Raw genomic sequence first — 230,686 nt, 5'->3', positions numbered from 1 at the left:
AATGTTGAATTGCTCTTCTTTTCTTCAATATGACCACTAATAATCTTAACCAAACTCAAGAACTCTGTTACATTACTCACAAATATCTTTCGTCCACCAATCTCTCTTTCAATCTTGTTAATTCCCTCAAAAACATACCCCTGAATTACCATTTCATTTACATTTTCTTTATGTAAACGGAGTAATTCATAAAACTGACTTTCAAATTGTAATAATCTAAATTGTTGATTTTGTTGTTGATTCTGTTTCTGAATCTCATTATTAGCAATTTCTTGTAATTTAATTTGCCTTTGAATTTTTTTATTTACATCCACTTGCATCTTAAATGCTAAAAAGGTAAGAATAGCTGCCGCAATAGCAATTAATGGTGCAGTTATCCCACTAATTATAACAGCTAATTTATCAAAATCATTAGGAAGAAAATTATCAGGAAGAAAAAAATACAAACACAAAAAAACTATAACTAAGTCAAATGCAAGTGTTAATAAAACTCTTGAAAACACTAAATAATACTTACTCCCCATCACCCTTTAATTATCTTTTGATTCTTACTATCATACTTATAATTCACAATTTCTTCACTAATAATCAAGTCGATTACTTGCTCTACTACATCTAATGGCACGCTAAACCACTCTCTTGGTTTATGCACTACACCATCTTTATCAGCTACTTCTAGAACCAAACCTATCTCACCAAAGAAAGCGTGTAATAACTGCTCAAACTTATGCGGATTCATGTTATAACAAGCTACTTTCAATACCAAATGCACCTCAGCCATTAAGTACGTCGGTTCGTTCTTTGCATTCTTAATACGTGTCTCTACATCTGTAGTAGAGAACCCTATTTTAAATAAATTAGGTATATTCTTAATTTTAGGATCTATACTCTTAGATTGCAACACATAGAGATGTCCTGTACTAACATCATCCTCCTTCACTAAATTAGCATTCAGATGCAACTCATAGTTTGCTTTCTCTGCTAAATGCGTTACTGCTTGTCCATCATCATACAGCATCTTCTCTACAGAACGCCAAAGCAATTTAGACTCTGTACCATTCTCAAAAATACAACGCGTACGCCCATCACGTCTCACTCGTGTACCATCTTCTTTATATGAATCTTCCCGACTCTGTTCATAACTCTCTAATAGAAACAACACTCCCTTGTGTACATAGAAAGCACCCTTTTGTTGACTCCCTGCTGTAAACTCGACTAACTTTCTACGCCCTTCTCTCAATTCTTCGTGTACAGCCTTAAACATAACCTCATACTGCTCAAAGTCTTTACAAGGCTGACGCTTAGCCACAAAGTCAGTCTTATCTCTATCTCTATGCTCACGTAAAGCATCACTTAATTCAAACAATCCTAATTGATCTTCTGTATCTGCACCAAGTAAATTAAACACATCAGTAGCTAATATATCTTCAAAGGAATTTACCTCTACTACTTTAGGTTTTTCTACTTGGATACTGTAGTCTCCTTCTAAATTATCCAGTGGCTCTGGCAACAAGTTAAACTCATCAAAAGCAGATAACTTCTTCTGATGTGCTATATTGTTTCTAAATCCTTCTAATCTCGAATATAACATACGCTCACTAAATCCCTTCACCTTGTTAGGTTCTCGGTTATGTTCACGAACGAAATCATTTATCTCTTGAAACGAATTAATCAAACGCTCGTCCTCACTTAACGCTTTAACGCTTGCCTTTACATCTAATAGATTAAAGACATCATCGTTAAAAATATCATCATACGACGTATATACTTTCTTATCCATTCTGCATCGCCTTACGTTTCTTATCTCTAATAAACACCAATACTTCTCCTAATCGCACTTCTAACGCATTATCAGAATCTACATTAGGCTCACGCTTATGCTCATCAACGAAGGCTACTATCTTAGGCCATGTTAATAAAGCCTCTTCATCTGATATTTTTATTTTTGACGCTAATAATACCTCTTGTATCATTTTAAGCACAGGGATAGTGACCGATTTAGACAATATCTCGTACGCTTTCTGAAACGGATTAATACTGTCTATCAAGTCAATACTTATCTCATCTATATTGATAAATTGCTTCGCCAGTACGATAAACTTTTTACCCCCTACTTCCTGTATCTCTCCTGATTTTACTACAGAATCAGAAACCACATACTGACGTACCGCTTCTAACTCCTCTATATCCAGCTCTGGATAGCGTGTCTTAATCACTTTAGGGATTAATACCTTATTGATAACATCAGGATCTATACTACCTGTTATAGCCTTAGAGACATCTCTATCTTGTAGAATAGCTGCTTTTAAATCATTAATATCCTCCTCTACGATAGACTTTACCTTAGCAGTAGTGATTCCCTTAAATCCTTTAATCTTAATCGTTCCTGGCTCAGCCAAGTCGCGTTCATCACGCTTCGGCTTAAAATCAAAGTTAGGAGCCAATACCTGTTCCATTAATAGTGAAGCTGTTATAGCCTTTAGCATATTATTTACCGCCACTACTACATCGTCATTCTGTGCGTCTGGCTGAGCTAATAGATTAGTAAACTGTGCGTGAGTCTTGTCCTCACTATCTCGAGTAGCACGCCCTATAATCTGTATAATCTCTGTCAGCGATCCTCTGTACCCTACTGTTAAAGCATGCTCACAATAAGGCCAGTCAAACCCCTCCTTAGCCATACCCAACGCAATAATCAAGTCCATATCCTCTGCCTCTTTTATATTGCGGAGATAAGCCACTATCTTCTCACGCTGTCTCGCATCGTCATTTACTAAGTCTGCTACCTTGATCAGCTTACCGTCTTTGTGGCGTTTTAAAGTGATAACAGCAGTATGCTCATCTACTCCTACTACCGATCCAATAATATCTAAGATGCGGTCAACCTCTTCGTATTTCTCTCTCGTGGACTCATTAGAGTTCACATTCGGAATATGTAGTATCGTTTTCTTATCTGTATCTAATACCTGATCTATAGCCGTATAATATCTCCCTTGATAGAAGTGATACCCTATCCCTAAAGACTTCAGATGCTTATACCCGTTCAGCTGTTGGTAATAGTTATATGTCACCTTTGTAAACTTCGCTTCATCTTCAGGCATCAATACAGGTAGAGAATCTCCTCTAAAGTAAGACCCTGTCATAGCCACAATATGTGCCTTAGAATTGCGTATCAATGAGCGTAACAAACTCCCTAAGATATTCTCATCTGAGGCTGATACATGGTGAAACTCATCTATCGCTAACAGATAGTTGTCAAAGTCTTCATCGTGCAACTGCTCATAGGCAAAACGCAACGTAGCATGAGTACAGATTAAGATTTTCTCTTCGCCTTTCATAAAGTTGACAAAAGCATCTACCTTACTCTTGCTGTCATCCATACCAGGGGTACATAGATTATATTTATCATTAGGCTCCCAATTAGCAAAGAAACCATGAGCGACCAAATCTGTATAAGCAAAAGAAGAACCGATAGAGCGCTCAGGCACTGCCACGATTACTTTCTTTATCCCTTGATTAATCAGTTTATCTAATGCGATAAACATTAAAGCACGTGACTTACCTGAGGCAGGCGGTGCCTTAATTAATAATAGCTGACTTAGGCGAGCCTGATATGCTTTCTGCTGCATCTCACGCATCCCCATTGTATTCGACATCGTAGATTGGCCTGTCTGACCGTATGTTACTTGTATAATGTTTTCCATAGCCTATAATTCCTCTTTATTCTTCAGATTACTGAATGCTCTAACCATTAAATTTGATATTGATAACTCTACTTTATTTATGTCACTCTTATCTATTATATCTATACAATCTCCTTCATAAACTTCATGAATATAAATTTTATGAGAGTAACCATAGGAATTATTGCTATAATAAACACTAACGTCTAAAGCTTCAACATAACAATTCCTTTGTTCAGTATTAAAATTAAACTGTTTATTATCTATCGAAAATTCTTCCTCATATACCATAAAAGTATTTATCAGCTCATTATACTCTTTAGGTGTTAAACCATTTTTGTAATTATAACTATATCTCCCCATAGGAAGAACACTGTAAGCTTTTTCTGTCCCTTTTAACGCTAATAATAAACCTTGTTCTAAAACTGAAATACTACCCATCATTTCTTTTAGTATTGTAAAAATAATAACCCCTGGTAATACCATTCCCTGATAATTACTATTCTTACTTTGCCTTAAATCAAAAGACATTACCCCTATTTGTTTTAAACTACGTAAGTTTAATATTTTCTCTTTTAAACAAAATTTCAAAGACCCAATTAAAATTCTTTTAAATTCATTACTATTAACAAATTCACTATCTGTATTTATGAATCTATAATTTTTAATAATCTCTTCCAATTGATCAGTTAAATACTCCTTATGGTCAAACTCAAAAGGCTTCACAGAATAGAACTTATCCATATACCCAGAGAAGTCAACACCTTCTCCATATTTATGTGCATAGATCTTACGAATATTCTCTATATCACAGACAAAAACAACCTTGTCAAAACCAAACTTATTCTCTCCTGTTATCGAATGTGTATGAGCAGAAAAGATATTAAACAACCTAAAGATATGGTCAGGATCTAAACGATCTAAGTCATCTATGACTAATACTGTCTTATTTGTTATCTTCTTATCTTCTTCTATCACCTCTTGATCAGGTAACTCATCTCCTTTAAGTCTATCAACTAAGTCAAAGATAAACTGTGAAGTCGCATCCATTTCATAAGGACTGCCTTTCTTATCTTTAAAAGAGTTTAAAAACTTCGTAATATCTGCTAATACATCTATCTTAATTTGCTCACTATATTCTTTAAACCCTTTTTTAAGAGGTGTCAATATTTTTTCTACAGCACCAATAAAGACTGCTGCACTTTTACCTATTTTTTCATGTTGTGATAAAACAAATAAAAACAAAGGCATTAAATCTGCTTTATTCTGCATAAACATTGACATACGTAACCAAAAGTCAAAGTCTTCTTTTACTAAAGCTATCTCTTCATTATGATGTGCCATCAGCTCATACAGAATATCAAACTTAATTAGCTCAAATATATCCTCATTAGCTGATACAGCATAGTTCACCGGATAGAGTCTTATAAAGCGATATCCATCTTTATGCTCATCTTCAAAGTCATTAATAAACGTTGACTTCCCTGCCCCAAAAGGAGCAGTAAATAATATGCGTTGGTTTAACTCTAAGTCAAGGTGCTCTTTAAACTCATCTATTATAGACTCGTTGGATATTTTTATAGTGGTAGTAGGGTTGGTCATCGTGTTTTATTTCTTATTTAATCGTCTAAACTTATCTGTATTATCGTCTAAATCTATACGTCATTTTCGTCTAAACCTATACGTGTTATCGTCTAAATCTATACGTGTTATCGTCTAAATCTATACGCGTTATCGTCTAAACCTATACGTCATTTTCGTCTAAATCTATACGTCATTTTCGTCTAAACCTATACGTATTATCGTCTAAACCTATACGTATTATCGTCTAAACCTATACGTATTATCGTCTAAACCTATACGTATTATCGTCTAAACCTATACGTATTATCGTCTAAACCTATACGTATTATCGTCTAAACCTATACGTATTATCGTCTAAACCTATACGTATTATCGTCTACGCATTATTCCTTTTTTAAATACCACAATCTATTTTCGCAAGATACTTTTTGATCCCTTTTTAGTTTTTGAAGCACATTCTTAATTTTATCCTTCTTTTGCTTTAAAGTGAGTACACTTGGTAGATGTTTAAACAACACTTCCTCTATTTCAGTCCTTTGTGCTTGTTTAAATTTTCTCAGATAATCTACTACAGCCAACTCAATTGTCTCATCTTCGAAGCCTTTTTGTTTAACATACTCCCCTTTTTGATTAGTCTGCTTAGCAACAGTAGAAGATATAATAAGATTAGGTTTTCGACCTTCTATAAGTTTATCCTCTCTTAATATGTGTATTTCAGCTTCTGTTAATGATAAACCTTTAGCTACCTTATCTAATAGTATAATTTTATCTAATGATAAACTCTTTATTTTGGCCAGCTTTCGAGCATAATCCATATTTAACACCTTCCCCATTACCTTAACTTCTACATAAGAATTGCCAATGGAGTAATCAGGCAAAGGAAAGTATTTATCCTTCTGTATGCGAAACATCTTTCTAATTCCACTTCCTATAGTATCTATCATATTTAACTGTACCATCGCATCTACCAAAAACTTATTGCGGTAAATAAGCTGTGGTGCATCTGCTTGAATGACTTTCTCAATACTACCTGGTAAAAAATCTCCTGCATTAGAAAACAATAAATAACCATCTTCACTTTCTGTAACTACTATCTTCCCTCCCAATAAGTAATCTTGATGCGCAATACAGTTATTTAGCGCTTCACGGATAATATAAGGATCATACTGCTCTACCTCCTCAGGAAATAACGAATCAGTACGGATATATCTGTATTTTAAGTTTCTTATTTTTTTAAAAACATCACTTACTGTTAACAACAGAGGACTACTAAAATGCTCATAATCTTTCTCTATTCCATCAACATCTTTTAATATCCAAGTAAGTTGACTTATAGCAGGAGTTAACCAATGCGTAGATTCACTTTTCCCCAATAGTAACAACGCTGTAGTAGTTATTTGACCACTAATTAATAGCTTTGCTTTATTCAAGAAGGTAATATCATCCCAGTTATCTACTTCATTACTAACACGTGAATTTTTAACTTTAAAATTTTCGCGCGCGATTAAAATAGCTTGTTTATCAAGGTCCGCCATAGTAGCTTCCGCAACTATCTTACTACTCCAGTCTGTTCTTACTTGTCCTTTTATACGTTCATATTCAAACTCTTCTAAGGCTCCTATACTTTCACCATTCCTACCATAACAATGTCCCTTCCATCTCATAGGATGTCCTGCAGAGCATTTCGGTATCTCGAATAAAATAACATCTTTACCATCGATACAAATACGTTCTACTGCAGAAAAACTACATTGAGGAGAAGTCTGTTTAAATACTTCTAATTTGAATTCATCTAACTGAGTATCTGATATCTTGCTTCCTACAATAACTTTATCATCGTTAATACCAAATAGCAGATAAGCATACTCTCTCTTATTTAAGTTTGCCTCATTACTCAATGCTGAAAAATACTTCCCTAATTCATCTTTAGAAAATGTTGATTCTGCTTTTTTTAACTCAAACAGCTCATTCTCATTGTTATCTAACAACAGTTGCTTTATAAATGCCTCATTCATATCAATACTATTTCTTATTCTTTTCGTCTTTAATCATCTTCTCATACAGCTTAAACAGATACTCTAAGCGTTCTTCATCAGAGGTAAACGGTTTCTCTCTATAGCACGATTCTACCGCCATATCATTCTGTTGATGCGCTTCTTTTAAATCCGCAGGCATCTTCTCTGGATCATATAGCTGCGCTAAAGTCTTTTCTGGGTAACGTTCTCTCACCTCTAAGATACGGTATGCACACTCTTCTAATTCCTGTTCTTTAGCCTTTGTTATTTTAGGGAACGGAAAGGTGTTGTAACATAGCTTCGCAGAATAACGATAACGTGTTTCTAACTTCCCTCCTATAGTATCTACCCATACCATGTGTATCTTAGAATGTAAGATACTTAACATATATGGCTTAGCATCATAAATAGTTAAGGCTGAATCCCCTATTATACTACTATCATCTAAGTAACCTATAGGTATATAAAATCTATTTTCTGAAGAATGTCTTGGTATAATTATAGAGTTTCCATTTCTATGTCTAATTTCTCCAAAAGCATAAAAAGTATCCTTTAACTTATTAGTTGCTTGACGTGAACTTTTTTCTCTATGATTAAAAACTTTAGTAAAGCGATCATTTATTAACTTAACATCTAAATACGTTTTATAATTATCCTCATCAAACCAAAAACAATATTTCTCAATTCCCTTAATGAATTCTTCTGCACCTACAAACCTCTTAATTATTGCTTCATTAGTGTCTATTTTTATTTCGTTCTTTTCCTCTCTAGTTAAAAGCAAAGCTCCACCATCATTAGGCATATTACCAAAACACATTTCAGATAATTTAGACAATGTTTTTGTTTTAGGTATAACGAAAACATTTGATGCCTCTAATAAATAAGCATTGATATTAGATACTTCATGTCTTATGTTATTTTTAAAGATATACTTTACATCCTTACTCACGTTTCGCAATCCCAATATAATAACTGTAACTCCTGCATTACCCTTAGCATTATTACTCCATTTAAAAGAAGTATGAACAAATCCTATCTCTATATTATTAAGTACTGATGGCCATAATAAAGAAACCTGTTCTCCTTGACAAATTGAGTTTGTTGATACAAAAGCCAATTGTGAATTACTTGACTCTATATATTTAGCTCCTTTATAAAACCAAATAGAGATGTAATCTAAATTATTAATTCCCCTCTGTTTGTTAAAAGCAATCTCCATATCCTTTTTCTGTTCTTCATTTTGCATACGAGCACCCAAATAAGGAGGGTTTCCTAAGATATAAATCTCATCTCCTTTCCTTTTAGGGCATACCTCTTCCCAGTCAATACGACAGGCATTTGCATGAACAATACAACCCGCATCCTTCAGTGGAAGTGCAGGTTTAGAATAACCAAATTCAACATGAAAATATTGATTCATTTGATGTTCTGCAAGCCACAGTGATAAACGAGCAATCTCATGTGCGAAGTCATCTATCTCTATTCCATAGAAGTTATTTAAGCTTATCACAGAGGTATATTCATTCCCTAAATCAAATGTACCTGTACCTACTTTTCCTGTAAGCTTAGCGAGTTCTTTTAGGATATCTATTTCTAATAAGCGAAGTTCTCTATAAGCAATAATCAAGAAGTTACCACTACCACAGGCAGGGTCAAATATCTTGATGTGCTGTAAGCGCTCTAATAAGGCATTAAGCTCTTTCTTACTCTCTTTACCTCTTACACACTGCTCTCTTAACTCATCTAAGAACAACGGATTAATCACCTTCATAATATTAGGTACACTGGTATAGTGCATCCCTAATCCTCCGCGTTTATCTGTAGTCACTACCGCCTGTATCATCGACCCAAATATATCTGGGTTAATCGCTTTCCAGTCCAGACGTCCACAGTCTATAATTAGTTTACGCGCTCGGATAGAAATAACAGGCACTGGTACTGGCTTGTTAAACAATCCTCCATTTACATAAGGAAACTGCTGTAGATACACTCTATTATCAGGCCTATGTGATTCTGGTAAACTAAGAATAGTAAATAAATCAGTTAAATACTCCTGAATATCAGAGGCATCTATATTAGTAGAACTCTCTATCGCATGCGTAAACTGCTGATCTGTGAAGATACCTGTATCCTCAGCAAAGAAGCAAAACAACAAACGCGATAAGAACACATTCAAACTATGTATTTCTTCCTCTGTCTGAAAGTCGTTATCTGTATTAATCTGATCGTATAGTTTAGCCATTCGCTCAGCTGCTTTTACATCAGCTGGGTTTTCTGCTAAGTACTGTGCCTTCTCTATCCCTGCCAATGGCAAAAAGAAATCAAAGTACTTCTGTAATTCTTCAAAAGAGCAGTCTAATGTATCTCCTGTTTTCATATCTACAGCCACCCATTGCACATAGTTAGTCAATATCACGAAGCGATATTCTCCTTTTTTAATGCGTTCCTCTCTTTTCAGACTATCTATAGCTTCATATAAAGAACCTTCTTGCGTTGTTTCTTTAAAGAACACCTTCTTCTTCCACAATAATTCCCCTGCATTATCCGCTAAGTTAAACTTGCCTTTTTTTAACCTTTCTATCGTCGAATTAGGTACGCCAAAACTCAATATAAATTCATAGATAAAGCTTTCTTTATCTACATTAGCAAACACCTTCTCTAGGCTATTCTCTATCTCAGCTATGGATACACTCATACGATTATTCTTCTAATAAATATTTGATTTGTAAATATACCACCTAGTACTTTATAGTACAAGTGCAAAACCGTAAAGGATACGAACAATTGTCTAAAACCATGATTTTCTTGATTAACAAGATTAGTAAGATCTGGACGGATGCACTCTACGCATATTTTATCTACAATATACATCATTCCATCATCTTATTAATCCTATAAATCGAAGTGTTATTAATTAAAGACTTCTCAAAACTTTGTGTAATAAAAATAGAATAGCCTGACTTTTATGATCAGGCTATTCTATAATAAATTTCATCTATACATCAAGATTATAAATCTTGAACAGGTTTAAATCCTTCATATTTTTTAAAATCCATTCTATGTTCAAAATTATTCATAGAATCAGCAGGCGACAATAACTCAAAGTTAAATGTTTCTAGTTTAAAACGATCTATCCTTACAGAAACTATCGTCTCCTCTTCATTATTACCTGTTGACCTATTAAGAATAAATCCTTTAGCATTTACTTGCACATTATTAATTAATGGTAATAATTGAAATGCTTCTTTAGCAATTCTCAATATACAACTACACACATAGTTTTGATACAATTCATTAAATCTATTACTACACAACGGTATTTGGCTGACGTAGATTCTCGGTTTAACCTTAAATATTGAGTTTAGTACAAAAAAGAAAAGCTACCTAGTATTAATACTAGATAGCTTTCATTATTTAGATAACAGTTTTTTATCTAATTTTTATTACATTTCAGGTCCTGTAAGACACATCATCGCCTCATAGTGCTTCACATATGCTCCTCCTACAATTGTACCCCCACGTTGTTCAGCAAACTCTAATGCACATTCATAACCTTGGACATATACTTCCATCCCGCTAGGAAGTTTAATTAAATAAGCATAAACAAGTTCTACATTAGTAGAGACTTGATTTATTGATAAATTTGTGCTAGTCTTTAGCGTAAACAAAGCACTTCCATCTAAGGCTAGTGCGCTTCCCGAAAATGCAGCAAAAGCAATTGCTACGAAAAATAATTTCTTCATAATTCATTATATTTTAATTGGTTATATAAACATAATAAAAAAATATGAAACTTAAAACTATTATAATAAAAGAGAAAATTAGTACAATAAAACTAACCTAAGTTCTATCAATTCTTATTCTCAAGCATTGGGACAAACTTAAAGTCTCCATGTTCGTGTTTTTCGAATTGCTTTTCATTGATGCGGATAAGTTCCGTCATGATTTGCTGTTCTTCTCCGATAGGGATAATTAGCCTACCCCCAACTTTTATCTGTCCTAATAAGGCCTGTGGGATAAAAGGCGCTCCTGCTGTAACAATAATCGCATCGAAGGGCGCATAGTTAGGTAGTCCTTTATACCCGTCACCGAATGTCATCAGCCTAGGTCTAATACCTAGTTTAGGCAGTAAAGCAGAAGTCTTTTTATACAGTTCATTTTGTCTTTCTACACTGTACACTCTAGCTCCCATGGCTACTAACACAGCAGTCTGATATCCACTACCTGTACCAATCTCTAAAATTTTATCATCTTTTTTGATTTGAAGTAATTGTGACTGAAATGCCACAGTATATGGATGTGAGATGGTTTGTCCAGCACCGATGGGAAAAGCTTTATCTTGATACGCAAAATCCTCGAAACTCGAATCTAAGAATAAGTGACGTGGTACTCGCTTAATGGCGTCTAAAACATTCGTATCAACAATCCCTTTTTGCTTAAGCACTTCAACCAACTGGTTTCTAAGACCTTGATGTTTTGCAGAATCTTTCACTATTAAAATATTATTTACCACAAAATAACCACTATTTTCTTACAAAAGCAATCGCTATACGCCTTGAGATTCTAATTGAATAAAAGTTTCACCTCGAATATTGAAAGTTTAGATAAATAAATTATATTTTTGTTTTCAAAATATAGTTTTATGCTTAAAGTTGGAGTATTGGGAGCAGGCCACCTAGGTAAAATTCACCTACGCTTACTTAACCAATCTGAAAAATATGAACTAGTAGGATTTTATGATCCTTTTAAAGAGAATGCTGATAAAGTAGCAGCAGAATTTGGCTATAGAAAATTTGACACTATAGAGGAGTTAATTCAGGCAGTAGATGTAGTGGATATCGTTACACCTACCCTTTCTCACTTTGATTGTGCAAAACAAGCTATCAAGGCTGGTAAGCATGTATTCTTAGAAAAACCTATTACTACGACTATTGAAGAAGCTGAGGCAATCATAGCATTAGCCGCTGAATATAATGTACTTGGACAGGTAGGACACGTAGAGCGTTTTAACCCTGCGTTTATCGCTGTGGTTCCTAAGATAGAGAATCCGATGTTTATCGAGACGCACCGTCTAGCTGAGTTTAACCCTAGAGGGACAGATGTACCTGTAGTATTAGACCTAATGATACACGATCTAGATGCTATCTTAAGCGTAGTCAAGTCTCCAGTAAAACATGTAAGTGCTAGCGGAGTGGCGGTACTTAGTGAGTCTCCGGATATCTCTAACGCTCGTGTAGAGTTTGAGAACGGATGTGTGGCGAATATCACAGCTAGCCGTATCTCAATGAAGAATATGCGCAAATCTCGCTTCTTCCAACGCGATGCTTATATCTCTGTAGATTACCTAGAGAAAACCTGTGAAGTAGTGAAGATGAAAGAAGCGCCAGAAACACCTGGTGACTTTGACCTAATCTTACAAAATGCTGAAGGCGTTAAGAAACAAATTTACTATGATAACCCTGAGGTATTAGCAAATAATGCTATATTAGACGAGTTAGAGACATTCCACGATGCGATAGTAAACCAGACTACTCCTATCGTAACCTTAGATGACGGTACTAAAGCACTTCGCTTAGCGTATCAAATCATCGAAGCGATGGAAAAAAATTAAATTAACACAAACAATATAAAACAACCATTATGAAGAAAATAGCTGTTATCGGGGCTGGAACGATGGGCAATGGTATCGCACATACTTTTGCTCAAAAAGGGTTTACAGTTCTTTTAATCGATATTTCAGAAGCTGCTATCGAAAGAGGAATGACTACGATCATCAAGAACTTAGATCGTATGATCTCTAAAGGAAGCATCACTGAAGCTGATAAAAAAGCGACAATAGAGAATATCATCACCTATACTGACATTAAAGATGGTGTAGCCAATGCAGATCTAGTAGTAGAAGCAGCAACAGAAAATGTAGAGTTAAAACTAAATATATTCAGACAGCTTAGTGAGGTATGTGATGAGAATGTAATCTTAGCCTCTAACACCTCTTCTATCTCTATCACGAAGATTGCTTCTGTGGTGAAGAACCCTGAGCGCGTGATCGGTATGCACTTTATGAATCCTGTGCCTATTATGAAACTAGTAGAGATCATCAGAGGATATAATACAAGTGATCAGGTTACTAAAGCGATTATGGATATGTCTAAAGCATTAGATAAAGTTCCCACTGAGGTAAATGATTACCCTGGATTCGTAGCCAACCGTATTTTAATGCCGATGATCAATGAAGCGATCGAAACACTATATAACGGTGTGGCGGGTGTAGAAGAGATCGACACAGTGATGAAGTTAGGTATGGCCCACCCAATGGGTCCATTACAGTTAGCTGACTTTATCGGACTAGATGTATGTCTATCTATCTTAAACGTGATGTATGACGGATTTAAAAACCCTAAGTATGCTCCATGTCCATTGTTAGTAAATATGGTGATGGCTGGCAAACTAGGAGTTAAATCTGCAGAAGGATTCTACGACTACAGCGAAAGCAAAAAAGCAGAGAAAGTAGCTAAGATGTTCGCTTAATTCTGTTTAAAACAAGTTAATAATAAGAGACAACCAAGTTTATTCTTGGTTGTCTTTGATATTTTTGATACCATATTACCAATGGCTAAAATAATTCCTTTTAAGGGCCTGCGCCCTACCCGAGATAAAGTGGGCTTAGTCAGCTGTAGATCTTTTGAAGACTACAACGCTGTTGAGATTGCTTATCTATTAGAATACAATCCTTTCTCTTTTTTACACGTCTTAAACCCTGCCTATGTCAACCAGTCTAAGGTGACTTATGACAAGCGATATAAAATGGTAGCGGCGAAGTTAAACGACTTCAAAAAAGAGGGTATTTTGATCAATGAAGATAAACCTGTATATTATCTATACCAGATCAGTACCAAGACTTGGAGTTTCACAGGTATTGTGGCGGGTACTTCTATCGAGGACTATCAGAGTAACGTAATTAAGAAGCACGAAGACACCCTAGAGTTCCGCGTTAGACTATTTAAGGAATATTTGCACCACAGTAAGTTTAATACAGAACCTGTACTGATGATGTATCCTGATCAGCAGGATATCGAGCAGTGGATTAAAACCAAAAAGGATGCTAAGCCTTTATACGACTTCACTACAGTAACTAAAGAGAGACATACGATCTGGAGGATAGATACTGATACAGATGTAAAGTGGCTTACAGAGCAGTTCGCTAATATCAGTGAACTATACATTGCTGATGGGCATCACCGCTTTGCCTCTGCTGAGTTATTACAGACAGAGAATGAGAATGTGGAGAGTATACATGTACATCACAACTCTGTGATGACGTACTTAATCGCAGAGAGCAATATTAAGATCTATGAGTTTAACCGTATTATACACGACTTAAACAACCATACCAAAGAAGAGTTTCTAAAGCTTCTAAGCAAGAAATTTACTGTAGTCAACAAAGAGCAACAACTGTGGAAACCAGCTAAGAAGATGGAGTTCGGGATGTACTTAGATGGTGACTTCTATGCACTGACCCTAAAAGGTGTTAGAGAAACAGACTGTATCCTACAGCAGTTAGATGCACAGATACTATACGATGAAGTGCTAAATCCTATACTGGGATTAGACGATCTGAGAAACGATGCACGTATAGATTATGTTCCAGGTAATGAATCTATTGTTACCATTAAAGAACTAGTGGATGATGGAGAATACGAAGTAGGTTTTATGCTTTACCCTACCAATGTGAGCGAAATAAAACAAGTGGCTGATAATGATCTTATCATGCCTCCTAAAAGTACGTATATTGAACCTAAGTTTATGAACGGGTTATTTATATACGAAATATAAACCTTAGATCAGTAACCCACATTACAAATAGTCATAATGAGGATAAGAGTTTTAAGATAAAAAAAATAGAAGATTATGTCAATTACAGCGAATTTAAAACACATTAAGGATACCTTACCTACTCAGGTGACACTTGTTGCCGTTTCTAAAACGAAGCCCAATGAGGATATCGCAGAAGCTTATGAAGCAGGGCAACGCATATTCGGTGAGAATAAAATTCAGGAAATGACGGATAAATATCAGGCACTTCCTAAGGATATACAGTGGCACATGATTGGGCATGTACAGCGCAACAAAGTGAAGTATATGGCGCCTTATGTATCACTTATCCATGGAGTAGACAGCTTCAGACTATTAAAAGAAATAGATAAACAAGCAGAGATTAACAATCGTGTAATCCCATGTTTATTACAAATGTTTATCGCAGAAGAAGAAACGAAGTTCGGATTAGATAAAAACGAACTAGAAGACATCTTGTCAAGTGAGGATTTTAAAGCCCTGAAGAATATTAAAGTAGTAGGCCTGATGGGAATGGCTACTTTTACCGATAATCAAACACAAGTAAAGAAAGAATTTACACAACTAAATGGTATCTTTGTACAGTGTAAAAAACAATACGGGACACAAGATAATCTCGACCTAACTATTATCTCTATGGGCATGAGTAATGACTATACTCTAGCCATAGCATGTGGTAGTACCATGGTAAGAATAGGAAGTAATATCTTCGGAAACCGCAATTATTAATTAATCAAGAATAGAAGTTGTACGCAGTCTTAGATATAGAAACTACTGGTGGGCAGTTTAATGAAGAAGGGATCACCGAAATTGCTATCTACAAGTTTGATGGAAATCAAATTGTAGATCAGTTTATCAGTTTAGTTAACCCAGAAATGGAGATACAGCCATTTGTAGTCAAGCTTACGGGGATAAATACATCTATGCTACGGCTAGCTCCTAAGTTCTATGAAGTGGCTAAACGCATCATAGAGATAACGCAGAACTGTGTGCTAGTGGCTCATAATGCTGAGTTTGACTATCGCGTACTGCGCAATGAGTTTAAACGGCTAGGGTACGAATATAGTCGTAATACACTATGCACGGTAGAGCTATCTCAAAAGTTACTACCTGATATGCCCTCGTATAGTCTAGGTAAGTTAGTGCGTTCGTTAGGCATCCCTATCGCAGATAGACATAGAGCTAATGGAGATGCTATGGCTACTGAGAAGCTGTTCGAATTACTGCTATCAAAAGACAAAGAAAAAACGATACTTACCTCTATGATTAAGTCTGATATCAAAACAGGTATTAATCCTAAGTTTTTAGACATCATAGATACACTACCTTCTACTGTTGGGATATACTATATCTTAGACAAAGAAGGTACAATCATATTTATAGGAAAAAGCAAGAATATCAGAAAGAAGGTACTGCAGCACTTTACAAGTAACTCTGCCGTATTCAAGAAAATACAACAAGAGAGCTATACTGTGACTTTCGAAAAGACAGGTACAGAATTAATCGCGTTGCTCAAGGAAGCAGAAGAGATACAGACTAATAAACCTAAATATAATAAGGTGAATAAAAGTAGTGTGTTTCCTTATTCTCTTTATCTAAAAGCAAACATAGAAGGATATATATATCTAGCTGTTGAGAAAACAGATGGAAGAAAGAAAAACTTCATGGCGTTCACTTCGCCTAATGAAGCAAGAAAGTTCTTGCATAAGGTATTTCAAGGGCAAAGTGAATTGCCTTATGTAAACTTCATTTACGAGAAAAAATCAACGAAGATTACAGAAAACAACTTCTTTGTTGACTTTACACAAACAAGAGAGCAGTTCAACGCCAAGGTACTTGAACTTCTTAAGCCTTTTGACATTGATAATGACAATGTTATCATCATCGATAAAGGTCGCAAAGTAGATGAGAAGAGTGCTGTAGCATTAGAGAAAGGCAAGCTCAATGGATATTGCTTCTTTAACTTAAACCACCAAATCAACGCCCCAGAACGAATAGCAGCCAATTTAACACCAGTATTATTTAATAGAAATAGCAGAAACATTATTCTAAATTATTTAAATAAGAAATCCGGGTATAAATTAATTCACTATTAAAAAACAGTTTTTGTGAGACGCAGATTAAAAAATAAATGGGACATATTAAAGCAAAAGATTTATATCATTATTTATGGTTCTAATACTTTTGCGGGAAAGCTATTTGACATTGCCCTATTAGGAGTAATCATCATGAGTGTGCTTCTGGTGATGCTAGAGTCCATAGAGAGTTATGATCTTAAACATCACAAAGGATTAGTAGTCTGTGAGTGGATTATCACTATCTTTTTCTCTATAGAATACACACTGCGAATAATATGTAATAAGAAACCCTTAAAGTATATCTTTAGCTTTTATGGTATAGTAGATTTAATCTCTATTCTACCGATGTACTTATCGTTCTTTATACCTGGTTCACGTATTCTTACTGTGGTAAGAGCACTTCGTTTGTTGCGTTTATTCGGTATCTTAAATCTAGTTCCGTATTTAGGTCAACAGTCCCATTTAAAACTCGCTTTAAAGTCTAGTAGAACTAAGATTATTGTATTTGTTTACTTCGTTATTGTCATGTCTATTTTGCTAGGAGCATTAATGTATGTGATCGAAAGTAAAGAAAGTGGTTTTACTAGTATTCCAAGGAGTATCTATTGGTGTATTGTAACCCTTACTACCGTTGGATATGGAGATATAGCCCCACAAACGCCACTAGGACAAATGATAGCTTCTTTTATTATGATTATGGGGTACGGTATTATCGCTGTACCTACGGGTATTGTGACAGCTGAGTTCTCTAATATCAAACGCAATCGATTAGATGCAAAAAGAAGAAGACACTGTAGCTCATGTACTACCACAATATACGATGAGGATGCAAACTACTGCTATAACTGTGGTCAAAAATTAGGAGATGTCTACGAAAAATAACAATTATCTTATCGTTGTGATTGGGCCTACTGCTATTGGTAAAACAGCATTGGGAATCAAAATAGCACAACATTTTAATACGCATATCATATCATGTGATAGTCGCCAGTTCTACAAAGAAATGGCTATCGGAACAGCTGTACCTTCTGGCGAAGAACTAGCAGCAGCTCCACATCACTTTATTCAGAATATCAGTATTCACGATACATACTCAGTAGGAGACTTCGAAAGAGATGCGCTAGCTAAGCTAGACGAGCTCTTTAAAGAGAATCCCGTGCAAGTAATGGTTGGTGGATCAGGATTATTTGTCAATGCTATCCTGAATGGCTTAGATGACTTCCCTGATGTAGATCCAAGTGTAAGAGAACAACTTAATAAAGACTTAGAAGAAAAAGGCCTTCCTTATTTGCAAAATATGCTAAGGGAGTTAGACCCTATCCACTATGAGAAAGTAGCAATAGATAATCCACAAAGGGTTACTAGAGCCCTTGAAATCTGTATCGGTACGGGTAAGCCCTACTCTAGCTTCTTAAATATCAAGCAACACTCTCGCAACTTCACTCCTATCGTTATCGGGCTTGAAGCAGACAGAGAGAAGATGTATGAGCGCATCAATATGCGTGTGGATATTATGATGGATAAAGGTCTACTACAAGAAGCAGAAGACTTATACCCACATCGTGAGAATAATGCACTACAAACGGTTGGATATCGTGAGTTATTTTCGTATTTTGACAAAGAATATTCGCTAGACTTCGCTTTAGAGGAAATAAAGAAAAATACACGCCGCTTCGCTAAGCGCCAAATCACATGGTTTAAACGTACCCCTGATGTGATGTGGTTTGACTACCTGACTGATGAAGAGCAAATCATAGATTCAATTAGGAATATCGTAGGGGCGTAACACTTTACGCCCTGTATAAAATATCGCTGTTACAGATTTGCTGTCGCGGATTTGTAATCCGTGAGGATAACCACCCCGCCCTTCGGGCACCCCTGCAAAGGATGAGAATAGTGGAGAAAGTGTACTGCTTTTTAATAAGAGAATGAGGCTTTTAAAGAACAAATCCCTCAAAGCCTCCCGACTTTGCGGAGCGTACACAAGAGCCACAAACGACATCACAAAATAACAAAAAACAAAAAAACTATGCCTATATCCCCAAACTTTACTTCTATATTCACTCAGAGTTTCGATGTTGATTACTTCGACTGTGATATCAATGCACAGCTTAAGACAGTTGACTTGTGTAAGATGATACAGATGGCATCTTCTAATCACGCAATTCATGGAGGCATAAGCTTTTGGGATTTACAAGAGGCAAATCAGTCTTGGGTAGTGTATAAATTTAGAGTAGAGATCGCTAGGTATCCTAAATGGCAAGAACGCATTGACATTAGTACGTGGATAGAAACACTAGACGGTATTCGCTCTGTACGTAACTTCGAAGTGCACAGTAATGGAGAACTTTTAGCTAGCGCTAGTTCGATGTGGGTGATTATGAATACTGTAAAACGCCGTCCTGAAGTGATGGCTATACCACATGATCATTTTACTTTGCATAAGGATAAGAAAAGTATTAAGGGAGAGTTTGTCACCTTTGATAAGAATATCGAGACAAAACACCTAGTAAGTGATACGGTGAGATATTCTGATTTAGATATGGTGAATCACGTGACTAACATCAAATACCTTGAGTGGGTTATCGATGCCTTAAAAGTATCTGATACCTCTTCTAAAGACATCACTTTAGTAGATATGCACTTCCAGAAGGAGCTTCGCTTTAATCAAGCATATAACATCTTACAATCAATAGAGAATCAAGATCACTTCCTAATCAAGACAGAGGACGGTAATATTAGTTTTCAGTGTGTGGTGGAGTAATATAAAGGAACAGGGAGTCGCTTCGCTTGGAAACAGGGAAGAGACTTATTATCATAAAATATAAAAGGCTAATACATCAAGTGATATATTAGCCTTTTGTATTTATTACTTACCTCTGTAGATAACTTATTTTAAAATCAACTCAGAGAATTTAGATGTTCCTGCCTTAATAATTTCGGTAGTTATACTTTCTAATTGATTTGAGTTAATCAATTGATACAAACCATTTTCTTGACTACTTAGTGTGTCGTATAGTTCTAAGTACCTATCATCTTCACCTCTATACTGATCTATTACTAAATAATGCTTATTCTGTTCAGAGTGCTCTACTAACTGCTTAGAGAAGTCATTTAATCTAAAATTTAAGCTTTCGAGTTCTGATATATCTTTCTGAATAGTGTCAATTGCTCTATTCGAATTAATATCAATACACTTAACGCTATAGATAGATCCATTCCCCCCTATTCCATTTAGTTTATAATCAAAAAACAGAGAAGGGATTACCTTCTTATCTACCTTATAGTCAATATCAATTACATTCTCTAATGGCTTTTTAAAGTGACTATTTACTCGATCATGAAATACCTCATCCTTCTTAGCATGCTTAGTAGTAGCTCTAAAATCACCTATATACTTATCATAGAATTTACTAAAGAAAGACTCATCTATATTGACATTTAGTTCCACTGGTTTATCGAATTGAATTATTCCATTATTGTAAATCGCTAAACGATCTAAATATGCTCTTAAATTATTAGTGTTCTCTTCTACAAATAAGTTATCCTTAGAGTTTAGTTCTAAGACCTCGCTAATTTTCTTTATATTGAAGTTTAACAACTTATTCTTATTGTCGTAGAATCTAGTAATAAGGCTAATCTTTGACTCCGAAAACTTATAAAACACATTGGTTGGAGAAACCGCTATTAACCCAATAACAATATTCTCCTTTGACAAGGAGTTATTAAAGTATCTAATTAAGCTATAATACGATTTCATTTTAATAGTTGTTTAGTATGTTTGAGATTCTAGTGTTTCTTTGTTGATTACTAAGGATTTCGATTATCTTATATTTACCTGCCTTACTTAGTCCTATCTGTGGAGGAAGATTTTCTAACACATTAGGCAAAGTCTTAAGCGTTGTGTTCATTTTCTCAATAATTCTACTATTGAATTTTGGAAGTACTTCATTCTCAAAAAAATTACAAATCTTTTATTCTAATCGCTTTATTCTTTCTATTATTCCTATTAAGTAATCTTGTTTTAATTGTGCTGATAAGAAAGATTCTTTTATTAATTTTTCAGCTTTAGGAAGCCACTTTTTTATTCGAGTAAAGACAGAATTAATTTGCTTTTCGTTAAGTTGCAGAACAGTACCAAAACGCTCAAAATAGCTTTTGTCATGATTCTTCTTTTTTCCTCCTAACATCAATGCTGTATCCTCATCATCTTTAGGTAAAATCAACTTTACATTGATTAAATCATATCCTGGAGCTAATAACCAATCATTATTAGAAAGAATCATGGAGAAGTTCTTTAGATGCATATCATTATTACCAATGATAAAATTAAATACTGCCAACTCAAAAAAACGAAACTTATCTAATAAAGTATGAGCAGATAAGTCCCCTATTGTTTTTCCTACTTGTTCCATAGTTCCAAGATATTTATGCTCTAATTCTAAAATTTGCAAAAAGTCAATCATATGAATTTTAGAATTAGATTTAGAACGGTCGATTCGCTTAGTTAAATAGCATAATTCCCCAGATGCTAAACGTATAAGTGAAGATGGTACAACTGAGATAGTAAACAACTCAGCTAATCTCATAGACAAATGTTCATTCTCTGGCATCTGATAAAATTGTTCATTCTGTGGTTTCAAAATATACAATCCTTCCAAAGCATCTAAAATAGTCATTCTTCCTGAAGTCTTATCACCTAAAGCATCCTTGACTATTCCCATAGAAAGCTTAGGTTGAACACCAGGTACAGTTACAGAGCGTTGAACTACTTCTTTAGCAAGTCTATCCATTTCATTCATTGCGTAAGGCAATATTGGAGCTATTTTAGAACCAAAGAATTTAATAGCACATTTATCGTGATACTCTTGAGAGGCATTAGTCTCTAGAACTTGATAACAATATAGACATCTACTTATCATCTGTATAATTTAAAGGATGAACACTCACAGCACCAATACAATTTTGACAGCAAGCTAATAATAACCCCATTCGATCAGACTTGTTAATCTTCCAACTATTAGATGCAATATCTAATAACCATCCTTCTGGAATCAAGCCATCAAAAAAAGGAAAAAGACGTTTACTACGATATATTTGTTTTATAACTGGCATTTGAAAAGTAACAAATTGATTAGGATACTGCTCAATGTAAGCCTTAGCATATTCAAAATGATACTCCCCTTGGTCTGTTTCAGTTAGATAACCCGCCTCTACATTGTTGTATTTAATTAAAGCTTGTCTCATAATTCACTATTATTTACTGGAGCTAAAGTATGTCCAAACATTAACAATACTTGATTTACCTTAGACAAACTAAGATTCTCTTTGCCTTGTTCTATTTTTCGAATAACAGTTACGGCTACACCTGCTCGTTCTGCAAACTCTTCTTGAGTAAGTCCTGTATTTTTGCGTTGTTCTTTAACAAAGCCTGCTAATGATTTTCTCATAATTATATGCAATTACAACGATTATATGCGTTTACCTCATTTTATATCTATTTGCATATAAATCTAAACAAATATACGTAAATTATATGTAAAAGCATATAAAAACAACACTAAGTACCACTCTATCATACAGACAGAAAATACACATTCCCTACCACAGTTTAATCTCCTACCAAAAAACACTACCTTTGCCCTCTCATTAATCATCAAACAATGTCTAAGCAGCAGGTCGTAAAAGTGCAACAATTCGATAAAGATGTACCTATTGAATTCTTTAAGTTAGAAGACAATATTGAACTTTTTAACTTTGATTATCATTACCAATGTAACTTTTACCAAATCTATTGGTTTACCAAGACGCAAAACAGTTCTCAGTTAGTTGACTTTGAGTCTTATAACATAGCAGATGATCAAATATGGGTAATCTACCCTGGACAGATGCATAATATCGATCCTACGGGTATTAAGGGGTACTTTCTATCTGTGAATAAAGACTACTTTAACCGTATTATTGCCCAGGAGTTTAAACAGCAAAAGTTTCGCTTAAACCCTCCTTTGTGGTTTGAGTTATCTAAGGATAAGAAAGCTTTATTTAATGCCATAATGATCCTCTTCGAACAAGAGTGGAATACTCCGAAACGCACTGTGGTATTAGAGAAATACCTCAGTATCTACATTACCCATATCCAAGATTTAAAGGAGCTATCTCAGGATAATCCGCTAATGGATACTAGAGTATTAAAGCTATTAGAACTTGTAGAGGAACATTATACCAAGCCTTATCCCACTTCTTTTTACGCAGAAAAAATAGCCTTATCGGTCAAGAGAATGAATGAATTAGTGGTCAAATCAACCGAAATGACACTTAATCAACACATTCAAAATAGACTACTGTTAGAAGCCAAGAGGTTAATAGGCTTCTCTGACTTGAATATCCAAGAGATATCAGCAGAGCTAGGCTATAGTGAGGTGAATTACTTTAACCGCTTCTTTAAAAAGCAGACAGGTATGACTCCACTTGGTTTTAGAGCAAATGTGAAAAAAGTCCAATAATATACTCCGTTTAGATAATGTTTAGAACAGGGATAGCATCTACTTTTGCCCTCATCAAAACTCAGATATGAATAAGTTAACAAAAACTCAGTTTATAGTGGTGATTATCTTATCACTGCTATCTGCCCTAGAGCCCTTCAGTATAGATTTATACTTGCCAGGGTTCTTAAAGATCTCACAGACCTTTAATACCGATCTTAAAAATGTACAGCTATCCCTTTCTTTCTTTTTAGGAGGATTTGCAGTAGGTCAATTATTTTGGGGAATTATCTCTGATCGCTATGGACGTAAGTTACCGACTATCGTCTCCCTGATTCTCTTTATCCTTGCTTCTATAGCATGTATCTATGCAGAGACAATAGAACAGTTTTGGACAGCGCGTTTCTTCCAAGCCTTTGCAGGATGTGCAGGAGTTGTAATCGCACGTGCGGTAGTTAATGAGTATTACTCAGCAGATCAGAGTATGAACGTGTTCTCACTATTGGCAATCATTGCAGGAGTAGCTCCTATCGTTGGTCCTGTAGCAGGTAACTTCCTTATCAGTCATTTTGTGTGGCAATCTACCTTCGTAACATTAGTGATATTAGGATTAATCTGCTTAATAGCAGTGTTCCTCTTCTTACCCGAAACACGCATAGTTACTGTTAAACAAAAGGTCAACCTAATGGCTGACTTTAAAGAGATAGTTAAGAACAACATCTTTGTCAAATATACCCTTATCGGAAGTTTAACTTACAGTATTCTGATGATATACTTAGCCAATGCCCCTTACCTTATTATGGAGTATGGTGGAATGTCTTCAGATATGTTTAGCGGTATATTTGCCTTTAACGCCATCGGGTTAATCTTAGGTGCATGGTTAGCTAACTCTGTTTTATCGCGCTGGTGGACCGTGGAACAAACCATTAAATATACTATCTACTTTGGACTAGTATGGACAGCAGGTTTTTCGGTGATGTGTTTACTAAAAGAGCCAATAGAGACACTATTAGTACCGCTATTCTTTATCGTGCTAACACTAGGGGTGTTATTCCCTACGACAACTAAGCTTGCCTTAGCGCCATTCACAACGAATAGTGGATCAGCATCTGCCCTATTGGGTACGTTACAGTTATTATTGACCTTTATTATCTCAGCAGTAACCAACCTTATCCCTGCGGATATTATGATACTAACAGCCTGCTCACTACTAGCGTGCCACCTATTATACTTGGGATGCTACCTAATCAAAGAGAAACAAGCTACTATATAATACAAAAATGCCTTAACATTAGTTTGTTAAGGCGTTTTTTCTTACTTATCTTCTTGTTGTAGTTGTTTCCTAAACAATACTAGTATTAAAATAAAGAAGATTAAATAAGATAGGTTAAACCCTGCTGAGATCAGATAACCCCTAAGTTCTGATTGTGGTAATGCCATTCTTATCGGCATCTGAAATATCGTTAAGAACACAGGAGATAATAACCCTGCCCATCTAGGTAGCTTTGTCTTATTCATAAACACAAGGATAGAGAACATCAGCCACCCTGCTAATAAAACTATAATAGCTGTTCCCCAAGCGATGTACAATACCTTTGTAAAGCCTCTAGACATTTCTAACAGATAAGGATGTGCTACTGGATCTGTATGATAGATCGCTTTAAACAACTCTCCACTGTAATAAAAATCTGAATGACCTAATGGCATTAATACCACACTAATCACTAAGATAAAGTAGGTAATCCACGTATAAGGCTTAGTCTGGTCTTTAAAATACTGACATGCTAGCCATACTCCTGGTAAGAATAAGAACGCTGACATAGAAGCGATAAGCCCTCCGAACATCAGACGATCCGTAGAGCCCTCTAACATTAATACAGCTAGATTAACGTCTAACTCATTAGCATACGTCTGTGAAAACAAGGGATAATCCGCGGGATTCACGTCAAAACCTGCGACAAAAACATCTCCGATAACCCATAGAATCGATGCTATAATACTTGAAATAAAAGACCACTTGATCTTAGTTGAATAATTCATTTTTAATCTATTATGTTGAACACTTTTGATACCTTGTCTTGTCTTAATCTACCTACTGATGGCATAAAAATAACAGAGTAATTAAGAACGGTTCTAAACAATTGATATCTTTGCGCAAATCTAATCAGTCATTTTTTGATTGATGTCTGTTAAACGGAGTAAAAGCTCCGCAGAAAGAAATGTAATACGATACCAATGAATTTAAGATTATATGATATAGAACATCAATTGACGATAGTGGATAAAGATTATTCCTCTTCTTATTTTGATACGACACTACACCCTGTTAAGGAGAATATCACCCATATAGATTCTTTCTTAGGGCAGGGTTACTATAAGGAGATATACTTTGACGGTGTTCATATCGGCATTGGGGATGCTATATTAGCTCGCCCTTTAGAAGTAGGTTTTGAGAGTAACTTCGAGACTATCGAAATGCATTTTAGCCTAAAAGGAAAGAACACAGCTAGTACTTCTAACTTTGATAAAGACATTAGCTTTACTCCTTTCTCTCATAACATCTTATATGCCAATGCCCTTTCAGGTGAAATGCGATGGGAGAATGAAGCATTCCAACTATGTGAAATAAACCTAAAGCCTTCTTTCTTCAAGAAGTTCTTACCTCAAGATAATCATCTCTTTGACACATTTAGAAACGCAATAGAGAAAGGTTCTTCTAGCTTACTGCATCCTAATAATCAAAACATTACCCACCAGATGTATGTAATCGTAGAACAAATCATCCTCTGTCAGCGCAAAGGCCTGTTTAAAAAAATGTTCTTAGAAGCTAAAATTATTGAACTCCTTTTACTACAATTAGAACAATTCCAGTCAGACTCACCTTACTCTACTACGTTAAACAAAAGAGATATAGATAAGATATATGCGGTTAGAGATTTTATCTTAGACAATCTAAATAGCACACATTCACTAGTTGACCTAGCGCACTTAGTTGGCACGAATGACTTTATCCTTAAAAAAGGGTTTAAAGAATTATTCGGAACTACTGTATTCTCTTTTTGGGCTGATCAGAAAATGGAATATGCTAAAGGGTTATTAGGAGATAAAGAGCTTAATATCACAGAGATTTCAGACCTTATCGGCTATAAGAACCCACGTCACTTCTCCTCTGCTTTTAAGAAGAAATATGGTGTATCTCCTAGTGGGTGGATGAAGTAATTGTTTGGGTATTAACCTTTAAAAACTTAACTTACATCAAATTACTAATTATTCAACTGATATTATGAGAAATACACTAGTTGTTCTATCACTTTTTTTGGGGCTTAACCTTAGTGCTCAAAGCACAGAAGCTCCTCTAGAAAAAAGCGAAAAGTGGGTAAACTACACTACCGTTATAGAAAAAAAAGTCTATGCCAATAAGGGAAAATGGACAAAAGAATATACTCTAAAAGAAGGTAAAGTAGAGTCTTATAAAGCTTTTTATAAGGAAGACCTTAGAACTAATGTAGTAATTACTTATGATGAGTATGGTAACATTGATTCTAATATTGTAAGTGATGAAACAAAAAAGCCTCAAAAAGTACATACCCTTAACTTTGATTTAAAATACAATAGCGAAGGTTTAAAAGTAGAGGATACCGCCTCTTTATATACTTACAATGCAAATAACTTAGTAGAAACGAAATATTCTAAAAAGTGGGAAACTTCTAATCAGAAAGAAGGTTGGTTTACTAAGTATGAGTATGATACCTTAGGAAACATCACACGTAAAGAGAAAACAACTATCAGAAAGGGAGAGCCTCAGCTCGACATAGAGGAACTAACTTATGACCAATACAACAATGTATTAACTATCAGTAGAAGTTCTTCTCCTACAAGAAAATACCCTATCATTATGATCGGTGGTCGTAGCTTACATCAACACGAAACTTTTGAATACAAGTACAACGATGATCACTTATGGACTGCTAAATACTTAATAGCAAGTGACAACAAGAAAATACTATTAGCAGAACGCGAGATGAAGTAAAGGACTTACTTCACTACTCTGCCTATTTACAATACCATTGTACAAATAAGCATCTAAAAAACACCTTATTTATACAAATATGTAAAAATAGAGGTGTAAAAAAAAGCTTATTTTAACGTTTTTGTCGAAATAAGCTTTTTTTTGACTATTTAACCTCTTATTTTTACATTAATAAGGTTGTATCAATACCTCTGTAGGAATGTGAATTTTATCTGATATCTTTCTAATCATTTCTAAAGACAACTTTCTTTTTATTATTCTCTTTTTTTCTATTGCATTTTATCATTCATTAAAAAGCATCGTAGTTAGATACGATGTTTTATTACCAATGGTCAAAATTTATACACCTTTGGTCAATTAAATTGAGTACAGAATGATATAATATCATTTCTTTACTTTTGTATTTGACAGAAGTACTTAATACCATGATACATGAACACCAATATACATAAGCGCTTATTCTTCATTATCTTTTGGTCAATACTGACTTTTTCGGTATGGCCTTATATACACTTTAATGATGATCCTTTACTATGGTTAGTACATACTGCTGTAGTGATGTCGCTCTTCTTTATTATTGCTCACTTTTTAAGTGATATTGCCTTGCCAAAGGCGTTAAAAGAGGGCAAGATGAAGCAGTTCTTAGTCGTATTCTTTATTGGCACGTTACTATTAACTGTGTTAATTGCTCTGTGCTTTACACTATTTCCCTACTTAATGAATGACATAGAGGTTCTTAAAAATACGAATGTAGATACATGGGAAGAGTTATATGTCGCTAAGTTACTTAGTTCTTTACCATCAGCGATGGCTATTAACACAACGACTTGTGGAATTAGATTCTATCAAGAGCACAATAAAGTAGAACAGATAAATGCCAAGCTTAAGCAAGAACACTTAGAAGCTCAAATAAAGCTATTGCAAGATCAGATTAATCCTCATCTGATGTTTAATATCCTAAATCACATACACATTCTCATGCAATCTAATGTGGAATTAGCTTCCACTGTATTATTAAAATTCTCAGATATACTGCGTTATCAACTATATGAATGCAATCATAAGATGGTATTCTTACACCAAGAAGTACAATATCTACAACATCTAGTGGCTATAGAACAAATACGATGGCAAGACGAACTGAACGTCCAATGTAAATGGGATATACAAAACAAACAAATACAAATAGCTCCTCTTCTTCTTGTACCTTTAATAGAAAATGCTTTTAAGCACGTATCAAGATTACCCCATACTAAAGGGTATATCATAATTAGATGTTCAGAAGATAAGAATATACTAAACTTGGATATCGAAAATTCCTATAGTGATAAATATAAAATAGAGAAACAACAAGGAGGCATTGGTATAGCGAATGTGACAGAGCGACTAAATATGCAATATCCCAATAAACACCTGTTTAAAATAGAGCAAACAGAAAACAAATTTACTGTATCACTGCAAATTAACTTAACCGATGCAAATACTATCTGATAAAAAATCATACCAATTAAAATGTTTGGTTATAGACGACGAGCCTTTAGCTAGAAGAGCTATTGTCGATTATATTAATAAAATAGATTTCCTTGTGGCCTCTAACTCTTGCGCTTCTGCATTAGAGGCACAGGAATTGCTAACTCTTGAAGATTATGATATCCTGTTCTTAGATATCAATATGCCTTACTTATCCGGTATTGACTTTGTAGAGTCTATTAATAATCCTCCTATGATTATCTTCACCACAGCGTATTCAGAACATGCATTAGAGGGATATCGATTGCAAGTCGTAGATTATCTATTAAAGCCAATCGCTTTTAAGCGTTTTTATCAAGCTGCACTAAAGGCGAAAGAGCTACACACTCTAAAACATCAAACTAAGCTAGAAGAAGTAAGTATAGGAGATCACTCTGTCTATATCAAACACGATGATAGTTTTGTAAAAATACTCTGGACAGATATTCTATATATTGAAGCGATGCAGAACTACCTCAAAATACATATTGCTCAGAAGAGTTTTGTCATTCATCAGACCATGGTAGCGATAGAAGAATTACTTCCTAAAGAACATTTTTTTAGAATACACAAATCTTATTTGATTAATGTGAATCACATCTGCTCTATCTCTGGAAGTAGAGTTCTTATTAATAATACACAACTTCCTATAGCTCGTCTTAGAAAAGAAACATTGCTAAAAGATGTTATTTATAAAAACTTACTAAGCAAATAAAAACCTCCAAGGCAGTTAGCAAACTACCTTGGAGGCTTAGGCATCTATAGACTCCACTTTAACTTTACTGCTGCATAAAATGTAGAGGTAAACTTAGGGTCAGCTACTTTCTTCTCTTTAAAGATATTCTTTATTTTTCGCTCGTTATAAGAAAAGGAACGCACAAGAGAGCTTCCTGCTGTTAGTGATAAAGTGATATTATTGCTAAACTTAAACTCAGGTCTAAACCCGGCTACGACCTGTTGAAATCCAAGTAACATATCTTTATCATCTTGCTTTATCACCGCGGTCATTCCCTGTAAGTCTATTGCTGCTTTTAGATCTACTGTATTTGTTAGCTTATATCCTAACTCCATCCCCTGAGGAAAAGCTACTTTTAAGAAAAAGTCTCCATAGGTCTGCCAATTAAAGTAAATACCTGGTAAAACCATTGGCACACCAAAACTATTTGTTAGTACTGGCCCTACTCCTAAAGATACTTTTTTATTAAAGTGCTTAATAAAGAAAACACCTCCTTGTCCTAAAATAGCTTGCTCATTAATGGTGTTCATATCGGTGTAAATTCCAACAGTTCCCATAAATAAAACAGACCATGAATCACTGATAGATCTAAAGTGCTTTACTCCTACTTGTGCATTTAGAAGCTCTTCTGGAAACAGATCTTCATCATATAGTTTATGTTCCATTTTGGCATAAGCCCCTTGTACTATTACAGACCATACACGCGGTTTATTTCTCTTATCCATACGCATAGATAGAGGAATTTCTATATTAACCTCTGCTCGTCTAAAATCACTTTTAGAAGGTGTCTTCACACTATCTATAGGTCTTACATAATTAGAAAAAGGGACATAATCAACCTTAAACTCACTTTTAAACTTCTCTTGTGACCACATCGTTAGGACGTTTAAGAACAAAGCATTAAAAATGAAAAACACTTTTACTTTCATTTTATTCTATTTTTCTACAAACCACTAAAAATTAGCTTGAGTTAGAAAAAACATTTGACAACTGGTAAAAACCTAATGATATATGAATATATCCTAAAAGAAGACAAAGTAAAGGCTTACAAAACTACATTTAACGAAGGCTTAGGGCTGGTTTTGAACTAGTATATGACAACATCTCATATACAGTAATCAATTCTCAAGCCAATCAAAAGCTAACATTAATACTTTAAGATATAGTCAAGCAGAAAGTTACTACTCTCACTATGTTTGTTACAAACATAATTTAGTGGAAAGAAAGTTATCTAAAGACTGGCAGACGCCTAATCATCAAGAAGGTTGGTTAATACAGTATCAATATGATAAATCAGGTAATATAATCCAAACAATAAAGACAACTATTAGAAAGATAAAAACTCTACTAGACATCGAAATATTTACTTAGGACCAATATAACAATGTCTTAACCATCAGTAGAAGCTCTTCTCCAACTAGAAGCTACCCTATCACTATGATAGGAGGTCGTAGCTTACCTCAATTCAAAACTTTTAAATACGAATATAACGATGGTCACTTATGGGCTGTAAAATACTTAGTCGTAGATAGTAAAGTGAAAAGGCTATTAGAACAGCAAGAGATTAAGTACCACAATATATACACAAAAGCCTTGTAGCTAAAAGTCTACAAGGCTTTTTTAAAACAAATAATAACTATATTAATTACCTTTTTTGATAATTCACTGGGTTTATCCTAACCTGTTTTAGGTTATCTGGTAGTTCTATAAAATAGCCAGATCGATACGGGTTATGGTCTTTAGAGAAAAAGTCTGTTGATATGACTTGTGCCCCACTTGAAAAAGCTGCTTTAGCACGGGTATCATCATTTACTTTAGCTTCATAAGTGTCAATATCTGATCTAGTTCGTACTAAATAACCTTTAGAGACATATTCTTTTATATCTTCTTGACGTACAATAGCGTTATCTAAAAGTAGAAATACCCCATAACTATCTGTGGGCTTAGACTGTACAAACATAATTCTACCTTCTAAATTTGGACGATTATATACGTAGGCTGATTCTCCCTGGTTTACTCCTCCAGTAGAAGGTAGTAGCATAAATAACACTTTCCCTTTAGATTCAGACATAAGCGGCCAATTATTATTAGCCATAGCCTGTTTTAGAGTTTTATAACTTCCTCTTAAATCATCGGGTGTAATTAACTTATCTCTACCTATAATATCAACAATTTCTTGATCTAATAGGTCAAATGCACGCTCATCATACTTTAATACTTCTGTTGGATTCTTAAACAAAGGCCAATTAGAATCTTTAGCTTCAATCATGATAAATAACGGAGCGTGATCTGCATTGTGATCAGACCATTTCTTGATACTTTGTAAAGCGAGTTTTAACGTTGGATACTTTGATCTAAAATCAACATCTGCCATGTGTAAAACCTTAAAACCAGGCTTGTCTAAATCTGTAGTATTATGTGTGGCTAACTGCTTAACTCCTACTGATTTTAGATACTCATATCCTGCAGGATTTGTATATCTATTGCCTGTAGAATCATAATACACGTCTAGTTCTAAACTTCTTAATCCACTGTCTAATTGAACCTCAAAGCTTGGATGCTCATAAAATAGACTCTCCTTAAAGCTAATCTGATTAGGGTGATACTCATTAAAAAAGTCAAGTTGTTCTTTACTCATTTTTTCTAATAATTTCCCTTTTGACTGATCTACTATTTTAGATACATAATCAAGCAGATTAGGGTCTACTGGCTCTGCATAACTATTATGTGTACCTAGAACTTGAATTTGATTAATTCGTAAATCACTAGGCAATTTTATATCTTGTTTTGCATCTATTTGTCCATGCATCACCACAGGTAATACCATAGCTAGTAGAATACTACTTAACTTTATTTTTCTATTCATCTTGTTTAATATTTGAAATCCACAATGGTTCTAAAGGCCATTGCTTATTAGGCTTTTCACTTGTTTTGAATATAATATTTGATGCTCCCAAAAGTTCTTTATAACTAATATAATTCCTTTGATAATCCTTATTATTATACTCTACCTCTTGTATATAAGAACTTCTTTCTTTATTACTAATTACCAAATTATTGCGTATAATAGTTTTTTCAAAAACAGGAGCATTCAGATAAAAAATATCCGACCCAACATTGGCTGCACTAAATCCTAAACTTCTAAGTACAAACCATGCTGACATAGTACCTAGGTCATCATCCATTGTGCGCAAAAAAGCTTGAGGTGTATTCTTATAAATTCTACCAATATAAGGGTCAATGCCTTTACTATTATCATTAAAGTAGAACTGAATACTCTCATTTAGTAATAAGTCGTGAATCAATCTCTGACTCTTATACGGACTTCTAGTTACATTGTACAAACTTGAGGTTTGAAGATCAGGTTGATTGGCGTGATTATAGTAATGACCTTGAAAAAAAATATCTAATTGATCTTCGAATTCCTTTTCGGATCCAATTAAATGAATCAAACCTCTTATATCATAAGGAACTAACCATCGATATTGCCAAATAGTTCCTTGATAAAGCCCCCTTGCTTGCATTTTATCCACATCGTGAACATGAATATCCTTAAAGTCTTTCAACCAATACTTCTTATATTCTTTTGCTTTGTCTAAATAATGTTTTGCCTTTACAGTGTCTTGAACGCTTTTTAGTATTTGGCTCAGTGCCCAATAATCATAACAGGATTCTAATGCTTTATCAGCAGAAGATAAATCAAGTTGATTGGCCTCCCTAACAAGGTACTCTTTAATAGAATCTATAGGTAACTCATAGCCCTTATTCACTGCATCAGCCAAAACAACTAAAGCGTGCTCTGTCCTGACTGTGGGTCCAGGTTCATTTAGTGTAGAGAAGTCTTTTTTGCCATACGGATACATATTTAAAATAGAGCGAACCACATCTTTATACACCTGTGGATACAGTATAGAATACAAAGGGATAACCTCTCTATAATTATCCCATAATGCCCATCCATGATACACTTTAAAGTCTGCTTTTTTTAGCAGACCACTAATGGTTCTATAAGATCCATCTTCTTCAGATATTACATAAGGAGCTTGTAGAGTTCTATAAAGTAATGAATAAAAAAGTTTTATCCTTTGATCATCCTTATCACTAACCCTTGCCATAGATAATAATTCATCCCATCTTTGTGTAGCTAAAGTTTTTGTGTTTTCAAAACTTTTTCCTACTGCAGTTCTGTTTTGTGCATATTGTTCTGATACAGATGAAAGCCCTACCTGAACTTCTACTTCAGAACAAGAAAAGTCAACGATAAACTGATATTCACTTATCTTTCTAAGGGTTGCCTTTTTACCAAAGTCAAGATTAAAATAAAAATGATATACTCCAGCAGAACAAGTCGTTTTAGAACTAATCTTTCCCTTTATAGCATGATCAGATACCTGGTACTGAGCACCTACAAAAGCACCCCCTGTAGCACTAGACAAATCAACTAATAGTTGTCCTTTATTAGGAAAATAATATCGATGCACTCCATAATTATGTCCTACAGTAAAGTCAGCCTTAATCTTATTTGTAAATTCTACCTTGTAATAGCCAGGTTTCCCCTGTTCTTTCTTTTTGATTAATTCTGTATCAAGATTATTATCCATAATTGGTTTGATCAGAATATTACCTCCACTTCCCATACATCCTACTCCTTGAAGTCTTATATGGGTTACTCCCTTAAAGAGTTTTGCTCTATTGTCATATCCTGTGTGATTAAAGGGATAAGTCTCTGGCGAAATACAAAGCATACTAAAAGGAAAACTAGCCCCAGGAGACAACTGTCCATAGTCTCCCGAGGTTGCTAAAAAAACATTTACATTATCACTTAACTTACTTTTTTGTCCATAACCACATTGAATAGCTATAAACAATAAGATAATAAGTTTTTTCATCTTATGGGTCTAAAGGTTCTAAAGGATTTACTTGTAAGAGTAAGTCAGAAGGATAAAAATCTAACAACTCTCCTTTTTGCTGTTTAACAATCTCACCAGGCAAATAACCCAGCTCGCGCATAAAACGATCTAAAAACTTCTTATCTGCTATAGACTTTGTGTGTAACTGATAAGATACAATCATACTTTTTTGTTTTATATCAAAACCGTATTCAATCATTAAACGAGTAGCATTTCTAAGATTAGTCGTGGTATGTCTAGCATAGGGTTCTACAATGATTGCTTGCTCTGGAATATTGTATAGTTGGATTAACTCCTTCTTCATTTCTATTGCTTCACAAGTCTGTGTACGATTGGGATGTACATGTCCTCCTGAAACAATAATAAAAGGAGCCTTACCTTGTTTATACTGTTCCACAGCAAGCTTTAAATTCAGTTTACCTAAAGCTCCTAGAGGATCTGTATAATTCTCTGGTCCATCCCCTAAAACGATTAATGCATTATACTCATACTTTTTAAAGTCAACACTTTTAGCATGTGCTATTGCATTTTTATTATACATCTGGGCTAGAGGCTCATATCTAATAGCTTCATCTCTGTGATTCATATACATTAGATATAATCCATAATCTAACATGGGTTCAAAAAAACTACGATTAGTATAGTCTGTTTCATTAGCTAAATGTTTTGCCCAAAATAGAGTTGCCCCTTTAAAATACCATGAGTTTTTATTGTAAGAAACAGAATCAATATTGGGATAAAAAGGTTTCTCTCCTAATCCATAAACTTTTAAAGTATGGTTTAATCCGCTAAAGTTTAACTTCGTTACATTAGAGATAAAGTCTTCCTTGTTCATCTGATTGTAGTTTATATACTTTTTAGACTGTTTTAACTGCTCAAAGAAAGCTTCTACTTTTTTATCTTTATTATTTAAGATAACTAGCTGATCAGAGATGTTTTTTATCTGATCATCTGTAAAAATATAACAGTGAACCAATTCTTCGCTCTTAGGGAAAGTTTCGCTATTTACTAATTTTCTTACTTGTTCTAATCTCCCCTTCTTTATTTCTGCAAATGCCTTATTAGTATTAAGTAACTTAACAAGCTCTGGTTGTTTAGATAGTTGATCTAAAAAATAAAAATTACTATCCCTTAAGAGTGTCACAGTTCTATTCTCATTACTCTGTCCAAAAGAAATAGAACAAACAGCAAGTAGAAAGCCTACTATTATTTTTTTCATTTGTATTGTCTTATTAGATTAATAATTAGGGTTTTGTTCAACTTTAGCAGTTGCTGCGTCCACATATCTCTGAGGTATTGGAAAATATTCATTCTTGCCTTTAGTAAAATGAGCATTAGTCAAGAAAGAACGCTTGCTTTTCTCTGCCTGTAAATATTGCTGATTAATTACTTTATCAGCTATACCCCAACGTACCAAATTAAAGAAGCGTTCTCCCTCCATCGCTAGTTCTAATCTACTCTCTAATTGAACTGCTTCTCTGGCCTTATTGACATCTGTCCAAGCACTATTGTATAGTCCTATCTTATAATTAGCTGCATATGACTTTCCATCTAATGTCATTACGTAACTAGAGTTTTTAGCTCTTTCTCTAATTGTATTTACAATACTACGTGCCTCTTCTAACTTACCTAATTCAACAGCAGCTTCTGCCTTCCAAAGCATTACCTGGGCATAGCGAATAATATAATAGTTTAATGCTGATACATAAGGCCATGTTTTACCATAATAAGGTGAGTTAGCAGATACTATTCTTTTCTTAGGAGCATAGGCTCCATAAGTGGCTAAATCTCTTGCCCAAGAAGACTCATACACCACACCTAAATCTTTATACGTTATACCTGGTCTTCCTACGGTATAATCTAATCTAGGATCAACAAAATCTTGTGTCTTTACATCTACATTATCCTTTACTGGTAGTCCATTACTATCAGTCTTAAATGCATTAACTAGATTCTGTGAAGGTCTGTGAAAACCGTACTGAGGATAAAAAGGTCCTCCTGGGGCTGTAAGACGATCTCCTATACTTCCATTATAGTTATTAGGATCACCATCACTTATAGAATGTTGAACAGCAAATATGACTTCTGAGCTATTGTCATTTTCTGGTAAAAACACATCTTCAAAATTAGACAGAAGTTTGTATTGACTAGACATTACCTCTTCAGAGATTGTATAAGCCTGTTGCCATTTATTTTGATATATCATTGTTTTCATCAGATAAGCTTTAGCTGCAATGCTAGTTGGTCTACCTACCTGTGTTTGTTTAGAAGGTAATACTTTAGCTGCATTAGCAAAGTCTGTAGCTATTTTTTGCCACAACTCTTCAGAGGTAAATTCTACATTAGAACGATTATAATCCTCTACCTTTATAATAGTCTCATCTATATAAGGAATTCTATTGTAAATCTTCTTTAGCTCAAAGTAGTAATGCCCTCTAAGAAAGAACAATTCTCCTTGTCTTTGTTTTTTAAGTTCTGGATCAAATTCCTGTGATTGACCAAGTAATCTTAATGCATCATTCACCCTTTTTATTCCTTCATATAGTGCAGTCCATTTGCGTTCGATATCTATTACAGTAGGGTCTGTTTGATATAACTCCATTCTGTGTATCTGTCCCTGATCTCCAGTACCCCCACCACCTTTATATGCATCATCAGAAGTCACATCTCCAAAGCTCCAATTAGAAGCAGGAGAGTTCATCGCATTGGAAGCATTATCCATCTGCCCATTAAGCATTTTATAGGCTCCTATAATGACTCTTTCTACGTTTTTAGGATCAGTCATTTTATCTGGAGATACTTCTCCATAGGTAGTTTCATCTAAGAAGTCACTTGAACATGAACTTACAACACCTGTCGTAATGGCTAAGACAAGCATTATTTTATATACTGTTGTTGTAATATTTTTTTTCATCACTTATGTTTTAATAGTTAATGCTTAATCCCATAGAGAAAGTGCGTGCAGGAGGATAAAGTCCACGATCGACTCCTATATCTAGGTTTTTATTACTCTTAGAGTAACTCTGTAGACCTACCTCTGGTGTCAGACCACTATAGCTAGTTATAGTAAATACATTTGTCGCTTGTAAATAAACTCGCATCTTTAGATCCTTATTAATTTTCTGTCCAAAAGAGTATCCTAACTGTAGATTGTTTAACTTAAAATAAGAACCGTCTTCTACATAATAAGAAGATGGACGAATATTATTGTTTGTATCATCTAATGATAATCTTGGGATAGACGCATTGGGATTATCTGGAGTCCAAGCCCCTAATACATCTGAAGACTTATTATATGCTGATTGGTTAAAGAAATGAGAATTGTACTTGGTTAGGTTATAAATCTTATTGCCAAAGCTTCCATTAAAAAACATACTTAAATCAAAACCTTTATACTTCAAGTCTACATTAAACCCTAAAATAAAATCAGGATGAGGAGATCCAATAAACGTTCTATCATTATCATCTATAACCCCATCATTATTGACATCTCTAAAGATTAAATCACCTGGTTTAGCATTGGGTTGCAATTTATATTGATCTATCTCTTGTTGACTTTTAAAAATCCCATCATTAACATATCCAAAGAACGATCCAATGGGTTGACCGATTGCAGATCTAGAAATCTCCTGTCCAAAATTAACACTGTGTAAAGAAGAAGATGGAATACCCAGGTAGTTAACTGAATTTAAGGCTGTCAATTTATTTTTATATGTTGTGAAATTAAAGTTCACATTATAGTGAAGCTCCTTAATATTGTCTTGATAAGACAAGTTTAATTCTAAACCTGTATTTGTCATCTGCCCATCATTAACCCATTGTCCATCATTAGTACCTCCATAAGTTAAAGGCAATGATTTATATACTAAGATGTCTTTAGTCTTCTTGTCATATATATCTGCAGTAATATTTAGCTTGTCGTTAAAAAACCCTAAATCAACTCCTATAGAACTTTGTGTTGTCGTTTCCCATTTTAAATCTGGATTAGGTACCCTAGATTGAATTAAACCTGTTTCTACTTTAGACTGGTCTCCATTAATATCATAATTAGAATTATAACTATAACTCGAATAGCTCTTAATGGTAGAATAAGAAGGAACCTGTTGGTTTCCAGTAATTCCCCATCCTCCTCTAAGCAAGAAAGAAGTAAAAGTATCTCCAAAATCAAAGAAGTCTTCCCTATCTAATCTCCAACCTAAAGATACAGCAGGGAATGTGTCCCATTTATGATTAGCTAAGCGAGATGTTCCATCTCTACGCATGGTGGCCGATACAATGTATTTGCCATCATAGTTGTAATGAACCTTACCAAAAAAAGAGTTTAATGACCATCCATTAGCATTACCACCATTTAATTGGTTAGCAGTCCCATAATCTAAAAACCAATAATTAGGATCTTCATACATAAAGTTCTGTCTCGAGGCAGAGAATCCTTCATAATAATATTGTACTCCTTCTTGTCCTAATAATACATCAAAGTTATGATTACCTAATTGCTTCTTATAATTCAATGTATTTGTAAAGGTAAATTGATAATTAAAAGAATTTTTGGTTGAAAGTGAATTAATAGGATTCAGTACTAATATTTCATTAAACACAGGCGAGAAATTTCTAGCATTGATATTCACATAATCAAGCCCTATAGAAGATCTAAAAGTAAAGTCACTTACTTTTAACTCTCCAAATATGTTTCCTAATAATCTTAATTCCTTTGTTTTGTTATTTTTATTGCGAGCCAGACGTCCTCGTGGATTCTGAATATCGTTTAAGGGATTACCTGCAAACTCTCCTAATTCATTGTAAATAGGCACAATAGATGGATACATAAAAGCATTATAAACTATAGATCCTAAAGCAGCATTGGTACCAATACCTACATTCTCTGTATAAGAAGCATTAAGATTCTCTCCTATTGTCAACACCCCATCAAAAAAGCGGTAATCAGAATTAAAACGCCCTGAAACTCTCTTAAAATAAGTGTCTTTTATAATTCCTTGCTGATCAAAATAGCCCAATGAGAACAACTGACTAGCATTCTCACCTCCTTTAGCTAACGAGATATTGTGCGATTGAATTGTTGCGGGATTAAATATCTCTTTTACCCAATCCACATCCGCGCTTTGAATAGACTTATCTTTAGTTAAATACTCTGGAAGAATTGCACCATTTGGATCACTTCCATAAATATCATGCCTTGGAGTTACACCATCATTTCTATAGGCTTGCCAAAGCATATCTCCATACTGCTGTGCACTTAACATCTTAGGAAGATTAAAGGCATTCTGAACACCTGTAAAACTACTTACATCGATAGATAGTTTGTCTTTTTTACCTCCTGATTTTGTTGTGATTACAATCACTCCATTAGCAGCTCTTGAACCGTAAATAGAGGACGACGCAGCATCTTTTAACACCTGCATAGAAGCAATATCATTACTATTGATAGAATTTAGTCCATTAGCCACAGGTACACCATCTACGATAACTAATGGTTCATTGTTATTAATAGTACTAAAGCCTCTAATGCGAATAGAATTCCCTCCTCCTGGGCTGTTCTCACTCATTACTTGTACTCCTGAGGCCCTACCTTGTAACATTTCAGCTACGTCTGCTTTGGGCGAATCCTTAATACCATCTACATCTATAGTGGAAATAGCAGCTGTAATATTTCGCTTGCTCTCAGTGGTATATCCTGTAATAACAATTTCTTCTAAACTACGTGTATCCTCTTGTAGTACAACCGATACATATTCAGTATTCTCTACTTTTAACTCCTGAGTTGTATACCCTATATACTCAACTAGTAACACATTTGATTTACCTGGTACTACTTCTAAAATAAAACTACCATCCAAATCAGTAGCTACAGCCTTATCAGAGTCTTTTAATTTAATGGTTGCCCCTGGAAGTGTTAATCCGTTTGCATCCTTTACCACTCCCTTAATCTTTATCTTATTGTCTTGTTCATTTGTAGAAGTATTGTTTTGCTTGGTAAAAAGGTTTTGTGATTTAAATGTGATAAACTTATCTGATACCTTATAAGTTGATGCCGTCTTTAAAGCAATCTCTTCTAATAACTTATCCAATTCTCTTTCTTTGCTGGTAAACTTAATAGCAATAGATGTATTTAATGTAGAAGGTGAATAAACCACTTTATAGGCAGTCTGCGCTTCTATTTTTTCAAATAAGCTCTTGACTGTTTCCGAAGAATGATTGACATAGACATGAACATTTGTCTTATCAGAAATATTCTGATTAGAGGCATACAGACCTGTACTTAATAGAGAAAGACAAAAAAAATAGGTCTCTACTTTTAACCGATAATAGTAATTGAATCTCATTTGTTGGTGTTATTAATAATTATAGTTTTATTTTCATATTTGTAATCAAAATCATACATATAACTCACACTCTGAACAATATCTTGAAGAGTTGAATTTCTAAAATCTGCTTGAATAAATACATCGGTTGAAATATAATCTTCTAGGAATTGGATTGGAACATTAAACTCTTTCTCCATTATTGCTTTCCATTGTTTAAGACTAACCCTATTCATTACTAAAGAAGTGGAAGAAGAAGAAATACACCCCAATATATCTGTGGTGTTTTTATATAACTTATGATCTTTTAGCCATGCTTTTTCGGTAGCAGTTAAAATGACATAATTCTGTTTATCGATTGAATTACTCACTTTTACTCGTCCAGTAGAGACTTCTACCTGATTTTGTTTGATCCAAAAAGAAGTTCCTAAAACTTGGGTTTCGAAGTTGTCAGACGAAACAATAAAAGGTTTAGAGGCATCCTTGGCTACTCTAAAAAAAGCTTCCCCTACCAGTTTTACCTTTCGAGTTGACTCATTAAAATCATTTGATACGATTAACGTTGAATTATTACTTAACTCTACTAAAGTACCATCTGGTAGGTTAATATGTCTAGTCATCCCAGAACAAGTGTAATGTGATAACTCTTGACCACCAGGGGTAGTAATCTTATAAATAGCTAAGCTAGCTACTAATAAAAAAGAAGAACTAATCAGTAATAAACGATGATTCCTGTTTCTTTTTCGTTCTCTAGTTTTCTGCTTTATCTTACTATATATAGAACCTCTAAGCTTACTATTGCTTTGTATAGCCTTTAGATCTATAAGCGGTCTTTTCTGTAAGTTGTCAGAAAAGTCTTCCACTACCTTGTTTTCTTTTAAACTGGCGGTACCTAATAAATACTTATGTAAAAGATGTTTAAACTTATTTTGCATACTTTTAAGATTGTCTTACATAAGTAAGAGGCTTCTTTTTTTACAATCCCCTATGCAAAAACTAACACTTAACCTATTGTTAATACAGGTAACAATTAGGTAACACTACTTTATCCCCATTAAGTAACCTATTATAATTACATAATCTACTGTATAGGGAAGAGTCGTTTTTATACTCTTTAAAGCTTTACTAATCTGATTATCTACTGTACTTTCAGATATTCCAAGTCTTGTAGCAATTTCTTTATAACTAAGCCTATTGCTATAACGTAAAATAAATATCTGGTAACACTTCTGAGGTAATACTTCCTGTGCTTTACTATATATCATACTTAGTAGTTGTTCTTTGTACAAAAACTCTTCCTCTTTGGTTAAAACCTCATTATCCACAAGTGCATTATAAACCTGTTCTAACTGGACAGTATTAAAGTCTTTTAAACTAATGGCTTTTAAGCTTTTATTGCGAACAGATTGGATTAAATAAGCCTTAGGTGTATCTATAGTTAAGTTGCTATAATTATTCCAAATATTAACAAAGACTTCCTGCACCACATCTGCCGATAGAGCCTCATCTCTGGTAATATTACATGATAAATGATATAATATATCCCAATACTTATAATAATTAGTATCAATCCATTGATCTCTTGATAGTGTCATCTTATGTCTGTATTTAATATAGGCTAAAAGTATAGTTTAATGTATCGATCACAATTAAATAATCATTAACAATAAATTATATTATTTAAAGTCTACCTAAAATCATCCTAGGTTTATCCATTTTTATTCTTATCTTCTTGCCCTAGGAAATAATCATCATGAAAAAAGATATCTTTATTTGTCATAATTGTCCAATGACACGAACAATGGCTACCATTGGCACAAAGTGGAAACCAATAATTATCTATGCAATCGGACTTAAAACATTGCGTTTTGGTGAAATCTTTGCTCGAATAGAAATAATCTCTAAAAAAGTATTAACTCAACAGCTAAAAGAACTTGTAGAAGATAAAATCATTACTCGACAAGAATATAATCAGGTGTCTTTAAAAGTTGAATATACTTTAACCCAAAAGGGAATTGAGCTTTTAAAGATTTTAAACCAACTCACTCTTTGGAATCAGAAATACAACACCACTGATTATAAGACTGAATTTGATTGATTTTTAGAAAAACATACACAAGATATAACTTAAGAGAGTTACATTAAATCAAAAAAAGGGAGGCTTTTCTTAAAACAGAAAACCTCCCTTGCTTTTTTATTTTGTTCTTCCTATAACACTAAATGGCACTGGTATCCATCTATATTTCTTTTGCTTTTTTTGTATTCTACCAATACCTGGAAATGATTGATGTGCTGCCGCGATTAAGCTTTGAGCTTCTGCCATATTGTGGTAGAAGCTATCTCGGACTTGCTTGGCTAATTGCATGTCTTGATCAAAATGGTTGGTCATAAAAGGATCTTGAAACTGCACACTTTCCACATGTATTAAATCTCCCCAAAAGTACATACTTTCTTTATTGCTTGTTAAAACAAAAACAGTATGTCCTGGGGTATGTCCCACTGTTGGTAAAACCTGTATATTGGGTAGTAAATTACCTGGGGCATTTTTAAAGGTTTTAATCTGATTTGCTTTAAAACAAGTTAAAACTACCCTTTGAACATCCTCAGCAATTTTTTGTTGTTCTTTACTTGCAATATTTTGGTTTTTACTCTCATCGATGGTCTTTGTCCAAGAATCTAATTCTACTTCATTTACATGTATTATAGCCTTAGGATACACTATACTATTATTAATAACTAGCCCCCCAACATGATCAAGGTGAATATGAGTTATTAATATATCTGTAATTTGGTCAGGGGTTAAACCATATTGCTTTAAGGTTTGTAGCAATTTTCCAGCATTAGAGCCAAATAACTCACCAGCGCCTGTGTCCACTAGAATATTCTTGTCTTGATACTGAATTAAATAAGCGTTTATACTCACCTCTACCGGATTTTGTAGATAAGCCTTAAAGGTTAAATCACTTGGTTTAACCTTGGCTGAAGGCTCAAATAAATTATCAACATCTATATCCACACTACCATCACTAAGGGCTGTAACTTTAATATCTCCTACTAAAACACTGTAGTAGTTATATTGAGCTCAGCTAGTGATGCTAAATAAAAATAACACCGCTGCATAGATTAACTGCATATTTAATTTGTTATGTCCTCTCATTTTTTCTTTTTTAAAAATTAATACGGCAAAGTTATCTCTTACCTGGTATCAAAAAAAGACTCTAGCAGCAATAGGGGTTACCTTAGGGTAACCTGTATTTAATACAACTAAAAACATTTGTGTCTTATGCCTATTGATTATCCTTTTATCAAGAGGGTATAGTCTAGCTTTATTTTTTGATTATCTTGCACCTATAAAACCATCCTTATGCTTCAAGGAAATATACAGACTGCTAATTCTTCATTTATACATGTACAAATCTTTGATCAACAAAATATTTTTGATCAAGCCAACTTTGGACATCCTTACAGGCCTACCCGCTCCTCTTTTCTATTTGTCAAAAAAGGAACACTTAGAGTTCGTGAACAGATTAATGAATTTCAGATTATCGAAAACTCTATTTTTCTTATCGATGTCAAGTATGTATACGAAATCCTAGATATTACACCAGATGCAGAATTGCGTTTATTAAGCTATGATCGCAACTTTTTAGAAACTGCCTCTTTTAAGCTACACCGTTTAAAGGTATACCGCGATCTAAAAACACAGTTACAACGCAATTTTCACATCACAAAACAAGAGCTGGATATCTTCTGGACCAATGTAGAATCACTGAGTTATTACCTAGAACGCACAGACCAAATCGAGTATTCACAATACATTATAGAGAATTACTTTAATATTATACTATATCACCTTGTGAGCATTGCCACACCTAGAAGTGAAGACTCGATTAATCAGATGACTTCACAACAAAAAATCACCTATAAATTTGTGATGCTGGTCTCTGATTATTACCTAGAGACAAAGTCTGTTGAGTTCTATGCAGATAAACTACAACTCTCTATTAGGCATTTAAGTACGGTAGTCAAGCAAACTTCTGGTAAAACACCCTTAGAGATTATCAATGAGTTTATATTTAACGAAGCTAAAGCCCAGCTGTCAACTACCACTTTACCTATCAAACAATTAGCCACCAAACTACAATTTAGTGACCAGTACGCCTTTGCCCATTTCTTTAAAAAGCATCAAGGAAATAGCCCAACCCAGTATAGAAAGATGTTTAAATTATAAAATAATACTTTTAAACATCTTTTTTGATATTCTTAATCATTTTATACCATGTGCTACTGAGCTAACTTTGCCTGTATAAAGTACAAATAAAATGAAAAGAAATATTCACAAATACTTTTGTGGATTAGGCTTACTACTACTCTCATATACTTCAATATATAGTCAAGTAAGCGATCAAACACTTAGTATAGAGCAAGCTGTGAATTTAGCGATGCAGAATCATCAACAGTTAAAAGTCACATCTCTAAACAAAAACATTAGCCAGGGGCAAACTCAATTACTTAAACAACAACGCCTACCTAATCTTGTATTCACTGCCAATGCCTCCTATATCGGAGATGCACTTATATTAGACCCAGATTTCAGTAAAGTCATGACCAAAGATATGCCTCACTTTGGCAATAGCTATGCAATACAGGCATCTGAATTACTATATAAAGGTGGAGCGATTAACAAGAATATAGAACTCGCTGAAATAGGTGAACAACTTGCCTCTCTTGATCTTGTAGAAGATCAACAAAGCATAAAATTCTTAGTTATCTCTAACTACTTAGATGTATATAAACTAATTCATCAAGAACTGGTTTATCAAAACAATAAAAGATTAGCTCAGATTAGGCTAGAGAACGTAAATCGATTTTATAAACAAGGGATGATGACCCGTAACGAGGTAATTAGAGGAGAACTTGCTTTACAAAACATAGATCAAGCCTTGTTAAGTGTAGATAACAATCTATCGATTCTCAATTATAATTTGACAATCGCACTGGGATTACCCACTTCAGCTAAAATAACACCTAATGAAGCTCTTGTTCACAGGGCTCTAGATGGTGACTATAATTATTACTTAAACCTTGCTTATACACAACACCCTATGATACAAAGAGTAGAAAAAGGTGTTGAAGCAGCACAAAAAAAGATAGAGATTGCTAATACAGATAAGTATCCTGGGCTAGCTGCAGTAGGTGGGTATAATATGACCAGACCAATTACAACGTCGAATCCTGTGATGGATATGTATTCTAATGCTTGGCAAGTAGGAGTATCTCTGACTTATAATATTGATAATTTATACAAGACTCCTAAAAAAGTCAAATTAGAGAAACTTCAAAAAGACAAAGCTGAAGAAACATTCATCCTTGTAGAGCAACAATTAGAAATGGGAGTCAATGCTGCTTATACGAAATACGATGAGGCTATACAGAACGCTAATCTATTAAAGAAAAGTCAGCAACTCGCCCAGGAAAATTACAAAATCATAGAAGCCAAATACCTAAACCAATTAGCTATACAGGCCGAAATGACTGATGCGACTAATGCAAAACTAGAAGCGGAACTTCAGTACGCTAATGCCGAAATAAACGTATTATACCAATATTATAATCTGCTTAAGTCAACGGGAACACTTTAATAAATTAAGAATTTGTGCCTTCAGCATAATGTACTTATATGATGTGATATAAATTATGGGTAGAATAACCCCGCTCTTCGGGCAACCCTCTAAAGGAGTACAAGTTACTATTTATCAATCATATACCTATACAATACGTCTATGCAGGGCTACTATTCTCCTTCTTGAAAGGGGTGGTTAAATGCCTACCTAAAAGGTAGGTTATAGGCACAACAACAACTTCACAAAAAAAACAATGGAAAACAAAGAAAATACAACTCTAGAACAACCTATTCAGGCTCCAGTAGAGCAAGTTAATAATGATAAAACTTCACAAGAAGAAGCAAAGCAAAGCAAGGCTAAAGAAGACAAAAAAAAGAAAACAAAGATACTCTTAGTCAACACCCTAACATTTGCAATAATAGGAATCGCTTTCTTCTGGTTATTGACAAAATACTTTCACATCAACGATAAGGACTACACTGAATCTGCACAGGTAGAAGAATACATCAACCCAATCAATACGCGTGTATCTGCTTATATTAAAGACATTAAGTTCATCGAACACCAGCAAGTCAAAAAAGGAGATACGCTTATTATTCTTGATAATAGAGAAATCATCACTCAAGTAGAACAAGCTGAAGCAGCCTACTTAAGTGCCTTAGCTGCTAAGAATGTAACTAACTCTTCTATCCATACAGCATCAAATAATATCGGGGTATTTAGCTCTAATATAGAAGGTGCTAAAGCAAGACTGTGGAACGCCGAACAAAACAATAAAAGATACGAGAATTTACTACAAGCTGAGGCTGTTACTCAACAACAATATGATCAAGTAAAAACAGAGTACCAAGCTGCTAAATCTGCTTATGAGAGTTTAATAAAACAACAAAATACAACCAAGCTTTCTGTATCAGAGATAGAAACTCGTCTTGCTCTAAATGAAGCAGATATCAAGCGTACAAAAGCAATGCTAGATATGGCTAAACTAAATCTGTCGTATACTGTGATTACAGCTCCTTATAACGGCGTGATGGGACGAAGACTAATCAGCGAAGGACAACTACTGTTGCCTAGCCAGCAAATCACAACTATTGTAAAAGATAATGAGAAATGGGTAACAGCTAACTTTTTAGAATCACAAATGAACAATATCCAGATAGGTAGTATTATCAATATGACAGCTGATGCTGTAAAAGGAATACGCTTTCAAGGAAAAGTAACAGCTATCTCTGCTGCTACAGGTTCTAGATATTCTAGTATGCCTACAGATAACTCTACTGGTAATTTTGTCAAAGTACAACAGCGTATCCCTGTACGTATCGAATTTACCAATACCAATGATATAGAAAACATCTCTAGCCTTAAAGCTGGGATGAATATGAATATACAACTGGCTAATTAATCATTAACGGTTTTTACTCAACTTTAATAGTTCATTGTGAGTTTTAAAATAGTTAACTGTGAACTAGGAAGTATTACCTATCAAAAGTAGTATAATCTTCTGCAAAAAAACAAAATAAAAAAAAACAAAAATGTATAACAAAGGATTATTTCACCAATGGGTACCCAAGCCAGTCATGCTATTACTCATTGTAATCATAGCAGCTGTGTTCTGTAGTATTAGTGGAATATATACCACTAATATAACCAATATCGTAGGTAGTACTGGAGCATCAACCGAATACTACCTATGGGCTAATTATGCCTATGCCATAGGTCTGGGTACAGTCATGCCTCTTATTGTTAGAATCAAAGCGCGATTCAGAACAAAACAGCTTCTTGTAACCTCACTAACGATGTGTGGGCTATTATATTTGGTACAATCTACCACAGATCAACCCTATATCATTATTGCCTGTTCTTATCTTATTGGAGTATTTAAAATGATGGGAATGATGGAGGTAGTATTACCCCTTATGATGATTTTAAGCAGAGGTGGTAACAGAGGTATATTTTATAGTATCTACTACTCTGCCCTACTAGTTATCACCCAATTATCAGGTTACTTTGTAGCCAAGATTAGCTTTCTATACAGCTGGCAGATTAGCTATATGAACCTAGCAATTATGTGCTTTGGAGCAGCCTTAATCTGTATTATATTTCAGCACAATCAACGCTTTATGCGCAAGGTTCCCTTTATTTACATTGATTGGATTAGTATTATTTTATTCAATGTGACATTTTTAACCTTAGCCTATATCCTAGCCTTTGGCAAACAACAAGCTTGGTTTGATTCAGAAATCATAAGAGATGCTTCATTGCTATTTGGCATTCTCCTATTTATTTTTGTCATTCGCCAGCAGTTAATTAAAAGACCCTTTTTACCCTTAAATGCTTTTAAGAAAAATAATGTAAGACACGGTACCATCATGCTGTTGTGCCTGGGTATGTACCTGGCTACTGCTACGATACAGAATATCTTTGCAGTAGCAATATTAGGATACAATCCTATGATCAATGCCTCATTAAACTTATTACTAATACCAGGACTTATTACAGCCGCTGTTGTATGTTACTATTGGTATAAAAACCAGATTCCAATGCGCATGCTTATCTTCTCTGGATTCTCAGCATTCCTTATCTATAGCATCATGATGTACCTTAGCTTGGTTACAGAATTCAGCTATTCGATGTGGTATCTACCAATCTTCTTTAAAGGATATGGAATGGGAGTTATCTTTATCACCACATGGTATTACACCTTAGACAAACTAGACTTAGCTAGTATGTTAGGACTTATCGGGTTTGCTATTCTATGGCGTACATTCATCGCTGTAGGGATGTTTAGTGCACTATACAGCTGGATACAATATCAGTTCCAAATCCAAAGTCTAAACAACTTAGCGATATATTTAGACGATGTTATATTACTAAGATCCGAATCTGGCATTAGCCTGTCTCTGGTTCAACTAAACGGGGTACTAGCAGCAACCAAGACGGTATATGGTTATATTAATATTGCGGGTATAGGGGTATTACTATATGTTTTATTCCACCACTATGGTAGAACGCGTACTCTGAAAACCCGGGTGTACATCAACAGATTGGGTAATCTTATGATGAGTAAAAAAGACAAGCAGAGTATTGATAATCAACTCCCTAAAAATATATAATTTTGTACTTTTGATCCCCTAGGTATTTCATTTTACTGTTTAACCTAGGTAATCCTTAGGTTTTTATTACTATTGGTAAGATAAAACCTAGGGATTTTTTATGCCCTAAATTTATTTAAACGATTATCTCTTTAAGAAAAATAATATAAAATAAATCACCTAAATATTACAAGATTACATACCAATAACTTAAACAATATGGATTATTTGTCTTTTAATGAAATATAAACAATTATAACATTCCTATAGGTTAAATAATTCTACTTGTTAGCTTAATATCCATTCTATCAAAAAAAATAAAATACAGTCTTCAAATCTTTTTAGTAGCCTTTTATCAATTTAAAAGTTTACTACATTTCTCTTATCACTTCCTACAATGTAGGATAAATAAAAAAGCAACAAGATAAAATTGATCTTGTTGCTTTTTTATTATTTTAAAGAAATTTATTAAGGTTTCTCCTTTACATTTTTAAGCCCTTTATTTACTATTATAGTAGGGTATGCATCAAATGTACCAGGCTTCACAAAATTCAAAGTAACAGAAGCTACTCTTGATCTATATTCATCTGTACTTATATCCACTCCGGTAGCAGGCTTCTTATTTTTTATATCGAAATGGAATGTGTAAGGAACTGTTCCTTGAAATCCTGCTTCGGGTGAAAACATAACTTCACCTGAGGTAGAATCATAATTAAAGACTCCAACTCCAGGTTCAACTAAAATATAAGGATTAGGTGAATTTACAAGCTCCTTACTTAAAGGATCCATTCTCTTAAACCTAAAAGATGTATTATCCAGATACAGTATAGATTTAATTGGCGGATTTAAAACGGAATAAACATTTGAATTATATCCATATGATCCATAAAGCGCTTTAATTGTAGTTGGTCTATCAATTACAACACCCTGAATGCTAATATCGTTAGCTACAGGCGAGAATGGTAAGCTCAAGGATATATTACGAATATAAGCTCGTATTGATGCCCCTCCAGTAGAACCAGTAAAAGCCATTTTTAAACTTGATGGCACAACAATATCCATACTTCTACTACTAGTTGAACTTGTTCCTAATTGTTCAGTATAATTTATTTTCCCAACTCTTGGTAAAAAATAATTCTTTACCACAACAGATTTAAAATTACCATTAAATATATCAACAGAAATAAAAAAGCCATCTTCTCCTCCTACATCATCTCTACCAGGCACAAGCGAAATCATAGCTTTACGATAGCCTGAATCACCTAATCCTACATTAGCCTTATTACTTCTAATATCAAAACGTTGTCCCTCAAAACCACGTTGTCTAGTTTCTACAGCACCTGTGGTTCTATTTAAATAGTAATTAAGGTTTTCTTTAGTGTTTACAGCAAAAAGCACAGGATATCCCTCTAAAGGTACACTTGAATTATAAGGTCCCCTTAATACAACATAATCACCTTTACTATCATCATTAATAATACCATTTCTAATCTCGTCACTATTTGTCATTTTATTCTTATAGTTTCCAAATAAATCTAAACCTAAGCCTAAAAATCCTTTAGAAAATCCCTGTCTTCCACCGGCAGAACTACCATCTCTTATATGAGCATATCCCAACCCTCCACCTTTAACTCCCATTTTTGGATCAAGTGCTGTTGCATCATACAATACCATAGCAATACCATCTCCATAACGAGGTGAAGCAGAACCAAGATCCATTCCAAATTCAAATTCCAAAATAAATCCTTTATCTGTTGTAAAATTAAGATTATCTAAAGAAACTCCTGCATACTGTTTAAGATTATCTACAAGTTTTATTCCATCTTTAGTAAAAGTAATCAAACCAGGGGAAGGTGCATCGTTGGTACTTTCTCCTAAAATTTTAAAACCAACATTACTTTGTCCTGAATTAAAATATGGAAAGTTATTTTGTCCTTGAAAAACTTGACTAAAAAAAAGAAAAAAAACTACTATACCACACTGGATACTCTTACAATAAAATATTTTAAATTCTTTCATAATTAAATAGAGTTACCATTAACCATTAATACATCATTACATTTATAGCCAAAGTTTAATCTTACAGTAGCTGTATTTGATCTAAATTGTTCACTTCCTAAATTCACATTATTCTCAAGTATTTTTTCTTTGTTACGTATTGTAAAATACACCTGATCAAAATTAACAGTAACTCCTCCCTTTTTTGGAACAAAAATCATTTTGTGTGTAACAGGATTATACTCATATGTACCATTGTCTGTTACTGCTATATAAGGCTGTGCAGTATCCTCGTAAAGTCCATTAACTAAAGTTCTAAACTGGAAACTATACGTGTCTAAAAACTCTTCTTTTCCCAATAAGTGAATGTCTCCTTGTCCGTTATACTTATTGTTATCAAATCCAACACTATTTGCTAAAACATCAAGTTCAATTGGTACATCTCTACATACATTATCAACAAATAAATCTTTTACAGATGGTGAAAATGGCATATATAGACTTAGATTTCTTACTATATGTTTTTGATTATATCCTCCTGTTGAGGCTGCAAAACCTATCTTAAAAGTTTTAGGTGCCTTCATAACCATTGATCTTAGTTGATTACTACTCTCTGAACTACCTATAGCTTCCATATAGTTTATCTCAACATTATTGGGTAGGAAATAATCATTTATAACACGACTTCTTTCATTTTTATGTACTATATACACTGACATATAATACCCATCAACATTATTTCCTTTTTTTCCAGGCAGCATTGAAATCTCCACTCTACGATACGAGTCATGTCCAAAAGAAGCATCAATATCATTCTCATTTCCTTGTGTATTTTCTCTTAATTTAAATGAAAAAGGTGTATCTTGAGGAGCCTGTGGTTTTGTATCATATAATCCATTAGTGAAATTAAGCATTGTTCTTGATTCCATATTTGTAGTACTTTGTGAAATTAACACAGGATACCCAGCCTGATCATTTGGTCCGGCTTGACCTCTAATAGTAATGTGATTTTTAGCCTCTGGATCACCATTTTCTAAGGTGCTGTTACTAACACCTTTTCTGATTCCATTTCTATACTCGTTACCTACATCTCTTCGATATTTAAATGCTCCCCATAAATCAACACCAACAGCTAAGAAACCTTTTGTCAAACCAACGTTAGAAGAGCTCCCAGGTGTTTTATATGAATAACCAAGTCCTGATCCATCAGATCCCATTTTAGGACTAGTTACGACCCCGTCAAACAACACTAAGGCTAAACCATCTGCAAAACCAGAACCTCCTGTCATTAAATAATCAAATTCAATAATAAACCCACGATCTACCGTAAATGCTAAATCATTTAAATAGAATCCTCTTGTTGTAGATCCTGTAGCAGGAGTTAATGTTGCTCCATATTTATCAAAAGTTACTTTACTGCTACTGAATTGTGTAAAGTCATTTTCAGAGATTAAAGTACTTTGATAAGGAAACTGAGCATTACTTTTAACATGGGACATAAAAAACAATAACAAGCTAAGTATAAAGACAATATGCTTTCTCATATCTTACTTTTTAACAATGATTATATTTAAATAAGAAGAGGCAGTTAATTTGCCTAAAGCAGGTTTAAATACTAAATTGTGCTTATGTATTGCTCCACTTATATCTGTTTGAATCAAAGGAGCTGTTGCAAAAGCTAGAGCATCAAATCCTGTAATAATAAAAGTAACATCATTGGGTTGCCATAATGTAGCTTTATCTTTTATCTGTTTACTATACTCTGCATACAAATCAATAGTCTGAACAGCATCAAGATACATCTTAAGTGGAAATGGCGGCATATATATCCATTGACCTTTAGGTGAACTATATAATTCTTCCCAATTTACTCCATTCCATATTTTCAAACCAGGACTTATTGTACTTGTAGCTCCACCAACGTGATATACCTGTAGCCCTATATGTTCTTTTTTATTCTCTGGCGTTTCTGTTTTTACTAAAGGTATTAACTTAGTTAGGTCTGTTAGCATAACTCTTGGCATTAAGAATCCTTTACTTGCAGCCACGTTATCTGCCCCTACAACCATGTCCTTTAAATCTAAAATAGCACCTTCGGCTGGTAATTTACCTCCACCTATTACCGTTTGTCCATAAGACATTCCCAAGTTAGTCCCAACTAACATCAAACCAATTAACAAACACTTTTTCATAATTGTTTTTTTTGCAATTTTATCAATCCTTTTAAAAATTCAATATAGTAGTTTATTAGTCCCCCCTTATGCAGAACTATTAAAGTATTTAATGCTATTGGCTTTTTTTACTAACAAAAAACCTATAATTTGTTAAAAATAAAAATACAATCTAAGCAAAAGCAAAACACATGTCAAATATAAAAAAATAAACTAACTAATTAACACAAAATAACATTTTAAAAACTATTATTAATTATAACATTTTATTAAAGTATTCAAAATTAGATACCAATATGACTTAACAATTATTTAATAAAATAGAAGTTTATATTATAAAACCACCGATCTTAAAACGTGTATCCATTTGATAAAATAAGGAGGAGTACATTACTAATTACCTAAATTAAACGGGGTATAACTAACTTTTTATAGATTGTATATTAGATACCTATAGTTATTTTACTCACTAAATCATTCGTATGATACTAAATGGAGATGCATATTATTAAACAACAATTTTTATAAACATAAAAAGCTACCTCAAATGAGATAGCTTTTTGTTTTTTTACTCGGACGTCTTGGTTAGGGATTCGTCTTTATAAATAGAAAAGAAAAAATTTGTTACCTATTTAATTCAATTAGAATCATATAATTTCATTCTTGAAAGCAGTATAATTAATAAATGAAAAATTAGGTTTTAACATATTTTAAAAATAACATTATTTAACCTAAAATACTATGTTATTTTTACTTATCTAAATATTTTTTAAATTAAAATCAATAAAAACACATAAATAAGCAATATTAAATCATTAAAATAATGGTATTTTAACACTAAAACATCAAAAACTAAATTCTATCAAAATAGCCAATACTTTTTATTGTCATTTTATTGCACTTTTTACAAACAAATTAGAATCTATACTACTAAATAGTGTCAGTAAAAGTCTGAAGCTAAACCTAAATCCCAAAAAAAGCTTCTAGAATACTTTTCTATTTTTTATCTTGTAATAAAAACTTGTATATCAATCCTGCTACCATTGCCCCTAATATTGGTGCTGATATAAATAACCACAGTTGTGGCAGGTACTCTCCACCGGCAAAAATAGCTTGTGAAATAGATCTAGCAGGATTAACCGAAGTATTAGTAATTGGTATAGAGATTAAGTGAATTAGTGTTAATGCTAATCCAATAGCTATACCTGCAAATTTAGTATTAGCTTTCTTATCTGTACTACCCAAGATAATAAGGATAAAGAAGGCTGTTAAAACAAACTCAGTAACAAAAGCAGAGATTACATTAAAACCACTTGGAGATAAATCTCCATAACCATTAGCTGCGAAAGCTCCAGGTAATGTGTTGTCAATAGCACAAACACCACTTCCTGTATAAATCAAATACAAAACAGCCGCTGCGCTAACTGCTCCTAATAATTGAGATCCAATATAAGGTAAAATCTCTTTACCTGAGAATCTGCCTCCTATATACATTCCTATAGATACAGCAGGATTAAAATGTCCTCCTGATATATGCCCTACCCCGTATGCCATTGTTAACACGGTAAGACCAAAGGCAAGCGACACCCCTACAAACCCAATACCTACATCAGGCACTGCGGCAGCAAATAATGCACTTCCACATCCACCTAATACTAACCAGAAAGTTCCTAAGAACTCAGCAAAATAATTTCTCATAGCAATTTTAAATATGTTTACTATTAGGACTTATCAAAAGCTTAAAGTCACATACCGCGAACAATGTTTAACGCTATCACTAAGAATACCTATTTTAGATTAACACCTTGTTAAACCCCTATATTCAAATTAAAAAACAGCATATTAAGGATAAAACTTATTATACTAAAAAAATACACATTGCGATTATCACAAACCTTTAACCCTTTTAAGTTGACATATACATTTTTGAAATTATATAAATAACTCTACGAATTATACAACAGATTAAATTACCTTAAAAGAGGCGTCTAATTAAAAAATAAGTATCTTTGTCGCATACAATTGAACAATTCAGACATTTAGTGAAAAAACACTTATCCATATTATTTTTATTCTTATCATTTCTGGTGACGGCTAGCCCTATTATAGAGTGGTCTTGTACACAAGAGGTGATGACATGTGGTATGGAGATCAGCAGCGAAAACACTGCAACATGTTGTTCAAAAGATATGGAGCAAAGTTCTCATGGCATGGATATGAATATGCCGTGCTGTAGTGTAGCTTCACGTGTATTAGTTACATCTACAGAATTAAAGGTTCAAACACCTAAAGTAATCCAAGATACAAAGTCGAAAACAGCCAATATTAAATCACAGTGGTTTAACTCAAACTACTTAGAAGATTTAAAGTCTATTGATTTAGTCTCTGTTTCTCCTCTTTCTGTTTGTGTTTCTGGATTTAAGTTTAAAGATATAGACCCCCTGTCTTATATCTGTATTTATCGTATATGATTTTCTAATCTTAAGTAGCTATCTCATTATCTATATAATCTATAAAGGTGATTAATACTTATATAGCTACTTTACCCAGAGCCAAGAATCGAATTTTAGTAAGAACCAAAGTCTTCTTTATATCATAAAGGACTTGTACACTAATCTTTTAAGGATTTTCTTATTACTCAATGCATTCTTCTTTGGGCTCAATGATGATTACAACGATCATCTACTATTTCTTTTTATTTAACCGTACTATGACTGTATGTCTTTTGCTTTAACCCATAATCAACGTTAGCTAGATACGATAAAGTCATTATATTTTATAGCTTTTTTATTAGCCCTTACACCATACTACAGTGTGCTTAAGCTACTAATTCAGACCTGTTTTGTATAATTTCTTTTTGTATCTATCCCTTGTTCTAGGTTTAATGACATATAATAAAGGTATGTACTCCCTTATATAGCACAAATAAAAAAGATATAGTAGGTGTCATTTATTAATACAGTAATATCTATCTTATGCTTAATAAAATCATTAAGTACTTTTTACATAATAGAGTTATCACTCTACTATTATTGGTGGTGGTAATTATATGGGGACTGATAACAGCTCCATTTAATTGGCATCAGAATATACTGCCTAGCGATCCAGTACCTGTGGATGCAATCCCAGATATTGGTGAGAACCAACAGATTGTCGCTACCGAATGGATGGGACGCTCTCCTAAAGATATCCAAGAGCAAATCACCTATCCTCTAACAACGTCACTTCTTGGAATACCAGGGGTGAAGACAGTGCGCAGTAGCTCTATGTTTGGGATGTCATTTATCTATATCATCTTTGAAGAGAATGTAGAGTTCTACTGGAGCCGATCTCGTATCTTAGAGAAGCTTAACTCATTACCTTCTGGTACATTACCAGAAGGTGTTATTCCTTCATTAGGACCTGATGCAACTGCATTAGGACAAGTATATTGGTATACTCTTGAAGGGCGTAATCCCGAGACAGGAGAACCTACAGGTGGATGGGATCCAGATGAGCTTCGTACTGTACAGGATTTCTATACTAAATATAACTTATCTGCTGCAGAGGGAGTTTCTGAGGTAGCCTCTATCGGTGGCTATGTCAAAGAATATCAAGTAGAGGTCAATCCTGACGCAATGCGTGCTTATAACGTATCAGTGATGGATGTAATGTCTGCTATCCAAAAGAGCAACCTAGATATCGGGGCTGAAACCATAGAGATTAATAAAGCTGAATATTTAGTACGCGGGCTTGGATATATTAAAAGTGTCAAAGACTTAGAAGATGCTGTAGTTACAGTACGCAATAATGTACCTGTAAAAATAAAAGATGTAGCCTTTGTAAATCTAGGTCCTGCTACCCGTCGTGGTGGACTTGATAAAGAGGGTGTTGATGCTGTAGGAGGTGTGGTAGTGGCCAGATATGGCGCAAATCCGATGCATGTGATCAACAACGTAAAGGAAAAAATAAAAGAAATGCAGGCTGGTCTTCCTCAAAAGACTCTAGCCGATGGAACTATTTCTAAAGTAACTGTAGTACCCTTCTATGACCGATCTGGACTAATACAAGAGACTATAGGGACATTAGAAACAGCCCTTGCTCATGAGATACTAATCTGTATTATCGTAGTGATCGTACTGGTGATTAATTTGCGCGCATCCATTATTATTTCCAGTATCCTACCCATAGGAGTATTAGCCACCTTTATTATCATGCGATATATGGGTATTGAGGCCAATATTGTGGCCTTATCTGGTATTGCTATTGCAATTGGAGTCATGGTGGATGTAGGAGTCGTCTTTGTCGAGAGTATCATAAGGTATATGGAAGAAGAACGAGCCCAAGGAATACAGAGTAAAGGAAAGGCTTTTATAAATCTAATAGGCAAAGCTGTCTCGGAAGTATCTGGAGCACTATCAACTGCCATGCTAACAACCATTATAAGTTTCCTTCCTGTATTTGCAATGGAAGCTCAAGAGGGTAAACTTTTTAAACCATTAGCCTATACAAAAACCTTTGCTTTATTATCCGCTTTTGTATTAGGTATTATCGTACTACCTACTATTGCTTATTATGTATATTCAATTAGGATAGACAAAAACAAAATACGCAAAATAGCCAACTATATACTAGTTGCACTAGGTATAGGGCTATGGATATATACAGGCGAATTTATCGCGTTAACACTAGGGTTAGTTGCGATAAACAATCTATTTATTCCTAATTTAAAAGGAGAGAAAATAGCCAATTATATCAATGTAGCCCTTACCCTTTTTGTAGCGTCATACTACTTAAGTGTAGAATGGTTACCACTGGGTACACAGCAAAGTACAGGGTTAAATTTTGTATTTGTATTCTTTGCCATTGGATCAATATTAGGGATATTATGGTTGCTTGTTATCTATTATGAGCAAATCTTAAGATGGGCGCTTACTCACCGTTGGAAGTTTATGAGTATTCCTATTATCACTATGGCCTTTGGTATGCTTGTGTGGTTAGGTGTAGACAAGAGCTTGGGTTTTGTAGCCAAAGGATTTGAAACCGTAGGATGGAAATCATTTAGAGAGACCGCATTCTGGCAAAAGTCAACAGAGACTTTTCCAGGTATTGGACAAGAGTTTATGCCTAGTTTAAATGAAGGTTCATTCTTGTTAATGCCAACAAGTATGCCACATACAGGTATTGAACAAAACCTTCAATTTATAGGAACTCTAGATAGGCGTATTCAGAATATCCCTGAGGTAGAGCTAACTGTAGGTAAATGGGGACGTGTAAACTCAGCTCTTGACCCTGCTCCTACTCAAATGTTTGAAAATACAATTAACTACCGTTCTGAGTATATCTTAGATGACAATGGGCATAGACAGCGCTTTAAAACAAATAAAAAAGGAGAATTTGAACTTATAAATGGCAATACCTATCATCCAGATAATGGTTTTAGACTTATCCCTAGAGATAGTTTAATCACCGATAAAGACGGTAAATTCTTGCGTCAATGGAGACCACAGATTAAAAAAGCAGATGATATCTGGCAGGAGATAGTCAATGTCTCTCACTTACCAGGATTGACTTCTGCTCCTAAATTACAACCTATAGAGGCAAGGCTTGTTATGTTATCCACAGGTATGCGTGCCCCGATGGGACTTAAAGTATCAGGACCAGACTTAGAATCTATAGAAGCAGGAGGAAAAGCCTTAGAGACCGCTCTTAAAGATATTCCTTCTATTATGCCTTCTACTGTTTTTTATGATCGCGCAGTGGGGGCACCTTATGTAGAGATTCACCTAAACAGGCATAATATGGCTAGATACGGAATTACTGTATCTGATCTGCAAGATGTAATTGGAGCTGCTATTGGAGGTATGGCTCTTACAACAACCGTAGAAGGACGTGAGCGTTTCCCTGTAAGACTGCGTTATCCAAGAGAGCTTAGAGACAATCCAGAAGAACTGGCAAAGATGCTTATTCCTACCGCTACTGGAGCTCAGATACCACTTAGTGAAGTAGCAGATATAGACTATGCTAAGGGGGCTCAAATGATTCAAAGTGAGAATACATTCTTATTAGGATATGTAATATTTGATAAAATAGAAGGCAAAGCAGAAGTAGATGTAGTACACGAGGCAGATAAGCTATTACAAGCTAAACTAGCATCAAAAGAACTTACCTTGCCAAAAGGAGTTACCTATAAATTTGCAGGAAATTATGAGCAACAAGAAAGAGCTTCTCAGCGATTACTATACATTGTACCACTGAGTTTGTTAGCAATCTTACTTATTCTATACTTCCAGTTTAAGACCATAGCAGCATCGCTTATTCACTTCTCAGGGGTGTTTGTAGCCTTTGCAGGAGGTTTTATCTTATTGTGGTTATATGGACAGCCTTGGTTTATGAACTTCTCTGTTGGAGATATGAACATGAGAGACCTATTCCAGATGCACAACATCAACTTGAGTATCGCAGTCTGGGTAGGTTTTATTGCCCTATTTGGATTAGCTACTAATGATGGAGTACTGATGGGAACTTATATCCACGATACCTTCCAGGCTAGAGATCCAAAAACAAAAGAAGAGATTAGAGAAGCTGTAGTATACGCAGGACTTAAACGTGTACGTCCAGCAGCTATGACTACTGCTACGGCGCTAATTGCGCTTCTTCCTGTTATGACCTCCACGGGTAAAGGAGCTGAGATTATGGTACCAATGGCTATCCCAACATTTGGAGGAATGCTAATTCAGTCAATGACCATGTTTGTGGTACCTGTATTTCAATGTTGGTGGAGAGAATGGGCCATTAAAAAGGAAAATAGAAAACAGAAAGATCAGCACCAAGAATTGGAACCGCAAACACAAGACAGCGAAAAACTGTAAGCCGTTAACTGTAAAGATAAAAAACAATGAACAAAAATAAAACATATATATATTTAGCTTCGGCCTTCTTAGCAGTGACTAGTTTCACTGCTACGGCTGTAGCCCAGGAGCAACCTAAGGATTCTCTATCACGCTATTTAAAGGTAGCCATAGAGAATAACCCAGGTGTTAAATCACAAAAGCTAGCTTATGAAGCCTTCTTACAAAAGATTCCTCAAGCAGGTGCATATCAAGATCCTGAGCTATCAATGGAGTTTTATACCAAACCTATGGATATCGTGGGTGGTCGCTCTATCGGTAACGTAAGTGTAATGCAAATGCTTCCTTGGTTTGGCACGCGTAAATCAGCTCAAGTAGAAGCTGGGCACATGGCTAATATGCAAGACCAGCAATACAAAGAAACATTAGATAACCTAACACTTCAGGTGTACACACAGTGGTATAACTTACAGAAGTTAAATCAGCAGTTACTCAATAACCAAGAAAATAAAAAACTCTTAGAGCAGCTAGAACAATTAGCAATCAGAAAGTTCTCTGCTCCTTCTAACAGCGCAAAAGTAACAGCTACTCCTAAAGTAAGCACTAAGACAGCTTCTACCCCATCCACTTCTTCTTCTACAGGCATGGGAGCTATGGGTATGACAGGCGGAGCTACTGCAGCACCTGCTATGTCTTCTTCTATGAGCTCTAGCAGTGGAATGAGCGAGATGGGTAGCAGTAGTGCCTCTGGTATGTCAGATGTATTGCGTATAGGTCTTGAACTAATTGAAATAGAAAATAATATAGAAAGTCTACATTCGCAAATCACAGCAGAAAAAGCAAAATTTAATGCACTGTTAAATAGAGAAGCTAATTATCAAGTAGTACTAGGTGAAATAGAAAAGGTAAACTATCTATTTAGCGAACAAGATGCTTTACTTGCAATACAAGAAAACAACCCAATGCTTTCAATGATTACAGAAGAGGGATTAGCCTATAAGGCAAAGTCAGAGATGGATAGAAAGATGAGTTACCCTATGATAGGACTTGGAGTACAATACATGATCATAGGAAAAACTAGTGATATGATGCTAGGTATGGGAGATATGAATGGAAAAGACATGATTATGCCCATGATGACAGTAACACTACCCATCTTCCGAAAAAAGTACAAAGCCCAACAAGAAGAAGGGAAACTTTGGTGGAAGTCTAGTGATCAGAAGTTTAAAGAAACTTATAATACATTAAAGAGTGAGTACTATGGCTATAAAAGTCAGCTAGATGATGCAGCTCGTATTGTAACTCTTTATGACAAACAGACTACACTAGCTCAGACTACCTATAACCTTATTATCAAGGAGTTTGTAACTGGGAAAAGTGATTTGACAAATGTAATACAAGTACAACGTCAATTATTAGATTACCAATTAAAGAAAGCTGAAGCAATAGCTAACTACAATACGATGGTAGCTTCTATCAAGAAATTAGTAGCAGTTCGCGACAACACACAAAATATTTAAACAATGGACAAAATAAGAAATATATTCAAAAGCAATATTGTACGTTACAGTGCAATACTACTAGTAGGACTACTACTAGGATGGATGGTATTTGGAGGCGCAGGCTCACATGAGCACAATGGTGAACCGGCTACTACAGAAGAAGGCAATACAGTATGGACATGCTCTATGCACCCACAAATCAAAATGGACAAACCTGGTAAATGTCCTTTATGTGCCATGGATCTAATCCCACTTAAATCATCTGACCCTGGAGATGATCTTATCGATGACAATGCTATACAGATGTCTAAACAAGCAGTAGCTCTAGCTAATATACAAACTACAAGAGTAGGCCATCAAGCCCCTGTAAAGGATATCCAACTCTATGGAACCATCCAGGTAGATGAGCGTCTACAACAGTCACAAACATCCCATGTCAATGGCCGTATTGAGAAACTGTATGTAAACTTTACGGGAGAAGCAGTAAAACAAGGACAATTGATTGCAACGATATACTCTCCTGATTTGCTTACAGCTCAACAAGAGTTATTAGAAGCCTTAAAACTTAGAGATTTACAACCACTCTTACTTGATGCTGCTAAAGAGAAATTGCGTATTTGGAAAATGTCAGAAGCGCAGATAAACAAGGTTCTTAATACAGGTATAGCCTCTGCTTATGTATCAGTACATGCTAATACCAGTGGTATCGTGGTAGAAAAAAACGTTAACCAAGGAGACTATATCAACCAAGGAACAGTGCTATACAGTATCTCTAATTTGTCTAAACTATGGGCTGTATTTGATGCCTATGAGAATGACTTGCCTTTTATAAAAGAAGGCGATGCAATAGAATATAGCCTGCAGAGTTTACCAGGAGAAGTATTTAAAGGAAAGATAGCCTTTATCAATCCTATTATAGACGCTAGTTCTAGAACAGCAAAAGTAAGAGTAGAGACAGATAATACAAAGAATCAGTTAAAACCTGAGATGTATGCAAGTGCGAAAATATCAGCTCCACTTAAACAGTACAACAAAGAAATAGTTATCCCTAAATCTTCTGTTCTCTGGACTGGTAAGCGATCTGTTATCTATGTCAAACAACCTAATACTTCTACCCCTGCCTTTATGCTAAGAGAGATTGTGTTAGGTCCTTCTTTAGGAGATAACTATGTGGTGATGTCTGGATTAGAAAATGGTGAGCAAATCGTAACTAATGGCGTGTTTACAGTAGATGCAAGTGCACAGCTAGAAGGTAAACGCAGTATGATGAATAACGATAACGCTCCTGCCGCTAAAGGCCATGCTAATCACAGAAATGATCATACTACTAGCGCTAATCTAGAACATGGTATGCTAAAGGTAAAAGGGAACTGTGACTTGTGTAAAGACAGAATAGAGTCTGCTGCTAAGAAAGTAAAAGGAGTATCTACTGCTACTTGGGATGTAAAACAGAAAGTACTTCACCTTAACTTTGACAAGAAACTAACCACTAGAGCAGCTATCTCTAAGGCAGTTGCTAAAGTGGGTCATGATACAGAGCTTGACAAAGCAACTGATCTGGATTATAAAGCATTACATAGCTGTTGCCAGTTTCAGAGGTAGAATCACGCTAGCACAGCTATATAATCCTCACTGACACACAAAAAATTAACAGAAAAAAGAATGTAACTCTAACTCTACATTCTTTTTTCTAACTTTACTTCACAGAATTCCAAAAGCAGAAAAAACATAAAAAGACAAAGAACAAATAAATAACAATCAAATGAAAAAAGTAATCTTAAGTTTTGCAGTATTAGCTTTCACACTTACTGCATGTAATGACAAAAAACAAGAATCAACAGGTCATGAGCAACAAGAACACACTGGCCACGAAGAACATTTAAGTCAAGATCAACACAATCAACATCCTTCACATAAAGAAGTAAAAAATGTTACTACAGTGAAAGAGTCTAATGTGTTACAATTATCTTTAGATTCTTACTTGTTAGTTAAAAAAGCATTACAAGAAGATAATCAAGTAGCAGCTACTACGGCTGGTAAAACATTAACAACTAGTCTAAAAGCAGTAGTTACAGAAGATGCTAGGGCAAAAGAATTAGTAAAAGAACTAATAGAGACTGCAACTAAGTTAGAATCAACAGATATTAAAGTACAAAGATCAGAATTTGAAGACTTAACTGATGATTTAGTAAAACTAATTGCTATAGTGGGTACTGATAGAGTAGTATTTGAACAATACTGCCCGATGTATGACAATGGTGAAGGAGGAAAATGGTTAAGCGATGTAGAAGACCTATCTAATCCTTTATATGGTTCTTCTATGCTTAAATGTGGAGCTAATCAAAATAAAATTATATTTGAAACTAAATAGTTAACAAATATAATATGCAAAAGGCTATCCAAATGGATAGCCTTTTATAATAAATATCTTTTTTAACACCTATAATATAATACCTACAAAGTATTAAAATTTATAATCGTCATTAGGATCGTACTTTTTAAAATCATGTTTTGGAGGTCCACCTACTCCGCCGCCGCCGCCGCTACTTCCTCCACCAGAACCTGGAGGTCTTACATTATCATCATCTGGTAAGTCGGCACATTTAAAAGGCGTTGGCCCATAAGCAGGCACACTACGATAACCTACTATCTCTCCTCCATTATGCTCAATATGACGAAGAGCACAAGCTTTGCCTTGAATTTCTATTTCAGTTCCATAAGTGGTTTTAACCACTACAACAACGATATAGTTTGTGGCAACTAAAAAAGAAGATTCTTTTTTTACAGTAACAACACTTTCTTCTAAAACAGAGGCACTCGATACCCCCATAAAGGCAACAGAAAACATTGCGGCAATTAATAATTTCTTCATAATTTTAAATTTAGTTAGTTAATAGATAGCAATATAAATAAAACATATTGATTAACAAAATTTAAGTTAAAATTAATTATGTGTTATAAAACTCATTATTATAATAAGACGATCAGTACCAAATAAATAATAAGTAACTATTAACATAGTATCACAAACAATTCCTTGATAGCAGAATTAACATTCTATTCTAAGTACGCGACAAAATTATTAAATAGTTGATTTTAACAGAAATAAAGGAAAGGATTATTTATAAAAAAGGCTGATATTCAGAATATTAAATAATTGTTTCTCACGTAATGCCTTTAAAAACGAACAACAGCCTAGAGTACAAAAACACAGAACTTCTAACAACTATAAAAGCCAATTTTAAAGGTAAATTAAGCTTAGCTAGGATCCGACTTATTTGTTTCTTTATCGTCTCTCTATGCAAAATAAAGTCTGTGGATTTTCTAAAGTATCAACTGGATTTGACAATTGTGCCGATTTGAAATTGGAATGGTTTTCAAGACTTATTTTTGCACTTATATCTAATGAAGAATCATATGTTCTTGCGATGGATCGCACCAATTGGAAATTTGGAAAACAAGATATAAATATCTTAATGTTAGGTATTAGTTATAAGAATATGTGTTTTCCAATATTGTTTAAAATGTAAGATAAACGAGGTAATTCAAATACAAATGAGCGAAAAGAGCTCATCAATACTTTTATTGATTGGTTTGGTAAAGATTATATTGATTGTGTATTAGCTGATAGAGAATTTGTTGGAGAAGATTGGATTAGTTATCTAAATGATAGGCAGATTAAATACTACATCCGTATTCGAAATAACTTTAAGGTTTACCTGCCTAGTAAACAAAAAGAAATAAAGGCTTCTCATCTATTTAATAACTTAAAACCTGGTCAAACAAGGCAATATCACAAGATTGTTAGAATTCATAATCAGCTATGTTATATCTCTGGAACTAAAGTGATAACAGATGGTAAAATAGACTTTTGTATAATCATTGGCTTTAATAAACCAGAGAAAGCTTTAGATACTTATAAAATAAGATGGCAGATTGAAACTTTGTTTAAAGCCTTCAAGTCTAGTCTAGCGGCTTTAACATAGAAGATACACACTTGCAAAAAATCGATAGGATTGAAAAACTAGTCATGTTAGTGATGATTGCTTTTGTATGGTGTTATAAGATTGGAGACTATATTGACACTATTAAACCTATCACAATCAAGAATCATGGTAATAGACTTATTAGTGTCTTTAAACTTGGACTTGACTATCTATCAAGATTATTGCTTTCTAAAAATGACCATAATCCTTTAAATATCAAGTTCTTTAGATTTTTTCCGTGTACTTAGCATTCTATTATAAAGGGATTAGAAATCTGTTTTCAAATTAAATACCAAGCCCCACTGCCTACTATCACTTTTAAATATTATAATAAAGGTATAAACAACGACACAACTGTTCCTTTGTTCTTATAAGACTCTATTTCTAAATTAGCATGAATATCATTTGCTCTTTCTTTCATACTTGACAAGCCTAATCCTTTAGTAGCTTCTGATCTAAATCCGACCCCGTTGTCTATGATACTAAATGTTATTGCTATATTGTCAACAGTTACCTTAACCATACACTGACTTGCATAAGAGTGTTTATTAATATTTTGTAATGCCTCTTGCAAAATAAGATAAATATTCATCTTTTGTAAAGTAGATAAATAGTGGAACTGTAAATTATCTTGAAGCTCTAGTGCAAACTCAGTACTAAATCCATTAGTTTGCTTGGTAACTAATGCTCTAATTAAACTTTCAAAACTTTTATCATTAAAAAAGCTACTCTCAGCTAGGGAATGTGATATTGTACGAACTGTTTTCTCCAGCCCAATTAACTCTTCTACAAGTGACTCTTGTATCTTAGAGTCTGAGGTTTTCAGCTGTTGTAAACTAAACCTTAAAACAAAAATACTATTTACAACTCCATCGTGTAGATCCTTAGCTATTCGATTGCGCTCCTTTGCTATGGATTGATACTCAATAACGCTATTGGTATGCAAAAGATCTAATATCTCCTGATTTTTAGAATTTTGAATAAAGAAGTTATAAAGCTCTTTATTTTTACTCCTAAGTCTTAGATAAAACACTATAAACAGTAAAATTAATGTTATAATGATTGATACAACCACTATTGTAAATATCCTTTGTTTTAATATATGATTCTCGTTACTTAACAAAACACTATCATGCTCTGTCTTTGTAAATAATTGATGTACTCTACTTTGTTCTTCTTCTATATGGTAATTAAGCTCGATCAGTTCCTGAACAAGTTTGGGGTCATTATAATTGCTTTGAGCTAAGATAAACTCAATAGCTTGTTTTTGGAATCTAAAAAAATTTTCCGCTTTAGCCTGCCTATAAGCTAACTTGGCCCAAGATAAGGCTTGTTCGTTATTATTTTCATTTTCATATATAGAGGCAACAAGCATAGCAAATTCTATTTTATAATAAGTATGGTTAAGCTTTTCATAGATATTATAAGAGATTAATAATCCTTCTATAATATCATGATTTTTATCTTGATTATATTTAGAAAATTGATGTGGAATATTAGCAAAAGCGTATATTAAATCATTGTAATTTTTACTTAAATACTTTAAAGCTAAATTGGAATAATACTCTGATTGAGTGTAATTCTCAATCTCATTATTTAAGTTTGCTATATTAGAACAAAGATTAGTAATAGCAAGATAATACTTTTGTTTAGGTAAAATTTCAAACCTTCCTTCATCTTTAATTAAGGTATCTAAAATTTGTTTCATACTGATTAATGCTTTGTCATAATCTCCGCGGTCCATATCATGAAAAGCTCTTAACTGAATTGCTTCAACAAGTATAGGATTTTTAGGATTATGATCAAGGAGATACCTCATAGAGGTTGTCAGTTTTATTTCTGATTCCATAAACAAACCTAATTCATAGAGTAATCTTGATTGGTAATATCTATTTTCGGCCATGGCAAGACTATCACTATTATTTTCATAGATATTTTCTGCCTTCGTATAATAATAATACACACTATCTAACTGGTTAATATCCTGATAGTATACAGCTATATTTTGATAAGTATTAGCTAATCTTACATAGTCCTTCTGGTCTTTTGCATCCTTTATAGCTATTTGGGTTAACTCGAAAAAAGCTTGCTTTTCATTAGTCCAACGCAGTTCATTTAAAACACTATCTATTAAGGAGCTATGATCAATTGTGTTTTCTAATTGCAAAGCAATTTTTACTTTACCTTCAATAGCCTTAGCTATTGAATCCTTTGTTATTGAATCTTTTTTTAAGGCAAATAAATTATCTAGATCTGTATGATAGGGAGTTTTATTATTAGTACAACTGATAATTAAAAAAACAGAAATAATAGTAGCGTAGTAAAGTATTTTCTTATGCATTATACATGTAAAATTTCTATACTAAAATACCATTTATTAGTTTATGAAGATGAATTAGGTTAACTATTTTTAGTTATTGACTACTTATTCTTCTACTATTAAATAAACCACTACGGACTTTCAGTCCATAGTGGTTTATTTATTCTTTACAATAGTCATTATCCTTAGTTAGTAAAATCTAAAGGCTCAGCTTGGACCACAATACTCATAAATTTTTACCAACCTTAATTATTTTTATTCACCATAAAGACAGTAATTATTGAAATAGTTTTATTTATATTTTTTTATTATATTTTTTACAATAATTAATTAACATAATTTTTTGCTAATATAAATTTAATTACTATTTTTAACTCTAACCAAAACAACATTTTTAATTATGAAAAAAGGCTTATTGTTATTTGCTTCTTTATTTATTCTAGGAGCAAGCTCTATTAGTGCTAGTACTACAGAGAAAATATCTGAGACTGTCACTGAATCGGATTACCAAAAATGGATTATTATCATTTATTCAGGTACCACTGGAGCTATAATACACCAAGAAACAGGATGTTATACCTTTGATACTATCCATGATAGAATTCAAGAATTTGGTGGAAAGTACTATCAAGATGACATCACTTTTGATGTAGTAGGACAATGTAATTAAAGCTATCTAAATGACCATAATTTAAAAAGAGCTATCTAAGTTTTACTTAAGATAGCTCTTTTTTACTTCTATATAAAAGGGGGTAATAAATTGTTTTTATACTTTAATTTAAACAACCACCTGAGTTATTTATTTAATAACTCTAGTGCCAAGTTCATCTCAGAATCTTTAATACTTTGTAATCCTTTTTGATACTGGGCCGATTCAATGGTTTGATTTGGAATAACTCCTCTACAAGTATTTTCTTTATTGGCTACTGTATTGAAGAATATTTTGCTTCTTGGTAAAGACAAAATCGATTCCGTATTGGGTAGTTTGTAATTTAAAAACCATGCAGCTGTTGTAAAATTACTACAACTTCTTGTCTCCTGCCCTACAATATCTCCTCTTTTATTTAATTGAAAAAGATATGCAAAATAAGCCGCTGCTGAAATAGTATTATTATTTATAAGCAAGCTAACCTTACCTGTAAATGCATTTCTATCTTGAGGGTAATTTTCAACATAATATTCATCTAAACGATTGTTACCATAATAGAACTGATCTTGTTGATTAAAATCGAATCTTTGTTTCATAAAATTATCAAAGGCAATAATATCAGTTGTATTTGCCAGCTTATTATTTTCATCTAAAAGATTCTCTCTCACGTTTATCTTTGGAACTCTTGTGGCGTATTTATAAATGTTTTTAAACTCTTTTTGAGTACTAATAAAAGAATAAAAAAGAGGAATATTTGAAAGCATTCCACCACTGTTATCTCTGATATCTAAAACTAGATTCTTAATATTGTTTTCTTTAATAGTTGCAAAAATATTATTCAAAATAAAATAGGCATACTCCTCGGACATATTAAAACTTGTAATGGTAAGAATATAAGTTTGTTTATCAAGTTGATATCCATAAATTCCATTGTTAAAGGCTAAAGTATTAAGAGGTAAAATACTCTTTTGGGCGTTATAATTGTACTGGCTAAAATTTACTGATTTTAAAACTACCTTTTTTGAATTCTTATCACCAGAGTTTTGTTTGTACTCTATAACAAACTCTTTAGTTTTAGGAAAGATTAAGGATACATATAAAGAAAAGTCTTTTTGAGAACTCGCCTGAATATTGCCATCTACACCATTGGGTATTCTATTTAAAATATCAATAACATCTAGATTATTCACCTTTATCACTTCAGCTCCTATTGGTATATCTAAAGTATATTGATTAATAAATACCTTATTGTTATACACAGAGGTAGTTAAAGGAAAAAAATCACTTTGTTTGGTAAACTCATCAAAAAGAACATTATCTGGAGTTATACTAGAGTGAGTATCATTAATTAGCGCTAAAGGATTCGATAATATAAAATTCTCTAAGCTAGGCTGTTTCTCTAAAACTAATCGGCTTTTTTTTACTTTGGCGTCAAAGTCATTCTCTGTTATAAATCTAAAAGCATTGGGGTGTTGCTGCTTTATCACCTTGACTATAAAATCGAAATCCTCTAAGTAATTCTCTTTAGTTAAGTCTTTAATCTTTTTTTGTCCCAGTACAGTAAGCTGGCTAAAGACGATAAGAAATAATATTAAAATTCTACTATTCATACTTATTTAAATTAATTAAACACAAATATACTATATTAAGTTTTTACACAAAATCAGCATATTTACAATTATACAAATGCATTATGTATAAAATTAATTATTTAACCAAGCATTAACTATGTTTTGCATTAAAAACAAACTATTTATTTAAAGCACAAACTAATATCACGAAAACTCTCATATCTAAGCTATAACTGGTATTAATGCTCTTTAAATAAAGTGCCTTTAACACTCCCGTTTGTATACAAGGCTTTAAAATTATCCTTTAAAGTAAAGGAGAAAGTTGTAATTTCTGTGGCTATATTAATAGTAAGCCGATAATAATCCAGGTTATACTCTTGTTCTATCTTAACTGCTTCAGGATTTACTTTATAGCTATAATCTATCATGTCTTGAAAACATTCAACAGAGATTGAGACAAAACACAACTGATCAGGCATAACTATAAAACCTGGGGTTAGTCCCGATGGGCTACTATTTGTATTTATCCTCCAAGTTCCTTGCAACCATTTGGGAGGTCTAATTTTAGTTGAATTTGAAATCCCATACTCAATTTCACTAGGGTAATTATTTTGATCTGAGGAACAACTAACGGCTAAAAAAACAAGCACTAAAAGTATATTTATCTTACTCATTATCATCTGTTTTATCGCTAATATACCAATAAGTGTTACTTATAAAAAATAAAGCACTTTAAAATATATATACTCATCCAAAAGAATCTCTAAACCCAATTTAATACTAAAAAAAAGAGCTATCCCAAATTTTGGGATAGCTCTTAAACTAATAAGATAAAGTATAATTACGCTTAAAGTTCTATAATGATAAACTCACTACGTCTGTTTAATTGATGTTCTTGTTCTGTACATCTTACATTATTTGCACAGTGATTCAGTAATCTTGTCTCGCCAAATCCTTGTCCACTTATACGGCTTGGACTAATACCTTGACTAATGATTTCCTCTACTGTAGCTTTTGCACGACGATCTGATAGCTTTAAGTTATACAAATCTGGTCCTGTACTATCTGTATGAGACCTTACTTGTATCTTAACACTGCTGTTTTGTTTCATCATCAATACCACTTTGGAAAGTTCCAATTGTGCATCTGATCGAATTATTGAACTATCATGGTCGAAATAAATTGGTGCTAATGCTAAATGAGAAGTCAAATCATCTCCTTTTTTTATTGATTTAGCAGTAAAATTATTACCACCATTATGATGGTTATCGACTTTTGTTAAACCAAAATTCACTACACGAACATCATTCTTATCTACATCTTCAACCGACTGTTCTTGTGATATATATCCATTAGATTTTACAGCCACATAATAGTCTCTATTTACTTTAACATCTTTAAATATATAGTCTCCTCGTTTATCAACCTCTACCTCTTGTATCATTTTGTGTTTACTGTCATATAGAAAAACAAAAGCATCAAGAATTGGATCATTAGTAAACTTATCCACAACACGTCCCTGTATCTCTTGAGATATATTAAGTTCAGTACCTTGTTTCATTCTTACATAATACAAATCATCCTTGCCTTGACCATTTGGTCGATTAGAGGTGATAAATCCAAATTTAGCTTCTGGATCAAGATACATAGCAAAATCATCATAAGGACTATTAATTGAATTACCCAGGTTAACTACCTCTCCAAATGTTCCATCCGGATCTATTTGCACACCATATAAATCTAACCCACCTAATCCTGGATGCCCATCTGAGGCAAAATATAGTACATTGTCAGAACTTACAAACGGAAAACTCTCTCTACCTGGAGTATTTATTTTATCACCTAAATTCTCAGGTGTTCCAGTTGTTCCGTCTCTAAATAATCTTACGCGATATAGATCTGATTTACCATAACCTCCAGGTCTATCAGAAGAAAAATAAATCCAATCCTGGTCAGGGCTTAATGCAGGTTGAGCTGTATTAGCATGGTCAACATTAATGGTTAATTTCTCAACATCTCCCCATTTTCCTTGTCCAAAACTATAGGCGCGATACAGATTAACTAGCACTGCTCCATCTGAATAACGAGTGGTGTTTCCGCCACGGTTATTACTAGAGAAATACATTGTTCTGGCATCTGCTGTAAAAATAGCATTTGACTCATTGTATTTTCCTTCAAGCTTTTTAGCAAAAGGTTTAACACTACCAATAAACCCATCTATGCGCACTGGAGCAGAATACAATTTAGTATATGGATCATTGGTCCAACTATGTGTTTTTTTATGCTTCCCTTTTTTGTTGGTAGAGGATGCATATACAATCTCTCCTTTATATAAAGCAGATCCATATTCAGATCCCCCTGTATTAACACTATTGAGTATTTTTACTCTATATCCTTCTCGATTGGCATTTACTTGTTCTAAATAATTTGGATCGCTAAGGTATTTTTTTACTATACCATTCTCTGGAGCAATCTCAGCTAGTAAGTCCATTTTACTATTGGCAAGCATATAATCGCCTGTTGTTCTAATGGTTTGTATATATTGATAAAAAGCATCTACATCTTTTATTTCACTTGATATAGTTATTTTACCATATAGCTTATCATACCAGTGGTTAGCCTCTAGATACATTCCATTTTCATAATAAGCCTTAGCTAAATTATTTGAAATTTCATCTGCTTTTTTACCCTTTGATACTAATTTTTCATAGATTTTAATCGCATCTGCATAAGCCATTTTTTCTATCTGCTGATTGGCCTTTCTTATAGAAGATTTTTGAGCTACTGCGCCCACAGAAAACATACTAATTAGGACAATTGCGCTTATTTTATAAATATTTATTCTCATAGTTTTATTTTTTTTCAAAATTTCAGTCTATCTTAATACGTTTCTTTCAACTGTTGCTATATTTTTAGAAGAATCGAGCAGTACTAACTTTATTATATTTATTAAATAAGTCAAATCGCAAAAACACCTCATGTGACCCAGAGTTGTAATTATTAAGTTTAGTTGTATCGGCATCATAACTATAGCCTACAAACAGATTTTTATTAATTTGGAATCCAGCCAAAGCACTAACCGAGGCATCCCATCGATAGGCTGCTCCTAGTGTAAATTTTTCATAGAATAAAAAGTTTGCTGTCAAATCTACTTGTAAAGGTGCTCCACTAACAGCCTTAACTAGAGCTGCTGGTTTGAATAATACATCTCTACTAACATCAAATACATATCCTCCCATTACATAGAAATGAGCTTTTTGTGTCATCACTGTAATGTCATTGTCATTGTAACGATCACTTGTTAAAAAATTAGGTACAGAGATACCCGCATAGGCCTTGTCAGAGAAAAGATAGACCCCTGCTCCTACATTGGGATTAAACTTATTATTGATATTAAGTTGAGTACTTGGATCTGTAGGATCATATATGGTAAGTTTAGAGTAATCTACACTTAATATATTAGCTGTAGTTTTTAATCCAAAAGCTAATTTATAATCCTGATTTAAATCTATTGTATAGGATAAGTCTACCGAGATATTGTTCTCATCCATAGCCCCTATACGATCATTAATAAAATTAACTCCTAATCCCAATCCTTTATCTCCAAGAGGTGTTGACACAGAAATAGTAGCTGTTTTAGGTGCTCCTTCAAGCCCTACCCATTGTGCCCTATACATTCCGAAAACACTCAAGTTCTCCTTACTTCCCACATAAGCAGGGTTAATCATATTAGCATTATACATATACTGGGTATATTGAGGATCTTGTTGGGCATATCCCTTTACAGCAGATCCAATAACTAATAAGCTAACTGCTATTTTTTTAATGTTTCTTTTAATTTTCATGCTTTTTTTCTTTTCTATAGTCTCTTAAGTAATCAGGTAAAAAATAATACGATACCTTGTTTTTAAATAAGCTATTACACATAAGCTATTTGAAAACATTTACTATAAAATCTCATACAAAACCACCTTCAAGTCTATATTCTAACTACAAAGCAAAAATAACAATTACACACATATTCATAACATTAACTTAATATTATTCAATTATTACCTTATAAATAACAAAACAATATAGATAAAACATCAAAAAAGAGAATATTTTTAAAAATTAAATAATTTAAATAAATCCTTAATAATCTCAACAAATCACATAGACAAAACAAGACTTCACACCCCTTAGTGTTTGCTACAATTCCCACTGGACTATACAGCTGTAAATCACAAAATGAGTAAAATCGCACAAACAAGAATATTTAAGTTATTCTCATTGCTTTTTTACCAAAATATCCTGAAAAAAGGTTTTTTATTAACCTGAAAACATCAAATATGACCTTTTGAACTATTTTTTAGTTTACAAACAAAAAAAAGTCCACCAAATGGCAGACTTTTAATCCTAGTCACAATCATCGTGCTTGTGCTTGTTTTTATGTTTTTTCTTGTAGTGTTTATCCTTGTACTTATTGCTATTTTGATGATGGTGATGATCTTTGTGATCATGTTTATAATCATACGAATAATCATTCCATTTCTCACGTTGAGACACCGTTAAGATATCTCCTATCTCTATGCGGATCTCCTTATACATTTGCTCGCGTTTACGCTCTAATTCATAATCTTTATAGTGTTTTTTTCTAGCCCATTCACTATACTGTTTCTCATAACGAGCTTGACACTCATTTATCTTTCTCCATTGGTTATCCTTTAATCCCAGCAAAGTAGAATCATCATATACCACCGATACTAGTCCTCCTAGATTAATCCCAATACTTGTGCTACTAACTCTACTTTGAGCATTAGCAAAACTGGCAAACAACAAAAATGCCCCAATAACAATCTTTCTTTTCATACTACTAATTGTTTTACTTTCAATTTCTTATTCTGTTAGTAAGGTGAATAGTTTTTGACAAATAAAGCAATTATTAATTCTTAATCCCTTTTGATGTAAAGTACACAACAAATGAATATAAATAATACATGATCTCCAATACTTTTTACTTAATATTAACAATACCTCTATACTAAAAACAACTAAAACGTTCTAATTATTGGTTTTACAAAATACTTTAACCGCCAAAATAACTGCGTATATCTTTCAAAACAAGGTAATCTGAGTTGAGATTTTACTAAACAATCAAATTAATTATAATAGATTTAAAAAAATTGAAGCCCTTAAAATAAACTAACAACATAAATATAAATAAATCACAATTAATAATATAAAAATCAGTTATTCTACATTAAAAACATATTTAATGCATTACTTTTACACCAATTAACATTTATTTTATTATTTAAGCTTATTATAATAGTAAAATATATTTTCCTAACTAAGAGTTAATTGTTTAAAATTTTAAATGGTCTGAAAGCCTTTATGACAAGAATAATACTTTACTTGATAGAGTGTACAATTTTCCATACTACTTCTTGAATTAAAGGCTGACAACCATTGTCTGGTTTAAAATAAAATTCTTCAAACCTTTCTACATGAAAAAAAGCGCAAACGGGAAATTCCTGTTGCGCTTTTTTAGTAATTAAAACTAGATTATAAGACGTTAATTTTCTTTTATTACCTTTTCATTACTTTACAAACTTATTTTTTAACGATGCGTACAGTCTTAGAAGAATCAAATGTTTTTACCTCTACAATATACACATTGGCATTATATCCAGACATATTTACGCTCACCATTGCTTGTTCTACTGTCTCAGATATATCCCCTATAAGTCTACCATTGATATCAAATACACGTATATTAACAGTTCTTCCATTATATTTTTCACCTACTGTTACAAACAACTCATTCACAACCGGATTAGGCCATAATCTAATCTCATCCACATTGCCAGTCTCTTGTTCTTTATCCTCTGGTTTTAAATCATCAAACTTCCCTACTGTACTTATCAGTGAATATTCCTGTTTTCCTGCCTTTAGTGTTTTACTATGACTAACCTCTATAGTGTATTTTCCAGGTGTTAAATCCATGATTTCTATCTTCTCGATATTATCTACATCATTTACCCCTTTTTCTGCTTTAAGGTTATTAAAATCCTTTGTTAACCTCCATGGATAGAATACTTCATTGCCTTTTTTTACCACCACATTTAGATCGTTAATAAGAAGTGGATTATTTTTCATATACTCCTCATCTAAATTCCCTTTAACAAGAGTCCCTTCTGGATCAGTCCATGAAAGAGTTACAACCATTTTACCCCTATCCTTACCTACATAAATCTCTTTAGTAAATTTCTCTCCTTGTTTTAATTCTTGTTCTAAAACATAAGTACTTCGCTTATCCTTTGCTGCTAAAAGTACATCTATTCCTGCTTTTGCATTAATTAGTCCCCATCCAAAAAGGTGATCAGGTCCTGGTGCAGCTCCTGCTTCATCCGCGGTATGCGCCATTAAAGCACGAATAGTAGCTGATTTGTAAGGCATAGGCTTAGACGAAAACTTAGTTGCCCATTCTTGCCATAAAGCAAAAACTCCAGTTACCGCAGGAGCAGCCATTGAAGTCCCATTACTCTTTACATAATAGCCAATTCCAGGTGTAGCATTTAAAGGGTTAGGTACAACAAATGTTGATGAGAATACATCTACTCCCTTAGCTGAGATATCTGGTTTTATTCTAAAATCATTGGTAGGACCTTGTGAACTAAAGTAAGCTAATCTCACACTTGATGCTCCGGTATATAAAACCACTTGCTCTACAGCGGCTACAACAACCATATTTTTAGAAACTCCACCACCATTAAGCATATCACAATTACAGTTTTCTTTTGAAGTATTGCGATACGTTTTACTTTGCAAATCTCCATCATTTCCCGCAGCTAAAACAGGCTGATAATATGGATAGTTAATCGCAAGCCTATCATACTGCACTGCTGTGTCTAAATACGCTCCGAAATAATCCAAAAGCCTAGGATCTTGTAGATTTCCATAATTATCAAAATAATCAAACCCATATGAGTGATTACTAACCACAATACCTGCGATGGCCATGTCTGACATTTTTTTATAATCATCATTCCATGAGTAACTCCACAACTTAGCTTTTGGAGCAATCCCTTTAGCCTCAGGATTAAGACCTAAAGCTGCTATTGTACCTCCAACATGGGTTGCGTGAAACCGTCTGGTTTGATGACTTCGAATACTGTCTCTATGGTTAAATATCTCTGGTACTGTTTCTTTTAAAGTAGCTCTAGAGATTCTATTTGCATCACTTGTAAAAAACTCTTGATGAGTATCAAGCAGTGGTAAACCATCTACTAAACCAATAAGCATCCCCTCTCCTTCTAAAAAAGTATTCCCATTTAGAGTCGTTGGAATATTCTCCGCTCTAGCCGTTATTCTAGAACCAGCATTTAAAGTGGTTTTATAAATTAAAATACCATTGTCATCTATACTACTTAGTTCAAAGTAATTTCCACGAGCGTTTATCCCACTTGTTGGAAGACTTTTATTTTTAGCTACCGCAAAAGCTCTTTTCCTATTAATCTCAGCCTTAGCAGCATACTCATTAATCTGTTTAGAGCTAGCCTCTATATCATAAGTTGACCGAATAGCATTTCGCGTAGTTAGATTCTGCCCTAAGGCATTCTGACTCCATATAGCAAATAGCAAAAAAGTAGTAAGTAGTATTTTTTTCATATTCTTAACAGTTTACGATTCTAAAAGTAATCATAATTTTCACTTTTTATACCCTCTTACTTCATTTACATCATAAATAAGTAATTTTATTTGATTACTATCAGTTTTTACACCTAATACCCATGAACCATTACCAATATTGTGTAAATACAACTACATGGTTAAATGTTACATTATAATTTCTATTAATTTTTGGCCATTCCCTAAGAGTACTAATCTATTAAAACTGCATATAAACTAGACACATATTGAAAAAAAACCTGATAACAAATATTATCAGGTTTTTAGCAAAATAAGGTTCTGCCTCCTATACGTATGCTTTTTAAATAAGAGCTTTCATTGTTTAAATTGGAATTAGCACCAAACTAGAAGAGTTTTTTAATTAACTATAATTGAAATTAAAAATATATTAATTGTCTTTAACTTGGCTGTCTATTATTAATTTAAATTCTTCCAATTTGTTATTTGACATTATTAATTTTTCAAATTCAGGATTTGATAAAAATATAACCTTTCTCATTTCATTAGAGTCTCTTATAGCTTCTAAATAAGTATTTCTAGTAATATATCCTGTAGTAGCTAGAATTCCTAATTCAGCTAATCCATTAGTATATTTTAGTTTATTATTAAATACAATGAAAGTATTTTTATCTACTTTATCCTCTGGCTTATTCTTGCATTCAACTAGGATATACTTTCCAAACTTATTAACAAAACTATCATCTATTTCGTTTCTAATAATTAAATCCACTTCATTTAAGGATTTATCTATTATACGCTTATTTACATTTTTAAATCCAATAGATTGAAATAATAAGCTTACAAAATGTTCAAACTTTTCACCTTTTTTAAAATTATTCTTTTCATTTTTTGCTTGAGAATAAAACTCTAGCAATGCGGAGTTTATTTCTGAAGGGTCTTCAAATAAAGCTTTATGATAACTATTTATTTTACTTCCTAACTGTTTAACAAAAAGAGAAAATTCTATTTTATCAATAACGTCAATAATCTTTCCTGTAACAAGTAAATCTTTAATTTGACGAAAATACTCTCCTGTAAATGCTGATACTATAATGACTTTTGCAAAAGGGTTAACTTCAAAAATCTTATTTATCAATTCTATGCCATCAAATGAAAACTTATCCATTCTTAAATCAATAATAGCGATTGAAAAATATTTATTTTCAATAGAGGAAGTAATTTCTTCTTCTTCACTTGCATAATCAAAATACGTATTGGATAGAGATTTTGTCAATGCTTTACAAAGACCTTCTGCTTGATCTTTTTCATCATCTATTATTAAAACACTTCTTTTCATTATTATTAGAGATTATTTATTATTGGTAAATTTATTAAAAAATATTTACTGTAATCCTTATTATCTGTTAATTCAATTATATCTATTTTACCTTTATATAAGTTACATAAATAACGTGCGTGATATAATCCTATTCCAGAACCACCACTTGAAGATTTACCATAATCAAAAATTGAATCAATATCATCAAAAGGAATTTTATTTCCATTATCATAAATTTTTATCATAAAACTTTCATCTGTAAAATCTGCTTGAAATTTTATCTTTTTATCATCTACATTTTCAAATGCTTTAATAGCATTTATTATAATATTATTAATCATCTGAACTACAGATTGAAAAGGTAAATTAAATTTAAAAACACCCTCAGGAATCTCTTTCTTAAAAGAGACTTTGTTCACGTAAAAACTTTCCCTATTGAGTAACTCTATGGCTATAGTTAATTCATCTAAAGTAAAATTATTATTTTCACTATACGGAACAAGTTGTGAGAAATTATTAATTGTCTCTCTAATTATTTTCAGATTTAATTTAAGAGATTCTATATGATTTTCAGTAAACTCGTATAATTCATTTGTACTTAGAATACTATCCATACTTTGTACAGAGTTCTTAATATCATGTCTAGCAAAATTGCTTAACATTGTAATATGATTATCGTGTGATTTTGATATAGCATCTATATTTTTACCATGTAAACTTACTTCTGCTTTTAATTTATCTAGTTTTTTTTGTAATAGAACTGGATTACTTCTGGTTTGTGGAATAAATTTACTCATTATTTTTCACTTAATTATTTCATCTTTGGAAGCTTAACTAAATTGATTATTATTTAACATAAAAATAAATTAGTTTTTTGTGTAGGCAATAACATTTAAGTATTGAGATTATCCTGACTTTTATAAAATAAAGAAAGGTTATAAAATTTTATATTGTTGAAAAACTACAATACTGTTTATCAAGTATTTAATACAAATATAGTATAGATATATAGTTTCCCAACTAATGTATGTATTTTAGAAATATTCTAAGTTTGAATAAATAAGATTACAATCACAACTGAATTATAACTAAATACAACCACCTAACCTATATAATTATACACTCTAGTATTATTTTTTTCTTATCTGACTAATCAAAAAAATGTATCTCCGTTTAGTGTCATACTGATAATTTATAGGTTAAAGGGACTGATCATGTAAACAAGTAGTAAGCACCCGAGCAAATACATCTTGTTCGGTCTAGATATTATTCTTCGGACGGTAAAATTAGTTTCTTGTAATTATGCGGATATAGATCTGTGATGTTTTTGTGATTGATGGATTGAATATTTTCCAGTACATATTTTAACCACTTGTATGGATTAACTTCCTGCTTTTTACAGTTTGCAAAGAATGTATAAGCCATAGCTGCTCTTTGCGCACCATCGTGTGATCCTGCGAATAAGTAGTTTTTTCTACCTAGACTGACTGGACGAATAACATTTTCTACGAGATTGTTATCTATTTGTAGATTTCCATCATATAAGTACGCACTAAGATTATCCCATCTAGTTTGAGAGTAAGCAAAAGCTTTACCTATTTGACTTTTGGGTAAAGTAAGCTTCATTTGAGCAAACATATATTTACCAAGTTCATTGATGATAGGAAGACTTTGTTCAAGACGAAGCTCTTTAATCTGTTGTGGAGTTAAGTTTTGCTCTTTTGCTTTTCTCTCCACGGCATATAGTTTCTGTATTTCTACCAATACATATTGAGCCTTTATCTTATCATTATCAAGAGCCCTTTCAAATTCACGACGAGCATGTGCCCAACAACCAAGATGAGTCACGCCAGACTTAGCTCCATAGGCAAGGTAGCCAGAATAGCCATCCGTCTGAAGGTAACCTTTGAAGTTTCCCAATACAGGTAGTGCAGCACTACCACTTCGTGTGGGGCTGTAATTAAACATTATGAGTTTAGATATAGGCGCATGATACACCCAATAAAAACCAAAATGTGTCTTCCCTTTTTTCTTTTCATCTAAGACTTTGATGGTTGTCTCATCTACTTGAAGATACCCTTCGTTTTTGATATCCATCACAAGCTTTTCATATAGTGGTTTTAAAGCATCCATACTTTGAGCTGCCCAACCATCTATTGTAGAAGAAGCTATATCGATGTTTTCTCTTGAAAAACGTTGCTTCTGACGATATAGCGGAAGTCGAGTAGATAAGGGGAGTTTCACCCCAAATCTCTCACAAAACCGTACGTGAAACTCTCGCTTCATACGGCTTTTCTTATCCAGTCAATTCAATAGGTTTTGCTGGTCGCAAACCAAATCGCCAATGTGAAAATAGATTAGGATGATTCTTTGCAAATATACCTAACCATTTCCTTGCACGAGTTCGCCGACCTTTAAACCTTTTGTATTTCTTCGTAACCCAGATTACAAGTCGTTGATTGAGTCGATTAAACAAACCATTTAGTTGACTTTTATAAAACTTACCATAATAGTTAATCCACCCTTGAAGAGTTGGATTTAACCATAATGCAAGCTCTTCAATTCTTCTGTCCGTTCGACTTGTTTGCCACCATGAGCGCATAGTTTCTCCTATTTTCTTCTTAGCCTTACTACTTATCGCAGGCAAAAAGCTAAGAAAACATTTCTTCGCATTATTCTCTGCCTTACGAGGTCGAAAGGTATATCCTAAAAAGTCGAACTGAATCTGATCAAAATTTGCTCTCCTGTTTGAATCTTTACAGTAGACAATCTTTGTTTTAGTTTAGTTTCGTTCAATTCAAGTCCACAGGCTCTAAAACGCTCCTCAACAACTCGTTGCATCATGATAGCCTGTTCTTGTGTTCTACAGTGACAAATTGTATCATCTGCATAACGTTCGAAAGGTACCATTGGGTAATTCCGAGTAATCCAAGTGTCAAAAGCGTAGTGAAGAAAGAGATTTGCTAATACTGGACCGATGACTGAACCTTGAGGAACACCTTTAGTTCGTTCAATTAGCTCCTTATTCCCTCGCATGTAAGGAACTTCTAACCATCTTTTAATGTACAATAACATCCAGCTTTCCTTAGTATGCCGTACAAGTGCTTTATGTAAAAGTGCATGGTTGATGTTATCAAAGAATCCTTTGATATCCATGTCTAATACCCAGTCGTACTTCCAGCATCTTTGTCGAGCGGAGGCTAAAGCGTCATGAGCTGAGCGCCTGGGACGATAACCGTAAGAATCTTGATGAAAAACCTTCTCAAATTCTGGCTCTAAAAGTAAAACTACTATCATCTGAGCTACACGGTCACCCACCGTTGGAATCCCTAGCGGTCGAGTACCTCCTCCATTCTTTGGAATATCTACAAGCTTTACAGGAGATGGCATATAACTGCCCGAGGACATACGGTTCCAGATTCGATAAAGGTTATCTTTAAGATTCTTCTCAAAATCCTTTAAAGATTGATTATCAATCCCAGCACTTCCACCATTGGAACGAATGCGATTCCACGCTTCCATTACAAGGTGTTTTGAAATAATAAATGACTTTGCCTTTTGCATAAATTCCTCCCAGTTTTCCGGTTGATTAATTCAATTAGCAGAATAAGTTGACCGCTTCGCTCCACATCCATTACAGATGCTTCAACACTACTACCAGTCAATCCGCCCCTATGTAACGTATCGATACTTTCAGCCTTGTAGGGTTACTACTTGTGCCTTTCTCTTAAAAACAATACATAGGTTCCCACGTTCCATACTAAAGCCTCACTGTAGTTCACGCCGTCTTTGTGCCGGATGCCGTCAGGGCAGTAAACAGATGCATCCCTGACTAGTCCCAAAGCAATCACCTATCCTTGGTTTTGACATCATCTTTACGTTTACGACATTTCATCAACGGTTCCCTTTCGGTCGTCTCCAACAGCGTCACCTGACTCTTTAAAGAGCCTTTTCCTTCATCGCTCACTACAAAAGCTTTTGACTAATGCAGCATGAGGTGGTTTGAAACCAATTCCTGCAAAACAGATTTCGAGGGGCCTACCCTCATCTTTAGTACAGCATAGTTGCCGTATATATAATTATGCAGCACACTTTCGTGGCACACGGTGATCTACATACTTGTCTACAAGTATTGTAGCTAATAATCCTTCTGAAGGTATTCCTTTATCGATGATTCGCTCTGGAAGTAATCCAATACTAATTTAGGCATTGTCTTTATCCTTAGTAGCGTATTTATATCGGATGTAACGTTTTATTTTAAAATGCCCTGGAATGAAACCTAATACATCTGTAGTTTCTTTACCAATACAAACCATTTCAGACAAATCTCCTTCAGGATGTATTTCTATTTCTTCAACAGGTAAATGATCTGGTAGTTTAGCTCTTCCAGGATGTTTCTTCTTTTCGCGAGAATAAGTAATCTCTTGTTTAATTACCTCTTCCTGTGCTTCTTTCGTTATTTGTTTAACCTCAAAAGGAAGTTCCATTTGATTGGGACCTACAGCAAAACGCTCTCTACTTTGACCAAATTGCATTCGACGATATAAGTCAAGTAAATATTGTAGATTCTTGTTTTTTTGCTCAACCTTAACTACCCTTTCTTCTTGTATGGAAATAGTCTTTTGAGCTTTAGTTAAAAGCGCCAAAAGTTGTTCTTTCGATAAGTTTTCTAAGTCCATTTCCATAGAGTAAATATACGATAAAGCCCCAGAATACACAAGGTTTGCACGTGTTTTACTTCAATAAAAACCTTCTTTTTTGACTGCTTTTTATAATCTGTATTCCCTCTATCATAAGCACTAAATCACTCCAACTTATTTGAGCTTTACTATGCGTAGGAAAGGAAAAAGTTCCTTGTTCTAAGCGTTTGTGGTATAGTACAAAGCCTCCTGCTTCCCAATGCAAGAGCTTCATTTGATTACAGCGTCTATTGATAAATATATAGACACTTCCATTATGAGCTATTTGATTAAGCTCATTCTGAACAAGCCCACAAAGACTATCAAAACTCTTGCGCATATCACAAGCCTGCCTATACAAATGAAATTGATTGGAACTACTCAAACTAAACATTACACTAAGTTTACTAATGAATATAGTTCGCTAAGATTATCCGTTTGTACACGTAGCTTTACACCATTGGGATACACAATCTCATATTCTTGACTATTGGTTACTTGACCTTTTGTTACAGTTATAAAATTATTGTCTAATTGTGTTGACTCTGCCTTATATTTAACTACCCAATAACTAAAGGTTGCTAACTTAATTCCTACACTTTCACAGTATCTTGACTGCGTTAATCCACTTGATTTCCAATCCTCTACATGAGAGTACATCTTGTCTTGTTTGCTCATCTAATTTATTATTTGAAACAAACTTACTATCTTACATTAGCTTATGAAATATGTGGTTGCTCGGGCGGATACATTGAGATTGCAAGGAAAATTGCTGATATTTTAGAGGTTTCTTTAGATTACCTCACAGGTAAAGAAGAAGTGCTAATTGATAAATATACCAGTTTACGTATTTTAGAAGTGTCTAAGTTTGAAGAAACAGATCGAAATCACATCTTTTCGGTCATTGATGCATTTATTGCTAAAAGAAAAATTCAATCTATTTTATAAAATACAAAACCCCCAACAATTCTAATTATGGGGGCTTGTTTCTATAAATAAATACTTTCTCTATTGGGGAAATTTAGTTTTAAATCTTGGAAAGATACTATACCACCATCTATTTTTCTTCCATTTAATATTCAATTTATCTAAAACTTGTTCTTCTAAATCTTTCTTAAATTGTTTATTTTCATTTCTACTTAAATCTCTTAACAAAAAATAACTTCGTGCATTAATTGTCCTATTATTTAAAAATCGAGATCCTTCTCCTACAGATATCAATCCCAAAGTAGTAGTGTAATCATCTATTCTTTTTACATAGCACAATACTACTGTTTTTCCATCTCTTAATAAAAAATACACATAATACATATTTCCATTTCTCTCATCAATTAATCCTCCAAAAGATGAACTATCTAATGGTACTTGTAATGAAAACTCTCTTTGTTTTAATTTTTGTATCTCATTTATAGTTTTATCTTCCGAAACATTTAAAATATACTGTTCTGCATAAGGATGGCTACCTACCATAAACAAAGAATACAAAAAATTAATAATAACAATAACAACTAACAAACTAATCAATATTTTTAAAAATCGAACCATTTTCTTCATAAAAACTATCTAAAATTAGACATACCTATATTTGTTAAAACTCGTTGTTCTGGCGTATATGGATAGTTATATTTTGGAGAAGGCAAGACAAAATTCAACAATGTTTTTGGAGTCGCAGCAGCTCCTAAACCAAACCCTAAAAGATCCGATTTGAATCTATCTGTGGGACTTAAAAGACCTGATTGAGACAAAAATATATGTTGATTTACAAAGGTCCAATCTGCCGAGATTGCACTTCTATCCATTAACAGTCCACTTGCACCTGTAATTCCTAACTTATCATATGCCAAGTCATGTTGTATAGCGGGAAATTCTACTAGCGATGATGGAACAAATGAATAATCATCTTTTCCTCCATATGTTTTTGGATTATCCCCACCTGGATATGTAAGTCCACCTATTCCTCCAAACTGTTGATATAAAGTTTGAGGATCCAAACAACTACTGCAATACTGATATATCGTAGACCCTCCTTCTGTTTTTGTTCTACTATTAACCATACTTCCTCCTTTTGAATAAGATCCATCACTATTAAAAGTATACCTATATTTCTCTCCTTGACTAGACTTTCCTACAAGTGATGATCCATTTTCTACATGAGATCCTTTTCCATGCTTAGATTCTGTTGCATTTTTTCCTTGTACATCTGGGTCAAAAAAGTATTCAGTTCCTCCATTTTTTTCTCTTTTCACCCAGTCTTCACTCTCCATTCCTGTAGGATCAATCAAATTAATCGGATTATTGTGTACATAATGGTATGGTGTCCAAGAGGGATACTTCTCCGCCAATGGATCCACATTCATCCATCTACCTATAGCTGCATCATAGTTACGTGCTCCATAGTCATAATAGTTAAGCCCTAACTCTTCTTGCTTTTCTTTACCATTATATTGATACTTGTAATCTTTCATTAAAGCATCATTCTTCTGATTATAGCCCTTATGAGCGAGTCCAAAAGGATAATAGTTTGTCTCTTCTATAATCTCACTTGCATCAATGGTATTATCTGTATTCTTATCACTATAAGATAATCTTATATTACCCAAATGATCTTTAAACTGATATACATAAGTATTTGTTTCTGTATTAAAGAATCCTTCCGCTGTAGGGAAAAAACTAAGTTTGCCCTTTACATACTGAAATCCTCCTAAATAATCTGTTAGTGTAACAATACCTTTATCTGTTACTTTCTTCTGTACTTTCTCTCCAGAAGAGGTATAAATATACTCTATTTTATCTGTACCAAAGCTAATCTCAACAGGTAAGTTTAAGTGATTGTATTTAATCTTAGTTATTTTCTTGTGTTTATCACTAGTTAGATTACCAAACTCATCATATCCGTAGTCTATACCTGATGTATTAACTTGTTTAAATCCTTCTTGATTACCAGAAGCATCTCTAACAGTTGATAAAAGATTGCTTCCTGGTTCATAACCATAATTTAACTTATCTATAGTAGTTACTACTCCAGCGAGTGAAGCACCATTTCTATCAAGTTTTAAAATATTTCCATTTTTGTCATACGCTAATTTCTCGTCATATAGATTTGCAGTAGAAGCAGAACCTAAATCAGGAGCTTTAAAAGAACCTAATACTAATCTATTGGCTCCATCATATACATAACCATAACTACGCCTTTTATTATCTAAGGAGCTTTTCCAAATTTGTTCAGTGATATTACCGTTATAAAGTCCTTTAACTCCTGAACTGTTTTGTTCAGGTTTATTGTAGTTTAATTTAAGGGCAAACAAAGTACTCTTTCCATTGTTTAACTGACTTATGTTACTTATATTATTAACCTCTGTAAGCCATCCTCTGATATTGTATTTATACTGTAATTCTTGTAAGAAAGTATTAGTTGTAGGAGTAGTACCTGACCTTTTTCCTCCAACGCGTTTTTTCTCTAAAGCTCCCAGCTCATCATATACATTTTCAAAAAGAACAACCTCGGCTAAACTATTAACCTTATGGGTTTGGTGTAATAACCTCTCTGCGTGATCATAAACAAAGTTTTCTTCTATTTGTTGTACATCTGTAACAAGATTATCTCTTTTGTGTTTAGTGGTTACTTTTAAGGGAAGACCTGTAAAAGTATACTTTGTATCCACCTGGGTATATCCCTCTAGATAATTTTTAGTATAACTTCTAAGAATACGACTGTTATAGTCATATAACATTAAGCTCTAGATAACGCATCATACTAGCCCTGTGCTCCACTACCAGAAGGTTGAGGTACAGGACCAATCGTTACTAATTTATTTCTCTTAACAAACTCTATTAAAAAGGAATTAAAGAGTCATTACTTACAATAAATTCTCTTAAATAAATACATTCAAATTCACTAGGTTGTGTCTCTAGTGTCACTGACTTAATAGGCTTATCTGTTAAATCTATTAACTTACTAACAGTTTTTTTTATCTTAGAAGAATTATTATAATAAACATAAACTTTCTTTCCATGATATTGTTTTAAATACACTAAATCAATTATTGTAGTAGGAGGACAATTTCGAATAGCAAGTATTAAGTTACTTCTATTTTCATAATCAACATAAAAATCAATTATATATTGGTTAACATCCTCATCTACTAAATCAAACTCTATCTCTTTTATAGATTTCTCAAATATCTTTTTAAAAGTACTATCTTTTATAATTAACTCACTTAGCTCTTCTTCTTTAGAGGGAATTAAGCAATCACTATTTTTTTTACAACCTAATAGTGATATACTCACTAATATAAATACTATATACTTCATATTACTTTTATTATTTGAATCTTACATCCTTATCACCATAGTCAATTGTTGTGCCATTTCCTGGTAAATAGATTTCATTGCGTTTTGGTATTCTACCATTATATTCAGGAATGTTTAACAATCTCATATAATTTCCTCTATCTCCACTTTGCGATGGTTCTGGTTCTAAATTTTTATTAAAACCAGAAGGATAATTTTCACCATGTGGTGGATGTGAATGAGACATTCTTGTAATTATACTAGAACTATTATTATCTAAAACTGATTCAGCATAATTAGTTAATCCAATACTCCATCCTTTGTAATTTGTCATAACAACAGTCTCGCCATAGCCTGATTTTAAATCCGCGGTTTCTATTAGTCCTACTTCATATTGTGTTTTAGCAAAAAACTTATAGAATTTATCCGCTTTATCTGGTGTACCAGATCCAGTAAAGCTCACTTTTAGTCCTGTTGATTCACCATACTCATTCTTCTCTTTATTAATATAAGTATCTGATTTAAAACTTCCATTTTTTCCATAAACATAACTATCTACAACTTCCCTTTCTCCTTTCGTTCCCAATCTTACAAGTCTAACAACATCATCGCCACTTGCTTTTATAATATTAAAATCTCTACCATTCTGACCGATTTCAATTATATCCTCTCCCTTCATCCCATCAGGATCTATAAACCTAATCGGATTATTAAACGCATAGTTATAAGGGCTGTGACGACGCATCTTCTCCGCCAACGGATCCACATTCATCCATCTACCAATCGCAGCATCATAGTTACGCGCTCCATAATCATATAAATTAAGTCCTAACTCTTCTTGCTTCTCTTTTCCATTATATTGATACTTGTAATCTTTCATCAGAGCATCATTCTTTTGGTTATAGCCCTTATGAGCTAATCCAAAAGGATAATAATTCGATTCTTCTATGATCTCACTAGCCTCAATCGTGTTATTATTACTCTTGTCACTATAAGATAATCTTACATTACCTAGATGATCTTTAAACTGGTAAACATAAACATTTGTCTCTGCATTAAAAAACCCTTCCGCTGTAGGGAAAAAACTAAGTTTGCCTTTCACATACTGAAATTCTCCTAAGTAATCCGTTAAAGTAACAACTCCTTTATCTGTTACTTTCTTCTGAAGCTTCTCACCTGAAGCAGAATAAAGATACTCTATTTTATCAGTTCCAAAGTTAATCTCTACAGGTAAGTTTAAGTGATTATACTTAATCTTACTTATTTTCTTGTGTTTATCATTAGTTAGATTACCAAATTCATCATAAGAATAGTCTGCTCCACTGGTATTAACTTGTTTAAACCCTTCTTGATTACCAGAGGCGTCTCTAACTGTAGATAATCTATTGCTTCCTGGTTCATACCCGTATGTTAGCTTATCGATAGTAGTTACTACTCCAGCGAGTGATGCTCCATTTCTATCAAGTCTAGTGATGTTTCCATTTTTATCATACCCTAATTTCTCATCATATAGATTAGCCGTTGAGGCTGAGTTTAAATCAGGAGCATTAAAAGAACCTAATACTAATCTATTTGCTCCATCATATACATAACCATAACTACGCCTTTTATTATCTAAGGCGCTTTTCCATATTTGTTCAGTGATATTACCGTTATAAAGTCCTTTAACTCCTGCACTTTTTTGTTCAGGTTTATTGTAGTTTAATTTAAGGGCAAACAAAGTACTCTTTCCATTGTTTAACTGACTTATGTTACTTATATTATTAATATCTGTTAACCATCCTCTTATATTGTATTTATACTGTAATTCTTGTAGGAATGTATTAGTTGTAGGAGTTGTATTTGACCTTTTGCCTCCAACGCGTTTTTTCTCTAAAGCTCCCAGCTCATCATACACATTTTCAAAAAGCACGACTTCTGCTAAATTATTAACCTTATGAGTTTGATGTAATAACCTCTCTGCGTGATCATAAACAAAGTTTTCTTCTATTTGTTGTACATCTGTAACAAGATTATCTCTTTTGTGTTTAGTGGTTACTTTTAAGGGAAGACCTGTAAAAGTATACTTTGTATCCACCTGGGTATATCCCTCTAGATAATTCTTTGTATAACTTCTAAGTATACGACTGTTATAATCATATAACATAAAAGAGATATTTGCTTTACTCTCATTACTTGTAGTAAGTACTCTTGTCCAATTCCCAGTAAGTAGCCCTTTTACATTTTGTATAACTGCTTGACCTTCTATGGCTGTAAAGTTAGTTGCTGCTCCTGGGTAGGTATAATCATCATAATAATTAACACTTAGTATTGTAAGATTGTCTTTAGGGAAAACAGTATTGGTATAAGTTAGTGGTGAACCGCTTACGGCTGAAGCTCTTTTCTCAAAAGATACAGCCCTAGCATTTACATTATCTTGAAATGTTTTCCTATCTACTTCCGTTACTGATGTAGCTGAGTAAAAAGCGCTATAGATTACTCTAGATAGAGCATCATACTTAGTTACCATCCATCCTTTAGCTTCTGTTCCAAATGGGTCGTATACAGGACCTACAGCCACTAGCCTATCTCCTTTATCATACACCATGTATTCCCAAGATTTACCTGGTAGCTTTTTAGCAACCAGTCGGTTTTTAGTATCATATTTATACTGATAGCCTAGCTTGTCTACATTAGCTAAGGTAACATCGCCATTTAAAAGAGGTGAAGTAATTATAGATAGATTTCCAAACTGATCGTAGATATAGTAGGTATCTAGAGTTTCTCCAGTGCCTGTGGTTACACCAGATGCTCTAAGGGTGTTATTTGGTAGATTTTCTACAGTATTTGTGGTTTTGTCTATCTCTTTATTTGCATTTTTCTCTAAATTATCTACTATAGTTCCAAAATTGTCTATAACATCTTGTACTGACTTTCCTTTAAGTTCTTCACCTAGTATATTACTTGCACTTGGCATAGAACTAGATGTTGGAGCATTAGAAGAGCCGCTAAATAATTGAGGTACTCCCTGGGTATTATTGTATACTCTTTTTAATACTACTTTACCTTCTTGATCTTTAAACTCTTCAGTGACGTTTCCATTCTCGTCTGACACAGAGCTCACATAAAGAGAATTTACAGGATAATTTCCTTTATCTACAACAGTTACATTATAAATTCCAGTGGCTGGCGTTAGAGCTGCGTTAGCTTGTCGATATTTTACTTCGTTAACTGTATTGAATCGATACTTAAAATCTACTGTGTTGTTACCACTTATTTTCCAATCCTCTCCTGCAGATCCTGTTTTTATAACTCGTTTTAGTGGTGATTTCTCATATAGCGTTTCACTATAGGGATTAGTTGTATTTTGGTATTTATCCGTGTTGTAATGCGTAAGCGTACCAACTTTAGCTTCACTTACATACTCAGAACTTCCATTAGCTGTGGGGTAACTTAAGAAATTTTTAGTTTGACCAATATTTAAATCATACTCCGTATGTTTTACTACACTTTTCTTATTTGGACTAACTCCTACTGCCACTTCTTGTATAGGACGTCCCAATCCATCGTAATAAACAACCTGTACTATTTGACTAGCAGCAGTGCCACTAGAGGTAGTAGGCTGGGTGTATTGAGTGCTTTTTATATAGTTTTGTGACCCACTCTGAGCTACAATAGCATTTAAACCACAAATACTAAATAAAGCGATATACTTAATTATCTTCATAATAGGTGCTATTTAGTTGTTTTTATAGTTGTACTGATACTCTTTTAATTTATTTCCTTTGGAATCTTTTATTAACGTTAGTCTATTAAAACCATCATACTCATACAATAGAACTTCTCCCTTGGCGTCTGTGATTTTAGTTACTCCAACTAAAGGCTTGTGTTCATAGGTTGTTATTAATGCTTCTTTTAATGAAGCATTACCTCTTAAGTTGTTTATCTGAGTAAATTTACTCTCATCTATGGTGTGAAGATTTGCTAGGCTCACACCTAAGGCACTTGCTACCTCTTCTTTTGACGCATTTTCAATCTTAGCGATTAATAGACCACTGCTGTAACCATAGATATAAGTCTGTTTAACTCCATCTGTCTCTAATTCAATTATATTTCCATTTCGACTATCTCTGTGAAGTATTTTTTGATTACTCTCTAAAGCAGAAGTTCCTTTACTAATCTTTATCTCTTGTTTATCTATTATATTATTTCCCCAATTCTTATAGGTGTTTTCTATGGTTTGTAGTTTTTCTGAATTCTCAGAAAGCTCATATTTAATAACCTCTGCTTTTTTATTATTTGCATACAAAAGATCTCCACTTGATGGATAGGTAAACTTCTCAATTCTATTTTTGTTTTTTAAAACGGTATTTATCTGAACTGGCGATTCTATAGTGTTGCCATAGAGATATGTTTTTTTTGTCTCTATAAAGTCATTTTCAAAATAGCTTCTCTCTGTTTCACTTGTCTTTCTAATCCAAGCACTCTTTATTGGAAGTAATTGATAGGAGAAATAATTATTACTACCTGTAGCTCCTGTAATACTATTTAAATTTGTTGAGAACTTCCCTTTTAAAAGAACATTATAACTCACACTACCAGTTCCTATGCTATTATTAGATAGAGTAGTGAAGCTTTCATTAAATTCATAAGTATTTGTCAAACTATGCTTTAGCTTGCTATCTAATCCAAAGACACTTTTGTGAAGTAGAATCCCTTGTTTAAAATCATCTTTTACAGAATAATTAAAATCATATTCATAACTAGGATAAGGCTCTATTAATACCCCACTAACAGCATTATTGGCTCCTGCGCTAAATTCATAATACGTTCTACCAACATCTATTATTGTCTCGTGTACATAAGGGAAATAAGCTTCCTTGACGTGATTCATAGCACTGGATGCTCTCACAATAGCTCTACATGTTCTAGAATTAGCAGAGGAAACAGCTCCCATTGTTCTCTCTGACACACCATGTAGTACTGGTAAGTTATAAGCTGCTTGAGTATGTGGGCTTTTTATATCTTGCTTATAGTCATATCTTACCTCCTTTTCCAATACGTTATTGTGATTATAACTTCTATAGCTACTTAAATGTATTATTGGAGCCGTTTGATAACTTGTTATTGTATCGGGAACTGTTCTTTCTATACGAATTCCTCCTGATAAAAAACAACTACCTTGCCTTATTAAAGTAATGTCTATTTTATCTCCTAACGATTTTATAGGACCTATAACGCCATTCTTAGTACCTCCTGCTCTATAAAGAATAGATCTATGATAAGGAGGAAGCGTATAACCACTTGGCAAATTAATACTAATTGTACCATTAGTACCTTCTCCTACAAATTGATCTAATCCAGAATTATCAGATGGATAAGCATTATCACAACTATTGGTATAATTAAGATATAAGACATCTTTATTACTTTCAGAGTATCCCATATCTCGCAAGCTATAAGTAGCCGTTTTACGCGAACCTGTATCATAAATATTTAATGTTATTCCATCACCAAAAGAAATCGTCTTTTCTTTAACTGTTTTAATAACACTTGTTGGTTGACTGTAAAAAAATTCCGTGTATCCTTTGGTTGGATAAGTAATCTTTTTTAATAGATAAGCTTGTAATTCTGAAAAATATGCGTCATTTCTATTTGATCCATTAAAATATTTATTATCTGTTTTTCCTGCAGAACCTTGAAGCTTAAAACTAAGACTAGGAAGTAAATCTTGATTTCCAATTCTAGCATTATAATTGCCCCAACGATCTAAGGCAAAAGAATCTCTAGGTGGTAACTTTACATCTTCATTGTATTCAAAACGATGTACTTCATTTTGATTATTAGTTACTGATAACAACTTTAATCTGTATTTTTCAGGTCTATTAGTACTGTTGTCATCACTTACAAAATATCCGTAATTAAACATAAACTGATTAACCAATTGATTGTTATAGCTTATTTCTATTTTCTTAAGCGCCTTTGCAGTTGTGCCTACATCTTTTCGATACATAGTATTGTCTATTAACAAACCTTCTTGAGAGGAATATTTAAAACTTATTTTAGTATTTCCATACTTTATCTCTTTGATATTCAAATTAGGACTAGCCCCACTTATTTTAACCTTCCTATTTTCAGGCCAAAGAGTTCTATTACATCTTAAATTGTGATCTACTCCACCAAGTTCTCCTTTCATAGCTGATTGTTCTAAATCAAAGTCGTTGTCAAAATCATATTGTATCTGATAATGATATAAAAAGGCTAAACCGGTGTTTTCATTGTAATAACTAAACTCGATCTCTTCGCTATTGGATAGTTTTATCTTACTTAAAACATAAAAAATATTGTTACTTGTAAATTCTTGAGGGTATTGATCACTGGTAATTCTATATGAATGTTTTGAAAAGTAATAAATATTAGCTTGAGTATCCTTTATAGTGATTGTGTTTTTATCTAGCGATAGAGATATTTCCATGTCTGAGTACGGTATACCAAAATACTTACCTGTAGAGTCAAAAATAAACTGACCATTACGCCCTAAAAAGTTGTAGGAATACACTGGTGACTTTCCTTGTACAACCCCTGAATTAAGCACATCCAAATAACTATATAAATCCTGAACAGCGCTATCGGTATTATATACTTTTCCTGTGTCATAGGCTTTTAATTTAGTCTTCATATTTACGCCTAGGTCATACTCTAAAGAGTGATCCACAGTTATTACTCCATAAGCATTTAAAAGCCAACCAAGCCCAACATTAGAAGCTAACTCATTTACCTTTATTCCCTTTGAAACATAATCTAAACTGATGGGTATTTCCAATCCTGTCTTTGTAGAAATGGTATAAATAGGTAAAGATATATTAGGTACTGCTCTTGTATAATTTAAAGAGTAATCTCCATACTCAACATACTTTCTAACCTCGGGAGGTAAATTCTCCAAGGAGTTAAACTTTGTTTGTTGAACACTTTCTGTTTGCCCATATAGACAAACCTTGATTAAAATGAAAAACAATATTGTTAGTTCTCTTTTCATATCTTACTCTTTTACAACATTAACACTACCCTCTATTACATCTGTCTTGACAGAGATGATATAGGTTCCCCTTGGATAACCACTTAAATTAAGCGGCTCTGTTTGATTTTTGATTGTTTTATGAAATAGTAACCTGCCTGTTATATCATATAGCTTTAAAACACCTGCTTTATATTCCACAGGTATAATGATATTGGTATAAGTAACTACAGGATTGGGAATAGCTTCTATTTTTAGCTTTTCTTGGTTTGTATCTTCTTCTATTGTTTGTGAATCTTGATTTTCATCAAAAGTGTTCCCCTTTACCTTAACAAGCCAAAAATCATTCATCCCCTTTTGACTGCTTTTGTCTCTATCGGGTTTTGAGTCTGAGGTTCCTGCAAATACATAAGCTCCATCTCTGGTTTCTATTAATTTAGAAAGTACATTCTCACCTTTGCCAGAGATACTCTTCTGCCATAGCACATCTCCTTGTTTGTTAAGCAGTGTTCCTAAAAAGTTTACCTTACTTCCTTGTTTTGTTTTCTCTAGAGTTGTTCCTCCAAGTAGGATTGTTCCGTTGTCTTTTACAAGACCATTGCTTAAAAAGTTTCGAGTACCATAACCATAGGCAAGCTCTTGTTTGACCTGTCCCAGATTATCAATATCAAGTGACCAGTAATCTACCTCTGATTGCAATACGCTGTTTTTAGCCATCCCTGTATCTGAATCCGATATACCATAGAGTCTATAGCTATCCTTTGAGACTTCTTGTATTTGTTTGAGCTGATCATTTTTTTCTGCTCCATATGATCTCTGCCATTCAGTATCCCCTTGTGCGTTAATCTTTATAACCCAATAATCATTATTGCCATAAGACTCACTTGTCTTGTTTCCACTTACCCCTGAATTGCTATAACCCCCTATTAAGAATCCCTTATCACTTGTCGCTATTACATCTGATCCGATATCATCATACTCTCCCCCGAAGCTTTTTTGCCATTTTATAATCCCTTGTGAATTAATTCTTATAACCCAGATATCCTCGCCTCCATAATAAGAAACGGTCTTATTTGCCGCCGTTGATGAATTGGAATTTATTAAAACTAGATAATCACCCCCAGTTATGGGAAGTACCTTGACAAGGTCCTCTTTTTCTAATCCTCCAAAACTCTTTTGCCATAGCATATTACGAGCTGCGTCAAGTTTTATAATCCAAGCATCGCTCTTTCCGATTAATTCTTCTGTTTTGTAGTGATCCTTATCACTACTAGAGGTAAGTCCTAGTATAAATCCTCCATCTTTTAAGGTATGAGCAATACTGTTTAGAAAATTGTCACCATTGCCTCCAATGCGCATATCCCATTCCTTTTTACCACTGGCTTTCATCTTCCATAGCCAAGCATCGTAGTTGCTGCTTCGCTCTGTGGTTAGATCTGCTCCTTTATAAGACTGCGTGGCTCCTGCTAATAAAAAACCGTTATCTGCTGTAGGAATCATATCAAGGAGATATTCAGAATTATTGCCCCCTAAGGTCTGTTCCCATAGAATCTTTTGAGAATAACAATTTATTGATAAACAAAACAATAGATAGTTAAGTAGTAGTTTTTTCATAAAAAAGAAGCTAGCGTTATTTAACTTAAAATTAGGTTAAATAACGCTAGCTAAAACAATTAATAGTTATTATATCTAAAAAAATACAATTTCACAATAAACACACAAAAAATAATGCTAATCATTTACACAAAACGCAATATTCTATGTTTTTTTAACAGAAAACAAGAATTTTAATTACTGAGTATAAATGTCTTTTTTTTAATTAATTGGTATAGCCACCCTAAATAATGCTCTGTGTGTCTTTTGTAGCCCAAATTAAAAGCCTAAATCTATTAACTCCTTAAATCCGCAGGAGCTCTACAGCAGGTATACTTAAGGTGTAATACATCTTTAAGAACATCAACAGTGTTTATCCTTAAAGTTGGGTAATTTGGATGAGATGCTGTAATATCTGGATATGACCCTCCTTTTCTTCCTCCACCTAAAGGTCTTAAATATTCCTCTACAGCTCTGCCTTCACCACCAATTATGGTATAACCTCTAGTTTCCAAGTTCGAAGATATTTTATTAATTTGACTTCTAGTCGCTAAATTACCAAGTCTACCTTGCATTTTTACTGGGGCAGTTTCAACTCTACCTAACGAAGACCTACCAAGCAAATTCCTTCCCATCTCCAAATTTCCTAGATTGGTAGCCTTTTCCATCATTAATGAATACCCTGCATATGCTGCCCAATCAGTACTTCCATCAGAATGTCTAGATAACTCTCGTGCTTCAGCATCTATTTGAACGGCTTGACTTCCTCCCGTAAAACCAGATACAAAACTGATAATCCCATACGAACTACTACCTGGAACCGTAAAGTTTATACCTTCAAGAAAATCATTACCACCACCTGAGTTATCTTTCCATATTCCATTATTATAAGTCCAGCTACCATCGTTATCTGTATGAACGTATCCATTTTCAAATTCTCCTTCTGTTGGTGGATCAGCTCTCATCCCCGTAGGATCAACTAAATTAATCGGATTGTTATGAACATAATGGTATGGATTCCATCCCACAAACTTCTCCGCCAACGGATCCACATTCATCCATCTACCGATAGCCGCATCATAGTTACGAGCGCCATAGTCATAATAGTTAAGACCTAACTCCTCTTGCTTCTCCTTAGCGTTATACTGATATTTATAGTCCTTCATCAGATTATCTGACTTCTCATTATACCCACTATGTGCTAACCCAAAAGGATAATAGTTCGTCTCTTCGATGATCTCATTAGACTCTATCGTATTATTCTTGTTCTTATCACTGTATGACAGTCTAACATTGCCTAAGTAATCTCTGTATTGATACACATAGGCTTTATCATCCATATTATAGAATCCCTCTGCTGTAGGGAAGAAGCTCAGCTTACCTCCTACATACTGAGATCCGCCTAGGTAGTCTGTCTTAGTCACCACTCCTTTATCCGTAACGATCTTCTGTACCTTCTCTCCTCTAGAGGTATAAGTATACTCTATTTTATCCGTACCGAAGTTTATCTCTATGGGCAAATGTAAGTGGTTATACTTGATCTTACTGATGCGCTTATGCTTATCTACTTCTAAGTTGCCATATCTATTACTAAAATAATTTACATACTCTTTACCTCTCTTAACATTAAAACCATCCATTGTAGATAAGGAAAATGATAAATCATGCCCTAAAGTGTAGGCTTCCCTAAAAATCGGACAGTTGTTAATTCGAAATTATTAACTTTAAACAAAACTGTCAAGTATGATTTAATCACATTTTATAAAACAATATCTATTTTAACTTATTGATATATAGTTAAATAATATTTAAAAGAAGCCTATCGATATATAGGTTATAATCCTTCTTTCTTCTCGAAATTATAAATAGTAACTTTTCAAAAGTTATTAAAAAATCACCAAACCCATGATTCACAATAAGTTATAGGTTTTTTATTTTTTAGCCCTATCGCATTTTATTCAAAAATGATTATAAGAAACAGGCTAATTTTTAAATTCTTTATAAAGTTTAATTTATTACATTTGGAGTATTATATTTTAGTAAAACAAACTATACAAAGTAGTCCAGATGAAAAGATTATGGAAATTAGAAATTAGATTAGAAAATACTTCCAATAAGGCTTTGTATATACAAATAGCTGACTCCATTATTGATGATATTAAGAAAGGAAGGCTAAAAAAAGGAGATTTACTACCAAGCGCACGCACACTCTCTACTATGTTAAATGTCAATAGGAATACCATAGTACGTGCACTAACTATATTAATTACTGAACAATGGCTTGTATCGGTAGAAAGAAAAGGAACTTTTGTAGCACATACTATTTCACAGAATAATTCAGTTAAATTAGTAGACCCTTTATTTCAAAGACAAGAAACCAGTGCGTTACTCAACAATAGTATTGTCTTTGATAATGGTTATCCTGATAGTAAGATAGTTCCAATAACAGAACTGGCACGCGCCTATAAACAAATTTTCAATAGAAGCGCTAAGTGGCAAATGATGGGATATGCAAGTGAGTTAGGCGATTCTAAATTTATTACTCATATTGCTTATATGCTGAATCATCAAAGGGGGATGAATGTTGCTGAAAAAAATATTTGCATTACACGTGGAGGACAGATGGCCATCTTTATGATTGCTCATTCTTTACTAACTAAAGGAGACTATATACTAGTGGAAAATCCCGGATACAATTCTGCTTGGGAGGCCTTTAAACACGCTGGTGCCAATCTTATTCCAATTAATGTAGATCAACAAGGAATAATGACTAATGAGGTTTTAGAACAACTAAAAATTAATAAAAAAATCAAAGCTATTTACCTAACCCCTCATCATCAATTCCCAACAACAGTTACTTTGAGTCTTAAAAGAAGATTAGAAATAATCGAATTTTCTAATCAATACGGTTTCACTGTTATTGAAGACGACTATGACAATGAATTTCATTACAATACAAGGCCCATTTTACCACTGTGTAGCCATGTTAACTTAAAAAATTATATATACATAGGAACTCTAAGTAAGGTAGTAGCTCCCTCTCTTAGAATAGGTTATTTAGTCACAAGTAAGACCTCTTTAATAAAGAAAGTAAGTAAATTAAGAAAAATTATTGATATCCAAGGTGATAGAATAATGGAGTTAGCTATACTAGAGTTAATCAAAGAAGGTATTATTAAAAAACATATCAAAAAAGCAACAATTCATTACAAGCAAAAAAGAGATTATACCTATGGTTTACTAAAGTGTTATTTAGATCAGTCAATCCATTTCACTTTACCTGAAGGAGGACTTGCTTTTTGGATTAAGCTCAATAAGGCTATAGATTTTAAGAATTTCTGTGCTTTATTAACCAGTAAAGGTGTTGATATAGTAAACCCAGATGAGTACTACCTAGACCAATCTAGTAATGGATTAAGAATTAGCTTTGGTAGATTAGCTAAACAAGATTTAGAAAAAGGAATAAAAATCATTGCAGAGTGCTTAAATAAGCAATTAGATTCTTAGCTTTATAAAGCTCTTTTTTTAGAATTTTTATTCCTATTGCAATTGATATTACCTGTTGACTTAATATATAATCAAGTTACTAACAAGATTTATTGTTGTTTTAAGTTTATAAATAGCGTATAAGATAATACATTGCCCAAGCAAAAATTACAATAATAGTTATCCATACCCAATATGGTATACTCTGAGGGGTTTCACTGCCAACAACTAAAAAAGTCTTTTGATCTGCTTTTCCATACGCATTAATGCGTATAGACAATAGGCCATCTACCACAGCCTTTTCCTTTATTCCTTCTATATCTATAGCTGGACCATTTTTTACGCTAAAGGGAATAATTCTAATTCCTTCTTTACCCGTATGATCTTTACTTACAATTTTTAAGGTATGATCCCCATCCACTAATTTATGTGTATTAAGTTGGAAATTCACAGGTGTTTCAAGCTCTGCAATAGGATGGTGTTGATCGTCAATAAAAATTAAAACTCTACTTCTTTGCTCCATCTAATATGTTGTTTAATACAGTTCTTTTAATATGTTCTTTAGATTCTTCTGCTGGTTTTATTAACCATTTAATAGACAAGATTAGCGTTGCTAGAACCATAATAGCAATCACAACTATAATAGTGTAGTCCCATTTACTATCAGGTCCTACACCATGTACAACTCCTTTTAGTAATTTAGGTTGATTGCGTTGACAAACAGGACAGGCATAAATCTGATTGACAAGTAACAGTCCTATTATAGTAAAAATACTTTTAAAATTTACTTTCATTATTTATCCTTTATTTGATTGATATAATCCATGATTTGTTTTACTTCTTCTACAGTTACCAAATCAGCTTTATTTCCCCAACTATTGCGCTCGTAATTAACTATTGCAGTAACTTCTTGCTCAGTCCAATTTGCATTGGTACCAACCCCTGGCATTACCCCATACTGTTCTCTTGCATCATATCCATTCATTATAATGTCTACAAATAGTTGAAGGTTGTCCCCGGTAACAATAGTACTGTTTTTTAAAGAAGGAAACGCACCAGAGAGTCCTTCTCCGTTGGCCTGATGGCAGGCGGCACAATTATTCATATAAAGATTTTTACCATCCAAGCCAGCTTTAGCTTGTCCTGTGGTTACTTTTTGTGTAACTTCTTGCTCTTTGGGATATAAAAACTCAGGAGTCATAATTGTCCCAGGCAATACAGTTTGTTTTAAAGCCTGTAGATATGCAACCAAATCTAAGGCATCTTGAGTAGCTATAATCTTTAATTTTTTATCTTTTAAAAATGTTTCAGGTACACTAACTACAACATCATCTTTACCAGGATTCTCTTTAAATTTAAAAAGAAAAGAATATGAAGGCATAATCGACTCTTTAATTACAATCCGAGGATTATAAAGATGTACTAAATGCCAATCTAAACTTGGTTGACGTGTACCTATGTCTATAAGGTCAGGACCAGTTCTTTCTGTTCCCATCAACGTAGCGGTATTAGTCCAAAAATCAATTCTTTTATTACCAGCATAATCTGCAGATATAGAAGGTCTACTCCCCCATTTTCTATCCATTTCAACATTGCGAACTTGCTGACTATGACAAGCCACACATCCATTAGCTATATAAATATCTTTACCATTTTTTTCTGATTGCGTTAACGGTCTTGCATCAGGTAAAGCATGTATGTTAGATTGATTATCTAAAGCCGGTAGAATAGCTACAAATAATGTTAGAATTAAAAATAAAATAGTTGCTATTACATAAAGTTTTTTATGATTGCTAAATATATCCATATCTACTAGTTACTAATTATTAAATATTTTGTCATTATCTACTCTGTTATCCTTAGATAGTTTCTTAAAGCTGGTTAGGTCTACCATATGTAAAGAATCTGATTGGTCTTTTTGAATCATCTTATAAAAGTTAAAGGCAAAGAAAAGATGAGATAACCACATTAGACTTCCTCCAATAGCTCTCCATAGCCAATAAGGCATCATAAGCTTTATACTGTCTATAAAAGCAGAATCTTCCATCCACATTAAGCCTCTTAATGTTCCCCCATACATTAAGGGAATAGAATAAAACAACAATCCTATTAATGCTAACCAGAAATGAGCTCCTATTGTGATTTGTGGGGCTTCTTTTCCTGTTATTTGTGGTACTAATGCATATATGGACCCCCATAAAAGAAAGGTGATAATTCCATACATAGTCAAATGAGAATGAGCCACTGTAAAGTCAGTAAAGTGCCAAAGCAAATTTGTAAATCGAAAGGATTCTGCTGTTCCTTGCAAAGACCCCGTAAAATAAAACACAATACCTATTACAAAAAAGGGAATAGTATAACTATCCTTAACCTTATACCATACCCCTTTAAAGGTTAAGAAAAAGTTAGTTGTACCCGCCACCACAGGAATAACCATTCCAACACTAGCTACAATAGCAACAGTTTGTAGCCACCATGGTATAGCGCTAAAAACAAAGTGATGAGTTCCAATTAATGTATAAAACAATATCTGACTCCAAAAAGCCAATATTCCTAAACTATATGAATATATAGGTTTATTAAGTTGTTGTGGTAAAAAGTAGTAGACTATTCCTAAGGTAAAAAGCATAAACCACATACCTACTGCTTGATGCATGTAATACCCCTGAACTATTGTCTCACCTAAACCATCTTGCCAAAAAGGTAAATATCCAACAACAGCGACTATCGTAATAAAGATAACTGCAGCAACGATATACCAGTTAGAGATATAAATATCCTTATCAGTTCTATTGGCTATAGTCTTTAAATAGCAACGAAGAGTAAAATACAATCCTAAAGCAAACAATAGCATAACAGGCCATATATACTCTCTATACTCTCCTCCTGCATTGTTTACACCGGCCATTAAACAAATAGATCCGATAAAAACTGAGGCATTAATTAATATAAGTGAATACCATCCCCATTTTATATTGACCAAGTTAGTATTACTAACTCTAGGTACTATATAATATCCCAATCCAATCATTCCCAAAGAAGCCCATCCCCAAAATACAGCATTAGTATGCACAGGTCTTAATCTTCCAAAACTAAGCCAACTACTATGATCTATATCTGGTGCTATAAATTTAATCCCTAAATACTCCCCGATTGTTGTACCAACAATTAACCAAAAACTAGCTGTTGCTAAAAACCATAAGATAAGTTTGGCCAACATAGGGTCTATATCCACCTTAAGAGAATTTCTTTTTTTATTAGCAACAACTGGAGCAAGTTCAATTTCGGACAAAGAAATTAACCCCTTTTTATCTTGAATTAAACTCTGGCCTGAGAGTTCTGTGTTTGACAAAGAGAATCCTAAGGCAATCTCTCGTTTTTTTAAAGATTCTGATTCTTCTTCAGACAGATGTTTTAAACGTTCTTTAAATTGTCTTGCATGCTGATGTTCTAACTTATTTTTTTGCACACTAATAATATTGGAAATTTTGATCAGCATAATTACCACTCCCAATAGAATAGGAATTGCAATTAAAATCAAAGTAATAATAATGCCCGGTTCTGTTAAAAGAGAGGTTTTTGTTGTTTTAATATTGCTTTGTGCAAAAAGATTTGATTCAGAAATAAAGAAAATAAAACCTATTAAGTATTTTAACTTTGAACTTTTTAATAAAACACTTAATTGATGTTTTGTAAGACTTGTAATAGATAACTTTAATAGATTTGAGTTCAGTTCTTTATTTAAATCATACAACTTATCAAGATAATCAACCCTGAAATATAATAATCTTAAAAAAACACTAAGTAATAGTATTAGAATCAAAATAATAACAATAAATATATCTTGATTTTTTATCATATATTTTAAAGGTTCCATATGATTAGCCCAAACCGCTGTGGGATGAATAAGAAGTAAAAAAACTATAAAAATAGACCATGGAGCAAAAGACTGAATTCTCATTATTAGTATTATTAAAAAAGTAAAACATATACAATCAATCTAGATAATAATGTTGGTAAACCTTATGTTTAGTATTAATTATCTAAAGCCAAAGATATTGTGCTACCTAATTAAATAGATGGTACAGATTAGACATAATAGCATAGACCAAGAAAAAAGGGATTGGAAGCAAAAAAGCAACTGATTATCAATTATATAAATCTGATTATAAACAGAAAAATCCCATCCTAAAGCCTAGATATTGCATAGCTATTCAATAGCCCCATTAATTCCAACTGGGATATAAATTAATTGTTTAACCTAAAATAACTACTATAGACAATCACTTCTTCTCTGTTATAGTCTATTTTGATCAATAATGTCATTAATAGTATTAAGCTAATAAATAATTAAGTTTTTTATTAGAATATGTTTACTTGAAGGTTTGATATTTCTTCACAGCTGTCCGAAAGTTTTGAAAAACCCAATAAATCATCTGTGAGGTCAATGAATACATTGTTATTTACTTCACTATCCTGAAAATAAGTCGTTTTTAAGATATAGTTTAGACTGTTCTCTTATTTTCTTGGCACCATTACCTACTTGATTACAGATATAGTCTAAACTTAGATAGAATACTAAACATATTCTTATCTTTTCTACAAGAGACGTAAATGACTTAGTCTTTTTAGATATTGTTCTTTTGATTAATTCAATTAGTAAGTAGTTAATTAAAGCCACATATATCCGTTATTTAACAGAATTCTCACTGATACTTTATTTTCAAGTTGTGTCGCATCCACTAAAATAACATCTTTAATCTGGTTGTTTTGACCAAAAGCCAGCAGACAAGTAAAGAAAGAAAAAAATAGTACTGATAAATTTTTAAAGTTCTTACTTACATGCAGTGTTCTTTTTTTCATCTGTATACTATTTTTGCGGTGTTGTTTCTAATTGTTTTTTCTCCTTACTCACTTAGAAATTCAATATACTGACCTTCAAAAGAAAAATACTCTATCACTCCGTTACTTTTCTTGACAATACACTTATTTGAGTTTTCAATTTTTATAATACTGTCACCAACTATGGCATAGCTTCCAATGATACTAGTAGGAAATACATTGATTAATTTATCATTTTGAATTCTAATTTTTAAAAACGTATGAGGTAGTTTCTCACGAGGATTAAATTTCTCTACAACCACTCCTTTAAATCCCGTACTATAATTGCTTAATACTTTTTGTTCTTGTTGCAAATTAGTATAATAACCAATAACAAAAAGATTTAACACTATTATAAATCCTATTATAATTTTCTTTTTAATCAAGTGTCTTCTATAATTTATGATTCTACTAAAGTATGCATTATCGTAGGTAAAATAAAGCTTTGGGTTTTTAAAAATAATTGATTTTAGAAAAACACTTTTTCCAAAGCCAATTATAACGTTCTTATTGTTTATAGTAGACTATATTTAGGTAAATAATGAAAATTATTTTTTTATTACAAATAATATACTTATATTTGCCGATGTAAATATGAATAGGCAAAATTTTTAATCAAAATAAAAGCTAATTATTTACTTTAGTAGTTCTACACTATATTAAGAATTTATTACTCTTTAAACTTCAGTATAAAATAAATTCTATTATTTAATAGCACTTTTAAAAAAATCATTTTTTTATTTTTTTAAGTAAAATTTCATGTACTCAAAACATGGTTATCTTTTATACAATACCTCTACTGTATTAAAGTAAATAAAAAATAGACATTGTATGATTTTAAATATTTATCCTCTTTTAATAAAAGTAATTGATGATTTAAATAAATTGTTCTTTTTCAATTTAATCAACATCTTTTAAAGTATCTAAAAAATACTCCTTCTATATAATAGGAATAAAAAAACAACCATTTATTAGGTGTTTTTATGTCTTACAACTTATAAAAGACTTAAATCTAACCACTAATATTATTTTTAACAAACATATTAAAAGTTAGATAGTTAATACTTTATTTATAATATTGAGTTTAGATTGCACAACGCATTTAAGAAGATTATATCTAACTAAAGTAAGTAATACAAATCCAACTAATACAATAAATATTTACACAAAAAGATTCATTTAGCTAGACAAAATAGCCAAATTATCTTATTATAAAAAACAAATAGGCTATGAATTCCACAAAGAATTTCAAGCCATTAACAATATATATGAATAGAATAGAAATACAACACCAAGATCATAGAAATGATCTTACCTTAGAAGAAATGATTATATCAAAAAGTATGAATGGATGGATATTACAACTATACCTTCAACTATTTAAAAAAAAACCATCTAGTTTATAAATTAAGAGGGTTATAAAATAAATTATCTAAGATAAAATCCCTAGGTAAATACTTTATTAGGGATAATTAAAATATTAAATTAATAATTAAGATTATGCAAGAAGGTACAGTAAAATTTTTCAATGAAACAAAAGGATTCGGATTTATAACAAATGGAAATGAAGATATTTTTGTTCACGCTACTGGTTTAGAAGATGACATTAGACAAGGTGATAATGTAACGTATAACGTAGAGAAAGGACAAAAAGGTTTCAATGCCGTAAATGTAAAAAGAGCATAATATTAGAAGTAATTTTCACATCTAAGTTCGCTTTAAATTTGCAAATATTAGTATTTTTAAACACATCATTAGTAATAATTGATGTGTTTTTTGTTTTTAATAAACAACACAATATTACAATTAGATTGCCTCTTTGTGGTTTGATTTATTCTACTTTGAAAATTTCATTACATTCCATCGACCTACTTACCAATTCTCTACACAAGAACACATGATTTCTTATTTACTTATCTTGTAGACTTCCCTATCTTGTAATGTGATACCCTTTAAACAAACTCACTCCCTTACTTTAAGTTTTAACATAAGTATCTTTTTTAAGGGTATATAATACTTCTAAAAAACCTATACTGATATTAGCAAAATATTTTTTTTATTTGTGTGCCCGTTATTTGTCATAAGCGGTAATATTGGCAATAATAAGCCTATCAAAGAGCTTTTCACCAAAGTATCTTCTATTAAGTTTATAAACGAATTCATCTAAGTAAGCATTGAAGGTATTTTCGTTTAATTTTATGGTAATTTCCCAGTAAATTACTGATAGCTATATGTACTCATTTTAGAATTTCTTTTGTTGTTTGTTCTGATGATTTTTCAGTAATATGTATCTGAACAAAATCGGAGATATCTACATAAGAAGTACTCTTATCAGTTAAGACAATACTACTTTCTTGAATACTCTTTTTCACCATTTGGTTTACACCTTCAGCTTTATGATCTTCCAAAAAAACCGTTTTAAAATAGCGTACGTGATTCTGTTTTTCACCTGTTTTTATATCTTCCAAAACGGTACTTTCAGCCATAATAACAACGTTTTGAACACCTGTAGATCCACGACCACTTTTAGTTTTAGATTTCAGATGTTTCTACTTTAAAATACCCCTCATCCATCTCTAACATTCCTTCTAAAGTATATTTGCTATCTCTAACATTCCTTCTAAAGTATATTTGCTATCTCTATTGCCCATTGCCCATACTGGCTCATATCTTTTTAGTTCTAATGGCTTCTGAATTTCTAAAGTAGAAAAGCCTTTTTTAGTCGCTGTCATTAAGAACATTGTCTTATACTATATTAGAAAAGGTACCTTAGAATGCTCCATTATTGTTCCGCTTTTTAAAGTCATACGAGAACGACATTTTTTACATTCATAACTCCATCTACTTTGAATTTAATAGTGGGTATCATGACCACATCTTTGACAAGTAACTACTAACTTATCACGTTGTTCTTTAAAGTGTAAACAGCAAGCTTCTTCACTTGTAAATTCAGCTAAAAATGTAAATAGATTAGCCATATGATTTCTCTCTTTTAGACTACAAATATATTATTATGTCATTAAACGGATGTAATTTTTTTTATATAAAAATTCAAATATTTTAACAAAAGTATAATTTAAATAATATATAATAAAACAATAAAACTTTAATTAAAAACTTATTTAATATGTTATAAAATTAATTATTTTATAATTATTAATTTATTTTTTACAATTATAATCTTTTTTATAATATTTTATAAAGTTTAAATTATTTTAAATACATAATATTTTTACATATTTTAGAGCAAATAAATAATAAATTATGATTTCAAAAAAATTAGGTGGCTTGACGGCTATCGTTCTTTCTATGCTTAGCATAAGTACCTATGCGCAAAGTGAACAAAAAGAAAATCGATTCAAAGTAGGAATCGACTTAGGGTACACTAATACCTCTTTGAATGCTAATATTTCCAATTTAGTAGATTCTAAGTACAATTCTGGTGGAGGTTTCGGGGTTAATGTTTCTGCGGAAATGTCTATATGGAAAACTTTGTTTGTATCCACAGGAGTCTCTTATTTACAAAAAAACTATGAGTTTGAGAGAACTGGTTCTCGTGAAGGTTGGTATTCTAAGTACAATAATGATTTTATATCAGTTCCTTTGTTAGTAGGAGGGTACTTAATTAATAATCCATATACTTCTGATGGAGTTTGGGTTAAAGTAGCAGGGGGAATTTACAGTGAGTACTGGACAAAAATGAAAACGAAGGGGCAGTATCCTGTTTTTCCTGAGTTACAATCTGATGGGACATTTAATTATACTCAAGTTTCTGAGAAATATGATTTCAAGAAAAATGAGAATCAATTGCGTAGGCTTGCTATGGGATTACAAGGTCAAGTTCAAGTAGGTTATTCGATTGAGAAAATAGATGTCTTTTTAGGGTATAATTACCTTTATGGTCTAACTGATACTTATAAGTACGATAGCCCTGGAGACAAAAAAATAACGAGAGATTCACACATGGTTTCTGTAGGAGCTGCATATAAATTTTAATAAAATCGTATACGATGAAAAGAGTAAAAAATAAAATAGCAATATTTAGTTTATCTATATTATCATTATCATCTCTAACAGTGTTAAACTCTTGTTCTAAAGATGATGTCATAGTTAAAGACCCTAGAAGGTTTACTGCTAGTGATGTGAATTCTTATGCAGATCTTTTTGACGTTTTTTGGAAAACAATGGATCAGCAGTATAATTACTTTTACGAGCAGAAAGATCAAGGAGGTTTAGACTGGGATAATGTATATAAAACATATTATCCTAAATTCGCCGCTCTACAAACTTATGGTAGGCCAAATGAAGATGATGGTCAAATAAATGAGGATTATTTAACAGCCTCTACTTATTTTGAAGAGATTATAGATCCTTTTATTGATCGCCATTTCAATGTGAAAATTCAATTTCCAGCAACTAATAAAAATATTATAAGAACTATTACTTTTTATGGAGGTATGTCGGATAAAGGAGTTTCTAAAGTATACCCTTTTGCAAAGAAGTATGCTTATATGAAAGATCGAGTTGATGCTAACGCATTCAAGTCTAATGCGGACGGTTTTGGTATCATTGCAGGGAATTTAAACTCTAATCCAGATATCTATTATTTGTCTTTTAATCAATTCGTTGTAACTAATAATTTGAAAATTACCTTAGCTAATAATTATTTAAATCCAGGAAAAGGAAATTCACTATTATTGACTCAAGATATTTTAGAAGCTACTGACGAATTAAAGGGAATTAAAGATATTTATATGCGTAATGCTATTAAAGAGGTAACCTTTAATATATTAAAAGACTATAATGCATATTCTGATTCTAGGGAGTATAAAGCATTTATGGAAGAGGGGGTTAAATTTAATCAGACTGAAGTAGTGAGTAATGGATTAATGTTATCAGCTCAAAATGCTTTAGTTAAGTATAATAGTTTGCCTAAGTATAATACAATCACTCCCTATGGAGAATTGTATAATTTACAGACAGCTGATTATATACTTAAATTTATTAGGCTTATGGATAGCCACGTTAATTATGGATATAGATTTTCGGAATTAACTGATGCTCTAACAGATGTTATAACTAAAGGAGAATTTTATCAAAAGTTCTTAAACCCATTACATACTGGAGAAATTAAGAAAATAATAATAGATTTACGTTCTAATGGAGGTGGTGCTGTTGTTGACGCACGATTTATTTCTGACCGTTTTATTACTAAAAATACTGTATTTGCTTACCAAAGAACAAGAGAAGGGAATGGTAGATTTAACTACACTCCATGGGTAGAGGCTAAAACTAAACCACATAACTTCGGAATTCCAACAAATATTCCTATTGCTATACTAACAGATAAGAATAGTGCTAGTATGTCTGAAATTACTACATTAATGTTAAAATCTCAAGGAAATCAAGTCGTGAGTATAGGTGACTATAGTGCTGGAGCAACAGCTGGTTTAGGTACAGTAGATGATTTTAATGGAGGAACTAGAGATAAAATTGCGGGAGGTAAGTTAACATTCTATATGCCATTATTGGCTATGAAAGATGCAAATGGTGTTGTGGTAGAAGGAGTTGGTATTAAGCCAGATATACATGTATCTCCACTAACAGATAGTGAAGTATCACAGATGGCTTCACCTACTTTTGTAGACAGAGTGGTAAATGAAGCGATTAATTATTTGAATTCTAAATAGTTAAAACATATAAATAGAAATGCCCCTTAAGTATCTAACTTTTGGAGCATTTTTTATTGTTATAGGACTAAAGAAATTTCATAAAAATAAAAAGTCATGATGACTTCATTATATACCTGAGGTATTAAAAAATAAGAACTATAAGAACAACAAAAAATATGAGGTGACCACTTAGTGAATAACCGCAGCAAAATTACTATCCGAAGTTTACGCCCCTTATTCTATAAAAGTTGAAAAAGCGAAATGTAGCATATAATGTCTGCTAATAAAAGGCCGTTTTTATAGTAACTATTTTAAGGAAAAAGGGTTTTTAAACCATTAAGCCATATCTGTAATAGATAAAAAAAGAGGGTAATTAATCATCCCCGCCTTAAAAAAACACTATAAATACTTCATGGAATAATACCAAAGAGCTAGTCAATGCTACCATATATGTAGATGGACAAGAACTTAACTATAACGGCTTAGAGCTAGTACAGGATTATGGGAAGCACGACCGCTTCACCCTACATGTGGACTATGATACCTTTGGCAATAAGTTTATGGATAATCCTATTAACGATATTAAGCACCTGGGTTACGCGTATCGATACAGTTCTCTCATGGTAACTAACTCTAAGGAGAATGTGTACCGCTTCACTGGGATGATCACAGATGCGACTATACACGGCTAGAGAAGGACGCCATGCAGAACTAATCCTAAAAGCGGCGAGCCTTAATATACTGTTAGAGAGCGCGGTAAGCGCTACCAGATTTATGCAGATAAACCACTTAGCACAGTGTTTAACCAAGTGATAGAGGGAGCCAAAGCACAATTATTAATTCATAATACCTCTTTAGGAAATTACGTTATCAACTATATATAATGAAAGACCATCCATTTTTAAAACTTTTTCTTTTATCCTAGAAACAAGCCTTAAAAAGTTCTTTAGATTACATACAGGAAAGTACATATAGTATTACTTAATTGGCAATGCATAAAAATAGTTCTCCCATGAAGTTGGGCTAAAACTCCAATTACCATCCCTTTTCAAAAGAATAAATACCTGCAAAGGTGTATCACTTGTTACCTCAATAACGGAACTTCCTACCAGCATATCGTAATTACCACTACTTGAATCAGGATTACCTTGTAAATTAGCTCCTATAGAAGGTTTATTTAAAGGATTGCCAACAAAATTAAAGCCAACTTCTGCTCTACTTGTTTGCAAAGTAGATAAGCAAGATTCCAACCATAAATCATTTGTTCCTCTTTGATCCATTGTAAGTCCCCAAGTTACAATCCATTTACCCTTTTTTAAAGTTATACTTGCATTAGCAAAAGAATAGCTATTTGCGATGGTACTACTATTAGTTACATTAGCTCCACTAAAAGAGCCAACAACAGCAGGCGAAGTTTCTGGTAGACTCATTAACTTACCCACGCCTGTTTCATCAGATGTAAGTACTTTATCGCCTGCTTGATTACCATCTATTATCTTCACATTACCAATTACTTCAAGCTTTGCTTTTGGATCAATAGTACCAATACCAACATTACCCTCTTTAGTAACTACAAAATCATCTTTTGCTTCATTTTCTGAAGGAATTGCTGAAGTTGGATTATTTTTTTTGGCATCAATATGTAAAGGATGCAAAGGTAGCTTTGTATTAACTCCTACTTGTGCCATACTACAAGTGGAAAATATAAACAACATTAATCGTAATACTTTATTCATATAATACTATATTTTACTTTTAAATACACTATAAAATTGGACTTGCATAAAAATAATTTTGTGAATTATTAGGATTAAATACCCATGATCCTATTTTCTCAATCAATAAATACAAAGTTACTGAATCAGAAGTTACATTAATAATAGAACTCCCGATTAGCATACCATTATTACCTACTCTTAATTTCGCAGCATTAGCTGTCTGACTACCTGCTAAAGTAGTAAAACTAAAACCTTTTTGTTCACGTGCTGTCTTACTTGTTGATAGTACTGTATGTAACCAAACCGCATTATTTGATATTTTGATATTAATACCTGAATTGACTATCCATCTTCCTTTTGTTAGAACAATATAATATTTAGATTCTGTAAATGTTTGTCTAACACTTGTTCCATTCCATGCAACATTATTCATTGACTCAAAGCTCCCCAATATAGTAGGAATATCATATGGCACTTTTTCCCATTTTGCTAAACCACTATCATCTGACATTAGGATTTTACCTTTTCCTTCACTACCATCTACAATACGCACTGAACCATTTACTTCCAATGTAGCTTGAGGAGCAATAGTGCCCACACCTACTCTTCCTTCTTTTGTGACAACAAAATCATCTTTAATTTCAATATCAGTAGGTTTTGTATTAAAAGGATTGTTTTGAGCAGCATCTACATGAAAGGGATGTAAAGGCATGGTTGTGTTAATACCAACTTGTGCATTTATTTTAAAAAAAATAAATGCTATACCTAAAACTAAAAAACGTTTTCTCATAACTTAATTATTTAATTTGATATACTTAGCAAAACTATAACACAGGTATAGCATAAAAGTAGTTCTCCCATGAAGTTGGACTAAAACTCCAATTACTAAGATTCTCAATCAACAGATACAATGTAACTGAATCTGCTGTAACATTAATAAATGAACTCCCAAAAACTAAAGAATAATCACCCCCGCCAAATACACGAGACGCATAAGATGTGTTATTCCCAGCAGGTCCCAAAAAAGAAAAACCATTTTGTTCTCTAACTGTTTTTGAAGTCGATAATACTGCATGTAACCAACGATTACTTGCTACGTCAAGAGTTAACCCACAATTAACTATCCAACGTCCTTTTGTCAAAGTTATAACTCCTCTACTATGAGTATACGTTTTTGCAGCTTCTGTACCTTTAAAAGCTACCTGATTTGTATTTTCAAAACTACCTGTTATAGTAGATGTAATATATGAAATAGACTCCCACTTCATATTACCATTATCATCAGATTTTAATATCTTATTATTTGCTTGATTTCCATCTACAATCTTTATTTTACCATTTATATCCAAAGCAGATAGTGGGTTTATTGTACCAATACCTACCCTACCTTCTTTTGTCACAACAAAATCATCCTTAGTTTCTTCAACAGAAGGAGTTTTATTACTAGGAGTATTTCCACTTCCATCTACATGAAATGAAACTAAAGGTATTGGCAAATTAACCCCTACCTGTCCATAACTAACAATTACAAAAACACACACAAACATTAAACACTTATACTTACTCATACCTAAAAAATAAAACATTCAATACGCTAATATATAAATAAAACGATAATTACATTCATAAATGTTAAAATCTTTTTTAATATTCCATAAATATTGTAAAAAAATATTTTCACACCAAAAACTCATTAACGTACTGTGTAATCAAAGTAGTTCTCTTAGATAGTATTCTATTTTCATTATTGTCTGAAAAAATATATAACCTTTCTTAATTTATGATACTTTTAGAGGTATGTCATATACAAGTGTATATCCTATTTTCCTTAAGTTTTGAATATTTAGGGAAGATTGTAGGATTAGACACCAAAAAAAAGAGGCCATCCTAAATTCAGGACAGCCTCTTTTTTTTTAAGTAATAATCAAAAAGAAAAACCTAATTGATTGTATAATTTACATCCACATTACTCTGCACGTATTCAATGGCTTTAGCCACTATATTGGCATACAAAATACTATTGTAAACTGTTATTCCTCCATTATAAGCTTTACTAATTGGAGTACCTCCAGTGGTCATAGCTGCTGGCCAAATTGTAGTTGAACTATTTGTAGCATCCCCAGCTGTCCATCCTGAATCCCCTATATAAACATATCCTAGTGTACTGTGCATCAAAACAAATGAACGCGATTGATCAGCATTTTGATGAGCTAAACTAATATATTGATTCGAGAACCCTGTTACATAGTATGAGTTATTCACATCACTTCCCAAAGCTTTATTGGTAATATCTCCAAATGGACCTTTTAATAAAGGATTATCTATTAAAAGTGTTGGGTTTGTATATGTAGTTCCTGTTCCCGATACAGCAGTTGTTGGTGAATTTGCTATAGCATTTATCATATTTCTAGTTGATGTTGCATCATTTTCTTGAGAATGAATTAAGAATCCTTTTTTATTTTTAACAAAATCCTCTAAAACCCTAATAGATTCCGCATTAGGAACATAATTATATCCTAAAACTATAATATCAATTTTATTGTTATTAATTAAATTCTTAAGTGCGACACCTTGATTATACCCTCCATCGATAATAGTTAAACCATCTACTCTAACAACTCCATTTGAACCAAAATTCGAAGAAGCTTGCAATACAGCTCTTGATGTTTGAGTATTAGATGCACTTCCTGGCTGATAAGTGCCACCTCCCAATCCTAAAATTTTCATTTTACGATAAACAAATTCTATATTAACATTACAAGTATTTGCTCCTACCGAACTATTTGTTGTCAAAGTAAATCTGTGTATTCCACCACTTATTGGATTACCAGATCCCTTAAGAACAATCTCTTGTAGTCCTGTGCTTGTAAATGTACCTTGACCTGTGAAAGTAACTCCATTTACAGTATTGGTTGAAACTGAGTAATCTCCTATATAATCAACATTAGCATTTACAGTTATTGTGTTCTCAGCATTCATGGCTATGTTAGGAGCATATTTTCCTTTTACTACAATTGAAGTACATACCAGACTATAAGCCACTGGTTGGCGTACCACATCAATATTAAAAGAACATATACTTACCATTCCAGTTGCTGGATTTAAAGTATAAGTGTTCATCCCTGGTGTAGTAGGAGTACCTACAGCTGTTAATACAACGTCTCTAGGTCCTAATTCATCAAATGATAATGGTCCAGAGGTAAAATAGACCCCGCCTACTGTATTTGTCTGAATAGAGGTATTTCCTGTTGCCTGTACATTAACTTTTAATGTAACTGTATGGGCTGGTGTTAGAGGCTCGTCTTGTTTATAAATACCTTTAATATCAGCACTATTACAATCTACAGTATACCTGATCTCTTGTACTACCACAGTAATAGAAGAACAACTTGATCCTGAATCTGAGTTAGATGTAGAATTAAATACATTACTACCTGAACTGATTGGCTTACCAGTTGCTAATAATTCAATTTCATGCTCTCCTGTTGTTGTAAATGTTCCAGATCCTCTAAATGAATATCCATTTACAGTATTGGTTGATATACTCCAATATCCTTCTGTTGTAACATTAACCTTAAGTGATATTTTGTTACTGCTTGTTAATTCTTTACCAGCATAATAGTCCCCCATTACATTTATTGTAGAACAATTAATTGTAAAGTCAACAGCTGCCTTATCTACATACACATATTTATTATTACATGTACTTGCTTTATTGTTTAACAAAAACACTAACTTATCTCCTAAATCTCCTTGATTATACCCCATATTAGGTGTACCTAGACCTTCTAAAGTAAGAGTATAATTTCCTGGAGTTGGAAAAGTTCCTTTTGATCCAAAATAATAACCATTTGTGGTTGTGGCTACAATATCATAAGTTCCTGCTTGGGTCACCGTTACAGGTACTGTTAAAAAGTTGGATGACTTTAAAAACTCCCCTTGTTTGTAACTACCATTAATTGTTATGCCCGCACATTGTACATCACTTATATCAAACACAGCTGGTGGTGGTGTTCCACACATGCTTAACCAATTGTCTTGAGCTTGGCTCCAATAGTTAAAACATCCTGTTGTTTTATTATAAATCAACAAACCATCTGTTTTATTTACATCCTCAATAGCATCTCTTTGCTGTGTAGTTAATCTAGGGGTTAGAAAACCTTTATTAACACTTTCTAGTTCAAGAATGACTCCTAAGTTTGGAACAGCAGATGTACCTGAGATGGTTCCATCTTTAATTTTAGTCATGTTGGTTTGAGCTACACTTGAAAACACTCCTAAAAATAGTATCAGTATTAATATGATACTACTTTTTATCTTTGTATATATATTACTATTACACATAATTTGCAATTTTAAAAGATTAGTTTTTATTCATTACATCTAAAAGCATTGATTCTAATTGTTTGACCTTCTCTTGAAGTTCAAGGTTTTGTAAATCAGTCTTTTGTTGATACTCTAAATTATCCTTCTCTAATTTTTTGATTCTTGTTTCTTTTTGTTCTAATGCTTTATTTTGCTCAATAATATGTAGATACAATTCCTCTGTCTTTTCTAATAATTGTATTGACAATTCTGATACATTAAATGAATATCCATCCTCTGCTTTAACAAGTTGATTTACGGAAGTTATTCCTGGTAAATGACGATTAGTTTTAATAAAGCTTTCTACAGCCTCTAGACTCTTAAAGTTATAATCGTATTTAAGAGAAGAGTATCCATCAAAATATTTCTCAAACACATAATCTGCATAGTAACTATTTACCGCTGTAATACTACCATTAACTCTTAGTTTTTCACTAGGTGCACTAGAGGGTTCTGTAAAGCCAATTCCAACCCATCCTTTTGTATAAATGTTAGATGTATTTGTTTGAGCAGGTTTATGTGTTACTGAATCATACCATGGGTGTTTATTGATTGATTCCAATTCTATGGTATGAATTATTTGATTCTCATCTGTAAAAAGTAAAGAATTAGTATTTGGATCAAATTCTAATTTTGTAATTGATTCTGCATCTCCAACTAAATCTGTTAATTTAAAAGATGTAACCTGTCCTAGCTCATTCTTATAGGTTAAAACATGCTCTATTGGATCATATACTAAAGTTGTTAATGTTTCACTACCTTTTACAAGCACTTTTATATCTACAGGATGTAAATCCCCTTTCTCATCTTTATATGTTAGGGTATAAATATCTATTTCTTGCCCATGCTCATCATCTTCTTGTGTTACAACGTTTTTAAGAGATGTTAGTGTTTCATTTTCCTTAACTAAAGAAGGAATATTCAAACTATTTTTAATCTCTGTCACAAACGTATCATTGTTGGCAATTGTCTTACCTAGATCATCTGTTGTAATCTTAACTGAGTTTCCACTTGAATCGGTAATAACTAAATTCTCTTTAGTAGCGTCAAAAGCAAACGATACGTTAGTGGTATCTATTTTACTCCAATCAACTGGTTGCTGAGCCCCGGTGCTGTCTATATAGAAAAACTCCTTTTTAGTGGCGTCATATACTACATTTCCGTAAGCTCCCTCAAGCTTATTTATAATACTAGTTATAAAATCTTGTTTATTAGTAAGATCGGTGATAAACTTAGTGTTATCCACAAGGTTTGTCACAAACGTATCATTGTTGGCAATTGTCTGACCTAGATCATCTGTTGTAATCTTAACTGAGTTTCCACTTGAATCGGTAATAACTAAATTCTCTTTTGTAGCGTCAAAAGCAAACGATACGTTAGTGGTATCTATTTTACTCCAATCAACTGGTTGCTGAGCCCCGGTGCTGTCTATATAGAAAAACTCCTTTTTAGTGGCGTCATACACTACATTTCCGTAAGTTCCCTCAAGCTTATTTATAATACTAGTTATAAAATCTTGTTTATTAGTAAGATCGGTGATAAACTTAGTGTTATCCACAAGGTTTGTCACAAACGTATCATTGTTGGCAATTGTCTGACCTAGATCATCTGTTGTAATCTTAACTGAGTTTCCACTTGAATCGGTAATAACTAAATTATCTTTAGTAGCGTCAAAAGCAAACGATACGTTAGTGGTATCTATTTTACTCCAATCAACTGGTTGCTGAGCCCCGGTGCTGTCTATATAGAAAAACTCCTTTTTAGTGGCATCATACACTACATTTCCGTAAGTTCCCTCAAGCTTATTTATAATACTAGTTATAAAATCTTGTTTATTAGTAAGATTGGTGATAAACTTAGTGTTATCCACAAGGTTTGTCACAAACGTATCATTGTTGGCAATTGTCTGACCTAGATCATCTGTTGTAATCTTAACTGAGTTTCCACTTGAATCGGTAATAACTAAATTATCTTTAGTAGAGTCAAAAGCAAACGATACGTTAGTGGTATCTATTGTACTCCAATCAACTGGTTGCTGAGCCCCGGTGCTGTCTATATAGAAAAACTCCTTTTTAGTGGCATCATACACTACATTTCCGTAAGTTCCCTCAAGCTTATTTATAATACTAGTTATAAAATCTTGTTTATTAGTAAGATTGGTGATAAACTTAGTGTTATCCACAAGGTTTGTCACAAACGTATCATTGTTGGCAATTGTCTGACCTAGATCATCTGTTGTAATCTTAACTGAGTTTCCACTTGAATCGGTAATAACTAAATTATCTTTAGTAGAGTCAAAAGCAAACGATACGTTAGTGGTATCTATTGTACTCCAATCAACTGGTTGCTGAGCCCCGGTGCTGTCTATATAGAAAAACTCCTTTTTAGTGGCATCATACACTACATTTCCGTAAGTTCCCTCAAGCTTATTTATAATACTAGTTATAAAATCTTGTTTATTAGTAAGATTGGTGATAAACTTAGTGTTATCCACAAGGTTTGTCACAAACGTATCATTGTTGGCAATTGTCTGACCTAGATCATCTGTTGTAATCTTAACTGAGTTTCCACTTGAATCGGTAATAACTAAATTCTCTTTTGTAGCGTCAAAAGCAAACGATACGTTAGTGGTATCTATTGTACTCCAATCAACTGGTTGCTGAGCCCCGGTGCTGTCTATATAGAAAAACTCCTTTTTAGTGGCGTCATACACTACATTTCCGTAAGTTCCCTCAAGCTTATTTATAATACTAGTTATAAAATCTTGTTTATTAGTAAGATCGGTGATAAACTTAGTGTTATCCACAAGGTTTGTCACAAACGTATCATTGTTGGCAATTGTCTGACCTAGATCATCTGTTGTAATCTTAACTGAGTTTCCACTTGAATCGGTAATAACTAAATTCTCTTTTGTAGCGTCAAAAGCAAACGATACGTTAGTGGTATCTATTTTACTCCAATCAACTGGCTGCTGAGCCCCGGTGCTGTCTATATAGAAAAACTCCTTTTTAGTGGCATCATACACTACATTTCCATAAGTTCCCTTAAGCTCATTAATAATGTTATTAATAAACTCCTCGTTATTAGTGATATGGTTAATAAACTCGATATTATCACCTAGTTTGGTGATAAAGTCTTTGTTCTCAACAAGACTAGTTACAAAGGTTTTATTGTTTGCAATCTCGCTTACTGAAAGTTTAACCGACTTACCTTCCGAGTCACTTACAACTAGGTAATCATTTTCAAGGGTAAAACTTACGTTTTTGGTATTTAACTTACTCCAGTCAATCTCAACCGGATTACCCTTATCATCATAATAGACAAACTTATTGGTCACAGAATCGTAACTAACATTTCCGTAAGTTCCCTTAAGCTCATTAATAATGTTATTAATAAACTCCTCGTTATTAGTGATATGGTTAATAAACTCGATATTATCACCTAGTTTGGTGATAAAGTCTTTGTTCTCAACAAGACTAGTTACAAAGGTTTTATTGTTTGCAATCTCGCTTACTGAAAGTTTAACCGACTTACCTTCCGAGTCACTTACAACTAGGTAATCATTTTCAAGGGTAAAACTTACGTTTTTGGTATTTAACTTACTCCAGTCAATCTCAACCGGATTACCCTTATCATCATAATAGACAAACTTATTGGTCACAGAATCGTAACTAACATTTCCGTAAGTTCCCTTAAGCTCATTAATAATGTTATTAATAAACTCCTCGTTATTAGTGATGTGGTTAATAAACTCAATATTATCTCCTAGTTTGGTGATAAAGTCTTTATTTTCAACAAGATTAGTTACAAAGGTTGTATTGTTTGCAATCTCGCTTACTGATAATTTAACCGACTTACCTTCCGAGTCACTTACAACTAGGTAATCATTTTCAAGGGTAAAACTTACGTTTTTGGTATTTAACTTACTCCAGTCAATCTCAACCGGATTACCCTTATCATCATAATAGACAAACTTATTGGTCACAGAATCGTAACTAACATTTCCGTAAGTTCCCTTAAGCTCATTAATAATGTTATTAATAAACTCCTCGTTATTAGTGATGTGGTTAATAAACTCAATATTATCTCCTAGTTTGGTGATAAAGTCTTTATTTTCAACAAGATTAGTTACAAAGGTTGTATTGTTTGCAATCTCGCTTACTGATAATTTAACCGACTTACCTTCCGAGTCACTTACAACTAGGTAATCATTTTCAAGGGTAAAACTTACGTTTTTGGTATTTAACTTACTCCAGTCAATCTCAACCGGATTACCCTTATCATCATAATAGACAAACTTATTGGTCACAGAATCGTAACTAACATTTCCGTAAGTTCCCTTAAGCTCATTAATAATGTTATTAATAAACTCCTCGTTATTAGTGATGTGGTTAATAAACTCAATATTATCTCCTAGTTTGGTGATAAAGTCTTTGTTCTCAACAAGACTAGTTACAAAGGTTGTATTGTTTGCAATCTCGCTTACTGATAATTTAACTGACTTACCTTCCGAGTCACTTACAACTAGGTAATCATTTTCAAGGGTAAAACTTACGTTTTTGGTATTTAACTTACTCCAGTCAATCTCAACCGGATTACCCTTATCATCATAATAGACAAACTTATTGGTCACAGAATCGTAACTAACATTTCCGTAAGTTCCCTTAAGCTCATTAATAATGTTATTAATAAACTCCTCGTTATTAGTGATGTGGTTAATAAACTCAATATTATCTCCTAGTTTGGTGATAAAGTCTTTATTTTCAACAAGATTAGTTACAAAGGTTGTATTGTTTGCAATCTCGCTTACTGATAAATAAACACTATGATTTCTATTATCTGTAATAATCAATGATTCTTCATTATTTTTCAATGGATTTTTGCCCAGTGAAAAAACAGTATTCATTCTGTCTGTAAAGGTATCACCTGAAAGCAATCTTGTCCAAGCTTTATCTTTCCAATAATAAAATCCAGCCTCTAGATTATTATTCCCTGTATGATATACCAATAAACTCTCAGTGATTTGTCCATTGATTGGAGATTGATCTTGTTTATCCTTTAACTCAATTCTAGGTAATAAAACACCTCTGTTGGAAGATACTACATCCAACACAGCAGAAGTATTGACTACTTTTGTGCCTATACCTACCTGCGCTTTTACTGCTACACTTAACAAAAGTACAGCTAATGGAATTACTCTTTTTATCATTGCTAATCTTTTTTACTATGAAACCAAATATAATAACACTATTTATTTATATATTTTAATTAAATTTTATTAAATTAACATCACAAAAACAACTAATAAAAAACACTTACATTAAAATAATAACATCATTTATCATATTAATCATAAAGCAATAAAAACAACAAAAAATCACGATTAAACACACTATTTAAAAACTAAAACACATTGAATCAAAACAGATACATAAACACAATGCAATTCATACTTAAAATCGCAAAACGAAATTATCCACTGAACTTAATCTAAATGTAGTTTTCCCAGCATGAATTTATTTTAATGATATAGTTATTTAATAAAAAAATAAAAAAAACGACTTCTACTAAACCTAAATCTTTAATACTAGTTAAAAAAAAAGTTTTTAAAGGATAATTTTTCATGTTACAACTTGTTTTTAATAACTTAAAAAAAACACTTAAATCAAGTAGTTCTCAAAACATGCTTTATTACTTATATTTTGTAATTATATATACTCAAAATCAAACATCTTGCCAAAAAAAATCTCAATAAGAAATTTTTCACATTTTAGGATTTTGAAAAAAAAATAAACTAATAAAAAAAAATAATTAATCTTAATTTTGATCAAATAAAAACAATACATCAATACAAAACACATTAATCAATAAACATAACTTTAATAAAACCTAAATTAACAAATAATTCCTATATTAAACCAATAAAGAAACACATTATACGCAAAATATGAATAAATGTGAAATATTTAAAAATAAAACAATAATAAAAACAATATAATACCATACTAATTGTTTCTATACACAATAAACTAGTTTTACACAAAAAAGCCATTACTTGTGTAAGTGATTAGATTGTTTTTAAAACACTAGACATTTATTTAAAGAAGATTATCAGACTTTATTTTATCTTTTAAGTAGTTTTCAACCCATAAAACACGGACTTAAAAGCTTTTACAGGGTATGATATTTCAAAAAAGCATTAGTGTAAACGATATCCTATAAAGGATCAATAGTTACTTTACAACTGCTGCTATCTAAGTAAAAAAAGATAGGGATAATTTATTTTTTTAAGATTTCTTATATAATTTGCTATACAATCTATAGCTAATGGATTGTTCTTAACTTAAAATACTTTAACCAGAAGTAATGTACAGATGTACATACTACTTTTTTTGACGATCAAATATTTAAGATAAGCTTGTTGGACTGGGCTAAATACTATGCCTTATGTAGGCTTACCCTTTTTTTATATTATAGTAGCAAGGATTATTTAAAAACCATGCAATAAGTATTAAGTGGATATATTAAACAGGTAGTTTTCTTTAGAAGATTTGGATTGGGATTTGGTTTTTAATACTATACTTAAAAAAATCAAATCATACCAAATAAAAAGCCTATCAAAAATGATAGGCCTTTATAAAAAGCAATAGAGTTTTTAAGCGATAGTAAAAGGCATATTGTTATAAATTATTTTACTTCTCTATTGCTAAATTCTTTAATTAACGCTTACATGTTAATAATGATATATTTAAAATTCTGTATTTCTTATTTTCTTTTCCCATTTCCAAGCGCTGTTTAAGGCCTCTTCTAAAGAAAGCTCGGCCTTCCAACCAAGTACTTCATTAGCCTTTTTTGTACAAGCATAAGCCTCAGTAATATCACCTTCTCTACGCCCAACAATCTTATAAGGTAACTTTTGGTTTGATACTTCTTCAAAAACATTGATAATCTCTAATACAGAAGACCCTTTTCCTGTTCCTACATTAAAAGTCTCAACCTTTTGCTTATTATCACCACTAATTAGTCTACCTAAAGCCGCTACGTGAGCTTTAGCCAAATCCACCACATGGATATAGTCTCTAACACAAGTACCATCAAAAGTATCATAATCATCTCCAAAAACAGACAATTCTTTACGAAGCCCTATTGCTGTTTGAGTAATAAAAGGAATCAAATTCTGTGGAACCCCATTAGGCAGCTCTCCTATAAGTCCTGACTGATGAGCTCCTATTGGGTTAAAATAACGCAGTAAAATAGCATTGACAGAACTCACTCGAGCCACATCCGAAATAATCTCCTCTCCTATTTGCTTTGTATTTCCGTAAGGAGATAATGCCACTTGTATAGGCGCTTGTTCTGTTATTGGCATCACCTTAGCCTGTCCATAGACAGTACAAGATGAACTGAAAATAAAATGACTCTTCTCTTTTTGATCTAACTGTTTTAATATATTTAGTAAAGGCACTAAATTGTTCTCATAATATAAAAGCGGTTTCTCAACACTCTCACCCACTGCTTTTGAAGCTGCAAAGTGAATCACTCCAGTTATATCATTATAATGGTTAAAAAGCTTACTCACACCCGCTACATCCCTTAGGTCTAATTCAACAAAATATGGGCGCTTACCACTAATTGCCTGTATTCCATCTAATACATCAATAGATGAATTAGATAAATCATCAACCACCACCACATCATATCCCTTATTTTGCAACTCCACCACAGTATGAGAGCCTATAAATCCCAAACCACCAGTAACTAATATTTTCATGCTTTTTTACGCTTTTTTCTAAATGCAATCCCAAAGATAACCGTTTTAACTTTCTACACAATATCTATTTGTTGAAACCACTGTTTTTTCTAGTAAACTATAAATTAATAGCAAATGTCCATTATAGTTAGTTAACCTGCACATTTTATACTATACATCACTTTTACTCTTAAAATCAATAGTATATAATTTTTATAAAAGATATAACTATTCTAAAAACGCATAACTGGCTAACATATAAAAACTTACACTCTGAAATCATATTAACTTTTATTGGTTTAAATCTAAAAAACATTAATATATCAAACCAACAAAATGTTAACATAAATTATTTATTTGTTTTTTATTACAAAAAAAGACTATTAATACTATTAATTTTACACAAATTACCATAAATTCAATATTATTAAATTTAAAAAAAGTGTTTAATGCAAAAATTCACTTAAACCTAATTTTAGAATTCTATAAAAGGCTTGAACTAGATTATATAAGTAACCCATAAGATACTAAACAAATCATATTGTGTTACTTGATAATTCGCTAGTTTTTCTATTAGACATTTTATAAACAGAAGCTATGTAGTTAGACTTGCATTTTAAATAAACTATACCTATTTGATGTAATAATAATTAGATAGAGTTGCAATATGTGATTATTTCAGATGCTCCTACCATATATAACTTTTGAATATTAGTTAGTTGTTTAAGGCTTAAAAAAAGAATGAAAAATGAATACTAAAAGATTTTTTTCAATTTTGTGTACCCTTTGTTTACTATTTGGTTTAGGGCAAAGTGCGTATGCACAAATTACTATTGGTACCGGAGAACCACCTGTTGGGGGGGCGCTCTTGCAAATTAAGAATATTGAAGGTACACAAGGAGCAGGTTCAAATGCTAATAAAGGAGTTCTTTTACCTAGGGTAAATTTAAAGGATACAAAAATGTTATATCCTATGTTTGAAGTGGGCTATAATAAATCATTTCAAGACCCTCTACATGTTGGATTAATGGTTTATAATACAAATGCTGATTTGTTAGACAGTAATGGAGCTGGTATATATTTTTGGAACGGGCAATCATGGAAACCTATGACAGGTGATGACGGTAATGGTTTTATTGAGGTGAGTCCTAAAAATGTGTTTTTATCTGCCCTTAAAACAAGTAATACAGCAATTCTTACAACAGGTAAGAGTGGACAGGCTTGGACAAGCTCGTCTAGTGGCGTAGATGGAAGCTCTACAATGAAAAGCCTTCAAAATGCAAAAGAAAGCACTTTGACCTTTACAAGATCGACAACGAGTTTTGGAGATAAAATATATACTTACAAACTAGCAGATAAGCCAAATATTCAAGCGCAAATACTAGTTAGTAATTTAGAGTTAAAGATTAATAAAGAGATTATAAGAGTTGGCGAAGGAAATGTCAATGGAGTGGTAAACTCAAGTACAGTTGTTGAGCCTATTGGAGGGGATGCCAAATGGGAGATTGTAGATTACTCTCAGAATACATTTAACTGGACTGTGCCTCCTAAGAATGAAGCAGGTAAATTAGTGTTTGAACTGGGAACAGTTAAAACAGGAAATCAAACACCAACAGGAAGTGTGCTTGGGCAAATCAGAGTACGTCACACCAATATACCTGAATTAGTTAAAACAATCAGAGTTGAACAAAATAAAGGATATAGAGTCTTGCCTCCTTTTGATTATATGGTTATAAAATATGTCTCTGCTACACCAGTTACTGGAGTAGATATAGATTCTGCTACTGAAATTCTAAAATCAAATGTAAGTGGTGTTGATAAAAATCCAGTAGGATATGTTGGAACATCCATACCTAAAGCAACAGTAGGTGGTGTTGATTATATGTTTTATGGAGGTGATGAAAGATCAAATGGTAGTGAAACATCGTATGTGAACATAATTAAAGTAAATGAAATTCTAGCCAAATATCCTGAGAGTTCTAACCAAATAGAAATAGGTATGTCTGCGTGGTGGTTCTCAAATAGTACAAGCGTTAGAGACGCAATGGTATCCATTAGTGTATATAAAGGAGGGGTTATGTCCCCAAGTGGTACTACATTTGAAAACAAAGTGGATGGAGTGGTTAAAAAACCTTTATTAGAGTTTTCATCTGCACCTAAGACTATAGCACTAAAAAGTGGTGATTCAGCAACCAAGGATAATTATAAAACAAAATATACTCCCATGTATAAATTAGAATATGATAGAGTAGATAATACTGGAGTACTAATACCATGGACTAATTGGGAATAGATACTACATCCTTATTTTAAAATATTGATTTATTGTTAATATTTTATGTGTATCCTTTTAGTGAATAACTAGTATTTTACAAAGTAAAAAACATTATTAATCAGTGTAAACAAATAGTTTAAAAAATATTAAAGATCTTTAGACTATGGCTAGTATTAGCCATAGTCCACTAAGAGGATATATGTAATATTAATACAAATGGTCTAATAAGGTTAAAAAAGGATTATCTCCAAACAAATCAACACTTTATAAATACTATTATAAAACCCATTTAACAATTATGAAAAAGATTTTATTATTACTAGCTTTAACTGGGACATCGTTTGTTTCTTGTAAGAAAAGCACTGATATTAAAACCAGTAGCAAAACTGAAAAAACTAGCCCGTCTACTGAATTCACACAGACAAAAGCCAAAAAAGAATTACCAAACGTGATTTATACCATCGCTTCTAAATTAGTGGATTGCACAGGGGTTGGTCCAATGAAATGTATGCAGTATAAAGAAGAAGGCTCAGATCAGTGTTAAATATGTATGAGGGTATTGAGGGTTTTACCTATAAGGAAGGATATGAATATGTGTTAGAAATAAAACGCGTAGAATTAGAAGAATCTATCGCTCCTATTGCTGACGGATCTTCAATGAGATATATCTTAGTAAAAGAGATTTCAAAAACAAAAAGATAATACACAAGCGAGTTTTACTCGCTTTTTTATGCACCTTGATTTTACATAAATAAGTTCCTTAGACTGCTTAATTAAATTCAAAAAAAGTAACTTCACAATTAAATCAAACTCGTTATGTCAAAAACAGAGCAAAAAGTAGTTAAAAGAGGGGAGCAAATTACCCAAATATATTTCCAGTACTTAGACAAACATATTAACGATGTTATCTCTGGTCAAGAAAGCGAGTTTTTCGAAATAAATCAAATCGCCAATCAGCTCGCTCTCTCACACCAACATTTAACAGATACCATTCAAAGAGAAACAGGTAATCATCCTTGCTACTTTTATGATCAAAAAATCATACAAAGAGCTATAGATATGCTTTTACAAACAGATCAATCTATTGCAAAAATAGCCTTAATACTTACCTATGATCCTTCTAACTTTTCTAAATTCTTCAAAAAAATTACTGGATTAACTCCGGGTCAATATAGAATAAAACACAAGTAAAACTTCCTAAAAGTTCACCATGCTTTCTCTTTTTGGTATTGCCATCTTTACACAATCAATTGTAAAACATTTAAAATCAATTTAAAATGGCAGAAAATAATTTAAAAGCAAAAGTAATTCTAATTACTGGTGGAGCAAAAAACCTAGGAGGTTTACTAAGTAAAAATTTTGCAGCCAAAGGTGCTAAAATTGCTATACACTACAATAGTCAAGACACAAAACTAGAGGCAGAACAAACCCTAGCTCATATAACTGAGCTTGGCGCAGAAGCATTCTTGTTTCAAGCAGATCTTACCAACACTCAAAACATTAGGGAGTTTTTTAAGCAAACAAAGAATCGTTTTGGCGGCATTGACATTGCCATTAATACAGTTGGAATGGTACTTAAAAAACCGTTTCTAGAGACAACTGAACAAGACTATGACAAAATGTTTGACATAAACTCTAAGGTTGCTTATTTCTTTATACAAGAGGCGGGAAAACACTTAAACGACAATGGGAAAATTTGTTCTATAGTAACTTCTCTTTTAGCGGCATACACTGGATTGTACTCTACTTATGCTGGAGCAAAAGCACCAGTTGAACATTTTACTAGAATGGCCTCAAAAGAATTTGGTTTTAGAGGTATATCAGTAACAGGTGTTGCCCCTGGTCCGATGGATACTGCTTTCTTTTATGGACAAGAAACCCCAGATGCAGTTATGTACCACAAATCTGCATCAGCCCTAGGAGGTTTAACCCAAATAGAAGATATTGCATCTGTGGTTGAATTTTTAGTAACTGATGGTTGGTGGATTACTGGTCAAACAATATTTGCCAATGGCGGATATACAACAAGATAGATAAAAGTACCTATTGTTGTAAATTAAAAAAAGTAGAGGCTCTGGTAAACAGTTAAATTACTTTTACTTAATCATCAACATAAAAAAACCCAATAAACTTTAATAAAAGTCTATTGGGTTTTGGTATTTATTTTAATAATCCTTGAATTTTATTTACTTCATATTATTCCACAGCCCAAAATGCCCACTGTTTTCCATTAAAAACACATAACATATTAGATTTTGTATCATAGACTATTGTACCCGCAGGTGGAGATACAATTTTTAGATGTGGGCTCTCTACTCTAGGTAAAACCATTGCTTTTGTACTACTATCTAAAACAAGAACTCCTTCAGTGGTAGTACTTGCATCGTTTCCTATAAGTGTTCTTGCCCCTTTTATTTCATTAAGATTATCTTGAACTTTACTATCAGCCTCTCCAGTGTTAATAGATAAGTCAACCCAGAGATTATCCTGTTTTAGGTACTTTACCTTTTTATCTTTTATATCATAAATTAAAGTTCCAAAGGCAACTGTTCCCTCCATATTATCACTATTAACCATGGGTAAAACTAAGCCTCTTGTATCATTATCAGGAAACTCTAAAATAGAGCTTTCCGATAAAAATTGTTGTTTATTTCCAATTGCGACTTGTTGACTAAAACAATTAGTAAAAACTACAAGGGCAAATAATAAAATTCCATTTCTTAAAACATTATTTTTCATATCTGTTTTTCTTTGTTAATTATCCGGGCATGATTGAACCACACATGACCAAAGTTTACCATTGTAGAGTTTGATACACTTATTTGTTGTATCATATACAAGCATACCAGCCACTGGTTTTGCTAATGCTTTAATTTGGTCATCACTTAACCTTGTGATCACAAAACCTTTTGATTTAGACTCTAAATACAATAAAGCATTTATACTCTCTGTTTTTACCATCTCTGTTTTAGAGCGGTCCAAGCTTGTAATTAAAACAAAATCTGAACTTTTTTTAACTACATTACCCGTTACTGCTGGATAATAACATGAATTATCTTTACCACAAAATAAAATAGGTTCTAAATTGGCAAATGTATCCTCTAAAGCAACCTGTAAACAGACATCGTCTGCATCAGAGCTCAATTCCGCTGAAACATCAAACTGAGCTACTTTTAAATAATCTTGCTCAGGAATATCCTTTATAGAAGCATATGTTTTACCTGTGGCATATTCCACTAAGGCTTTTAAATCCATGGCCTGAAAACTTAAAGTATAACTCTCACTACTGTTTGCATTAATAGTTTGTCCACTGGATAAAACCAACCCTGGATACTGCTCCACTGGTAGTGTATTACCCCCTGTTGCTAGTAAAGATTTAAAAGTAAATTCATCATTAAAGGCAAACTTCATAGTTACTTTACTTATCGCAACTGGATTAGGATTGCTTATTGTAAAGGTTAGGTTAACAATTGAATTACCTTTATAACAAGCGCTTGTATTATTAACAAGTGATAACACAGGTTTTAGAAAACTTGCTCCTCCTTCAATGAACGTTTTTGTTGGCAAACACTCATCTGAATTTGAATAATCACAACTTGTAACAGTTGCAGCTCCCCCACCGTTTTCTTTGACATAACTAAGCGATGCGCGGTTCTCATAGGTAATATCCACCTTGGCATCTTGTTTTAATCTAACTTTAGCCTCTAGGTAAACATAGTCTACTGCTTTTAAGCGTATACCTTTAATGTCTAAAGTATTTGTTTGCCCATAATTGTTAATCACAGCATCTTTTAATGCATCATCTGTCGAGGTTAAACTATTTGGAACCCATTCCATTCCCTCTGGTAAAACATTGTTTAAATCAGCCGGACGTCCTCCACAGTTAAAATTACCAATAGCAAAACGATAGGTTAAATCCTCACATGATTTTATTTTTGACTTTGCCTGTAATGCAAAATCAATTCCATCAGGATTAGGAGCTGGTCTTCTTGCACATTCAAAATTAAAATTCCCTATACCAATCTCTTGAGTACCAATGGGTCTTACTCTAGTATAATTAACCTTATAACGTACCTCTACTCTTGTTACAGGAGTGGTAAACTCAACATTGGCTATTCCATCTTTGCCTTTCATAGCCGTTGAGCGGATACCCACTACTCTATTTCCAGCTATCTCATATGCTTTATTCTTAAAGTTTGTATTTTTATTCTCATACTCAATATTAGGGTTTATAGGAGCATTACCACAATATCCTATAATTTGAATATCATCTGCTCCATATCCTCTTTTATCAATTCCATATAGATTAAACTTAACCTTAGCTGCTCCATCTTTCATATCAAAAGTAGCAACTGTTTGATTGCTATTATTTGTCGTATTGTTTACCCTTAATGTAAAGACATCTCCACTTGTAACAGATGGATATCCATTTTGCAAGTTATTTGCTTGAACATTCACTCCAACTCTCATACCATTAGTTGCAACAAGCGCCCCAGTACTACTTCCACTAGCCCAGCTACCAGTTTTAAAATTGTATTGACCAGGCACACTTTGAGTACATGAGCTACAATATCCAGGTAGCGCTCTGGCTGTGAATGTTACATAAGTTGTTGCATAGTCAAAAGAAACATCAAAAGAATGCTCCTGAAGGTCACCTCCGAAATACTTGCCTGGAATTATTTTATATGGGTTAACCCCTTTTTGAGCATCACTTTCATTAGTATATAAATTAATATAAACCTGATAACCACTTCCTTGATAAGGAAAATACTCTCCTCCTGCTCGAATCTCGACATTCATCGAATCAGAGGTACCTGCTTTTTTAAACATCCATACCTTATCGGCCAATTTTGTATTAAATCCACAATCAGGAACAACAGAACCACTAGGACGTCCTTGTCTACTAGAATTAACCCCCCAATATAAAGATGTAAGGTTAGTTGGTAAAGGCACCGTTTTAGTTATCCCTTTTCCAGCTTCATAGATAGACCCTTTTGTACTAACGCTTAATACTGTACCTTTGGCCGTAGATCTTGAAACATAATTACTCAGTCCTTTATCATCTCTCATAATACCAGCTACGTTATTGTGGTACATAGGTTGATTCTCAAAATCATCTCCGTAGATTCCTCCACCCATCCACATAATCACCCCATTGCTCATAGTGTAGTTAACACCACGAAGAGTAATTCCGTATTTACTTGCCAAGTAGGCCTCTACTTTTTGACGTTCTACAACAGACAAAATTCTATCATACACGATAATCTCTCCTATTTGTCCTGAGAAAGATGCTCCTGTACCCTCACTTAAACTAGCCCCCCCTATAGTGGCTCCTTGATTTAGTTTAAAATACGTATCACTTGAGATATACCTGGTCATAGATTCTTTTACACCTTCGAAATAAAAGTTTGTAACCCCAGTCACTCTTGGTCTAGTTGGTCGAAGATCCATTGTTTGTAGCGCTGTTGTAAAAGGCTTATATCCTCCATTTTTACCATCTATTTGAATTCCACCAAATATCCTTGCTCCCCCTTCTTTTGGACTAAATCCAATTGCAGGTTTTCTTGAATCAGCAGAATTTGGATTGGTTCCACCAAACCCCATATAATACATTCTAAGCTCGTTGGTCTTTGTTCTTTCTCCAATATAAACCGCAAAAATTGTTATCTCTGAAGGATCGCTAAGACCTGGACCTGATTTACTTGCCAAATAATCTTTTATATCAAATGAAACAGCATCTCTATAGGACATCTCTACAGATCCCTTAATTAATGTTGGTGAAGAATTGGCCTGTATCCCTTTAGGTAAATCTGTTATACTAAACATCCCATAACCAACCCTTGGTCTCCATATCGAGACCTTATTACCTGTTTGAAAAGCATTGGTATACTTCTGGTCTGCATCCATCCAAAACGTTACCCCGGAGATCCCTCCTGGATTATCTTGGCCATATGAACTATGCATCGCTGCTAATAAAAATAAAAAAACAGCTAAAACTCTATATATATATTTATACATAATATTTAATTTAATAAACACATACTATTGTTTAACGTATTCTACAATAACATAATAAGCCCCTGAAGGATTATTGGTAATAATTGTTCCTGAGGTACCAATGGCTAAAATTGTTTTTGTTCCACTTACTTGTTTGCTAATTACTCCTCTTACCAGTGAATTAGTACTTTCATTTATTAATTTAGCATCAATGATTAATCCGCCAATTACTTTTGGCAATTCTATAGATGTAAAAGCATTAGCTTGGGTTAGCTTCACGGTATATCTGATAATATCTTTATCATCCCATTTACCGATAATCTCTTCTTTTGTAGTAGAATAATTATTTACTGATTCGGCAATATTTTTAATATAAGTCTTGTTGTCTCCTTGTTCTAAGATTGTTTTAAAATCATTACTCACATCCTGTGAAACTGAAATATAACGTGTCTCTGGTGATTCACTATCATATTTGTAATAAGTGAAACCATTTTTTGGCACTACTTTATTATCAACTAATATGCCTTTTGCATCAAATTTTGACAATAACGTCTTTGTCTCATAGTCCTTAACAAGCTGATTCATATCTAAATCATGAGCCTTGCCATCTTTATCTATATATTTAAAAATGTGTTTATTATTTTCAAAAACATAAGTCACTGTTCCAGCTGGAGGATTTGTTGTAAAGAACTGATTTAATACTTTTTTTACATCTTCGTTATTGATAATGTCTCCAAAGTTGTTTTTAACATCATCAACAACTGTGATTTTATAATTTGTACCTTCCTCATTTTTATAGGTATAAGTTCCTTTATTATCTGAGATAAGAGTTGTGATAGTTTCTTTAATACTTTCCGTTGAGATATATCCTTTTAAGAAAGTCTTAAACACCTCACTATTTCCTAAGGCTTTGGTAAAGTCTAATTCTACAGTTACTCCTTTCTCGTCTTTGTAATTAAAAATTACATCTTTATTACCAGTATCCTTTAATGATGCGATGGTTAAGGTTTCAAACTTCTTAACAATAGCATCCATATTCATGCTATGGGTTGCCCCTGTTGCATCTTTCCATGAAAATTCAAAGTTACCTGCTACCTCCTTAACTGTTACTGTTCCTGGTTGCGCGTTTTCTTTTATCTGCTCAACTATCTTTTCAACAATGGTTTTGGTTTCAAAGATGGTCTTGCTATTGTCAATCACACCTTTAACCACATCTATAAAAGCTGAATCACCTTTCTCATTTTTATATACATACTTTCCAGCATTACCTGAGACCACTTCAGTTAATGTAGTGTTTGTCTCATAGTCCTTAACAAGCTGATTCATATCTAAATCATGAGCCTTGCCATCTTTATCTATATATTTAAAAATGTGTTTATTATTTTCAAAAACATAAGTCACTGTTCCCGCTGGAGGATTTGTTGTAAAGAACTGATTTAATACTTTTTTGACATCTTCGTTATTGATAATGTCTCCAAAGTTATTTTTAACATCATCAACAACTGTAATCTCTACAGGTTTATAATTGTCTGTATTTCTTTTTTCATTATAATACTTATAAACACCAGTTTTTTTTGTACCATTTAAAATTGGTTCTATTGTAGTTTCGGTTTCTGAAATACTAGCTGTGCTTACAAATTTGGTTAAAAACTCATTAAACTCACTACTGCCTTTTAAAAGTTGGGTAAGGTCTATTTCAGTTATTGGATTAGTTTTATCTTCATTTTTATAAACTAATGTTGCTTTTTTAGGATCTGTACCTTTTGATAGAGTTGTAATAGTTTCCATTTTTTTTATCAAATCTTCCATGTTAATGGTAGTCTGATTACCTGTGGATTTATCAATCCAAGTAAAACTAAAATTATCACCACCTGTATGGGTAATAGTTACATCACCTTCTTTGGCAGTTTCCTTAATGTATTTATATAAAGTACTATTAGACACCAGGGCATTCCATTTCTTATTAGCCCAGAAATAAAACCCTGCCTCTAACCCAGGGATTCCCTTATGGTAAACAAGTAGACTCTCAGGGTACTCCCCTCCCTTAATAGTAGAGATATCTGTTTCACTAGTTAATACAACTCTAGGTATAAGCACCCCTTTATCCGAAGATGTGATTTCTAATTCTGCAGTTGCATTTGGCAAAGATGTACCAATACCTGTTTGTGCATACCCGTTAATTGCACCTAAAAGTACAATTAGAGGAATCATTTTCTTTCTCATATAGTATTTTTACTCAAAATTAAGTTAATAAAACATATTAATCATAAAAACAAAACACAAAAAATACAATCACAATAAAACATTGTGTTTTTTTACAAAAAAAAAATCATTTTTACGTTTGATTTTTAACAAAAAACAAAACTTTAAAAACGAAACCTTGCAAAAAACACAGATAATAGTTATTTAATATATATTAACTATAAAAAACTATTTTTTATAAAAAATTAATCAAATACTACCTAAAATTTTACACATATACCAATAACTTCTATTTTTACTTACTAAAAAACAAATAAGATTAGCTAGATGATATAAAATAAAAAAAGCCATCACCCTAAAGTAACAGCTTTTATATATCCAATTATTTTTATCCTATCTAGGGATCAGTCCCTTTTATTTATTTTTTTACTTAGACAACAAAGATGCCGCCTCACTATCCAAGATATACTCAACATGTGCCAACTGCTGCAAGAAAGTCGCAGGAATATCTGATGTTATCTCCCCTTGAAGAGCCTTTTTAATAATCTCTGCCTTACGCTGACTAAGAGCCATAAGGATTACCTGTTTAGCCTGCGTGATTGTTTGCACTCCCATTGTGATTGCCTGGGTAGGAACATGCTCCTTACCGCCAAAATCATCCTTCGCATCCTCACGTGTCACATCATTTAGAGTTACTAAACGAGTTTTAGATTCTAACACAGCACCTGGTTCATTAAACCCAATATGACCTGTACGTCCAATACCCAACAGCTGAATATCAAGTCCTCCAAAGTCCACTATCTTCTGCTCGTATAAATCACAATATGCTTGTATTGCCTCTAAAGACAAAGTTCCATCGGGAATATGTACATTACTCCAATCAATATCGATATGATTAAATAAGTTATTTTTCATAAACGATACATAACTCTGATCATCCACAGGAAGAATTGGATAATACTCATCTAAATTAAAAGTCACCACATTTTTAAAACTAAGTCCCTCATCTTTATGCAGTCTTACCAGCTCCTTATATACCCCTTTTGGGGTAGAACCGGTAGCTAAGCCCACAATAGCATGCTTTCCAATGTTTTGTTTATCTTTAATAATCTTGGCAATACGCGAGGCTACATAAGCCGAGGCGTTATCCTTGTTAGAGTACACCTTTACAGCGTCCTGTCTTGTATATATTAAGTCCTGGGGTTTAAATAATTCGTTCATCTACTTTCTTTGTCTTTTGATAATACGCAACTTTGTTTTAAAGCAAAAGCAAATTTGGCTTTAAGGTATGGTTTTTCCATTATAATCAAAAAAACCCCTCTTAACAAGGGGTAATTCCTACTATTATAGGTTACATCTTGTAAAGATAGTAAATTAATAGATTCGCAACATTGCTTTTTTATGTGAAGTAGTTGTTTTTTTGAGTAATGCTATAACATTTCATGTATTCTATTTCTTGTAAAGCCTGCAACACTTATGTTCAGCAAAAGTGTTTTTATTAAATTTAACCAAAACAGAAGCCGCAAGTACACAGAAATCATTAGTAATAATCTGGATTCTTCCCAGTTTATAAAATTTAATATTTAGTTACATTAAGGTTAGTTAAAACACCGTCTCCTGCACTTCCTTTTTGAACCCCTTCTAAAGTCACATTATCACTTGTGGGAGCATCCACATAAATTGCAGGATAAATCTTATTTCCTTTCTTTAATTCAAGTAAAGTTGAATATGTTGTAAATGTTCTAGATTCAGGGCTAGAAGCTTTTGTAAATCTAAATACTCCACGACCTACCCACAATCCTGTTACATTTGAACCAACAGTAGAAGGGTCTCTTTGAGTAAAACCAAGCAGCATATCTTTCTCTCCATTACTTGTAGATACTTTATCACTAGCTACAGATACGCCTATTTGTAGTGTTAAAAGATACCTTCCATCTTCTAAAATGTCAATACACTTATCAGTTGTATTCCAACCAACAAATTTTGATTTAGGTAATATACTTTCAAATACATTAATCTTATTATATGCATTATTCAATCTTTGTGTACCCACTGAACTAGCATAGATCTCTACAGATGGAATAACTAATGTTTTTAAATAGCTTTGAAACAATTCATCTACATTTACTACAGTAGAATTTCCATTACCATCTAACATCATAAAAGAATATGACTTAACATTTGCTATATCTCCCTGTTCTGATGCCTTAGGAACATACCATTTGGGAGCTTTTCCTGCACCTTGTGACATTAAATATGAACCAATCTCTCCAGTACGGTTTTCTAATTTTATTTCATTGTTCAGGGATAAAACACCTCCAATATTTACATTCCCTTGTAAATCAGAATTTCCTCTCAAATCAAGTTTTGCACTTGGATTTATAGTCCCTATTCCCAATCTTCCCTCCTGATCTACCACAACATCATTTTTTTCTTGGTCTGCTGTAGGCATAGAAGTTGGCGGATTATCTTTCTTTGCATCAATATGAAAAGGTTTTAAAGGTAAACTAGTATTTATTCCAACTTGTCCAAACATATTAAATCCCATTACACAAAGCATTAAAAGTATTATTTTTTTCATTTACAAGTGTTTTATATTTATTTTTAACAAAAATAACACACATAAAAATAAAAAAAATACAGCATTCAAATATTTAATATTTTTTTTATCATTAACAAATATACTTAGAGTATTCTTTTGATAACTAATAATATAACGTTTTTATTCCTAACCCCAAAAAAACAATCAATTGATTTACAGTATATTAAATAAAAAAACAGTTTCTTATTTAAAGACCAAAAACAGTATTGAGTGCTTTACCTTTGAGGTAGGTTTGCCAATTGAAATAGGATTTAAGACTAATGCTTATACTTATTTCTATTTGAAAATCTTTATATTCTTATAATGAATCTGAGCAAGTGGAAGCTTATCAAAACAAGATATTAATATCTTAGTGCTTTGAAAGCGTTGGATTGAAGATTGGAACCCTTTAGTTATTTGGCCAGTTAAGTGAATATTCTAAAAGACATTGTCTCTTAAAATCATACCATTGCTTTTTATTTAATAAACACAAAACAGTTAAAAAACATAGAGGTCAAATAAAGAGTTTTAAATCTTTATTTGACCTCTATTTCAAAAAATATTTTTTCAATATCTTTAGTCCAATTGGCAATAGCTTTTCTATGGATTAAAAATTAAATCTATACTTTTTGAAATTAATAACTAACTCTCAGGTTTATTGAATTACTACTCAATCAGCTGCACGAGTTAAAGTAAAAGGTAGATTATATTGTTTTCCTTTAAACTCCACCACTACATATCCTTTATAACTAGATGGATTGGCATAGTATTGTTGATACTTATCATCTGGCAATTTACCAGTTGCAACTCCAGATGGGTAAGTAAAGAACGAATCAATAATAACATCAGGTTTATTTGAATCAACAACTAGCCTCATAATATTAGCTGTTGCGATACTCTCGTTAAACATAATTACAATCTGTTTTGCATTGTATTTACTCTTATCACTAAATATTTCAGCAGTAGCTACCTTTAAAGTAAGTGTTGTGGTATCCTCTATTACTAATTCTATATTTTGTGTACTAGGACCAAAAGCTTTTAAGTTATTCTTTACAGTTAATGTAAAGGTTCCTGGCTGCATATCTTTAGTATCTAAAGAGTATGTTCCATCACTTACAAGTAAAGTCCTGTTATAGGTATTACCATAATATTTCAAAGTCACCGTTGATTCTTTCACAAGATTAGAACTTCCTTCTGAGAATGGAAAGAAAAGGTTATCACCTATTATCCTTACAATCTCTCCTGGTTTTACTCTATATTTAGACAATGCCTTAACAACAGGAGCTGCCCCTACTACCACTGAGATCAAGTTACCTCTTGTATTGGTTAATTTTAAAACTGTCTCTTTATTGTTTGAATCTTTTACAACAAATTCAAAGATTCCATTTGATATGGTTTGACTAGGTACTTGAGGCATTGTAAATTCAACCTGCTCTGAGGCTCCGTTTAACTTAGCATCTAACAAAGGAAAATCTCTTCCGTCTTTTCTTAGAGAAAATTTATAAGAGTTAATCTTAGAGCGCTCCAGGTACATATTGGCCTTAAAGATCTCACCTGGCATTAAAAGTTTAGTGCAAGGAACATAGTTTTTTGTACTTGGATCAAGTACATCGGCTATATTCTTAAAATTAATTGTCCCAGCATCTAATACAAAGTTTTTACTTTGGGCATAGTTATTTGAAGTGATAGACACCTTTAAGTAATAATCATTGTTTAAATACTCAATTGGTAATACTGCGTTTACTTTCTTGGTCTTTAAATCTATGCTTTCTACTTTTAAGTCTATTGATTTACTTGGGTTATCTAAAGGGATTAATTCTACTTTAACCTCTTCTTTAACCAAAGGCAAAACATTTGTGGTAAAAGTGATTACTTCTTTTGGTTTTTTACCCCTGTAATCATTTTTGTTAATAATACCTATTTCTAGTTTATCTAATGCATTATCCACTATCACTAGATACTCTTTTTGAGCACCATCCTCTGCTTTGACTGTATATTTCACAGGTGTAGAGTAGTCTAATGTAGCTCCGCTAGCAGGTTGTATTGTAGCCTTACTAGATACTTGAATTTTAGAGGTTAATGCCTTAATTGTACTTGAATAAGGAACCTTATAGATTAAGGTATCTATATCTAAAGGATTTTTATTCTTCCAAGAAAAAGAAGATGCTCCCTCGGGTAGATTAACAAAAACAAAAGACTCAATAGCATTTAAAGAACTCGTCTTTGTAATAAGTGCCTTATAAACCTTAGTTGATTTATCCTGAGCAGTTACTGTGTACTCTACTGTTTTTGTAAAGTCTTGTACCACATTAGACCCTGGAGTAACTTTAGCCTTGTCAGAAATCTTAATCTCAGGGCTTAATTTAGTCAAGTCTGTCAAGGAAGGTAATACGGCTTTGATAAACCCATCTTTAATCTCTGCCTGATATTCTTTTCCTTGTACTGTAACTTTAAAGGAGGTCATCTCTTTTAAATTACTTAATTTTTCCTGCTCGGAGTTATCATCACTCTTTGAACAAGAGAGCACCCCTAGGGTGATAAACAACAACAATAATCTTTTTCTCATAACATTTTTTTAAGTTAAACTTATTTAAATGCACTTCACTAAAAAATAGATAATTACAAAACACAATTAGTAAAATACGCCACGAAATTAAGGAAATTTTATAATTAAAAAAATGATAAATTAACATAAAACAAAAAATAAATACTGGCTTTAAAAAGCATGATTCTCTTTACTTCTACTAGTTAAAAAAACACATAAATAGAAAAGTCATTCAACAAAATTGTAGTGTTTTATAGAGAGAATATCCACACCTTATATTACTGTTTAATATAAAACTATAATAAACCACAGAAAAGCACTACATTCGCATCACAAATTCGGTTTTTTAGGTGTAAATATTGCAACTTTGAACAATTTACAAAATAACAAGGTTATCAAGACTCACCAAGTACAGAATCACATAACAACAAAACACACAACAACAAAATGAAAATAGGAATTACTTTTATAGCATTTGATCACCTTCATGCAGGTTATGTAAAAATGTTAGAAGAAGCAAAAACACAATGCGACTATCTTATTGTCGGACTACAAACTAATCCAAATAACAAAAAGGATTATAAAGTAATCGCTCCTAAAAGCCTAGTAGAACGATACATTCAATTAAATGCATGCAAATATGTTGATGAAATCGTTCCGTACATCACAGATCAAGATTTAGAAGATATACTACGAGCATTTGAGATACATGTACGTATCATTGGAGAAGAATATAAAGGCAAAAATTTTACAGCTAAAAATTACTGCCTAAAAAAAGGCATAGAAATTTATTATAACAAACGATAGATTCACAAAGAGTGGAAGAAGCGGAAACTAAAATACCTTGTGTAGATTTTTATATCTGTTACCAACTCTTTTTAAACATAATAAAACAAAAAGCCTTTGTCTAAAGACAACAGCTTCTATTTATCAATACATTAATTCTTTAGCAATAAACAAAATCACTAAAAAGCTAAAATCACTTATTTAAAATATCTCACTCTTCCACACCACCTGTCCTGGTTTTAGTGTTTTACATTGTGTCACACGAGCAAAACCAGCCACATAAGCAGCAGGATACGTACATACATAATCCTCTATTACAGCATCGTGATCTATCGTTACATTAGCATTAATAATACAGTGTTTCCCTATCTTAGCATTAGCCTGTATAACTGCGTTTGCCAATACCACAGTTCCCTTACCTATCTCAGCAAATGGAGACACATAAGCAGTTGGATGAATAATTGTGGCGAAAGAATGATTAACTTCACTTACAATTCGCTTTCGTACCTCATTATTACCTATTGCTATAATCAAGTCTGCTTCTTTCTCATAATCCCTATGATAAGGGTTAGTCGCATCATCAATATATTCTACTGTATTAAGAGCATTTAATTGATAAATAGTATCTTCTACTACCTTGCCATGACCTCCCATGCCATATATTAAATATTTTTTTCTCTTAAATAACTTTTCCATAAAATAGAAGTTTTGTTCTTTTAATACTAACTAACTTGGAATACTGAAGGTTATTCCACTGTGTTTCGTTTGTAAACGAAAATAACTATGCTTGTAACATATCTTATCTTTAATACATTACACTTTAGTTTTAACGAACTTATCGACAACCCTCTTCTTAAACACCAAATACACCACGCTCATTATCAACAACAACAATAACGCAAACACTATCTGGACAATCCCATTCTTCTTTGCCATATCAATAGCACCATATCCTATCACAAATTGCAGCACCCCATATCCAAAAGAAACATAAAGTTTATTGACTTTAGCCTCATTACTCAAATACTGGTAGAAATGCGTGCGATGTGCTTGGAAGATATTCTCTTTTTTTAATGCACGACCAATAATTGTCCATACTGCATCTATTCCATATACCGCTAAAAATAAAATATAAATAAAGTTCCCTGTTGTGATAATCAACTGTCCTAATAAGAATACTACGATAAATGCCATACTCACACTTCCCACATCACCAGCAAAAGCCTTCGCTTTTGTTCTGAAGTTAAAAAATGCAAACACCACAGCTCCTAGTAAAGAATATAATATTAAATCCATAGCGATAAATCCAACAGATTGATTCACTAGTGCTAATAATCCTAAAACTACAATACTATACCAAGCAGTAATTCCGTTAATCCCATCCATAAAGTTATACGCATTGATTGTACCTATTACACCTACTACTGCAGGTAATATCCACAACCACGATAATGCAAACAAATCCCACTGATAAAACATCAATAGAACGGATAACAAATGTACTAAAAGACGAATCTTATTTGATAAGGTAAACATATCGTCTAAGAAGCTAATTAGCGTAATCGCTGTTAGCCCTAAGATGAAATAAGGATACTCAAAACCTGAGTAAATAAAATAAGCCAATGCTCCAAAGTAGAACACTACCCCCCCCCCTCTTAAGGTAATCTGTGTGTGTGAACTACGCTCATTTGGTTTATCAATGATATTATACTTATCAGCTATCTTAAAATATACTAACTCTGCTATAAATAAAACAACCAGTACTACAATGTATTCCATTTTTCTTTTTTTAATCAATTCCCTGCGACCTTTCTCTAATCCAATCTTTTCAATAGAAAAAAAACTTCACTATTAAATATTAGTCTTCTTAAAAGACGTTATTGTTTTTATTAATCCCTCTTGCGCGCTCACAGGCAACATATCTATACCTAAAGCATGCTTTATCTTATCATTAGACACCACATAATTCTCTGTCAATTTCTTTAAACGCTCAGAATTTAATGGTAGTTTTATTTTATCACCTATAGATGCCATATTATTCATAAATCCTTTAGATATATGCCACAACCTTGGTTTCTTATTAGTCACCCCCGCTATTAAAGTCACTAGCTCATTAGTTGATAAAGCTTTGTCATCTGAAAAATTATATATCCCTGAAGGTGTATTACTATTTTTTATCATTGCATCTACTAAGTAACAAAGATTATCTATAGATAAAAATGAACGATGATTCTCAAAAGAAGCTAAAGGCCAAGGAATGCCCTTTTCGACTACTTTATAGAGTAGATTAAGATTTCCTTTATTTCCTGGACCGTGAATCATACATGGACGAACAATAAACACTCTTTTACCCTCAGGTAATTGTGCTTTTAATAGATATTGTTCTGCTTCTTGTTTAGACTGTCCATAAGGTGTATAAGGCTTAGGTGTTACATCCTCTTTTAAAACTCCCTCAACTGAATCTGCAACAGCTTTAACAGAACTAAAATAAAAGAAATCTTTAGCAGTACTAGTTAAAAAGTGATTAAACAGTTCAATCGTTAAGTCTCTATTCACAGTAAAGTACTCTTCTGCACTTGAGGTATTAGCAGTATCATGTGCTTTACCAGCTAAGTGAATAATTACTTCTGTATTAGAGCAAATATTTTCTTTCCAATCTTTCTGACGTAAAGATAATATCTCTACAGCATACTCTTGCATTCCTAAATACGGAACTAAATTCTGACCTACGAAACCCGATGATCCTGTGATGGTTACTTTACTCATTATTTATTATATATTTTCTCTTTAATAGTATTCCAAACAACCTCTTGCTTAAAATTTTCTATTATCCATTTACGACCATTTTCACCATGTTCCACCTTAACCTCAGGATTTTCTATGTAAAATTCAATCTTATTTTTAATATCAATAGCATCTATGTCGACAAAAACACCTGTCACATCTTCTTGAATAGAATCAATACAACCTGTTGATCTAGTAGTTATAATAGGTAGTTCCATTGAAGATGCCTCTAAAACCACAGTAGGGAACCCTTCTCGATAAGATGGTAGAACAAACATATCCATTATATTATAATAAGGTTGAGAATTCTGAACTAAATTTGTTACAATAATAGATTCTTGATTTTCTAAAAACAACTTAATCTCATCACTTAATGTATCACGCTCTTCAAAAGGTCCAACCAATAATAATGTAATATTATTATGTTCTCTTAACAATAGTTTCCACGCTTCTGCCAACTCGTTAATTCCTTTATCATTTACTAAACGCCCAACATATCCTACTACAATATTGCTTTCTTTTATTCCTAATTCACTTTTTAAAGAAAGGTTGTTGTTACGAGTATATTTATTAATATCTACTCCATTACATGTTCCCTTGTTAAGAAGAATATTCTTCTGTTTTGATCCTAACTTATGCCCTACACTATAACTTAGTACTGACTCACTCACTGAAACAATCTGCGTAGCTAATCTACTTGTTAGTCTTTCTAAAAAAACCATTAATTTACGTTTAAGCCCTTTACTTGTTTCAAAGACTAAACCATGTCTAAAGTAAATTCTGCTCTTTGTACCTGCTAGCCAAGAAGCAATCATTGCAAGTAAAGCACCTTTAGGAGTATGACCAATAACATAGTCGAATTTTTCTTTTCTGATGAACTTCATCAATTGGTAAACAGACTTTAGATCTGTTACAACATCTATTTTACGTACAATATCTACTTCAAATTTTTCAATATCATATTGCTTTACAAACTCATCAAGTTTACTTGATTCTGTACAAGCTATTGTTGTGATAATATCATTAGATTTTAAAAATTCTATCTGATCTCCTAAAAAATAAGGCAAGACAAATGGTATATTTACAACATGAAGTATTTTTATAGGCGGTTTCATTACTTATATCTCTTTATAAATAGATAATAACTTATCTACCATATTATTAATATCATAGTTTTTCGCTTTCTCTAAACAACTATTATTTACTTGATCATACAATTCCTCATTTTCCAAAGAAATAACCTTCGAAACTAAGTCATTTATATCACCTTTTTCAAATAACATACCTCCACCTTCAACAACTTGTGCAAGACCATCAACATTTGAAGCAATTACTGGGATACCACACGCCATTGCCTCAACCGCTACTAAACCAAAACCTTCCCAATGTGAACTAAGTATAGCTATATTACACATCTTCACTAAACTATATACATCATTTCTTACCCCTAGAAACGAAACTCTTTCATTTAAACCTAATTCATCTACTAAGCGAATCAGTATTTCTTTTCTTTCTCCATCTCCCACTAATAACAGCTTATAGTTATTTGGGAGCTTACTTAAACTTCTTATTACAGTATCTTGGTCTTTTTCTCTTCTGAAACCAGCTACCATAATTAAAAGAATATCGCTACCTAAATAACTAAATTCTGTTCTATCTGCCTCAATTGAACTAGCAACTTTAGAAATATTTACTCCATTTTCAATTACTTCAATTTTATTATGACGAACAACATTAAAAGATAAAAGACTATCCTTAACTTTTTCTGTTATACAAATTATGGTATTATAATTTCTATATATTAACTTCTCTAATTTTCTAAAAAAACTACTTTGCAAACGACGATTAGAAGTACTATGCTCTGTAAAAATAGTTTTCTTATCAAATAAACTTAACATTTTTAAAATAGAAACATAATATTGAGCAGGAAATAAATGAACATGAATCACATCATAATTCTGAATCAATTTATACAGTTTATAAAAATAACCAATATTATAATATCCTCGTCCTAATGATATTATATTACAACACTTACTATCATTTAAATCTTCATAGAAAGATGTGTTTTCTCCATTTAAAAGAACAACGTCTACTTCAAAGCCTTTATTTACTAAAATAGGAACTACTTCCACTAACAATCTCTCTGCTCCACCAAGGTGTAAACTATCTATTACTTGTAATACTTTTCTCATAGAAACTAATAATTAAGCATGATTAAATAAAGTATTGAAATCATAATTTTCAAATTCTGAGTCACTACCCTTATAATATCTAATAGCAATAATACCTTTTTCTAATTCTTTTACTGAATCCTTCTTAACAACTAGCCCTCTATCACCACAAACTACATCTGATAAATCAACACAATCAGTTACTAAACAAGGTTTTTTCAAAACTAAAGCTTCTAAAACAACGTTAGGAAATCCTTCTTTTCTGGATGATAGTACAAAAGCATCGGCATTTTTTAAAAATGTATAAGGATTAGATTGATATCCTAATAAAAAAACCTCCTTTTCTAAATCTAGTTTTCTGATTAAGTTTTCTAATTTAGCATGGTAATCCTCATTCGTCTCCCTATTCTCGCCAATAATATATAATCTATAATCACATACATCTTTGGTTTTTATATTATAAATAGCTTCTATCAATAAATCAAATCCTTTTACACTTGATAAACTACCAATAGCTACCAAGTTAAAATATTCTCTATCAAATAAAACATCACATTCTTCAGAACTATATCTTACAATGGCATTTTGATCTATAGGATTTCTAATTGTTTCTATTTTTGTAATATCTAAATTATAATATTGAGCCACTTCCTGAGTCATTTCATTACTTTGCGAAATCACTACATTTGATTTTTTAACAACTTTACTAAAAAAAACATCATATATTTTATCGCGCTTGTTTGAGACTAATTTATTAGATGGTAAACTATTTAATCTTACAATCGTTTTAAATTTAAATCCATATAACATCTTTAAAACACCTATAAACAAACTAATATGATTAAATGATGTAAAAACAACGTCAGGATTTATTTGCTTTAATGCTTTATACAACTCAAAACTGGCTTTTCTCAAACTAGGCTTTCCTATCTCAAGTATACTAGCTAAACTACTAACAGATGATAATAAAGTATTATTTCCTTTCTCTAATATTAATAGATGTACTTCATATTTATGAAAGTCTAATGAATTAATTATATTCAAGGTCACTCTTTCTACTCCACCTGTTTTAAAACTAGGCAAAATAAACACTATCTTTTTTCTAATCATTTTAAAAAATCCTTAAATGTATATTCTAAATCTATAAGAGTTACAAAAAACCAATTTTGAAATTTAAAGTATGGAGTAATACTTTCTCTATAGAAATATATAGCGAAAATCGTATAAAGTAAAAATGAAGCTAATAAAACTCTATTTATCACTTCAAACTTTATTTTTCTACTCCTGTCAAATTCCTTCCTAATTATGTATAAATAAATCATTGCAAAAACCAATATTGGTTTTAATATTAAAACATAACGATCATAGACTACGTGACCAAATGGCAGGGTTAAAGCAACAGCAACAATACATAACATAACCATATTAAAAATGGTTCTATTTAAAAATCTATTAAAAATAAATAAGACATATAAAGCGGTAAATAATATAGTTAAATGTGTTAATGAAGATATCCAATTTCCCTCTTTTTGTTCGAACATTATATAAGCATTAATCTTACCTACTAAAGATGGTAAAAAAGGTTCTAATGGTAATAGAAGAAAATTGATAGGTATTACACTAAAAACAACAACAGCAAAGCAAACACATTTAATTACAGTTATTTTTTTTACTTTTTTAAGCAATAGAAGTAAAAAAAGAATAGGTAAATATATCACAAGACCAATGTGAGTTATTACACTAATTACAAAACATAATATTCCTTTCTTTATAGATTTCTCATAATAATAGTAGTATACAAATAAAATAAAGAAAGAGGTTGCTAAAGTATATCTTGTTCCTGATAAATAATATAACAAACTAAGGCTGAAAAAAATTAGTGTGAAGAATATGAATAACTCCTTTTTACTAATAACAACTTTACTTGTTGAAATTATTTTTTTAAAAACGAAAAAAACTGAATAGTAATTAAATGTTGAAAATATAAATAATACCCATTGAAATTTTATATCAAAACGACTAAAGAAATAAAATAAACTATAAAAAACATAATCTGAGCTTTCTCCTAAATATTCAATAAATTGAGAAAAACTCATCCTAGCAATTAAATCATAATTCTCATAATATCTAGAAACATCTAATAACGTATGGGGTAATAACAAAAATGCTAAAACCCCCATAAACATTGCCAATAAAAAATAACTTCCTCTTCTTTTATTATATATATCTATCAATATAAAAGGCAAAGCTATAAATGGAGATAGAAAAAATAAAAAAAATGATACAAAGGCTAAATTACTAGACGATTTTTTAAAAACTCTCATATAACTACTACTTGTTCTCTATTAAATTTTTCAATGTCAGTTCCTGAATCCAATATTTCCCTTCTTTAAAAACATACTCTCCTTCTTTAACTCTCTCATAATACCCAGCTACTCCATTAATCTCTAATTGACTTGCTGTATCCACACCAATAAATATTGAGCTCTCTATAATATAATACTTATTCTCTTTTTCACTAAATAAAACATCTGTAGCCAAACAAGTAGAGTTAAAAGCATCTCTAACTTTAAAAGCTAAATCTAATGCTTCTGAAGGTATTTCTTTTTTAGCATAATTACCAGCCCCAGATGCTCTAAAATCTCCTTCATTTGGATACCTATAATATCCAAATGCCTTATCATCAATAATAATCATACGTAGGTCATATTTAGCTCCTTCAATAAACTCTTGAAAATAAACGTAATCTTTCTGTCTATCGTGATAATAATTTGTTCCTAATCCCTCTGATGAGAAAACTTTATTAACAATTTTCTTTGCCTCATTAAGATTATTTATTTTAACAACTCCTGCTGACGCAGATGCAGTTCTCGACTTAGATATTAAAGGATACCTACATTCTTCAATATACTTCATAGTCTCTTCTTTATCATGACTCACAAAAGTTGGTATTGTAGGTAACTGTAATGCTTCATACAAATAATATGCATTAATCTTATTCTCATAAGACCAAATCTCATCAAAAGAAGGTAAACATTTCTTTTTTAAGACTTTATCTAGAATATAAAGTTTATGCATAGCTATATCTTGAGTAACAGGATCTGAATTCGTATGCCAAACAATTACATCATACTTCTCTGCTTGTATAATCCAATCACTAGAATATATATTATAATAAGAATAATTTATTTTATTGTTTTTTAAAAACCTTACATATTTAGGATAGTAATAACGTAAAAAAACATACCCTTGTGGCTCCTCTCCATCCTTTACGATACCAACTTTAATATTTTCTGTTTTCTTATCCAAAAGAACTACTTCCGCCTCGTTAAGTATTTCCTCCATCTTCCCTTCAGGAGCTAACTCCCCTCCACTTAAACGTTTTTTTAAGTATAAATTTTTCAAAAAAGAATTATTAAAAACTATTTTTCTAAGAACTTCCTTCATAATAAAAAACTAAATTTTCTTTATAATATTAGTATTAAATCTCATAACTTATAAAACTTCTGTTACAATAATGACTATAGATATCCATATTTAAACAAACCATACTCCTCTTATACATTTCATTCATAAAAGAAGTATTCTAAATTTTTATCACAATAATTATTAACACAAAACTTTTATGTCTAACTATTCATTAACAAATGCTATCAATTCATGTTCATTAAAATCTGCTATTCCTAACTCTTCCTTAGTACGATTTAGTCCAAAGAAATCTTTTTTAACCAATGAACTAGCAATTGTAATTAAAGAATCTGTTACTGGTGTAGAAACTCCAACCTCTTTTCCTAACATTGATAGAGAACCTAATCCAACAATTACATCTTCATGTAAAAATCTTGTATTTAAATTATCTGGTCCTTTTGGTCCGCCATTCTCTGCGTAAGATTGAAATACTTTTAGAGAGTCTTGAGTAAGATCTAACTCATTTCTATATTTACAAGCATCTAAATAACTAATAGGCTGACCTTTAAACTTTTCTATGACATTGTTTTTTTCCTTATCTAAATCGTGTACTAAGTTCCAGATAGCAGGAGAGAAAGACTCTCTGTACATCCAAAACTCACCTTTCATTTTCTCAATACGGTTAGCTGACATAATAACTCCAACTGTATGGACAATCAAATTTGGATTATGTAAAGCAGACTCTACAATATTATTTCTATAGTCCCCGTAAGTATCAACTAATTGAGAAATATACTTCATTCCCTCTTCTCTTCTAGCATTTGGTAAAAAAGCAACGGCATTTCTAACATTCTTAAATAGTATATTTACTGTACCTGGCTCTACAATTCTAGCATCAAATGGAGTAGACTCTCCCTCTGCCAAAACAATATCAGTATCGCCCAAATGCTTTTTAAAATATAATGACCCTAAATTACCAGGAACGCAGAACAATACTTTAGTACTTTCTCTATCAATAAAAGGAGCTATTTTTTCTGCCACACTATTGTGATGTAGACTTTGTGTTAAAACCAATACTAATTCAACACCCTTAAGTCCCAAAGCTATGTCTCTAGTAATAAGATTTATTTTTTGAAAAGACTCTTTATCTTCATTTGTATTATCTATAGCCCAAATACCACCTTGTTCAACAATTTTATCAAAATTGTGTTCGTGTAAGCTATTTGATGTTTTAATTAGATTTACTTGATGTCCATTTTCCGTTAATTTGAACGCATGTGCACATCCAGCATTACCTGAACCAATAATTCCTATTTTCATTACTTATATATTTTTCTAAATTTTAAATATTTTAAATATAATCCACCTCCCATCATCCATCGCCCAAAACCTAAATTAATAGCAGCTCCTATTACACCTAAATAAGTAATAAGTGGAAATGCTAAAACAAAACCTAATAATGATGCTATAACAGTATTCTTCATTACTAATTTATCTTCCCTTTTGATAAGAAAATAGTTTAATCCAAAAATATTTGAAAAAGTATAACCATTCATACCAATTACTAATATTAATAACACAAAAAAAGCATATTCATAACTAATATCTAAATACCAAAAAATCAATCTATAACTTGACAAAATCCCAATACTCAACACCATACTTACTGTTAGCATCATCTTTTTATATTTAGGAAAAGCCGCCTTCTGTCGATTTAAAAAAGGGAAAAACACCCTAGAAAACACTTCTAGAATAGTAATTGCTAAATTAACTATGGTCAAAATAGCTTGATATATCCCAACTAACGACTTAGCTCCTAAAATACCCAACAAAAATACACTTGTATTATTGTATAAAGTAGGTACAAACTGATTAATGAATAAAGGAAAGTTACTTTTAATCGTATCTTTAATAATCTTTTTAGGTAGCCAAATTAACTGTAACTTATACTTCCTAACTAATAAGTATTGTCCGATAATTCCTGCTCCAATAAATCCTAACCCTTGTAATAAGGGATAAATCCAATAGTCACGTTCTTCTCGGATAAACACAAAAATACAAATAGTAAAAAACAATTTAATACCCAAATTTAGATAGGTAATATAACGCATTTTTTCTATTCCCTGAAAAAACCATTCAGGAAATAAAGCATATCCTATTAACATTAACGAACTTAAAGCATAAATTTCTTTATATTCATAAAAAGATGAAGTTAGAAACACAATTAAAGTAATAATTACGAGTGATAGAGCTAAAAATATAATCTTAATCATCAAAACTTTACTGTAAATCAGATTCAACTTCTGAGGACTATGCTTAAATATTGCAACATCTCGTACTGCTGTAATTCTAAAACTATAATCTGTTAAAGATTGAAAATACGCAATTAAAGAGGCTGCAAAAACAATAATTCCATACTTCTCAAATCCAATTACTCTTAATATATAAGGCAGAGTAATTAATGGTAAAACCATTCCAATAATTTGCAATGCAGATAAAGAGATAAAGTTCTCCAAGAGAACTTTAGCATCCTTATTTTGAAACTTTTGTTTTATTTTATTGATAATCCCCACTGCTTATAATCTACTATCTACTTCACCTTCTAACACTCCTTTTACATCGTATACTACAGCAACTTCTTTCTTTAAACTAGACATATCTAACGATAATAATTCTTTATGTGCTACTCCTAATACTACAGCATCATATCGCTTAGTATCTGCTGGATAACGATGATCTATAGTTTGATTTTCTTTTGGCTGTATAGCCTCTAGTGTATTATGACTCACTACTCCATACTCGTGCATCACCTCTACAGGATTAGCCCAAGGATCGTAAGTTGTTACTTTTATTCCATAATCTTCTAAAGCTGCGATCACATCTACAATCTTCGTATTACGCACATCAGGACAGTTCTCTTTAAATGTTACTCCTAACATTAGAACTTCTGCTTTGCTTACATTGATTCCTTTTTTAATCATAGCTTTTATAACTTGAGAAGCTACATACTCTCCCATAGAATCATTTAAACGACGACCTGCTAAAATAATTTCAGGATGATATCCTTTTTCTATTGCTTTCTGCGCTAAGTAGTATGGATCAACCCCAATACAGTGCCCTCCTACTAATCCTGGCTTAAATGGCAAGAAGTTCCACTTCGTACCAGCTGCTTCTAATACAGCATGCGTATCTATATCTAATAAATTAAATATCTTTGCTAATTCATTGACAAAAGCAATATTGATATCACGTTGTGAATTCTCAATTACTTTTGCAGCCTCAGCTACCTTAATTGTTGGTGCTAAATGCGTACCTGCTGTAATCACAGCTTTATAGATATCATTAACCACCACTCCTATCTCTGGTGTACTACCAGATGTTACTTTTAATATTTTCTCAACTGTATGTTGTTTATCTCCTGGATTAATACGCTCAGGAGAATATCCACAGAAGAAGTCTTCGTTAAACTTTAATCCTGATACACGCTCTAATACAGGTACACATTCTTCTTCTGTTACTCCTGGATATACAGTAGATTCATAAATCACGATATCTCCTTTTTTCAACACTTTTGCTACTGTCTCAGAAGACTTATATAGTGGTGTCAAATCTGGACGATTATGTTTGTCCACTGGAGTAGGTACTGTTACTACATAAACGTTACAGTCTGTAATATCTCCCATATCATAAGAACAATACATTCCTTTTTCCCCACCATGTAAAACAGGATTCTTATCTATCAACACGGATTTTAATACTTCATTAGACACCTCTAATGTACTATCCTTTCCCTCTCTTAATTCAGTAATACGCCCTTTATTAATATCAAATCCTACTGTAGGAAATTTTGTCCCAAATAGCCTTGCTAATGGCAATCCTACATATCCTAATCCAATAACTGCAATTTTATGTTGTGTACTCATATTATTTAAACGGTGTTTATTCTTATTTAATTACTTTCAACCAAGCTTTTATTTCAAATTCTCCCAATACCATTGAACAGCCTCAGCTAAGCCAGTATCAATTGTATGGGTTGGTTCATATCCTAATAGTGCTTTTGCTTTATCTACAGAAGCTAAAGAGTGAGGGATGTCTCCTACTCGGTTTGGACCATATATAGCCTCTACATTTGCAATTTGAGCATCATATTTCGCTAAGTTTTCTTTTAGAAAACCAATAAGTGAATTTAAAGTCGTTCTATCTCCTACTGCTGTATTATACACTGTATTTACAGCTTCAGGATTAGTCGTTAGCATCGCGCGCTCATTCATCTGAATCACGTTATCTATATACGTAAAATCACGAGAATAATCCCCTGTACCATTGATAGTAGGGCTCTCGTGTTTCATTAGTTGCTTCACAAATAAAGGAATAACTGCTGCGTATGCGCCATTAGGATCTTGACGACGACCAAATACATTAAAATAACGCAATCCTATCATTTCTACTCCATATGTTCTAGCAAACACATCAGCATATAGTTCATTTACATATTTTGTCACTGCATAAGGAGAAAGTGGTTTCCCTATAATATCTTCTACTTTAGGTAAGTTTTCAGAATCTCCATAGGTAGAAGAACTAGCTGCATATACCATACGTTTTACTCCTCCATCACGCATAGCTACTAACATATTTAAAAAACCTGTCACATTTACATCATTTGTAGTAATCGGGTCTTTTACAGAGCGAGGAACTGACCCTAAAGCAGCTTGGTGTAAGACATAATCCATTCCTTTTACTGCACGATGACAAGTCTCTAAATCACGGATATCTCCTTCAATTAACTCATAATTCTCATTTGACAAAAACGGCTCAATATTATATCTATGCCCTGTTGCGAAATTGTCTAAACAACGTACAAAATATCCTTTGCTTAAAAAATATTCTGTCAAATTAGATCCAATGAATCCTGCTCCACCAGTGATCAGTACTTTAGTCATGTTTTTAATGTGTAATAGTTTTATTATCAGTGAAATATTTTGCCATTAAATTACTCTAATGTCAATAATTGTCGATACTTTTTAACAGCAAGTTACAAATGTACACTTTTAAAATATTGGGGTGCAATAAAAAATTCACTTTTTGTGTGGAATGGTGTTTTTTGTTAGTGAACAATAAATAATACTTAATGACAATAAAAGCTTCTATTTTGTTAACAAAATACTATAAATACAATTATTTTTTAAAAACAATACCGCATTATAAAACAATATCAATATTTACAAAATGAAATCATTGTTTATTCCTAATTCCCCTTTAGTAGACCCTTGTATTTCTTATCTACTTAGTCCTTCTCTACAAAATAAAATACTCTTTTTGTATTACACTAACTTACCCTAGTTTACTAACTAGCTTCCAGTATAGGCCAAACAAAACCTTTAGTTACCATAAATCATCTCTAGTTAGATTTGCTTCTACTTTTAAGATTCTAATTTTAAAAACAATACTACTATGCAAAACGAAGATGACCTACGATCGCTATCAAAAATCCTATCCTTTTTAAGAGCAGTAAGTATCATACTTATTCTTATGCATGTATACTGGTTTTGTTACTGGTTATTTCACAAGATAGGAATAACACACTTAGTGGTCAATAAAATTCTTGTAGGCTTTAACTCTAAAGCAAACTTGTTTAAGTATCCAATCTATACAAAACTCTTTGCTCTTGTACTATTAGGCCTTAGTCTATGGGGAAATAAAGGCGTAAAAAACCATACAATAACCCTAAAGAAAATAACTATACTCTTTAGCTTCGGGTTTAGCCTATTTTTTTTAAATTTTTTCCTTCTAAGTATAAAGTCTTACATCGCTTCTTTACTTTATATAACAACAACCTTTATAGGTTACATATTACTACTGGTGGCGGGGGCTTATATAAGTAGATTACTAAATGAGAACCTTTTACAAGATGTGTTTAATATAGAAAATGAGAGTTTTGAGCAAGAGACTAAATACCTTCACAACGAGTATTCGGTTAACCTACCCACCTTATTTTACTATCAAAAAAAATGGAACAAGGGTTGGATTAATGTAATTAACCCATTTAGAGCCACCATTGTGCTTGGCACACCTGGATCTGGTAAGAGTTACGCGATTATCAATAACTTTATAAAACAGCAAATAGAAAAAGGTTACTGTATGTATATTTATGATTTTAAATACGACGATTTGTCAACCATCGCATACAATCATCTTTTACTTCATGCTGATAAATATAAAGTAACTCCTAAGTTTTATGTTATAAACTTTGATGACCCTAGAAAAAGTCATCGCTGCAATCCTATTAACCCAAAGTTTATAACTGATATATCTGATGCCTATGAGTCAGCACACACCATTATGTTAAACCTAAACCGATCATGGATACAAAAACAAGGAGATTTCTTTGTTGAATCTCCAATTATTCTATTAGCGGCAATTATATGGTTTTTAAAAATCTATAAAAATGGCAAATACTGCAGCTTTCCTCACGCCATAGAACTGCTAAACAAAAGATACAAAGACGTATTTACAATTCTAACCTCATATGATTCTTTAGAGAATTACCTATCACCGTTTATGGACGCATGGCAAGGCGGAGCTCAGGATCAACTTCAAGGACAAATTGCTTCAGCTAAAATCCCTCTTTCGCGCATGATATCACCTTCACTTTACTGGGTTATGAGTGGTGATGATTTCTCATTAGATATTAACAACCCAGATGAGCCGAAGATTCTTTGTGTGGGAAACAACCCTGATCGCCAAAATATCTACTCGGCTGCTCTTGGGCTTTATAATTCGCGAATTGTTAAGCTAATCAACAAAAAAGGTAAACTAAAAAGCTCTGTTATCATTGATGAGCTTCCCACCATATACTTTAGAGGACTTGATAACCTTATTGCTACTGCTCGAAGTAATAAAGTAGCAGTTTGCTTAGGTTTTCAGGATTTCTCCCAATTAACAAGAGACTATGGAGATAAAGAAAGCAAGGTAATTCAAAATACAGTTGGAAATATTTTCTCTGGTCAAGTAGTAGGAGATACAGCCAAGGCACTTTCTGAGCGCTTTGGAAAAATACTTCAAAAACGTCAAAGTATCTCTATAAACCGCCAAGATCGTTCAAGTTCTATATCAACTCAATTAGACATGCTTATCCCCAGTTCTAAAATATCTACTCTTACACAAGGCATGTTTGTGGGGGCGGTATCAGATAATTTTGATCAGCAGATTAATCAGAAAATCTTCCATAGTAAAATTGTGGTAGATACTCAAGAGATAGAAAAGCAAGAGGCTTTGTACAAAAGCATCCCTACCCTTACCTCGTTTACTGATTACAAAAAAAAGGATTATCTTGATAAAGCAATACAGGATAATTACAATCAAATTAAAAAAGACATTGACACTCTTATTAAAAGTGAGATTAAACGCATAGAGAATGACCCTGATTTAGTGCACCTATTAAATCAAAAAAAATAAACTCTTTCATAACCAAAACATAAATAGCCTGTTGTTTTACAGGCTATCTATGTCTTATAAAGCAAGGATGATTAAACAAACTCGTAACAAAGCTGTAGTTTTTCATTAAAAAACAAATATGCTTTAAAGGGATAACCTTTGCGATCTTTAAAACTAAACCAAGACTTTGATCGTTTTGACTTAAGTAGAAACTCAAGGTCAAATTCTGATAAATAAACCCCAGATACAAATCTTTCAACTCTCCAAGGGCATGATTTGTTTAGACAAACAAGTCTTTTAAAACTAAGTTCTAATTTGTCTTTACATGCCAAACAAACAAAATCAGATATGTTATCTAGATCAGTAAAATAAGTTATCTTATGATGTATAAATCTTAGTTTATCTTGACTTTGCCTATAAAACTCTTGCCTTATAGTAATACCTTGTTTTAAATTAAAAAAAAATAACTCAAAATCTATAAGATCCTTATAACTTGAACTTGATAAGTTAAACCTTGTTAGTCTTTTGTAATAGTCTAAGCCCATTTCAGTGGTCACAAGCCCCTTAGGGGTAGATATAACATAGCCTTTTTCCAGTAAAGTGTCAACCCCTAAAACAAGTTTTACAAACACATCTTTAAAAAAGTAGAAACTTTCTTTGGACAGTCCATTTTGTTTTAAGCTTGCTATAAAATCATCTTGAATCTTTTGAATTAAACTGGAAAAGGTAAAAAGCGACTCACTCTGGTTAGTTTGCTTAACTATCTTCGCTGATTCTACTTGAAAAGAATCTACTTGAAGTAACCCATCAATACTATCTACAGTATTTACAGAGTTATTATTAGAGAGATTATTTTCAAAGGCCTCTAACAATAAATCATAAGGCTGGTTTTCTATATCAAGAATTAAAACTGCCTTTCTAATTTGAGGCTGTAATCTAAAGGTATCAATGCATCTTTGAGCTATTAATTCATATATCGCTTTTTCATCCACAGTTAAACTATGTGGAATATTTAAAGTGGTTAATATACCATGGGTATGAAAATTCTCATCCTTAATAATACCTCGGTAATGAAGCTTGGCAAGTTTTAAGGTAAGTAGAGTTTCTTTAAACTTTGGATAATCTCTTAAAACATTTAAAACCCCAGAAATACCATCTTTACTGCTTTGGGGTAAATACTTATTTAAGGTTAAAGGATAACTAATAAATCTTTGCCTGTAAAGCCTTATTAATATATTAAGAGTTTTAAGGGAACTAAACCCATAAACACTACGAGCTTTGATTGTAAGAGTTAAAAAATCAAACAATAAAACAGCTGGCTCTTTTACAAATTCTATGTTTTTACTTTTAGTTTTTACCCTAGAGTTTTTCTGTATTAGTTTCAAGTCTTTTAGGGCTGAATTTTCTTTATGATACAACTTTGGAAAATAACAATAATAGTCTTTAGAAGTACTTCTTAAATTAACCATTATCCTATAGGTTGTCTTTGGATTACTTTGGTTTGTATCAAGGTAGTTTTGACATATAAGTGATAATAAAACAGCATTAACAAAACAAAGCTTATCTTCAGATTTCAAGGCTACTTTACTATAATATTGATTTAATTGTTTATAAATTAATTCCTTGTTTTTTTGAGCATAAAAAACAGTGTCATCATTTTTATTTCTGTCTATATTTAACATAGCCTTTGTTATAGACTGATTACATAAAGATTCAAGCCAAAGTCTTTTAAAAGGTAGGTCTATCTGTAAATATTCAAAAAGGTATCTAAAGCTAGCCTCTGCTGTAGCACTAGGCATTGTAGCAATTATAACTTCTTTACTCTTTTGAGTTAATTGCCTTATTATATCAAGCTTTTTTAAAGCAATAGGATTACTACTTTTATGCTCTTTCTTATTTACCAGAGTGAGTTTATAATCAAGGGGTACATGGCTGTTTGCTTTATTTTGATTCTTTAAAGACTCTAAAAGCTCCAACTTAATCTTACAATCATCCATCCATGTTACAAAGTATTTGTCTGATTTATAATAGCCAAACTCTTTTTGATGAGTATTAAAAAACGTGGCTAGAATCCTAGCCACGCTTGCTGTTTCTGTTATCACAAGTTTCATATCAAAACATTTATGAGATTCTTATACCAGTTTTTTTACTTTGGGTGTCGCCTGCTTCTACCTTGTGAGTTTGAGAATTAGCATTTGAATTAGTAGAGTCATAAAAAGAAAAATTTGTTCTGTTATTTACCTTGTCATAATTAATGTATCCCTTATAGGGATTACCACGCTTATCAATAAGCCCTTCAATAGGTACGGTCTTTCCCTCTAAAAGCTGTTTATATTGAGAATCACTAAGTGTTTGTCCTCTAAAGACTTTCAAATCCTGGGGGTTTGAAACCGCTTTGTCTTTGTTGACCTTATCAAACAAAAACTCAATGTGTCCTTTTGATGCGTTGTATTGAATTTCGGCGTCAAACGGATTACCTTTAGCAGAACTCATTCCCTGAACCAGTACTGCCTTGCCTTGTTTTATTCCATCTAACTGCTGATCTGTTAGGTCTACTCCTTTTAGCTGTGTAGGCACTTGCATTTTCTCAACGCTGGTAACAACGATATTGTTTGTTAATTTATCTACGCTGACAACCGATGGAATCTTCTGATTAGTCTCAGGGTCTAAAAGCTCAACAACCCTTCCCATATTACCTGTTTTTAAAAGGTTGTGCTTATCAAGCTTACTAAATTCATGACCTTGAAAAGGCACATTTAGATTGGGATACTTTTTAACACCTTCTAAAGTCATAACAACCTGACCATCTTTGTTATGTGTTAGACCAAGTCTGGCATCTAAAGAAAATACGGCTGCTCCAAGATCTAGATTTACCATAACTAAATCCTTTGTTTTATATCCCTTTAAAAGGAGTTCTAACAAATCCATTTCTTCGAGTTTTTCTTTTGATAAGCCAAGCCTTGAGAGTGATTCCCAGTTAATATCATTAATATCATATTTATAGGGATTGTATTCTTTACTTGTAACAATGGACTGCGGTTGCTGAATATCAACACTCTTAGAAGTCTTGTTTGAATCAACCTGGTAAAACAAGTAAAGCTCATGATTCAGCTCTTTTTTCTGATCGATCTCTTTTTGCATTTGCCTAGACAATTTAGTGGCTAATTCCTCTGGCACTCTAAAAAAACTAAACTCAGTGGGATTTTTTAACTGAGAAAAGAAATTAGAGAAAAAATTAGAAAAGAAATCTCCTGATCGATCTAATTTTAAAAAGGAATCTAAGTTTGTTTTAGTAATTGGTTTGCTTTGCAAATCACCTTCCTTACTTAAGCCTTGTACAGCTTTGATTTTGTTGTCCTTTGAGTCATTTACAAGTAGAATATCTTTTTTTGACTCATTACTTTTTTTTGCTTCCATAATAAAAAATTTTGTTGATTAATACTTAAAGTTAATTTCAACACCTGTATTTGCTTTACAATGGCACTTCTAGGTATATCTTTGGCTTTAATAGGTCAATCACTCTTTGATAGGTTTAGAAAAGCTATCTCTTAATAGCTGTTGAACATCTGATAGTTTGTAATAGATCTTTCCCCTTACTTTATAGTAAGGCAATAACTTCTGGGATCTTAATCTTTGCAAAGAGCGAGAACTTACTTTTAAGATTTGAAGAACATCCTGATTATCTAAAAGCTCTTCACCATCAATATTTAGAGTTTGAAGTTGAAGCTTATCAATTCCTTGTCTTAAACTATCTAATCGAATTGTAATTCTTTCCATCCAAGAAAGAAACTCAGAGCGGTTAACATTCATGTTTTTAGAATTTTATATGATTAATACTCTTGTTAGCTAACCATACAAAATTCAATAGCTTAAAAAGATAAGATTGCCAATTGGCAAAGCAAAAAAGTAGAAATCAAATAAATTTTCTATCTAAAACCTAGGCTAGACTCCCCTTACAAGACTTTAGCTACTGCGAAAAAAAACAGTAGAAGATTTATAAAAGCTTAAAATCTTAACTTGTATAAGAAAAATATTTGGATTAGTAAGCCAATTGGCATAAGATTTATGGATAAAAAAAGAAAAACACGTATAGATTCTCTGAATCCTATCATATATTACTTGATTATATATCAATAAGTTAAATGCTTATTTAGCTGTATAAATGTGCTTTGATAGTATATGATGACATAAAAATTGGATGTAATTTTAGTATAGTACTTTTAGCTATGGCTATAAGAAGAAGTGGTAAATGCTATTCTCAGAATGATGTCACTTATACCAAGTTTGCTAAAGAACTGAAACCTTAGAATGACAAAATAGACAAACAAATAAAAGATCAGTTGATAAAATTTGTTTGTACTGAGCTGAATTTAAAAGTGATGGACAATTAAGTCTTAGGACATAAGGAGAGTTAAGTAATTTTTTTTATATAATATATTAATGGTTATTTGTTACATTTATCAACTAATAACCATTAATTATTACAGATAGTATTTAGAATAGCTCTATGGGGAAATATTTCCTAAACAGATCTATTTTTTCAGGCTCCTTTTGTAAAAACAGGAAGCATCTTAATGTAAACTCAGTTATTTTAAAATGTTTCTCAACGTGCTTCTTAAGTCCTTTATTATTATAGATTAAAATAGCTTTCTCATAATCATTATTATTACAAATTTCTTCTAAATCCCTTTTTCTTTCTTCATAAAAAGCCTCTATATTAATGGTGTTTTTAAAACTTTCGTAATTTTCATTAATTTTATCTAACGAATTACCTTTACTAAGGTCGCAGTCGTTAAAAATATTATTGATTTTAGTAGATACATAATTTGAAACTTGTAAATCTATATTACTTTTCAAATCATCTAGAATACTTTCTTTTATCGAAACTACAGCGCTCTCCTCTATACCAACAAAATTTGAAATACATCTTAAAAACTCTTCATCCAAAAATAAATTCTCAATTTCTGAGACGGAAAAACTATAAATACTATTTTCTTTTAGCTTATCAAGCCTTTCTCTTGAGTGATGATCTGAATCAATTATTCCAATTGCCTTTGTAGTAACATTTTGTAATTTATTAAACGCTTTTGTATGATTCATAACATCGAAACAAGAACCAACAGGTATAATTGTATAATTAGAAAAAAGCATTGAGTAGAGTTTTTCGTCAATAGAATTCTTTTTCCCTTCACAAAAAAGAATATTGTCTGAACTACCTAGTATTTCTAATAATAATGCTTCTGGAATTTCTTCTGAATTAATAACTTCCAACTCCCATGCATTAGGATGATTGTACGATTTTAACCAAATCTTCTTAGCAATTTTTCTACTTGTAGCAAAATCTAGATCATGAGTTAAATATATAAATAAACAATCTTCACGTCTTATTTCTAATTTATCCCATAATTTTTTTAAAATTGTTTTATGTAAATACATTTCAGGTTCATCTATTACAATAAAACCATTTTTCGGAGCTAATAAGACTTGTATAATGAGATAAAGAAGATTCTTTTCACCCTCACTCATCTGAATACTTAAATAAGAGTTTTCATTTCCTACTACAAAAGTTTTGAAATTCATACCATCTTCGCATTTTAATATGCGATGACTAATTAATGAATTCCATATTTCAATAGTTTCATCTAATTTAGTAGTTACTGGCTCGATGAGAAGGTTTTTATCTTTGTTATATTCCTCTGTATAATGTGATCTAAAAGCAGTACTAAGAGAGATATTTTCCGCTAGCAAGTGTTGTATTACAATTTCAAATTCGTTTAAGATATTGCTAAAATTGTGTTCATTTTTATATCTTTTATCTGCTCTTTGATTTGAAATCAGATTATCCAAAGTTATTTGTTTATTACTAACACTCTGAAATTCTGGAATTCTTAATATTCGTTGAGCAGAAACAACAGTTCCGTTATAATTTAAATTTATTTTTAATTTTTCAGCTAATGAAGTTTTTCCACTACCATTTGCTCCTACAATAACCAAATTAGACTCAAGTTGACCGATTTTATTAAATAAATCTACCTGAAATTCTAACTCTAGTAAAATAGAATCTAATTGTTGTTTAATACTATGATTAAAATATTCTTTATTTGATTGTTTCCAATGGGGATCTTGATAATCAACAAAGCTAGAATCTTCTCCCCCTCTAAAAGGTAAAAAACTAATTAAAGTCTCTATTTCTTTACTATATAACTCAATATATGAGTCATTTATATCAGGTCTTAAAACTTGTTCTTTAATAGCAAAAGCACTTTTCTTTATTCTATCAAACACTGATAAATCTTTTTCTGTAAATTCTAATTTTAGAAAAATATCTTTATGTAATTCAGAATCTTTAATTAGTTGATCTAATAAATAATTCATTGTTTAGTTTTTATTAATTATTGTAATTCTTCATCCAAATTTACGCTTTTTTGAATAATAGATAAAGCAATACATCTTCCAATAAGGAACTATAATATACTTTATTATTTAAGTTTAAAGTTACAAATTAAAACATTTTAAATCCTCAAAAACATTCACTTACAACACATTCCTATTTATCACATACCTTCACAGAGTTTGATAAGTAGTTATACAATGCTGTAACTAAACAATAGTACAACCTAAAAACTTTATAGGATGTATTTAAACAAGTTAAAAGAAAAGCTTGTTTGGCAAATGAAAGGACAAGAGCTATTAGACTTACTAAAGGAAATAGCGATGAATGAATCTATTCATTCAAAAAAGCAATCCAATGAACCACCTACCAAACGTTACATATATGGTATTGCTGGCATAGCCAAATTATTTAGTTACAGTATTTCTACTGCTAACAAAATAAAGAAAGACAGTAAAATCAATCGTGCTATTTTGCAGTACGGTAGAAAGATCATAGATACTGATTTAGCATTAGAACTCTTTTAAAAGAAGCAAAAGTACAACCACTACAAATCATCCTTTGCAAAAATCACAATCAATTGATTAAGCAATAAAGATAAATGCTTTTACCATTGTTGCTCAAAACGCCACTACTGCACTTCTTTTTGAAAATAATACTCGAAAACCAGATGCTTTTTGTGGTAATTAGATACTAATAAGGCATTTCACTCTGATTCACAATGTCTGATTATAACCACATATACAAATGTCCTAAATATACTTTTTAAAATATTCCCCTGACGGTAGAATCCTGCTATTTTTTCAAGATGTTATCAAAAAATTCCGCTATTGTTTTGTCTGGTCATACATTTGAATTAAATAATTCACAACAAATAAATACGTATCTCCGTATTTATTCAAAAGCTGTAATACTAGCGATAATTAGCCTATCAAAGAGATATTCACCAAAGTGCCTCCTATTGAGTTTATATTTGAATTCATCTAAGTAAGCTTGAAGATATTTTCTTTTAGTTTCTTATAGTAAGATTTAATATTTTTACATTTTTAATACTTAAGCTTAAAGCAATGGCTGTGAAAAGAACAGTGCAATCTATCGAACCAAATATAGCTGATCTTGTAAATGGATGGCTAAAAAAATATAATCTACCCTATAAATTACAACAAGAATCTATCAATTCTGAAATTGATAAAGCCTTATCAGAATACTTTACTAAAAACGGAGGTGCTGGAGCCAATAGACCAGATACAAAACTTCTATTGCAAGATAAATATCACAATCATTACCCTATACTTATTGAGTATAAAGGGTATAAAGATAAATTAGTAAAATTAGATGCAAACAGACAAGTAGAAAATCGTACAGTTAAAAACGAACCTAATTTAAAAAACATAAATGGTTTTGCTGTAAATGGTGCTGTACATTATGCAAATGCTATACTACATCATACCAGTTATACCAATATTATCGCTATTGGTGTTACGGGACATAAAGACATCTCTGGCAAAATTATTCACCAAATAGGAGTCTATTATGTTTCTAAAGACAACTTAGGAGCTGGTCAAAAAATTGCAGAATACACTGACCTATCATTCTTGAAAAAAGAAAACTTTGATGTTTTTATAGAACAAGTAAAATCGTTAAAGTTAACACAAGAAGAACTAGACAAGCTTAAGGAACAACGAGAAAAAGAAATTGACACCAGCTTAGTTCGATTAAACAATGATATTTACCAAAACGAAAAAGGTTTGGGTGAAAATGACCGTGTCTATCTTGTTGCAGCTTCTATTATTGCAACTTTAGGTATTCCGGGAAAAGTACAACCACTTGGTAAAGATGATCTAAAATCATCTAATGAGGAAGGAAACCGCGATGGAGACATTATTGTTCGTAAAATAAAAGCCTTCTTAAAAGAAAAACAAATACCTAAAGAGAAAAAAGATTTAATTGTTCGCACGTTAGAAAACACATTAACTACTGAAAACATCAATAGAGTAGAAAATGGAGAAACACAATTAAGACGTGTATTTTCTAAAATTGTAGATGATTTAGGAATATACTACAAAATTGGTTTAACAACAGATTTTACAGGAAAACTATTCAACGAAATGTACGGTTGGTTAGGCTTTTCACAAGACAAATTAAATGATGTGGTACTTACTCCGTCTTATGTAGCTACATTATTAGTTAGATTAGCTCGTGTAAACAAAGACTCGTATGTTTGGGATTTTGCAACCGGGTCAGCAGGACTATTGGTAGCGGCAATGAATGAAATGTTAATTGATGCTAAAAACACAATTAAATCACCACAAGAACTCCAGCAAAAAGAAATTGCTATTAAAGCTGAGCAACTCTTGGGATTAGAGTTACTCTCTAATGTATATATGTTAGCTATTTTGAATATGATTATGATGGGTGATGGTAGCTCTAACATTTTAAACATAGACTCATTAACTAATTTTGATGGTAAATATGGTTTTGGAAAAACTAATAGTTTATTTCCAGCAGATGCTTTTATACTAAACCCTCCATATTCTGCTAATGGCAATGGAATGAATTTTGTCGAAAAAGCTTTAGGAATGATGAATAAAGGATATGCTGCTATTATTATCCAAAATTCTGCTGGCGCAGGTAAAGCTAAAGATTATAATATCAAAATTTTAGAAAGTCATACTCTTATTGCAAGTATAAAAATGCCCATAGATTTATTCATTGGAAAGTCAAGTGTGCAGACTAATATTTATGTTTTTAAAGTCGGTGAACAACACCACAAAGATGAAGTAGTAAAATTTATTGACTTTTCTAATGATGGCTACACACGAGCAAATCGCAAAAAATCAAGCAACAATCTAAAAGACACTAATAATGCAAAACAACGTTATCAGGAGATAGTGAACTTAGTACGTTTTGGCAAGAACAAATTAGAGTTAATTGCAGATAATGATTATTATGAAGGTCATATTGATCCAAACAACGGCGCTGATTGGAATCAAACCGCACCCATAGATACCCAACCAAGTCTTGCCGAATTTAAAAAAACAATAAGTGATTATCTAGCTTGGGAAGTTTCTAGTATAATTAAAGGCCAAAATTATACGCTGGGAAAGTAGATACCCTGCTCAATAAACAGTTAGATAATGTTGAGTGGGGGCCTGATATTCTATTAAGTGAATTATTTTCTATTAAAAGAGGAAAAAGATTAACAGCAGAAAATAGAATTAGTGGTGATCGTGCTTTAGTCACTGCAGGATTTGAAAACACAGGAGTATCTGGATATATTGGTAATTTTGATCAAGAAATTTTTCCCGCTAAAACAATTACCATTGATATGTTTGCTAATTCATTTTATCGCAATTATAATTATTCTGCTGATGATAACATATTAGTATTATTTGAAAAGGACAAGATGTCTGAAAATGTAAAACTTTTTATTACAAGTTTAATAAATAAAAAAATTCAAAATCAATTTAATTATAGCAAGCAGTTTAGAATTGGCAGTTTTAACCATGTAAGTATTAAGCTCCCAATGAAAAACGGAGTTATCGATTTTGATTTTATGGAACATTTTATTGCTAGCTTAGAACAAGAGCGTACCCAAACTCTACAAGACTATTTACAAGCTATAGATTTAAATAATTACGAATTAACCAAAGCAGAACTAAATATTTTAGAAGATTATGGCAACATTCAATGGTCTACTTTTAAAATTAAAAATTTATTTGAAAGGATAAAAACTAAAAAACTACCTTATAAAGCGGAAGAATTAGCTAAGGAAGCAACGGGTAAATTTACATTACCTTGTCTAACTTCTAGTTTTAAAAATCAAGGACTAAACTACTTTGTGCCTCAAGAGGAAGCGACTATTCTAAAAAATGTTATTTCTATTCCATCAAATAGTGATGTATATAGAGCGTACTTTCAATCAAAAGAATTTACAGTTTTATCTGATGCTTATGCAATTAAATGGATTGGTAGTGACTATGACTTGACACCTAATCAATATTTATTTGCTGTTCAAGCTATTAATAAAGTAACTGATTTACCAATTTATTCATATAAAAACAAATTAGGTGGATGGAATGTTGTAAAGGAAAAATCCATACAACTTCCAGCTAAAAATAGTCATCCTGATTTTGAAACAATGGAAATCTTAATTTCTGCCATAAAAAAACTACTTATAAAAGATATTATAACATATATAGAAACTATGTAATTTTGAAGATGGTAGTTCGCAGTTAGGACAAGTGCTCTGTTTTGATTTACTAACTAATGAGATTCTTATTTTACTAGCTCATTTACTAATGAGATAATCTTAAAAATTCTTGTATTATTAAAAAGTAATTTACTAATTAACATAAACTATTGATTTATAATGCAAATTACTTTTTAATCTAAAGAATTCCCCGAGGCTTGCCTCGGGGTTCGGAGGAAAAGTTTAGAGAATACTACATCGTACTGCGAAATACCTCGTGGGCTTGCCCCGAGATGTTTTATTAGCACATATTTAATAATTTACACATCAATAATAACACAAAACATTCGTATAATATTGTTTTATTATGTTAATTTATACCATATATTTGTATTCAAATAAAAACAGTAACTAAAAACCTCTTTAATCTTTTATAAATATCAGTATAATAGATCAAGTCGTTTTAAATATTAAAAGAATAAGAATTAAAATGAAAAAGAAATTGCGACTTATAGGTTACATCATTATAACAGTATCATTAATGATATTGATTAGTCAATTGTATTCTTATAATAGTGAGACAAGTAATGTTAGTGAATCTACTAAAGAAATATGTATTAGTTTGTTAAACGGAAGTATTGGACTTCTACTACTATATAAATCAAGAAAAATAAAAGAGTAAACCAGTAAAATTCTTTACTACTGTAAAAACAATAAACGCGCCCTACCCTAGCCGAGTCTTTTGGCTATTTCTTTAGCTGAATCATCTTTTGATTGATTTAGTAGATCAATTAAACTCTCTGAGGGTCTGCTTGTTTTGTTAAGCTTTTTATAGTTGAGTTTTGTATTACTTTGACCAACAATACAAGGCGCTGTTTTACTTTGTTTTTTTGCTTTTAAACAAATAAAGTTCCACAGGTATGCCACAGTTAAGTACAAAAACCAATAAAGTCCCAAAAACATTGCTAACATAGTCTTACTAATTAAATTCTATACCCCTTCTTTTTTCGCTTTCTTTTTTTAAGGCTCTCAAGCTGCTTTTGGTCTAAATCATTTGCAGGAGCATTAAATAGATGATTAAAAAAGCAAACAAATTCTGCTTTATTGTTTATATTAAAATAGTTGTCTACAAAGTCAAAACTAGAATGTACCACTAGATTATTAAAGTTATCGTTAATTTGATTATACCTTTGAGCTATTAGTTTACTTAGTGGGTCTTTTTTGTTTTGTTTCTTTGAGTTTGAAAAATTACTATACAAATCATCTGATAATCTTTCAGATAAGCGTTTATCTAAGTCTTTGAAAGTAAATACTCGTTTGTATTTATGACTGACAAAATAAAAATCAGATTTGTTTTTATTATCTGAAACTAAATTGATTCCTTGATTCTTTAGAAGTTTATTAAAGTGTTTATAATCTTTGCTTTGTAAAAAGTAAGACTCTACTTGTTTTTTTACTTCACTGTCCAAAATCGGATCACTGCTAGTTGAAGAATTCTTAAAATGTACATTTAAAAAATCCATGTCAACTTTTAAACAAAGTCTACTAGGACTTATTGGATTACTAGCTATATTGTTATCCAAATCAAGAGCATAATACACAATAGAACTTGGGTCTTGATTTTTACCCAAGGCAACCTTCACTTTAAAGAGATTTAAAACAGCATTATACTGCTTCAAATTTTCAAAATTATAATATTTAGTTAACACCTCTACAACATTATACATTTGCTGGACAAGGTTTGGTTCTCTATAGTCTACAACCTTAATGGTTAAATCATTATCTTTTTTATGTCTTATATTATATGGCGTTAAATTAAACTCTTTGGTAATTTCTTTACACGCATCTTGAGCTTTTAAAAAGTCAAAGTAATAATTAATCTGATATCCGTTTTCATTAACTGATACCGATACTATATGAATATGAATCCTTTGAAGATCAAAGTGTTTATATACAATATAGGGTTGATTTTTAAAACCTACCTTTTTCATATAAGCCTTGGCTATATTTAAAAGCGTAAGGTCATCAATTTTATCTACTGGATTAGGATTAAGAGATATATGTCTAACTGGGTTGTTTATGTTTGTACTATTAAGTAAATAGGTCTGAAAATATTTATAAAAATACTTGCTCGTGTTTTCAGGTTGATACAATGGCATCGCTACTTTATTAACCCCTAATATACAAGCACTCTTGTTATCAACTTTGTTCTGATTGTAAACTAAAGTATTCATAATGTCTCTACTCTTGCCTATTCTAACCACCATAATCATCCGCTTTATATAAAACTCTATTCTCAAAGGCTAAAGTAAGGCTAATGATCTCCTTACAGAGTCTAGAAAGCTCTAGAGTAGTTTTCAAAATATCTTTGAATACTTCTTCAGACTCTTTTGACACATCATATTTGTTTACTAAGATATTGTAGCTTACCCCGAAAGCTTTAAAATGATTGATTAAAGTAGTTAGTTCAGCATGATAGTCAAGCGATACCTTATCTATAACAACGGCTTTAAGTTTTTTATTTAAAATACATAAAGCTATAAATCTTGATTTATTTCTAATGTTATACTTAACAAGAATTCTCTCAAATTCCAACTGCTCTTGCTCTGTAAGCCCCACACTATGAACACGATATATAGCAGATGCTTTTTGAGATGTTTTTATTTTACTAGTAGTGTTGTCTTTCATGATTATAAAATTTAGATAAGACAAACTAGTAATTATACTAGGGGTAAAATAATAAAGGTATTTGTAGGTTGTGTTTGGCTTGGTTTGGTATTGTTATTGTCAATCTACTAATTTTCAACTGACTATAGAATTTCGATATTAACACTAATATCATCAATATAGTAACAACATAATAGGTTATAGAAAATATCAAATAACACAAAGTCTAGTAACAGAATGTTGGATGCTTTATTTACCTAATACTTAAATAACGTATTAGGCAAATAGATTAATGTTTTCAAATAACTTTATATTAACGGAAATTGCTACTCATCTTTAAAATACAAAATAAAAAGTTCCCCGACCTTCTTCTTAATTGCTTTTTCTATTAATAACAACTCATAAGCCTCCAAACCTCCATTTCTATTGAAAAGTTCAAATATTCTTTCCTCTGAAATTCCTGTAATTATAGCTATATTTTTCGGAGTATTTATAACTTTTTCAAACTCCAGCATAAGAGTACCAAACTTGTTTCTCTTTACCTCTGGTAATTTATTTAATTCTATATTTTTAAGAGTTGGAAACACAATATCAGAAGCATAAACAAAGTCCCTATCAAATGCGGTAACCAATTTATAAAAAGTACTAGCACTTAACTTAGCTACATTTCCATTCTTAAGTTTATTTATATGTCCAGTTGAAAGTCCTGATTTTTGAGCTAGAATAGGTTCTGTAATCCCCTCTTCTTGCATTTTAATTTTTATATAATCATCTATTTTATGCATACCAACAATTCTTTGTTACGTAATTTTTGTAATTAGGAAATAATTCAATATATTTACACCTGATACAGGTAGATATATGAATTCTACTTCATCAATAGAATAATATTTTATAAGTCTCGAATCTTGAGTAACGACCACTTCGAGCTCCGTAAGAAAAGCCCTTTCACAAAAAAGCTATATATTAGCAAGTTTTAGGGAGGGCTCCTTACTGGAAAATTGTAACAGTGGTCGTTTATCAAGTGTTATGATTAGTACAGTAGGAGCTCTCCTTTTTTACTTCTCATACCACTCTCGACTTTAAAACATATTCTTATGAGCGATTTTTTGCTTTAATACCTCAGCACTACTCTTAATAGAAAAGAGTGTGTAAAAGGATTAAAACTCTAAATTGTTCATATATGAGTGCAATGCAAAAAGAAAACATTTCCTTGATTCATTGCACTGCATCCTAGCTCAAAACACAAGTGTTTTAAGTAAGACGGTTTTTTCTTTAATGATTCGCACTCTAAAAGTAAATCCTTTCTTCTTGTTTTCCAAAAAGAAAACTTCATTACACTAAACAACTTGAGTAAAAGATTGCAAAACAAGGCTAGTCTAGTGATTTATCACTAGGCTGGCTAAGAAGACTAAAAGCTTAGAATTAAAAACTCTATGCTTTAAAACATAACACAAACCTTTTATTTAAAGCCGTCTCCCAATTAGGCTATAAAGGTTTAAACAAGGTAGATTTGGTTTAGTATTCTAATACAGAACACTTACAACGCCTTATCCTTAATGGACTTATCGAATAATTCTATTCGAGATTTTTTCAATTATTACATTTTATTACAACAACAAAACAATTATTAACTAAACTCACATTTAGCCTATGATTCAACCTTTGTGTAACTACCCTTAGAGTGATGTTTTTTTAAACATTTAATTTCATAAACAGAGTTAGTTCGAGCTCTAAGGATTAGCATATAGTTTACTCAAACAAAATACATTTTACGCTATGTCCAAAAACAGTTTTTGGATGCGTACAGGACATCTATTGCCTTTAAATTCACAAAATAAAACATCTTTTTACCTGATTATAAAGGCAATAAACAATCATTGATTAGTCAAGATTGTTTAATCACAAAATCCACTGTTGCTATTAATTAATCAATTTTAAAAACACAATCACTTATGAAGAAAACTTACTAATAGTCTTTTATAAACCGTTTGATACAACAATACTGATTTGTTAAGGTTGGTTAGTTAAGCAAAAGACCATTAGTAGGTACAAGAACAAACACAAACAAACAAAACAGATCATAAAGGGATTTTATGACTGTTAAAAGTCCATGACTATCTCCTTACTCTTGTTTTGCATTTTGGGAGACGTGCTCAAGAGCAAAAGGAGATAGTTCTATCAACCAAATACATTATAACCCAATAACTAACCCTTGATACAAAGACTTACTTAAAAGTACTACGGCAATAAGAATCTTAATGATTTAAAGTCTTAATGTATCTAATCAATTATAAATATTATGAAAACTCAATTTTTAACCAAGTCTGGTTATAGGATAGCTTTGATTTTAAGTTTGTCACTCACCTATCCTACCTATGCCGTATATAAAGATGATCTAATGGTTTTTGATTATCAGGATAAAACTATTTCAGGTGTTGTAAAAGACAAAGATGGTGTTTTAATAGGTGCTATCATTCAAATTAAAAACTCTGATTTTGCAACCACCACAGATCAGGATGGTAAGTTCATACTACAAGTATCAAAACAAGACATTATCGTTATCTCATATATTGGATATACAAGTAAAGAAATCTCTGTAGCTAAACAAAATACATTCGATATAGTTTTAGATCAGAATCAAGATATGTTATCAGAAATAGTACTTAACGCTGGTTACTACTCTGTAAAGGATCGCGAGCGCACAGGAAGCATTTCAAGAGTAACAGCAAAAGACATCGAAATTCAGCCAGTTTCAAACCCTCTTCAAGCTTTACAAGGTAAAATGGCAGGAGTTAATATTACTCAACAAACCGGTGTACCAGGAGGCGGAATGCACATAGAAATTAGAGGAAGAAACTTTTTGGGGACAAACAAAACAAATAGAAACAATCCATTATACATAATAAATGGAGTGCCTTTTATTTCAACTCCTTTAGGTATGGATTCTCGAAACTTAAGTTCAGGTATATTGCAAGAAGGCATCTCGCCATTAAATGCAATTAATCCTAAAGACATTGAAAGCATTGAGGTTTTAAAGGACGCAGATGCTACAGCCATATATGGTTCTCGTGGAGCTAACGGGGTTGTGCTTATTACTACTAAAAAAGGAAAAACTGACAAAACAAATTTCACATTCACATCAACAACAGCTTTTAGCAAAGTAGCTAAATTCTTAAATATGATGGATACAAAACAGTATCTCCAAATGAGAGAAGAAGCTTTTGTCAATAGTGGAATCACTGACCTACCAATCAATGCTTTTGATCTAAATGGCGCTTGGGATAGAAATAGGTATACTAACTGGCAAAAAGAACTTATTGGAGATACTGCAATAGATAAGAATATTTCTTTAGGAGTCTCAGCTGGAAATGAATATAGTAGTTTTACAACAAACTATCTACACAATAACTCCACTACAGTATTTCCTACTGATAAAGGATATAAAAGAAATTCTTTATTATTTAATTACAATTATAGAAGCAAAGACAACAAATTGCAATTCAATGCCAGTACTTCCTATTCTTATCAAAGCAATAACTTACCAAATGTTGACTTTACAAGCAACTCCTTAACTCTTGCTCCTAATGCTCCTTCACTACGACAAGAAAATGGAGATTTGAATTGGCAAAATGGGACATTCTACAACCCTCTTGCACAATTAGAGGTAACATATGAAAATAAAATTGAAACCCTTATATTAAATAGTACTCTTTCATATAACCTACTACCCAATACTTACTTAAAACTAAATACGGGATTTACTACAAATAACCTTAATGAATGGTTACTTACTCCCCATACAGCTAACGATCCTCAATTAGGATTAACAAGTGAGGTATCGGAGGCCTCAAATAGCAAGAACAACTTTAAATCTTTTATTATAGAACCTCAAGTAAATTATTTAAAAACATGGAATAATCATTCATTAAACATATTAGTTGGATCAACATTCCAATCAAACCAAAACAATCAAGAAGCCTTATTTGGTCGAAATTTTAATACTAATTCTTCTATCAAGAATCTAAGTGCAGCCAAGGAAAGGTTTATATCTTTAGTTTCAAACACTCAATATAAATATGCTTCTTTATTTACCCGCCTAAACTATACCTATAACAATAAATATATTGCAAACATAACAGCTAGAAGAGATGGTTCTAGTCGTTTTGGAAAGGAAAATCGCTTTGGAAATTTCGGGGCCATTGGTACTGCGTGGTTATTCTCTAAAGAAAAATTACTAGCGAATCTAAAATGGCTTGATTTTGGAAAACTTCGTATGAGCTATGGAGTAACAGGTAGTGATAATATTGGGGACTATGCTTATTTAGATACCTATACTACATCGACTACTAAATATAATGATGAGATAGGACTTTATCCAACCGCTCTTTATAATCCTAATTACAAATGGGAAAAAACAACAAAGTTCGAAGCCGCTATCGAATTAGAGCTTTTTAAAAGTCGAATCAATCCTACAATTGCATATTATAACAACACCTCAACTGATCAATTAATCGGTCTGACTCTTCCATCGACAACAGGTTTTAATTTAATAAATTCTAATTCACCTGCTACAATTAGAAACACAGGATGGGAATTTACAATCAATACAACCAACTTTAGTAATAAAGATTGGATGTGGTCAACTAATTTTAATATCTCTTTTCCTAAAAACAAATTGATATCATATCCAGGGCTTGATAAAAGTACTATGACTAGTAATTATATAATAGGAAAGTCTATCAACATTGTTAAAACATATCAATACCAAGGTGTTGATCCTGATACGGGGTATTATTTATTTAATGACTATAATCAAGATGGAAAAATAGATATAGCCGATAAACAATCAGTTAATGATTTGAATCCTAAAATGTATGGAGGATTGCAAAACTCAATAGCATACAAAAATATCAGTCTAGATTTTCTATTTTATTTTAAAATCCAAAACAACTATAATTTAAACAGACTGTACTCTATACCGGGAGCTTATATGACAAATATCCCCCAAGAGATGGATAATCGCTGGTCGGTATCCAATCCTAATGCTAAATATTCTTTTAGCAGTTATGATGACACTACAGCTTTTAACCAATCCATGATATTTTTAGAAAGTGATAGCACAATTAGTAATGCTTCTTATATAAAACTAAAAAACTTATCTGTATCCTATAATCTAAAAATACCAAAAGCCAAAATAGAATCACTTAGATTATATATACAAGGGCAAAACCTATGGACTATAACCTCATACAAAGGTATGGATCCTGAATTTACTTCTTTTGGTTTCTTGCCCCCTTTAAAAACGTATGCTTTTGGTATGCAACTAACATTTTAATACTTCAAGATCATGAAAAATATATTTTTTTTAAAAACATCCTCACTCTTTGTATGTATAATTTCAGTCTGTGTAATATTTATCTCATGTGATGATATTGTTGATGTTGATCCCCCTAACAATCAAATCAATCAAAAAGATGTATTTAAAGACATTGCAACGACAAAATCAGCTCTCTCTATGCTTTACTCTAAAGTAAGAGATACTCCTTTATTTTCAAGAGGTAACCCAGGGCTTAATCACAGTTTAAGTCTTTATACAGATCAGCTTGAATTCATTGGCACAAAACCCAATATGTACTATCTAAATACACTTGAGGCTTCAAGTCATGAAATAACGCAATGGTGGAATAATACCTATTTTGATATCTATGCTATTAACAACTTTATTAATGGGTTAAATGAATCATCTTACATTAAACAAGCTGATAAAACACAACTCCTTGCAGAGGCCTATACATTAAGAGCTTTGTACTATCAGACCTTAGTTCAATTATTTGGGGATATTCCTTATACAGTGTCAACTGATTATAAATACAATACAACAATAGGCAAAACCTCATATCAAGAAGTATTATTACTTATTGAGAAAGATCTTTTATTGGCATATCAGAACCTTGATTATACTTCTAGAAGTAACCAGCGTTTTTATATCAATAAAACAGTAGCTGAATTACTTTTATCGTATAATTATTTACTTCAAAAACAGTATGATAAAGCTGAGCTATATAGTAAAGCTATTATTGATAATTCAAATTATAGTTTAGAAGATGACCTTAACAAAGTCTTTAAAAAAGATGCAAAAAGTACGCTTTGGCAGTTAAGCCCTAATTTAAATACAGCAGTAACCCAAGAAGCTAATCTTTATCAAATAAAAACCATAGGCGTCAATACCGTGGCGGCTGATAACAATTTACTAAAACTATTTGCTGCAAATGATTTAAGATATAAAAACTGGCTACAGAAGGCGACTATAAATAATAGAGAACTACACCAAATCTTTAAATACAAAAACACAGCCAACAACACTGATGAAGTATCTATATTCTACCGAGTAGAGGAAGCCTACTTTAACTTAAGTCTTGCCTTAGCCTTACAAAACAAAACTGATAAAGCTACAAGTATTCTAAATCAAATAAGACAAAAAAGAGGTTTAAATAGTTTAAACACTTCAATGGACCAAACTTCTTTTATAAAAGAATATTTAGATGAATCTTCTCGAGAATTCTTTACTGAGAATGGCAGAAGGTTCTTTGATCTAAAGTTAACAAACAGACTTGGAGATCTAAACAAGAACAAACCTAATTGGAAAGACAATCACAACCTATTTCCAATTCCTGAGAGACAATTACAAATAAATAAAAACTTACTTCCGCAAAACGCAGGATACTAAATAGCTAATTTAAAATTTTATAAACCATGAAATACACAATCACGTTATTAGTGATCTTATCACTAACTATTTTTTCTTGTCAAAAGACAATGAATGACAATAAGCTTACCACTGCTACAATTTCAAATGTAACTGATCAAAACTTAGATGGAACAATAACCATACAAGGATTCGTTACTGTTAAAGGTACAAATACTGCGCCTTTAGGAATCACCACTATGAATATCTCAAACAAGTGGACATGGCTTGATAAAGATTATCAGGAATATGGAGAGAATCAAAGAGTCTATATCAAAAAAGATGGATACTATAATATAACCATTAACAAAGGAGATACTCTTGTTTTGATACCAAATCAATATCTATACAAAGACTTCACAAATTACACGTATACTAATCTTACCCAGAATCAAATACTAAATATAGAAATTGAACAAGATTTACCAAAAATGAAAGACTTAGAGAAAAACAATGAAAGGGTTTACAATAATCTTCAAAAACACATTAAAAACAGCGGTAATACTGATAAGTTAATCACTGTTTCTGGGATAGTGTATAGTAAAGAAACAAAGCAACCTTTAAAAGATATTATCATCTTAACTGAATTCTCTGTCAATACAAATGGTATTGGAAGTTTTCACAGAACAGATAGTATAGGGCAATTTTCTTTAAGAGTTCCACAAAACAAAAAAATTGCTGTAAACCCTCTATCCTACACTAATTCAATAAGGTTCTCTGCTGAAAAAGATACTGTTGCAAACATAATTCTAAACATATAAATAACTATAATGAAAACAAAAAAATCTTATATATTAATACTTCTAAGCTTTTTTATTTTAAACATTAAAGCCTTAGCTCAAGATCCTTCTACCTCAACTCAGCAACCTTTTCTATGGTACAGCACAATACCTTACACATTGTCAAAAGATAAGAAATGGTTATTTGTCAATCGGTTTTATAATGACGCTTCTATAGATATTGATTTCTTCTTTATAAACACACAAACAAAACAGGTAAGGGATTTTAAATCAAAAACAATTAACATAACTAATTTACTTGATAACAATATTATTGTTTACAAAGAAAATGACAAACTTTTATTTAACGACTTAGACAATACTAATAATAATACCTATGTAAAGAACATTATTAGGTATGCAACTATTTCGTCGAAAAACATGGTCATTACAGTAGATCAGTCAAACAATCTTAACTTAATACAAGTAGATAAAAATCTGACTAAAAATAAAATCAAAGTTTTTCAAAAAGTAAAGAATCACATAGTTAGTTCCAATGGAAAAAACATTATTTATTCTGATAACAATAATGATCTGTACTACATCAATACTACAACTTTAGTTGCAAAGAAATTAACTCATTTAAAACAAGATTTAAATTCTATCCTAGCATGGAACAAGCAACAAACAGCCTTTGTTATTAAAGATCAAGACAATACCCTATTATTGATTGACTTAGATTCCAATCAAACAAAGACTATAGCATTAGAACAAGGAAACTTAAAGAAGTTCAAAGTAGAGTTCTTTACCAACAATGATTTATATATTGAGTACAATACTCTAAGTAGTACTTCTTTACCAGAAAGTGAGTTTCTTGATATCTGGAATGGCAATACTAAGTATATATATCCTAGTAACTTTAAACTAAAGCATCAGATACAGTACAAAGCATTTGTATATAACAACTTATCAGCTCATTTAAAACAGTTAGATCGTCATAGAAATAAACTCTACTTAAATATCGGTATACCTAATTATATTTTAACCTATAATCCATTTGAACATGAAGAGTATCAGAGTACTAACAAAATTCGCCAATTCTCGTTATTAAATTTACAAAACAATGAAATAGAAACAGTATTATCTCTTACTAGTAGAGAGGGGTTATTAAGTGTATCAAAAGACAATAAACATATACTCTATCCAACTACCACCTATAATATTTGGAACATTTATTCTTTGGGTAGCAAAAGATCAATTAGTCTTAATACATCTTCTAGCTCAGTTACAAATACATCTCCTAGATGGTCAGAAGATTCTAAAAAAATATATTTTCAGCAAAACAATGATTTTGTTAGATTCAACATTGACAATCATAAAATAGATAAGCTAACTAATCTAAAGACCAATAACAATACAATTAACATCGTAGGGGCCTATAATTTTAGAGAAAACGGTATTTATTTTGATGATTCCAAGCCAGTGTTATTTACAAATTCTAGCCCAAATCTTACTGAATTCTTCTCATTAAAGGGTGCTTCTGTAAAAAAATTATACTCTTCCAAAAATTTAATTAAAGTACATGATAATAGTGTTTATTCTAACAACTATATGGCAGCTATTTTTACAGAAGAGAACAGTAATCAACCTCCAAGTATTAAAACAATAATAGATAATAGAACTAATACTTTATACCAAGATTCTATTGCTAGTGAGCTCTACAATTGGAGGAAGATAACAAAATTTGATTTCAATGATAAATTCGGTGAAACTTTAAATGGCTTTTTAACCTACCCTAAAGATTTTGATTCCAAAAAACAATATCCCATGATAATAGAGGTATATGATAATTTTGGAAATCTAGACAAGCATTTTATAAACCCTGAAACAAAGAATGATGCTAGGATAAACTCTACATTTTTTAATGAAAAAGGTTATTTTGTTTGTAAATTAAATACATATGTGTCAAAAGAAGGTCCAGGGCTATCTGCTGCAGATATCACACTCAAAGGTCTTGATAAAGTCTTAAGTATAGAGCCATCTATTAATAAAGATAAAGTAGCTCTTGTAGGGTTTTCCTTTGGAGGTTACAAATCCGGTTTTATTGCAACCCAGACTAACAGATTTACAACTATTGTCTCTGGGGCTGGAGGACACGATCTTATTTCAAATACATACAGTTTTGACAAATTTAAAAAAGTCCCAAGGTGGGGAATGAGTGAAAATGTTCAAATGCAATTAAGAGATAGTTACAGTGATAATCCTAATAAATATCATAATAATTCGACTTTACAGCACGCTCATAATATAAAAACACCTATGTTGTTGTATACAGGACTAGAAGACCAAGCGGTCGATGCAGATAATACAGAAAAACTCTTTCTTGCACTTTTAAAATATAAAAAACCTGTAATTGCATTATTTTATAAAAATGTAGACCATGTTATTTCTCTCTCTCAAACAACAGAGTCTCAGGATTTTGAAAAAAGACTCCTTGATTGGTTTGAATATCATTTAAAAGATAATAAAACAATAAAATGGATTAGTGATGGACTAACCCCTAATAAACATACTTACAGTAGACTTGAAGATTTGTAAAAAATAAAAACGAAACACTAAAAGTAGTCATGGTCGGAAGATTAATCTTCCGACTTTTTTATAGCTATAATTCAGCATGTGATTATCTTTACCCACAACAAATATGTTTAAAGACTATAGAGTCTCCTACAGGACATATTTTAAGAAGTCATAAGACTCTAATATTATTCTGTCCCATTGACAATAAGTTTACTGCACGCTATTGATTATATCTCTAATATAATTTCTTTATATAATGTCATAAAATTATCTTTTGTATTAACTTCAATTTGCACTTTATCTGCCTTAAACGCATTACGTTGTATTTCTTTCAATTCGTCTTCAGACATGCTACTAATGTCTTTGTTATTTACAGATAAGATTTTATCTCCTGCTTTTAGATTTTTATTTTTGATAGAAGGACTGTCCCAAACAAAAGAGATAATTAGTTCATTCTCTTTTATTTTTACCTTTATTCCAATATCCTGATATGTAGAAGGGAGAATCTTGTTGTAGGATTTAAAATAAAAGTTGTTTTTATATAAAATAGTGCGATAATATTTAAGCCATTTGGTTCCTAAGTTACTAGTATCATCAACGTCAACAGCTGCTATAAATACAGGAATCTCATAATTTCCTATTTTCATCTCTAAGGGAGTTATATATGTTTTTCCTATACTTGGTCCAAAAGCGCTATAACTAATTACCCCTTCGCCAGTAAGTACTTTAGAGAAAACATTTTTTTTATTTAAAGTGTCAAACATATCTTCACTTAGATAAAAGAAATCATTATAACCTGTATCAAAGAAGATATCTTTTTCTTTTAAACCATTAAAATAAGTCATTGTTAGAGTAGGTGTACCTGAATCTGCTTTTTTAACTTTAACTCTATTAAATAAATTTATTTCTTGCTTATTCAGATTATTTGAGAGTGTTATTCTATTGTTCTCAAGATCAAAATCCCAACAACTTTTACTAATCATATTTGCTCCTATAAGACCATCTACTCCAAGTGATTTAAACGCATCCATATCACTTTGTACTGCAGCAAAGTTTTTATATTCTAAGTTTCCTATTCGAATACTTGGAATACTTATGAATTTTACTTTAGATACATTATTAGAGGCATCATATAACTCATCTTCATATATAAAGTCAAAATCACCTTTAACATTAAAGGTAACTGATGTTGGAGCACCTGTATCTACAATGAATTTATATGTTTTATCCTCAATAATTACATCCACATAAATGTGATCATCCTTTACCGTGTAATTTAAGTTTTCATTGTAAGCATTAGGTGTAATAGTTCCTTTTTTAAAAATTCCTCTTTGAGCAAATAAATGAAAAGAGAACAATAGGATTATTATAGTTATTAGATTTGTTCTGTTATTAAAAAACATATTATAATTGTATGTATTGATTAAAAATTATAGGTATTGTATATTCCTATAAAAGTGAACCTCCAGTTTGAGTATCTTTTATAAAAGACCCAATACCTTATAAATATTGACAAATTTATTAAATTTTATAAATATAATGTATTTTAAATACACAACAATACAAATAAAATATTTTTATTTTGATAATTTATATAAAATATAATAATTTACCTAGTTTAAAAACATCTAAATAACTATATACAAGAGAGGCAATAGAGCGATTAGGAAAACAAATAAGAGCTATTATGTATATCCGTTTGCTGTAACAAGAAGGGAATAAGGTTGTAATTGTTCCATTAAACTAGATAAACTCATCTTTTATTAAGTTTGTCTATTAGTTACTTATCTTTTATAAGAACAGTTACTAGCTCCTATAAATTATCAGTATGATACTAACCGGAGATACATAAGAGCTATAAATGTATATGAAAAAGACAATCAGATATTAGGAACTAGTTTTTATCCAAATGGGAATAAAAAATATGAGATTGAGTTTAAAAATGGATATTGAAGACAGTACTATATCTTATTATGAGAATGGACAAATAAGAACAAAACGAGATTCTTTAGCAAATGGATTTACTTACTATCAAGATGATAAAATTAGAAGTAAAATTGAACAAGAAAAAGCTTGTTTTGAACAAATAAAAACAGTCATAGTCGCAGGATTAATCTTTCGACTTTTTTTATGGTTATAATTCAGTATGTAAAAAAAAGTGGTCAGAATTTCTTCCGACCACTAAATACTCTTTTGCTTGTTATTAATAATTAATTTTATTCTAAAACTATTCTTCTTAGAACTAGTTTCTCTCCACTTTCTTGATCCTCGCCAAACATTTCTTTAACTCCAACCCCAGTGATGTTTTTTGTACAAATCTCCCCCACTCCATCTAAGGAACAATGCCCATCACTTGTGTTTGTATACAAAACCCAAGTAGTTCCGACACGATAGTACTCCGCACCTATATAAGGATCTTGAGCTTGAATATCTACTACCTCTTCTACTTTGATAGCATTATCTGTTTTTTCACTAGCATTTATAGTAAATGCACCTACTGTTAGCATTGCTAGTATAGCAAAAGGCATAAGTAGGTTTTGAATAATTTTTCTCATAATTTCAAACTTGTTTAAATTGCCAGCAACTAGCCCCCTTGGCTTATTGCTTTTTAAGATTTAGAGTAAATAGAATACTTACTCTAAGGATGTAATCTCGTTTTTAGGGTTAATAGGACTGCTATAAGTTTAGAGTTGATCTGTTTTAGCTTTTAAAATCAATCAAAGGATATATTTGTTATAACTCGCGAGGCTATACCAATTAAAAGTTCTTGTAATACTAGAAAACAAAAGGCGTAAGTAGATCATAATCAGTTGTTAACTATTTTACCTATCTACTTTACAAAGCTCCTAATTCTAAAATCACCCCATAGGACATAAAAGGACAAAAGTGTTTAGCAAAAAGACAAAATCGTGCTAGAAAAGGACAAATACATAATTGTACTGGTAAAACCAATATTTTTAATTCTTATAAAATACAGTCTTTCAGATTTTACAATCTACCATAGATTAGCAAAATATTGAAAGCCCCTTTTAAGGGGCCTTCAATGCATTAATTGTTGCGAATTAGTTCATGCGTAAACTAACTGAAAAAAGTGTGAGTTTTTATTACCTGTTTTACATCTAGTAACAAAGATGAATTAAAGTGTGAGTTCTATATTGCTTGTTTTAAATCTAGCAACGAAGATTAAAATAACAACTAACAGTGATTTACCGTAATTTAAAACTTGTAAAACTAAAAGACAGTAATTCTTATCACTGATAATCATTATAGAGAATAAATCTCTTGGTTATAGCTATAGCACAAAACTACTTCTGTTTCGCGGGGCAACACTTATATAAGTGCGAATAAAAAAGTTATTAAATCACACTATCCTTAAACCCATTTCTAAATTCTAAGGGAGTCAGACCTGTTTTGTTTTTAAAAAATACTGTTAAGTGATTAGCCTCTTTAAAGCCAAGGGTAAATGATATTTCATTTATATGTAAATCTTTATACAGCAGTAATCTTTTTATCTCCATAACAATTCTCTCTGATATCCAAGCATAAGGAGTTATGTTATCTGTTTTCTTAAAAGCATATTCTAAAGAGCGTACACTTAATTTCAATTCACAAGCGTACATTCTAACAGTGATACTCTTATCTATTTTTTTATTGACTAAAGCCTTAAAGTTAGACACTATTATTTTTTCATGTGAAATATTAAGCTGATCTGTGGTAGACTGATCAATAGCGTTTTCCAAGATCAATAGGGTATTGAAAAGGTAGTTGTTTAAAATATACTGCTGTTTGGGATAAAACTTTTTGCTTAACTCCTTTTTAATAAGGCTAAAAAGCATAACTAACTCTTGATACTGATCACTAATATCAATAGACTCTAACTTATCACATAACTTAAAGAGATTGGTGTTGTAGAAAAACTGAAAATGAAGCTCGTCTATACAGAAAAAATCCTGGGTAAACATTAAAACCTCTGACTGATAATCTATAGGCTCAAGGTACTGTTCTACTTGATTTTTTGATACAACTAAAACTGTTTTTGCCGCAATATTGACAACCGAAGAATCTAAAGAGTACCTCCCACTTCCTTCAAGGAAAAGGTGAATACAGAAAAAGGTTAACTTATGGGGTCGAAACAGACTTTGTCCTCTAATTTCTACTAATTTACTTATATCCTTACAATTAATATATAGGCTATTGTTAGCCCGATGAAGAAAAGGTTCCAGTGGTAGCTTATTCATAAATAAGGGTAGAGGTGTTTTTCTTGTTTAGCCTAAACTAAATCATACAAGATAAAACACATGATTGTTACATCTGGCAAAAGAAAAGAAAATAAACTACATAATGCTATACTTTAGCGAATCTAATATGTATATACACGCAAAAACAAGTATCACTCAAAAACACCTCGCCTGTTAATTAAAGTCTTTAAGGATTTTTAAAATGCGTATTATTAAAGACTATAAAGACAATTAAAGCCATTTAATGACCTTTATCTATAATCTAAGGGATTATAAGGTTGGTCTTTACCAAATGCCCTTAAAAAGGTTCTATAGTTCTCATAGCCGCACTTGTAGGCTATTTCTGAGACAGAGTATGAAGAAAACATAAGAAGTAAAACAGATTCTATAAGTCTGGTTTGAATATGATAGTCATAAAAGGAGGTCGCTAAATATCTTTTAAAATTGCGCTGAAAAGTCCTGGGGTGCACCCTTAGGATATCGCAGTAGGATTCTAAACTAATATGTGGGTTTATGTGTTTTAGCCTTACATACTCAAGGTAATACTTTTTATACAAGAGTTTTTGCTTATTCCAAATCACAATATTATCAAGCTCAACTGGTTTTACTTTTAAAGAAAGAGTCCAAATATAAAAAATTTGACTATCGGGGCTAATACTAACCTTTACCCCTGAGAGAATAATAACTTTATTTTTGGGCCTTATTAAAAAGCATATTGCTTGTTTTTGGCCTGGTTCATTAAAGCTATTAAACTCCCCTAGCTGCTGAATAACTAAATTGTAATTGATCTTTAAACTCTCTTGTTTGTCATTACAGCCTGATAAATCCCATCCATTTGTTGTATATCTTATAACCACACATGATCTATTGTTTGGGTTTTGATATACCATAGGGCTTAAACCAAAATACTTCTTGATACACATAAAATAAAAGATTCTATCAAAGACCACACCTCCTTGATCAAGGATGGTTTTCTGAAGATTATGGTCAACTCTACCGTTTAATCTATTAATAAATTCATTAAAGCACTGTTCCAAAACATCGCTTAAATCTTTAATTAAATCTGCTCTCATCACTTAAATAACTTTTAAGAATAACAAGAAAATCCAAAGGGGAGACTTTTGTTATATTATCACATCAAACTATATTATATTGTTTTACAAAACATTACAAATTAAGCCTTAAATACTTAAAAATCGCATTTGGTGAGTATTTTAACAATTATATGTCTAAAATTCAGCAATTTACATCTTTTAAATTTTTCAATAACCAATTAATTTTAAATCAGTAAATTATGAACAAAAACAGTATTCAAGCAATTCAAGATTCAATCTTAAAAGAGGAATCAAAATTAACGCTAATCCCTGGTCTTATAATTAGTGAGGCCAAGCACATGACAGAGTATTTACACGGTATCTTAATCAGTTTAAAACAAAAGGTTTCAAGTGAAGGTTTTTCAAGCGAACAGCAAGAAATTCACTTTTTCAAACACTTCAAACCCAGTGTTCTTTCCAAGTTAATCTATTACAACAATATATACAGGATAGAATCTTATTGTCTTAAAATACCTTTAGAGATTCAAAAAGGATACTACTTAAAGAAGTTAAAACAACTCACAACTGAGTATAAACACTGCTATACTAACTCTGATTTTTTCAGATATTACAAAAGTCAAAGAACAGATAAAGACGCCGAATATTTTACAAGGGGAAACATTGATATTTTACAAGGAGTAAATAGTATCGCTTTTGAAATAGATCCATTATTTTCAAACTACTACGATTACAAACTCTCAAGGCTTTTATCAAATCAGATGCTCTATGAATATCTAAATAAAAGAATAAACCAGATAACCTCCCTAAGTATAGAAAATAATTCAAATAACAATATCTCTATTGTTTGGTCAGAATCAAATACGGCAATTGTAGAGCTGATTTACGCACTTTATGCCAGTAAGTCTATTAATCAAGGAGATTTAGAAATACGCAAAATTGCATACATTTTTCAAAATTATTTCAATATACCTCTCTCAGATGTTCATCATGTTTTTCACCGGATGAAAACAAGAAGTTATTCTAGGACAATATTTCTTGATAGATTAAAAGAATCTCTAGAGAATTATATGGACAAGGAGTACTGAATCATTTTTTTATTAGCTAGTTTTTTTTAGCCAAATACAGCAAAGCCACTATAGTAAAATACTCTATAGTGGCTTTGTTTTTACTTCTTTTTTATTTTTGCTAGTTATAACGCAACCCAGCCTTTTGAAAATATTTTATTTCAATTAGACCTCTAAGATACTTTCTAAGATGGCTTAAAATAAAACAACATTAATGATAATCTACTTGGCGTTTGCTTGTTTAAGCAAATTAACTATACCAATTAAATCCCTTATTAATTGCATGCCGAAAAGGAATTACGCCATCTATAACTAAGAGCTAAGTCTATAAAAACACAAGGATTTCACTACTATTTTAACTCATTTAACAAATACACCAAATCTTTAAAGTTGTTTTTTATACTAATATTAAGTTAATTTATTATATTTACAATTACCAATAAACCATTATTATGAAAAATTTATTAACTACTCTTGTAGTTCTTTTCTCAATTGGGTCTTTTGCTCAAGAATCATTAGTTGGACCTCCTATTGGACCTCCTCCTGAAAAGGAACCTTTCTGTGCACTTATGTACGTAGAGCCTTGTGAGGAGTCTGAAGATGCCAAAAATAATATTGAGTATCTTGTTGTAGCTTGTAAAGGATATGCTGAGGCAGATCCTCAAGTTATTACAGCTTATTTATGTCAATATGGTAAATTTCCTTCTGGTGTTACATTAAAAAGAAAACATCAAAAATTTATAGGTCCTTTTATACCTTAATTATTTTACTTTAAAGCCAAGAAAGTATTTACTCTTGGCTTTAATTCTAAACTATTGCAAATCTGAAAAAAATAAGTAAAAACAAGGCTTTAAAAAACAGCTATAACTACTTATTAATCTTCAAGGATTGTTAAAAGATATCTTTAATACTAATTACCTCTTGTATAAGAAATAATATAAAGAACTCTCTTAGAAGTAAGTCTTAAAAAAACGGATTCCAAAGCAAATACTCTATACACATGTTTTCTATTATTTTTTAACCAATCTTATCTAGGTAATATTCTATATCATTTACTAGTTATTAAATAGTCTAGCATGCAAACTAATTCATTAGACTTTATATTATCCAACTTAGATTACAAAATAGTTTTGTTGGCTTTTTAATATATACTTAGAGTAATTATTTACAGCTACAAACCAAAAATAACAAAAAACTATTCTTGTTTTAACTTATTTACTATTAACCAATAAAACATTATTATGAAAAATTTATTAACTTCCCTTGTAGTTCTTTTCTCCCTTGGAGCTTTTGCTCAAGAATCAACAGTTGGACCTCCTCCCTAGCCTCCTCCTGAAACAGATCCTTCATGTACACTTAGAAGAGTACAACCTTGTGAAGGTTCTGAAGATGCCAACAATAAAATTGAGTATTTTGTGGTAGCTTGTAAACGATACGCTGATGTATCTCCTAAAGTTATCACGCAGTACTTATGTGAATATGGAGATTTTCCTTCTGGTGTTACTCTTTTAGAAAAAAGAGAAAAAAGCCCAGATATATTAGTAATTCCTTAGTAATGATAAAAGCCAAGAATAAATTCTATCTTGGCTTTTATTTTCATCTGTTTTTATACTTTAGATTGATACTTTATACTATAAAAGACTTTTGCTTTTAAATTTAAATAAACCTAGACTAGTCTAGTCAACCATTTTTTTATTGATTTGTTCTTGGATTACTTTCCAATCGTAATATTGAAAAACCTTTCCATTGCTCATCATAACTAACATTCCTTTTTCAAACTGGTTATTTAGCCTTACTGAGCTTGCCTCTAACCCATCGCATTCAATAGCAGAGACTGGTAATTTTACTAGTAATGTATGTTGATTAACATTAGCTGTATCGCCTTGTCTGGGATAGATCAATATAGAGTTGTCTTGTTGATCAGATACTATGATATATCCTGTGGTACTATCTTTTTTATAAATAGCGATTCCCTCGTGATCTCTTTTTGCATCCTTCTGAGCAAAAAAAGCCAATTGCTTATTTCCTTTATCAGGATCAGCATAATATTTACGCACTCCTGCTGTTTCATCTGAGTAGTATACATATCCAAGCTCATTATCCACAGCAATAGCTTCTATCTCTTTGTTTCCACTATAGCTACCAAACTTACGAACCAGTTTTCCGGTGATATTACCCTTAGCATCAGCGCTTAACTCATACTGCCATAAGTAATTTTCAGAAGGACCACTTTTACGCCCTACTATAGCATAGAATACTTTGATTTGAGAAGTCTGTTTTTCATATAATGCTATTCCCATAGGTTGATTATAATACTTTTTAGTCTGTGTTTGAAATACTTTTACTCCACCATTATCTATAGGTATTAACTCTGGTAGTTTAAAGATGCGTATAACACCTTTGTTTCTCTCTGTTACAACAGCTATGTCAATTAAACCACCTTTATAAGGAAAATCATAAGCTATATCTACATTATTAGGACGAGCCATACCTGTAAACTTATTAACTATTTTCCCTTGAAGATCAAAAGCATAGATTCCACCCCCGTTTTCTTTATCCGTACCGATTATTAAGCTCTTAGCAGAATCTGCCTTATTAATCCATATGGCAGGATCATCGGTATCAAACTCTGTTTGCTCTGTACTTAGCAATGGTTTTATAGCATCGCTACAAACCGGCGCTAGTTTATCTTTACAACCCAGAAGTAATAATATACTTGCCAAAGAGCATAAATAGCTATATTTCATTTGTTTTATTTTTTAATTGTATGTGTATATAAAACCTCTGCATTATCATTGTTTGCCTTAACCACCTGAACATTTAACTCATTATCAATAATACTGAAGGTCATAAAACCAGGTTCTGCAGCAGCAAATATGGTGTGTTGCATCGTTCCCGAGGCGCGTACCTCACTAGCTGCTCCGGATAAAAACTGTGTAGTATATCTATCTTTTGGCTTTATAATTTGCAAATCATGCTCATGACCACAGATATATGCATCTACTTTATACTTGTCAAACAGATTTGAGAACTTCTGCTCAAAGCCGGTAGTATCTTTACTGTTTTTGCGTTTACCACCACTATACATAGGATGATGCCCCACCACTATTTTCCACTTGATAGATGGGTCAGCTTGGCCTAAGGTCTGTTCTATCCAGTTTAACTGCTTTTGTGTATCTTGCACAGTCAAATCGCTGTACTTATCACTTTTGTGATAACTATCTATAAAAGGATTCGTATCTATAACCACCAGTAAAACTTTTTGCTTGTTATCTAAGGTAAAGACTTTACTATAATAGCGATCAGGCATATTCCATCGTCTACTTACATTTGAGTAATCTATCTGGGCTTGTACACTACCCTGATAATCGTGATTGCCTAAGGCTACATACCAATTGGCATATAAAGATGGATTAGTGTAAATACTCTCATAAGAGGATATCCAGTGATAATCCTGTGTACTGCCCACTCCGTTGGGATAAAAGTTATCTCCTACACTAACCACAAACTCTCCATCTATAACTACCATAGCATTGCCTAGCTCTCTTGCTACGTTTTTCTGATAATAGTCCCCTACTCTACCAAAATCTCCTAATACAACAAAATTAAAGCTATTATCTTTATATACTAAACCTGGAATATCGCTACCTGAATAACCTGTGGCTTTCTGTTTTTCAAAAGCAGTCTGTCCCAGCATATTTAAGCAGTAAGTAAACAGAGATACTACTAATATTATTTTTTTCATATGGTCTTTAAATTATAAAAATCATACAGCGAAATCCTATTTCACTGTATGATATGGTTGTGTTATGTTGTATTATTCTCTTTAAAAATCAAACTTAAGTCCTAATGTGAATTTAGGCTGGTAATATTCCATTTGTTTCACATAAGAGCTAACACCTTGATAGTATCTCAATGGTTGATTCGTAAGGTTATTTGCCTCTGCAAATACGCGTAAATATTTTGTTATTTTATAAGAAGCATTTGCATCTAAAAACAATTGTTTATCATAAAAACTATCTTCAAAACTACTACCTCCTAATGCATCTAGGTAGTCCGAGGTATAATTCATAGAAATACGCGCTGAGAAGCGGTCATTCTCCCAAGATAATGATCCGTTAAACATATGTGGGGCCGAACCTGGTAACTCCATATTCTCCCTGATTTGTCCATCAGCATTGGCAATCCCCTTAGCCTTGGAATGTGTATAGGTATAATTCACATATATTCCCAATCCCTTTAAAAACTTACCTGGTAAGAAGTCTAACTGTCTTTGAAAGGCTACCTCTAGGCCATATAAGTTTACTTGATCTCCATTGCGCTGTTGCATGAACTTCCAATTCTCACCATCTTTTATCGGATTTACTTGATCTGGGAATAAACCATTAAAAGCATCTTTAGTGAAAGAATCCGATCTATAAGTATAGATAAAATCATTCAAGTTTTTATAGAATACTCCAGCCGAGAACATACCTACAGATTTAAAATACTTCTCTACCATTAAATCAAAGTTATAAGCATAAGTCACTTTTAGATCCGCATTACCAGCCGCTATACTATTGTCTTGAGAAGCAACGTTGATATAAGGAGCTAATGCGTAATAATCTGGCCTAGCTAAAGCAGTAGTAAATGCGGCTCTGTAGATCCAATCTGTAGCTGTTTGATACTTAAAAGTAATACTAGGAAGTATATTTGTATAACTATTGGTATTGCTTACTGTTCCCTTTAGATCACTCTGATCTACAATGTGATTTCCTGTATAATCAATACTTGTGTGTTCTATACGGGCACCAACTATCATGGAAAGGTTCTCATTAAAATCTTGATCCCAACGAATATATCCAGCATAGATATTCTCTTTTGCTTTAAAATTCAATGCTAGGTATTCCTCTGGAACAGCATCTTTTTTAAACAATCCTGAATTGTGTAAGTCTAAGGATCCTAAGTATTGGTTTGATGCAAAATATCCTGGTACATACTTGCTTCCTGGTTGAAAATCATTACCGTTATAGTAATTATTAGCCACCATATCTAAGTTACCTATAGCATTACCTGGCAAGGGAGTAAACTCATAGAACATATTATCTCTTTTTTTGTCCTTTAATCTTAGTCTTGCTCCAAATCTTAGTCTTCCTTTTTGATGCTCAATAACAGACAAAGGAATTCTGAAGTTTAACTTGGCACCAAATTCACTATCCTTAGTGAAGTTATCATTCTCAGAAAGCTTTCTAAAACTAAAGTTATCAGCCGTATCCTCACCAGAGATCACCATTGGGAATCTACCATCGGAAATATACTGGGTCATTGATACTTTTTTATTTTGAAAGTCAAGATAACGCTCTCCAGGACGGTCCTCCGATGCCTGAGAATAATTAACTGACCAATCCATATCCAGATTACTAGACCATAGGTGAATACCACTTAATGAATAGTTCTGAATTCTTTGATCCTCTAGTCTTGTGTTCTTGTTTCTATTGTTATCTACTCCTGCTTTAGTTTCTCTTCTAATATCTCCTGTAAAACCAGTTATATTGTCCTGAGTATCATAGATGGGTTTAATCCCCCTGTAGCGAACGCGGTAGCGATTCTCTCTATCGTCTCTCCAGTTGTATATCGCGCTTGCATAAATAGTGTGATTCTCATTAATTTTATAATCAAACGCTGCTGAGAAACTACGACGAACACGTTGTACATCATACTTTCTGATGTCATACTCACCTAAATATACATTGCCGTGTTTATCCTTAGACCAGACTGCCTCAACATTATCAGACCCGAAATTGTTATTATTGTATGAACCACTTAGAATCATCCCAAACTTAGAGTCTAAAAAGCGATTACCATACACAAAACTACCCACATAGTTCCCCTTGTCTCTAATGGGATTAAAACCTCCTGCTAATGTAGCCGATATACGCTCCCCATAAGGTGAAGCGCGCGTAATCAAATCAACAGATCCACCAATGGCGTCTGCATCCATATCGGGTGTTAATGTCTTGTTGACCTTAATGGAAGAAATCATATCTGATGGAATAAGGTCCATCTGTACATTTCTATTATCTCCCTCGGCAGAGGGAATACGGTCTCCATTTAATGTCACAGAGTTTAAACTAGGTGCTAATCCACGAATAACGATATTACGAGCTTCTCCTTGATCGTTTTGCATGGTAATACCAGGCACACGCTTTAAGGCATCACCAATATTAGAATCAGGAAAACGCCCTACTTGATCTGCAGATATAACATTACTAACATTTACATTATTCATCTGTTGATTAAGGGCTTTTGCCTGTCCTTTTAAACGCTCTCCTATCACCACAATACCTTCCAATGTTTCTACATCAGTAGACAGATCAAGATTCAAAACTGTATTTTGACCCGCTATAACTTCTATTTGTTTTTCAATATCTCCATATCCTATATAACTTACAGATAAAGTATACTCTCCTGCAGGAATATTTAAAAACTCATAATAACCATTTGTATTACTAACAGTATATTGCTTGCCTTTATCTAATAAGACTGCTGCTCCAGGTAATGAGCTTCTATCTGTTTTATCGATAACACGACCAGATAGTATACCAGTTTTTTTACTAGTGTTTTGCCCATAGGTAGTCCAGGTTAAACAAATAGCAAATAAGAATAATAAGTACTTTAATTTCATAATTATAATGTCAATTGATTTTAGGCTAAATTAAGATCAACCCCTTAGCAGAATGTTGCTATATCATTACCATTACAAATACTTAAATCAAAACATTTAATACATATATTACACAAATAAGTATTAAAAAAAACAATAAACATCATAAAATCACACATACAACAACTCCATTTATCACAATAGTTTCTAGTTTATTGGGGATTAATTACATTTATAAAAATTAAGAAATTGTTAAGTAAGATTGTCTCAAAATAGGTCTGTCTTACCCAGACAAGTAAAAACTAATTATACCACAGAAATACATTTGTATACGTTTTTTTATCCAATAACACCCCCACTCTATTATGGCCTAAGTCTTAAAAGAATTAACTTTGTGATTACTTTTAATTAATCTTCTCTTATACCCATAAAAAACTAGTTACCAGCCAAATAACTTTTTTTTTATTCTAGCCAGTTTTATTTAAAATTAAATAAGGTTAAAGAATCCCTAGACCAAGGCTCATAAATCACTTAAAACATAGATTAATATTTAGTTTGAACTTAAATACTCAATTGCTTAATAATTTATCTTATTTAATAAATAAACTAAATATTTGAGTTTATTTATTATAATAATATTAAGTTAATTTATTATATTTATACTTAACCAATAAAACATTATCATGAAAAATTTATTAACTATTCTTGTAGTTCTTTTCTCCATTGGAGCTTTTGCTCAAGAATCAACAGTTGGTCCTCCTATTGGACCTCCTCCTGAAAAAGAACCTTTATGTGCACTTAGGATTGTACAGCCTTGTGAAGGTTCTGAAGATGCTATTAATAGATTTGAATATACTGTTGAAGCTTGTAAACGATATGCTGATGTATCCGCTAAAGTTATTACAGAGTACTTATGTCAATATGGTGTTTTTCCTGATGGTGTTACCCTTTTAGATAAAAGTGAAAAAAACCCAGGTATATTAATAAGACCTTAGAAATAGAAAAAGCCAAGATAATTTTTATTCTTGGCTTTTTCTTTACCCCCTTTTTATGGAAGATTAATAACCCCGACGTTTACTTATTGCCTTTATTGTTTTACAAGACCAAACTATGATGGTTATATCCCTACACATACTGCATTTATTTTAATATACTAGTTGAAATTCACTCTTCCCAGCAGTACTCCTTGTAACTTGTAACTTTTAACCAACAAAATACTTTACACCCAACCTTCTCGGATTGATTTAACTAGCAATTCTTGTAAATTCATACAGCCTGATTTTTGCAAGATATTCTTGCGGTGGTTGCGGATTGTAAAAATACTTCGCTCTAATAGCAAGGCAATTTCTTCACTTTTTTTGCCTTGTACCATATAATGTAGTATTTCCTGTTCTTTGGCAGTAAAGAGTTTGTTTGCAATAGTGAACTCTTGTGTTAAATGGACATTGTAGTAAGAAGGAGCATCTTGCATACCAATAAAAGATAATTTAGGAATTCCCGTTATATTTAAATGCGTTAGATCGGTGAAAATGCCCAATGTGCGCGCACCACCCTCAGGAAAATAAAAAAGAGGTACGATTTGTTGTTGAATGCGCTTATAACTTCCATCTTGCGTTTTAAATCGATAATCATAAGCAAATTTATATTTAAAGATTAGTTCTTGAGACAGTCCCATGAAAAAGCGAACCGCACTTTGTTCGTAATGATAAAAATAAGGTAAATCCTCAGGGTGAATATTACTAATTATCTGTTCTAGGAAAAACGCATCTGCATTATATCCCAGTACTTTTTTAATATTGGGACTTACATACTCTACTTCTGCTTTTAGAGTATTGAAAATTAAATAAAAATAATCACCAAAGTGAAATACATCCATATAACGATTAATCAGATCTTGTTCAAAAAGATCGATTGACTCGGTTAAGCCCCTGGGAATATCATCCCAAATATCGCGTAATTTATCTATTCTATTATCCATCAATAGTGAAACTAAGGTTTTTGTTTTCAAGGCTATAGCTAGATGTAGCTATTTTATATCAAAAATATAAAAAATACCTTTGTTAATATAATTTTAACATATAAAAGAATGAACACACAAACAACAAAACTAGTAGGTATTTTCGGTATGATTCTATTGCTAGGGACACAAAACTTAAAAGCACAAACCTTTTATGGATATGTTAGTGCAAAAGAAAAATCGGAAACTATAGCTTCAGATAAAGTAAATCGATTAATTATCTCTAACATATTTGAAGTAAAGTTTTGCAAAGATTATCAAGTGTCTTTATCCAATCTAGAAAGAGGAACCTACGAGATCACACCCGTCAGATCTATTGTAAAAAGTAAATTAAGAGTGGAGTATGATTACGGACTCAAACTGGTAGGTTATAATATCAACCATCATTTTGCAGATATTAAATTATTTGAATCCTATGACAAAGCAGATACAAACCGCAAGACCATGATTGCTGAATACAAAAACGATAGATATAATCCTGCTAATAGTGAATCAGTTTATATATCGTTAGAATGTTTCAAATAACAACCAATTATTTTACTAACTCTGTTATCGTATAAATAAGGGTCCATGTTTTTAATCAGATATAAATTCTTGATTTCCTTTTGAATAATGAAGCTCTAAAAACAATAAAAACTTGGTAGTTACAACACTTGTCTTTTTGGTAATAACGATTTGGCATAACAAGCCACAGAAGTATTTAACTTAAACGATTCAATAACCCTAAGAAGTATTCCAATTTACCATATGAAAGTAAAAAAACTACCTCTATACTCTAAAAAGGGAGTGCTATACATACACTTTAAACCAAACCAATAAATAAAGTATCATACCTACAACAAAAACAAAAGGATTTCTAAAGCCTTAGACTTTTTGTCCAAAGAGAAAAAGAAGCATTTTAACTTTTAAAATAAATAAACCATGAAGGCAAAATTACTAATGCTGCTTCTACTTTGGACGGGAGTAGTTTGGGGGCAAAAAAATACAATTTACACCGATAATCAGATTAAAGTAATAGGTTTAGGTATTACCCTAAATTCCGATGTCCCTGTAAAAACACAGAAACAAGAGATAATCGAAGTAGTTAGAAAAATTGTGAATCAACAAGACTCAAAGACTATAATTGGAGAAATAAGAATTAGAGAAACAACGATTGTTTTTGATAACGCACTTACATCTGAACTTAAAAATAGTATTAATCCTAAAGAGAAAGAAAATATAAATACCCAACTCACTAAACTCTATCTGGACTTGATGCAAAAACAGAAGAAAGAAAATAAATCTTACTCTGCATTACAAGTAGAAATTAAAAGCACTAACAAGAAGTTTGAACAAGAAATTATAAAAATAGACAGCATAAAATTTGATATTAGAGAAGGAATACTGGAGTTTATCAAGGTTTACCTTAATGATGGTACAACCTATAGCAATAGAACTGCTCCTATAGCACTACTTTATCTTGACTCTAGATCAGATGACAAGCTGTATGATTCTGATAACCAAAAATTTGTACTATTAAAAAATGTCGTGATTTTCGATACAGACAGAAGGTTTGGATATCTACCAGATGATGGGAGGTTTTCTCTTAGCAATATAGATACATCTTTAAATAAAAAACTACTCAAAAAAGATAACAATTTGAATAGCATCGTTAGTTTTACGGCATATTCCGATCTTTTAGGGCTATTAGCAGATCAACCCAATGCACTTGTAAATTTTGAAACCAAAGCTAAATTTTTCATACACAGAAAAAACATAAAGGAAAAATTCGGGTATCTATTTTCTTGGATTGAGCCTTATTTCAACTACAATCGAGTAGATAGTAAGTTTGACAATACTATTACAAGTAATCAAAAAATAAACCCCGTAGAAATATTTAGAACACACAATATAGCCATTGGAGGTAATCTTTCAATTTTGCGTTGGCATTGGAGACCATCAAACATTGCTGAACTAAATTTTGGTTATATGTTTACCTCAACCAACCTTGTGGTTAATGCAGAAAATACAGAGGCAATTAACCATATAAAATATTTAGATGCCAGTCTCAAATCTATGATAGTGGACAATTTCGGTGCTACACTTAATATAAAGTATATGTGGTTAAAGCTCAATGATAATGAGTATTTTGAAAATATTCATCATAAAATGCTACCAGTAAGTGGAGAGATTTTTTATAAATCCTCAAAGAAAGAATCTAGAGATAAGATATTCTTACGCTTTACAAACTATCTCATTTTTAATGACAGAAAACAAGATTTTTTCCAGCTTCAAGTTGGCTTAGCTAAAGCATTAGATTTCTAAAAAAATCATTAAAATTTATCAAGTTATAAATCTATTAGGAGTTTAATGAGCCTTTTCATTTACAAACAAGCCTATTTAAAAAAGAAAAATACTAATTAAACAAAACAGTTATGAGAAAACTATTTACAATTTTTCTATTTATAGTAACAACATTTACTATAAAAGCACAAACCCTTGAAGAAACGATGGAATACATTCAAGTAAATGTGTTAAATTATTCGTTGAGTAAAAATGAGCCAACAAAGTGTGTAGATCAAACAATAAAAAAGACGGTTGGATATTATAACTTATTAGGTTATCCCCCTGTTAGTATTGCAGTTATAAATCTTCAAGACATTAGGTCAGTATCTTATAATTCTAGCAGCAATTTTATTTCTATTGTTATTACAGGAAATAGTTATAGTCAACAATATGTAAATGCAACAACAGATAAGTTAGAAGAACAGAAAAAGAAAGAAACCTTTATTGAGTTAATTCTTCTTCCAAATACCCCTGAGGTGGTTGTACAAAAAATAATTAAAGCTATAAAACATGCTGCTAGTTTAGGTGGAGCAAAACTAATAAAGGATGATTTATTTTAAAGCAATCAATAGCCTCCTAAACATTTAAAAAAAGGCATAAAAAAGAGAAGAAAATTGATTTAATGGATAAATAAGTATAGATGTACATTTTGAGTTGATATATCTAATATTGTTTTTATTTGTGGAGTTTAATAATTGGTTTAACTTGCATTAGTATAAAAAAAATGTTTTATGGAGATTGCTTTTATTGATCACGGAAAAGAAATGGATTTTGTTAATACTTATTCACCATTTGAAGAAATGGCAGCATATGAAGCAATATGGTCAAAGGATCGAAGTATTAATTATCAGAAATTAGCAGCAATGTTGATTAATAAGAATGTATTACCTTCTGAATTAATTTCAGAAGAATTTGTTTTAGAGGCAAAAGATAGATTGAAAAAACGATTTTATAAAGAATCAAGTTTTGATTTTGATTTTATCTTAAGTAAGTCTTTTGATTATCCACAAAAATTGAAAGATGCTAAAGAACCTATAGAAGTACTTTATTATCAAGGATGTATTGATTTAATAAACAGTAGATCTATAGCTATTGTAGGATCAAGAAAACCATCAGAGGAAGGACTAAGAAGAGCAAGTAAATTAGCACGTCTTTTAATAAAAAATGGATTTACCATTATATCAGGATTAGCAGAAGGAATAGATACAGTAGCTCATCAAACTGCAATAGAAAATAATGGTAATACTATTGCTGTGATAGGTACTCCTTTAGATGAATATTACCCAAAGAAGAATGAAGAATTACAAAAATATATAGCTAAAAACTTCTTATTAGTAAGTCAAGTCCCTTTTCTAAGATATTCCGAACAAACATATCGTGGTAATAGACTGTTTTTTCCAGAGCGAAATAAGACAATGTCAGCAATTTCTGAAGCTACTATAATTGTAGAAGCGAGTGATACTTCTGGCACTTTAATTCAAGCAAAAGCAGCACTTGAACAAGGAAGAAAGCTATTCATTCTCCAGAGTTGTTTTGAGAATACTGCTATTTCATGGCCAAGTAAGTTTGAAAAATTAGGTGCTACTAGAGTAAATGATTTTGGTGATATAATGCAAAATTTAAGTACTCATGAATAGTTTTGCAAGGTTTATAGAAATAGATGGTAATCCACTAGGAGAACGTCCAAGCAATTTTTAGATAAAAGTGATAAGTGTGTCTATGCTTTAAAATATTGTGGAGGTAAAGGAGTTCACTATAATAGTCATATCTTAAATATTAAGAAACCTATTAATGATCCATATGTAAATCATAAAAAAAGGAGTATAAAGTTTTTAGGAAAATCGATGAGTACAGCTTTAAATGTTAAGGTAGTTAAAGCAAATTGGTCAATTGTAGTTATACCTCCTTCAAAATCTAAAAGCGATCCATTATATGATGATAGATTATTACAGATTCTAGAACATGCAGGACTTTCTGATGTAGTTGTTGATATTTTTTTTATTGAGGAAACAAGAGAACCTTCTCATACTAATCAAAATGTTAATAATAGATCAGTAGAGTTTCATCAGAATATAATTAAATATGATAAAAAATTAATTCCTATATTGAAGAATAATATAATTATTTTTGATGATGTGATTACTTCTGGTGCTCAATATAAAGCAGTAAAAAATATTCTGTTAGACATCAATCCAGATTATAATATAAGGGGGATGTTTATAGCAAGAACTTTATGTGATTAATCTAAAGTACACGACAAAAAACAAAATATATTGATATTTAAGTGATTAACTATACCTTTTTTATGATAATATGTGCTTATTGAACCAATACTATTGGTTACTTCTGTATACCCCTTATAATAGGCAAAATAATAACTAAATAGTCCTGCTGAGTTAACAGCCGCAGTACATCTATCTTGTTTGTCGTATTCAAAACTAAATACAACTCCGTTGTTAAATTTTCTACTTTTTATTAGATGTCTTTCCCAGCTAAGTTCATTGTAAATATTCTGAGCATCGTAAAAACGTGTCATACGCCCCCTATTATCATACTGATACCTTACTGGGGTAAAACTAACATCTACTAGATCGGGGTGATCCATACTCATAGACTCAATACATCCTTTATTGTCTGTACTAACCTTAATCACGCGGTACATACTATCGCGTATCTCTAAAAGATGGCCGTCTTTTGAATAGATAAATACAATAGATGCCCCATCTCTATTGACAATCTTACTTAGCTACATAATACTATAGTCGATAGGAGAGTCTCCCTCGAAGTTTGATAAAAAAAGAGGATACCTATAGTAAATATCCTCTTCTTCTTTATTACTCTAAATTATTTATATAAATCTATTAATTAATTCCAAAGCCTTTTTATAATCTTGTTTTGCAGATTCATTTATCCAAAAATTATACAAATCTAAATTTTTCAAGACTCCTCTACCTTCCTTATACATAAGTGCTAAATCATATTGGCCATGAGCATCACCAGACTCAGCTCTTTCATAAAAAAAATCCACTTGCCCATTTATATTTATTAACCAATAATCAACGTTATTAGGTTTTAGTATTTTAATGTGTTCATTGTCAAACCAACTAGTTTTTTTTATATTATTATCAATTATATCATAAATAATAACACCTAAAGGTGTAGTCATAAAAGCTATTTCTCTTAGAAAATGGCCTTGTTGATTATAAATATTTACTCCTATTAACAATTTATCAATTCCTTTGAAAGTAAAAAACATCTCGTAAGAATAAAACCTATTCTTTTTTATTTTAGAAAACACTATTTTTTTTCTACCTATAGATTCTTTAACATATTTTTTTATAACATCAATATTTATATCTAATTCTAAAAAAACTAATATATCACAATAGAAATCAATTATTTCTTCAATACAATCAGGTTTTTTTACATAAGAGCTGTTAATATTTAACACATTACCTGTTGTCTCTACTGTTGTCTCTATTTCTTTATTATGCAAATAGCAATTAATTTTGTATGTTTTTTTCAACTTTAATTCTAACAAATACAAATTAATTAGTCTAACGACATTGTAGTTATTTTTATTTAAGATTTCATTAACAAGACTATTATCTATATCTGATGACAGATAAGGCTGAATATAAATTTTTGTTTTCATCTTTTTACATTTCTGGAATTGGTTTAATCTGATTTGGAGGACCACTTGGAACATTTGACAAACCTTGTTTTTGCTTTGAATGACTGTATGAATTTACTTTTCCTTGTTCCCAGTTAAGAGCATTTTGTCTAGCTGTTTTATTTGTTTTTCCTGAACTTCCTTTTATTTTTTCTCTTAGTACTTTTCCTTTTATATCTGGATTATTGCCATATTTTGTTCGTATTTTTTGTTTTACTCTTGGAGATGATCCATTGAGATTTAACTTTTGACCACTAATACCATATTCTAAAATATCTCCTGTTTTTTCGTTAAAAATCACATATCCATGTTGATCATTCTTACTGTTTTTTGAATTACCATGCGGGTCAATAGTATTAGTACATGCCAACCCAAACACATCCAACCAACTACTCGGATCATGCACATACCCATACAATGTAGGATTACCACCAGCAAGACCTATCGGGTCTTGACTGATATAATTCCCATCATCAGGGTCATAATACCTAAAACGATTATACGCTAGCCCTGTCTCTCTATCCAGTGTCTGACCTTGATAAAGGTAATTACAAAATCCTTCATCTCCAATACTCATTCTCGCTTTTCCAAACGAGTCTAATTCACGCTCCCACACTTTATCTCCGCTATCACTATAGCCTAGTATAGGAGTACCAAGGTGATCTGTCACAATACTGTATCGCTTATCTCCCTTGATCTTAGCCATAGGAGCGAAGTTGCCCTCTTCAAATACCCAAGTGATAATCTCATCTGCTGTAGCCTCTCGAGCATCGAAGTTTTTATACTCATGAAGTGGTACATTCCCATCCCATACATAATGTGTAGTAGTCTTCTTATATCGCTTATACAGTCGTCTACCTAGGGCGTCATAAGCGAACTCTACGCTATCCCCATCAGGGCGTATCACCTCACTTAGCATACCTGATTCATCCCATTGGTATTGCCAACTCTCCCCTCTAGAGAGTTGTTTTTCTATCAGATTACCCAGCTTATCATACTTATACTTCGTATTTCCCTTGCTAATAAGACGTCCACCTTTCTCATACTTTCGGTCTTTCATCTGTTTACTCTGGTAGAGATTCCCTACTAAGTCAAAGGGTCTGTATTCTACACTGCCATCTCCATAGATTACCTCTGAGAGATTGCCATAGATATCGTGGTTAAAGCGTTTCTCACCTGTAACACTATCCTTTATACCTGCTAGGGTATCTCCATGCCATAGGTACTGTCTATGACGCTGTGACTTGCCTTGCTTGCCTTTGATATCCTGACGAATCAGCCTGCCAAACTTATCATAACTACTCTCCTGGGCAATTCCTCCAGAAAAGGCTCTATTAATTTCCTGTCCTAAGTAGTTGTACTCATAGCTACTAGACCATCCATTAACCTCTAGCTTGTCTAGCAGTCCCTTTAATGGATCATAACTAAGATCTATATCTGCTCCTAGACTACTAGTGGTCTTAGTGCGCTGACCGTAGTCGTTATACTCATTACGAATCCAGTGATTATTGCTTTTCTCTTCTACAAGATTACCCATCACATCATAGCTAAAGCTAACCTTAGCATCCTTGTTATTTGCCTTGATTAGCGCTCCTGTGATGTCATAGTCAAACTCCTGATAACTCTGATCTGCTTGATGTAAGATAGTTGTCAGGTTACCTGCGCTGTTATATGAGTAAGTATCTATATGTCCATTAGCCTTGATCTTCTGTCTAACTCTGCCTGTGTGGTCACGCTCATAGCGATGTACAATACCATCAAAGCCCGTTTCTTTTATAACATTACCCTCTGAGTCTAGATCAAAGATATAGCTCTCGTAGTTCTCGTTTAATACCTGTGTAAGGTTACCCTCTAAGTCATAGGTAAAACGAACTTGTGATTTGTTTTCACTACGCACAGTTACATCTCCAAAGAAGTTGTACTCCATAGATACATATCTCTTAGCATCCTTAACAACCACAGCATTACCCATACTGTCATACTTAATCTCTGTAGCCTCGCCACCTTGATCACTAACCTTGATTACTTGACCCAGTAAATCATATTCCCTAAAATACTGCCCCCCTGTAGGACTCTGTATCTCTGTACATCGACCTAACTTGTCATAGTGGTAGTTAATACTCCCTCCATTGGGTAATATAATTCTGACTAATTCACCCTTGTGATAATTAAAGTAGGTGTCTTGTCCAAGTACATTTCTGACTCCAGCTATCTGACCATCTTCCATATAGTGGTAAAGCACCTGTTTACCTAAAGGATTTGTCTTCTTAATTAGTTTACCTGTTTGATTATATTCATATAACCAAACAATACCAGTGGGAAGCTTTATTTCTATAGGTTGATCTAAATCATTATACTCTAAAGATACCTTTCCTCTAGAGGACTGCTCTATACTTACCACATTAGAACGCTCATCATACACATAGCTAGTGGAGATGCCTTGTTCATTTACCTGTACTAATAAGTTATCTGCGTCATCATAAACAAATAACTGCTCAGCGGATAAGCTATTTACAATCCTATTAACTATGCCTTTTTTATGATAATACGTGCTTATTGAACCAATACTATTGGTTACTTCTGTATACCCCTTATAATAGGCAAAATAATAACTAAATAGTCCTGCTGAGTTAACAGCCGCAGTACATCTATCTTGTTTGTCGTATTCAAAACTAAATACAACTCCGTTGTTAAATTTTCTACTTTTTATTAGATGTCTTTCCCAACTAAGTTCATTGTAAATATTCTGAGCATCATAAAAACGCGTCATACGCCCCCTATTATCATACTGATACCTTACTGGGGTAAAACTAACATCTACTAGATCGGGATGATCTATACTCATAGACTCAATACATCCTTTATTGTCTGTACTAACCTTAATCACCCGGTACATACTATCGCGTATCTCTAAAAGATGCCCGTCTTTTGAATATGTAAATACAATAGATGCCCCATCTCTATTGACAATTTTACTTAGCTGTCGGATACTTGGGACAATAGAAGAGTTAGCCTCAAAGTAGTAATACAGTCCTTCCTTATCTGATACATAATACTTGCCATTCTCATCGCAATGTAACTCGTATTTTTCTTTTGGATTAAAGAAACGCTCGCCTGGTTTTAACATCGGAAAGACAACAGGACGACCTGCTGTATCACTCATAATCACACACTGATCCTCTTGTTCTATTTGAAGACTCATGTCATAACTGTGATAAATACTCTTGCCCAGCGGCCCTTCATATTCACTGTCACTATAGTAATTAGCCTCCCCTTTAAATGGGATTACTCCTGGTAATTCAAAACCAGCAATATAACTAGTCATATGACCACTAGGGTCTGATTTATTGTATCGCATATATAAAACAAAAGACTTAACTGTAATAGTTAAGTCTTTTGTTATGTAATTAATCCATTCTTCACCTTACTCAGAATATACTTTCTTACCTTTTCTAACTTTTTCAATTAGATTATGTCTTTTTCCTAAATACTCATCTTTAGAACATTCTTCTATAAAATTAATAATTTTAGGATCTTTTCTATCCCACTTAGACATTGCAGATAACAAATACTCCCTTGGATCAAAACTTCCAACCTCATGCTGTTCTTTTATAAGAGATTTTTTTAAATTAACTGCATCAATAAGTGTATACATATCTTCTTTTTCAGGAATAATATCGTCAAACGCCAATACTGCTAAAGCTCCTGAAAGAACAGATAAATTACCTTCTTTTAATAATTTCAATATTGGAGAAATATCTTTAATAGATTTTCTATTAATTCTCACATATGCTAAAGCTACTTCATGCGTAATCATATCATCTACCTGGTTTTCTTCTAGAATACTCTCTAAATGAGGTAAAACGTTTTTATACTTAATTTTACCTATTGCTTTTATCATTATACACTGTGTTTCCCAAGCTTTTAAATTCTTACTTTCTTTCAGATATGCTTGATATAATGAATCACCAAGGTCAACTACTTCAAACTCTCCCATCAATTTAGCAGCTTTTCTTCTTTCAGGTGCTTTGGAAGATTCTAATAATAATTTTAAATATTCAATACTTTCTTTTAGAACTTTTGCCATATATCTTCTTTATTTTTTATCAATAGACTTCATCAATGCCTCTTTCACTTTCATTACACCTAATTGATAGTCTTTTTCAACAAAATCTGTATATCTACTAGCATGCTCACCACGAGCATAACTAATAATGTCATCCATTCTATCTTCTGTCCCATTTAATATACATAAAATAATTCCGATATAAAAAGGATTACTTAATCCTGCATAAATTCCAATTATAGGTTTATCATATATATTTAATAAATATTCATAATTCTCTTGAAAACCATAAACAATTGGCAAAGCATACTGCTTTAGATGTGTAACTATTTTTTTTACTTCTGTTTCAATATCAACATCTAAATAAAAATTGTAAAGTCCATCATTTTCATGTTTTGGGACAAAATTATGATGAGTAGCTACATAAAATCTTTCCCTATTATATATAGGATATTCATTAAATAACTTTAACTCATGTAGCAATTTAAATATTTTACCTGAGTAAATATTTATTCCAAAATCCACCCCAAATTCTCCCTTTTTATGATGAGTTACTAAAGTTGTTATATCTATTAAAACATACATCCCATCATCAAACCAAAGTTCTAATTTTCCCTTTGTAACTTTTGATTTTAAACTTTTAGCAGAAAAATCTATTTGCTTTAGATTCTCACTTAGTTTATTATAAAATAACCTACGTCGTTCTTCCATTTTTTAATAATTAATAAGACTCATTATATTTTAACACATGAAAAGTAGCCGATTTAACATCTGTTTTATTACCAACACGAGGTCTATTATTAGTGTTTACTTCAAGTTGTGCTTGAGTACCTTTGCTCACATCAATATTTCCTCCATTTGGATTCGATGGAGTATTCATATTATACACTCCTGCATTTCCTTGATTTGTAGTTAGTCCTCCACTTCCATTTTTGGCTTCAAATACATGTATATTTCCACTAGGATCTATGGCAACAAAATCTGCTCTTATATTTTTCCCATTAACTTTCATTGTTACTTGCTCACCTAATATTGTATATCCTTCTGCTGTCAACTGTTTTCTTGCAGCTTTTTCTCCTGCTTTTCCACTATCATGACAAGCCGCTAATCCAAACGGATCAATCCATAAACTACTATCCCCCACATATCCATATAGTGTTGGATTACCACCTGCTAGACCTATCGGGTCTTGACTGATATAATTCCCATCCTCAGGACTGTAATACCTAAAACGGTTATACGCCAGTCCAGTCTCTCTATCCAGTGTCTGACCTTGATAAAGATAATTACAAAATCCTTCATCTCCAATACTCATTCTCGCTTTTCCGAATGAGTCCAACTCTCGTTCCCACACTTTATCTCCACTATCACTATAGCCTAGTATAGGAGTACCAAGGTGATCTGTCACAATACTGTATCGCTTATCTCCCTTGATCTTAGCCATAGGAGCGAAGTTGCCCTCTTCAAATACCCAAGTGATAATCTCATCTGCTGTAGCCTCTCGAGCATCGAAGTTTTTATACTCATGAAGTGGTACATTCCCATCCCATACATAATGTGTAGTAGTCTTCTTATATCGCTTATACAGTCGTCTACCTAGGGCGTCATAAGCAAAGCATACGCTATGCCCATCAGGGCGTATTACCTCACTTAGCATACCTGATTCATCCCATTGGTATTGCCAAATCTCTCCTCTAGAGAGTTGTTTTTCTATCAGATTACCCAGCTTATCATACTTATACTTCGTATTTCCCTTGCTAATAAGACGTCCACCTTTCTCATACTTGCGGTCTTTCATCTGTTTGCTCTGGTAGAGATTCCCAACTAAGTCAAAGGGTCTGTATTCTACACTGCCATCTCCATAGATTACCTCTGAGAGATTGCCATAGATATCATGGTTAAAGCGTTTCTCACCTGTAACACTATCCTTTATACCCGCAAGGGTATCTCCATGCCAAAGGTACTGTCTCTGGCGCTGATTCTTACCATGCTTGCCTTTGATATCCTGACGAATCAGCCTGCCAAACTTATCATAACTACTCTCCTGGGCAATTCCTCCAGAAAAGGCTCTATTAATTTCCTGTCCTAAGTAGTTGTACTCATAGCTACTAGACCATCCATTAACCTCTAGCTTGTCTAGCAGTCCCTTTAATGGATCATAACTAAGATCTATATCTGCTCCTAGGCTACTAGTGGTCTTAGTGCGCTGACCATAATCGTTATACTCATTTCGGATCCAGTGATCATTGCTTTTCTCTTCTACAAGATTGCCCATCACATCATATCTAAAGCTAACCTTAGCATCTTTGTTATTTGCCTTGATTAGTGCTCCTGTGATGTCATAGTCAAATTCCTGATAACTCTGATCTGCTTGATGTAAGATAGTTGTCAGGTTACCTGCGCTGTTATATGAGTAAGTATCTATATGTCCATTAGCCTTGATCTTCTGTCTAACTCTGCCTGTGTGGTCACGCTCATAGCGATGTACAATACCATCAAAGCCCGTTTCTTTTATAACATTACCCTCTGAGTCTAGATCAAAGATATAGCTCTCGTAGTTCTCGTTTAATACCTGTGTAAGGTTACCCTCTAAGTCATAGGTAAAACGAACTTGTGATTTGTTTTCACTACGCACGGTTACATCTCCAAAGAAGTTGTACTCCATAGATACATATCTCTTAGCATCCTTAACAACCACAGCATTACCCATACTGTCATACTTAATCTCTGTAGCCTCGCCACCTTGATTACTAACCTTGATTACTTGACCCAGTAAATCATATTCTCTAAAATACTGCGCCCCTGTAGGACTCTGTATCTCTGTACATCGACCTAACCTGTCATATTGGTAGTTAATACTCCCTCCATTGGGTAATATAATTCTGACTAATTCACCCTTGTGATAATTAAAATAGGTGTCTTGTCCAAGTACATTTCTGACTCCAGCTATCTGACCATCTTCCATATAGTGGTAAAGCACCTGTTTACCTAAAGGATTAGTCTTCTTAATTAGTTTACCTGTTTGATTATATTCATATAACCAAACAATACCAGTGGGAAGCTTTATTACTATAGGTTGATCTAAATCGTTATACTCTAAAGATACCTTTCCTCTAGAGGACTGCTCTATACTTACCACATTAGAACGCTCATCATACACATAGCTAGTGGAGATGCCTTGTTCATTTACCTGTACTAATAAGTTATCTGCGTCATCATAAACAAATAACTGCTCAGCGGATAAGCTATTTACAATCCTATTAACTATGCCTTTTTTATGATAATACGTGCTTATTGAACCAATACTATTGGTTACTTCTGTATACCCCTTATAATAGGCAAAATAATAACTAAATAGTCCTGCTGAGTTAACAGCCGCAGTACATCTATCTTGTTTGTCGTATTCAAAACTAAATACAACTCCGTTGTTAAATTTTCTACTTTTTATTAGATGTCTTTCCCAACTAAGTTCATTGTAGCTATTCTGAGCATCGTAAAAACGCGTCATACGCCCCCTATTATCATACTGATACCTTACTGGGGTAAAACTAACATCTACTAGATCGGGATGATCTATACTCATAGACTCAATACATCCTTTATTGTCTGTACTAACCTTAATCACCCGGTACATACTATCGCGTATCTCTAAAAGATGCCCATCTTTTGAATATGTAAATACAATAGATGCCCCATCTCTATTGACAATTTTACTTAGCTGTCGGATACTTGGAGCAATAGAAGAATTAGCCTCGAAGTAGTAATACAGTCCTTCCTTATCTGATACATAATACTTGCCATTCTCATCGCAATGTAACTCGTATTTTTCTTTTGGATTAAAGAAACGCTCGCCTGGTTTTAACATCGGAAAGACAACAGGACGACCTGCTGTATCACTCATAATCACACACTGATCCTCTTGTTCTATTTGAAGACTCATGTCATAACTGTGATAAATACTCTTGCCCAGCGGCCCTTCATATTCACTGTCACTATAGTAGTTAGCCTCCCATTTAAATGGAATTACGCCTGGTAATTCAAAACCAGCAATATAACTAGTCATATGACCACTAGCGGCATCTACAGGTTCTCCTAAATACTTACATATTGTAGGCTGTACTGCATCTCTGAACTTCTTAAACTTAGGAAATTTCCCCTCTATTTTACTTAAGGTTTTGGTAAGAAGTTTTCCTGTTATCTTTAATGCTTTTTTTCCTAAGAAGCCTGCTGCTTTACTAAGCCCCATAAACATTAAAGCATTCACTAAGTCTGCCCAACTTTGCTCCTTTTCTTCCTTTACACCTCCTACAAGCACAGGATTACCCATAGGTAGTATCACTAATACTGTAGTTAGATAATTCAAATAAAAACCTCCCGTGGGATTATTAAACAGCACTTTACCAACATCTTGACACGAATAGGCCCTACAGAACTGAGCACTCTGATTCTCTCCTTGTGTAATCACGGTCTTACTACCATGTGAAATCTGCCCTTCATGAGGGTGAAAAAACTTAGGTAACAAAAATAAAGGATGAGGGATAGCAAAATGAAGTAGATTAAGTGCTTTACCTATCTTGGCTAGCTTAGCAAATTTACCTGGAACTGGAGGTACACTAGGTAATCCTACTAGGGAGCTATTAGTAGCTGCTCTGTAAAATCCATTAATTTTTACTGTTCCTCCCATTGGTGCAGCACCTAAACTAAATCCACCTTCACTTGTATAGGATGGCATAGCAGGTATTGTACAATGTATATAATCCATTGGATCAAATACCACTGCAGAGAAAGGTGTTATAGGACAAGGAGTAACAGGCCACGGTACCTTTAGGACGTGAAAATCTAGTCCTCCAATAATGTCAAAATGCTTCGCTGCTAACTGTGGGTCTACAGGCGCGGCAAGCTCAGGACGGTTTGCTTTTATTAATATTGCCATTTCTTTTTCTTCGCTTTTTTATTTTTTTTTCCAACTACATATTTTATTTTCTTAAGTAAATATTGTCATGTGGAGATGCAGGATTGTATAGAATATTAACAGTACTTCCCTCTGTTAATTTTGCATCTAATTTTCGTTTATACATAGTCACCTCCGTACTATCATTAAGTCTTACTCTAAGATCATAAGTAGGTTGCTTACTTCCATATCTAGTAACTGTGAGTGCATGTACTTTTTTAACCATTGCAGTAGTCTCTTGATAACCCTCTAATTTCTGTGTCAAGTCATTTTGACTAGACTTAAAATCAAAAAATGTAATTCCTAGAGTAACTAACACACATAGTGCTAATACGATTAACTGTGTTTTACCTTTCATTTCTATAATATTTCTAGTTCAATATTCTTACTCTTTGCCTGTTCTTTTAATTCCCTTTCCCATTTATCCGTCCAAAGTCTAGTAAACTGCTTGTGATAAAAATTGTATTTCTCAGAACTGATCACCTCTATAAAGTCTCTAGCATAGTATTTTACCATCAGATTGTCTTTTAAAAACTCATCATCATAACTACATAGAATCTCCCACCCTTGTTCGAATATTTCTCTTGCTTGTTTTTTACCTTCTGCCTTTTTTAAAGCATTGCCTAACATTTGTAAAATACCAATGCGTACTAGTGGGTCAAAGTGCTTAATCTCTTTCTCAATAATATCAATACACTGCTTATATACTTCTGTAGCTTCTTTAAATTTTTTTTGTACAAAATAATAGTTTCCCTTACCTATTCGGTATTGTACTTTTAGCTGATTTGCAGATTCTACTCCAGATTCACACGCCCTATCTGCCATCTCTATCGCCTTGTTAATATAATCTACTGCTAACACACTGTTATCTACAGAGCTGTAGTAAGTGTGTAAGAAGTAGTAGACCATCGCCTGTAAATGATACCACTTATACTTAATCGTATAGCCAAGACAATCTCTAGTATATACCTTTATACTAGACTCATCTGCTATACTGATAGCTTGATTTAAATTAAGTAATGACTGTTGAAAAGAAATACTATCCTTAGCGGCCTGTTCTGTTGCGTTTGATTTTGCTTGTTCTAAGATATCATCCATTGCTCCGGCCATGTCTAAATCTACCTCTAAGTACCCAAATACTTTAGGATAATTTTTCTCTAGTGATTTAAACATCATCAGCTCATAGTTGTCATAGAGCATAAATCGAAGATTATCTGGTATTGCAAGCTTTAACAACTCTTCTATTCCCTGGGCCATTGCTTTATAGTTACTGATATTCTGAGGGTAAATCGCTAAGATTAATCTCTGCCCATCTGTATTTAATATATTACTAAAAGATTCTAGAGCATTTATAAAATCAGATAGTTTATAATCCTGAATATTATTTATCTGATAATCCCACTTAATAAGCCCTTGTGTCTGCTCTATAAGCTCTGGTGTGTTATTCCATACCTGTACATACTGTTTTAATTGTTCTAAGATGGTATAACTATAGTTTTTAAAATCATCTGTATCAAAGGGCTGTTCATACAGTATTACCTTATCTATAAAAGTCTTTTCCAGTGAGGTCTGAAACAGTGTAAAACCTTTAATAGTTCTAAACTCAACTAAAGTAGTTGCCACCCATGAGAGGATACGTTTGTCTGGATAACGGTCTATTTCACTTTGCCAAGCCTCACCAAGCATGTATACCCGTTGCATAATAGCATTGTCTTCCATTCTCTAATTAATATTTATTTTACTACCTTGTAGATGAGTTTCTCCACTTGATACAGAAACTATTTCTGCAGATTCTAAACCAATTCCATTTTTACCAGATACTCCAACCATATCTTTTGCATCGATTCCTACAGCGTCTGGTGTAACGCTAATACCCGATCCATTTAAAGAAGCAGACTCACCTTCCCCTTCCATAGCTCCAGAGACCATATTAGCATCCGCGCTACCTATTGTAGTTACACTTTTTCCTTTAACTAGTATATTTCCTTCCTTATCCATACTTATCATACTCTTTCCACAGGTTAATGTAATGGTTTCCTTACTATCTACATTGATATGTCCATCACCACTTAAAAAAACAGAGTTTTGATCCTTGTCTCTTATTGTAATTCCTCCGCCATCATTTAACTCCACAATGTGTCCACTTTTACTACTTAAACTTTTTATATTATTTCCAGATCCTCCTCCAGCTCCGGTTTGTCCATGAAAGAGCCCTCCCATTACATAGGGTCTATCTGGATGATTAGCTGTAAACCCAACCATAACTTGATCCCCTACCTCTGGGATGGCCATAAACCCTCTGTTAGAGCCAACCTTGTCACTACTTCCTGCATCGGGAGTCATAACACGGATAAACTCTGAGTTTAAATTTGAGTTTTGCCAATCAAATCTAACCTGTACACGTCCCTTATTTTGAGGATCTGTATTGTTAACCACTGTGGCTATTTGTTGCTCCACAAGAGGATTTTTATAACCTATACGAGGTATAAATCCAGTCTCTGCATCCACGGCCTCAAAATGCCCTTTATAATTACCTAGGGTATCCACCCCATGAATTACGCTGGTTATCATAAGCTTTGTAAAAAAATTACTTTGCTTATCCTCTGAATTAACCATGCTAAGCTCAACAATACATCCTGGGTATAGAAATGGTACTGTTGTCATACCAGAGCTTACAAATACATTCATACCGATGCTTCCTATTACTCCTTTTTGAGCTTGAGTAACATCTTGATTAGTTGAAGCCTTTAAAGAGGCTTGTTGAAGAGAAGGTGCCGTGAAAATACTTTCAGATTTTTGGTAGGCAGCCTTCGCTAAAGTTCCTTTGGGTTGAAGTTTAGTATCTCCAGCGGCACTTAGTTTTTCATTGTTTAAACTATTGTATCCGTAGAGTTGTCTATTGACATGTTGAGCCATCATGCGAACTTGTATATTCTCTACATCTCTTCCATAGACTAATTGTATTGGTTCTTCTGGGTCGGGTAAATCTCCAAAATATAGAGTTTGTCCATCGTAATAAAACTGCTCTGCATAGGCCTCGGCCATACGAGCCAAAAAATTATAATGTGTCTCGTTATACTGACAGGTATAAGAAAGGTTGTAATTTTTAGAAGACTTTATAACAAAATTATATTTACCTCCTTGAGTATAACCTTGCTCTAAAATTTGATTAACCACAGTATTTAATGGAACAGGACTACTGCCTCCAAAACTTTGAATATGTGGAGCAGCATCCAAAAGGATAGTTGGACTAAATCCTCTTAAAGTAATATATCCTCTGCTTCCATGAGCTTGTTCGAAACTAACCTCTGTAATTACTCCAACAAAATCTCGCTCTGGTTTTTCCTTTATGTTTTTAAAGTTAATCATCACTAAGATTCGCTTACCTAAAAGTTCTTGAACTTTCTCCATTTGGTAGGTTTCCTGTTCTCCTAGGGCATCATGACTCAAAGAAAGTACAAATTCATGATGTCCTTTTAGTGTTTGATTTAACTGAAAATTTCTAAAGTTTTTAAGCTCAGTTCCCTCAACTACAATCTTTAGATCAACTAAATGATTAACCCCAAAGATGGTGTGATCAGAAATAGCTTGAGCATTACTTACCTCTGCTGTGTCTGTGGATATTGTGCTATTTTGACTTAAATTCTCTTTCCCCGGAGCTAAAGTATTTCTTATTTGATTACCTTGATCCTTATATGCCACTGCCTTATTAGCCAAATCGTTTGTGGTCTTGTAAGCCTCTGTGGCATAACTGGCCATTTCTTTTGCTTTGGCCATTTGCTCGGCAGCGCGTTTTTCCATACCTGCCACTAAATTTTGAGCGTGACTTAAAGCCTGATTCTCTACTATATTTTCTAGGTCTTGTGTCGTTTTTTCACCTAGAGATTCTTGTGATTGATCACCAATGATTCCTCTACTTTGGCCAGGGACACCTTTAAAATTCTCTTTCATAGCAATATTTTCTTTTTCTTGTAATTAAATAATAAATAGTTAAGGTCTTACCTTTAGCCAGTAGAGATACTAGTTAAAAATAAACCCAGAGAAAGTATTAAGGCCAATAAACAAAGCGATTTTATAAAGTAAGTATACCTTAATAGAACTGTCTTGTAGAATTAGATTAATACTTAATCTGGGTTATATAAAAACAGAGTCTAAAACTCTAGTTTACCTTAATTATGCTCCTGGCCAAGTTCCTTGGTAAACTGAGTTTCCATAATCGATTTGCTCTGCACTAATAACAAAAGTAACATACATACTGTTTGAGTTAATTGCATCGAAATCTACATGATGTTGAATCACATATCCATTTGACCACTTTAAAGTAATTAAAGTACCCTCTTCATGTGATTTGTTAAATGTAACCTCACCTGTTGTTGGTTTGTACTTTCCATTTAGTAAGCTCTCTAAGATATCTGACTTATCTGTAGCCTCTACAGTAATTGTAATAAGCGCATTAGATGGGTCTGATGCTACACGACCTGATACGTCTACTGTACGAGATACTCCGTATTTAAGATTTAACACTTTTTGCGCTTCTCCGCCATTGAATTTTAACACTGCTCTTGAATTGTTCTGTGCCATAACTTAATTTTATTTAATTATTATTTACTTCAAACCTAGAAACAAAATTGTCTAAAGAAAAACTTTTTGATAACTTTTTGAAAAAATAGGGGGATTCTACCGTAAAGGAAATGTTAAAATATACTATAAAGGTATAATCCCGCTTTCTAATAGCCATTTGTAATCTATTTTGTGGTTTCTTGTTATAATCTTTTTATCCTTATTTGATTTTAAAAAAACATATACAGAATCTTTACTTGCTTGATTAAAACTTAAGAGTTTATCACTGTAGAAGTAAAAACTTGTGGTTGTTGTGTCCTTTGATTTTTGTTTTGCATTATAATCCTTGTTCCCTTTAATTGTCTTTGCATTATAAACCTTGTATAAATAAAACTCTTTCACTGATCTATCTTTAGAAGATATATCAACCAATACAATTTTATTTGAAACAACTACTTTATCGCTAAGTTCAATAGCTTTTTCTAAGGAAATTTGCGAACTAGACTCCTGTTTTGTTTGCTCTGGAAATAAATTAACCTTATAGTATTTAGAGGAACTATCCTCATTTATAGGATCAGTTTTTTTACAACTAGTGAAACTGCCAATAACTATTAAAACCACAAGTAATTCTTTAAAGCCAATATTTAGACTAATCATAAAAACAAATATTAACTTTGTTGTTAAACAATAATATTAAGACTCTTTAAAACCATATCTTTTTTAAAAGGTAAACCAGTAGTTTTTTAATAAAAACCACTGGTTATCTACCTTAATTATTCTTGTACGTATTCAGCTTCCCAATCATTTCCATCATCTCCTTTGTGTCCATCTAGTTTTATAACAAAACTCTTAGCTGGGAAATATGGAGTTAAACGAATATCAAGCCAAACGCGATCTTTTTGATTTCTATCTTGTTCAAAACGAACAATTTTGAATTTCTCAATTAATTTATCTGCTCCTTTGATACCATCTAAAAACATAACGATTTGTCTTCTTAAATCATCTTCATTTTTAGCATTCCAATTCTCAAAAGCTCTTCTGTTTAAGAAGTCTAACAATACTTTAGTTACATAATCAAACACACGAACAACAGAATACGTTTGAAGACCAATGTTATCTCCACTAAATAAAGTCTTAGCCGAGAATGCCATGATTTTACCATACTCATTTACCATTGGTACAAGTCCCATTTTCTCAAGTTGAGAAATCTCACTCTTTTTAAGCTCAAATTTAACGGCATCAACCTCGTTAATTCCTCCGTGTTTTTTTCCTGCAGCCACTTGAGACATCAATGTCTTGTGAATCTTTCCAGTTAAAGAAGTAGAAGGGGCAATAAATACATCTTCTTCCTCTCCTACCTCTTCTGCTTTACCACGACCAACTAACCAGTTACATGTCATAATAACATTACTCTTGTGCACCTCTCCTCCTGTTAAGTTTGCTGAATGGAATAAATCAACAACATCATCTGGTTTATCTAAATTGGCAAAATCCGTTACAAGCATAACCTTATTCTCATTACATATTTTGGCCCATTTATCAACTACTTTATTAGATCCCATATATCCTGGAATAGACAACAATGAATAGTTATCTCTTAAATCTAAACGGTCATAGTAAAGTTTAAATTCCTCTGCGATATGATCTATAAATATTGGATTATCTAAATCTGTGATCTGTTCCATAGTAGCATTGATAACATGAACATTATCAACCTTGTCTAGTTCTGTATTTTTATAGAACTGAGCCATTGTACGATAAGAAACTTCTAACTCACGAGACTGATCTAAAGAGTTTTTTAAATTACTTTTTAAACTACTAACAGCTTGAACAGATTTTTGTTTACATACATCAATCAGCTGATCTGCTGATTTAGAAGACTCTAAAAGCTCTAACCAAAGATTAATGTTTTTAAGCAAATCGGTACGTTCATCTTTCTTGCTTGAATCTGTTAAGAAGATTTGTTTACGAGCTTTTCTATCAGGATTCATATTTGCCATTCCATCAACAACTGCCTCAACAAATCCAAATCCTCCTAATTTTTCTAAAGCAACACTTTTTTGTTGTTTACCTGCTACCTTTTGTTGCTCTTGTGTAGCCTGTGTATCTTGATTTAACTTTGCCATTATTCAGTTTTTTATATTATTTTTCTAATTCTTTTGCAATAGCTCTTAAAGTATCTGCAAACTCTTGTTTAGCCTGATTATCTTCAAACATTTTACGAAGAACTTTATTTACTCTAAGTTGTCTAACAATTTTATTGTACTGCTCCTCGTCAAGCTTTAATCCTTTTAAAAATTCTGAGTTTTCAACCATATTTTTAGGAGTAAAATCACCTAAGTTTTTAAAAGCAAACTCTTCTTTTACAGTTTGACCATCATGAGTCTCATGCTCAACTTCTATACTTGGTGAGTAATAGTTAAACACATCTTCTACCGTTTTTAATCCCATCACAATCTCAGGGCTAATTGCCTCATCAGTGGTTAATTGTGCCACTAATAAACTTTTGTTTCCTTGAATCTCTTGGATTGCCTCGTTAGCGTCTACTTTAACTTCGTTACCGCCAACACCATAATTAAACACTGCCATTTTCTTCTTTTTATTTAAATGATTAATATTATTTTCTTCTATTTTTATTTCTGAAACCTTTTTATTTATTTTATCAACAGATACATCTGCTTGTTTATTTCTTGTTGTCTTGAGTTTTAATTCATTCCAAGCATTATTTCTGGAGACAATCACTGAACTCACCGGCTGACTAATAGACTTAACTGCCTTTTTTAACTTATCATAAAAACTCATGCTCTTTTATTTTTAATCCAGTACACTCCAACCGCGATTAGTTTTAGCCACTGGAGTTACATCAAGTTCATTAACAATGATATTTTCTTTGCGTTGACCGATATAATCAAGTTCACTTAATTTTAAAAATATCTTCTCTAGACTAACCAAAAGAAGTTGTACTTCTTTTAAGTGCGCTCCACAATCAGTATGTTGATAATTAATCTCTGCTACGGCAGATAACTGATTTAAAAAAGTATGTGGAGCCACCTCACTCCATTCACTTACATAATTTAACATCTCTTCTAATTCTAATGATGAAATAGATTGAGTTGTATTGTAAAGATGAATTGCCAATTGAGAAAAGCATTCTATAAGGTATATCGGAGCCATATGAGGCACTACATTTCTAAACTGGAAATAAATATTACCTATATGATTAACCATCGCCTGACAAAGTAGTTTTACATTAAATGCAAGCTTTGTGTTTTGACTAGTATTTATATTTTTTTGAATAATTTTAATAGCATACTGTTGAAGTGTTGCCATTGTCTTAGCCACAGTGTTGTAATAATTTAAAAGCAGTGGATGACTCAGTACACTTGTACAAGGAGGAATAAAGCTTGTGTCTGCTTGAATGCTACTTCCCTGAACAGTTGCCTTACCTATTATAATATAATTTCCACCACTAGTGGCAGCGCCAGAATCAAAAGAAGACACAGGCATTAGCTCAATGTGATAACTTGGTTTTGTATATGGATGCCTAGGTGGAGTCTCTTCTAAATCAACATCTCCATGAGGAATTTTATCAAAAGGATTAACCGATATAATTAAATAGTAATCTTCCTTTTGTTCTTGTAACTCATCAGATGCCTGCGGTGTTAAGGACTTTAAATTAGTTGAAAAATTCGAAAGTTCAATTCTAAAACCAGCTGGAGTTACAGCACTACACTGCTTGATCACAAGTTGAACATCTCCTGTTAGGGTATTAAAAACCTCGAAAATTCCTTTATCCTGTCCCTTATCAGAAATAGGTAGTAATCCGTAATTGAAATTATTGATATACAAAGAACTCACATCTCTTAAACTATCAAGAGTAAAATTGGTGTGTGCATCAAAGTGTCTCTGCGAAATCTTCATACCATCAACCCAGTTGACAGCATTATGTTTTATTGGATTTATCATAGCAATTATTATATTTCTTGTTTGAATTCAGCAACTCTTTTACAAACAATTACATCATTTTCTTTTATATTATTTTCAGTGATATCAAGGTCAAAATCGATGTACCTTCTAAAATGAAATATGGATTTTTTTACATAAAATACCCATGAATAAGATTCCCTGTTTAAATTGTATAGCTCAATCATAGAAGTACCATTCTTATAATTATAATCGTCTAAAACCTTGTGAAACCAATCTCCAAAACTTACACCTGAGGAAAGGGTTTTTGCTTTAATTCTAAACCTATTTCCATCGGTAATATTCTTTGTAAGTTCTATATTGATAACCATTAACTTATTAAAGTCAATTCCTTCAAAATCAACTGACTGTTTGTTTTTTTCATAGGTCCATGTTTTATAAATACTAAAAGGAATATTTAAAAACTCAACATAGGTATAATAAAAAAGAAGAGGAATAATATAGACTATTATGCTTGTTGCCGAGATAAAAGCATATCCTTTAAATGGACTTAACCAATCAAAAATATACGCAAATAACCACGCTCCAAATAACATACAAATAAGAGTTATTACTACCTCAAAAGTGATCACTAGCCATTTAGCTGCATCCTTATTTTGAAATCTTTTTAAAAGTTGGTTTACATTAAAAATACCCAATAAAAAATAGATAATACTTGCCATTATATACCAATAGGGATTAAAGCTATTGCCTGAGAATCCTAAAAAACCAGGTAGAGCCAATACAAGCCCACTAATAAGGGTGTAGAGTATTACAACTTTAGGTTTTATAAATGATAATTTCTTTTTAAGAAATACTACTATTAAAACAAGCACTATTATTATAGTGGGTAAAAGCAAATGCTTTAAAAAAAAGGCTTTTACTAATTCTATATCCATAACTATTTCTTTTTTAATCATAGATAGGTTGAATATCCCAATAAACTATTGTTGTTATTCTCTATCTTAAATGAATTTTCGTTTCTATGTGTTATAAACTCCTGATTTACTGTAACAGTAACAGGTAGGCAGTAATCATATATAACATCTAATAATTGTCTTAGCGGACTCCCCTTTAAATACAAATGCAAGTCCTGATATTTAATTGGTCCAAATGAAAATGTCCAATTTCTTTCTCCATCAAAATGATCCCCTGTAAGCACGCTAGACAACCCTAATCTTATCTCAGATAATACCAACTCTGAGGACAGCTCATCTAACTCTGAAATCTTATTGGGCGTAAAACTTACCTTTACTGGTATGTTTAAAAAAGAACTCAGACATTTCTCTATCCATGCTTTTTTTCCTCTAGCGGAATGAAAATATGGAAGAAGACAAGCAAAAATTTTAGCACTCCTTAAATCCAAAGACTTTAAAAGAGGCCAAAGCTGTTCGATCATACTTAAAAACTCACCTCTATGGGCAATAACATCAAAGCCATCACTAAGATCTAAAGCCTTTAAATGACTAAAATATATCTCTAATTCAAAGGGTTGAAAAAACTCTCTTGCTTTTTGTTCAATCCTTTTTTCATATCTTATTTGCTCAACAACCTCAGTTATATTCTGACCTCTTGTTTTAAGTGATGGCGGATGAAAAACTCCCTCGGGCATATAATCATAGATACCTTCTCTATAACTCTCAACACTAATTATCTTTTCATTTAAATCAATATACTCTTCTTTTATCGCTTTTAAATCTTTGTGAAAGCTCCTATTATTACTACCTAGTTTTTTTAAAAAAACATAGTCTACCTCGTTGTGATACTTCCAAAGATTATAAGCAATAACCTCTGTCTTATAATCGGTACCAAGATTATTGTAGTCTTTAATATTTAATTGATCAAATTCTTTCATACCATTAAGCCTTAATAGATGTCTCTGGTTTAAAACTCACCACATACTCAATACCATCAATTGCTCTACTGACAATTTGTTTTTTCAAACTATGGGCATAACTAATCCAATACTGACTGCTTAATTCTTCATAATCACTAACAACTATTTCAATATTTACAGTACGAATAAATCCTTCTTTTGGCTTGTCACTAACTATTGTTCCCTTTGATACATTAACCTCTTTACACTGTTGCTTTAAAACCATTTTACAATAGTTTTTAATATCTTCTTTTGAAATAATCTTATCTCTTGTAGTTAAGGCATATTTATAAGCTTGAATAGCGTCTGTTCCGGTTTTTTCACGTTCTCCTCCTTGAGTATTGCTAAGAAGTAGAATATGTCTGTTAACATTGGTATAGACCTTGTTTTGTTGAACAAGCTCAGTGGCTTTTCTAATATTGTTGGCAAGGGCACAATGAGTAATCCAATATGTAGCATTTAGATATTCTGTATTAGTTAATGGTTCTACTATAACATAATTCACATCACTTGGAACTATACCATCAACAGATTTTACTTTTTGATCTAAAGCTCTCATTTGGAAAATCATGTTTTTTAATGCCTCCATTACCTTATCTCTCTCAACAATACCAAAAGCAGATACTTCATCCCTTGTTAACTCAATTACATTGGTTATAAGATCAATGGCATTGCGCTGACTAAAACGCTCCATTCCACCTTTTCTAACAGTATACAATCCTTGTTTTAAACTATTGTTTTCAGAAAAAGGTATCTCATTATATTCTCTGGCATGGCTATCCACTACTTTACTTGTATACAAGAATTCCTCTCCAAGGCTAGTGATTAATGGAATATTATTTCCCATGATATCTAAACTAGATTTATTTTGTTTCCATCCTCTATTTAATACTGGAAAAGCATTTAAATGAAAAGTGAAACCTTCTAAAATTTCTTTAGAATACTGAGCTGGAAAATCAATTTGAATCCAAAGAAGATTATTGTTTTCTAAAACCTGTTTAGCCTGAGGTTGTTGTTTTAAAAACTCAAGTTCACTTGGTAAAACACCAAGGTCTAAATCAGCAATTTTATCCTTAAAGCCTCTTAGTTCAATAAACTTACTAGAATAGATATTCTTGATATTTTCCTCGATTCTATGTTCAATAGAATAACTATCAAAGATATCTTCATACCCCTTTTTAATCTCTTTATCAGGATAAGTTAGCCCCTCTGTTACTTTTAGCAGATCTCCTTTTATACTCATTAAAGAAAAAGGAAGTAGTTTATATACAAACTCTAAATTCTCATAAGTAGGATTATCACAATAAAGACTTAAATGCTCAGGGGTATGCTCTAAATCATATTCACTAAAATCAATAGCTAAAAACATAGTATTATGCCTGATGGACTTACTTAGTTTTACCTGTGGTACACTGTTGTAGAATCTATCGTACTGCCAAATAGTATCTCCAATTAACATACAACTAACCTTAAGCTTGTAAAGATTTATGTTATCAATAGCTGTAAAGGGAATATCTATTTGAATATCTGAAGCTGACTTTACATTAGATGTAAAGAGCTTTTTAGTAAAGAATTCTTGATGGTTAATAAGCATCTCTTTAGACTCCTCTGCCTCTATAATTGCAATAGCATGAGAAGGTCTTGGATAAGTATATATACTAGGGGTTAATAAACGCGCCATCTTTTCTAAGATACCCGCTTTTATATCCTCTATATCATTGTTTACTTTAAAAATCTCCGTACTAAAGGCATCTACTAGTAATGTCACAAAAGGATCTAATGCATTAGGGTTATTAACCCCCCAAAGCTTAGCTGCATTTTGAAGAATTCTAGATTTGATTACTTCTTTGGAATAATTATTTAATATCTTTTTCATAGCAATATTTTTTTTTAATCCACCGACATCGGGCTAAGATAGATATGGGTTGAGAATGTAAAAAGTTCCCCTATATCAGTAAGCACAGCATTAACACCTATTTTGGCTTTTTTTCTTATCTCAACAAAATCTTTAGTTCCGTAATTATGTTCCACATATTCCATGTGTACTTGAATCTTGGGAAAGATAATTCTTGGTTCATGCTTTTTGATTTGATCAAGTAAACTCTCCTCAAAGACTCTCTCCCACTCTACTGAAGTCACTGCATTGTCAAACTCTAAGTCCCAAACAGCATTTCCATAATCAGGATTAAATCTATTTTCACCTTTGCGAGTAATAACTAGTAGCATCACGTTTTGAGCAATACTCTCGGCTAAACTACAGGTTGGTAAACTAGCCCCTTCACTCATGGCTAGTTCAGGATTGAAAGGAAATTTATAAAATGTATTTTGCATACTTGGTTTGAATTAAATCACTTGAAAAACCACCTTTTTGTTCTTTACATCAACAAGAACCTTTTGTGTTGGTAATAATTTTTCTCTTACAATCATCTTTGAAATCGGTCTGGCTATCTCTTGACGAATCACCCCTGAGATCTGTCTGGCTCCATATTGGCTGTTAAATCCTAAAATGGCTAATTCAGTTTTTGCATTATCGGTAATTTCAAAACCAATATTCAACCTATCAAAAGCCTTAATAAGTCCTTTTAATTGAATTGAGAATATCTCTCTAGCCATTAATTCAGTAATTGGTGCAAAAGGCACAATCTCAGTGATACGAGCTAAAAATTCTGGTCTAAAACTTCCAGTCATTAATTCCATAAGCTCTTTAGAAGACGGTATCTTTGCTTGATTAAAAGACTCTATAATCTGTTTACTTCCAATATTTGAGGTAAATAATATAAGGGCATTGCTAAAATCTCCTTCTTTTCCAAGTTTATCATGAATCTTCCCCTCATCCATTATCTGTAAGAATACATCAAAAACAGATTGATGAGCTTTTTCTATCTCATCAAATAAAACCACAGCATAAGGCTGTTGTCTTATTTTATTAACCAACATTCCTCCTTCTTCATATCCCACATACCCTGGAGGTGCCCCATATAAAAGTGCAGCTGAGTGTTCTTCTTTAAACTCTGACATATCAAAGCGAATCATCGCTTTTTCATCATTAAACAACAGTTCTGCTATGGATTTTGCAAGTTCTGTTTTTCCGGTTCCAGTTGGTCCTAAGAAAAAGAAAGATCCTATGGGTTGCCCTGGTTTATTAAGTCCACTTCTACTCTCTACTATGGCATCAGACAAAACTTTTAAAGCATGATTTTGTCCCACAACTCTATTTTGTAAAAGCTCTTCCATATTAAGTAACTTCTCCTTCTCTTTGGCTTGAATTTTACCAAGAGGGATACCGGTTTTAGCAGCCATAACAGCAGCTAACTCCATATGAGATACTCTACTTACTTTTTGTTTTGAGGCTTCTGTTAACTCCTTAAAAATTTCAATTATGATATCACCGAGTCTTTCACTTGAAAAACTACTATCTAACTCAGGTTGTTCTTTTAACATTCCCCAAAGAATAGGGCTTATCATATTTTGAAGTTGACCATAAAGCCATATCATCTCAGAAGACTTAGTAGTATCATCTTCAAAGTCTTTATCTAAACTAGTTTGATAAAACAGATTCCAAGATTCCAACTCTGCTTGAGATAATTCATCAAGCATACCAATAGCTGCCATAGTTCTATCTAATAAATCAAATGCAGTATCAGGTAGTTTCTTGTCTTTAGAATATCTTTTGGCCAAGGCAACACAAGTAGGCAGTGCTTGTAGATCAACTGTTATATTATGATGTGACTCATATTTACCAATCACACTTTCTAACATTTTCACGCAAGTCTGATCATCTGGCTCCATAACCTCTAAGACTTCAAATCGTCTATTAAAGGCTAGTTCTGGTTCAATTATTTTTCTATACTCCTCAAAAGTGGTTGTACCAATTACTGTAATCTCTCCCCTTGCTAAATCTGGTTTTAATAAATTAGCCACACCTCCCATACTTGCTTTACTATCAAGTAAACAATGAATCTCGTCTATAAACAAAATAGTTTTACCAAGTTGTTTACTCTCAGTTAATATCTTTTTTAATCGGTCCTCTATCTCTCCCTTATAACTAGTCCCGGCTACAAGTAGACTTAAATCAATCTGAAATAAATTACTATTCTTTAATAAAAACGGGACCTCTTGTAGACTTAACTGTTTTGCAAAACCTTCAATCAAAGCTGTCTTTCCCACTCCAGGTTCTCCTACTAAAATAACATTAGGCTTTGAGCGTCTTCCTAAGATCTCAACAAGAGTCCTAGTTTCTTTTTCTCTACCAACAATTCTATCAAACTCTCCATCGATAGCTTTCTTTGTTAAATCTATACAGTAATTGGCAATTGCTGTTAGTTTTAAAGGCTCTTGATTAAAGTCCTTAAAATCAGGATCAACTATATCTTTATTTTCAAAAACACGTAAACTCTCTCTGGATTGAAATGCTCCAAAGATCTCAGACTCACGTAAGGGTAAAGACTTTAATTGTTCTGAGGAAAAAACAGAATTAGGCTTTACAATACTTGCCAGTAAGCATAAAGGAGTAAGCTCTAAAAGACCTAATTTCATTCTTACATCTTCTGCATTGTCCCACATTTGCTTTAATTCTATATCTTGTTTTACTTCCTCAGGAACTTGTGTAGACTTAGGATAATCTTCAATACGCACCTCTGCCCATTCATAAAAATAAGAAGGGTCTTTATCAATGCTAAATAAAAAATCATGTAAATCAATATTCTTATGCATTAAAGCCTGTAGCACATGTGAGGCTGAATATTTAGGATTATAATTTTCTCTAGCTATGGATTTTGCAATATGAATCACTTCTTGAACTGATTCATTTGATAATAATACACTCATATTTTCAATGGATTTTTTTCATTAAGGCATTCCTTTTTTAACTCTTTCGATATACTCATTAGAATTGCCTTGCAATACATCTTTATTTTCTTGATCAGCTTTTATTTTTTCAAGTTCAACCGGTAGGATATCAAAACTATTATCATACTGTTTACTTTTTGAATAATCCAATACGGGTAAATACTTATAACTCAACCAGTAAAAACTTACCCCATGGTGATTAAACATCACTTCTTTATTTCCCTTATCTGCCAGAATTATATCTGCATAATCCTTAAAGCTTTTAAAGTAATGTTGTAACATAATAGGATTCATAATCTTTTTACGCTTCCATTTACTTAGGTTCAAACTCGATAAACTATCGGTTTGTGGCAAATACAATCCAGTGCTTTGAAACAAACCTATATGCATAGAGTTTTGTAACAAGAATTTTCTTGATACCCCTTGATGCAATAAACTCTTGTCCCTAACCACAGACATATATCTACGAATTAAACGTCTGTTTGTGAGTGTATTATTTCTAAAAACATTGGCATAAATACTTAAATAGTAATTTCTGATTTGTTCTAATTCATAATCATCTAACAAAACACCGTATTCTATGTTTTGATAATCATCGCTTTCTTGTTTTTTTAGCTTTCCCTTTACAATAAAAGAGTAATCTTTATCAATCAATGGCATAGCAATATCTGTAGAAACATATGTTTTCTCTTGTTTATACCATGGCAAATAATCTGATTTAACCTTAGTGTGAGATACCCCAATCGGGCTTTTAAAAAATGCTGTTAGTGTACTATCAATATTTTTATTATCTAAAACAATATCAGAGAGAGTTTTTTCAATAACATTTTGAAGTAATACAGGTCTATTTTCTTCTGCTTTTCTTGGAAAAACAATTGCCCCTTGATTCATACTACTCTTTGGATAATCAAGTCTATAAATACCTATATCTCCTTTAGAAAGATCAAACTCACTGGTTTGCAATACATCGTCATGATTTACTAGTTTTTGTTTTTTATTTTCAGAAACCTCTTTAGAAGACTCTTTAATAACTCGTTCACCTAAGAGAACAAAATCATTGTAATTGTCACTTTTATTGGCCTTAAGCTGATAGAAAATTACTCGGCTATTTATCCTTGCCAAATTATTTATTAAAGCACTTTGATTTTGTTTATCTCTCTGTTCTAATGTATTACCAAGGATTACAACCAAATTTGTTTGTTCTAAATTTGATATTAGCATACGATTAACATCATTTATAGACTCAGATAAAGTAAGATTAGATGTTGCTTTTGTATTTGAGAAAAAGCGCTTATCTAAAGCATTAGAAAGCTGGTTATAATCTTTTGACAAACTCACATACTCCTTACGATATTCTCTATCTACGTTATAGTAAGTTGCTGAGAAAGTTACCTGATTAAAATAATCCTGTTTTGACATTTGTAATTCAAAGTCTTGTACAACAGATCTTAAAGCTGCTAAAGTGCTAAAGTTCTCTCTTGATCCATCAATTACAAACACAAGGTTTAACTTTCTATTATTGGCTAAAATCTCACGATAAGCATTATAATAAATCGCTCTACCTAAAACATTATATACCTTATTCTCTCTATAATCAAGTACATTGTCTAGATACCTGATTTCAAAATCATTCGTCTTTTTAATATACCCCAAAGCACTAATATGACCAAGGTCATTAATATCTATAACTTTTGATGAGTTAATCACAGGACTAAATATTGTACCTGTTTGATTTTCTACCCCTAACTGAATCTTATCTTGTTTTGTTGGTTTTATCTTAAAGCCTGTTCTCTCTCCCCAGATAGAAAGTATTCTAGTATCAATCCATCCATAGAGTTTACTATCAGGTTTATCAACCTCCAAAATAGATGCTCCAGCAATTAATGCTTTTTTACTATCATCGCTAAATTTGTAGATATAAACAATATCATTAATAGGCAGTTGTATATCTGCTTTATTAATTAAACTTGGTTCTTTATAGATCAGCACCGAATCATTTTGAATATATTTCTGGCTTTTTTCAATAACATCTTTATCATTTATGGCCAAAATTCCTTTGAGTCTAAATCCATTTACCTCATTTTTTAAAGACTCATTCCATAAGAGTAAATCGTCTTTATGAAGCCAACCATAACCTTTTAAAAGTTCCTTATCGATTTTATCCTCAACAATACTTCCTGGTTCATATTTAGCAACTTTATACATATCACCTTTTTTGCGCAAAACAATAAACGGCTCTAGAAAGTTTGTTTTTTTATCAGCTTGATCAAAGTTTTTAGTTGGGTAAACAACCCCTTGGTCTTTGTCTGCAAAAACAATCCAAGGTTTTGAATATTTTGGATAGCCAGATAAAAGTAGGTTATCTTCATACTTAAAGATAATACTAGAAGAAGGTGTTTTTTTAACTGGTACTTTTTTTATACCACAACCTGCTATTGACACTGCTGCAATAAAAACCAGACCAATAATTTTACTATTAAACTTATAATTCATCTTCTTCTATTTAGATTGTACTACATTTACTTTTGTTACACAATTTACTGCCTCATCAAATCCAACTTTAACAGATTGGATCACCACATTTTTATCAAACTTCAATCCCATGCAGTAATAGTAAAATGAATTAACTTTACTTGTATTAACACTTACGCTTGCATTTTCATTTTGGCATAGGTATTTATTTACCAAATAATTGTAGTGTTGATTAAAAGTAGCACCATTTGCTATTTGTTGTAAATGATACTTAAAATCATCATCTACAGCTTTATATACATCCTCAACCTCTAACTCCTCATTCATATTTTTAAATGAAGGGTGCACCTTTATGCGGTGAATAACAGGATAGGCTGTATCATCTGTGTATAAGAAAACCTCATACTCACCAGGCTCTTGATATGCATAAATAACTAAAGGTTCTTTGGCGTCAATATTTCCAGTCTCTCCAAATTTCCAACTATACATACTGGCTTTATCTGTTACTGCTCTAAAAACAATATTTTCATATTGCATAGCTTGTGTTGGGGCTTCTATTTGTGTGAAAAAATCTCCGTAATCTCGTTGTACTTTTTGCTTTACCTGAATAGAAAAAGTCTTAGTATATTTATCATTCACAGTAAATGAAACTTGATAAAAACCAGGTTGTTTATAAATATGGTACCCCTTTTCATTTAAGGATAAATCACCATCTCCAAATTCCCACTTCTTAATTGCTCTAATGTTTGTATTGTCTTCAAAATGCAAAGTATCCCCCACATGCAATTCCATAGGATAAACCTTACTATCTAAATCTGAGATACTATAAAAAAACTTCTTTTGAATAAAATAGATAACAAGTGAAAGAATAACTAAAACACTACCAACTATTAAAATGACTTTACCTTTATTTTTCTCTATATAACTCATAACTATTATCTTGCTAGTAGCGCATTTCTTCTTTGAACCAATTGTTGCTCTTTATCTTTAAAACCAATTGAGCATTCTTCGAATTGTTTACGAAATAACTTTATGTTTTCAGACTTTTTAGCAATTATTTTCTTATCCTCAAAATACATTTTATAGAAGTAACCAATTTGAATATATGCTTCTTTACGTGGATCATAAATTGGAACATTCGCAAACGAATTAGCAACCTCATTAATGCTATTGGTTATATCATTTTCTACAAAAGGTTGAGGAGTCTCAAAACTTAAGATACTAACCTTGTTAAAGGTTGATTCAAGTAAAGGCTCTACAATATTTTGTTGCTCGATAAACTTATATTTTTGCTCTAACATTTGTATTTCTAAGACTGTCTGATTTGAAAAAGGAGAATTAAATCCTCTTAAAAAAACAATTCCTAATAGAATTAAAGAAACAACAAGCATTGCAACCAAATAAAAAAACTGATATCTTCTTTCTGTTTTTGATAAAGACTGATAGGTACTCTGTGTCATAACTTCCTATTTTCTATTAAACTTACGGCTTGGATCTTCGGTTAGTTCATTGTGAACTTTTTTGAATCTATTCATACATTCGTTTAAATCTCTTAAAGCCAAATTCTCTTGATCACTAACGTGAATAATTTGATTCTTTAACTCTAACAAACTATCCAGTTTTGATATTAAAACAGAATAGTACTTAAAATTATCTTCTTTGTCCTGTCCTATTAAAGCTTTAATCTGACTGATATCCTTAGTGATGTAGTTTTCTAAAAAGACATCATTTCTAACCTTACCTGTACTAAGAAGGTTCATATGATAATAAACAGTATCAATCTTGGTCTTCAAGGCATAGTGTTTATTTAAAACATCTTTATAAGCCAAAACATCCTTTTCGATATTATCTTGCTGTAAATCAGAGCTTTTATAGAAGCAGAAAACTCCAACAAAAGACACTGTTAACAATACGACAAAAGATGTCAAAAAAACACAAAAACTATTAAATATTTCCTTATTATTCACTCTTTTTAACCCCATGATTTATCACAAACAGTTTATTTTTTAAACATAACATAATTTTAAAACAATATTAATACTATTTTTACTGAATTCAAATCAAAAAAAAAACTTAAAAAAATGAGAGCCAATATTTCAATATGTGAAGCCGATTTTTACTTTAAAGAATTAC

General features: G+C 32.3%; 177 protein-coding genes and 4 pseudogenes (2 of these 181 running past the window's edge). 58 read left to right on the top strand and 123 right to left on the bottom strand.

Features of this window, described 5'->3' with window-relative positions:
- The 9 genes from LNQ81_RS13635 to LNQ81_RS13595 all read right to left on the bottom strand — a co-directional run.
- Positions 1-524, bottom strand: partial view of a putative phage abortive infection protein gene (locus LNQ81_RS13635; RefSeq protein ID WP_229947636.1) — the 5' portion only. Its footprint begins 667 nt before the window's first position; only the first 524 of its 1,191 coding nucleotides appear in the window; the start codon lies at positions 522-524; its stop codon lies off the left edge, out of view.
- Entirely contained in the window at positions 524-1,780 is a 1,257-nt protein-coding gene (locus LNQ81_RS13630) for a GIY-YIG nuclease family protein (RefSeq protein WP_229947633.1), read from the bottom strand. The genes LNQ81_RS13635 and LNQ81_RS13630 overlap by 1 nt, the downstream gene beginning before the upstream one ends.
- On the bottom strand, positions 1,773-3,704 hold the full coding sequence (locus LNQ81_RS13625; protein WP_229947631.1) for a DEAD/DEAH box helicase: 1,932 nt from the start codon (positions 3,702-3,704) through the stop codon (positions 1,773-1,775). Before LNQ81_RS13625 ends, LNQ81_RS13630 begins: the two co-directional genes overlap by 8 nt.
- 3 nt (positions 3,705-3,707) lie before the next feature.
- Positions 3,708-5,285: a P-loop NTPase fold protein gene (locus LNQ81_RS13620; protein WP_229947628.1), complete on the bottom strand. Its 1,578-nt coding sequence runs from the start codon at positions 5,283-5,285 to the stop codon at positions 3,708-3,710.
- Between the two features lie 365 nt (positions 5,286-5,650).
- Positions 5,651-7,282 (bottom strand): RNA-binding domain-containing protein, encoded by a 1,632-nt coding sequence (locus tag LNQ81_RS13615; RefSeq protein WP_229947627.1) that lies wholly within the window; start codon positions 7,280-7,282, stop codon positions 5,651-5,653.
- 7 nt (positions 7,283-7,289) lie between these two features.
- Positions 7,290-9,977: a class I SAM-dependent DNA methyltransferase gene (locus LNQ81_RS13610; protein WP_229947625.1), complete on the bottom strand. Its 2,688-nt coding sequence runs from the start codon at positions 9,975-9,977 to the stop codon at positions 7,290-7,292.
- A gap of 313 nt (positions 9,978-10,290) precedes the next feature.
- Positions 10,291-10,557 carry a hypothetical protein gene (locus LNQ81_RS13605; RefSeq protein ID WP_229947623.1) on the bottom strand — a complete coding sequence of 89 codons (267 nt, stop codon included), beginning with the start codon at positions 10,555-10,557 and terminating at the stop codon, positions 10,291-10,293.
- Positions 10,558-10,725: 168 nt separating this feature from the next.
- Positions 10,726-11,025: a hypothetical protein gene (locus LNQ81_RS13600; RefSeq protein WP_229947621.1), complete on the bottom strand. Its 300-nt coding sequence runs from the start codon at positions 11,023-11,025 to the stop codon at positions 10,726-10,728.
- Between the two features lie 107 nt (positions 11,026-11,132).
- Entirely contained in the window at positions 11,133-11,774 is a 642-nt protein-coding gene (locus LNQ81_RS13595) for a protein-L-isoaspartate(D-aspartate) O-methyltransferase (RefSeq protein ID WP_229947619.1), read from the bottom strand.
- A gap of 150 nt (positions 11,775-11,924) precedes the next feature.
- Here LNQ81_RS13595 and LNQ81_RS13590 point away from each other — a divergent pair, with 150 nt between their 5' ends.
- The 8 genes from LNQ81_RS13590 (at position 11,925) to LNQ81_RS13555 (ending at position 19,975) form a co-directional block, all read left to right on the top strand.
- The gene (locus tag LNQ81_RS13590; protein ID WP_229947617.1) at positions 11,925-12,893 is read left to right on the top strand and encodes a Gfo/Idh/MocA family protein; all 969 of its coding nucleotides are present in this window, start codon (positions 11,925-11,927) and stop codon (positions 12,891-12,893) included.
- Between the two features lie 29 nt (positions 12,894-12,922).
- Complete coding sequence (locus LNQ81_RS13585; RefSeq protein WP_229947614.1) at positions 12,923-13,810, top strand: 3-hydroxyacyl-CoA dehydrogenase family protein; 888 nt, start codon at positions 12,923-12,925, stop codon at positions 13,808-13,810.
- Positions 13,811-13,891: 81 nt separating this feature from the next.
- Positions 13,892-15,115 (top strand): DUF1015 domain-containing protein, encoded by a 1,224-nt coding sequence (locus LNQ81_RS13580; protein WP_229947612.1) that lies wholly within the window; start codon positions 13,892-13,894, stop codon positions 15,113-15,115.
- 75 nt (positions 15,116-15,190) lie between these two features.
- A complete protein-coding gene (locus LNQ81_RS13575) occupies positions 15,191-15,862 on the top strand; it encodes a YggS family pyridoxal phosphate-dependent enzyme (RefSeq protein ID WP_229947611.1) in 672 nt (223 codons plus the stop codon).
- A gap of 17 nt (positions 15,863-15,879) precedes the next feature.
- Positions 15,880-17,229, top strand: coding sequence for an exonuclease domain-containing protein (locus LNQ81_RS13570; RefSeq protein ID WP_229947610.1), 1,350 nt, complete (start codon positions 15,880-15,882; stop codon positions 17,227-17,229).
- A gap of 12 nt (positions 17,230-17,241) precedes the next feature.
- Positions 17,242-18,093, top strand: a complete 852-nt coding sequence (locus LNQ81_RS13565; RefSeq protein WP_229947608.1) for an ion transporter — start codon at positions 17,242-17,244, stop codon at positions 18,091-18,093.
- Complete coding sequence (miaA, locus tag LNQ81_RS13560; RefSeq protein ID WP_229947606.1) at positions 18,077-18,997, top strand: tRNA (adenosine(37)-N6)-dimethylallyltransferase MiaA; 921 nt, start codon at positions 18,077-18,079, stop codon at positions 18,995-18,997. The genes LNQ81_RS13565 and miaA overlap by 17 nt, the downstream gene beginning before the upstream one ends.
- 243 nt (positions 18,998-19,240) lie before the next feature.
- Positions 19,241-19,975, top strand: coding sequence for an acyl-[acyl-carrier-protein] thioesterase (locus LNQ81_RS13555; protein ID WP_229947604.1), 735 nt, complete (start codon positions 19,241-19,243; stop codon positions 19,973-19,975).
- Between the two features lie 126 nt (positions 19,976-20,101).
- On the opposite strand, the gene LNQ81_RS13550 is transcribed toward LNQ81_RS13555, so the two are convergent.
- The 5 genes from LNQ81_RS13550 to LNQ81_RS13530 all read right to left on the bottom strand — a co-directional run bounded on the left by LNQ81_RS13550 (position 20,102) and on the right by LNQ81_RS13530 (position 22,661).
- Complete coding sequence (locus LNQ81_RS13550) at positions 20,102-20,971, bottom strand: hypothetical protein (protein ID WP_229947602.1); 870 nt, start codon at positions 20,969-20,971, stop codon at positions 20,102-20,104.
- Position 20,972: 1 nt separating this feature from the next.
- Complete coding sequence (locus tag LNQ81_RS13545; RefSeq protein WP_229947599.1) at positions 20,973-21,122, bottom strand: hypothetical protein; 150 nt, start codon at positions 21,120-21,122, stop codon at positions 20,973-20,975.
- Positions 21,123-21,185: 63 nt separating this feature from the next.
- A complete protein-coding gene (locus tag LNQ81_RS13540) occupies positions 21,186-22,133 on the bottom strand; it encodes a HipA domain-containing protein (RefSeq protein WP_229947597.1) in 948 nt (315 codons plus the stop codon).
- Entirely contained in the window at positions 22,123-22,458 is a 336-nt protein-coding gene (locus tag LNQ81_RS13535; protein WP_229947596.1) for a HipA N-terminal domain-containing protein, read from the bottom strand. Before LNQ81_RS13535 ends, LNQ81_RS13540 begins: the two co-directional genes overlap by 11 nt.
- On the bottom strand, positions 22,455-22,661 hold the full coding sequence (locus tag LNQ81_RS13530; protein WP_229947594.1) for a helix-turn-helix domain-containing protein: 207 nt from the start codon (positions 22,659-22,661) through the stop codon (positions 22,455-22,457). Before LNQ81_RS13530 ends, LNQ81_RS13535 begins: the two co-directional genes overlap by 4 nt.
- Before the next feature lie 213 nt (positions 22,662-22,874).
- On the opposite strand from LNQ81_RS13530, the gene LNQ81_RS13525 reads away from it, so the two are divergent.
- Both LNQ81_RS13525 and LNQ81_RS13520 read left to right on the top strand, forming a co-directional pair.
- Entirely contained in the window at positions 22,875-23,714 is an 840-nt protein-coding gene (locus tag LNQ81_RS13525; RefSeq protein ID WP_229947592.1) for a helix-turn-helix domain-containing protein, read from the top strand.
- Positions 23,715-23,781: 67 nt separating this feature from the next.
- Positions 23,782-24,966, top strand: coding sequence for a multidrug effflux MFS transporter (locus tag LNQ81_RS13520; protein ID WP_229947590.1), 1,185 nt, complete (start codon positions 23,782-23,784; stop codon positions 24,964-24,966).
- Positions 24,967-25,007: 41 nt separating this feature from the next.
- Here LNQ81_RS13520 and LNQ81_RS13515 read toward each other — a convergent pair whose 3' ends face one another.
- Positions 25,008-25,733, bottom strand: coding sequence for a DUF6796 family protein (locus LNQ81_RS13515; RefSeq protein WP_229947588.1), 726 nt, complete (start codon positions 25,731-25,733; stop codon positions 25,008-25,010).
- Between the two features lie 195 nt (positions 25,734-25,928).
- Between LNQ81_RS13515 and LNQ81_RS13510 the strand changes: the two genes are divergently transcribed.
- The 4 genes from LNQ81_RS13510 (at position 25,929) to LNQ81_RS13495 (ending at position 29,947) form a co-directional block, all read left to right on the top strand.
- A complete protein-coding gene (locus tag LNQ81_RS13510; RefSeq protein ID WP_229947586.1) occupies positions 25,929-26,912 on the top strand; it encodes a helix-turn-helix domain-containing protein in 984 nt (327 codons plus the stop codon).
- A gap of 64 nt (positions 26,913-26,976) precedes the next feature.
- A complete protein-coding gene (locus tag LNQ81_RS13505) occupies positions 26,977-27,723 on the top strand; it encodes a hypothetical protein (RefSeq protein WP_229947584.1) in 747 nt (248 codons plus the stop codon).
- A gap of 432 nt (positions 27,724-28,155) precedes the next feature.
- Positions 28,156-29,214: a sensor histidine kinase gene (locus tag LNQ81_RS13500; RefSeq protein WP_229947583.1), complete on the top strand. Its 1,059-nt coding sequence runs from the start codon at positions 28,156-28,158 to the stop codon at positions 29,212-29,214.
- Positions 29,198-29,947, top strand: coding sequence for a LytR/AlgR family response regulator transcription factor (locus tag LNQ81_RS13495; RefSeq protein ID WP_255669484.1), 750 nt, complete (start codon positions 29,198-29,200; stop codon positions 29,945-29,947). The genes LNQ81_RS13500 and LNQ81_RS13495 overlap by 17 nt, the downstream gene beginning before the upstream one ends.
- Before the next feature lie 44 nt (positions 29,948-29,991).
- Here LNQ81_RS13495 and LNQ81_RS13490 read toward each other — a convergent pair whose 3' ends face one another.
- Complete coding sequence (locus LNQ81_RS13490; protein ID WP_418887962.1) at positions 29,992-30,843, bottom strand: DUF6268 family outer membrane beta-barrel protein; 852 nt, start codon at positions 30,841-30,843, stop codon at positions 29,992-29,994.
- Positions 30,844-31,183: 340 nt separating this feature from the next.
- Between LNQ81_RS13490 and LNQ81_RS13485 the strand changes: the two genes are divergently transcribed.
- Positions 31,184-31,339 (top strand): hypothetical protein, encoded by a 156-nt coding sequence (locus LNQ81_RS13485; protein ID WP_229947581.1) that lies wholly within the window; start codon positions 31,184-31,186, stop codon positions 31,337-31,339.
- Positions 31,340-31,613: 274 nt separating this feature from the next.
- Here LNQ81_RS13485 and LNQ81_RS13480 read toward each other — a convergent pair whose 3' ends face one another.
- From LNQ81_RS13480 to LNQ81_RS13450, 7 genes are all read right to left on the bottom strand, one after another.
- Positions 31,614-32,834: a Ca2+-dependent phosphoinositide-specific phospholipase C gene (locus LNQ81_RS13480; protein WP_229947580.1), complete on the bottom strand. Its 1,221-nt coding sequence runs from the start codon at positions 32,832-32,834 to the stop codon at positions 31,614-31,616.
- A complete protein-coding gene (locus LNQ81_RS13475; RefSeq protein WP_229947579.1) occupies positions 32,827-34,857 on the bottom strand; it encodes a glycoside hydrolase domain-containing protein in 2,031 nt (676 codons plus the stop codon). Before LNQ81_RS13475 ends, LNQ81_RS13480 begins: the two co-directional genes overlap by 8 nt.
- 1 nt (position 34,858) lies before the next feature.
- On the bottom strand, positions 34,859-36,097 hold the full coding sequence (locus LNQ81_RS13470; RefSeq protein WP_229947578.1) for a YdcF family protein: 1,239 nt from the start codon (positions 36,095-36,097) through the stop codon (positions 34,859-34,861).
- Between the two features lie 18 nt (positions 36,098-36,115).
- On the bottom strand, positions 36,116-37,792 hold the full coding sequence (locus LNQ81_RS13465) for a RagB/SusD family nutrient uptake outer membrane protein (RefSeq protein ID WP_229947577.1): 1,677 nt from the start codon (positions 37,790-37,792) through the stop codon (positions 36,116-36,118).
- Between the two features lie 10 nt (positions 37,793-37,802).
- The gene (locus LNQ81_RS13460; RefSeq protein ID WP_229947576.1) at positions 37,803-41,219 is read right to left on the bottom strand and encodes a SusC/RagA family TonB-linked outer membrane protein; all 3,417 of its coding nucleotides are present in this window, start codon (positions 41,217-41,219) and stop codon (positions 37,803-37,805) included.
- Positions 41,216-42,133: a FecR family protein gene (locus LNQ81_RS13455; RefSeq protein WP_229947574.1), complete on the bottom strand. Its 918-nt coding sequence runs from the start codon at positions 42,131-42,133 to the stop codon at positions 41,216-41,218. The genes LNQ81_RS13460 and LNQ81_RS13455 overlap by 4 nt, the downstream gene beginning before the upstream one ends.
- A gap of 105 nt (positions 42,134-42,238) precedes the next feature.
- Positions 42,239-42,793: a sigma-70 family RNA polymerase sigma factor gene (locus LNQ81_RS13450; RefSeq protein WP_229947573.1), complete on the bottom strand. Its 555-nt coding sequence runs from the start codon at positions 42,791-42,793 to the stop codon at positions 42,239-42,241.
- A gap of 158 nt (positions 42,794-42,951) precedes the next feature.
- On the opposite strand from LNQ81_RS13450, the gene LNQ81_RS13445 reads away from it, so the two are divergent.
- A complete protein-coding gene (locus LNQ81_RS13445; RefSeq protein WP_229947571.1) occupies positions 42,952-43,296 on the top strand; it encodes a winged helix-turn-helix transcriptional regulator in 345 nt (114 codons plus the stop codon).
- 96 nt (positions 43,297-43,392) lie between these two features.
- Here the strand turns inward: LNQ81_RS13445 and LNQ81_RS13440 are convergent, their stop codons facing one another.
- A complete protein-coding gene (locus tag LNQ81_RS13440) occupies positions 43,393-44,214 on the bottom strand; it encodes an MBL fold metallo-hydrolase (RefSeq protein WP_229947569.1) in 822 nt (273 codons plus the stop codon).
- A gap of 348 nt (positions 44,215-44,562) precedes the next feature.
- On the opposite strand from LNQ81_RS13440, the gene LNQ81_RS13435 reads away from it, so the two are divergent.
- From LNQ81_RS13435 to LNQ81_RS13420, 4 genes are all read left to right on the top strand, one after another.
- Positions 44,563-45,429, top strand: a complete 867-nt coding sequence (locus tag LNQ81_RS13435) for a helix-turn-helix domain-containing protein (protein WP_229947566.1) — start codon at positions 44,563-44,565, stop codon at positions 45,427-45,429.
- Between the two features lie 91 nt (positions 45,430-45,520).
- Positions 45,521-46,840, top strand: a complete 1,320-nt coding sequence (locus tag LNQ81_RS13430) for a TolC family protein (protein WP_229947563.1) — start codon at positions 45,521-45,523, stop codon at positions 46,838-46,840.
- A gap of 235 nt (positions 46,841-47,075) precedes the next feature.
- The gene (locus tag LNQ81_RS13425) at positions 47,076-48,224 is read left to right on the top strand and encodes an HlyD family secretion protein (RefSeq protein ID WP_229947562.1); all 1,149 of its coding nucleotides are present in this window, start codon (positions 47,076-47,078) and stop codon (positions 48,222-48,224) included.
- Between the two features lie 130 nt (positions 48,225-48,354).
- A complete protein-coding gene (locus LNQ81_RS13420; protein ID WP_229947560.1) occupies positions 48,355-49,935 on the top strand; it encodes an MFS transporter in 1,581 nt (526 codons plus the stop codon).
- 447 nt (positions 49,936-50,382) lie between these two features.
- On the opposite strand, the gene LNQ81_RS13415 is transcribed toward LNQ81_RS13420, so the two are convergent.
- The 4 genes from LNQ81_RS13415 to aqpZ form a co-directional block, all read right to left on the bottom strand.
- Positions 50,383-51,933, bottom strand: a complete 1,551-nt coding sequence (locus tag LNQ81_RS13415; RefSeq protein WP_229947557.1) for a lectin-like domain-containing protein — start codon at positions 51,931-51,933, stop codon at positions 50,383-50,385.
- 2 nt (positions 51,934-51,935) lie between these two features.
- A complete protein-coding gene (locus tag LNQ81_RS13410; protein ID WP_229947555.1) occupies positions 51,936-53,456 on the bottom strand; it encodes an L-type lectin family protein in 1,521 nt (506 codons plus the stop codon).
- A gap of 3 nt (positions 53,457-53,459) precedes the next feature.
- Entirely contained in the window at positions 53,460-54,104 is a 645-nt protein-coding gene (locus tag LNQ81_RS13405; RefSeq protein WP_229947553.1) for a hypothetical protein, read from the bottom strand.
- A gap of 975 nt (positions 54,105-55,079) precedes the next feature.
- Positions 55,080-55,781 carry an aquaporin Z gene (aqpZ, locus tag LNQ81_RS13400; RefSeq protein ID WP_229947551.1) on the bottom strand — a complete coding sequence of 234 codons (702 nt, stop codon included), beginning with the start codon at positions 55,779-55,781 and terminating at the stop codon, positions 55,080-55,082.
- A gap of 311 nt (positions 55,782-56,092) precedes the next feature.
- Between aqpZ and LNQ81_RS13395 the strand changes: the two genes are divergently transcribed.
- The 5 genes from LNQ81_RS13395 to LNQ81_RS13375 all read left to right on the top strand — a co-directional run bounded on the left by LNQ81_RS13395 (position 56,093) and on the right by LNQ81_RS13375 (position 64,786).
- Complete coding sequence (locus tag LNQ81_RS13395) at positions 56,093-56,554, top strand: hypothetical protein (RefSeq protein ID WP_229947549.1); 462 nt, start codon at positions 56,093-56,095, stop codon at positions 56,552-56,554.
- A 504-nt stretch (positions 56,555-57,058) separates the two neighbouring features.
- Positions 57,059-60,934: an efflux RND transporter permease subunit gene (locus tag LNQ81_RS13390; protein ID WP_229947547.1), complete on the top strand. Its 3,876-nt coding sequence runs from the start codon at positions 57,059-57,061 to the stop codon at positions 60,932-60,934.
- Positions 60,935-60,960: 26 nt separating this feature from the next.
- Complete coding sequence (locus LNQ81_RS13385) at positions 60,961-62,433, top strand: TolC family protein (RefSeq protein ID WP_229947545.1); 1,473 nt, start codon at positions 60,961-60,963, stop codon at positions 62,431-62,433.
- A 3-nt stretch (positions 62,434-62,436) separates the two neighbouring features.
- The gene (locus LNQ81_RS13380; protein WP_229947542.1) at positions 62,437-64,017 is read left to right on the top strand and encodes an efflux RND transporter periplasmic adaptor subunit; all 1,581 of its coding nucleotides are present in this window, start codon (positions 62,437-62,439) and stop codon (positions 64,015-64,017) included.
- A 160-nt stretch (positions 64,018-64,177) separates the two neighbouring features.
- On the top strand, positions 64,178-64,786 hold the full coding sequence (locus LNQ81_RS13375; RefSeq protein ID WP_229947540.1) for a DUF3347 domain-containing protein: 609 nt from the start codon (positions 64,178-64,180) through the stop codon (positions 64,784-64,786).
- A gap of 93 nt (positions 64,787-64,879) precedes the next feature.
- Here the strand turns inward: LNQ81_RS13375 and LNQ81_RS13370 are convergent, their stop codons facing one another.
- Positions 64,880-65,287 (bottom strand): hypothetical protein, encoded by a 408-nt coding sequence (locus tag LNQ81_RS13370; RefSeq protein WP_229947538.1) that lies wholly within the window; start codon positions 65,285-65,287, stop codon positions 64,880-64,882.
- 700 nt (positions 65,288-65,987) lie between these two features.
- On the opposite strand from LNQ81_RS13370, the gene LNQ81_RS13365 reads away from it, so the two are divergent.
- On the top strand, positions 65,988-66,401 hold the full coding sequence (locus LNQ81_RS13365) for a transposase (RefSeq protein WP_336245920.1): 414 nt from the start codon (positions 65,988-65,990) through the stop codon (positions 66,399-66,401).
- Positions 66,402-66,726: 325 nt separating this feature from the next.
- Here the strand turns inward: LNQ81_RS13365 and LNQ81_RS13360 are convergent, their stop codons facing one another.
- Positions 66,727-68,742 (bottom strand): ATP-binding protein, encoded by a 2,016-nt coding sequence (locus tag LNQ81_RS13360; protein ID WP_229947535.1) that lies wholly within the window; start codon positions 68,740-68,742, stop codon positions 66,727-66,729.
- 379 nt (positions 68,743-69,121) lie between these two features.
- On the opposite strand from LNQ81_RS13360, the gene LNQ81_RS13355 reads away from it, so the two are divergent.
- Positions 69,122-69,391, top strand: coding sequence for a hypothetical protein (locus LNQ81_RS13355; RefSeq protein ID WP_229947533.1), 270 nt, complete (start codon positions 69,122-69,124; stop codon positions 69,389-69,391).
- A gap of 125 nt (positions 69,392-69,516) precedes the next feature.
- Here the strand turns inward: LNQ81_RS13355 and LNQ81_RS13350 are convergent, their stop codons facing one another.
- From LNQ81_RS13350 to tnpA, 14 genes and pseudogenes are all read right to left on the bottom strand, one after another.
- Complete coding sequence (locus tag LNQ81_RS13350; RefSeq protein WP_229947531.1) at positions 69,517-70,980, bottom strand: S41 family peptidase; 1,464 nt, start codon at positions 70,978-70,980, stop codon at positions 69,517-69,519.
- Positions 70,981-71,180: 200 nt separating this feature from the next.
- Entirely contained in the window at positions 71,181-71,615 is a 435-nt protein-coding gene (locus tag LNQ81_RS13345) for a hypothetical protein (protein WP_229947530.1), read from the bottom strand.
- Positions 71,616-71,788: 173 nt separating this feature from the next.
- A complete protein-coding gene (locus LNQ81_RS13340; protein WP_229947526.1) occupies positions 71,789-73,789 on the bottom strand; it encodes an OmpA family protein in 2,001 nt (666 codons plus the stop codon).
- 64 nt (positions 73,790-73,853) lie between these two features.
- A complete protein-coding gene (locus LNQ81_RS13335) occupies positions 73,854-74,786 on the bottom strand; it encodes a PorP/SprF family type IX secretion system membrane protein (protein ID WP_229947525.1) in 933 nt (310 codons plus the stop codon).
- Positions 74,787-75,339: 553 nt separating this feature from the next.
- Positions 75,340-75,792: a hypothetical protein gene (locus LNQ81_RS13330; RefSeq protein ID WP_229947523.1), complete on the bottom strand. Its 453-nt coding sequence runs from the start codon at positions 75,790-75,792 to the stop codon at positions 75,340-75,342.
- Positions 75,793-76,536: 744 nt separating this feature from the next.
- Complete coding sequence (locus LNQ81_RS13325) at positions 76,537-78,594, bottom strand: S8 family peptidase (protein ID WP_229947522.1); 2,058 nt, start codon at positions 78,592-78,594, stop codon at positions 76,537-76,539.
- A 409-nt stretch (positions 78,595-79,003) separates the two neighbouring features.
- Positions 79,004-79,912, bottom strand: coding sequence for a response regulator (locus tag LNQ81_RS13320; protein WP_229947513.1), 909 nt, complete (start codon positions 79,910-79,912; stop codon positions 79,004-79,006).
- A 5-nt stretch (positions 79,913-79,917) separates the two neighbouring features.
- On the bottom strand, positions 79,918-80,691 hold the full coding sequence (locus tag LNQ81_RS13315) for an ATP-binding protein (protein ID WP_229947512.1): 774 nt from the start codon (positions 80,689-80,691) through the stop codon (positions 79,918-79,920).
- Between the two features lie 469 nt (positions 80,692-81,160).
- Positions 81,161-82,114 (bottom strand): annotated as a pseudogene (gene tnpC, locus LNQ81_RS13310) (IS66 family transposase); the annotation flags it as partial.
- Between the two features lie 76 nt (positions 82,115-82,190).
- Entirely contained in the window at positions 82,191-82,541 is a 351-nt protein-coding gene (locus LNQ81_RS13305; protein ID WP_229947510.1) for a group II intron maturase-specific domain-containing protein, read from the bottom strand.
- 59 nt (positions 82,542-82,600) lie between these two features.
- Entirely contained in the window at positions 82,601-83,458 is an 858-nt protein-coding gene (gene ltrA / locus LNQ81_RS13300; RefSeq protein ID WP_229947508.1) for a group II intron reverse transcriptase/maturase, read from the bottom strand.
- A gap of 638 nt (positions 83,459-84,096) precedes the next feature.
- Positions 84,097-84,573, bottom strand: a complete 477-nt coding sequence (locus LNQ81_RS13295; protein WP_229947506.1) for an IS66 family transposase — start codon at positions 84,571-84,573, stop codon at positions 84,097-84,099.
- Between the two features lie 55 nt (positions 84,574-84,628).
- Positions 84,629-84,967 carry an IS66 family insertion sequence element accessory protein TnpB gene (gene tnpB, locus LNQ81_RS13290; protein WP_255669482.1) on the bottom strand — a complete coding sequence of 113 codons (339 nt, stop codon included), beginning with the start codon at positions 84,965-84,967 and terminating at the stop codon, positions 84,629-84,631.
- Positions 84,967-85,251, bottom strand: a complete 285-nt coding sequence (tnpA, locus tag LNQ81_RS13285) for an IS66 family insertion sequence element accessory protein TnpA (RefSeq protein WP_229947501.1) — start codon at positions 85,249-85,251, stop codon at positions 84,967-84,969. Before tnpA ends, tnpB begins: the two co-directional genes overlap by 1 nt.
- 12 nt (positions 85,252-85,263) lie before the next feature.
- On the opposite strand from tnpA, the gene LNQ81_RS13280 reads away from it, so the two are divergent.
- Entirely contained in the window at positions 85,264-85,521 is a 258-nt protein-coding gene (locus LNQ81_RS13280; RefSeq protein ID WP_229947499.1) for an XRE family transcriptional regulator, read from the top strand.
- 60 nt (positions 85,522-85,581) lie between these two features.
- Here the strand turns inward: LNQ81_RS13280 and LNQ81_RS13275 are convergent, their stop codons facing one another.
- From LNQ81_RS13275 to LNQ81_RS13245, 7 genes are all read right to left on the bottom strand, one after another.
- Positions 85,582-86,127 (bottom strand): hypothetical protein, encoded by a 546-nt coding sequence (locus LNQ81_RS13275; RefSeq protein ID WP_229947498.1) that lies wholly within the window; start codon positions 86,125-86,127, stop codon positions 85,582-85,584.
- Positions 86,128-86,132: 5 nt separating this feature from the next.
- A complete protein-coding gene (locus LNQ81_RS13270; protein WP_229947496.1) occupies positions 86,133-88,304 on the bottom strand; it encodes an RHS repeat domain-containing protein in 2,172 nt (723 codons plus the stop codon).
- A gap of 100 nt (positions 88,305-88,404) precedes the next feature.
- A complete protein-coding gene (locus LNQ81_RS13265) occupies positions 88,405-88,884 on the bottom strand; it encodes a hypothetical protein (protein ID WP_229947494.1) in 480 nt (159 codons plus the stop codon).
- 10 nt (positions 88,885-88,894) lie between these two features.
- Positions 88,895-92,569, bottom strand: a complete 3,675-nt coding sequence (locus LNQ81_RS13260; RefSeq protein ID WP_229947492.1) for a DUF6443 domain-containing protein — start codon at positions 92,567-92,569, stop codon at positions 88,895-88,897.
- Positions 92,570-92,581: 12 nt separating this feature from the next.
- On the bottom strand, positions 92,582-95,878 hold the full coding sequence (locus LNQ81_RS13255) for an RHS repeat domain-containing protein (protein WP_229944186.1): 3,297 nt from the start codon (positions 95,876-95,878) through the stop codon (positions 92,582-92,584).
- A 3-nt stretch (positions 95,879-95,881) separates the two neighbouring features.
- A complete protein-coding gene (locus tag LNQ81_RS13250) occupies positions 95,882-97,471 on the bottom strand; it encodes a T9SS type A sorting domain-containing protein (RefSeq protein ID WP_229947490.1) in 1,590 nt (529 codons plus the stop codon).
- A gap of 275 nt (positions 97,472-97,746) precedes the next feature.
- The gene (locus LNQ81_RS13245) at positions 97,747-99,090 is read right to left on the bottom strand and encodes an RHS repeat domain-containing protein (RefSeq protein ID WP_229947487.1); all 1,344 of its coding nucleotides are present in this window, start codon (positions 99,088-99,090) and stop codon (positions 97,747-97,749) included.
- A gap of 427 nt (positions 99,091-99,517) precedes the next feature.
- Here LNQ81_RS13245 and pdxR point away from each other — a divergent pair, with 427 nt between their 5' ends.
- Complete coding sequence (pdxR, locus tag LNQ81_RS13240) at positions 99,518-100,957, top strand: MocR-like pyridoxine biosynthesis transcription factor PdxR (RefSeq protein WP_229947485.1); 1,440 nt, start codon at positions 99,518-99,520, stop codon at positions 100,955-100,957.
- A 106-nt stretch (positions 100,958-101,063) separates the two neighbouring features.
- On the opposite strand, the gene LNQ81_RS13235 is transcribed toward pdxR, so the two are convergent.
- The 7 genes and pseudogenes from LNQ81_RS13235 to LNQ81_RS13205 form a co-directional block, all read right to left on the bottom strand.
- Positions 101,064-101,459 (bottom strand): cytochrome C, encoded by a 396-nt coding sequence (locus LNQ81_RS13235; protein ID WP_229947483.1) that lies wholly within the window; start codon positions 101,457-101,459, stop codon positions 101,064-101,066.
- The gene (locus tag LNQ81_RS13230; RefSeq protein ID WP_229947481.1) at positions 101,443-101,730 is read right to left on the bottom strand and encodes a hypothetical protein; all 288 of its coding nucleotides are present in this window, start codon (positions 101,728-101,730) and stop codon (positions 101,443-101,445) included. Before LNQ81_RS13230 ends, LNQ81_RS13235 begins: the two co-directional genes overlap by 17 nt.
- On the bottom strand, positions 101,730-102,743 hold the full coding sequence (locus LNQ81_RS13225) for a cbb3-type cytochrome c oxidase subunit II (protein WP_229947479.1): 1,014 nt from the start codon (positions 102,741-102,743) through the stop codon (positions 101,730-101,732). The genes LNQ81_RS13230 and LNQ81_RS13225 overlap by 1 nt, the downstream gene beginning before the upstream one ends.
- Before the next feature lie 12 nt (positions 102,744-102,755).
- On the bottom strand, positions 102,756-104,897 hold the full coding sequence (locus LNQ81_RS13220) for a cbb3-type cytochrome c oxidase subunit I (protein ID WP_229947478.1): 2,142 nt from the start codon (positions 104,895-104,897) through the stop codon (positions 102,756-102,758).
- Positions 104,898-105,407: 510 nt separating this feature from the next.
- Positions 105,408-105,647, bottom strand: a pseudogene (locus LNQ81_RS13215) (IS4 family transposase); the annotation flags it as partial.
- Positions 105,608-105,799 (bottom strand): hypothetical protein, encoded by a 192-nt coding sequence (locus LNQ81_RS13210; protein WP_229949332.1) that lies wholly within the window; start codon positions 105,797-105,799, stop codon positions 105,608-105,610. The pseudogene LNQ81_RS13215 and the gene LNQ81_RS13210, both read right to left, overlap by 40 nt.
- 44 nt (positions 105,800-105,843) lie before the next feature.
- Positions 105,844-106,167 (bottom strand): hypothetical protein, encoded by a 324-nt coding sequence (locus LNQ81_RS13205; RefSeq protein WP_229947476.1) that lies wholly within the window; start codon positions 106,165-106,167, stop codon positions 105,844-105,846.
- Between the two features lie 879 nt (positions 106,168-107,046).
- Here LNQ81_RS13205 and LNQ81_RS13200 point away from each other — a divergent pair.
- Both LNQ81_RS13200 and LNQ81_RS13195 read left to right on the top strand, forming a co-directional pair.
- Complete coding sequence (locus tag LNQ81_RS13200; RefSeq protein ID WP_229947475.1) at positions 107,047-107,223, top strand: hypothetical protein; 177 nt, start codon at positions 107,047-107,049, stop codon at positions 107,221-107,223.
- Between the two features lie 94 nt (positions 107,224-107,317).
- Positions 107,318-107,503: a cold-shock protein gene (locus LNQ81_RS13195; protein ID WP_041892443.1), complete on the top strand. Its 186-nt coding sequence runs from the start codon at positions 107,318-107,320 to the stop codon at positions 107,501-107,503.
- A 385-nt stretch (positions 107,504-107,888) separates the two neighbouring features.
- Here LNQ81_RS13195 and LNQ81_RS13190 read toward each other — a convergent pair.
- A pseudogene (locus LNQ81_RS13190) lies at positions 107,889-108,795 on the bottom strand (IS1595 family transposase).
- Positions 108,796-109,081: 286 nt separating this feature from the next.
- Between LNQ81_RS13190 and LNQ81_RS13185 the strand changes: the two are divergent.
- Positions 109,082-109,813 (top strand): outer membrane beta-barrel protein, encoded by a 732-nt coding sequence (locus LNQ81_RS13185; protein ID WP_229947474.1) that lies wholly within the window; start codon positions 109,082-109,084, stop codon positions 109,811-109,813.
- A gap of 14 nt (positions 109,814-109,827) precedes the next feature.
- Entirely contained in the window at positions 109,828-111,507 is a 1,680-nt protein-coding gene (locus tag LNQ81_RS13180; RefSeq protein ID WP_229947472.1) for a S41 family peptidase, read from the top strand.
- Between the two features lie 959 nt (positions 111,508-112,466).
- Here LNQ81_RS13180 and LNQ81_RS13175 read toward each other — a convergent pair.
- The 6 genes from LNQ81_RS13175 to galE form a co-directional block, all read right to left on the bottom strand.
- The gene (locus tag LNQ81_RS13175; protein ID WP_229947470.1) at positions 112,467-113,225 is read right to left on the bottom strand and encodes a hypothetical protein; all 759 of its coding nucleotides are present in this window, start codon (positions 113,223-113,225) and stop codon (positions 112,467-112,469) included.
- 28 nt (positions 113,226-113,253) lie between these two features.
- Complete coding sequence (locus LNQ81_RS13170; RefSeq protein WP_229947468.1) at positions 113,254-113,997, bottom strand: hypothetical protein; 744 nt, start codon at positions 113,995-113,997, stop codon at positions 113,254-113,256.
- A 34-nt stretch (positions 113,998-114,031) separates the two neighbouring features.
- Entirely contained in the window at positions 114,032-114,775 is a 744-nt protein-coding gene (locus LNQ81_RS13165) for a hypothetical protein (protein ID WP_229947467.1), read from the bottom strand.
- Positions 114,776-115,145: 370 nt separating this feature from the next.
- Complete coding sequence (locus LNQ81_RS13160; protein ID WP_229947465.1) at positions 115,146-117,455, bottom strand: hypothetical protein; 2,310 nt, start codon at positions 117,453-117,455, stop codon at positions 115,146-115,148.
- A 115-nt stretch (positions 117,456-117,570) separates the two neighbouring features.
- On the bottom strand, positions 117,571-122,781 hold the full coding sequence (locus tag LNQ81_RS13155; RefSeq protein ID WP_229947463.1) for a hypothetical protein: 5,211 nt from the start codon (positions 122,779-122,781) through the stop codon (positions 117,571-117,573).
- A gap of 1,539 nt (positions 122,782-124,320) precedes the next feature.
- Positions 124,321-125,343 carry a UDP-glucose 4-epimerase GalE gene (gene galE, locus LNQ81_RS13150; RefSeq protein ID WP_229947461.1) on the bottom strand — a complete coding sequence of 341 codons (1,023 nt, stop codon included), beginning with the start codon at positions 125,341-125,343 and terminating at the stop codon, positions 124,321-124,323.
- Positions 125,344-126,070: 727 nt separating this feature from the next.
- Between galE and LNQ81_RS13145 the strand changes: the two genes are divergently transcribed.
- From LNQ81_RS13145 to LNQ81_RS13125, 5 genes are all read left to right on the top strand, one after another.
- The gene (locus LNQ81_RS13145) at positions 126,071-127,615 is read left to right on the top strand and encodes a hypothetical protein (protein WP_229947459.1); all 1,545 of its coding nucleotides are present in this window, start codon (positions 126,071-126,073) and stop codon (positions 127,613-127,615) included.
- A 280-nt stretch (positions 127,616-127,895) separates the two neighbouring features.
- Complete coding sequence (locus LNQ81_RS13140) at positions 127,896-128,141, top strand: DUF4377 domain-containing protein (RefSeq protein WP_229947457.1); 246 nt, start codon at positions 127,896-127,898, stop codon at positions 128,139-128,141.
- Between the two features lie 2 nt (positions 128,142-128,143).
- Positions 128,144-128,299: a DUF4377 domain-containing protein gene (locus LNQ81_RS13135; protein ID WP_229947455.1), complete on the top strand. Its 156-nt coding sequence runs from the start codon at positions 128,144-128,146 to the stop codon at positions 128,297-128,299.
- Positions 128,300-128,413: 114 nt separating this feature from the next.
- On the top strand, positions 128,414-128,788 hold the full coding sequence (locus tag LNQ81_RS13130) for a helix-turn-helix domain-containing protein (RefSeq protein WP_229947448.1): 375 nt from the start codon (positions 128,414-128,416) through the stop codon (positions 128,786-128,788).
- Positions 128,789-128,874: 86 nt separating this feature from the next.
- On the top strand, positions 128,875-129,630 hold the full coding sequence (locus LNQ81_RS13125) for an SDR family oxidoreductase (RefSeq protein ID WP_229947447.1): 756 nt from the start codon (positions 128,875-128,877) through the stop codon (positions 129,628-129,630).
- A 163-nt stretch (positions 129,631-129,793) separates the two neighbouring features.
- On the opposite strand, the gene LNQ81_RS13120 is transcribed toward LNQ81_RS13125, so the two are convergent.
- The 6 genes from LNQ81_RS13120 to LNQ81_RS13095 all read right to left on the bottom strand — a co-directional run bounded on the left by LNQ81_RS13120 (position 129,794) and on the right by LNQ81_RS13095 (position 140,943).
- Positions 129,794-130,336, bottom strand: coding sequence for a hypothetical protein (locus LNQ81_RS13120; RefSeq protein WP_229947446.1), 543 nt, complete (start codon positions 130,334-130,336; stop codon positions 129,794-129,796).
- Between the two features lie 15 nt (positions 130,337-130,351).
- Positions 130,352-133,615: a DUF8202 domain-containing protein gene (locus LNQ81_RS13115; RefSeq protein WP_229947444.1), complete on the bottom strand. Its 3,264-nt coding sequence runs from the start codon at positions 133,613-133,615 to the stop codon at positions 130,352-130,354.
- Positions 133,616-133,639: 24 nt separating this feature from the next.
- On the bottom strand, positions 133,640-135,817 hold the full coding sequence (locus LNQ81_RS13110) for a hypothetical protein (protein WP_229947442.1): 2,178 nt from the start codon (positions 135,815-135,817) through the stop codon (positions 133,640-133,642).
- 405 nt (positions 135,818-136,222) lie between these two features.
- On the bottom strand, positions 136,223-137,017 hold the full coding sequence (gene nagB, locus LNQ81_RS13105) for a glucosamine-6-phosphate deaminase (protein WP_229947440.1): 795 nt from the start codon (positions 137,015-137,017) through the stop codon (positions 136,223-136,225).
- A gap of 355 nt (positions 137,018-137,372) precedes the next feature.
- Positions 137,373-138,377 (bottom strand): hypothetical protein, encoded by a 1,005-nt coding sequence (locus LNQ81_RS13100; protein WP_229947439.1) that lies wholly within the window; start codon positions 138,375-138,377, stop codon positions 137,373-137,375.
- Between the two features lie 670 nt (positions 138,378-139,047).
- Positions 139,048-140,943, bottom strand: coding sequence for a DUF5018 domain-containing protein (locus tag LNQ81_RS13095; protein ID WP_229947437.1), 1,896 nt, complete (start codon positions 140,941-140,943; stop codon positions 139,048-139,050).
- A 426-nt stretch (positions 140,944-141,369) separates the two neighbouring features.
- Between LNQ81_RS13095 and LNQ81_RS13090 the strand changes: the two genes are divergently transcribed.
- Positions 141,370-141,729, top strand: coding sequence for an adenylyltransferase/cytidyltransferase family protein (locus LNQ81_RS13090; RefSeq protein WP_229947436.1), 360 nt, complete (start codon positions 141,370-141,372; stop codon positions 141,727-141,729).
- Between the two features lie 180 nt (positions 141,730-141,909).
- Here LNQ81_RS13090 and LNQ81_RS13085 read toward each other — a convergent pair whose 3' ends face one another.
- The 12 genes from LNQ81_RS13085 to LNQ81_RS13030 all read right to left on the bottom strand — a co-directional run bounded on the left by LNQ81_RS13085 (position 141,910) and on the right by LNQ81_RS13030 (position 155,014).
- A complete protein-coding gene (locus LNQ81_RS13085) occupies positions 141,910-142,404 on the bottom strand; it encodes a PglD-related sugar-binding protein (protein WP_229947433.1) in 495 nt (164 codons plus the stop codon).
- 117 nt (positions 142,405-142,521) lie between these two features.
- On the bottom strand, positions 142,522-143,487 hold the full coding sequence (locus LNQ81_RS13080) for an MraY family glycosyltransferase (protein ID WP_229947432.1): 966 nt from the start codon (positions 143,485-143,487) through the stop codon (positions 142,522-142,524).
- 72 nt (positions 143,488-143,559) lie between these two features.
- On the bottom strand, positions 143,560-144,474 hold the full coding sequence (locus tag LNQ81_RS13075) for an NAD-dependent epimerase/dehydratase family protein (RefSeq protein WP_229947430.1): 915 nt from the start codon (positions 144,472-144,474) through the stop codon (positions 143,560-143,562).
- Positions 144,474-145,607 (bottom strand): glycosyltransferase family 4 protein, encoded by a 1,134-nt coding sequence (locus tag LNQ81_RS13070; RefSeq protein ID WP_229947428.1) that lies wholly within the window; start codon positions 145,605-145,607, stop codon positions 144,474-144,476. Before LNQ81_RS13070 ends, LNQ81_RS13075 begins: the two co-directional genes overlap by 1 nt.
- 3 nt (positions 145,608-145,610) lie before the next feature.
- Complete coding sequence (locus LNQ81_RS13065) at positions 145,611-146,687, bottom strand: glycosyltransferase (protein ID WP_229947426.1); 1,077 nt, start codon at positions 146,685-146,687, stop codon at positions 145,611-145,613.
- Between the two features lie 12 nt (positions 146,688-146,699).
- Positions 146,700-147,776: a glycosyltransferase gene (locus tag LNQ81_RS13060; RefSeq protein ID WP_229947423.1), complete on the bottom strand. Its 1,077-nt coding sequence runs from the start codon at positions 147,774-147,776 to the stop codon at positions 146,700-146,702.
- Entirely contained in the window at positions 147,773-148,990 is a 1,218-nt protein-coding gene (locus tag LNQ81_RS13055) for an EpsG family protein (RefSeq protein WP_229947421.1), read from the bottom strand. The genes LNQ81_RS13060 and LNQ81_RS13055 overlap by 4 nt, the downstream gene beginning before the upstream one ends.
- Before the next feature lie 7 nt (positions 148,991-148,997).
- Positions 148,998-150,071 (bottom strand): ATP-grasp domain-containing protein, encoded by a 1,074-nt coding sequence (locus LNQ81_RS13050; RefSeq protein WP_229947418.1) that lies wholly within the window; start codon positions 150,069-150,071, stop codon positions 148,998-149,000.
- Between the two features lie 228 nt (positions 150,072-150,299).
- Positions 150,300-151,394 (bottom strand): NAD/NADP-dependent octopine/nopaline dehydrogenase family protein, encoded by a 1,095-nt coding sequence (locus LNQ81_RS13045; RefSeq protein ID WP_229947416.1) that lies wholly within the window; start codon positions 151,392-151,394, stop codon positions 150,300-150,302.
- A complete protein-coding gene (locus LNQ81_RS13040) occupies positions 151,394-152,647 on the bottom strand; it encodes an oligosaccharide flippase family protein (protein ID WP_229947415.1) in 1,254 nt (417 codons plus the stop codon). The genes LNQ81_RS13045 and LNQ81_RS13040 overlap by 1 nt, the downstream gene beginning before the upstream one ends.
- Before the next feature lie 3 nt (positions 152,648-152,650).
- The gene (locus tag LNQ81_RS13035; RefSeq protein WP_229947413.1) at positions 152,651-153,997 is read right to left on the bottom strand and encodes a nucleotide sugar dehydrogenase; all 1,347 of its coding nucleotides are present in this window, start codon (positions 153,995-153,997) and stop codon (positions 152,651-152,653) included.
- A 48-nt stretch (positions 153,998-154,045) separates the two neighbouring features.
- The gene (locus tag LNQ81_RS13030; RefSeq protein ID WP_229947411.1) at positions 154,046-155,014 is read right to left on the bottom strand and encodes an SDR family oxidoreductase; all 969 of its coding nucleotides are present in this window, start codon (positions 155,012-155,014) and stop codon (positions 154,046-154,048) included.
- A 511-nt stretch (positions 155,015-155,525) separates the two neighbouring features.
- Here LNQ81_RS13030 and mobC point away from each other — a divergent pair.
- On the top strand, positions 155,526-157,529 hold the full coding sequence (gene mobC, locus LNQ81_RS13025) for a conjugal transfer protein MobC (protein WP_229947410.1): 2,004 nt from the start codon (positions 155,526-155,528) through the stop codon (positions 157,527-157,529).
- 71 nt (positions 157,530-157,600) lie between these two features.
- Here the strand turns inward: mobC and LNQ81_RS13020 are convergent, their stop codons facing one another.
- The 4 genes from LNQ81_RS13020 to LNQ81_RS13005 form a co-directional block, all read right to left on the bottom strand.
- Positions 157,601-159,619: a type IA DNA topoisomerase gene (locus LNQ81_RS13020; RefSeq protein ID WP_229947409.1), complete on the bottom strand. Its 2,019-nt coding sequence runs from the start codon at positions 159,617-159,619 to the stop codon at positions 157,601-157,603.
- Positions 159,620-159,629: 10 nt separating this feature from the next.
- Positions 159,630-160,925, bottom strand: coding sequence for a DUF3945 domain-containing protein (locus LNQ81_RS13015; protein WP_229947407.1), 1,296 nt, complete (start codon positions 160,923-160,925; stop codon positions 159,630-159,632).
- A 99-nt stretch (positions 160,926-161,024) separates the two neighbouring features.
- Positions 161,025-161,318, bottom strand: a complete 294-nt coding sequence (locus LNQ81_RS13010) for a helix-turn-helix domain-containing protein (RefSeq protein WP_229947405.1) — start codon at positions 161,316-161,318, stop codon at positions 161,025-161,027.
- Between the two features lie 684 nt (positions 161,319-162,002).
- Positions 162,003-163,883, bottom strand: coding sequence for an AAA family ATPase (locus LNQ81_RS13005; RefSeq protein WP_229947404.1), 1,881 nt, complete (start codon positions 163,881-163,883; stop codon positions 162,003-162,005).
- 258 nt (positions 163,884-164,141) lie between these two features.
- On the opposite strand from LNQ81_RS13005, the gene LNQ81_RS13000 reads away from it, so the two are divergent.
- Entirely contained in the window at positions 164,142-164,426 is a 285-nt protein-coding gene (locus tag LNQ81_RS13000) for a DUF3853 family protein (RefSeq protein ID WP_229947402.1), read from the top strand.
- A 367-nt stretch (positions 164,427-164,793) separates the two neighbouring features.
- Here LNQ81_RS13000 and LNQ81_RS12995 read toward each other — a convergent pair.
- A pseudogene (locus LNQ81_RS12995) lies at positions 164,794-164,910 on the bottom strand (IS1595 family transposase); the annotation flags it as partial.
- A 56-nt stretch (positions 164,911-164,966) separates the two neighbouring features.
- Here LNQ81_RS12995 and LNQ81_RS12990 point away from each other — a divergent pair.
- The 3 genes from LNQ81_RS12990 to LNQ81_RS12980 all read left to right on the top strand — a co-directional run bounded on the left by LNQ81_RS12990 (position 164,967) and on the right by LNQ81_RS12980 (position 168,773).
- Positions 164,967-167,009, top strand: coding sequence for an HsdM family class I SAM-dependent methyltransferase (locus LNQ81_RS12990; RefSeq protein ID WP_229947400.1), 2,043 nt, complete (start codon positions 164,967-164,969; stop codon positions 167,007-167,009).
- A gap of 218 nt (positions 167,010-167,227) precedes the next feature.
- Positions 167,228-168,112, top strand: a complete 885-nt coding sequence (locus tag LNQ81_RS12985; protein WP_229947399.1) for a hypothetical protein — start codon at positions 167,228-167,230, stop codon at positions 168,110-168,112.
- 469 nt (positions 168,113-168,581) lie between these two features.
- Entirely contained in the window at positions 168,582-168,773 is a 192-nt protein-coding gene (locus LNQ81_RS12980; protein ID WP_229947398.1) for a hypothetical protein, read from the top strand.
- A gap of 47 nt (positions 168,774-168,820) precedes the next feature.
- Here LNQ81_RS12980 and LNQ81_RS12975 read toward each other — a convergent pair whose 3' ends face one another.
- The 4 genes from LNQ81_RS12975 to LNQ81_RS12960 all read right to left on the bottom strand — a co-directional run bounded on the left by LNQ81_RS12975 (position 168,821) and on the right by LNQ81_RS12960 (position 171,543).
- A complete protein-coding gene (locus LNQ81_RS12975; protein ID WP_229947396.1) occupies positions 168,821-169,063 on the bottom strand; it encodes a hypothetical protein in 243 nt (80 codons plus the stop codon).
- Between the two features lie 11 nt (positions 169,064-169,074).
- Positions 169,075-170,250, bottom strand: coding sequence for a relaxase/mobilization nuclease domain-containing protein (locus tag LNQ81_RS12970; protein ID WP_229949292.1), 1,176 nt, complete (start codon positions 170,248-170,250; stop codon positions 169,075-169,077).
- Between the two features lie 97 nt (positions 170,251-170,347).
- Positions 170,348-170,779 (bottom strand): plasmid mobilization protein, encoded by a 432-nt coding sequence (locus LNQ81_RS12965; protein WP_229947394.1) that lies wholly within the window; start codon positions 170,777-170,779, stop codon positions 170,348-170,350.
- A gap of 305 nt (positions 170,780-171,084) precedes the next feature.
- Positions 171,085-171,543 carry a helix-turn-helix domain-containing protein gene (locus tag LNQ81_RS12960; RefSeq protein WP_229947393.1) on the bottom strand — a complete coding sequence of 153 codons (459 nt, stop codon included), beginning with the start codon at positions 171,541-171,543 and terminating at the stop codon, positions 171,085-171,087.
- Between the two features lie 1,517 nt (positions 171,544-173,060).
- On the opposite strand from LNQ81_RS12960, the gene LNQ81_RS12955 reads away from it, so the two are divergent.
- The 4 genes from LNQ81_RS12955 to LNQ81_RS12940 are packed head-to-tail and all read left to right on the top strand — an operon-like array spanning position 173,061 to position 180,823.
- Complete coding sequence (locus LNQ81_RS12955) at positions 173,061-176,096, top strand: SusC/RagA family TonB-linked outer membrane protein (RefSeq protein WP_229947392.1); 3,036 nt, start codon at positions 173,061-173,063, stop codon at positions 176,094-176,096.
- 12 nt (positions 176,097-176,108) lie between these two features.
- Positions 176,109-177,488 (top strand): RagB/SusD family nutrient uptake outer membrane protein, encoded by a 1,380-nt coding sequence (locus LNQ81_RS12950; protein WP_229947383.1) that lies wholly within the window; start codon positions 176,109-176,111, stop codon positions 177,486-177,488.
- A 26-nt stretch (positions 177,489-177,514) separates the two neighbouring features.
- Positions 177,515-178,267: a hypothetical protein gene (locus LNQ81_RS12945; protein WP_229947381.1), complete on the top strand. Its 753-nt coding sequence runs from the start codon at positions 177,515-177,517 to the stop codon at positions 178,265-178,267.
- Positions 178,268-178,276: 9 nt separating this feature from the next.
- Positions 178,277-180,823, top strand: coding sequence for an alpha/beta hydrolase family protein (locus tag LNQ81_RS12940; RefSeq protein ID WP_229947379.1), 2,547 nt, complete (start codon positions 178,277-178,279; stop codon positions 180,821-180,823).
- Between the two features lie 206 nt (positions 180,824-181,029).
- Here the strand turns inward: LNQ81_RS12940 and LNQ81_RS12935 are convergent, their stop codons facing one another.
- Entirely contained in the window at positions 181,030-182,205 is a 1,176-nt protein-coding gene (locus LNQ81_RS12935) for a PDZ domain-containing protein (RefSeq protein WP_229947377.1), read from the bottom strand.
- A 521-nt stretch (positions 182,206-182,726) separates the two neighbouring features.
- On the opposite strand from LNQ81_RS12935, the gene LNQ81_RS12930 reads away from it, so the two are divergent.
- Complete coding sequence (locus LNQ81_RS12930; RefSeq protein ID WP_229947376.1) at positions 182,727-182,942, top strand: hypothetical protein; 216 nt, start codon at positions 182,727-182,729, stop codon at positions 182,940-182,942.
- A gap of 76 nt (positions 182,943-183,018) precedes the next feature.
- On the opposite strand, the gene LNQ81_RS12925 is transcribed toward LNQ81_RS12930, so the two are convergent.
- The 3 genes from LNQ81_RS12925 to LNQ81_RS12915 all read right to left on the bottom strand — a co-directional run bounded on the left by LNQ81_RS12925 (position 183,019) and on the right by LNQ81_RS12915 (position 186,113).
- On the bottom strand, positions 183,019-183,357 hold the full coding sequence (locus tag LNQ81_RS12925; RefSeq protein WP_229947374.1) for a hypothetical protein: 339 nt from the start codon (positions 183,355-183,357) through the stop codon (positions 183,019-183,021).
- An 801-nt stretch (positions 183,358-184,158) separates the two neighbouring features.
- The gene (locus tag LNQ81_RS12920; protein WP_229947371.1) at positions 184,159-185,040 is read right to left on the bottom strand and encodes a helix-turn-helix domain-containing protein; all 882 of its coding nucleotides are present in this window, start codon (positions 185,038-185,040) and stop codon (positions 184,159-184,161) included.
- 251 nt (positions 185,041-185,291) lie between these two features.
- A complete protein-coding gene (locus tag LNQ81_RS12915; protein ID WP_229947369.1) occupies positions 185,292-186,113 on the bottom strand; it encodes a helix-turn-helix domain-containing protein in 822 nt (273 codons plus the stop codon).
- A 221-nt stretch (positions 186,114-186,334) separates the two neighbouring features.
- On the opposite strand from LNQ81_RS12915, the gene LNQ81_RS12910 reads away from it, so the two are divergent.
- Complete coding sequence (locus LNQ81_RS12910; RefSeq protein ID WP_229947367.1) at positions 186,335-187,180, top strand: RteC domain-containing protein; 846 nt, start codon at positions 186,335-186,337, stop codon at positions 187,178-187,180.
- Between the two features lie 431 nt (positions 187,181-187,611).
- On the top strand, positions 187,612-187,920 hold the full coding sequence (locus tag LNQ81_RS12905) for a hypothetical protein (RefSeq protein WP_229947364.1): 309 nt from the start codon (positions 187,612-187,614) through the stop codon (positions 187,918-187,920).
- Between the two features lie 915 nt (positions 187,921-188,835).
- Here LNQ81_RS12905 and LNQ81_RS12900 read toward each other — a convergent pair.
- The 3 genes from LNQ81_RS12900 to LNQ81_RS12890 all read right to left on the bottom strand — a co-directional run bounded on the left by LNQ81_RS12900 (position 188,836) and on the right by LNQ81_RS12890 (position 193,823).
- A complete protein-coding gene (locus LNQ81_RS12900) occupies positions 188,836-189,906 on the bottom strand; it encodes a phytase (RefSeq protein WP_229947362.1) in 1,071 nt (356 codons plus the stop codon).
- Between the two features lie 5 nt (positions 189,907-189,911).
- Positions 189,912-190,904 carry a metallophosphoesterase gene (locus LNQ81_RS12895; protein WP_229947361.1) on the bottom strand — a complete coding sequence of 331 codons (993 nt, stop codon included), beginning with the start codon at positions 190,902-190,904 and terminating at the stop codon, positions 189,912-189,914.
- A gap of 81 nt (positions 190,905-190,985) precedes the next feature.
- Positions 190,986-193,823: a TonB-dependent receptor gene (locus LNQ81_RS12890; RefSeq protein ID WP_229947359.1), complete on the bottom strand. Its 2,838-nt coding sequence runs from the start codon at positions 193,821-193,823 to the stop codon at positions 190,986-190,988.
- Positions 193,824-194,485: 662 nt separating this feature from the next.
- Between LNQ81_RS12890 and LNQ81_RS12885 the strand changes: the two genes are divergently transcribed.
- The gene (locus tag LNQ81_RS12885; protein WP_229947357.1) at positions 194,486-194,797 is read left to right on the top strand and encodes a hypothetical protein; all 312 of its coding nucleotides are present in this window, start codon (positions 194,486-194,488) and stop codon (positions 194,795-194,797) included.
- 224 nt (positions 194,798-195,021) lie between these two features.
- Here LNQ81_RS12885 and LNQ81_RS12880 read toward each other — a convergent pair whose 3' ends face one another.
- Positions 195,022-195,780, bottom strand: a complete 759-nt coding sequence (locus LNQ81_RS12880; protein WP_229947355.1) for a LuxR C-terminal-related transcriptional regulator — start codon at positions 195,778-195,780, stop codon at positions 195,022-195,024.
- Positions 195,781-195,888: 108 nt separating this feature from the next.
- Here LNQ81_RS12880 and LNQ81_RS12875 point away from each other — a divergent pair, with 108 nt between their 5' ends.
- The 5 genes from LNQ81_RS12875 (at position 195,889) to LNQ81_RS12855 (ending at position 200,387) form a co-directional block, all read left to right on the top strand.
- Positions 195,889-196,344, top strand: a complete 456-nt coding sequence (locus LNQ81_RS12875; RefSeq protein WP_229947353.1) for a hypothetical protein — start codon at positions 195,889-195,891, stop codon at positions 196,342-196,344.
- 396 nt (positions 196,345-196,740) lie between these two features.
- A complete protein-coding gene (locus LNQ81_RS12870; RefSeq protein WP_229947351.1) occupies positions 196,741-198,123 on the top strand; it encodes a hypothetical protein in 1,383 nt (460 codons plus the stop codon).
- Positions 198,124-198,233: 110 nt separating this feature from the next.
- A complete protein-coding gene (locus tag LNQ81_RS12865) occupies positions 198,234-198,704 on the top strand; it encodes a hypothetical protein (RefSeq protein ID WP_229947345.1) in 471 nt (156 codons plus the stop codon).
- 171 nt (positions 198,705-198,875) lie between these two features.
- On the top strand, positions 198,876-199,781 hold the full coding sequence (locus LNQ81_RS12860) for a DNA-processing protein DprA (RefSeq protein ID WP_229947343.1): 906 nt from the start codon (positions 198,876-198,878) through the stop codon (positions 199,779-199,781).
- 207 nt (positions 199,782-199,988) lie between these two features.
- The gene (locus LNQ81_RS12855; RefSeq protein WP_229947340.1) at positions 199,989-200,387 is read left to right on the top strand and encodes a hypothetical protein; all 399 of its coding nucleotides are present in this window, start codon (positions 199,989-199,991) and stop codon (positions 200,385-200,387) included.
- Here LNQ81_RS12855 and LNQ81_RS12850 read toward each other — a convergent pair.
- From LNQ81_RS12850 to LNQ81_RS12740, 23 genes are all read right to left on the bottom strand, one after another.
- Entirely contained in the window at positions 200,384-200,797 is a 414-nt protein-coding gene (locus LNQ81_RS12850) for a hypothetical protein (RefSeq protein ID WP_229947339.1), read from the bottom strand. The two genes, LNQ81_RS12855 and LNQ81_RS12850, sit on opposite strands and share 4 nt — an antisense overlap.
- Before the next feature lie 195 nt (positions 200,798-200,992).
- Positions 200,993-201,799 (bottom strand): hypothetical protein, encoded by an 807-nt coding sequence (locus tag LNQ81_RS12845; protein ID WP_229947337.1) that lies wholly within the window; start codon positions 201,797-201,799, stop codon positions 200,993-200,995.
- A gap of 4 nt (positions 201,800-201,803) precedes the next feature.
- Positions 201,804-205,175, bottom strand: coding sequence for an RHS repeat-associated core domain-containing protein (locus tag LNQ81_RS12840; RefSeq protein WP_229947335.1), 3,372 nt, complete (start codon positions 205,173-205,175; stop codon positions 201,804-201,806).
- 66 nt (positions 205,176-205,241) lie between these two features.
- Positions 205,242-205,904, bottom strand: coding sequence for a HEAT repeat domain-containing protein (locus LNQ81_RS12835; RefSeq protein ID WP_229947333.1), 663 nt, complete (start codon positions 205,902-205,904; stop codon positions 205,242-205,244).
- Between the two features lie 9 nt (positions 205,905-205,913).
- Positions 205,914-206,594: a hypothetical protein gene (locus LNQ81_RS12830; RefSeq protein WP_229947331.1), complete on the bottom strand. Its 681-nt coding sequence runs from the start codon at positions 206,592-206,594 to the stop codon at positions 205,914-205,916.
- 10 nt (positions 206,595-206,604) lie between these two features.
- Positions 206,605-210,816 carry an RHS repeat-associated core domain-containing protein gene (locus LNQ81_RS12825; RefSeq protein WP_229947329.1) on the bottom strand — a complete coding sequence of 1,404 codons (4,212 nt, stop codon included), beginning with the start codon at positions 210,814-210,816 and terminating at the stop codon, positions 206,605-206,607.
- Positions 210,817-210,859: 43 nt separating this feature from the next.
- Complete coding sequence (locus LNQ81_RS12820; RefSeq protein WP_229947327.1) at positions 210,860-211,192, bottom strand: hypothetical protein; 333 nt, start codon at positions 211,190-211,192, stop codon at positions 210,860-210,862.
- 2 nt (positions 211,193-211,194) lie between these two features.
- Positions 211,195-212,553, bottom strand: a complete 1,359-nt coding sequence (locus tag LNQ81_RS12815; RefSeq protein ID WP_229947325.1) for a hypothetical protein — start codon at positions 212,551-212,553, stop codon at positions 211,195-211,197.
- A 3-nt stretch (positions 212,554-212,556) separates the two neighbouring features.
- The gene (locus LNQ81_RS12810) at positions 212,557-214,785 is read right to left on the bottom strand and encodes a type VI secretion system Vgr family protein (RefSeq protein ID WP_229947322.1); all 2,229 of its coding nucleotides are present in this window, start codon (positions 214,783-214,785) and stop codon (positions 212,557-212,559) included.
- Between the two features lie 222 nt (positions 214,786-215,007).
- Positions 215,008-215,415 (bottom strand): type VI secretion system tube protein TssD, encoded by a 408-nt coding sequence (tssD, locus tag LNQ81_RS12805; protein ID WP_229947320.1) that lies wholly within the window; start codon positions 215,413-215,415, stop codon positions 215,008-215,010.
- A gap of 123 nt (positions 215,416-215,538) precedes the next feature.
- Positions 215,539-216,051, bottom strand: a complete 513-nt coding sequence (locus LNQ81_RS12800; protein WP_229947319.1) for a hypothetical protein — start codon at positions 216,049-216,051, stop codon at positions 215,539-215,541.
- A 116-nt stretch (positions 216,052-216,167) separates the two neighbouring features.
- A complete protein-coding gene (locus tag LNQ81_RS12795; RefSeq protein WP_229947318.1) occupies positions 216,168-217,520 on the bottom strand; it encodes a DUF5458 family protein in 1,353 nt (450 codons plus the stop codon).
- Positions 217,521-217,536: 16 nt separating this feature from the next.
- Entirely contained in the window at positions 217,537-218,196 is a 660-nt protein-coding gene (locus tag LNQ81_RS12790; RefSeq protein ID WP_229947315.1) for a hypothetical protein, read from the bottom strand.
- A 12-nt stretch (positions 218,197-218,208) separates the two neighbouring features.
- Positions 218,209-219,360, bottom strand: coding sequence for a hypothetical protein (locus LNQ81_RS12785; RefSeq protein ID WP_229947313.1), 1,152 nt, complete (start codon positions 219,358-219,360; stop codon positions 218,209-218,211).
- 8 nt (positions 219,361-219,368) lie between these two features.
- Positions 219,369-220,256 carry a TssN family type VI secretion system protein gene (locus LNQ81_RS12780; RefSeq protein WP_229947308.1) on the bottom strand — a complete coding sequence of 296 codons (888 nt, stop codon included), beginning with the start codon at positions 220,254-220,256 and terminating at the stop codon, positions 219,369-219,371.
- A 17-nt stretch (positions 220,257-220,273) separates the two neighbouring features.
- Positions 220,274-221,212, bottom strand: a complete 939-nt coding sequence (locus LNQ81_RS12775; RefSeq protein WP_229947306.1) for a hypothetical protein — start codon at positions 221,210-221,212, stop codon at positions 220,274-220,276.
- A 4-nt stretch (positions 221,213-221,216) separates the two neighbouring features.
- Positions 221,217-223,109: a type VI secretion system baseplate subunit TssF gene (locus tag LNQ81_RS12770; protein WP_229947304.1), complete on the bottom strand. Its 1,893-nt coding sequence runs from the start codon at positions 223,107-223,109 to the stop codon at positions 221,217-221,219.
- 14 nt (positions 223,110-223,123) lie between these two features.
- Positions 223,124-223,564, bottom strand: coding sequence for a GPW/gp25 family protein (locus tag LNQ81_RS12765; RefSeq protein WP_229947303.1), 441 nt, complete (start codon positions 223,562-223,564; stop codon positions 223,124-223,126).
- Between the two features lie 12 nt (positions 223,565-223,576).
- A complete protein-coding gene (locus tag LNQ81_RS12760) occupies positions 223,577-226,060 on the bottom strand; it encodes an ATP-dependent Clp protease ATP-binding subunit (RefSeq protein WP_229947300.1) in 2,484 nt (827 codons plus the stop codon).
- 21 nt (positions 226,061-226,081) lie between these two features.
- Entirely contained in the window at positions 226,082-228,574 is a 2,493-nt protein-coding gene (gene tssR / locus LNQ81_RS12755; protein WP_229947299.1) for a type VI secretion system protein TssR domain-containing protein, read from the bottom strand.
- Positions 228,575-228,580: 6 nt separating this feature from the next.
- A complete protein-coding gene (locus tag LNQ81_RS12750) occupies positions 228,581-229,483 on the bottom strand; it encodes a PKD domain-containing protein (RefSeq protein ID WP_229947297.1) in 903 nt (300 codons plus the stop codon).
- A 5-nt stretch (positions 229,484-229,488) separates the two neighbouring features.
- Positions 229,489-230,013, bottom strand: coding sequence for a type VI secretion system transmembrane protein TssO (locus LNQ81_RS12745; protein ID WP_229947295.1), 525 nt, complete (start codon positions 230,011-230,013; stop codon positions 229,489-229,491).
- 6 nt (positions 230,014-230,019) lie between these two features.
- A complete protein-coding gene (locus LNQ81_RS12740; RefSeq protein ID WP_229947287.1) occupies positions 230,020-230,535 on the bottom strand; it encodes a type VI secretion system transmembrane protein TssO in 516 nt (171 codons plus the stop codon).
- A 99-nt stretch (positions 230,536-230,634) separates the two neighbouring features.
- Between LNQ81_RS12740 and LNQ81_RS12735 the strand changes: the two genes are divergently transcribed.
- Positions 230,635-230,686, top strand: partial view of a response regulator transcription factor gene (locus LNQ81_RS12735; RefSeq protein WP_229947285.1) — the 5' portion only. Its footprint extends 599 nt past the window's final position; 52 of the gene's 651 nt are visible here — the first part of the coding sequence; it begins with the start codon at positions 230,635-230,637; its stop codon lies off the right edge, out of view.

This window comes from Myroides oncorhynchi, assembly GCF_020905415.1.
In the GTDB taxonomy this organism is placed as follows: Bacteria; Bacteroidota; Bacteroidia; order Flavobacteriales; family Flavobacteriaceae; genus Flavobacterium; species Flavobacterium oncorhynchi_A.
The sequence above is the reverse complement of the archived record's forward strand: the minus strand, read 5'-3'. Positions and strand labels throughout refer to the sequence as shown.

What these genes read in the sequence shown, in the direction of transcription:
- LNQ81_RS13200 (WP_229947475.1), top strand. Translation starts at nt 107,047, where the DNA reads ATGAATTCCACAAAGAATTTCAAGCCATTAACAATATATATGAATAGA.
- LNQ81_RS13255 (WP_229944186.1), bottom strand. Translation starts at nt 95,878, where the DNA reads ATGAAAAGAGAACTAACAATATTGTTTTTCATTTTAATCAAGGTTTGT.
- LNQ81_RS12760 (WP_229947300.1), bottom strand. Translation starts at nt 226,060, where the DNA reads ATGAGTGTATTATTATCAAATGAATCAGTTCAAGAAGTGATTCATATT.
- LNQ81_RS13380 (WP_229947542.1), top strand. Translation starts at nt 62,437, where the DNA reads ATGGACAAAATAAGAAATATATTCAAAAGCAATATTGTACGTTACAGT.
- LNQ81_RS12750 (WP_229947297.1), bottom strand. Translation starts at nt 229,483, where the DNA reads ATGAGTTATATAGAGAAAAATAAAGGTAAAGTCATTTTAATAGTTGGT.
- LNQ81_RS13315 (WP_229947512.1), bottom strand. Translation starts at nt 80,691, where the DNA reads ATGAGTAAATTTATTCCACAAACCAGAAGTAATCCAGTTCTATTACAA.
- LNQ81_RS13265 (WP_229947494.1), bottom strand. Translation starts at nt 88,884, where the DNA reads ATGAAGTATATAGTATTTATATTAGTGAGTATATCACTATTAGGTTGT.
- LNQ81_RS13295 (WP_229947506.1), bottom strand. Translation starts at nt 84,573, where the DNA reads ATGGACTTAGAAAACTTATCGAAAGAACAACTTTTGGCGCTTTTAACT.
- LNQ81_RS13330 (WP_229947523.1), bottom strand. Translation starts at nt 75,792, where the DNA reads ATGAAAAGAAAGATTGTTATTGGGGCATTTTTGTTGTTTGCCAGTTTT.
- LNQ81_RS13415 (WP_229947557.1), bottom strand. Translation starts at nt 51,933, where the DNA reads ATGAAAGAATTTAAAATATTTTATTGTAAGAGTATCCAGTGTGGTATA.
- LNQ81_RS13130 (WP_229947448.1), top strand. Translation starts at nt 128,414, where the DNA reads ATGTCAAAAACAGAGCAAAAAGTAGTTAAAAGAGGGGAGCAAATTACC.
- LNQ81_RS12830 (WP_229947331.1), bottom strand. Translation starts at nt 206,594, where the DNA reads ATGGAAGAACGACGTAGGTTATTTTATAATAAACTAAGTGAGAATCTA.
- LNQ81_RS12810 (WP_229947322.1), bottom strand. Translation starts at nt 214,785, where the DNA reads ATGAAAGAGAATTTTAAAGGTGTCCCTGGCCAAAGTAGAGGAATCATT.
- LNQ81_RS13260 (WP_229947492.1), bottom strand. Translation starts at nt 92,569, where the DNA reads ATGAAGATAATTAAGTATATCGCTTTATTTAGTATTTGTGGTTTAAAT.
- LNQ81_RS12915 (WP_229947369.1), bottom strand. Translation starts at nt 186,113, where the DNA reads ATGAGAGCAGATTTAATTAAAGATTTAAGCGATGTTTTGGAACAGTGC.
- LNQ81_RS13505 (WP_229947584.1), top strand. Translation starts at nt 26,977, where the DNA reads ATGAGAAATACACTAGTTGTTCTATCACTTTTTTTGGGGCTTAACCTT.
- LNQ81_RS12920 (WP_229947371.1), bottom strand. Translation starts at nt 185,040, where the DNA reads ATGAATAAGCTACCACTGGAACCTTTTCTTCATCGGGCTAACAATAGC.
- LNQ81_RS12985 (WP_229947399.1), top strand. Translation starts at nt 167,228, where the DNA reads ATGTTTGCTAATTCATTTTATCGCAATTATAATTATTCTGCTGATGAT.
- LNQ81_RS12780 (WP_229947308.1), bottom strand. Translation starts at nt 220,256, where the DNA reads ATGGATATAGAATTAGTAAAAGCCTTTTTTTTAAAGCATTTGCTTTTA.
- LNQ81_RS12885 (WP_229947357.1), top strand. Translation starts at nt 194,486, where the DNA reads ATGAAAAATTTATTAACTATTCTTGTAGTTCTTTTCTCCATTGGAGCT.
- LNQ81_RS13385 (WP_229947545.1), top strand. Translation starts at nt 60,961, where the DNA reads ATGAACAAAAATAAAACATATATATATTTAGCTTCGGCCTTCTTAGCA.
- LNQ81_RS12890 (WP_229947359.1), bottom strand. Translation starts at nt 193,823, where the DNA reads ATGAAATTAAAGTACTTATTATTCTTATTTGCTATTTGTTTAACCTGG.
- LNQ81_RS13585 (WP_229947614.1), top strand. Translation starts at nt 12,923, where the DNA reads ATGAAGAAAATAGCTGTTATCGGGGCTGGAACGATGGGCAATGGTATC.
- LNQ81_RS13460 (WP_229947576.1), bottom strand. Translation starts at nt 41,219, where the DNA reads ATGAGATTCAATTACTATTATCGGTTAAAAGTAGAGACCTATTTTTTT.
- LNQ81_RS13015 (WP_229947407.1), bottom strand. Translation starts at nt 160,925, where the DNA reads ATGGAAGCAAAAAAAAGTAATGAGTCAAAAAAAGATATTCTACTTGTA.
- LNQ81_RS12820 (WP_229947327.1), bottom strand. Translation starts at nt 211,192, where the DNA reads ATGAAAGGTAAAACACAGTTAATCGTATTAGCACTATGTGTGTTAGTT.
- LNQ81_RS13225 (WP_229947479.1), bottom strand. Translation starts at nt 102,743, where the DNA reads ATGGATATATTTAGCAATCATAAAAAACTTTATGTAATAGCAACTATT.
- tnpA (WP_229947501.1), bottom strand. Translation starts at nt 85,251, where the DNA reads ATGAGCAAACAAGACAAGATGTACTCTCATGTAGAGGATTGGAAATCA.
- ltrA (WP_229947508.1), bottom strand. Translation starts at nt 83,458, where the DNA reads ATGCAAAAGGCAAAGTCATTTATTATTTCAAAACACCTTGTAATGGAA.
- LNQ81_RS12835 (WP_229947333.1), bottom strand. Translation starts at nt 205,904, where the DNA reads ATGGCAAAAGTTCTAAAAGAAAGTATTGAATATTTAAAATTATTATTA.
- LNQ81_RS13090 (WP_229947436.1), top strand. Translation starts at nt 141,370, where the DNA reads ATGAAAATAGGAATTACTTTTATAGCATTTGATCACCTTCATGCAGGT.
- LNQ81_RS13535 (WP_229947596.1), bottom strand. Translation starts at nt 22,458, where the DNA reads ATGAGACAAGCTTTAATTAAATACAACAATGTAGAGGCGGGTTATCTA.
- LNQ81_RS13625 (WP_229947631.1), bottom strand. Translation starts at nt 3,704, where the DNA reads ATGGAAAACATTATACAAGTAACATACGGTCAGACAGGCCAATCTACG.
- LNQ81_RS13100 (WP_229947439.1), bottom strand. Translation starts at nt 138,377, where the DNA reads ATGAAAAAAATAATACTTTTAATGCTTTGTGTAATGGGATTTAATATG.
- LNQ81_RS13065 (WP_229947426.1), bottom strand. Translation starts at nt 146,687, where the DNA reads ATGAGAAAAGTATTACAAGTAATAGATAGTTTACACCTTGGTGGAGCA.
- LNQ81_RS13275 (WP_229947498.1), bottom strand. Translation starts at nt 86,127, where the DNA reads ATGAAGAAAATGGTTCGATTTTTAAAAATATTGATTAGTTTGTTAGTT.
- tssR (WP_229947299.1), bottom strand. Translation starts at nt 228,574, where the DNA reads ATGAATTATAAGTTTAATAGTAAAATTATTGGTCTGGTTTTTATTGCA.
- LNQ81_RS12795 (WP_229947318.1), bottom strand. Translation starts at nt 217,520, where the DNA reads ATGGCAAAGTTAAATCAAGATACACAGGCTACACAAGAGCAACAAAAG.
- LNQ81_RS13540 (WP_229947597.1), bottom strand. Translation starts at nt 22,133, where the DNA reads ATGATAAGTAGATGTCTATATTGTTATCAAGTTCTAGAGACTAATGCC.
- LNQ81_RS12945 (WP_229947381.1), top strand. Translation starts at nt 177,515, where the DNA reads ATGAAATACACAATCACGTTATTAGTGATCTTATCACTAACTATTTTT.
- LNQ81_RS13390 (WP_229947547.1), top strand. Translation starts at nt 57,059, where the DNA reads ATGCTTAATAAAATCATTAAGTACTTTTTACATAATAGAGTTATCACT.
- LNQ81_RS13185 (WP_229947474.1), top strand. Translation starts at nt 109,082, where the DNA reads ATGATTTCAAAAAAATTAGGTGGCTTGACGGCTATCGTTCTTTCTATG.
- LNQ81_RS13095 (WP_229947437.1), bottom strand. Translation starts at nt 140,943, where the DNA reads ATGAGAAAAAGATTATTGTTGTTGTTTATCACCCTAGGGGTGCTCTCT.
- LNQ81_RS13615 (WP_229947627.1), bottom strand. Translation starts at nt 7,282, where the DNA reads ATGAATGAGGCATTTATAAAGCAACTGTTGTTAGATAACAATGAGAAT.
- LNQ81_RS13235 (WP_229947483.1), bottom strand. Translation starts at nt 101,459, where the DNA reads ATGGAGCAAAGAAGTAGAGTTTTAATTTTTATTGACGATCAACACCAT.
- LNQ81_RS13325 (WP_229947522.1), bottom strand. Translation starts at nt 78,594, where the DNA reads ATGAAAAAAATACTACTTACTACTTTTTTGCTATTTGCTATATGGAGT.
- LNQ81_RS13360 (WP_229947535.1), bottom strand. Translation starts at nt 68,742, where the DNA reads ATGCATAAGAAAATACTTTACTACGCTACTATTATTTCTGTTTTTTTA.
- LNQ81_RS12815 (WP_229947325.1), bottom strand. Translation starts at nt 212,553, where the DNA reads ATGGAAGACAATGCTATTATGCAACGGGTATACATGCTTGGTGAGGCT.
- LNQ81_RS12935 (WP_229947377.1), bottom strand. Translation starts at nt 182,205, where the DNA reads ATGTTTTTTAATAACAGAACAAATCTAATAACTATAATAATCCTATTG.
- LNQ81_RS13005 (WP_229947404.1), bottom strand. Translation starts at nt 163,883, where the DNA reads ATGAATTATTTATTAGATCAACTAATTAAAGATTCTGAATTACATAAA.
- LNQ81_RS13115 (WP_229947444.1), bottom strand. Translation starts at nt 133,615, where the DNA reads ATGTATAAATATATATATAGAGTTTTAGCTGTTTTTTTATTTTTATTA.
- LNQ81_RS13230 (WP_229947481.1), bottom strand. Translation starts at nt 101,730, where the DNA reads ATGAAAGTAAATTTTAAAAGTATTTTTACTATAATAGGACTGTTACTT.
- LNQ81_RS13430 (WP_229947563.1), top strand. Translation starts at nt 45,521, where the DNA reads ATGAAAAGAAATATTCACAAATACTTTTGTGGATTAGGCTTACTACTA.
- LNQ81_RS13425 (WP_229947562.1), top strand. Translation starts at nt 47,076, where the DNA reads ATGGAAAACAAAGAAAATACAACTCTAGAACAACCTATTCAGGCTCCA.
- LNQ81_RS12770 (WP_229947304.1), bottom strand. Translation starts at nt 223,109, where the DNA reads ATGAAAAAGATATTAAATAATTATTCCAAAGAAGTAATCAAATCTAGA.
- LNQ81_RS12870 (WP_229947351.1), top strand. Translation starts at nt 196,741, where the DNA reads ATGAAGGCAAAATTACTAATGCTGCTTCTACTTTGGACGGGAGTAGTT.
- LNQ81_RS12845 (WP_229947337.1), bottom strand. Translation starts at nt 201,799, where the DNA reads ATGAAAACAAAAATTTATATTCAGCCTTATCTGTCATCAGATATAGAT.
- LNQ81_RS12970 (WP_229949292.1), bottom strand. Translation starts at nt 170,250, where the DNA reads ATGCCATTGTATCAACCTGAAAACACGAGCAAGTATTTTTATAAATAT.
- LNQ81_RS13000 (WP_229947402.1), top strand. Translation starts at nt 164,142, where the DNA reads ATGTATTTAAACAAGTTAAAAGAAAAGCTTGTTTGGCAAATGAAAGGA.
- LNQ81_RS13520 (WP_229947590.1), top strand. Translation starts at nt 23,782, where the DNA reads ATGAATAAGTTAACAAAAACTCAGTTTATAGTGGTGATTATCTTATCA.
- LNQ81_RS13335 (WP_229947525.1), bottom strand. Translation starts at nt 74,786, where the DNA reads ATGAAAATTAAAAGAAACATTAAAAAAATAGCAGTTAGCTTATTAGTT.
- aqpZ (WP_229947551.1), bottom strand. Translation starts at nt 55,781, where the DNA reads ATGAGAAATTATTTTGCTGAGTTCTTAGGAACTTTCTGGTTAGTATTA.
- LNQ81_RS13195 (WP_041892443.1), top strand. Translation starts at nt 107,318, where the DNA reads ATGCAAGAAGGTACAGTAAAATTTTTCAATGAAACAAAAGGATTCGGA.
- LNQ81_RS12775 (WP_229947306.1), bottom strand. Translation starts at nt 221,212, where the DNA reads ATGAAAGAATTTGATCAATTAAATATTAAAGACTACAATAATCTTGGT.
- LNQ81_RS13470 (WP_229947578.1), bottom strand. Translation starts at nt 36,097, where the DNA reads ATGAAAAAAATAATAGTAGGCTTTCTACTTGCTGTTTGTTCTATTTCT.
- mobC (WP_229947410.1), top strand. Translation starts at nt 155,526, where the DNA reads ATGCAAAACGAAGATGACCTACGATCGCTATCAAAAATCCTATCCTTT.
- LNQ81_RS12840 (WP_229947335.1), bottom strand. Translation starts at nt 205,175, where the DNA reads ATGCGATACAATAAATCAGACCCTAGTGGTCATATGACTAGTTATATT.
- LNQ81_RS12895 (WP_229947361.1), bottom strand. Translation starts at nt 190,904, where the DNA reads ATGAAAAAAATAATATTAGTAGTATCTCTGTTTACTTACTGCTTAAAT.
- miaA (WP_229947606.1), top strand. Translation starts at nt 18,077, where the DNA reads ATGTCTACGAAAAATAACAATTATCTTATCGTTGTGATTGGGCCTACT.
- LNQ81_RS13355 (WP_229947533.1), top strand. Translation starts at nt 69,122, where the DNA reads ATGAAAAAAGGCTTATTGTTATTTGCTTCTTTATTTATTCTAGGAGCA.
- LNQ81_RS13110 (WP_229947442.1), bottom strand. Translation starts at nt 135,817, where the DNA reads ATGAGAAAGAAAATGATTCCTCTAATTGTACTTTTAGGTGCAATTAAC.
- LNQ81_RS13135 (WP_229947455.1), top strand. Translation starts at nt 128,144, where the DNA reads ATGTATGAGGGTATTGAGGGTTTTACCTATAAGGAAGGATATGAATAT.
- LNQ81_RS12910 (WP_229947367.1), top strand. Translation starts at nt 186,335, where the DNA reads ATGAACAAAAACAGTATTCAAGCAATTCAAGATTCAATCTTAAAAGAG.
- LNQ81_RS13175 (WP_229947470.1), bottom strand. Translation starts at nt 113,225, where the DNA reads ATGAATAAAGTATTACGATTAATGTTGTTTATATTTTCCACTTGTAGT.
- LNQ81_RS13155 (WP_229947463.1), bottom strand. Translation starts at nt 122,781, where the DNA reads ATGATAAAAAGAGTAATTCCATTAGCTGTACTTTTGTTAAGTGTAGCA.
- LNQ81_RS12785 (WP_229947313.1), bottom strand. Translation starts at nt 219,360, where the DNA reads ATGATAAATCCAATAAAACATAATGCTGTCAACTGGGTTGATGGTATG.
- LNQ81_RS13590 (WP_229947617.1), top strand. Translation starts at nt 11,925, where the DNA reads ATGCTTAAAGTTGGAGTATTGGGAGCAGGCCACCTAGGTAAAATTCAC.
- LNQ81_RS13370 (WP_229947538.1), bottom strand. Translation starts at nt 65,287, where the DNA reads ATGAAGAAATTATTAATTGCCGCAATGTTTTCTGTTGCCTTTATGGGG.
- LNQ81_RS13555 (WP_229947604.1), top strand. Translation starts at nt 19,241, where the DNA reads ATGCCTATATCCCCAAACTTTACTTCTATATTCACTCAGAGTTTCGAT.
- LNQ81_RS13550 (WP_229947602.1), bottom strand. Translation starts at nt 20,971, where the DNA reads ATGAAATCGTATTATAGCTTAATTAGATACTTTAATAACTCCTTGTCA.
- LNQ81_RS13450 (WP_229947573.1), bottom strand. Translation starts at nt 42,793, where the DNA reads ATGACACTATCAAGAGATCAATGGATTGATACTAATTATTATAAGTAT.
- galE (WP_229947461.1), bottom strand. Translation starts at nt 125,343, where the DNA reads ATGAAAATATTAGTTACTGGTGGTTTGGGATTTATAGGCTCTCATACT.
- LNQ81_RS13070 (WP_229947428.1), bottom strand. Translation starts at nt 145,607, where the DNA reads ATGAAACCGCCTATAAAAATACTTCATGTTGTAAATATACCATTTGTC.
- LNQ81_RS13020 (WP_229947409.1), bottom strand. Translation starts at nt 159,619, where the DNA reads ATGAAACTTGTGATAACAGAAACAGCAAGCGTGGCTAGGATTCTAGCC.
- LNQ81_RS13510 (WP_229947586.1), top strand. Translation starts at nt 25,929, where the DNA reads ATGAATTTAAGATTATATGATATAGAACATCAATTGACGATAGTGGAT.
- LNQ81_RS12940 (WP_229947379.1), top strand. Translation starts at nt 178,277, where the DNA reads ATGAAAACAAAAAAATCTTATATATTAATACTTCTAAGCTTTTTTATT.
- LNQ81_RS12740 (WP_229947287.1), bottom strand. Translation starts at nt 230,535, where the DNA reads ATGGGGTTAAAAAGAGTGAATAATAAGGAAATATTTAATAGTTTTTGT.
- LNQ81_RS13465 (WP_229947577.1), bottom strand. Translation starts at nt 37,792, where the DNA reads ATGAAAAAAAATATTACAACAACAGTATATAAAATAATGCTTGTCTTA.
- LNQ81_RS13475 (WP_229947579.1), bottom strand. Translation starts at nt 34,857, where the DNA reads ATGAAAAAACTTATTATCTTATTGTTTATAGCTATTCAATGTGGTTAT.
- LNQ81_RS13320 (WP_229947513.1), bottom strand. Translation starts at nt 79,912, where the DNA reads ATGAAAAGAAGTGTTTTAATAATAGATGATGAAAAAGATCAAGCAGAA.
- LNQ81_RS13515 (WP_229947588.1), bottom strand. Translation starts at nt 25,733, where the DNA reads ATGAATTATTCAACTAAGATCAAGTGGTCTTTTATTTCAAGTATTATA.
- LNQ81_RS13525 (WP_229947592.1), top strand. Translation starts at nt 22,875, where the DNA reads ATGTCTAAGCAGCAGGTCGTAAAAGTGCAACAATTCGATAAAGATGTA.
- LNQ81_RS12880 (WP_229947355.1), bottom strand. Translation starts at nt 195,780, where the DNA reads ATGGATAATAGAATAGATAAATTACGCGATATTTGGGATGATATTCCC.
- LNQ81_RS13085 (WP_229947433.1), bottom strand. Translation starts at nt 142,404, where the DNA reads ATGGAAAAGTTATTTAAGAGAAAAAAATATTTAATATATGGCATGGGA.
- LNQ81_RS13345 (WP_229947530.1), bottom strand. Translation starts at nt 71,615, where the DNA reads ATGAGTAAGATAAATATACTTTTAGTGCTTGTTTTTTTAGCCGTTAGT.
- pdxR (WP_229947485.1), top strand. Translation starts at nt 99,518, where the DNA reads ATGAAAAGATTATGGAAATTAGAAATTAGATTAGAAAATACTTCCAAT.
- LNQ81_RS13045 (WP_229947416.1), bottom strand. Translation starts at nt 151,394, where the DNA reads ATGAAAATAGGAATTATTGGTTCAGGTAATGCTGGATGTGCACATGCG.
- tnpB (WP_255669482.1), bottom strand. Translation starts at nt 84,967, where the DNA reads ATGTTTAGTTTGAGTAGTTCCAATCAATTTCATTTGTATAGGCAGGCT.
- LNQ81_RS13620 (WP_229947628.1), bottom strand. Translation starts at nt 5,285, where the DNA reads ATGACCAACCCTACTACCACTATAAAAATATCCAACGAGTCTATAATA.
- tssD (WP_229947320.1), bottom strand. Translation starts at nt 215,415, where the DNA reads ATGGCACAGAACAATTCAAGAGCAGTGTTAAAATTCAATGGCGGAGAA.
- LNQ81_RS13140 (WP_229947457.1), top strand. Translation starts at nt 127,896, where the DNA reads ATGAAAAAGATTTTATTATTACTAGCTTTAACTGGGACATCGTTTGTT.
- LNQ81_RS13120 (WP_229947446.1), bottom strand. Translation starts at nt 130,336, where the DNA reads ATGAAAAATAATGTTTTAAGAAATGGAATTTTATTATTTGCCCTTGTA.
- LNQ81_RS13500 (WP_229947583.1), top strand. Translation starts at nt 28,156, where the DNA reads ATGAACACCAATATACATAAGCGCTTATTCTTCATTATCTTTTGGTCA.
- LNQ81_RS13055 (WP_229947421.1), bottom strand. Translation starts at nt 148,990, where the DNA reads ATGAGAGTTTTTAAAAAATCGTCTAGTAATTTAGCCTTTGTATCATTT.
- LNQ81_RS13420 (WP_229947560.1), top strand. Translation starts at nt 48,355, where the DNA reads ATGTATAACAAAGGATTATTTCACCAATGGGTACCCAAGCCAGTCATG.
- LNQ81_RS12790 (WP_229947315.1), bottom strand. Translation starts at nt 218,196, where the DNA reads ATGAGTTTTTATGATAAGTTAAAAAAGGCAGTTAAGTCTATTAGTCAG.
- LNQ81_RS12875 (WP_229947353.1), top strand. Translation starts at nt 195,889, where the DNA reads ATGAACACACAAACAACAAAACTAGTAGGTATTTTCGGTATGATTCTA.
- LNQ81_RS12825 (WP_229947329.1), bottom strand. Translation starts at nt 210,816, where the DNA reads ATGGCAATATTAATAAAAGCAAACCGTCCTGAGCTTGCCGCGCCTGTA.
- LNQ81_RS13180 (WP_229947472.1), top strand. Translation starts at nt 109,828, where the DNA reads ATGAAAAGAGTAAAAAATAAAATAGCAATATTTAGTTTATCTATATTA.
- LNQ81_RS13145 (WP_229947459.1), top strand. Translation starts at nt 126,071, where the DNA reads ATGAATACTAAAAGATTTTTTTCAATTTTGTGTACCCTTTGTTTACTA.
- LNQ81_RS13375 (WP_229947540.1), top strand. Translation starts at nt 64,178, where the DNA reads ATGAAAAAAGTAATCTTAAGTTTTGCAGTATTAGCTTTCACACTTACT.
- LNQ81_RS12975 (WP_229947396.1), bottom strand. Translation starts at nt 169,063, where the DNA reads ATGTTAGCAATGTTTTTGGGACTTTATTGGTTTTTGTACTTAACTGTG.
- LNQ81_RS13340 (WP_229947526.1), bottom strand. Translation starts at nt 73,789, where the DNA reads ATGAGAATAAATATTTATAAAATAAGCGCAATTGTCCTAATTAGTATG.
- LNQ81_RS13030 (WP_229947411.1), bottom strand. Translation starts at nt 155,014, where the DNA reads ATGACTAAAGTACTGATCACTGGTGGAGCAGGATTCATTGGATCTAAT.
- LNQ81_RS12930 (WP_229947376.1), top strand. Translation starts at nt 182,727, where the DNA reads ATGAGATTGAGTTTAAAAATGGATATTGAAGACAGTACTATATCTTAT.
- LNQ81_RS13125 (WP_229947447.1), top strand. Translation starts at nt 128,875, where the DNA reads ATGGCAGAAAATAATTTAAAAGCAAAAGTAATTCTAATTACTGGTGGA.
- nagB (WP_229947440.1), bottom strand. Translation starts at nt 137,017, where the DNA reads ATGAACGAATTATTTAAACCCCAGGACTTAATATATACAAGACAGGAC.
- LNQ81_RS13600 (WP_229947621.1), bottom strand. Translation starts at nt 11,025, where the DNA reads ATGAAGAAATTATTTTTCGTAGCAATTGCTTTTGCTGCATTTTCGGGA.
- LNQ81_RS13445 (WP_229947571.1), top strand. Translation starts at nt 42,952, where the DNA reads ATGAAAAAAGATATCTTTATTTGTCATAATTGTCCAATGACACGAACA.
- LNQ81_RS12980 (WP_229947398.1), top strand. Translation starts at nt 168,582, where the DNA reads ATGAAAAAGAAATTGCGACTTATAGGTTACATCATTATAACAGTATCA.
- LNQ81_RS13035 (WP_229947413.1), bottom strand. Translation starts at nt 153,997, where the DNA reads ATGAGTACACAACATAAAATTGCAGTTATTGGATTAGGATATGTAGGA.
- LNQ81_RS12960 (WP_229947393.1), bottom strand. Translation starts at nt 171,543, where the DNA reads ATGCATAAAATAGATGATTATATAAAAATTAAAATGCAAGAAGAGGGG.
- LNQ81_RS12855 (WP_229947340.1), top strand. Translation starts at nt 199,989, where the DNA reads ATGAGTACAGCTTTAAATGTTAAGGTAGTTAAAGCAAATTGGTCAATT.
- LNQ81_RS13575 (WP_229947611.1), top strand. Translation starts at nt 15,191, where the DNA reads ATGTCAATTACAGCGAATTTAAAACACATTAAGGATACCTTACCTACT.
- LNQ81_RS12860 (WP_229947343.1), top strand. Translation starts at nt 198,876, where the DNA reads ATGGAGATTGCTTTTATTGATCACGGAAAAGAAATGGATTTTGTTAAT.
- LNQ81_RS13495 (WP_255669484.1), top strand. Translation starts at nt 29,198, where the DNA reads ATGCAAATACTATCTGATAAAAAATCATACCAATTAAAATGTTTGGTT.
- LNQ81_RS12925 (WP_229947374.1), bottom strand. Translation starts at nt 183,357, where the DNA reads ATGAGAAAAATTATTCAAAACCTACTTATGCCTTTTGCTATACTAGCA.
- LNQ81_RS13080 (WP_229947432.1), bottom strand. Translation starts at nt 143,487, where the DNA reads ATGGAATACATTGTAGTACTGGTTGTTTTATTTATAGCAGAGTTAGTA.
- LNQ81_RS12905 (WP_229947364.1), top strand. Translation starts at nt 187,612, where the DNA reads ATGAAAAATTTATTAACTACTCTTGTAGTTCTTTTCTCAATTGGGTCT.
- LNQ81_RS12965 (WP_229947394.1), bottom strand. Translation starts at nt 170,779, where the DNA reads ATGAAAGACAACACTACTAGTAAAATAAAAACATCTCAAAAAGCATCT.
- LNQ81_RS13630 (WP_229947633.1), bottom strand. Translation starts at nt 1,780, where the DNA reads ATGGATAAGAAAGTATATACGTCGTATGATGATATTTTTAACGATGAT.
- LNQ81_RS12990 (WP_229947400.1), top strand. Translation starts at nt 164,967, where the DNA reads ATGGCTGTGAAAAGAACAGTGCAATCTATCGAACCAAATATAGCTGAT.
- LNQ81_RS12865 (WP_229947345.1), top strand. Translation starts at nt 198,234, where the DNA reads ATGAGAAAACTATTTACAATTTTTCTATTTATAGTAACAACATTTACT.
- LNQ81_RS13435 (WP_229947566.1), top strand. Translation starts at nt 44,563, where the DNA reads ATGCTTCAAGGAAATATACAGACTGCTAATTCTTCATTTATACATGTA.
- LNQ81_RS13170 (WP_229947468.1), bottom strand. Translation starts at nt 113,997, where the DNA reads ATGAGAAAACGTTTTTTAGTTTTAGGTATAGCATTTATTTTTTTTAAA.
- LNQ81_RS12900 (WP_229947362.1), bottom strand. Translation starts at nt 189,906, where the DNA reads ATGAAATATAGCTATTTATGCTCTTTGGCAAGTATATTATTACTTCTG.
- LNQ81_RS13075 (WP_229947430.1), bottom strand. Translation starts at nt 144,474, where the DNA reads ATGAGTAAAGTAACCATCACAGGATCATCGGGTTTCGTAGGTCAGAAT.
- LNQ81_RS13410 (WP_229947555.1), bottom strand. Translation starts at nt 53,456, where the DNA reads ATGAGAAAGCATATTGTCTTTATACTTAGCTTGTTATTGTTTTTTATG.
- LNQ81_RS13580 (WP_229947612.1), top strand. Translation starts at nt 13,892, where the DNA reads ATGGCTAAAATAATTCCTTTTAAGGGCCTGCGCCCTACCCGAGATAAA.
- LNQ81_RS13250 (WP_229947490.1), bottom strand. Translation starts at nt 97,471, where the DNA reads ATGAAAAAACTACTACTTAACTATCTATTGTTTTGTTTATCAATAAAT.
- LNQ81_RS12955 (WP_229947392.1), top strand. Translation starts at nt 173,061, where the DNA reads ATGAAAACTCAATTTTTAACCAAGTCTGGTTATAGGATAGCTTTGATT.
- LNQ81_RS13270 (WP_229947496.1), bottom strand. Translation starts at nt 88,304, where the DNA reads ATGTTATATGACTATAACAGTCGTATTCTTAGAAGTTATACTAAAAAT.
- LNQ81_RS13530 (WP_229947594.1), bottom strand. Translation starts at nt 22,661, where the DNA reads ATGAGAAAATCATTAGCAGGCTTTGTTAAAGAACAACGCAAAAATACA.
- LNQ81_RS12950 (WP_229947383.1), top strand. Translation starts at nt 176,109, where the DNA reads ATGAAAAATATATTTTTTTTAAAAACATCCTCACTCTTTGTATGTATA.
- LNQ81_RS12800 (WP_229947319.1), bottom strand. Translation starts at nt 216,051, where the DNA reads ATGATTAGTCTAAATATTGGCTTTAAAGAATTACTTGTGGTTTTAATA.
- LNQ81_RS13165 (WP_229947467.1), bottom strand. Translation starts at nt 114,775, where the DNA reads ATGAGTAAGTATAAGTGTTTAATGTTTGTGTGTGTTTTTGTAATTGTT.
- LNQ81_RS13545 (WP_229947599.1), bottom strand. Translation starts at nt 21,122, where the DNA reads ATGAACACAACGCTTAAGACTTTGCCTAATGTGTTAGAAAATCTTCCT.
- LNQ81_RS12765 (WP_229947303.1), bottom strand. Translation starts at nt 223,564, where the DNA reads ATGCAAAATACATTTTATAAATTTCCTTTCAATCCTGAACTAGCCATG.
- LNQ81_RS13480 (WP_229947580.1), bottom strand. Translation starts at nt 32,834, where the DNA reads ATGAATAGAAAAATAAAGTTAAGTAGTATTCTACTAGCTATGGTATTA.
- LNQ81_RS13455 (WP_229947574.1), bottom strand. Translation starts at nt 42,133, where the DNA reads ATGCAAAATAAGTTTAAACATCTTTTACATAAGTATTTATTAGGTACC.
- LNQ81_RS12745 (WP_229947295.1), bottom strand. Translation starts at nt 230,013, where the DNA reads ATGACACAGAGTACCTATCAGTCTTTATCAAAAACAGAAAGAAGATAT.
- LNQ81_RS13160 (WP_229947465.1), bottom strand. Translation starts at nt 117,455, where the DNA reads ATGACTAAAATTAAAGATGGAACCATCTCAGGTACATCTGCTGTTCCA.
- LNQ81_RS13405 (WP_229947553.1), bottom strand. Translation starts at nt 54,104, where the DNA reads ATGAAAAAGTGTTTGTTAATTGGTTTGATGTTAGTTGGGACTAACTTG.
- LNQ81_RS13010 (WP_229947405.1), bottom strand. Translation starts at nt 161,318, where the DNA reads ATGAATGTTAACCGCTCTGAGTTTCTTTCTTGGATGGAAAGAATTACA.
- LNQ81_RS13245 (WP_229947487.1), bottom strand. Translation starts at nt 99,090, where the DNA reads ATGGATGGTTTTAATGTTAAGAGAGGTAAAGAGTATGTAAATTATTTT.
- LNQ81_RS13060 (WP_229947423.1), bottom strand. Translation starts at nt 147,776, where the DNA reads ATGATTAGAAAAAAGATAGTGTTTATTTTGCCTAGTTTTAAAACAGGT.
- LNQ81_RS13610 (WP_229947625.1), bottom strand. Translation starts at nt 9,977, where the DNA reads ATGAGTGTATCCATAGCTGAGATAGAGAATAGCCTAGAGAAGGTGTTT.
- LNQ81_RS13490 (WP_418887962.1), bottom strand. Translation starts at nt 30,843, where the DNA reads ATGTGGTCACAAGAGAAGTTTAAAAGTGAGTTTAAGGTTGATTATGTC.
- LNQ81_RS13350 (WP_229947531.1), bottom strand. Translation starts at nt 70,980, where the DNA reads ATGAATAGTAGAATTTTAATATTATTTCTTATCGTCTTTAGCCAGCTT.
- LNQ81_RS13210 (WP_229949332.1), bottom strand. Translation starts at nt 105,799, where the DNA reads ATGAAAAAAAGAACACTGCATGTAAGTAAGAACTTTAAAAATTTATCA.
- LNQ81_RS13220 (WP_229947478.1), bottom strand. Translation starts at nt 104,897, where the DNA reads ATGAGAATTCAGTCTTTTGCTCCATGGTCTATTTTTATAGTTTTTTTA.